This window comes from Senegalia massiliensis, assembly GCF_900626135.1.
Taxonomy (GTDB): domain Bacteria; phylum Bacillota; class Clostridia; order Tissierellales; family SIT17; genus Anaeromonas; species Anaeromonas massiliensis.
The window spans coordinates 1753807-1951568 of record NZ_LR130785.1 but is presented as its reverse complement, the minus strand read 5'-3'; the positions used below and the strand labels follow the sequence as shown (position 1 = coordinate 1951568).

At 26.2% G+C, this 197762-nt stretch carries 216 protein-coding genes, 1 tRNA gene, 3 pseudogenes, 3 riboswitches and 1 other annotated feature (1 of these 224 running past the window's edge); of the genes and pseudogenes, 200 read left to right on the top strand and 20 right to left on the bottom strand.

Translation table 11 applies throughout. The features are described 5' to 3' along the window. Positions 1-49 precede the first annotated feature (49 nt). A tRNA-Phe gene (locus E0D94_RS09870) sits at positions 50-125 on the top strand. Positions 126-173: 48 nt separating this feature from the next. On the opposite strand, the gene E0D94_RS09865 is transcribed toward E0D94_RS09870, so the two are convergent. Further along, positions 174-1190, bottom strand: a complete 1017-nt coding sequence (locus E0D94_RS09865) for a ribonuclease H-like domain-containing protein (RefSeq protein WP_130807298.1) — start codon at positions 1188-1190, stop codon at positions 174-176. A 136-nt stretch (positions 1191-1326) separates the two neighbouring features. On the opposite strand from E0D94_RS09865, the gene E0D94_RS09860 reads away from it, so the two are divergent. The 4 genes from E0D94_RS09860 (at position 1327) to E0D94_RS09845 (ending at position 5776) form a co-directional block, all read left to right on the top strand. Next, positions 1327-2682 carry a hypothetical protein gene (locus tag E0D94_RS09860; RefSeq protein ID WP_130807297.1) on the top strand — a complete coding sequence of 452 codons (1356 nt, stop codon included), beginning with the start codon at positions 1327-1329 and terminating at the stop codon, positions 2680-2682. A gap of 77 nt (positions 2683-2759) precedes the next feature. Further along, complete coding sequence (locus E0D94_RS09855; RefSeq protein ID WP_130807296.1) at positions 2760-3746, top strand: acyl-CoA dehydratase activase-related protein; 987 nt, start codon at positions 2760-2762, stop codon at positions 3744-3746. After that, on the top strand, positions 3718-4824 hold the full coding sequence (locus E0D94_RS09850; protein WP_130807295.1) for a CoA protein activase: 1107 nt from the start codon (positions 3718-3720) through the stop codon (positions 4822-4824). Before E0D94_RS09855 ends, E0D94_RS09850 begins: the two co-directional genes overlap by 29 nt. Then, a complete protein-coding gene (locus tag E0D94_RS09845) occupies positions 4799-5776 on the top strand; it encodes an acyl-CoA dehydratase activase (protein ID WP_130807294.1) in 978 nt (325 codons plus the stop codon). The genes E0D94_RS09850 and E0D94_RS09845 overlap by 26 nt, the downstream gene beginning before the upstream one ends. 56 nt (positions 5777-5832) lie before the next feature. Here E0D94_RS09845 and E0D94_RS09840 read toward each other — a convergent pair whose 3' ends face one another. Next, entirely contained in the window at positions 5833-6762 is a 930-nt protein-coding gene (locus tag E0D94_RS09840; RefSeq protein WP_130807293.1) for a hypothetical protein, read from the bottom strand. A gap of 157 nt (positions 6763-6919) precedes the next feature. Between E0D94_RS09840 and E0D94_RS09835 the strand changes: the two genes are divergently transcribed. Next, a complete protein-coding gene (locus E0D94_RS09835) occupies positions 6920-8230 on the top strand; it encodes a hypothetical protein (RefSeq protein ID WP_130807292.1) in 1311 nt (436 codons plus the stop codon). 22 nt (positions 8231-8252) lie between these two features. Here E0D94_RS09835 and E0D94_RS09830 read toward each other — a convergent pair whose 3' ends face one another. Further along, entirely contained in the window at positions 8253-9242 is a 990-nt protein-coding gene (locus E0D94_RS09830; RefSeq protein WP_130807291.1) for an asparaginase, read from the bottom strand. Between the two features lie 294 nt (positions 9243-9536). On the opposite strand from E0D94_RS09830, the gene E0D94_RS09825 reads away from it, so the two are divergent. From E0D94_RS09825 to thiI, 3 genes are read left to right on the top strand one after another with little or no spacing between them, the layout of a single operon-like run. Then, entirely contained in the window at positions 9537-10148 is a 612-nt protein-coding gene (locus E0D94_RS09825) for a lactate utilization protein (protein WP_165442925.1), read from the top strand. A 13-nt stretch (positions 10149-10161) separates the two neighbouring features. Next, the gene (locus E0D94_RS09820) at positions 10162-11316 is read left to right on the top strand and encodes a cysteine desulfurase family protein (protein ID WP_130807289.1); all 1155 of its coding nucleotides are present in this window, start codon (positions 10162-10164) and stop codon (positions 11314-11316) included. 4 nt (positions 11317-11320) lie between these two features. Continuing rightward, positions 11321-12490, top strand: coding sequence for a tRNA uracil 4-sulfurtransferase ThiI (thiI, locus tag E0D94_RS09815; RefSeq protein ID WP_130807288.1), 1170 nt, complete (start codon positions 11321-11323; stop codon positions 12488-12490). A gap of 17 nt (positions 12491-12507) precedes the next feature. On the opposite strand, the gene E0D94_RS09810 is transcribed toward thiI, so the two are convergent. Then, positions 12508-13356 carry a DMT family transporter gene (locus tag E0D94_RS09810; RefSeq protein ID WP_130807287.1) on the bottom strand — a complete coding sequence of 283 codons (849 nt, stop codon included), beginning with the start codon at positions 13354-13356 and terminating at the stop codon, positions 12508-12510. Positions 13357-13570: 214 nt separating this feature from the next. On the opposite strand from E0D94_RS09810, the gene E0D94_RS09805 reads away from it, so the two are divergent. Genes E0D94_RS09805 through E0D94_RS09785 form a run of 5 tightly spaced genes read left to right on the top strand, consistent with a single transcriptional unit; the run spans position 13571 to position 17812 of the window. Beyond that, entirely contained in the window at positions 13571-14110 is a 540-nt protein-coding gene (locus tag E0D94_RS09805) for a helix-turn-helix domain-containing protein (protein WP_130807286.1), read from the top strand. Between the two features lie 13 nt (positions 14111-14123). Continuing rightward, positions 14124-15164: a spermidine/putrescine ABC transporter ATP-binding protein gene (gene potA, locus E0D94_RS09800; protein ID WP_130807285.1), complete on the top strand. Its 1041-nt coding sequence runs from the start codon at positions 14124-14126 to the stop codon at positions 15162-15164. A 4-nt stretch (positions 15165-15168) separates the two neighbouring features. Beyond that, the gene (locus E0D94_RS09795; protein ID WP_130807284.1) at positions 15169-16002 is read left to right on the top strand and encodes an ABC transporter permease; all 834 of its coding nucleotides are present in this window, start codon (positions 15169-15171) and stop codon (positions 16000-16002) included. Then, positions 15996-16778, top strand: coding sequence for an ABC transporter permease (locus E0D94_RS09790; protein WP_130807283.1), 783 nt, complete (start codon positions 15996-15998; stop codon positions 16776-16778). Before E0D94_RS09795 ends, E0D94_RS09790 begins: the two co-directional genes overlap by 7 nt. A gap of 2 nt (positions 16779-16780) precedes the next feature. Beyond that, a complete protein-coding gene (locus E0D94_RS09785) occupies positions 16781-17812 on the top strand; it encodes an ABC transporter substrate-binding protein (protein ID WP_130807282.1) in 1032 nt (343 codons plus the stop codon). Between the two features lie 29 nt (positions 17813-17841). On the opposite strand, the gene E0D94_RS09780 is transcribed toward E0D94_RS09785, so the two are convergent. The 5 genes from E0D94_RS09780 to E0D94_RS09760 form a co-directional block, all read right to left on the bottom strand. Further along, positions 17842-18708 (bottom strand): thiamine pyrophosphate-dependent enzyme, encoded by an 867-nt coding sequence (locus tag E0D94_RS09780; RefSeq protein WP_130807281.1) that lies wholly within the window; start codon positions 18706-18708, stop codon positions 17842-17844. Then, positions 18708-20384 (bottom strand): 2-oxoacid:acceptor oxidoreductase subunit alpha, encoded by a 1677-nt coding sequence (locus E0D94_RS09775; protein ID WP_130807280.1) that lies wholly within the window; start codon positions 20382-20384, stop codon positions 18708-18710. Before E0D94_RS09775 ends, E0D94_RS09780 begins: the two co-directional genes overlap by 1 nt. A 135-nt stretch (positions 20385-20519) precedes the next feature. Further along, positions 20520-21092, bottom strand: a complete 573-nt coding sequence (locus E0D94_RS09770) for an accessory gene regulator B family protein (RefSeq protein WP_130807279.1) — start codon at positions 21090-21092, stop codon at positions 20520-20522. Then, a complete protein-coding gene (locus E0D94_RS09765) occupies positions 21067-22395 on the bottom strand; it encodes a sensor histidine kinase (RefSeq protein WP_165442924.1) in 1329 nt (442 codons plus the stop codon). Before E0D94_RS09765 ends, E0D94_RS09770 begins: the two co-directional genes overlap by 26 nt. Before the next feature lie 44 nt (positions 22396-22439). After that, the gene (locus E0D94_RS09760; RefSeq protein WP_130807277.1) at positions 22440-22574 is read right to left on the bottom strand and encodes a cyclic lactone autoinducer peptide; all 135 of its coding nucleotides are present in this window, start codon (positions 22572-22574) and stop codon (positions 22440-22442) included. Positions 22575-22779: 205 nt separating this feature from the next. Here E0D94_RS09760 and E0D94_RS09755 point away from each other — a divergent pair, with 205 nt between their 5' ends. The 3 genes from E0D94_RS09755 to E0D94_RS09745 all read left to right on the top strand — a co-directional run bounded on the left by E0D94_RS09755 (position 22780) and on the right by E0D94_RS09745 (position 25700). After that, positions 22780-23679 (top strand): nitroreductase family protein, encoded by a 900-nt coding sequence (locus E0D94_RS09755; protein WP_130807276.1) that lies wholly within the window; start codon positions 22780-22782, stop codon positions 23677-23679. Between the two features lie 129 nt (positions 23680-23808). Beyond that, positions 23809-24405: a 30S ribosomal protein S4 gene (gene rpsD / locus E0D94_RS09750; RefSeq protein ID WP_130807275.1), complete on the top strand. Its 597-nt coding sequence runs from the start codon at positions 23809-23811 to the stop codon at positions 24403-24405. A 140-nt stretch (positions 24406-24545) separates the two neighbouring features. Then, positions 24546-25700 carry a CD0519/CD1768 family membrane protein gene (locus tag E0D94_RS09745; RefSeq protein ID WP_130807274.1) on the top strand — a complete coding sequence of 385 codons (1155 nt, stop codon included), beginning with the start codon at positions 24546-24548 and terminating at the stop codon, positions 25698-25700. Positions 25701-25726: 26 nt separating this feature from the next. On the opposite strand, the gene E0D94_RS09740 is transcribed toward E0D94_RS09745, so the two are convergent. Continuing rightward, positions 25727-27097 carry an MATE family efflux transporter gene (locus E0D94_RS09740; protein WP_130807273.1) on the bottom strand — a complete coding sequence of 457 codons (1371 nt, stop codon included), beginning with the start codon at positions 27095-27097 and terminating at the stop codon, positions 25727-25729. A gap of 121 nt (positions 27098-27218) precedes the next feature. Here E0D94_RS09740 and E0D94_RS09735 point away from each other — a divergent pair, with 121 nt between their 5' ends. Together E0D94_RS09735 and uvsE are read left to right on the top strand one after the other, a co-directional pair. Beyond that, positions 27219-27662: a hypothetical protein gene (locus E0D94_RS09735; protein ID WP_130807272.1), complete on the top strand. Its 444-nt coding sequence runs from the start codon at positions 27219-27221 to the stop codon at positions 27660-27662. Positions 27663-27670: 8 nt separating this feature from the next. Next, the gene (uvsE, locus tag E0D94_RS09730) at positions 27671-28921 is read left to right on the top strand and encodes a UV DNA damage repair endonuclease UvsE (protein ID WP_130807271.1); all 1251 of its coding nucleotides are present in this window, start codon (positions 27671-27673) and stop codon (positions 28919-28921) included. Here the strand turns inward: uvsE and E0D94_RS09725 are convergent. Beyond that, a pseudogene (locus E0D94_RS09725) lies at positions 28918-29121 on the bottom strand (SelT/SelW/SelH family protein); the annotation flags it as partial. The gene uvsE and the pseudogene E0D94_RS09725 overlap by 4 nt on opposite strands. 221 nt (positions 29122-29342) lie before the next feature. Here E0D94_RS09725 and E0D94_RS14855 point away from each other — a divergent pair. The 12 genes from E0D94_RS14855 (at position 29343) to E0D94_RS09670 (ending at position 39576) form a co-directional block, all read left to right on the top strand. Further along, the gene (locus E0D94_RS14855; protein ID WP_165442923.1) at positions 29343-29510 is read left to right on the top strand and encodes a hypothetical protein; all 168 of its coding nucleotides are present in this window, start codon (positions 29343-29345) and stop codon (positions 29508-29510) included. Between the two features lie 104 nt (positions 29511-29614). Next, positions 29615-30235 (top strand): DedA family protein, encoded by a 621-nt coding sequence (locus E0D94_RS09720; protein ID WP_130807269.1) that lies wholly within the window; start codon positions 29615-29617, stop codon positions 30233-30235. A 12-nt stretch (positions 30236-30247) separates the two neighbouring features. Next, positions 30248-30922: a TIGR01906 family membrane protein gene (locus E0D94_RS09715; protein WP_165442922.1), complete on the top strand. Its 675-nt coding sequence runs from the start codon at positions 30248-30250 to the stop codon at positions 30920-30922. A 43-nt stretch (positions 30923-30965) separates the two neighbouring features. Then, positions 30966-31964: a restriction endonuclease gene (locus E0D94_RS09710; RefSeq protein WP_130807267.1), complete on the top strand. Its 999-nt coding sequence runs from the start codon at positions 30966-30968 to the stop codon at positions 31962-31964. Between the two features lie 15 nt (positions 31965-31979). Next, a riboswitch (THF riboswitch) is annotated at positions 31980-32070 on the top strand. Between the two features lie 63 nt (positions 32071-32133). Next, the gene (locus tag E0D94_RS09705) at positions 32134-32859 is read left to right on the top strand and encodes a folate family ECF transporter S component (protein ID WP_130807266.1); all 726 of its coding nucleotides are present in this window, start codon (positions 32134-32136) and stop codon (positions 32857-32859) included. A 42-nt stretch (positions 32860-32901) separates the two neighbouring features. Next, entirely contained in the window at positions 32902-34029 is a 1128-nt protein-coding gene (gene aroC / locus E0D94_RS09700) for a chorismate synthase (RefSeq protein WP_130807265.1), read from the top strand. A 16-nt stretch (positions 34030-34045) separates the two neighbouring features. Beyond that, positions 34046-35116, top strand: coding sequence for a 3-dehydroquinate synthase (aroB, locus tag E0D94_RS09695; RefSeq protein ID WP_165442921.1), 1071 nt, complete (start codon positions 34046-34048; stop codon positions 35114-35116). Next, positions 35117-36412 (top strand): 3-phosphoshikimate 1-carboxyvinyltransferase, encoded by a 1296-nt coding sequence (gene aroA, locus E0D94_RS09690; protein WP_130807263.1) that lies wholly within the window; start codon positions 35117-35119, stop codon positions 36410-36412. Positions 36413-36454: 42 nt separating this feature from the next. After that, positions 36455-37657 (top strand): carboxylate--amine ligase, encoded by a 1203-nt coding sequence (locus E0D94_RS09685; protein ID WP_207289690.1) that lies wholly within the window; start codon positions 36455-36457, stop codon positions 37655-37657. Between the two features lie 121 nt (positions 37658-37778). Then, positions 37779-38351 carry a phosphate propanoyltransferase gene (gene pduL / locus E0D94_RS09680; protein ID WP_130807262.1) on the top strand — a complete coding sequence of 191 codons (573 nt, stop codon included), beginning with the start codon at positions 37779-37781 and terminating at the stop codon, positions 38349-38351. 13 nt (positions 38352-38364) lie between these two features. Next, complete coding sequence (gene deoC / locus E0D94_RS09675; RefSeq protein WP_130807261.1) at positions 38365-39030, top strand: deoxyribose-phosphate aldolase; 666 nt, start codon at positions 38365-38367, stop codon at positions 39028-39030. Positions 39031-39159: 129 nt separating this feature from the next. Continuing rightward, on the top strand, positions 39160-39576 hold the full coding sequence (locus E0D94_RS09670; RefSeq protein WP_130807260.1) for a YaaR family protein: 417 nt from the start codon (positions 39160-39162) through the stop codon (positions 39574-39576). 24 nt (positions 39577-39600) lie between these two features. Here the strand turns inward: E0D94_RS09670 and ychF are convergent, their stop codons facing one another. Continuing rightward, positions 39601-40692 (bottom strand): redox-regulated ATPase YchF, encoded by a 1092-nt coding sequence (ychF, locus tag E0D94_RS09665; protein WP_130807259.1) that lies wholly within the window; start codon positions 40690-40692, stop codon positions 39601-39603. Between the two features lie 192 nt (positions 40693-40884). Between ychF and E0D94_RS09660 the strand changes: the two genes are divergently transcribed. The 50 genes from E0D94_RS09660 (at position 40885) to E0D94_RS09415 (ending at position 91282) form a co-directional block, all read left to right on the top strand. Continuing rightward, positions 40885-41820: a PstS family phosphate ABC transporter substrate-binding protein gene (locus E0D94_RS09660; protein ID WP_130807258.1), complete on the top strand. Its 936-nt coding sequence runs from the start codon at positions 40885-40887 to the stop codon at positions 41818-41820. 158 nt (positions 41821-41978) lie between these two features. Further along, a complete protein-coding gene (pstC, locus tag E0D94_RS09655; protein WP_130807257.1) occupies positions 41979-42902 on the top strand; it encodes a phosphate ABC transporter permease subunit PstC in 924 nt (307 codons plus the stop codon). Next, positions 42902-43762, top strand: coding sequence for a phosphate ABC transporter permease PstA (pstA, locus tag E0D94_RS09650; RefSeq protein ID WP_130807256.1), 861 nt, complete (start codon positions 42902-42904; stop codon positions 43760-43762). The genes pstC and pstA overlap by 1 nt, the downstream gene beginning before the upstream one ends. 16 nt (positions 43763-43778) lie before the next feature. Further along, positions 43779-44534: a phosphate ABC transporter ATP-binding protein PstB gene (gene pstB, locus E0D94_RS09645; protein ID WP_130807255.1), complete on the top strand. Its 756-nt coding sequence runs from the start codon at positions 43779-43781 to the stop codon at positions 44532-44534. A 10-nt stretch (positions 44535-44544) separates the two neighbouring features. After that, complete coding sequence (gene phoU / locus E0D94_RS09640) at positions 44545-45192, top strand: phosphate signaling complex protein PhoU (RefSeq protein ID WP_130807254.1); 648 nt, start codon at positions 44545-44547, stop codon at positions 45190-45192. A gap of 92 nt (positions 45193-45284) precedes the next feature. Continuing rightward, positions 45285-45839, top strand: a complete 555-nt coding sequence (locus tag E0D94_RS09635; protein ID WP_130807253.1) for a YhcN/YlaJ family sporulation lipoprotein — start codon at positions 45285-45287, stop codon at positions 45837-45839. A gap of 100 nt (positions 45840-45939) precedes the next feature. Then, a complete protein-coding gene (locus E0D94_RS09630; RefSeq protein WP_130807252.1) occupies positions 45940-47121 on the top strand; it encodes a ferrochelatase in 1182 nt (393 codons plus the stop codon). A 12-nt stretch (positions 47122-47133) separates the two neighbouring features. Further along, complete coding sequence (yfmF, locus tag E0D94_RS09625) at positions 47134-48396, top strand: EF-P 5-aminopentanol modification-associated protein YfmF (RefSeq protein ID WP_130807251.1); 1263 nt, start codon at positions 47134-47136, stop codon at positions 48394-48396. A gap of 20 nt (positions 48397-48416) precedes the next feature. Further along, complete coding sequence (yfmH, locus tag E0D94_RS09620) at positions 48417-49709, top strand: EF-P 5-aminopentanol modification-associated protein YfmH (RefSeq protein WP_130807250.1); 1293 nt, start codon at positions 48417-48419, stop codon at positions 49707-49709. A gap of 97 nt (positions 49710-49806) precedes the next feature. Then, complete coding sequence (gene lgt, locus E0D94_RS09615) at positions 49807-50538, top strand: prolipoprotein diacylglyceryl transferase (RefSeq protein ID WP_130807249.1); 732 nt, start codon at positions 49807-49809, stop codon at positions 50536-50538. 181 nt (positions 50539-50719) lie between these two features. Beyond that, entirely contained in the window at positions 50720-50875 is a 156-nt protein-coding gene (locus tag E0D94_RS09610; RefSeq protein ID WP_165442920.1) for a Spo0E family sporulation regulatory protein-aspartic acid phosphatase, read from the top strand. Between the two features lie 162 nt (positions 50876-51037). After that, positions 51038-51469 carry a division/cell wall cluster transcriptional repressor MraZ gene (mraZ, locus tag E0D94_RS09605; protein ID WP_130807247.1) on the top strand — a complete coding sequence of 144 codons (432 nt, stop codon included), beginning with the start codon at positions 51038-51040 and terminating at the stop codon, positions 51467-51469. 23 nt (positions 51470-51492) lie between these two features. Further along, positions 51493-52425, top strand: a complete 933-nt coding sequence (rsmH, locus tag E0D94_RS09600) for a 16S rRNA (cytosine(1402)-N(4))-methyltransferase RsmH (RefSeq protein WP_130807246.1) — start codon at positions 51493-51495, stop codon at positions 52423-52425. A gap of 30 nt (positions 52426-52455) precedes the next feature. Continuing rightward, positions 52456-52827: a cell division protein FtsL gene (locus E0D94_RS09595; protein ID WP_130807245.1), complete on the top strand. Its 372-nt coding sequence runs from the start codon at positions 52456-52458 to the stop codon at positions 52825-52827. 76 nt (positions 52828-52903) lie between these two features. Beyond that, positions 52904-54913 (top strand): stage V sporulation protein D, encoded by a 2010-nt coding sequence (locus tag E0D94_RS09590; RefSeq protein ID WP_130807244.1) that lies wholly within the window; start codon positions 52904-52906, stop codon positions 54911-54913. Positions 54914-55050: 137 nt separating this feature from the next. After that, positions 55051-56520, top strand: coding sequence for a UDP-N-acetylmuramoyl-L-alanyl-D-glutamate--2,6-diaminopimelate ligase (locus tag E0D94_RS09585; protein ID WP_130807243.1), 1470 nt, complete (start codon positions 55051-55053; stop codon positions 56518-56520). Between the two features lie 28 nt (positions 56521-56548). Continuing rightward, positions 56549-57523 carry a phospho-N-acetylmuramoyl-pentapeptide-transferase gene (gene mraY, locus E0D94_RS09580; protein WP_207289689.1) on the top strand — a complete coding sequence of 325 codons (975 nt, stop codon included), beginning with the start codon at positions 56549-56551 and terminating at the stop codon, positions 57521-57523. Between the two features lie 13 nt (positions 57524-57536). After that, a complete protein-coding gene (gene murD / locus E0D94_RS09575) occupies positions 57537-58913 on the top strand; it encodes a UDP-N-acetylmuramoyl-L-alanine--D-glutamate ligase (protein WP_130807242.1) in 1377 nt (458 codons plus the stop codon). Beyond that, positions 58897-59997 carry a putative lipid II flippase FtsW gene (gene ftsW / locus E0D94_RS09570; RefSeq protein WP_165442919.1) on the top strand — a complete coding sequence of 367 codons (1101 nt, stop codon included), beginning with the start codon at positions 58897-58899 and terminating at the stop codon, positions 59995-59997. Before murD ends, ftsW begins: the two co-directional genes overlap by 17 nt. A gap of 5 nt (positions 59998-60002) precedes the next feature. Next, entirely contained in the window at positions 60003-61106 is a 1104-nt protein-coding gene (murG, locus tag E0D94_RS09565) for an undecaprenyldiphospho-muramoylpentapeptide beta-N-acetylglucosaminyltransferase (RefSeq protein ID WP_130807240.1), read from the top strand. A gap of 80 nt (positions 61107-61186) precedes the next feature. Further along, positions 61187-62440: a UDP-N-acetylglucosamine 1-carboxyvinyltransferase gene (gene murA / locus E0D94_RS09560; protein WP_130807239.1), complete on the top strand. Its 1254-nt coding sequence runs from the start codon at positions 61187-61189 to the stop codon at positions 62438-62440. A 57-nt stretch (positions 62441-62497) separates the two neighbouring features. Beyond that, a complete protein-coding gene (locus tag E0D94_RS09555; RefSeq protein ID WP_165442918.1) occupies positions 62498-63250 on the top strand; it encodes a cell division protein FtsQ/DivIB in 753 nt (250 codons plus the stop codon). Positions 63251-63266: 16 nt separating this feature from the next. Continuing rightward, the gene (locus E0D94_RS09550) at positions 63267-63992 is read left to right on the top strand and encodes a DUF881 domain-containing protein (protein ID WP_130807237.1); all 726 of its coding nucleotides are present in this window, start codon (positions 63267-63269) and stop codon (positions 63990-63992) included. Between the two features lie 18 nt (positions 63993-64010). Further along, entirely contained in the window at positions 64011-64733 is a 723-nt protein-coding gene (locus E0D94_RS09545; protein ID WP_130807236.1) for a DUF881 domain-containing protein, read from the top strand. Between the two features lie 52 nt (positions 64734-64785). Next, positions 64786-65079 carry a small basic family protein gene (locus E0D94_RS09540; RefSeq protein WP_130807399.1) on the top strand — a complete coding sequence of 98 codons (294 nt, stop codon included), beginning with the start codon at positions 64786-64788 and terminating at the stop codon, positions 65077-65079. A gap of 236 nt (positions 65080-65315) precedes the next feature. After that, positions 65316-66419, top strand: coding sequence for a cell division protein FtsZ (gene ftsZ, locus E0D94_RS09535; RefSeq protein ID WP_130807235.1), 1104 nt, complete (start codon positions 65316-65318; stop codon positions 66417-66419). A gap of 192 nt (positions 66420-66611) precedes the next feature. Further along, positions 66612-67511, top strand: coding sequence for a sigma-E processing peptidase SpoIIGA (gene spoIIGA, locus E0D94_RS09530; protein WP_130807234.1), 900 nt, complete (start codon positions 66612-66614; stop codon positions 67509-67511). A 36-nt stretch (positions 67512-67547) separates the two neighbouring features. Then, positions 67548-68261 (top strand): RNA polymerase sporulation sigma factor SigE, encoded by a 714-nt coding sequence (sigE, locus tag E0D94_RS09525; protein WP_130807398.1) that lies wholly within the window; start codon positions 67548-67550, stop codon positions 68259-68261. A gap of 150 nt (positions 68262-68411) precedes the next feature. Continuing rightward, positions 68412-69185: an RNA polymerase sporulation sigma factor SigG gene (sigG, locus tag E0D94_RS09520; protein ID WP_130807233.1), complete on the top strand. Its 774-nt coding sequence runs from the start codon at positions 68412-68414 to the stop codon at positions 69183-69185. Between the two features lie 81 nt (positions 69186-69266). Then, positions 69267-69533 (top strand): YlmC/YmxH family sporulation protein, encoded by a 267-nt coding sequence (locus tag E0D94_RS09515; RefSeq protein ID WP_130807232.1) that lies wholly within the window; start codon positions 69267-69269, stop codon positions 69531-69533. A gap of 96 nt (positions 69534-69629) precedes the next feature. Continuing rightward, a riboswitch (glycine riboswitch) is annotated at positions 69630-69735 on the top strand. A gap of 3 nt (positions 69736-69738) precedes the next feature. After that, positions 69739-69812: riboswitch (glycine riboswitch) on the top strand. 99 nt (positions 69813-69911) lie between these two features. Beyond that, positions 69912-71018: a glycine cleavage system aminomethyltransferase GcvT gene (gene gcvT, locus E0D94_RS09510; protein WP_130807231.1), complete on the top strand. Its 1107-nt coding sequence runs from the start codon at positions 69912-69914 to the stop codon at positions 71016-71018. 20 nt (positions 71019-71038) lie between these two features. Continuing rightward, the gene (gcvH, locus tag E0D94_RS09505; protein WP_130807230.1) at positions 71039-71422 is read left to right on the top strand and encodes a glycine cleavage system protein GcvH; all 384 of its coding nucleotides are present in this window, start codon (positions 71039-71041) and stop codon (positions 71420-71422) included. Between the two features lies 1 nt (position 71423). Then, complete coding sequence (gene gcvPA / locus E0D94_RS09500; RefSeq protein WP_130807229.1) at positions 71424-72767, top strand: aminomethyl-transferring glycine dehydrogenase subunit GcvPA; 1344 nt, start codon at positions 71424-71426, stop codon at positions 72765-72767. Next, on the top strand, positions 72767-74218 hold the full coding sequence (gcvPB, locus tag E0D94_RS09495; RefSeq protein ID WP_130807228.1) for an aminomethyl-transferring glycine dehydrogenase subunit GcvPB: 1452 nt from the start codon (positions 72767-72769) through the stop codon (positions 74216-74218). Before gcvPA ends, gcvPB begins: the two co-directional genes overlap by 1 nt. A gap of 16 nt (positions 74219-74234) precedes the next feature. Then, positions 74235-75083, top strand: a complete 849-nt coding sequence (gene folD, locus E0D94_RS09490) for a bifunctional methylenetetrahydrofolate dehydrogenase/methenyltetrahydrofolate cyclohydrolase FolD (RefSeq protein ID WP_242620508.1) — start codon at positions 74235-74237, stop codon at positions 75081-75083. Positions 75084-75182: 99 nt separating this feature from the next. Continuing rightward, positions 75183-75386, top strand: coding sequence for a hypothetical protein (locus E0D94_RS09485; RefSeq protein ID WP_130807226.1), 204 nt, complete (start codon positions 75183-75185; stop codon positions 75384-75386). A gap of 103 nt (positions 75387-75489) precedes the next feature. Then, positions 75490-75945 carry a transcriptional regulator NrdR gene (nrdR, locus tag E0D94_RS09480; RefSeq protein ID WP_130807225.1) on the top strand — a complete coding sequence of 152 codons (456 nt, stop codon included), beginning with the start codon at positions 75490-75492 and terminating at the stop codon, positions 75943-75945. A 36-nt stretch (positions 75946-75981) separates the two neighbouring features. Beyond that, positions 75982-76665 carry a response regulator gene (locus E0D94_RS09475; RefSeq protein WP_130807224.1) on the top strand — a complete coding sequence of 228 codons (684 nt, stop codon included), beginning with the start codon at positions 75982-75984 and terminating at the stop codon, positions 76663-76665. A 10-nt stretch (positions 76666-76675) separates the two neighbouring features. Further along, entirely contained in the window at positions 76676-78436 is a 1761-nt protein-coding gene (gene pnpS, locus E0D94_RS09470) for a two-component system histidine kinase PnpS (protein WP_130807223.1), read from the top strand. Between the two features lie 33 nt (positions 78437-78469). Further along, complete coding sequence (locus E0D94_RS09465) at positions 78470-79855, top strand: sigma-54 interaction domain-containing protein (RefSeq protein WP_242620507.1); 1386 nt, start codon at positions 78470-78472, stop codon at positions 79853-79855. Between the two features lie 188 nt (positions 79856-80043). After that, entirely contained in the window at positions 80044-81087 is a 1044-nt protein-coding gene (gene ord, locus E0D94_RS09460; RefSeq protein WP_130807221.1) for a 2,4-diaminopentanoate dehydrogenase, read from the top strand. 9 nt (positions 81088-81096) lie between these two features. Then, positions 81097-81405, top strand: a complete 309-nt coding sequence (gene ortA / locus E0D94_RS09455) for a 2-amino-4-oxopentanoate thiolase subunit OrtA (RefSeq protein WP_130807220.1) — start codon at positions 81097-81099, stop codon at positions 81403-81405. Then, positions 81398-82813, top strand: a complete 1416-nt coding sequence (gene ortB / locus E0D94_RS09450) for a 2-amino-4-oxopentanoate thiolase subunit OrtB (RefSeq protein ID WP_130807219.1) — start codon at positions 81398-81400, stop codon at positions 82811-82813. The genes ortA and ortB overlap by 8 nt, the downstream gene beginning before the upstream one ends. A 17-nt stretch (positions 82814-82830) precedes the next feature. Next, entirely contained in the window at positions 82831-83205 is a 375-nt protein-coding gene (locus E0D94_RS09445) for an ornithine aminomutase subunit alpha (RefSeq protein WP_130807218.1), read from the top strand. Continuing rightward, positions 83195-85408, top strand: a complete 2214-nt coding sequence (gene oraE, locus E0D94_RS09440) for a D-ornithine 4,5-aminomutase subunit OraE (RefSeq protein WP_130807217.1) — start codon at positions 83195-83197, stop codon at positions 85406-85408. Before E0D94_RS09445 ends, oraE begins: the two co-directional genes overlap by 11 nt. After that, positions 85398-86762: a GlmL-related ornithine degradation protein gene (locus tag E0D94_RS09435; protein ID WP_130807216.1), complete on the top strand. Its 1365-nt coding sequence runs from the start codon at positions 85398-85400 to the stop codon at positions 86760-86762. Before oraE ends, E0D94_RS09435 begins: the two co-directional genes overlap by 11 nt. Positions 86763-86774: 12 nt before the next feature. Then, positions 86775-87839: an ornithine racemase Orr gene (orr, locus tag E0D94_RS09430; protein ID WP_130807215.1), complete on the top strand. Its 1065-nt coding sequence runs from the start codon at positions 86775-86777 to the stop codon at positions 87837-87839. Between the two features lie 108 nt (positions 87840-87947). After that, a complete protein-coding gene (locus E0D94_RS09425) occupies positions 87948-89213 on the top strand; it encodes a replication-associated recombination protein A (RefSeq protein WP_130807214.1) in 1266 nt (421 codons plus the stop codon). A 66-nt stretch (positions 89214-89279) separates the two neighbouring features. Further along, a complete protein-coding gene (locus E0D94_RS09420; protein ID WP_130807213.1) occupies positions 89280-90371 on the top strand; it encodes a PfkB family carbohydrate kinase in 1092 nt (363 codons plus the stop codon). Continuing rightward, positions 90365-91282 carry a pseudouridine-5'-phosphate glycosidase gene (locus E0D94_RS09415; RefSeq protein ID WP_130807212.1) on the top strand — a complete coding sequence of 306 codons (918 nt, stop codon included), beginning with the start codon at positions 90365-90367 and terminating at the stop codon, positions 91280-91282. The genes E0D94_RS09420 and E0D94_RS09415 overlap by 7 nt, the downstream gene beginning before the upstream one ends. A gap of 30 nt (positions 91283-91312) precedes the next feature. On the opposite strand, the gene gdhA is transcribed toward E0D94_RS09415, so the two are convergent. After that, complete coding sequence (gdhA, locus tag E0D94_RS09410; protein ID WP_130807211.1) at positions 91313-92650, bottom strand: NADP-specific glutamate dehydrogenase; 1338 nt, start codon at positions 92648-92650, stop codon at positions 91313-91315. Between the two features lie 200 nt (positions 92651-92850). On the opposite strand from gdhA, the gene E0D94_RS09405 reads away from it, so the two are divergent. From E0D94_RS09405 to E0D94_RS09305, 22 genes and pseudogenes are all read left to right on the top strand, one after another. Beyond that, positions 92851-94479 (top strand): sensor histidine kinase, encoded by a 1629-nt coding sequence (locus E0D94_RS09405; RefSeq protein WP_130807210.1) that lies wholly within the window; start codon positions 92851-92853, stop codon positions 94477-94479. Between the two features lie 92 nt (positions 94480-94571). Continuing rightward, on the top strand, positions 94572-95015 hold the full coding sequence (locus tag E0D94_RS09400) for an RrF2 family transcriptional regulator (protein WP_130807209.1): 444 nt from the start codon (positions 94572-94574) through the stop codon (positions 95013-95015). Positions 95016-95087: 72 nt separating this feature from the next. Further along, positions 95088-96248: a cysteine desulfurase NifS gene (gene nifS, locus E0D94_RS09395; RefSeq protein WP_130807397.1), complete on the top strand. Its 1161-nt coding sequence runs from the start codon at positions 95088-95090 to the stop codon at positions 96246-96248. Then, positions 96245-96664, top strand: coding sequence for a Fe-S cluster assembly scaffold protein NifU (nifU, locus tag E0D94_RS09390; RefSeq protein WP_130807208.1), 420 nt, complete (start codon positions 96245-96247; stop codon positions 96662-96664). The genes nifS and nifU overlap by 4 nt, the downstream gene beginning before the upstream one ends. Before the next feature lie 133 nt (positions 96665-96797). Beyond that, a complete protein-coding gene (locus E0D94_RS09385) occupies positions 96798-97316 on the top strand; it encodes a PRC-barrel domain-containing protein (protein ID WP_130807207.1) in 519 nt (172 codons plus the stop codon). 30 nt (positions 97317-97346) lie between these two features. After that, positions 97347-97487 (top strand): hypothetical protein, encoded by a 141-nt coding sequence (locus E0D94_RS14850; RefSeq protein WP_165442917.1) that lies wholly within the window; start codon positions 97347-97349, stop codon positions 97485-97487. A 51-nt stretch (positions 97488-97538) separates the two neighbouring features. Beyond that, entirely contained in the window at positions 97539-98711 is a 1173-nt protein-coding gene (locus E0D94_RS09380) for an AI-2E family transporter (RefSeq protein ID WP_130807206.1), read from the top strand. Positions 98712-98757: 46 nt separating this feature from the next. Beyond that, positions 98758-98953, top strand: a binding site (T-box leader). 47 nt (positions 98954-99000) lie between these two features. Then, on the top strand, positions 99001-101640 hold the full coding sequence (gene alaS / locus E0D94_RS09375; protein ID WP_130807205.1) for an alanine--tRNA ligase: 2640 nt from the start codon (positions 99001-99003) through the stop codon (positions 101638-101640). 94 nt (positions 101641-101734) lie between these two features. Continuing rightward, a complete protein-coding gene (locus tag E0D94_RS09370; RefSeq protein ID WP_130807396.1) occupies positions 101735-101968 on the top strand; it encodes an IreB family regulatory phosphoprotein in 234 nt (77 codons plus the stop codon). Between the two features lie 65 nt (positions 101969-102033). Further along, positions 102034-103020, top strand: coding sequence for an aldo/keto reductase (locus tag E0D94_RS09365; protein WP_341274566.1), 987 nt, complete (start codon positions 102034-102036; stop codon positions 103018-103020). Between the two features lie 11 nt (positions 103021-103031). Then, the gene (gene ruvX / locus E0D94_RS09360) at positions 103032-103457 is read left to right on the top strand and encodes a Holliday junction resolvase RuvX (protein ID WP_130807204.1); all 426 of its coding nucleotides are present in this window, start codon (positions 103032-103034) and stop codon (positions 103455-103457) included. Positions 103458-103460: 3 nt separating this feature from the next. Further along, positions 103461-103700 (top strand): DUF1292 domain-containing protein, encoded by a 240-nt coding sequence (locus E0D94_RS09355; RefSeq protein ID WP_130807203.1) that lies wholly within the window; start codon positions 103461-103463, stop codon positions 103698-103700. A 109-nt stretch (positions 103701-103809) separates the two neighbouring features. Next, positions 103810-104256, top strand: coding sequence for a Fur family transcriptional regulator (locus E0D94_RS09350; RefSeq protein WP_130807202.1), 447 nt, complete (start codon positions 103810-103812; stop codon positions 104254-104256). 95 nt (positions 104257-104351) lie between these two features. Then, positions 104352-106019, top strand: a complete 1668-nt coding sequence (locus E0D94_RS09345) for a ribonuclease J (RefSeq protein ID WP_130807201.1) — start codon at positions 104352-104354, stop codon at positions 106017-106019. A 58-nt stretch (positions 106020-106077) separates the two neighbouring features. Further along, a complete protein-coding gene (locus E0D94_RS09340) occupies positions 106078-106398 on the top strand; it encodes a LysO family transporter (protein ID WP_130807200.1) in 321 nt (106 codons plus the stop codon). Position 106399: 1 nt separating this feature from the next. After that, positions 106400-106993, top strand: a complete 594-nt coding sequence (locus tag E0D94_RS09335; RefSeq protein WP_130807199.1) for a LysO family transporter — start codon at positions 106400-106402, stop codon at positions 106991-106993. Between the two features lie 142 nt (positions 106994-107135). Then, the gene (mltG, locus tag E0D94_RS09330; RefSeq protein WP_130807198.1) at positions 107136-108161 is read left to right on the top strand and encodes an endolytic transglycosylase MltG; all 1026 of its coding nucleotides are present in this window, start codon (positions 107136-107138) and stop codon (positions 108159-108161) included. A gap of 73 nt (positions 108162-108234) precedes the next feature. After that, positions 108235-108885, top strand: a complete 651-nt coding sequence (locus E0D94_RS09325; RefSeq protein WP_130807197.1) for an O-methyltransferase — start codon at positions 108235-108237, stop codon at positions 108883-108885. Beyond that, complete coding sequence (locus E0D94_RS09320) at positions 108882-110111, top strand: peptidase U32 family protein (RefSeq protein WP_130807196.1); 1230 nt, start codon at positions 108882-108884, stop codon at positions 110109-110111. Before E0D94_RS09325 ends, E0D94_RS09320 begins: the two co-directional genes overlap by 4 nt. Before the next feature lie 5 nt (positions 110112-110116). After that, complete coding sequence (gene udk, locus E0D94_RS09315) at positions 110117-110749, top strand: uridine kinase (protein ID WP_130807195.1); 633 nt, start codon at positions 110117-110119, stop codon at positions 110747-110749. A gap of 71 nt (positions 110750-110820) precedes the next feature. Further along, entirely contained in the window at positions 110821-112446 is a 1626-nt protein-coding gene (locus E0D94_RS09310; protein ID WP_165442916.1) for a peptidoglycan D,D-transpeptidase FtsI family protein, read from the top strand. Between the two features lie 75 nt (positions 112447-112521). After that, positions 112522-112962 (top strand): annotated as a pseudogene (locus E0D94_RS09305) (sigma-70 family RNA polymerase sigma factor); the annotation flags it as partial. Between the two features lie 8 nt (positions 112963-112970). On the opposite strand, the gene E0D94_RS09300 reads toward E0D94_RS09305, so the two are convergent. Continuing rightward, positions 112971-114509, bottom strand: a complete 1539-nt coding sequence (locus E0D94_RS09300) for a recombinase family protein (RefSeq protein ID WP_130807192.1) — start codon at positions 114507-114509, stop codon at positions 112971-112973. 289 nt (positions 114510-114798) lie between these two features. Here E0D94_RS09300 and aac(6') point away from each other — a divergent pair, with 289 nt between their 5' ends. The 15 genes from aac(6') to E0D94_RS09235 all read left to right on the top strand — a co-directional run bounded on the left by aac(6') (position 114799) and on the right by E0D94_RS09235 (position 125864). Continuing rightward, on the top strand, positions 114799-115233 hold the full coding sequence (gene aac(6'), locus E0D94_RS09295; RefSeq protein WP_130807191.1) for an aminoglycoside 6'-N-acetyltransferase: 435 nt from the start codon (positions 114799-114801) through the stop codon (positions 115231-115233). 214 nt (positions 115234-115447) lie between these two features. Continuing rightward, entirely contained in the window at positions 115448-115960 is a 513-nt protein-coding gene (locus E0D94_RS09290; protein WP_130807190.1) for a GNAT family N-acetyltransferase, read from the top strand. A gap of 50 nt (positions 115961-116010) precedes the next feature. Beyond that, positions 116011-116454, top strand: a complete 444-nt coding sequence (locus E0D94_RS09285) for an NUDIX hydrolase (protein ID WP_130807189.1) — start codon at positions 116011-116013, stop codon at positions 116452-116454. Between the two features lie 452 nt (positions 116455-116906). After that, complete coding sequence (locus E0D94_RS09280; RefSeq protein WP_130807188.1) at positions 116907-117599, top strand: 5'-methylthioadenosine/adenosylhomocysteine nucleosidase; 693 nt, start codon at positions 116907-116909, stop codon at positions 117597-117599. Between the two features lie 31 nt (positions 117600-117630). Further along, on the top strand, positions 117631-117765 hold the full coding sequence (locus E0D94_RS15115) for a hypothetical protein (protein ID WP_278044690.1): 135 nt from the start codon (positions 117631-117633) through the stop codon (positions 117763-117765). Continuing rightward, positions 117708-117878: a Type 1 glutamine amidotransferase-like domain-containing protein gene (locus E0D94_RS15190; RefSeq protein WP_130807394.1), complete on the top strand. Its 171-nt coding sequence runs from the start codon at positions 117708-117710 to the stop codon at positions 117876-117878. The genes E0D94_RS15115 and E0D94_RS15190 overlap by 58 nt, the downstream gene beginning before the upstream one ends. Before the next feature lie 91 nt (positions 117879-117969). Beyond that, positions 117970-118605, top strand: a complete 636-nt coding sequence (locus tag E0D94_RS09270) for a hypothetical protein (RefSeq protein WP_130807187.1) — start codon at positions 117970-117972, stop codon at positions 118603-118605. Between the two features lie 703 nt (positions 118606-119308). Next, positions 119309-120073, top strand: coding sequence for a Nif3-like dinuclear metal center hexameric protein (locus E0D94_RS09265; protein ID WP_130807186.1), 765 nt, complete (start codon positions 119309-119311; stop codon positions 120071-120073). A gap of 167 nt (positions 120074-120240) precedes the next feature. Then, positions 120241-121419, top strand: a complete 1179-nt coding sequence (locus E0D94_RS09260) for a toll/interleukin-1 receptor domain-containing protein (RefSeq protein ID WP_130807185.1) — start codon at positions 120241-120243, stop codon at positions 121417-121419. Positions 121420-121536: 117 nt separating this feature from the next. Then, positions 121537-122121, top strand: coding sequence for an AAA family ATPase (locus E0D94_RS09255; RefSeq protein ID WP_130807184.1), 585 nt, complete (start codon positions 121537-121539; stop codon positions 122119-122121). Between the two features lie 508 nt (positions 122122-122629). After that, complete coding sequence (locus tag E0D94_RS09250) at positions 122630-122965, top strand: GNAT family N-acetyltransferase (RefSeq protein WP_130807183.1); 336 nt, start codon at positions 122630-122632, stop codon at positions 122963-122965. A 189-nt stretch (positions 122966-123154) separates the two neighbouring features. After that, positions 123155-123319 carry a hypothetical protein gene (locus tag E0D94_RS14845; RefSeq protein ID WP_160197177.1) on the top strand — a complete coding sequence of 55 codons (165 nt, stop codon included), beginning with the start codon at positions 123155-123157 and terminating at the stop codon, positions 123317-123319. A 179-nt stretch (positions 123320-123498) separates the two neighbouring features. Then, entirely contained in the window at positions 123499-124293 is a 795-nt protein-coding gene (locus tag E0D94_RS09245) for a nucleoside phosphorylase (RefSeq protein ID WP_242620505.1), read from the top strand. Positions 124294-124390: 97 nt separating this feature from the next. Then, positions 124391-124957 carry a GNAT family N-acetyltransferase gene (locus tag E0D94_RS09240; RefSeq protein WP_130807181.1) on the top strand — a complete coding sequence of 189 codons (567 nt, stop codon included), beginning with the start codon at positions 124391-124393 and terminating at the stop codon, positions 124955-124957. Then, positions 124950-125864: an alpha/beta fold hydrolase gene (locus tag E0D94_RS09235; protein WP_130807180.1), complete on the top strand. Its 915-nt coding sequence runs from the start codon at positions 124950-124952 to the stop codon at positions 125862-125864. Before E0D94_RS09240 ends, E0D94_RS09235 begins: the two co-directional genes overlap by 8 nt. 287 nt (positions 125865-126151) lie before the next feature. Here E0D94_RS09235 and E0D94_RS09230 read toward each other — a convergent pair whose 3' ends face one another. After that, positions 126152-126385, bottom strand: coding sequence for a hypothetical protein (locus tag E0D94_RS09230; protein ID WP_165442915.1), 234 nt, complete (start codon positions 126383-126385; stop codon positions 126152-126154). Positions 126386-126540: 155 nt separating this feature from the next. Between E0D94_RS09230 and E0D94_RS09225 the strand changes: the two genes are divergently transcribed. From E0D94_RS09225 to E0D94_RS09210, 5 genes are all read left to right on the top strand, one after another. Next, positions 126541-126732, top strand: a complete 192-nt coding sequence (locus E0D94_RS09225; protein ID WP_130807178.1) for a hypothetical protein — start codon at positions 126541-126543, stop codon at positions 126730-126732. A 98-nt stretch (positions 126733-126830) separates the two neighbouring features. Next, complete coding sequence (locus E0D94_RS09220; RefSeq protein ID WP_130807177.1) at positions 126831-127157, top strand: hypothetical protein; 327 nt, start codon at positions 126831-126833, stop codon at positions 127155-127157. 379 nt (positions 127158-127536) lie between these two features. Next, positions 127537-127683 carry a hypothetical protein gene (locus E0D94_RS14840; protein WP_165442914.1) on the top strand — a complete coding sequence of 49 codons (147 nt, stop codon included), beginning with the start codon at positions 127537-127539 and terminating at the stop codon, positions 127681-127683. Between the two features lie 248 nt (positions 127684-127931). Further along, positions 127932-128348 (top strand): N-acetyltransferase, encoded by a 417-nt coding sequence (locus E0D94_RS09215; RefSeq protein WP_130807176.1) that lies wholly within the window; start codon positions 127932-127934, stop codon positions 128346-128348. A 509-nt stretch (positions 128349-128857) separates the two neighbouring features. Continuing rightward, positions 128858-129739 carry a M23 family metallopeptidase gene (locus E0D94_RS09210; protein WP_130807175.1) on the top strand — a complete coding sequence of 294 codons (882 nt, stop codon included), beginning with the start codon at positions 128858-128860 and terminating at the stop codon, positions 129737-129739. 90 nt (positions 129740-129829) lie between these two features. Here E0D94_RS09210 and E0D94_RS09205 read toward each other — a convergent pair whose 3' ends face one another. Further along, a complete protein-coding gene (locus E0D94_RS09205; protein ID WP_130807174.1) occupies positions 129830-130015 on the bottom strand; it encodes an aspartyl-phosphate phosphatase Spo0E family protein in 186 nt (61 codons plus the stop codon). A gap of 173 nt (positions 130016-130188) precedes the next feature. Between E0D94_RS09205 and E0D94_RS14835 the strand changes: the two genes are divergently transcribed. Then, entirely contained in the window at positions 130189-130353 is a 165-nt protein-coding gene (locus E0D94_RS14835) for a hypothetical protein (protein WP_165442913.1), read from the top strand. Positions 130354-130457: 104 nt separating this feature from the next. On the opposite strand, the gene E0D94_RS09200 is transcribed toward E0D94_RS14835, so the two are convergent. Continuing rightward, a complete protein-coding gene (locus E0D94_RS09200) occupies positions 130458-130628 on the bottom strand; it encodes an aspartyl-phosphate phosphatase Spo0E family protein (protein WP_242620504.1) in 171 nt (56 codons plus the stop codon). A gap of 272 nt (positions 130629-130900) precedes the next feature. Here E0D94_RS09200 and E0D94_RS09195 point away from each other — a divergent pair. The 4 genes and pseudogenes from E0D94_RS09195 to E0D94_RS09180 all read left to right on the top strand — a co-directional run. Continuing rightward, positions 130901-131182 (top strand): annotated as a pseudogene (locus E0D94_RS09195) (sigma-70 family RNA polymerase sigma factor); the annotation flags it as partial. A 48-nt stretch (positions 131183-131230) separates the two neighbouring features. Beyond that, complete coding sequence (locus tag E0D94_RS09190) at positions 131231-131425, top strand: H-type small acid-soluble spore protein (protein WP_130807172.1); 195 nt, start codon at positions 131231-131233, stop codon at positions 131423-131425. A 156-nt stretch (positions 131426-131581) separates the two neighbouring features. Next, positions 131582-133408 carry a translational GTPase TypA gene (typA, locus tag E0D94_RS09185; protein WP_130807171.1) on the top strand — a complete coding sequence of 609 codons (1827 nt, stop codon included), beginning with the start codon at positions 131582-131584 and terminating at the stop codon, positions 133406-133408. Between the two features lie 25 nt (positions 133409-133433). Further along, on the top strand, positions 133434-133802 hold the full coding sequence (locus E0D94_RS09180; protein ID WP_130807170.1) for a hypothetical protein: 369 nt from the start codon (positions 133434-133436) through the stop codon (positions 133800-133802). A gap of 24 nt (positions 133803-133826) precedes the next feature. Here E0D94_RS09180 and E0D94_RS09175 read toward each other — a convergent pair whose 3' ends face one another. Continuing rightward, positions 133827-134213 carry a DUF302 domain-containing protein gene (locus tag E0D94_RS09175; RefSeq protein ID WP_130807169.1) on the bottom strand — a complete coding sequence of 129 codons (387 nt, stop codon included), beginning with the start codon at positions 134211-134213 and terminating at the stop codon, positions 133827-133829. 103 nt (positions 134214-134316) lie between these two features. Here E0D94_RS09175 and E0D94_RS09170 point away from each other — a divergent pair, with 103 nt between their 5' ends. The 43 genes from E0D94_RS09170 (at position 134317) to spo0A (ending at position 170341) form a co-directional block, all read left to right on the top strand. Continuing rightward, on the top strand, positions 134317-135480 hold the full coding sequence (locus E0D94_RS09170; RefSeq protein WP_278044689.1) for an MFS transporter: 1164 nt from the start codon (positions 134317-134319) through the stop codon (positions 135478-135480). A gap of 59 nt (positions 135481-135539) precedes the next feature. Further along, positions 135540-135860, top strand: coding sequence for a hypothetical protein (locus E0D94_RS09165; protein WP_130807168.1), 321 nt, complete (start codon positions 135540-135542; stop codon positions 135858-135860). Between the two features lie 52 nt (positions 135861-135912). Next, on the top strand, positions 135913-136413 hold the full coding sequence (locus E0D94_RS09160; RefSeq protein WP_130807167.1) for a YqeG family HAD IIIA-type phosphatase: 501 nt from the start codon (positions 135913-135915) through the stop codon (positions 136411-136413). Then, positions 136414-137232: a shikimate dehydrogenase gene (gene aroE, locus E0D94_RS09155; protein WP_130807166.1), complete on the top strand. Its 819-nt coding sequence runs from the start codon at positions 136414-136416 to the stop codon at positions 137230-137232. It begins immediately after the preceding gene. A 55-nt stretch (positions 137233-137287) separates the two neighbouring features. Beyond that, positions 137288-138967 (top strand): GspE/PulE family protein, encoded by a 1680-nt coding sequence (locus E0D94_RS09150; protein ID WP_130807165.1) that lies wholly within the window; start codon positions 137288-137290, stop codon positions 138965-138967. Between the two features lie 8 nt (positions 138968-138975). Continuing rightward, positions 138976-140025: a type IV pilus twitching motility protein PilT gene (locus E0D94_RS09145; protein WP_130807164.1), complete on the top strand. Its 1050-nt coding sequence runs from the start codon at positions 138976-138978 to the stop codon at positions 140023-140025. Between the two features lie 19 nt (positions 140026-140044). Beyond that, positions 140045-141253: a type II secretion system F family protein gene (locus tag E0D94_RS09140; RefSeq protein WP_130807163.1), complete on the top strand. Its 1209-nt coding sequence runs from the start codon at positions 140045-140047 to the stop codon at positions 141251-141253. A gap of 19 nt (positions 141254-141272) precedes the next feature. Then, positions 141273-141662: a competence type IV pilus major pilin ComGC gene (locus E0D94_RS09135; RefSeq protein WP_130807162.1), complete on the top strand. Its 390-nt coding sequence runs from the start codon at positions 141273-141275 to the stop codon at positions 141660-141662. A 10-nt stretch (positions 141663-141672) separates the two neighbouring features. Further along, positions 141673-142416, top strand: a complete 744-nt coding sequence (locus E0D94_RS09130) for a prepilin peptidase (RefSeq protein WP_130807161.1) — start codon at positions 141673-141675, stop codon at positions 142414-142416. A gap of 45 nt (positions 142417-142461) precedes the next feature. Further along, positions 142462-143397 carry a type IV pilus biogenesis protein PilM gene (pilM, locus tag E0D94_RS09125; RefSeq protein WP_130807160.1) on the top strand — a complete coding sequence of 312 codons (936 nt, stop codon included), beginning with the start codon at positions 142462-142464 and terminating at the stop codon, positions 143395-143397. An 11-nt stretch (positions 143398-143408) separates the two neighbouring features. Then, positions 143409-143975, top strand: coding sequence for a PilN domain-containing protein (locus E0D94_RS09120; RefSeq protein WP_130807159.1), 567 nt, complete (start codon positions 143409-143411; stop codon positions 143973-143975). After that, a complete protein-coding gene (locus tag E0D94_RS09115) occupies positions 143962-144714 on the top strand; it encodes a hypothetical protein (protein WP_130807158.1) in 753 nt (250 codons plus the stop codon). The genes E0D94_RS09120 and E0D94_RS09115 overlap by 14 nt, the downstream gene beginning before the upstream one ends. 38 nt (positions 144715-144752) lie before the next feature. Next, positions 144753-145490: a prepilin-type N-terminal cleavage/methylation domain-containing protein gene (locus E0D94_RS09110; protein WP_130807157.1), complete on the top strand. Its 738-nt coding sequence runs from the start codon at positions 144753-144755 to the stop codon at positions 145488-145490. A gap of 8 nt (positions 145491-145498) precedes the next feature. After that, a complete protein-coding gene (locus E0D94_RS09105; protein ID WP_130807156.1) occupies positions 145499-147433 on the top strand; it encodes a pilus assembly FimT family protein in 1935 nt (644 codons plus the stop codon). Next, on the top strand, positions 147423-147998 hold the full coding sequence (locus E0D94_RS09100) for a PilW family protein (RefSeq protein WP_130807155.1): 576 nt from the start codon (positions 147423-147425) through the stop codon (positions 147996-147998). Before E0D94_RS09105 ends, E0D94_RS09100 begins: the two co-directional genes overlap by 11 nt. A 2-nt stretch (positions 147999-148000) precedes the next feature. Beyond that, positions 148001-149437 carry a hypothetical protein gene (locus tag E0D94_RS09095; RefSeq protein WP_130807154.1) on the top strand — a complete coding sequence of 479 codons (1437 nt, stop codon included), beginning with the start codon at positions 148001-148003 and terminating at the stop codon, positions 149435-149437. A gap of 24 nt (positions 149438-149461) precedes the next feature. Next, complete coding sequence (locus E0D94_RS09090; RefSeq protein WP_130807153.1) at positions 149462-149935, top strand: hypothetical protein; 474 nt, start codon at positions 149462-149464, stop codon at positions 149933-149935. A 26-nt stretch (positions 149936-149961) separates the two neighbouring features. After that, positions 149962-150231: a late competence development ComFB family protein gene (locus tag E0D94_RS09085; protein ID WP_130807152.1), complete on the top strand. Its 270-nt coding sequence runs from the start codon at positions 149962-149964 to the stop codon at positions 150229-150231. A 23-nt stretch (positions 150232-150254) separates the two neighbouring features. Further along, positions 150255-150800, top strand: a complete 546-nt coding sequence (locus E0D94_RS09080; protein ID WP_130807151.1) for a shikimate kinase — start codon at positions 150255-150257, stop codon at positions 150798-150800. A gap of 62 nt (positions 150801-150862) precedes the next feature. Continuing rightward, complete coding sequence (aroQ, locus tag E0D94_RS09075) at positions 150863-151300, top strand: type II 3-dehydroquinate dehydratase (protein WP_130807150.1); 438 nt, start codon at positions 150863-150865, stop codon at positions 151298-151300. Between the two features lie 25 nt (positions 151301-151325). After that, positions 151326-151883, top strand: coding sequence for an elongation factor P (gene efp / locus E0D94_RS09070; RefSeq protein ID WP_130807149.1), 558 nt, complete (start codon positions 151326-151328; stop codon positions 151881-151883). 36 nt (positions 151884-151919) lie between these two features. Further along, positions 151920-152198 (top strand): CD1247 N-terminal domain-containing protein, encoded by a 279-nt coding sequence (locus E0D94_RS09065; protein ID WP_130807148.1) that lies wholly within the window; start codon positions 151920-151922, stop codon positions 152196-152198. A gap of 130 nt (positions 152199-152328) precedes the next feature. Next, positions 152329-153327, top strand: a complete 999-nt coding sequence (gene spoIIIAA, locus E0D94_RS09060; RefSeq protein ID WP_130807147.1) for a stage III sporulation protein AA — start codon at positions 152329-152331, stop codon at positions 153325-153327. Then, positions 153315-153839 carry a stage III sporulation protein AB gene (locus E0D94_RS09055; RefSeq protein ID WP_130807146.1) on the top strand — a complete coding sequence of 175 codons (525 nt, stop codon included), beginning with the start codon at positions 153315-153317 and terminating at the stop codon, positions 153837-153839. The genes spoIIIAA and E0D94_RS09055 overlap by 13 nt, the downstream gene beginning before the upstream one ends. A 14-nt stretch (positions 153840-153853) precedes the next feature. After that, entirely contained in the window at positions 153854-154051 is a 198-nt protein-coding gene (spoIIIAC, locus tag E0D94_RS09050; RefSeq protein WP_130807145.1) for a stage III sporulation protein AC, read from the top strand. A gap of 10 nt (positions 154052-154061) precedes the next feature. Continuing rightward, positions 154062-154448, top strand: a complete 387-nt coding sequence (spoIIIAD, locus tag E0D94_RS09045; protein ID WP_130807144.1) for a stage III sporulation protein AD — start codon at positions 154062-154064, stop codon at positions 154446-154448. Positions 154449-154459: 11 nt separating this feature from the next. Further along, complete coding sequence (spoIIIAE, locus tag E0D94_RS09040; RefSeq protein ID WP_130807143.1) at positions 154460-155641, top strand: stage III sporulation protein AE; 1182 nt, start codon at positions 154460-154462, stop codon at positions 155639-155641. An 8-nt stretch (positions 155642-155649) separates the two neighbouring features. Next, positions 155650-156234 carry a stage III sporulation protein AF gene (gene spoIIIAF, locus E0D94_RS09035; protein ID WP_130807142.1) on the top strand — a complete coding sequence of 195 codons (585 nt, stop codon included), beginning with the start codon at positions 155650-155652 and terminating at the stop codon, positions 156232-156234. A gap of 9 nt (positions 156235-156243) precedes the next feature. Further along, entirely contained in the window at positions 156244-156825 is a 582-nt protein-coding gene (locus E0D94_RS09030; protein ID WP_130807141.1) for a sporulation stage III protein AG, read from the top strand. Next, positions 156812-157489 carry a SpoIIIAH-like family protein gene (locus E0D94_RS09025; RefSeq protein WP_130807140.1) on the top strand — a complete coding sequence of 226 codons (678 nt, stop codon included), beginning with the start codon at positions 156812-156814 and terminating at the stop codon, positions 157487-157489. Before E0D94_RS09030 ends, E0D94_RS09025 begins: the two co-directional genes overlap by 14 nt. Before the next feature lie 66 nt (positions 157490-157555). Then, positions 157556-157945, top strand: coding sequence for an Asp23/Gls24 family envelope stress response protein (locus E0D94_RS09020; RefSeq protein ID WP_130807139.1), 390 nt, complete (start codon positions 157556-157558; stop codon positions 157943-157945). Positions 157946-158079: 134 nt separating this feature from the next. Beyond that, positions 158080-158484 (top strand): transcription antitermination factor NusB, encoded by a 405-nt coding sequence (gene nusB / locus E0D94_RS09015; RefSeq protein ID WP_130807138.1) that lies wholly within the window; start codon positions 158080-158082, stop codon positions 158482-158484. Beyond that, positions 158477-159436, top strand: a complete 960-nt coding sequence (locus E0D94_RS09010; protein ID WP_130807137.1) for an O-sialoglycoprotein endopeptidase — start codon at positions 158477-158479, stop codon at positions 159434-159436. The genes nusB and E0D94_RS09010 overlap by 8 nt, the downstream gene beginning before the upstream one ends. Beyond that, a complete protein-coding gene (xseA, locus tag E0D94_RS09005) occupies positions 159427-160641 on the top strand; it encodes an exodeoxyribonuclease VII large subunit (protein ID WP_130807136.1) in 1215 nt (404 codons plus the stop codon). Before E0D94_RS09010 ends, xseA begins: the two co-directional genes overlap by 10 nt. Continuing rightward, entirely contained in the window at positions 160642-160878 is a 237-nt protein-coding gene (gene xseB / locus E0D94_RS09000; protein ID WP_130807135.1) for an exodeoxyribonuclease VII small subunit, read from the top strand. A gap of 11 nt (positions 160879-160889) precedes the next feature. Continuing rightward, positions 160890-161780 carry a polyprenyl synthetase family protein gene (locus E0D94_RS08995; protein ID WP_130807134.1) on the top strand — a complete coding sequence of 297 codons (891 nt, stop codon included), beginning with the start codon at positions 160890-160892 and terminating at the stop codon, positions 161778-161780. 685 nt (positions 161781-162465) lie between these two features. Then, positions 162466-163038: a hypothetical protein gene (locus E0D94_RS08990; protein WP_242620502.1), complete on the top strand. Its 573-nt coding sequence runs from the start codon at positions 162466-162468 to the stop codon at positions 163036-163038. 23 nt (positions 163039-163061) lie between these two features. Next, entirely contained in the window at positions 163062-164930 is a 1869-nt protein-coding gene (gene dxs, locus E0D94_RS08985) for a 1-deoxy-D-xylulose-5-phosphate synthase (protein WP_130807133.1), read from the top strand. Between the two features lie 12 nt (positions 164931-164942). Beyond that, positions 164943-165743: a TlyA family RNA methyltransferase gene (locus tag E0D94_RS08980; RefSeq protein ID WP_130807132.1), complete on the top strand. Its 801-nt coding sequence runs from the start codon at positions 164943-164945 to the stop codon at positions 165741-165743. Between the two features lie 11 nt (positions 165744-165754). Then, complete coding sequence (locus tag E0D94_RS08975; protein WP_130807131.1) at positions 165755-166207, top strand: arginine repressor; 453 nt, start codon at positions 165755-165757, stop codon at positions 166205-166207. A gap of 13 nt (positions 166208-166220) precedes the next feature. Continuing rightward, the gene (gene recN / locus E0D94_RS08970) at positions 166221-167912 is read left to right on the top strand and encodes a DNA repair protein RecN (protein WP_130807130.1); all 1692 of its coding nucleotides are present in this window, start codon (positions 166221-166223) and stop codon (positions 167910-167912) included. 168 nt (positions 167913-168080) lie between these two features. Then, a complete protein-coding gene (gene spoIVB, locus E0D94_RS08965) occupies positions 168081-169421 on the top strand; it encodes a SpoIVB peptidase (protein WP_130807129.1) in 1341 nt (446 codons plus the stop codon). Between the two features lie 110 nt (positions 169422-169531). Beyond that, complete coding sequence (gene spo0A / locus E0D94_RS08960) at positions 169532-170341, top strand: sporulation transcription factor Spo0A (RefSeq protein ID WP_130807128.1); 810 nt, start codon at positions 169532-169534, stop codon at positions 170339-170341. A 62-nt stretch (positions 170342-170403) separates the two neighbouring features. Here spo0A and E0D94_RS15110 read toward each other — a convergent pair whose 3' ends face one another. Further along, a complete protein-coding gene (locus E0D94_RS15110) occupies positions 170404-170535 on the bottom strand; it encodes a hypothetical protein (RefSeq protein WP_278044688.1) in 132 nt (43 codons plus the stop codon). A 102-nt stretch (positions 170536-170637) separates the two neighbouring features. Between E0D94_RS15110 and E0D94_RS08955 the strand changes: the two genes are divergently transcribed. From E0D94_RS08955 to pdxR, 28 genes are all read left to right on the top strand, one after another. Continuing rightward, the gene (locus E0D94_RS08955) at positions 170638-171183 is read left to right on the top strand and encodes an NUDIX hydrolase (RefSeq protein WP_130807127.1); all 546 of its coding nucleotides are present in this window, start codon (positions 170638-170640) and stop codon (positions 171181-171183) included. A 62-nt stretch (positions 171184-171245) separates the two neighbouring features. Then, positions 171246-171863, top strand: a complete 618-nt coding sequence (gene spoIIM, locus E0D94_RS08950) for a stage II sporulation protein M (protein WP_130807126.1) — start codon at positions 171246-171248, stop codon at positions 171861-171863. A gap of 309 nt (positions 171864-172172) precedes the next feature. Beyond that, a complete protein-coding gene (gene xerD / locus E0D94_RS08945; RefSeq protein ID WP_130807125.1) occupies positions 172173-173063 on the top strand; it encodes a site-specific tyrosine recombinase XerD in 891 nt (296 codons plus the stop codon). Positions 173064-173177: 114 nt separating this feature from the next. Beyond that, positions 173178-174503 carry a pyrimidine-nucleoside phosphorylase gene (locus E0D94_RS08940; RefSeq protein WP_130807124.1) on the top strand — a complete coding sequence of 442 codons (1326 nt, stop codon included), beginning with the start codon at positions 173178-173180 and terminating at the stop codon, positions 174501-174503. Between the two features lie 86 nt (positions 174504-174589). Continuing rightward, a complete protein-coding gene (locus tag E0D94_RS08935; RefSeq protein ID WP_130807123.1) occupies positions 174590-175747 on the top strand; it encodes a D-alanyl-D-alanine carboxypeptidase family protein in 1158 nt (385 codons plus the stop codon). Positions 175748-176020: 273 nt separating this feature from the next. Then, positions 176021-176755, top strand: coding sequence for a segregation and condensation protein A (locus E0D94_RS08930; protein WP_130807122.1), 735 nt, complete (start codon positions 176021-176023; stop codon positions 176753-176755). Between the two features lie 4 nt (positions 176756-176759). Continuing rightward, positions 176760-177296 (top strand): SMC-Scp complex subunit ScpB, encoded by a 537-nt coding sequence (gene scpB, locus E0D94_RS08925; RefSeq protein ID WP_207289685.1) that lies wholly within the window; start codon positions 176760-176762, stop codon positions 177294-177296. Between the two features lie 50 nt (positions 177297-177346). Then, entirely contained in the window at positions 177347-177946 is a 600-nt protein-coding gene (locus E0D94_RS08920) for a hypothetical protein (RefSeq protein ID WP_130807121.1), read from the top strand. A gap of 3 nt (positions 177947-177949) precedes the next feature. After that, positions 177950-178372 (top strand): GerW family sporulation protein, encoded by a 423-nt coding sequence (gene ytfJ, locus E0D94_RS08915; RefSeq protein ID WP_130807120.1) that lies wholly within the window; start codon positions 177950-177952, stop codon positions 178370-178372. Between the two features lie 29 nt (positions 178373-178401). Next, positions 178402-179526, top strand: a complete 1125-nt coding sequence (locus E0D94_RS08910) for a D-alanyl-D-alanine carboxypeptidase family protein (protein WP_130807119.1) — start codon at positions 178402-178404, stop codon at positions 179524-179526. A 94-nt stretch (positions 179527-179620) separates the two neighbouring features. Further along, the gene (locus E0D94_RS08905; protein ID WP_130807118.1) at positions 179621-180340 is read left to right on the top strand and encodes a pseudouridine synthase; all 720 of its coding nucleotides are present in this window, start codon (positions 179621-179623) and stop codon (positions 180338-180340) included. Next, positions 180330-180902 carry a tRNA 5-(aminomethyl)-2-thiouridylate-methyltransferase MnmM gene (gene mnmM / locus E0D94_RS08900; RefSeq protein WP_130807117.1) on the top strand — a complete coding sequence of 191 codons (573 nt, stop codon included), beginning with the start codon at positions 180330-180332 and terminating at the stop codon, positions 180900-180902. Before E0D94_RS08905 ends, mnmM begins: the two co-directional genes overlap by 11 nt. Before the next feature lie 11 nt (positions 180903-180913). Then, on the top strand, positions 180914-182314 hold the full coding sequence (locus E0D94_RS08895) for an oxaloacetate decarboxylase subunit alpha (protein ID WP_165442912.1): 1401 nt from the start codon (positions 180914-180916) through the stop codon (positions 182312-182314). A gap of 300 nt (positions 182315-182614) precedes the next feature. After that, positions 182615-182830: an indolepyruvate ferredoxin oxidoreductase subunit alpha gene (locus E0D94_RS08890; protein ID WP_278044687.1), complete on the top strand. Its 216-nt coding sequence runs from the start codon at positions 182615-182617 to the stop codon at positions 182828-182830. Beyond that, on the top strand, positions 182820-183962 hold the full coding sequence (locus tag E0D94_RS08885; RefSeq protein ID WP_130807115.1) for a 2-oxoacid:acceptor oxidoreductase subunit alpha: 1143 nt from the start codon (positions 182820-182822) through the stop codon (positions 183960-183962). The genes E0D94_RS08890 and E0D94_RS08885 overlap by 11 nt, the downstream gene beginning before the upstream one ends. Further along, on the top strand, positions 183955-184776 hold the full coding sequence (locus E0D94_RS08880; RefSeq protein WP_130807114.1) for a 2-oxoacid:ferredoxin oxidoreductase subunit beta: 822 nt from the start codon (positions 183955-183957) through the stop codon (positions 184774-184776). Before E0D94_RS08885 ends, E0D94_RS08880 begins: the two co-directional genes overlap by 8 nt. Position 184777: 1 nt before the next feature. Next, positions 184778-185305, top strand: a complete 528-nt coding sequence (locus E0D94_RS08875; protein WP_130807113.1) for a 2-oxoacid:acceptor oxidoreductase family protein — start codon at positions 184778-184780, stop codon at positions 185303-185305. 14 nt (positions 185306-185319) lie between these two features. After that, positions 185320-186189: a MurR/RpiR family transcriptional regulator gene (locus E0D94_RS08870; protein WP_130807112.1), complete on the top strand. Its 870-nt coding sequence runs from the start codon at positions 185320-185322 to the stop codon at positions 186187-186189. A gap of 38 nt (positions 186190-186227) precedes the next feature. After that, entirely contained in the window at positions 186228-187466 is a 1239-nt protein-coding gene (locus E0D94_RS08865; protein WP_130807111.1) for a BaiN/RdsA family NAD(P)/FAD-dependent oxidoreductase, read from the top strand. A gap of 60 nt (positions 187467-187526) precedes the next feature. Further along, on the top strand, positions 187527-187883 hold the full coding sequence (aroH, locus tag E0D94_RS08860; protein WP_130807110.1) for a chorismate mutase: 357 nt from the start codon (positions 187527-187529) through the stop codon (positions 187881-187883). A gap of 27 nt (positions 187884-187910) precedes the next feature. After that, on the top strand, positions 187911-188564 hold the full coding sequence (gene cmk, locus E0D94_RS08855; RefSeq protein WP_130807388.1) for a (d)CMP kinase: 654 nt from the start codon (positions 187911-187913) through the stop codon (positions 188562-188564). A 1-nt stretch (position 188565) separates the two neighbouring features. Then, the gene (locus tag E0D94_RS08850) at positions 188566-189171 is read left to right on the top strand and encodes a lysophospholipid acyltransferase family protein (protein ID WP_130807109.1); all 606 of its coding nucleotides are present in this window, start codon (positions 188566-188568) and stop codon (positions 189169-189171) included. Further along, on the top strand, positions 189168-191126 hold the full coding sequence (locus E0D94_RS08845; RefSeq protein ID WP_130807108.1) for a bifunctional 4-hydroxy-3-methylbut-2-enyl diphosphate reductase/30S ribosomal protein S1: 1959 nt from the start codon (positions 189168-189170) through the stop codon (positions 191124-191126). Before E0D94_RS08850 ends, E0D94_RS08845 begins: the two co-directional genes overlap by 4 nt. 65 nt (positions 191127-191191) lie before the next feature. Further along, positions 191192-191965: a CheR family methyltransferase gene (locus tag E0D94_RS08840; RefSeq protein ID WP_130807107.1), complete on the top strand. Its 774-nt coding sequence runs from the start codon at positions 191192-191194 to the stop codon at positions 191963-191965. Positions 191966-192001: 36 nt separating this feature from the next. Beyond that, entirely contained in the window at positions 192002-193057 is a 1056-nt protein-coding gene (locus E0D94_RS08835) for a M42 family metallopeptidase (RefSeq protein WP_130807106.1), read from the top strand. Continuing rightward, the gene (locus E0D94_RS08830) at positions 193048-194073 is read left to right on the top strand and encodes a M42 family metallopeptidase (protein WP_130807105.1); all 1026 of its coding nucleotides are present in this window, start codon (positions 193048-193050) and stop codon (positions 194071-194073) included. The genes E0D94_RS08835 and E0D94_RS08830 overlap by 10 nt, the downstream gene beginning before the upstream one ends. Further along, positions 194073-195071 carry a M42 family metallopeptidase gene (locus tag E0D94_RS08825; RefSeq protein WP_130807104.1) on the top strand — a complete coding sequence of 333 codons (999 nt, stop codon included), beginning with the start codon at positions 194073-194075 and terminating at the stop codon, positions 195069-195071. The genes E0D94_RS08830 and E0D94_RS08825 overlap by 1 nt, the downstream gene beginning before the upstream one ends. A 41-nt stretch (positions 195072-195112) precedes the next feature. After that, positions 195113-196549: a MocR-like pyridoxine biosynthesis transcription factor PdxR gene (gene pdxR, locus E0D94_RS08820; protein WP_130807103.1), complete on the top strand. Its 1437-nt coding sequence runs from the start codon at positions 195113-195115 to the stop codon at positions 196547-196549. Here pdxR and E0D94_RS08815 read toward each other — a convergent pair. Next, positions 196534-197529: a potassium channel family protein gene (locus tag E0D94_RS08815; protein WP_130807102.1), complete on the bottom strand. Its 996-nt coding sequence runs from the start codon at positions 197527-197529 to the stop codon at positions 196534-196536. The two genes, pdxR and E0D94_RS08815, sit on opposite strands and share 16 nt — an antisense overlap. A 171-nt stretch (positions 197530-197700) precedes the next feature. On the opposite strand from E0D94_RS08815, the gene E0D94_RS08810 reads away from it, so the two are divergent. After that, positions 197701-197762, top strand: the beginning of a protein-coding gene (locus tag E0D94_RS08810; protein WP_130807101.1) for a hypothetical protein. 664 nt of this gene lie beyond the right edge of the window; the window shows 62 of its 726 coding nt (coding positions 1-62); the start codon lies at positions 197701-197703; its stop codon lies beyond the right edge, outside the window.

Genomic DNA, 197762 nt, shown 5'->3' with positions numbered 1-197762 from the left:
GCTCATAACCGGTAGGTCCGGGGTTCGAATCCCTGAAGGCCCACCACTTGCCCAGATAGCTCAGTCGGTAGAGCAGAGGACTGAAAATCCTCGTGTCGGTGGTTCGATTCCGCCTCTGGGCACCACTAAAAAAGCTTCTAAACTTAAAGTTTAGAAGCTTTTTTAATATACAATTATCTAGTGAGTTTATTTAGTATTTCATTCATAATTGATTGAAATAGTATCGTTAGATTTTCATAAATAAATTTTTTATCATCTTTTATAATTATTAAATTAGAAGGTAAGTTATATTTTGTCTGATCTTTTAAATTTAGTGATAAATCACATTTATTTTGATCTAAATAATAACAATACTTACCTGTAGATAATTTTCCTTTCTTTAGAGATATGTTTAAAGAAAACAAACCATTCTTAGCTTTCCATCTAAAATTATAGTTGTCTCTATAATATATTTGATCATTTAAATTTAAATAGTTAGAGTTACCATATATGCTTAGTATTTCTTCATTTAAATCAATATTTCTTATATCTGTATTAAATTTAACTTTATTATTTCCAAAAGTAAAAATAAAACTAACATTAGATTTTATTTTTATTAAATCATATATTTCTAGTATTTTTGGTAAATAGTAAATATCATCATGATTATGGCCTAAAATAATATTTTTTATTTTTTCATCTTTATTTTTCATATAATCATAATATAAATCTATACTATCTTTTCCAGAAATCATATCGTTTCTTTCTATCCCTAATTTATTTTCAATAGTTTTTAATTTACAGTTTTCTAATTCTAATATATTTTTATTTTTTCTTGCAATTTTCAACAAATCAATATTATTATTTTTATTTATATTATAATCTATTGAATTAGTTTTGATTCTACTATTTAAAAAAGGAATATCAAATGTATCTCCGTTAAACGAAATTAAATATTTGAATTTTGAAATAAAAGCAATAAATTTTATTAGCATTTCTTTTTCCTCATATGGGTTTTCTGAAAAGAATTGAATTATTTTACTTCCTTTATAAGTTGGATAGAGTATTCCTATTAACATAACTTTATTTTTATATCTATTAAAACCTGTAGTTTCTATATCAAAAAAACAATAACTATTATTTTTAATTTTATTTTTGATTTCTTCAGGTAAAGCTATAATTTCTTTTGATTCATATGTGATTATTTCCATTATAATACCTCCAAATTCTATCAACTTACATTATAAATCATTTAATCTATATAGTAAAATTATTTAATTAATAAATATAATATAAATAATGAAATTTTAAATAATAAATGATAATATAAATATAGAGGTGGATAAAATGGACAAAAATGAACTGATAAATAATATTAAAGTTTCATCAAAAAATCAAAATAATGTTATCATGAAATTATCTATTTTGGAAATATTTTTTAGAGAAAAAAGCATTATAAAAAATGAAGAAAAAATAAGAGATATTATATCTAATTTAGAAAACCAAAATACAAAAATTCTTGATTTAAAAACTGAAATATTTAACAATATAATTAATATAAAAGATGACTTTTCAAATATAAGTGAAAAAAATATAAGTTATTATATTAATATAAGAAATAACATTCATAAAACATTAATGGATTTATCAAGATATCTTACAGAAATATCTTATTATAATAATATATATTATGATTTATTATCAAGAAAGCAGTTTGATAAAAACATACCTATAGCTTTTGAAGATTTTTACAAAAAAATATATGATTATTTAATGATAGATAAGATGACTATAAATCAAAAAATAGCTGAAGTTATTTGGGTTATACCAATGAAAATAACTAAACAAAAATATTATTCAATATTGTCAAATTCATTTAAGAAAAGTTTTAAGAATTTAAATAAAGAAAAGTGTGAAATTTTATTTAAAAGATATAAAAGTATTTTTAATGGAACACTTGAATGGGAATATGTTAATGCATTCGATAAATATTTTAGAATTACTCAAAATTATAAAGAAGTTGATTATAAAAACATTACTGAAGAAGAATTGGACAAAAATTTTATAGATTCTAAAAATATAATAAGAGAAATTGAAGATTTATTAGAGTTTCTTAGAGAATTAGGTTTAATAATAAATAAATTTATTATTGTTAATATAATAATTGATGAAATGGATAAAGAAGATAAAAAGAAAGTAGAAATATTTTTACAAGATCTAACAAAATATGACTATAAAATGTTGTTAAATAAATCAAATGAGATTGAACGTGATTTAATGAAAGCAACTAAAGCATATCAAGAAGATACAAAAAACATAATAAATAATAATATAGAAATAGATAAAAATTTAAAAAATATATATTCTAAAACTGAAAAGATATTATCTTATTTAAATGATTACTATATTGAAAGTGAAGAATTATTGATTAAAAATGATGAATTAATAGAACAAAATTATTTAGATAAATTAATTGATAATTTTATAGAGTTTATTGAAAGAAATATAAAAAATATGGATAATCCAAACAGAAAGATTAGAATGAAAAAAATACTTACATTATTAGAAGTTCCATTTAATACTCCTGATGATTTTTTTGATTATTTAAAAAGTAGTATAGAATTTAATAATGATAGAAAAGAGATTCAATATATTATGAATGAAGTTTATAATATATTAAAGCATAAAAAAAGTTCTCATTAATGAGAACTTTTTTTATGCTTTAATTAGAATAATAATTCGAAATTTGTCCATAATAATGAGTGGATTGGAGGTTAAATATGATAAAAATAGGAATACCACGTGGAATGAATTATTTTGATTTTTTTCCCTTGTGGAATGAATTTTTTACTCAACTTGGAGCAGAAGTTATAGTATCAAAAAAGACAAATAAAGACATTTTAAATATGGGAGCATTAAACTCAATAGATGATGCTTGTTTGCCAGTAAAGATATTTCATGGTCATGTATATAGTATAAAAGATGATGTAGATTATTTATTTATACCTAGGATAATAAGTGTTCAAAAAAGTGAATACGAATGTCCTAAAATATTAGGATTACCTGCCATGGTGAAAAATACAATTCCAGATTTACCAGAAATAATAGATGTAGAAATTAATCTTAGAAAAAGAAAGATGTACCTTTTAAAAGAAGTCTATAGAGCGGGATCTAAAGTAACAAATAATTATATGAAAATACGAAATGCATATATAAGATCTCAAGAAAAACATAATGATTATAAAATATTATTAAATAATGGATTAAATCCAAATAGTATTATTGAAAAAAATAGTAATAAAAAATTAGAATATAAAAATAAAAACTTAAATATTTTATTAATTGGTCATCATTATAATTTATATGATGATTATATTAATATGGATATATTTACTAAATTAAATAATATGGATGTAAATATAATTACTCCTAATATGGTACAAGAAAAAGAAATTGAATTTTATATTTCAAAAATACCAAAGAGAATGTTTTGGACATCAGGAAAGAAAATTGTTGGAGCATCAATGTATATGATTAATGAAAGAAATATTGATGGAATTATCTTTGTTTCTTCTTTTGGATGTGGTCTAGATTCAATATTAATTGATATGGTAGAAAGAGAATCAAAAATAAAAAATATACCATTTAATTTAATTACTTTAGATGAACATTCAGGTGAAGTAGGAGTAAATACTAGAATAGAAGCTTTTATAGATATGATTAAATGGAGGGCAAATGATGAAGATTACTTTTCCACATATGGGTAATGTATATATTGCTGCTAAAGGATTATTGGAGGATTTAGATAGAGACGTAATATTACCACCTCCAATAACAAAAAAAACATTAGAATTAGGGATTAAACATTCTCCAGAATCTATATGTATGCCATTAAAAATAAATATAGGAAATTATATAGAAAGTATAGAAAAAGGAGCAGATACTATAATAATAACTGGAAGTTGTGGACCTTGCAGATTTGGATTTTATGCTGATATGGAGAGAAAGATATTAAGAGACTTAGGATATAACATTAATTTTATTAGTCTGGACCCTCCAGAAGGACAATTTAAAAATTTAGTAGATGAAATAATAAAAGTAGCTGGTACAAATAATATTTTTAAAATTGTAAAAGCAATTATAAATGCTAAGAAAACATTGTATTTATCTGATAATTTGTTAAATTATTCAAATTATAAAAGAGCTGTAGTTCATGAGAAGTATAAAGTTGATAATATAATGGATTATTTTTATTCTACTATTGAGGATGTTAAAGGTACATACGGTATAAGAAAACTTATAGATACAAGTTTTGATAGATTAAATAATTTAAAAGAATATAAAGAAAGTAATCAAATTAGAATAGGTATTATTGGTGAAATATATACTATAATTGAACCTTATGCAAACTTAGAAATTGAAAAAAAATTAGGTCATATGGGGATAATAGTAGACAAATCTTTAACTCCAAGTAAATGGGTATCACATCATCTAGGACTTGGAAACTTAGGTATAAGTAGTGAAAAAATAAAATGGAATAAAGCAAAACCTTATTTACCTACTTTAGTAGGGGGCCATGGAAGGGAAACAGTAGGTAGTGCAATTATATACGCAGAAGAGAATTATGATGGGTTAATTCAAATTCTTCCCTTTAATTGTATGCCAGAAATAGTAGCAGAGAGTATAATGCCAACTATTAAAAAAGATTATGATATCCCAATAATGACTTTAATAGTTGATGAACTTACTGGAGAAGCAGGATATCAAACAAGAATAGAAGCATTTATTGATTTAGTAAAAAAGAGAAAGGAGCAAGAAAATGAACAAATTATTCTTGGGAGTTGATGTAGGCTCTGTAAGTACAAATGTAGTTTTGTTAGATGATAATAATAATATAATAGAAAAAAACTACGTTAGAACTAAAGGAAACCCTATAAAGGTAATTACAGAGTTAATGAAGAAAATAGGAGAAAACTATAGTGATAATGATATTAAAGGTGTAGGTACTACAGGAAGTGGAAGGAATTTAGCAAATATAATTTTAGGTGCTGATATAGTAAAAAATGAAATAACTTCTCATGCTATAGCAGCTATAAACTTTATACCTGATGTTAAAACTATTTTAGAAATTGGAGGACAGGATTCTAAGATTATACTAATTGATAATGGTATTGTTACAGATTTTGCTATGAATACAATATGTGCTGCAGGAACTGGATCATTTTTAGATAGACAGGCTCAACGACTAAATATTGACATAAAAGATTTTGGTGATATAGCTATAAAATCTAATAATCCTGTTAGAATTGCAGGAAGATGTGCAGTATTTGCAGAGTCAGATATGATTCATAAACAGCAATTAGGACATAATTATGAAGATATTTTAAATGGATTATGTGAAGCATTAGTAAGAAACTATATAAACAATTTAGCAAAAGGAAAAAAGATAGAAGGACCGATAGTATTCCAAGGAGGTGTAGCTGCTAATAAAGGTATTATCAAAGCTTTTAAAAAGCATTTAAATAAGGAGATATTTGTTCCAGAACATCATGATTGTATGGGAGCTATTGGTGCAGCTATACTTGCAAAGGATAAAGTTAAAAAAACAAATGGAACAAAGTTTAGAGGGATTGATAAAGTAAAATTAAAATATAGTGTAAGAGGATTTGAATGTAAGGATTGTCCTAATATGTGTGAAGTAGTAGAGATTGTTTCAAATGATAAAATATTAGCTAGATGGCAAGATAAATGTGGTAAATACTCAAATATGAATAGTCAAAATGAAAAATTAGCATAGAGTATAAAATAATTAAAGCTAGAACTGATAATCAGTTCTAGCTTTAATTATTTTAATTAATCTTCTATATCTTCACTTACTGCACAATGATGATGATCTTTTTTATTAGTTTCATCTATTTGATTAGGGAATAATGATGGGAAAGTTTCACATATCGGTGCAATCTCTGCTGCTAATTGAGGGAAACCAGTTGATAATACACATAATTGTACTGGAACGATTATTTTCTTTTCACAAGTGACACATAATGAAATTAGTAAGTTTCCTCTAACTGCACCATTAGGATTCACATTTAAGTCCCTAGTTATGCTCTGAGTAGCAAGTCTTGTTTCACAAGACAAGTTACAGAATTCAGTAAATCTTGGCAAGAAAGCTCCATCAAATACTGAAGGTAAACATAATTCAAAGAAATTTGTTAAAGTAAGTGGGTCTAATGATACATTAGCTGTTAAAGTAGTTTTGTTTCTATCTCCACAATCATCTGCATATATTATATCAATTTCTACGATTACATTACCAGTTATATCAATATTTTGAGTACCAAATATTGGAGTACCTTTGTTTTCTTTATCACAATCTGAAGTATCTGCATATATTAATTTTTGACTTTTCTTACCATCTGGGCCTGTTACTAAAACATCACATTCGCCATCTTTTACAAAACTTGCACCTGATATCTCTGTAGTAGGTGTAAGTTTTAAATTCTCAGGACATTTTATATCTTCTGGATTGAAGAATTTTCTACATCTAATGTCAAGAACTCTCAGAATTCTAGATCCTGCTGGTAAATTTGGTCTAAATCTCTGTCTTGCTACTGTGCGTAACCCTTGTAAATTAAATAGAGCAGCATCATATACCTTTTGAACATATATTGGTTCTGATACTACATTTTTTAAAGAACCGTCAAATTTACAACCTGTTGTAGCTTCACAGCATTGTTCTGGTTGTGTTAAATCTAGAAGATCATTATTATTTTTTCGTTTCATTATTTTTCCTCCCTAAAACATATTGGAATTATACTTCCTACTTTCAATATATTCTAAAACTAATAAACTGTTACAATTATTATAAAAGTAATATTTTTATAATGACTTAAATAGAATTATATAAATAAGTTTTATAGTTAATAGAAAGGAGGTACTTATGTCTTTACTTAAAAATTCATCATATTTATTAACTGATTCTTTTGGTAATATATATAATTTATTGCATAAAGATGAAGATATTAACTTTATAACATATGACAAAATATTATCAAAAAATAAAAAAGAAGTTTTAGTTAAAAATTGTAATGAACATTTTTATTCTTTTATAGATCGTAAGAATAATATAAATGTTTTTTATCAAGAAAACAAAAATAATAATATTTATTTTTCAACTTATTTAAGTGGGAATTGGAATCATAAAATTGTAGTTGAAAATTCAAATAAAATTTATGAGCCACAAATGATAAAATTATATGATAATATTCATATATTCTATTTTCAAAAAAGTGTTCAAAAAAATTATTATGAATTGATGCATTTGGTTGTGTACAATGACAATGTTGTTAAAAATAAATTATTTACTATAGAAACAAATGGCATTTTAAACCCATATAATATAACACTTTACAATCAAGGAGTAATTATATCATATATGAACTTTAAGAATTATTATCATAATATAGAACTAAGATATTTTAATCTAGAGAAAAACCAATTAGGAGATGAAATAGTAATAAATGAAGAAAAATATGAGAAATATTATTTAGATACTTTAGGTATAGATAACTCAAAGTTACTAATGAGTTATTCAGCAAAGCAAGATGAAAATTTTAAAATTATATGTGATTATATAAGTTTAGACCACGAAAAGTCTAAAGTGGAATCAAGGGCTGTTTTATCTAATTTATCAAACTGTATGTACCCAACAATTATTTTAGAAGAGGAAAACATATGGGTTTGTTGGTATGAACTTAAATCAATAATGAGTTCTGTTAAACGAAGAGGTAGCAAAAAATTTGAAGGTCCATATTTATGGAATGATTCTAAAGGAAAAGATTTATTAAGATATGGATATAGCTCTAATTCAAAAAATAATATTTATAAATTAAACTATTCATTTGGCACTATTCCTCCAGAAATTTCTTTTATAGGTTTTGGAGAACTTGAAAATGCTGAAAAAGTACCTTTTAAAAAAAATTCAAAAGGTGGTGATACTATAGAAACTAATAATAAAGATTATATAAAGCCTAAAAAAAAATATAGTTATGATTATGATGATTTAGAGGATCTTAAAATTGAAATAGAAGAAAATAAAAAATTAATAACAAAGATATTACAATCTACAATAAAAGAAAATAATGAATATGAAAAACTAAACAAAAGAATATCTGAGTTAGAAGATAGGATAAAAGATATAGAAGATTTTTTAAGTAGAAGACGAAGAGGTTCAATATTTAGTTCAAGATAGATTTAAATAGGATCATATGATCCTATTTAAATCTATCTTTTTCAAATATATCTTTAATTTTATTAATATCTTTTGTCATACTAAGTGCTAGCATTAATTTTATTCTGGCTTTTTGACCTGGAAGGTTAAATCCAAATATAGCACCAATATCTCTTAACATTTTACCAGCGCCTAAATATCCATAAGTATCTAATACCCTTCCAGTAGGACATCTAGAGACTATAATAACTGGAATATTTTTACTTATAGCTCTTTTTATTCCATCTAACATACTAGGGGGAACATTTCCTCTTCCCATTGCTTCTATAACTAATCCTTTGTAACCAGTATTTATGTAAAATTCAATTATATCAGAATCCATTCCAGCTCCACATTTAATTAATCCTACTTTTGATTCTAATTTATCTATATTTAATATATGATCGTGAGATTTTTTTTCTCTGTAATATAGAACTTCATCATTATCAACTATTCCTAAAGGTCCAAACTCTGGAGATTTAAAAGTATCTAGAGATAAGGTATTTGTTTTTGTAACTTCAGTTGCAGCATTAACTTCATTGTTCATTACGACTAGAACACCTTTACCTTTAGACTCTTCAGAAATTGCTGTACAGATACCAGCTGATAAATTACTTGGCCCATCATAACCAAGTTCAGATCCATTTCTCATAGCTCCTAATACAATAATAGGTTTTTCTGATTTTATATTTAATTCTAAGAAAAATGCAGTTTCTTCTAATGTATCAGTTCCATGTGTAACAATTACACCATCAATATCTTCACGTTTTAATATATTTTTAATAGTATTTGATAGTTCAAGCATTAGATCTGGTGTCATATGTGGCCCTGGCAATTTTGAAAAATTAATTGTTTCAATATCAGCATACTTTTCTATATTTGTAACCATAGACATAATTTCTTGACTGCTTAATGCTGGAATTGCAGCATTAATTCTAGGGTCTACTTTCATAGAAATTGTTCCACCATTAAATATAATAGCAACTTTTTTCATTGTTAAAACCTCCTAACTATAATTATTTTAACAGATAAATTAAATTAAATGTATATAAAATATATTAAAAAAAATTAAGGAAATAAAAAATGACCCAACGGGGGTCATTTTTTATTTCCTTTAACCGTTCAAAAGGGGTATTGGGAATAGAGATTTAATTTGAGGTTACCAGGGGGATAACCAATTAAAATTATAACAAATAACGACAAATTTCGCAAGTACTTTTTATAAAAAAATTATATAATTTTTTATGTTATAATATATTAGCAGAAGATTAATATGGAGGAGATTTTATTGAAAAATTTAGTTTATATAACTATAGAAAATCTAAAAAATAATGGATTTCAAGTAGAATATTTTGATAACATCAATATAGTTAAAAATTATTTGTTAAGTAAAATAGATATAGAAATGGATGTAGGAATCGGGGGTTCAATGACAATATTTGATTCTAAGATACATGAAGAATTAATTAAAAAAGGAAATAAAGTTTATTGGCATTGGTTATGTGATTCTGAAAATAAAAATACTGTCTTACAAAAGGCAAGTAATTCAAATATATATCTTTCTAGCTCTAATGCTATAACAAGTGAAGGAAAATTAATTAATATTGATGGAGTAGGCAACAGAGTAACTTCTATGGTTTATGGACATGATAAGGTATATATATTAGTTGGAGTAAATAAGATTGTAGAAAATAATGAAGAAGCCATAAATAGAATTAAAGAAGTTGCATGTCCAAAGAATGCTGAAAGGTTAAATCTTAATACACCTTGTAGACATACTGGAAAGTGTAATGATTGTAATTCTCTAGATAGGATGTGTAATATTACAGTAACTTTAGAAAAAAAACCAATGAAAACTGATATAGAAATTATAATAATAAATCAAAAATTAGGATATTGATAGAGGTGAAAACATGTTTGTTTATCTAGATAATAGTGCAACAACAAAACCTAGAGATGAAGTAATTGATGAAATGAATATTTTATTAAGAGAAGATTATGGCAATCCATCTTCACTTCATAGAATGGGGCTCAAAGTAGAGAAAAAAATTAAAAGAAGCAGAGATATAATTTCAAAATATTTAAATGTAAAATCAAATGAAATATATTTTACATCAGGAGGTACTGAAAGTAATAATATAGCAATACAAGGTATAATTGAAGCAAATAAAAATAAAGGGAATCATATAATAACTTCTAAAATAGAACACCCTTCAGTATTAAATATTTTAAAAAATTATGAGCAAAAAGGTTTTAATATTACTTACTTAGATGTAGATGAATATGGTATTATAGATTTAAATCAATTTAAAGATGAATTATCTGAGGATACTATACTTGTAAGTCTTATGATGGTTAATAATGAAGTAGGTAGTATACAACCATTGCAAAAGATTAAAGAGATAATTAATAACAATAAATCAAGTGCATATTTTCATGTTGATGGAATTCAAGCTTTAGGTAAAATTGATTTTAATATTAAAAAGATGGGCATAGATAGCTTTTCTTTTAGTGCTCATAAAATACATGGTCCTAAAGGGGTGGGATGTCTCTATATAAGAGATGGATTAAATATTAAATCTATTATTTTTGGAGGAGAACAAGAAAAGGGTATAAGATCTGGTACAGAAAATACCCCAGGAATAATTGGTTTATCAAAAGCTATAGATATATTATATTCTGAAGAGAGTTTTGAAAAAAAATATTTAGATGATTTAAAGAGTTATTTTATTGAGAATGTAAAAGAAAATGTATCAGATATAAAAATAAACACACCATATACAAATAGTGCCCCACATATAGTTAATATTTCATTTATAAATACTAAAGGAGAAGTATTACTTCATTTTTTAGAAAGTGATGATATATATGTATCTACTGGATCAGCCTGTTCATCTAAAGATGATAGAGGAAGCTATGTACTTAAATCTATGGGGTTAAAAAATTTAGAGATTGAATCTGCTATAAGATTTAGTTTTAGTATTTATAACACTAAAGAACAAATAGATTATGCTATTAAAAAAATAAAGTTAAGAGTAGAAGAAATAAGAGATATAATGATGAGGTGAAATTATGAAAAATGTAATAAGTATAAGTGTAGGAGAAGTAGCATTAAAAAAAGGAAAGAGAAATTTTTTCGAAAAGAAATTATTGGGAAAAATTAAAGCAGCAACTAGGGATTTAGGAAGTCCTAATGTATATAGAGAACTTGGAAAGATGTATGTAGAAGTAAATGAAGATAATATTGATAAAGTAATAAATAGAGTTAAAAAGGTATTTGGATTAGTTCATTTAAGTCCAGCATATAAAATAGAAAAAAATTTAGATAGTATAAAAGTTAATTCTCTAAAAGCATTAAAAGAAGCTATGAGAAAACGTAAAATAAGAACATTTAAAGTAGATTGTAAGAGAGCTGATAAAAAATTTCCTGTTAATTCAATGGAAGTCGCTAGAAAAGTAGGAGCATATATATTAGAAAATACTGAGGATTTAAAAGTTGATATTCATAATCCTGATATTTATGTTTATGTAGATATAAGACAAAAAGTTTATATCTATACCGAAAAGATATATGGATATGGTGGATTACCATTAGGGACAAATGGTAAAGGATTATTATTATTATCAGGAGGAATAGATAGTCCAGTAGCAGGATTTATGATTGCAAAAAGAGGAGTATCAATAGAGGCAGTACATTATCATAGCTATCCATTTACAAGTGAAAGAGCTGAAGAAAAGGTAAAAGATTTAGCCAAAATAATTTCTATGTATACAGGAGAAATAAAATTATATAGTGTAAATATATTAAATATACAAAAAGCTATTAATGAGCATTGTCCTTCATCAGAAATAACTATAATATCAAGAAGATTTATGACTAAAATAGCAGAAAGTATAGCAAATAAAAATAATATAGATTGTATTGTTACAGGTGAGAATTTAGGACAGGTAGCAAGTCAAACTATGAAAAGTTTAAATGTAACTAATTCTTCAGTTAACATACCTATATTAAGACCACTTATTGGATTTAATAAGACAGAAATAATTGAAATAGCAAAAGATATAGAGACATTTGAAACATCTATATTACCATTTGAAGACTGTTGTTCTGTATTTTTACCTAAGCATCCAGTAACTAGTCCAGAATTAAAAGATATAGAAGAATCTGAAAAGGCTTTAGATGTAGAAGGATTAATAGAAGATGCAATTAATAAAATGAAAATAACTACAATAAGTATATAAAAAAAGGCTTAATTATTTTAAGCCTTTTTTTTATTAGTATAATAATTGATAAATCCTGCAAGAATAATTAAAGAACCTCCTATTGAACTTAATATTCCAGGAATTTCTGACCAAACAATTATACCAATTATTGTTGAAAATACAATATTAGTATAAGTATATATTGCAAGTTCACCAGCTGGTGCGAATCTATATGCATTTGTCATACAAAATTGAGCTGCAGTTGCAAATGTACCAAGAGCTAAAAAACCTACCATTTGTTTAGCATCAGGTACTACAAATTGTCCATTTAACATAAATGGAATCATGGCTAATGTGGAAATTAGTGTAAAATAAAAGACAATAGTCTCTGAAGAATCAGTGTGTCTTAAATGTCTTATTACAGTATATGCAGAACCTGCAAAAAAAGATGCCGTAATAGCAATTATATATGGGATTAAACTTATGTCAAACTCTGGTTTTATAACAAGTCCAGCACCTAAAATAGCTAGTATTAAAGATAAAATTTGAAGTTTTTTTATTTTTTCACCTAAAAATACTGCTGCAAGTACTAACACAAAGAACGGTGACATTTTATTTAATATAACAGAATCAGCTAAAGGTAGATATGAAAGTGCATAAAAATATCCAGCTACTCCTAAAAGACCAAATATACTTCTTAAAATCAGAAGTTTTTTATTATTACCTACTATAGATTTCTTATTTTTTACAATTAGATATGTAGCTACTATAAGACCTAACAAATTTCTAAAAAATATTTTTTCTGCTACAGGTATGCCATCTAGATATTTAACAGTAGCTGCCATTAAAGCAAAAAATAAAGCAGATAATAAAATTAAAATTATTCCTTTTTTTCTATCGTTCATATTAAAACCTCCTAAAAGCTTACTATAATATTGTACACTAAATATATTATAAGTAAACAGCTTTAATTGAATTTAAATAATGTAATTATAAATTATTATATATTTTAAATAAAAATTATTGACATTAATTGACTTAACAAGTATAATAATTATTGCTTAAGTTTAGTAATTATAAACTTTTAGTTTAATAAAGTTTTCGTTGGAGGTTAATTATATGAATATTGGAAAGAAAATCAAGGAACTTAGAATGAAAAATAACCTAACCCAAGAGGAATTAGCTAATAGATGTGAATTATCAAAAGGTTTTATTTCTCAAATTGAAAGAGATTTAACTTCACCTTCAATTACTACATTTACTGACATATTAGAAAGTTTAGGAACGAATTTAAGGGATTTTTTTACTGAAGTTGAAGATGAAAAAATTGTTTTTTCAAAAGATGATATGTTTATAAGCAAAGATGATGAATATAAATTTGAACTTAAATGGATAATACCAAATGCTCAGAAAAATCAAATGGAGCCAATTTTATTAACCTTAGAAGAAGGTGGAAGATATAAAGATGATCACCCTCATGAAGGTGAAGAATTAGGATATGTATTAAGTGGGAGTATATTTCTTATTCTTGGAGGTAAAAAGTATAGAGCAAAAAAAGGTGAAAGTTTTTATTATAAAGCTAATGTAGATCATTCTATAATAAATGCTGGTAAAAAGAAAGCAAGTATAATTTGGATATCTACTCCACCTAATTTTTAAAAGGAGGTATATTATGGAGAAAAATATTATAAAACTAGAAAATATAATGAAAAGTTATGGAGATACAACAGTGTTGAAAAATGTCGATTTAAAAATTAAAGAAAATGAATTTTTAACACTTTTAGGGCCAAGTGGTTGTGGTAAAACTACTACACTTAGAATAATAGGAGGATTTGAACAACCTAATGAAGGAAATATTTATTTTAATGATAAGAAAATAAATGATGTACCTCCTTATAAAAGACAGATTAATACCGTATTTCAAAAGTATGCACTTTTTCCACATATGAATATTTTTGAAAATATTGCTTTCGGATTAAAAATAAAAAAAATATCTCAAGATCAAATAAAAAAGAAAGTAAGTAAAATGTTATCTTTAGTAGGGCTTGAAGGGTATGAAAATAGAAAAATAAGTTCACTAAGTGGAGGACAACAACAGAGAATAGCTATTGCAAGAGCACTTGTTAATGAACCTAAAGTATTACTATTAGATGAGCCTTTAGGAGCCTTAGATTTAAAACTAAGACAAGAAATGCAATTAGAACTTAAAAACATGCAGAAAGAAGTAGGAATAACTTTTATATATGTTACACATGATCAAGAGGAAGCACTTACTATGTCAGATACTATTATTGTTATGGATAAAGGTAAAATTCAACAAAAAGGAAGTCCAGTTGATATATACAATGAACCTAAAAATAAATTTGTAGCAAAGTTTGTTGGAGAAAGTAATATTATAGAAGGAGAAATGATAAAAGATTATTTAGTGAAATTTGCTGATAATATATTCGATTGTGTAGATAAGGGTTTTAATAATAATGAAAAAGTAGATATAGTTATAAGACCTGAAGACATAAAATTAGTATCTAAAGATAATGCTAAACTTATAGGTACTGTTAAATCAGTAATATTTAAAGGTGTTCACTATGAAATGATAATTAAAGAAAATGAAAGGGAATGGTTAGTACATAGTACATTGAAACAAGATGTGGATACTCAAATTGGAATATATTTTGGACCTGAAGATATACATGTGATGCATAAGGAGGATTAAATTAATGAAAAGAATAGCAGCTTATCCTTATATTTTATGGAGTGTTATTTTTATTGTATTACCATTAATATTAGTATTTTTATATGGCATTACAATTGAAGATTATTCTAGTCCATTAGGATTAAAGTTTTCTTTGGAGAATTTCTATAGATTTTTAGAACCAGTTTATTTAAATGTTTTATGGAGATCAATTTTACTTGCAGTAATTTCTACTATAATTTGTCTTATAATTGGTTATCCTTTTTCTTTTATACTGTCTAAACTTCCTATTAAAAAAAGAAATACCTATATATTATTAGTAATAATACCTATGTGGATGAATTTTTTACTTAGAACTTATGCATGGATGAGTATACTTGGAAAAAAAGGTATTATTAATAATTTATTAAGGAGTATTGGATTACCTGCACTTGATTTATTATATAATGATGGGGCTGTAATACTGGGTATGGTTTATAATTTTTTACCATTTATGATACTTCCAATTTATACAGTTTTGATTAAGATGGACAAAAATGTTTTAGAAGCAGCAGAAGACTTAGGCGCAAATAAAGCTAAAGTGTTTTTAAAAGTGATTTTTCCATTAAGCTTACCTGGAGTTATATCTGGAATAACTATGGTATTTATGCCTGCAGTAAGTACTTTTGTAATATCAAAGCTTTTAGGTGGAGGTCAATATTGGTTAATAGGGAATTTAGTAGAAGAGCAATTTTTAAGAATAAATGACTGGCATTTTGGTTCAACTATAGCATTAGTCCTTATGATAATAATATTATTTGCTATGGCAATTTTAAGCAAGTATGAAGATAAAGAAGAAGGAGGTGCAGGTTTATGGTAGAAAAATATATACAAAAAATTTATATATTTTTAATTTTTCTATTTCTTTATGCACCTATTGTTGTACTAATTATATTTTCATTTAACGATTCTAGATTGCAAGGTACATGGGATGGTTTTACGTTAAATTGGTATAGAGAATTATTCAAAAGTAGAGAAATAATGAAGTCTCTTTATTATACTATTAGTATAGCAATATTTTCATCAATTATATCTACTATAATTGGAACATTATCTGCTATTGGAATTTATAATATGAAAAGTTTTAGGAAAAAAATTATTTTAAATATAAATTATTTACCTGTATTAAATCCAGATATAGTTACAGGTATTGCTCTTATGACTTTATTTATATTTATAAAAATTAGACTTGGGTTTATGACTCTTTTACTTTCACATATAACATTTAGTATACCATATGTAATACTTGCTGTATTACCTAAATTAAAACAATTACCTAAAGATATTTCAGAAGCGGCTATGGATTTAGGAGCTACACATTTTTATGCATTTAGAAAAATAATTCTACCTGAAATATCACCTGGAATAGTAACGGGGGCTCTAATTGCCTTTACACTTTCTATAGATGATTTTGTAATTAGTTTTTTTACAACAGGTTCTGGCATAAGCAATTTGTCAATAACTATATATTCTATGGCTAGGAGAGGAATAGATCCAAAAATAAATGCACTTTCTACATTAATGTTTTTATCTGTATTAATATTAATGTTAATAATAAATAAAAGAACATCAAAAAAAATGAATGAAGAGGTGTAAATATGAAAAAAATATTTATTCTATTATTATTAGTAAGTATCGTTTTTCTAAGTTCATGTGGGGAAGATAAGGAAGAGTTACATGTATATAATTGGGGCGATTATATCGATGAAACAGTTCTTGATGAATTTGAGAAAGAGTATGATGTAAACGTAATATATGAAACTTTCCCTACAAATGAAGAAATGTATGTAAAGATAAAACAGGGTGGAACTAGTTATGATGTAGCTTTTCCATCAGATTATATGATTGAAAAAATGATAAAAGAAGATTTATTATATAAAATTGATATGAATAATATAACTAATTATAAAAATATTGATGATAGGTTTAAAAATTTAGAATTTGATCCTAATAATGAATATTCTGTACCATATATGTGGGGAACAATGGGGATACTATATAATAAAAATATGGTAGAACAAAAAGTAGATAGTTGGGATATTTTATGGAATGGTAAGTATAAAGATGAAATATTGATGATAGATAGCCAAAGAGATTCCTTTGCAGTTGCACTTAAAAAATTAGGTTATTCTTTAAACTCTACTGATGTGCAACAATTAGAAAAAGCAAAGCAAGAATTAATAAAACAAAAGGATTTAGTACTTGCATATGTAGGTGATGAAGGTAAAGATATGATGGTTAGAGAAGAAGCAGCATTATCAGTGCAATGGTCTGGAGATGCTATATATTTGATGGAAGAAAATGAAAACCTTGATTATGTAGTTCCTAAAGAAGGTTCTAACTTATGGTATGACAATATGGTTATACCAAAAACCTCTGAGAATAAGGAATTAGCTGAAAAGTTTATAGACTTTATGACTAGGAAAGACATTGCACTTAAAAATACAGAGTATATAGGATACTCTACTCCTAATAAAGAAGCAAAACAAGAATTACCTCAGGAATTACAAAAGAGTGAAATTGCATATCCAACTGAAGATCAAGTGAAAAATAGTGAAGTGTTTTTAGATCCAGGTGAATTTTTAAAAGTTTATGATAAATTATGGACAGAAGTAAAAGCATCAAAATAAGAGAAGGCAATTGCCTTCTCTTATTTTGATTATCTAAAGTCTGCCATGAATTTTTCTGCATCTTTAGGAGACCATTCTCTATCTACTAAAGGTTTATTATCTCTTATTTGTGGAATTCTATCATTAAATGATGTTGCTTCTTTATTTTGATATATTATTCCGAGAGGAATTCCATCATCTCCCCATTCATTTGCTTTTTTAAATGCTTGATCTTTATCTGTCGGATCATAATTTTCATCAAGTTTATAAACTCTATCTTTATACCATTTAAAAGTATTTACTTTATTAAAAGTAACACAAGGTTGTAATATATCAATAAGAGCATAACCTTTATGTTCCATAGCCTTTTGAATCATTTCTGATAGATGCTTTACATCCCCAGAAAAACTTCTAGCAACAAAAGTTGCTCCCATAGTCATAGCTGTAGCTATAGGATTAAAAGGATCAACCCTAACACCGTCTAATTGCATAGAAGTTACTTGACCTTTAGCAGTAGTAGGAGAACCTTGACCTTTAGTTAAGCCATAAATTTGATTATCATGTACTAAATGAGTTATATCTATATTTCTTCTTATATTATGGATAAAGTGATTTCCACCTTCGCCATAAGTGTCTCCATCTCCTGAAGTAACAACTATTTTAAGATCTTTATTTGCAATGTTAGCACCTAATGCAGGAGGTAATGCTCTACCATGAAGACCATTAAATCCATTTACATTTATATAATGTGGTGTTTTAGCAGCTTGTCCAATACCAGAGCATAAAAGTATTTGATGAGGTTTTAAATTAGCCTCAGAAAAAGCTTTTTTTAACGAGTTTAATATTCCAAAATTACCACAACCAGGACACCATGCATTTTCATCATTTGAGTTAAATAATTTAATATCTGTAGCCATTATAATACCTCCTCTTGTAATCTACTTACAATTTCTTTTCCATATAATTGTCTACCGTCATATTTTAATATACTTTTATTACAATGTATTCCTGTTTCTTGTCTAATAAATTTAGCTAATTGTCCATTAAAGTTTTGCTCTACATTAACTATGTTTTTAGCATTCTTACTATATTTTTCGAGTAATTTTGTAGGTAGAGGATAAATATCTCCAAAAATTAATGCACCTATTTTTTCTCCATCATCTTGTAATGTTTCTACAGCTTCTCTTAAACCACCATATAAAGAACCCCATCCTATAAGAAGAGTTTCTGGCGCATCTACTCCAAAGTAATCTGGTTCTATAATCTCATCTTTTAATAATTCCATTCTCTTCATACGTTTATCCATTTGAGATATACGTACTTCACTTTCTTCTGTAATATGACCATATTCATCATGTTCATCACTGTCAGCAAGAACTGTAACACCTTCTATTCTTCCTGGTATTATTCTTTTAGATAAACCATTTTCAGTTATTTCATAACGTTTATAATCATCTTTATTAATATCGTTTTCTCCAGATATATGTCTTTCAATAGTAACTTTATCAAAGTCAAACTTATTAACTGTTTGATTTGCATCTGCTAAGAATTGATCATTTAATATTATTACTAGCATTTGATATTTATCAGCTATATTAAGTGCTCTAGCAGTTTGATAGAAAGCATCTTCAGGATTTTTAACTGATAGGACCATTCTAGGTATTTCTCCATGAGAAGCAGTTAGAATAAAGCTTAAATCACTTTGTTCAGTTCTAGTAGGGAGTCCTGTAGCTGGTCCTGGTCTTTGTACATTGACTGTAACTAATGGAGTTTCAGTAATACCAGCTAGACCTAATGCTTCAGTCATAAGAGAAAATCCTCCACCAGATGTACCTGTCATAGCACGAACTCCTGTAAATGAAGCACCTATTGCCATATTTATAGCTGCAATTTCATCTTCCGCTTGCTCTACAACAATCCCTGAATCATTTTGTTTTGTAGATAAATATGTCATTATACTAGTTGAAGGGGTCATTGGATATGCGCCATAAAAGCTAAGTCCACCAGCAAGTGCTCCAAGTGCTATTGCTTGATTACCATTAATCAATAATGTATCTTTAGCTTCACCTTTTTTAGTTTTATATTTTGAATCTACATATTCATAACCTTTATTAAAGGCTTCAATATTATAATTAGCTATTTTTTCGTCCCATTTTTCATTAAACACTTCTTCAATTTTTGAATCATCTAGAGATAATAGTTTTATAATAGCACCCATTCCCACAGTTCCAAATACACGTGCTTGACCAATTTCTTTTGCTATTTTAAGCATTGGTATTGTTATTCTTCTTTCATCTTCCCATTTTATTTTATCATCACACAGGAATACACCATCTTTTTTCAAGTTTTTTGAATGAAATTCTACTGAATTTTGATCTAACCCAATAATTATATCTAGTTTATCATCGTATGAATAAATAGGTTCATCGCCAAATCTAATTTGTATAAAGTTGTGTCCGCCACGAACTCTAGACATATAATCTTTATTAGAAAAAACATAGTAGCCTTTTCTTTGTAAAATTTTTTCTAACAAAGAACTTATGGTATCCATACCTTGACCGGCTGAACCACCAATTAAAATATTATATTTCATCATATACACTCCCTTTACATTATTTATATTATATTTAATTTTATAGAACATTGTATACAATCTATTACTTTTAATTTATATCCTATAATATTAACGTTAAACATGTTATAAATTAACATTTTAAAATAAAAAAATTCACCAAGAATTTTCTTGATGAATTTTACCCACTAACAGAGTTATTGATTGAATGAAAAGTGCAGAGATAGCTATATTAGAAAATATAGGTTTCAATGTTACAGATATAAAAGATAATATTATTAGCACAAATATAGAAATATATTTTATTTTCTTTTTCTGTTTTTTTGATTTAATTCTTTTATTAGGATGATCCACAGGACTATATATATAAGTTAAAACATAAGTTACTATTATTAATATTAGTTTAGTTTCCAAAGTAAAAGGTATTAAATAAGGTAATTTTATTATAGTAAATAAAAGAAAAAAAGAAGTTATAAAACAAGATATATAAGTATTTTGATGGAAACCTCCTGAATAAATTCTAAAACTACTAAAAAATAAAATTGCTATAATAAATTCATTAGTTAATGATAATAAACTAAAAATAATAAAATAAAATATAATCTTAGAAAGTTCACTTACTATACATTCAATACCATATTTTATTTTAATTTTTTGAAGTTTATCAAATTCTTTATATTTTATTATTTGATAGTATAAAAAGTTAGAAATTCTCACTATATAGTTCATAGCTATCTCCTATAATATTAAATATAATTTGAAATTCTGTTTCCACTTTATTGCTATACAAAGTTATTTTACCATCATTTTTTTCTATCATTTTTTTTACTATATATAAACCATATCCATGATCATCACTATTTTTCTCTTTAGTTGAAAAACCATTTTGAAATATTTTTTCTGAAATTTTATCATCTATTTTAGGACCATTATTAGAAATAGAAATTATGTATTTTTCTTCTTCAATATATGTCCATAAAGAAATTATTGGTCTTTCAATAGGTTGTTTAGATAAAATAATTGCTTCAAAAGCATTGTCTAATATATTACTAATAATACTTATTAAATCTACATTATCAACTTTTACTTTATCTAACATAGATTCAAAATTAACATCAAATATAATATTATTTTCATATGCATAATTACTTTTAACTACTAGTAATCCATCAATATAATCGTTGCCGCTATTAAAAGTAGTATATGAATTTTTAATTTCATTAGTTATATTTTTCAAATATTCTTTAATACGTTCAACTGTATTAGGTTTATTTATAGTACACATTGCATATATAGTATTTATATGGTTTGAAAAATCATGTTTTTCTCTACGTATTATATTAATTAAAGACTCAAGATTTTTTATATAATCATATTGAAGATTATATTTTTTTTCGATTTTAATAAGATTGATTTTTGCTTTGTAATCTAAATAACCAATAATTGCATAGATTAAAAAAATTAAAATGATTAAAGTTTCATAAATTATTATCTTTTCAGGTTGATATATGACAAATTGTATACTTAGTATCAACATTCCCATTAAAAACATACCAAAAACCCAATATATAATGACTTGATGACTTAATTCTTTAGAAAAATATTTTATGTTTGGACTTTTAATTTTTGAAATTATAAATAATAAAATTAACTCTATGCTTTTAACTAATATTGAAAAATATAGTTTGACTTCTGGAATAGTTTGTAATTCTTCCATATTAGTATTTGTTACCATTGAAAAAACAGGAAATAATATTAATTCTATTATAATCATTAAAAATCCTATAAATACAATTGTAACTATAGATAAAAAAACCTTTACATTTGCTATTAAAGCAAGACTTAAACTTACAAATAATATTATTAATATCGTATGATAACCTGCTGGAAATGATAAAGTAGCCCAAAATGAAAATAATGTGAAAGAAATTAAAAACAAAGTACTAATAAATTTTTTAGTTTGAATTATTTCTCTTTTATTGGAAATAAATAAGTAAGAATATAAAAAAATAAATCCTTCTATAATAGCCATAATAACTTCATTTGCAAAGAGATAGGGACTAGTAATAGACCCTATCATTTGAGCAATTCATCTGGACATTTAGGTTGATTTGTTAAAAATGTTGTAGCAGAATTACCAGCATTATTTGCTACAAAAATTGCAACTAATGCTAAGGGAGACAATAAGAAATTAATAAGTTTTTTGTACATAATAAAAACCTCCTTTATTATATTTTATACGTTAATGAAGCTATTATGATTTATTATAATTATACCAAAAAAATGAAAAAAAGTAATCTATTTTTTGGTTATAAATTTTATGATTTAAAATAAAATATAAATATAATTAAAAAAGATTATATTTATAGTATTAGGGTATAAAAATTTTAACAAAGTATATTTAGGAGGAAATAAAATGTTATTTAGAAAATTTTTAGAAAATCGAACGTCAACAAGAGAGTATAAAGAAACAGTAATAGAAAAAGATAAACTAGACATGTTAATGGATTTTGTATTTAAAATTGAAAAAAGTTACGGTAATGAAGGTATCAGATTTAAATTATATGAAAATGGCGATGAAATATATAATGAGTTAAAAGGAAAAGCAGGTTATTCCGGAGTGATGATTAAAAGTCCTCATTATATAGGATTACAAACTAATGATGAAAATGATTTAACGTTTTTGAAAGCTTCTTACGCTATGGAAACCTTATTAACTAAAGTATATCAAATGGACTTAGGAAGTTGCTGGATAAATGTAATGGATACACCATATGATTCTAAGAAAATTTTATTTGATGAAAATAATAAGCATATTAATTACATAGTAGCTATTGGATATCCGAAAAATAGTCAAAAAATAACTGATTTTACAAGCAGTGATGGTTTGCAAAATGAAGATATTGAATATTTGAATACAATAAGACCTTTTAAAGAAAAGAAATATTTTGTTGATAAATCTACAAGTAGTAGATTATCTGTTAGTGATATAGTATTTTATAATGAATTTGGAAATGAAGTTTCTCAAGAGGAATTAGATAATAGAGGATTAGATGAACTTTTTTATTATATAAGATATGCTCCTTCTGATAAGAATGAACAACCTTGGAGATTTATACTTAAAAATAACAGTGTTGAATTGGGAGTAATTGATCCACAAGACAAAAATAATTTAACTGATGCTGGTATAATGATGTATTATTTTGAAGAGATGGCAAAAAGTATAGGTTATAAAGGCAATTGGAATTTCAAACAAAATAATATTCATGAGTATAAAGGTATAAATTATACAATAGTAGGAGAATATAATCTATAAAAATAAAAACTTTGTAAATGATATACATTATCATTTACAAAGTTTTTATTATATGGTATAATTGTTATTGGCTATTCGTAATGAGTATATACCGCGGCAAGTATATTCTATAATACGGAGGTAATAAATATGGCAAAAATGATGGGACCACGTTTTAAACTTAGTAGAAGGCTAGGTGTAAATGTAGTTGGTCATCCTAAAGCAATGAAACGTGCACAGAGAGGAACAAGTAGAGCTGATAAAAAACTTTCAAACTATGGTTTACAATTATTAGAAAAGCAAAAATTAAGATCATATTATAATGTAATGGAAAAACAATTCAAAAAAAGATATGTAGATAAAGCTATGAAAGCTGAAGGGATATCTGGTGAAGTTTTAATAGAGTTATTAGAAAAAAGATTAGATAATATGGTATATAGAATGGGATTTGGAAGTTCTATAAGACAGGCACGTCAAATGGTAAATCATGGACATATTTTAGTAAATGGAAAAAAAGTTGATATTCCATCTTTTTCAGTAGAAGTTGGAGATATTATATCTCTTAGAGAAAAATCTAAAAATATTGATGTATTTAAAGAGAGTTTTGAAAATCCATCTTTTGCATTAGATTATATAACTAGAAATGAAGAAAGCATTAGTGCTAAACTTGAAAGAGAACCTAAAAGAGAAGAGATACCAGTTGAAGTAGATGAACAATTAATTGTTGAATATTATTCAAGAAAATAGTAAAAAAACACAGTGTATACACTGTGTTTTTTTACTATATAAAAATTAATTTAATGTAATATTAATTTATTATAAAATGATTGATAATTTAGACATTACTCTTGTATAATGGATATAGATTATACATAAGGGGTGATTAAATGACTTTTTCAAGCTTGAAGAAGAAAACCTTTGCCTATACTGATTCCATAGTTTTTATTGCACTTATATCACTTTTTTTTGGATACATAGGATCACAAATGGGTATAGGTTATATGTTTTCTACAATAATGAATACAGCATATAAGCTATTAATGGATACTGTGTTTTATATTATGGCTATAGCTGTTTTGGCAGGGGCTTTTGGAAGACTTGCTACTGAGTTTAAATTAGTACAACTATTAAATATGTTATTTGCACCTTTAATGAAGCCGCTTTACAACTTACCAGGAGTTAGTTTTTTGGGAATAATAACTACCTATCTTTCGGACAATCCAGCTATAATATCTCTTGCTAAGGATAAAAGTTATTTAAGTTATTTTAAAAGAAATGAAGTTCCTTGTCTTTGCAATTTAGGAACAGCCTTTGGAATGGGACTTATAGTAACAACTTTTATGATTGGGCAAGGTTATTTTAAAGAGGCATTGATAGGTAATATTGGGGCTTTAATAGGAAGTATAGTAAGCGTACGATTAATGGCTTATAGGAGTAAAAAAATATTAGGTGAAAACAAAATTGAGGGAGACAGAGATTTTGACTTAGAAGAGATTTTAAATACTGCAGAAGATGAAAAAGCAAGTTTTTTTGAAAGGTTTTTAACTGCATTTTTAGAAGGTGGTAAAATGGGAGTAGATATAGGTTTAAGTATCATACCAGGGGTATTAATTATTTGTACTATAATTATGATATTGACATTTGGACCAATAGATGCTACAGAAGGATATCAAGGATTAGCATATGAAGGTGTAGGTTTATTACCTCTTATTGGAGAGAAGTTATCTCCAATATTAACGCCATTATTTGGATTTAAGAATCCAGAAGCTATTGCATTTCCAATTACAGCATTAGGTGCTGTAGGGGCTGCATTAAGCTTAATACCAAGTTTTATAGAAAATAATGTAATAGGAGGCAATGAAATAGCTGTATTCACTGCCATGGGTATGTGTTGGAGTGGATTTTTAAGTACACATGTGGCAATGTTAGATACATTAGGACATAGAAATTTAATTTCAAAAGCTATAACAAGTCATTTAGTAGGAGGAATTGTTGCGGGTATTTCTGCACATTATCTGGTATTATTAATAAATATATTTTAAGCTAGGCTTATAAATAGCCTAGCTTTTTATGTGGTTTTCATTTTTTCAAATGTGTCATTTAGAGCTCTTCTAAGCCAAATTATAAGAATGATTGAAGAGATCAATTCAGATATAGGGAATGAATACCATATAGTATTTAAGTTACCTATTTTACCTAATATATATGCAATAGGTAATAGAAGAATTATTTGTCTTAAAAATGACAATATCAAACTAGGAAATCCCTTACCAATTGCTTGAAAAGTTGTAGAACCAACAATTGCAGGACCGATTATAGGAAATGCAATACTTATCGTTTTTAATGCCTTAGTTCCTATTTGTATTAATTCTTCATTATTATTTGAACTTGAAACAAATAAGTTTATTAACTGAGTAGGAAAAAATTGAAACAATAAAAACCCTAAAGTAGTAAATACAAAAGAAACTATAAAACCGTATTTGATAGTTTTTTTCATTCTATCAGGTTTATTATGACCAAAATTATATCCCACTATAGGCATGTATCCTTGGTTCAACCCAAATACCGGCATAAAAACAAATGATTGTAATCTAAAATATATACCTAATGCTGCTATTGCAGTTTCATTATAAGCCCCAACTATAATATTTAATCCACTTATCATAAAAGAAGCTAAAAACTGCATTATCATAGCAGGAAATCCTACTTTATATACATCTTTGATTATGTTAAAATTAAATTTAAATTTTTTAAAATTAACTTTAATTTCATTATTTGATTTAAATATCATAAGAACTATAAATATTCCACTTAAGAATCTAGAAAATACTGTAGCTATAGCTGCACCTTCAATTCCCCATTCAGGAAAAGGACCAATTCCAAATATTATAAATGGATCTAATACAATATTCATTAGAGATCCAATTAGCATAGATATCATAGGAATTAAAGTATTACCCTCTCCACGCAATATATTATTAGATATCATAGGTACAAATAAAGCAGCTGAACCTAAAAGTATTATTCTTATGTAACGAGTTCCATAGTCTATAATTTCTACATTATTAGTAAATATAGAAATTATGTTTCTTGCAAATAATGCTCCTAATATAGCAAGGATGATTCCATAAATAACAGATAATAACATTACATGCTCTGCAGCATTTGAAGCTTTTCTTTGATTTCCACGCCCTAACTCACGTGAAATTAATGAACTTGTTCCAATTCCAGTTCCTACGGCAATTGCTATTAAAATCATTTGTATTGGAAAAGCAATAGAAAGTCCCGTAAGCGCTTTTGGGTCATAATTTCCAATATATATGCTATCTATAACATTGTATAAAGCTTGAATTGCCATAGATATTATAGATGGAACAGATAATTTAAAAAGTAAAGACATAATAGGTTCTGTTCCCATTCTATTTTCATTTTTATTCATCTAACTACCTCCAATAATAATACTAATATATAGCATATAACATAAAAAAATATAAATCAAACATTTAAATTAATAGATATTTTTAGTATAATTTATATTATATATGAAAGGGTGTTTAATGTTGAAAAAAATTAGAGTATGGGATCTTAGTTTATTATTTTTAGGAATTGGTATTGGAATTATACTTTCAGTTGCTATTTTTTATTATAATCCTGTTGTAAAATATAGAGAATATAGTGATGATCAAATAGTAGAAAAATATACTGAAATAAAATTAAAGGAACAACGTGAAAATGAAAAAAATAACAATAAAAATAATAAGAAAAAAGATGAAAAGAAAAATGTAGAAGATAGCATTACAAAATTAGAGTTTAACATTGAAAAAGGACAATCTTTAGATACAATAATTGATAATTTATATAATAAAAAAGTTATAGATAATAAAGAAAGTTTTTTAGATAGACTTAAGGTAAGGGAAGTAACAGGGAAAATACAATATGGAACATATAATATAGAACTTCCTATTGATTATGATGATTTAATTGATAAGATTATTATAAAATAAAACTTGAGGTGATTAGTATTAAAATTGGATATGCTTGCATTAATAAATCTATAAATAGGGTAAATTTTAAAACATGTAGATTAAAAAATGCTTCACAACAACGTTTGAAAGAGCTAATAAAATATAACTTAGAAAGTTTAGAAGAAATATTAAATTATAATAAAGAGAAAAATATTAATATGTATAGAATAAGCTCTGATATTATTCCTTTTGCATCTCATGATGTAAATAATATAGATTGGGAATTGGAATTTAAAACAGAATTGAACAGTATAAAAAGCATTATAAATAACAATAATTTTAGAGTTTCTATGCATCCAGGGCAGTATACTGTGTTAAATTCTAAAAATCAAGATGTAGTATTAAAATCAGTAAAAGAATTAAATTATCATGCAAAATTTCTTGATGCTATTACAGATGACTTTACTCATAAAATAGTATTACATATAGGCGGAGTATATGGAGATAAAAGAAAAGCGATTATACGTTTTATAGAGAATTTCAATCTACTATCTACCAGTGTAAAAAAGAGGTTAATTATAGAAAATGATGATAAGAATTATACTATAGAAGAGGTTATATATATTAGTGAAAAATTAAAAATTCCTATAGTTTTTGATAATTTACATAATGAAATTAATGGCAACTATAATATATTTGAATTATTTAAAAAAATATATTATAGTTGGAAAAATGAAGATGGGATACCAAAATTTCATTATTCTCAACAAGCTCCATATAAAAGAATAGGTTCTCATACTCAAACAATAGAGCCCTTTAGTTTTTTAAAATATATAAATAAGTTTAATTATGATATAGATATCATGCTTGAAGTAAAAGATAAGAATCTATCGGTAGAAAAAATAATGAATTTAAAAGCAGATAAATTAAATATAATAAGAGATGAGTGGGGAAAATATAAGTATAATGTTATGAAAAAATCTTATAATGAATATAAAAGGATAAGTAAATATATAAATTCAGAAAATCCTAGTTGGAATAATGTATGTACAATGTTAGAAAGTTCTTTTAATAAACAAGAATCTATAAATGAAGCTTTAAATGCTTATATGCACATATGGGGCTATTTTAAAAATTTAGCAAATGACAAAGAAAAAAGAAGCTTCTTGGAATTAATCAATAAATCCAACAATGCTTCTATTGATTCATATAATATTGAAAAGTACTTATTTGATTTAACTGAAAAATATAATGTTGAATACTTACTTAATTCATATTTTTTTAATGATATAAATTAAGAGTTTTCAAATATGTATTCTTCTTCTATAATATCCTCTATTTCATTTTCATTAGGAAATCTGTTTAATACTTTTTTAGAAAATATTAATTTCTCATTTACTTTTATTTCAAATACTCCTCCTGATGAAGGAATTAGAGACAAAGCCTTAATATCATTAGTATGAATATTAAGTAAATTTTCACAAAGGCTCACAGCCTTAGATAAATATCCTCAAGATGTGCAGTACTCTATACTTATATTGTTAATCATCACAATCACTCCTATCAAATAAAATATTATTTATACTTATTATACCTAGAAAGTTCTTATTTAAACAAATAATTATAATTGAGAATTATAAGTCTACTAGAATATTTTTTATGTATATGTTCAAACTAAAATTATATATAATTAAATAATAAATTAAAGGAGTGTAAAACTTGGCAAAAGATTTCAATAAAATAAAAGAAGAATTTATTAAAGCTGATTTAAATAAAAAAATAGAAATTTATACTACAACTGCAGGACTTACTGTGGAACAATTTAAAGAACTACTAAAAAACTTCCCTATTCAACATTTGAGTAAATTAGAAAAAGCTATGGCATAAAATAAAGTAGCAGATTTAAATCTGCTACTTTATTTTATGTATACAATATTATAATATAAAATAAAGGGTATAATTATTATATGGATTGAATAGGAGGAGGTTATATGGAAGAATTAATTATACAATTTTCTGAAAATATTGTTTCACAAAATGTAATTTTTTCATATGTTTTCTTTTTTCTATCTCAAGCACTTCAAGTTCTATTTCCACCTTATCCTGGAGATATGGTTTTAATATTAGAAGGATATTTAACTGAAATTGCAAATTTAAATATAGTAGTAGTAATAATGATTGCAATTACTTCTACTTGGCTTTCATCTATTGCTTTATATATTTTGGGAAGAAATAAAGGAGAGAAAATATTACACTCTAAAATAATAAGAAAGCTTTTTGAAACAGATAAAGTATTAAAATTAAAAAAGTTATTTAAAAAATTTAGTTTTATTGTTATAATAATAAGTAAATTTATTCCTGGAATATATTCTATAACTATATTGTCAGCAGGCATATTTAAAGTCAAAAAAACAATAGTTTATTCTTCTATAGCACTGATAACAAGTTTACATCATATTGTATTGATATCTTTAGGAAAAATATTAGGAGAGAATTGGACATTTGTATTTAGAAAAATAGAAAAATATAACAAACAAATGTTAACTCTAATAATTCCTATTTTAATTCTTTATTTTATAGTTATTCAAATAAAGAAAAGAATTTTTAAATAAATGGAGAAAAATATGAAAAAAATAATATTAGGTTTGATTTTTATAATTTCTTTAAATATATCATTATTATTTTTAGATGTTCAAATGGCTACATTTGATATAAAATTTTATGAGAATAAATTTGAAGAACATAATGTATATAAAAAAACAAACATACAAAAAGAAGATTTGAAAAAAGTTACACTTGAAATGCTAGATTATATTAAAGATAAAAGAGAAAACCTTATAATAGAAACAAATATAGATCAGAAAAAAGAAGTTGTATTTGGTGAAAGAGAAAGACTACATATGGTAGATGTTAAAAATTTATTTGAAATAGGATTTAAGATAAGAAATATTTCTATTATAATATTTCTGATAACTTTGGTAATATTTATAAAATATTATAAAAATATATTATATAAGCTTTTGATATTTGCAGCTACTATTCCTATGATAATAATGGGTATATTTGGTATATTAATAAGCATTGATTTTAGTAAATATTTTACTGTTTTTCATGAATTATTATTTACTAATGATCTTTGGCTGCTAAATCCTAAAACTGATATACTTATACAAATGTTACCTTTAGATTTTTTCTATAGTATTTCTATAAGAATTTTGACATATTTTATATTACAACTAATTTTAATTTTTCTTTTAGGAGTTGGATTAAAAGAAAAAAATAAGATAATTAATGATTAAAATTTTATGAAATGTCTATAATTCTTTTTAAAAGGAGAATATTATGGATAATAAAATTTTAATAAAAAAACTAGAAAAAAAATTAAAACATAAAGTTAAACAATATAAATTAAATTCATTTTTTATAAGTGAATCTAATAAGAAAAAGACTTTATTTGCAAGAATGATTGATAGATTGTTTATATCTATTATAATTTTTATAATTTCATATCTCATTTTTATTTATAAATGGAATAGTATTTATATCTCAATTTTTCTTTCTTTAACTTTTTCTATTTTAATATATTCAATTTTAAACTTAAAAAATAAAAGGGAAATTAAGAATGCTAAAAAAGTTACTACAAAAAAAATTGTAGAAGAAATGATTTATAATGATATTTTAAACAAAACTCCTGGAGAAATAAGTATATACTTTTCTGATTTATTTAAACAATTAGGATTTTATACTAATGATAAATTAAGTGATGATTTTTATTTAGAAGTATTTAATGATAATTTAAAAATAGGAATAAATATATTACAATATTCTTCAGAATATGGAGTAAATGAAGAAGCTTTAAGAAAGTTTTTTATTAAGCTTAATAAAAGCAATTTAAATAAAGGTATTATTATAACTACTAGTAGTTTTTATGAAGATACAAAAAGATTAGTAATGAAATTAAAAAAATATAAAAATATTGAATTAGTAGATATAAAAAAGTTGATTTCAATAATTAAAGGTACAAAACTATATCCTAATAAAAAGGAGATAGAGAATTATATATTAAATAAGATAGAAAACAATAAAAAGTCAGTCACATATTATATTAAAAATATACTTTCGCCTAATAAGTGGAAAAAATACTTGATAAGTAGTTTTAGTATATGGATATTTGGACAATTTACAGATTTTCATAATTATTATATATTTATAGTTTTAGTTCTTTTTTCATTGGGTATAGTATGTTTGTTGAGAAAAACTATTAATTATATTTATAATGGTAATGAAAAAAAGCCTGAATATTCATATGAATTCATTTACAAAAATGAAAATATGTTATAAAATAAGGGCTGTAATATCAGAGTAGGTAAAGTGCGTTAAGTGTTAAGAGATGGGAAGTAGCTCTTGAACGAAGGTTTAACCGCGATATTTTGCCGCATCCGCTGAATATTAAAGATCTCTTTTCTTTAGTTGTGGGACTCTATATTACTAAAAAAAGGAGGTTTTATTAATGAAAGGGAAAAAAATAAATACAAAAAGTTTAGTATCAGCAAGTTTACTTACTGCAATAAGTATTATTCTTACAAGAGCATTATCTATAATTATACCTATTGCAGGAGGACAAGGTCTTAGGATAGGATTTGGTGGAGTACCTATTATGATATCAGGTATATTGTTTGGACCTTTAGTTGGATTCCTTACAGGAGTTACTGCAGATTTAGTTGGAGTATTAATCAATCCCATGGGGCCTTATTTCCCAGGCTTTACTTTGTCAGCTGGCTTAAGTGGGTTTATACCAGGTTTATTTTATCATTATATTTTTAAAAATAGAAATAAAGAAAATACATCTATAAATTACACAATAGTAAATGGATTAATAGTAATTTTACTTTCTTTACTTTCTGGATATATATATATCCAATCAGGGAAAGATATATCTTATGAATTTTTAATTATATATTTTATTGCAATGGTAGGATTTATATATTTGCCAATCATTATAAATAAGAGATATAAAAATGAAAATTCGTCCTATAGATTTGACAAGTTTATATTTGTAGTATCTATAAGAACTATAATAATATCTTTAATACTTAATACTGTATGGCTTATAATGTTATATGACTTTGGTTTTATTGTTATATTTCCTTTTAGAGTACTTACAGCTTTAGTTACTATACCATTAGATACTATAATAATATATATGCTTTCAAAATATTTTAAATATGCTAAATAAAGCTGCCTTTGGCAGCTTTTAATATATATTAGGGGTGATAAAGTGTTAAGATTTTTAACGGCAGGAGAATCTCATGGAAAAGGTTTAATTGGAATAATAGATGGAATACCCTCAAATCTAAGAATTGATGTTGATTTTATAAATATGGAATTAAAAAGACGGCAAAAAGGCTATGGTAGAGGAAATAGAATGAAAATAGAAAGTGATGAAATAAATATATTATCTGGAGTAAGAGGTGGGGTTACAATTGGTAGTCCATTAACTTTTTTCATAGAAAATAAAGATTATAAAAATTGGATAGATAAAATGCATATTGAAAAAAGAATAAAAGAATCTATAACAAAACCAAGACCTGGACATGCAGACTTTGCAGGCGGTATTAAATATAATCAGAAAGATTTAAGAAATATATTAGAAAGATCTAGTGCTAGAGAAACTGCTATGAGAGTAGCTATTGGAAGTGTTGCAAAACTTTTACTTAAACAATTTGATATAAATATTTATAGTTATATTACTTCAATTGGAAATTTAATAGATGAAAAAGAGTATAATATAGATAAAATTAAAACATCAGATAATTCTATAATGAGAGTATTAAATAAAGAGCTAGAGGAAAAAATAATTAAAATGATTGATAAAACTAAAGAGGCTGGTGACACTTTAGGGGGTTCCTTTAAATTATTAGCAACAAATATACCTATAGGACTTGGAAGTCATACACAATGGGACAAAAAATTAGATGGTAAACTAACAGCTGCAATTATGAGTCTTCAAGGCATAAAAGCAATTGAAATTGGAGATGGTGTAAACTCTTCTAAAAATCTAGGTTCCAAGGTTCATGATGAGATATTTTATGATAGTAGTTATTATAGGAAAACTAATAATGCTGGAGGAATTGAAGGTGGAATTTCTAATGGTGAAAGTATTGAAATTAAAGCATATATGAAACCTATACCATCTCTTAGAATTCCTTTACAAAGTATAGATATGGATACTAAGGAAAAAGTATTAGCACATAAAGAACGAGCTGATGTATGTGCAGTTCCTGCTGCTAGTATAGTAGGTGAAAGCATATTAGCATGGACACTTGCAGAAGAATTGTTGATTAAGTTTGGAGGAGATAGTATAGATGAAATAAAAATCAATTATTATAATTATATAAATAATTGAAAGAGAGGTCATCATATTGAAATTACAAGTAGATTCTCAACTATATAAATATAATATTTATATAGAAAATAATATTTACAAAACTTTAAATGATTATATAAAGGAATATAATGAAGAAAAAATACTCATTATTACAGATGATAATGTAAGAAAAATTTATTTAGATAGTGTATTAAACTCTTTAAAAGATTTTAAAGTATATTATTATATAATTCCAGCTGGTGAAAGTAGTAAATCATTAGAAATGGCTGGAGATATATATAGCAAATTATTGAGAGAAAAGTTTGATAGACAATCATTAATAATAGGTTTTGGAGGTGGAGTTGTAGGAGATCTTGCAGGGTTTGTAGCAGCAACTTACATGCGTGGTATAAATTTAATACAGATACCAACTACATTATTATCACAAGTAGATAGTAGTATTGGAGGAAAGGTAGGCGTTAACTTTAATAACATAAAAAATATAATAGGTAGTTTTTATCAACCTAAAAAAGTTATAATTGATATAGATACTTTAAAAACATTAAGTGAACGTGATACTAAATCTGGATTAGCTGAAATTATAAAATATGGAATTATATCAGATTATAAGTTATTAGATATTATACATAATATAAATAACATTAGAAATATGGATTTTAAACTAATTAAATTATTAATAAAGAGATCATTAGAAATAAAAAAAGATATTGTAAAAGTAGATACCTTTGAAAAAGGAAAAAGAAAAATATTAAATTTTGGACATACAATAGGTCATGGAATAGAATCACTTGATAATTTTAAAAGATTTAAACATGGTGAAGCTGTGGCATTAGGAATGTTATCAGAAGCTTATATATCTAAAGAGTTAGGATTTATATCAACAAAATATTATCAAGAAATAAAACAATTAGTAAAGAAAATAACTCAAGATAATATATTTACTCAACAAGAAAAACAAGTAATAATGGAAAATATAAAATTAGATAAAAAAAACATGAATGAAAATATAGTATTTATTTTACCTATTAGTTATGGTAAAGTGAAAATATATGAGAATAAAATAGATGAAGAGTTGATTAAGAAATCTTTAGGAGAGGATATATAAGTGAATATACAAGGCGGTAATATAACATTAAAAGGTGAAATAATAGCACCAGGAGACAAATCAATATCTCATAGGGCTATAATGTTAGGAGCTATTTCTGAAGGAGAAACTATAATTCATAATTTTTTATTTTCAGAGGATTGTATTAATACTATTAATATTTTTAAAGACATGGGAGTAAATATAAAAGTTGATAATAAAATCATTAAAGTCAGAGGAGTAGGTCTAAATGGATTGAAAAAACCTACTAAAGATTTGTATGTGGGAAATTCTGGGACAACCATAAGGCTAGTTTCAGGAATACTTTCAGGTCAAAAATTTCCCACAAAAATTTCTGGTGATAATTCTATAGAGAGAAGACCTATGAAAAGAATTATAGAGCCATTATCTATGATAGGGGCTAATATAAAGTCAACAGATGGTAATTATCCTCCTTTAAATATACTACCATCTAATGAGTTAAATGGAATTAAATACAAACAAAATATATCAAGTGCTCAAGTAAAATCTTCAATTATGTTTTTATCACTATATGCTAAAGGAATAACAAAAATAATAGAACCTTATAGGTCTAGAGATCATACAGAGAGAATGATGAAGTATTTTGGAGTAGACATAGTCCAAAAGGATAATATTATAAGTATAAACTCAAAAATTAAACCTTTAGCAAAGGAAGTAATTATTCCTGGTGATATATCTTCTGTATCTTTTTTTATTGTAGGTGCTTTAATCTTAAAAGATTCACATATTATAATAAGGAATGTAGGATACAATATTACAAGAAGAGGTATAATTGATGTATTAAATGCTATGGGAGCGAATATAAAAATATTTAATTGTAGAAATGAGAATAATGAAGAAATAGTAGATATGGAAGTGAAATATTCTAAGCTTAATGGTATAGAAATAAAAGGAGATATTATACCTAGATTAATAGATGAAATACCGATTATTGCTGTGGCTGCATCTTGTGCAGAAGGAAAAACAGTAATAAAAAATGCTAGTGAATTAAAAGTAAAAGAAAGTAATAGGATTTTTTCTACAGTACAGAACTTATCTTCTATGGGAATAAATATAGAAGAAACGGATGATGGAATGATTATAAATGGGAGCAATAATTTTTTAGCTGCTAATGTGAAAAGTTATAGTGATCATAGGATAGTTATGAGCATGATAATAGCAGTTTTAAAAGCAAAAGGTACAAGTAATATAGATAATATAAATTCCATAAAAACATCCTATCCAGACTTTTTTAAAACATTAAATAAGTTGATAGACTTTAATGAATTTAAATAATATAATAAAGACTAAACAAATGAATAATTAGAAATTAGGAAGGTGATTAAAATTAATTACAAAAATAGAGCAGTTGTATTAGGAGCAAATTATTACATAGGACTTAGCATAATTAGATCCTTAGGAAGAAAAGGTGTGAAAGTTACAGCCATAGATTATACAAAGGAAGATAGCTATGGCTCAAGATCAAAATATTTAGACGAACATTTAATAGCACCACATTATGGCAAGGAACCTGAAAGATTTTTAGAGTTTTTAATAAATTATTCTAAAAATCAAGACTACAAACCTGTATTATTTCCGTCTTCTGACCCTTATGTAGAATTTATTGATAAATATTTTTATGAACTAAAAGAGTATTATCTATTTCCTATGGATAGAAAAGGATTTTGGAGTGAGGTCATGGATAAATATACCATGAGTTTATTAGCTCAGAAATTCAATGTAAAGGTACCTGAAACTATAAATTCTAAAGAAGAAAATTTAGTTGAAAGAGTTAGAGATGAAATAGGATATCCTTGTATTATTAAACCTATGGATTCTGCTTCCTTTGTACGCAAATATAGAAATAAAGTTTTTATAATTGAAAGAGAAGAAGAATTAATTGAGAAGGTAAAAATGTGTCATGATGATGATTTTGAAATACTTATTCAAAGAATAATTCCAGGTCCAGAAAGCAATTGTTATTGTTATGATGCATATTTGAATCAAGAATCAAAAGTAACACATTGGACCACTGCTTATAAAATAAGACAATGGCCTATAAATTTCGGAGCATCTACTTATGCAAAGCAGAAGTATATACCTGAACTACATGATATATGTAAACCATTCTTAGAAGGAATAAAATTTAAAGGGTTTTCAGAGATTGAATTAAAAAGAGATGAAAAAACTGGAGTTATATATTTAATTGAAGTAAATGTAAGAATAATTAATTTTAATGAAATGTTATATAATTGTGGGCTTAATTTTCCATATATTACTTATATGGAAATGACTGATAAATTACCTGAATCTAAAAGTGTAGAAGAAGATTTAGGATATACATTTCTCTATATGTATGAAGACTTATTTGCAGTAAGGGAATATTTAAAAACAGGTCAAATGAGCTTATCAAAAATAATAAAAGATATTTCATTTAAAAATGTGGCATCAACATGGAGTTTTTCAGATCCAAAACCAGCTCTTTATTTTATGAGCAGAGTATTGTTAAAAGTGTTTAATAAATTGACAAAAAGCAAATAACAAAAAATATTAAAATTTTTTTATATATAATATTTTCTTGCCTTTTTATTGGGTAATTATTTGCTTTTTGTATACAAAAGCAATATAATTACTTTAGAAATATTTAAAGGGAGGAATTATAGTGAAAAAAGAATTACCTATTGCTTTATCAAATAGACATATTCATTTGACTAATGAGCATATAGAAAGACTTTTTGGAAAAGGTTATAAGTTAAATAAATTAAAGGATCTTTCTCAACCAGGACAATTTGCATCAAAAGAAAAAGTTGATATTATAGGACCTAAGGGAGAATTAAAAGGTGTTAGAGTATTAGGTCCAGCAAGAAATAAGACTCAAGCAGAAATATCTTTATCAGATGGATTCAAATTAGGAATAAAACCACCTGTAAGAAATTCAGGAGACATAGAAGAATCTCCTGGTGGGAAAATTGTAGGACCTAAAGGAGAAGTTGAAATTAGTAAAGGAATTATTGCAGCTTCTCGTCATATCCATATGCATATTAAAGATGCTAAAAAGTTTGGATTAAAAGATAATGATATAGTTAGAGTCAAAGTTCCAGGAGAAAGAGGATTAACTTTTGATAATGTATTAGTTAGAGTTAATGAAAATTATGCTCTTGAAATGCATGTAGATGTAGAAGAAGGAAATGCATGTGGAGTTAAGAATGGGCAAATAGTAGAACTAGTTGAATGATGGAGGTTATATTATGAATAAAATAGCATCAATAATTGATCATACAATCTTAAAACCAGATACTACAGAAGAACAAGTAAAAAAAGTATGTGAAGAAGCTAAAGAATATAATTTTGCTTCAGTTTGTGTTAATCCTAATTATGTAAAATATGTATCAGAACAACTAAATGGAAGTAATGTAAAAGTAACTTCTGTAGTGGGATTTCCACTTGGAAATACTCTTCCAGAGGTTAAAGCATATGAGACAGAAAAAGCAACAGAAAATGGCGCTGATGAAATTGATATGGTAATAAACATAGCAGCTCTTAAAAATAAAAATTATGATTTAGTTAAAGAGGATATTCAAGCTGTAGTTAATGCATCAAAGAATAAAACAGTTAAAGTAATAATAGAAGCATGTTTACTTACAGATGAAGAAAAAATTAAAGCATGTGAATTAGCAATGGAAGCAAAAGCTGATTTTGTAAAAACATCAACTGGTTTTTCAACTGGAGGAGCAACTACTCATGATGTAAAACTTATGAGAGAAGTTGTAGGAGATAGCTTGGGTGTTAAGGCATCTGGTGGAGTAAGAGATATTGAGACGGCATCAATGATGGTTGAAGCAGGTGCTAATAGAATTGGGGCTAGTTCATCAGTTTCAATAGTAAAAGGAGAAAAGGGAAGTTCAGATTATTAAAAAATAAGTTAGGTCAAAATGACCTGACTTATTTTAAAGTATAATTAAATAAAAATGTAAATATGTCGATATATTATATGGAGTGCTCATTAAGTTATGTTATATATAATGTATTTTAGGAGGATTATAGTGAAAATAGGTAGAGTTACAAATACAAATGTTAACCCAGTCAATTATAAAAATAATAATACTGAAACTTCTTTTCAAGAGGTTATAGATAAAAAGGCGAATGTTCTCAATTCTAAAAAAATAAATAAGATGATATCAGATATTACAGAGTCAGGAAAAAAGTTGGCAAATAAAAGAACTATAATAAATCTTTTAAATTATAAAAAGAAGGTTAAAGAGTTATTAGATACTGCTTTGCAATCAGGATTAGAATTAAATAAAAGAGGAGGTAGAACTAGAATATTAAAAATAGTTGAAAATGTAGATAAAAAACTTATTGAAATAACAGATAATGTATTAAATGAAGAAGATAATAAGTTGAAAATATTGAAATTAGTTGGTGAAATAGAAGGAATGTTAATAGATATTTATGCATAAAAAATAGCCCTTAAGGACTATCTTTTACACATTAAATCTAAATACTACTACATCTCCATCATTCATTATATAATCTTTTCCTTCAAGTCTAACCAAACCTTGTTCTTTGGCTTTAACCATACTTACTGAATTACTTAAATCTTGAAAACTTATTATTTCAGCTCGTATAAATCCTTTTTCCATATCAGAATGGATTTTTCCAGCAGCCTGCGGTGCTTTAGAACCTTTTTTTATTGTCCAAGCCCTAGACTCTTTAGGACCAGCAGTTAAGAAAGAAATAAGACCTAAAAGTTCATAACTTGCTTTTATTAATCTATCTAAACCAGACTCTTCTAAGCCTAGCTCTTCTAAAAACATTTCTTTTTCTTCTTCTTCTAGCTCAGCAATTTCTGATTCAATTTTACCACATATAGTAATAAGTCCGGAATTTTCTTCTTTTGAGTACTCTTTTAATTTAGTAAGATATTTATTTTCATTGTTATTTACAATATCATCTTCTGAAATATTAGCAGCATACAATACAGGTTTTTTTGATAATAAATTCAAACTTTTCACAAAGATTTCTTCTTCTAAATCAAACTCTAACTTTCTTACTGGTTTACCTTCCTCTAAAGTTGCAACTATTTTCTGTAAGATTTTCAACTCTTTAGATAAAGACTTATCATTTTTAACTAGTTTTTCTGTCTTAGAAAGTCTCTTATTCATTACTTCTAAGTCTGATAATATTAGCTCTAAATCAATTATTTCAATATCTCTTAAAGGATCTATATTACCTTCTACATGAGTGATATTTTCATCTTCAAAACATCTTACTACATGTACAATTGCTTCAACCTCTCTTATATGAGATAAAAATTTATTACCTAAGCCTTCACCTTTACTAGCACCTTTTACTAATCCAGCAATATCAAAAAATTCTATAGCAGTAGGAATTTTCTTCTCTGAAGAAAAAATTTCAGTTAACCTGTCTAGTCTTTCATCTGGTACAGATACTACCCCAACATTAGGCTCTATTGTACAAAATGGATAATTAGCAGATTCAGCACCTGCTTTTGTGATTGCATTAAATAATGTTGACTTTCCTACATTAGGAAGTCCTACTATGCCTAATTTCATATAAATCTCCTTTCAACAAATATATTGTGTTTACATACTTATAAAATTATACATTATATATGTGATAACTTCAATATAAAGACTATTAACACTTATTTAACATCCAATTAACTTATAGACAACATACTAATTTAAATAAGATGCTATAATTCTAATTGTTAGATAAAACTTAACTTTTGAAAGGAGATTTATATGAAGAAATTACTTAATTCAAAATTAACATTAATTTTAGTATCAATTGTATCTTTATTATTATTTGCAGGGTGCAGCACTGATGAAAATAAATCAGATGATACATCAGCAGATTTAAATGGGGAAGTAGAAATTGATGGATCTTCAACTGTATATCCTGTAACAATGGCAATGGCTGAAGAATTTCAAGCAAGTAATCCAGATGTACAAGTTACAGTTGGGGTTTCAGGAACAGGTGGTGGAATGAAAAGATTTACTACTGGAGATACAAGTATAAGTAATGCTTCCAGACCAATTAAAGAAGAAGAATCAAAAAAAGCTGAAGAGAATAATGTAGAGTTTTCTGAGTTGAAAGTAGCACTAGATGGTATATCAGTAGTAGTAAATCCAAATAATGATTGGATTGATGATATTACAGTTGAAGATTTAAATAAAATATGGGAACCTAATAGTAGTGTTAAAATGTGGAGTGATGTTAATCCAGAATGGCCTGAAGAGGAAATTAAATTATATGGTCCAGGAACAGATTCAGGAACATTTGATTATTTTACAGAAGCAATAAACGGAGAAGAAGGAGCAATAAGGACTGATTTTACTGCAAGTGAGGACGATAATGTATTAGTACAAGGTATCTCTGGAGATAAATACTCATTAGGATATTTTGGTTACGCATACTATGAAGAAAATAAAGATAACTTAAAAGCATTATCAATTAATGGAGTAGAACCAACACCTGAAAATATTGAAAGTGGAAAATATACTCCATTATCAAGACCGTTATTTATATATGTAAATAAAGATCATTACAAAAATCAAAATCAAGTAAAAGAGTTTGTAGATTATTATATAAGTAATGCAACTGAAATAGTTCCTTCTACAGGCTATGTACCATTATCAAAAGAAAAATATGAGGAAGAATTAAATAAATTAAAATAATATATTTAAAATAAGAATCAAATTAATTTGATTCTTATTTTATTTTTTTATTAAAGTTAACTTAGAATTAACATAATATTAACTCCAATAAAACAACAGTATTCTCTAAATGAAATATAATGATGTTGAAGTATTAATGGAAAGAGGGAGGATTTATTATGATATATGAAAATACATCAATTAAGTCAAGTAATAAGACATTTAAAAGAGGAAAAATAAAAGAAAAAATAATACCTAAAATATTAATGATATTAGCATCAATATCTATATTAACAACAATTGGAATAATAGTTATATTATCCAAAGAAACTTTTTTGTTTTTTCAAGAAATTAGTATAAAAGATTTTTTAACTGGTACAGAATGGACTGCATTATTTGCTAATCCAAAATTTGGGGTATTACCACTTGTATTAGGCACTTTAATGATAGCAATATATGGGAGTATAGTGGCTATTCCAATAGGTCTTGGAAGTGCAATTTATTTAAGCGAATATGCTTCAGATAAAACAAGAAAAATAGTAAAACCTTTATTGGAAATATTAGCAGGCATCCCATCTATAGTATATGGATATTTTGCATTAACCTTTATAACACCTATATTAAAGAATATTTTTCCTGATATAAATGTGTTTAATGCGTTAAGTGCTAGTATTGCAGTAGGAATTATGATAATACCTATGATTTCATCATTAAGTGAAGATGCAATGAAGGCTGTACCAGATGAAATTAGACAAGGAGCATATGCTCTTGGAGCTACTAAATTTGAAGTTTCTACAAAAGTGGTTATTCCTGCTGCACTATCTAGTATAATTTCATCTTTTGTTTTAGCTATTTCTAGAGCAATTGGAGAAACAATGATTGTTACACTAGCAGCTGGGTCTACTCCTATATTAACTTTAAATCCTTTAGAAAGTGTTCAGACAATGACTTCTTTTATTGTACAAGTTGCATCTGGAGATGTAACTCATGGAGGTCTTATATATAAAACTATATTTGCAGTGGGGATGTTATTATTCTTAATTACATTATTAATGAATATCATAGCTAGAATGATAATTAAGAAATATAGGGAGGAATATTAATGAGTAATCTAAAGAAAAGAAAGTTAATAGATAAATTTTTTCATGGATTAGTCTTTGGTACAACATTATTTGCGTTAATTGTACTATTTATATTGTTATTTGATATTTTTAAAGATGGAACAAAGTGGTTAAATCTAGACTTCTTTACTAATTTTACTTCTAGGTTTGTAGAAAAAGCAGGAATAAAAGCAGCAATTACAGGTAGTATATGGGTTATATTTGTTACTATTATTTTTTCATTTCCAATTGGAGTAGGAACTGCACTATATTTAGAAGAATATTCTGATGATAAAAGCTTATTAACAAGAATTATAAAATTGAATATATCTAATTTGGCAGGAGTACCTTCTATCGTATTTGGAATATTAGGTCTAGGTATATTTGTAAATACACTTGGATTTGGAAGAAGTATATTATCAGGTGGATTAACATTAACTTTATTGATATTACCAATTATTATTGTATCTTCCCAAGAGGCTATTAAAAGTGTTCCAAAGGAACTTAGATATGGAGCTTATGCATTAGGAATTACTAAATGGCAAGTGATCAAAGGAGTAGTATTACCCTATTCTTTACCTGGTATACTGACAGGTTCTATATTGGCAATAGCAAGAGCATTGGGAGAAACTGCTCCATTGATTATGATAGGAGCTGTAACGTTCATAGCGTTTACTCCTGAAAGTATATTCGATAAATTTACAACATTACCAATGCAGATATATAATTGGTCAACAATGCCTCAAGCTGAATTTCATGATTTAGCAGCTGGTGGAATAATTGTATTACTAATATTATTGTTAGGAGCAAATGCTATATCAATAATTTTAAGAAATAAATACCAAAGTAGAATAAAAGGATAGAATTGGAGGATTAGATATGGCAGTTAAAATAGATATTAAAAATTTAGATTTTTATTATGGAGAATTTAAAGCTCTAAGTGATATAAATATGAAAATTGAAGATAAAAAAGTAACAGCTTTAATCGGACCTTCTGGATGTGGGAAGTCTACATTTATTAGAATAATTAATAGAATGAATGATCTTATTGATGGTACTAAACATAAGGGTGAAATATTATACGAAGGAAAAGATATATACTCACATAAGGTTGATGTAGTTGATTTAAGAAAAAGAGTAGGTATGGTTTTTCAAAAACCAAATCCATTTCCAAAGTCAATATATGAAAATGTAGTTTTTGGACCAAAAAGACATGGTATTAAGAAGAAATCAGAATTAGATAAAATAGTTGAAACAAGTTTAAAAGATGCTGCTTTATGGGATGAGGTAAAAGATAGATTAGACTCTTCAGCATGGTCTTTATCTGGAGGACAACAGCAAAGGTTATGTATTGCTAGAGCATTAGCAATGGAGCCAGATGTATTATTAATGGATGAACCAACTTCTGCACTTGACCCTGTAGCAACATCAAAAATAGAACAACTAATAGAAGAGTTGAAAAATAAATATACTATTGTTATAGTAACTCATTCTATGCAACAAGCAGGTAGAATATCTGATAACACCGCATTTTTCTTAATGGGAAGATTAGTAGAGTTTGGGGAAACTGCAGATATTTTTTCAAATCCACAAGATAAGAGAACAGAGGATTATATTACAGGTAGATTTGGTTAGGGGGTATTTTATGAGAAAATATTTTGATAATGATATGGAAAAATTAAAAAAAATGTTATTTGATATGGGTATATTAGCAGAAGAGATAATAGACATATCAATAAATTCACTTTTGAAAAAAGATGAAAAATTAGCTAATAGAGCAATAAAATTAGATGAAAAAGTTGATGAAATGGAATATCTTATTGAAAGAAAGTGTCTAGAGCTAATAGCACTTCAACAACCAATGGCAAAAGATTTAAGAGAAATTAGTGCCATACTTAAAATTATAACTGATATAGAAAGAATAGGAGACCATGGAGTGAATATTGCTAATGTTACCAAGCGTATAAGTAAAGAAGAATATATAAAACCTTTAATAGATATTCCGAAAATGGCTGATATTTCTAAAGAAATGATAAGGAAAAGCTTAGAAAGTTTTGTTGAAAAAGATGTTCAATTAGCAAAACAAGTAGCAAAAATGGATGATATTGTTGATAATATCTATGAACAAATATATCTGGAACTATTAAATAAATTAACTGAGGATAAAGAAATTATGAATCAAGTAATAAATTTATTATTTATAGGTAGATATATAGAAAGAATAGCAGATCATACTACTAATATTTGTGAAAAAATAATATATATGGTAGATGGAAAAAGGATGCATTATTAAACTTCACTTTAAAAGTGAAGTTATTTTTTTACATAAAAAATTTTATAATAAAAATTAGAAATAATGTAATACTAATTATAGGAGGTGAAAAAATGATAAAAAGATTTAAAGGCATAAGCATAATTTTCTTAATTATACTTATGGTTTCAGCAATTAGTATAGGATGTCAAACTGAAGATAATAATGACACAGATGAAAATAATGATATAGAAACAGAAGATAATAATATGAATGACGAAGATATCAATGAAAACATGAATGATGAGGATGCAACAGATCCAAATAATAATGATGAAGGTATGACAGATCAAGATCAGAATATGGATATTGACAATGATGCTTTGGCAAATAGTATAGTTGAAATGGATGGTATTAATGATGCCACAGTAGTTACTATGGATGAAGTTGCGTTGGTAGGTATAGATATAAATGGAGAAGAGAACATAAGCGACGATATGAAACAAGAAATAGAAACAAAAATAAAAGAAGAAGATAGTAATATTAATGAAGTATATGTATCTAATGAGCCTGATTTATTTGAAAGGATTAATACAATTTCAAATGATGTAAGAGGCGGTAATCCTATTGAAGATTTCTCAGATGATATAGCAGAAATTATTGACAGAATAACTCCAGGAAATAAATAATAATTATGAAAAAAACCTCAGTAAATTTTACTGAGGTTTTTTTCATAATATACTACTTTGTTTACATAAACATAAGTAATAAATAATTTGGGGGAATTAAATGAATAAAAATAAAAACTATTATAAATATTTTCTTTTAACTTCTCTTATAGTATCCTTTTTGATATATTTATGTTTTAATAACTGGATTGAAAATTTATCTATAATAATATTTACACTTTCTATAACTTTAATCTATAATTTATACAAGGAAAAACAATATTTATCAATAATAAAAAGTTCAATAATAATTATTATAATTTATATTATGCTATTTATTATTTTATTTATGAATAAAGTACAAATACCAAAAAACATTCCCAAAATTAATAATGCCAATAATAAAACTTCAGTTATTTTAGTATATTCAGGTGAAGATTCAATGTATTCTACAACGAATCAAATTACACGAATTCTACTACAAAAAAACAAAAAAGACATACTTTTTTATCCAATTAAATTATATGAAAACAAATTACTATATAATAAAATAGGAAAAAGTCAATATAAAAATAAAACTAAAGAATTTTATAATAAATTATGTAATGAAATAGAAGATGATTATAAAGTATATATGGGATATTTATATGATGATAGATATTTAGAAAAAGAAATATTAAACATAGTAAAAGAAGGGTATCAAAAAATAATAGTTGTACCTATGTTCTTAGATGATAATTATAATGTATTAAACCTGAAAAAAAGAATAGAGGATTTAAAACTTTATAATTATGGAATAGAGTATAAATATATAGATACTCTTTGGAAAAGTGAGTCTTTAGTAGATTCTTATATTGAAAAAATAAAATTAAATTTTAAAAATATAAACAAATCAGGAATTAATTTGGTAGGAATAGATAAAGATATAATAGATGAAAATAAAAGTGAATCAATAAAACAAAATATATTATTTAGAAATAAAATAAAAGAAAAATTAATTACAGAACTTAATATTGACCCTTCATTAATAAAATTATCATGGTATAATGATTTAAGTCCTGATTTTATATCAAAAAATATGGAATTATTTGAATATGGAATTTCTGAGTTGATTATTGTACCAGTTAATGTTGAATCAAGTGATTTAATTAAATACGATATTTATCACCATTCAATAAAAACAAGTGAATTACCTGAAGGAGTAAAGGTTAAAGTTATAGATGGGTTTGTTAATGACAATAATATGGTTAAAGATATAATAAAAAAAATTGAATATATAGATATGCAAAAGTGGAAAAATTAGGAGGTAACTAAATTGAAAAGAATAAGAGAGAAAGTAAGTGAAGGAGTATATTTAAATGTTATTAATTCTGATAAGTTTAAAACAGAATTAATAAGTATATATTTTATACTTCCATTAAACAAACAAGATGTAACCTTTAATACAATGGTTCCATTAGTATTAAAGAGAGGTACTAAAGATTATAATAATTCTATAGAAATAGAAAAAAAATTAGAAGAATTATATGGTTCTGATATGAGTATTAGTGTTACAAAAAAAGGAGAAAAGCATGTTTTAAGATTTAGTATAGAAGGACCGAGTGAAAACTTTGTTGAGTCAAATAAAATATTTAACAATAAATTAGAAGTGCTTAAAAGTGTAATTTATGAGCCATTATTAATAAATAATGCATTTAAAAAGGACTATGTAGATCAAGAAAAAAGAAATTTAAAAGATAGAATTAGCTCAAAAATTAATGATAAACAACAATATTCAGTTCAAAGAACAGTTGAAGAAATGTTTAAAGATGAAAAATATAGTATATATAAATATGGTTATATAGAAGATTTAGACAAAATTAATGAAATGAATTTATATAAACATTACTTAGATATATTAAAACGAGCACGAATAGAAATTAATATTGTAAGTAATTTAGAGTCAGAACAAATAAGAAAAAGTATTAAAGATAAGTTTTCTTATAATGAAAGGGAAGAAATAAATCTTTCAAGAGAAAAAGTAATATTTAATGAAGTAAAAGAAAAAAACATAATAGATAAGATGGATGTGACACAAGGAAAATTAACTTTAGGATATAGAACAAATATTCCATATGAAGACAAGTTATATAGTGCATTTTTAGTAGGAAATTATATTTTAGGTGGAGGACCAGATTCAAAGTTATTTTTAAATGTACGTGAGAAACATAGTTTAGCATACTATGTTTATTCAAGAGTCTATAAATACAAGTCAATTATGCTTATATCAGCAGGTATTGAATTTGATAAGTTTGAAGATGCATTGAAAATAATAAAAGAACAAATAGAATTAATGAAACAAGGAGAATTTGATCAAAAAAGTATAGAACAATCTAAAAAAGCGATTATTACTTCAATGAAGACAATAAATGATGATATATTTTCAATATCTGAGTTTTATTTAAGTAAGGTTTTATCAAATGACGATAAAAACATTGAAGAGCTTATAGAATCTATAAGTGAAGTTACTAAAGAAGATATAATATCAGCTATTAATAAAATAAAACTAGATACAGTTTATTTTTTAAAAGATAAATAAGTGGTCAAGGAGAGGTTAATATGGAAAATATTAGTATGATTAAAAGTGATATATTAAAAGAAGAATCATTTTTATATGTGTTGAAAAATGGTTTAAAAGTATATTTTGTACCTAAGTTAGGATTTTCTAAAAAATATGCTATATTCTCTACAAATTATGGATCTAATGACAATGAGTTTGTTCCTATTGGAGAAAGTGAAGCTATTAAAGTTCCAGAAGGAATTGCACATTTTTTAGAGCATAAACTATTTGAAGAACAAGAAGGTAATATATTTGATGAATTTTCTAAATTGGGATCTTATGTAAATGCATTTACAAATTTTAATCAAACTTCATATTTATTTTCTTGTACTGATAATTTTTATAAAAATTTAGAGTTATTGGTATCTTTTGTAGAAAACCCATACTTTACTGATGAAAATGTGGATAAAGAAAAAGGAATAATAGCACAAGAAATAAAAATGTATGAAGATAATCCAGGATGGAAGGTATTTTTTAATTCATTGAAAGCTATGTATCATTATCATCCTGTAAAAGAAGATATTGCTGGAACTGTTGAAAGTATTACTAAAATAGATAAAGAAACACTTTATAAATGTTATAATACATTTTATCATCCAACAAATATGATTCTTTTTTTAGTTGGTGATATTGATTTTGAAAAAGCAATAGATACAATAGAACAGAATATCAAAAATAAAGATTTAAATATACAAAGTAAAATTGAAAGAATTTATCCAAATGAGCCTAAAGAAATTAAAAATAGATATATTGAAGAAAGTTTAAGTGTATCAATACCATTATTTAATATAGGATTTAAGGATAAAGATGTGAGTTTTGATGGAAATGAATTATTAAAAAAAGAAATTGTAACAAATGTACTTCTTGATATGATATTTGGAGAATCAACAGAATTTTATAAGAATATGTATGAAGAAGGATTAGTTAATAATAGTTTTGGAGCTCAGTTTGTAGCAAGTAAAACTTATTCTCATTCTATAATAGGAGGAGAGTCATCAAACCCTAAAAAAGTATTAGATAAAGTTATAGAAAATATAAATCATTTAAATGAAGTAGGATTAGATAAAGAAGATTTTAATAGAATTAAAAATAAAATGATAGGACATCATATAATGAATTTTGATTCTTTAGAGTATATAGCAAATAGTTTTACAAAGTATGAATTTCAAAATTCATCATTATTTGACTATATAAATATATTGAAAGAGATAAAGTTTGAGGATATAGAAGAAAGATTTAAGAGTCACTTTACAGTTGATAATTATATATTATCAGTTATAAACCCTAAATAGTTTATTGACTTTTAAAAGGATGTATTATAATTTATTAATAGCTACTTAAATAAGTAGCTATTAATAAATTATATATAAATATAAAAGAGGTGTTAAAATGGATCCAATTGCATTTGAGATATTTGGTATAGCTGTTAGATGGTATGGTATTCTTATAGCATCAGGAATGATAATAGGAGCTATATTAGCTATAAAAAGAGCAAGAGAAGTAGGATTTGATGAAGAAGAACTAATTAATATGCTTATATTTGCTATACCTATGGCTATAATTGGTGCTAGAATATATTATGTAATATTTAAATGGGATTATTATCAAGGGAATTTTATGGAAATGATAAATATTAGATCAGGCGGTCTTGCAATTCATGGAGGTATAATTGCTAGTGTTCTCACAGCAATTATATATTGTAAAGTAAGAAATATTAAATTTTGGCAATTAGCAGATATAACAGCACCAAGTATAATATTAGGCCAAGCTATAGGTAGATGGGGAAACTATGTAAATCAAGAAGCACATGGAGGTCCTACAGATTTACCATGGGCTATTGAAGTAAATGGTGTAAATGTACATCCAACTTTTCTTTATGAATCAATATGGAATATTATTGTATTTATATTTCTAATATGGTATAGAAAAAACAAAAAACAAGTAAATGGCGAAGTGTTTTTATTATACTTATCCTTATATTCTTTAGGAAGGCTTTTTATAGAAGGACTTAGAACAGATAGTTTGATGTGGGGACAGTTTAGAGTTGCACAATTAATAAGTGTATCTTTAATTATATTCTCAGGAATATTATTTTTTATTAAACGAAAACGAGATGTGTAAAAGAGTGTCACTATTTGTAAAAAAATAATATAAATAATTAATATTTTAAAGAATTATGAAGTGATTTGTAAGATAGTACTTGGTTTAAGATTTTATCAATCTGAATTAGTCTTTTTAGAAATTGATTTTTAGGTTTTAAAATAATAAAATGAAATCACTGTTAATAGTGGAAGGTGTTAAAATGAAAATCAATGAAAAGATTAATATTTTTAGGGATGAGCTAAATTATCTTATATCAATTAATGCAAGTTATGATGAAATATATAAGTTAAGCATTTATATAGATAGTCTAATTCTAAAATATTATAGAGAAATAAAAAAGAATAAAAGCAATTAAAAAAGACATTTTAATGAAAATTAAAATGTCTTTTTTTTATTTTAAAAAATATCTAATAAATTTATAAAAAATAAAAGGAATTTTAAAATTAATGTAGAAGTAATATAGAGTGGTGTAAAGTGGTGTAAAGTGGTATAATTATATGAAAAGTGGGGTAAAGGTATGTTTATAGGTGAATATAATCATTCAATTGATAAAAAGTCAAGATTAATAATACCTGTAAAATTTAGAAGTAGTCTAGGTAATAACTTTATCTTAACTAAAGGATTAGATAACTGTTTATTTATTTATCCTGAAGATGAATGGAAGGTATTAGAAAATAAATTGAAAAATTTACCACTTACTCGAAAAGATGCCAGAGCTTTTGTTCGATTTTTCTTTTCTGGAGCTACAGAGTGTGAATTAGATAAACAAGGAAGAATATTAATACCAAGCAACTTAAAAAAACATGCAAAGTTAGATAAGGAAGCTACCATAATTGGTGTTTCAAATAGAGTGGAAATTTGGAGCAATGATGAATGGATCAAATATAATGAAGATGATGATTTAAGCTATGAAAATATAGCAGAAAAAATGTCTGAACTTGGAATATAAATAATTGAATTTGAGGTGTAAAAATGGAGTTTAATCATATATCAGTCTTGTTAGAAGAATCTTTAAATGGATTAAATATTAAACCAGATGGAATATATATTGATGGAACAATGGGTGGAGCTGGACATTCATTAGAAATAGTAAAAAGATTAGATACAGGAAAATTAATAGGAGTAGATCAAGATATAAATGCAATAAATAAGTCAAAAGAAAAATTAAAAGGGTATGAAGATAAAACTATATTAATACATGATAATTTTAAAAATATAAAAGAAATATTGAGACAACTAAACATTGAAAAGGTTGATGGAGTATTATTAGATTTAGGAGTTTCTTCACATCAATTGGATACAGGAGATAGGGGATTTTCATATCATAAAGATGCTCCCTTAGATATGAGGATGAATGAATATGATAATATTTCAGCGAAAGATATTATAAATACTTACAGTATAGAAGAATTAGATAGAATATTAAAAGATTATGGTGAAGAAAGATGGTCTAAAAGAATTGCTGAATTTATAGTAGATAAAAGAAAAGAGAAATATATTGAAACTACTGGTGAATTAGTTGAAATAATTAAAAATGCAATACCTAAAGCAGTGAGAAAGGATGGTCCACATCCAGCTAGAAGAACTTTTCAAGCAATTAGAATTGAAGTTAATAATGAATTAGGAATATTAAAACAGGCTATTATTGATATAGTAGATTGTTTAAAACCTAAAGGAAGACTTAGTATTATTACATTTCATTCACTAGAAGATAGAATAGTAAAAGAAACATATAAATATCTATATAAAAATTGTATTTGTCCAAAGGAATTTCCTATATGTAAATGTAATAAAGAAAGAGAAATAAAAATTATAAATAAAAAGCCCATAGTAGCATCAATGGATGAACTAGAAAACAATAAAAGAGCTAGAAGTGCAAAACTTCGTATAGCTGAAAAGATATAGTGTTCTAAAAACAGAAAGAGGTGAATAAAATTGGTAGTAGCTAAAAAAGAATTTCAAATTTATGATTTAGAAGAAAAAAAACCAAGAAAACCTAAGAGAAATAAAAAGCCTAAAAAAAATAATACAAAAATGAAATTAAAGTTATTTCTATATTCTACAGTAGTATTGACTGTATCTATATTAGTATTATTGAGATTCGCACATATATCTAAACTACAATATGATTTATCATCTAAAGAATCTGAAGTAGAAAGTTTAATGAAAGAAAAGCAAAATATCTCTATTGAACTTGGGAAAGTTAAAGATTCTAGATGGATTGAAATAGTAGCTTTAAATTCATTAGGAATGAGTTACCCAAAAGAATCTCAAAAAGTATATGTGGATTTAAGTAAAAAAAATTAGTTGTTAACGAATGAAGAACTCTGTATTTAACATAAGAATATAATTCTAAAGTAGAGTGTTTGGGAGGTCTTCATAATTGTCATCAACTATTATAACTAAAAAAAGATTATTATTTATATTAATATTTTGTATAGCAATTATATTATTTTTAATTATTAGGTTGTTTCATATACAAGTGATAAAAGGAATAGAATTAAGAGAGAAAGCATTGGAACAATGGTCCCGGAATATTCCTGTGCCTTCTAAAAGAGGCATGATTTATGATAGAAATAAAAATATATTGGCTACAAATGTAAGTAGTTATACAATATGGGCAAGGCCTGCAGATATATTTGACCCTGATAAAGTAGCAATAAAAATTGCTAATATATTAGATATGGATTCAAATGAAATACACAAATTGATAACTAAAAGACAGAGCTTATCAATTATAAAAAAATGGATAAGCAAAAAAGATGCAGATAAGTTGAGGAGTTTGAAGATAAAAGGGATAGAGGTTGTTGATGATAATAAAAGATATTATCCAATGGATAATTTTGCATCTCATATACTAGGGTTTACTGATATAGATAATTATGGACTATATGGAATAGAAAAAATATATGATGAAGAACTTACAGGGACAAATGGAAAATGGATAAAAATGGTTGATGGAAAACAAAAACAGTTACCTTATGAAAGTGAAGGGTTTTTTGAACCAAAACCCGGAAATAACATTTTACTTACAATTGATGAAACTATACAACATTTAGCTGAAAAGGCTGCATTAGAAGCCTTAGTAAAAAATAAAGCGAAAAATGTTTCTGTAATAGTTATGGATCCTAATAACGGTGAGCTTCTGGCTATGGCAACAAAGCCTGATTATAATCCTAATAATAGAAACACATTATTATTTAACCCAGATGAGGAATGGAAGCCTTTAGACGAAAATGAAAGAAAAGAATATAAAGATTTACCATGGGATCAAAAATCTCAGCTACTCTATGAGAGTTGGAGAAATTTTTCTATTAATGATAATTATGAACCTGGTTCTACATTTAAAATAATTACCGCAGCTGCAGGATTAGAAGAAAAAGTAGTAACGCAAGAAAGTAAGTTTCATTGTGATGGATATGTTACACAAATTAAGGGTGCAAAGATAAAGTGCTGGAGATATTACAATCCACATGGGAGTCAAAATTTTACTGAAGGAGTTCAAAACTCATGTAATGAGGTTTTTGTTAGTGTTGGACTTAAATTAGGAGAAGCAAAGATGCATGAATATGTTGAGAAATTTGGATTTGGAGAGAAAACAGGAATTGAATTAACTGGTGAGACATCAGGGATAGTAAGACCGCTTAAATCTATGAAAAAAGTAAATCTAGCAACAATTTCCTTTGGTCAAGGAATATCAGTAACTCCTATACAAATGGTTTCTGCAATTTCTGCTGTAGCAAATGGTGGTAATTTAATGGAACCAAATATAGTAAAAAGTATTACTGATAATGAAGGGAATTTAATTAAAGAAAAAAAAGAAAAGATAGTTAGAAGAGTTATATCAAATGAAACCTCAAAAGAACTTTTAGAGATACTAGAATCAGTAGTATCTAAAGGAAGTGGAAGTAAAGCTTATAAACCTGGATATAAGATAGGGGGGAAAACTGGTACTGCTCAAAAAGTTATTGATGGTAAATATGCAAATGGAAAATACATTGCTTCATTTGCTGGAATAGCTCCTGTTGATAATCCAAAAGCTGTAGCTTTAGTAGTTATTGATGAACCAAGTGCAGGTGTTTATTATGGCGGGCAAATAGCTGCACCTGTGGCTGGAAATATTCTCAAAGAAACTCTTGATTATCTTGATTATGAGCCTAAGTTATCAAAAGAAGAGAAAGAAGAATATGGAGATATATTAGTTACAGTACCTAATCTAAAAGGGCTTACAATAACTGAAGCATCAAAAAAATTAAGAGAATTAGAATTAGAACATGTTACAGATATTGTTACTCCCAAAAAAGAGGATAAAGTGATAGATCAAATACCTAAATCAGGTACTGAAGTTAAGAAAGAAGAGATTATAGAATTATATTTAAAAAACCCTAAATAACACTAGATAGAAAATTTTAGACAACTTCAATTATTCATTGTAGAGGTTGTCTTTTTGAAATTTTAGAAAAATTAATAAGTTAATATTGTAATAGAATAGTATATAAAATTATGTTATTATTATAGGGGTGTATAACTTTGAAGTTACAAAAATTAATTGAGGATTTAGACTATATTAATATATCAGGTGATCTAGAAAAACAAATATCAGGAATTGAGAATAATTCAAAAAATGTAAAAGAAAACTTTTTATTTATAGCAATTAAAGGTTTTAAATTAGATGGCCATGATTTCATATCTGATGCTTTAAGCAGAGGATCCAAAGTTATTGTGGTAGAAAATAATAATTTTTATAATAATAGAGATGATATTACTATAATAACAGTTAAAAATTCTAGAGTAGCTTTACCTATTCTATCTAATACTTTCTATAATTATCCTTCTACAAAATTAAATATTGTAGGTATAACAGGGACAAATGGTAAAACCTCAACTAGTTATTTTTTAGAGTCTATATTTAAAAATAATCAGTGGAAAACTGGAATCATAGGAACATTAGGAGTGAAAATAGATGAAAAGAATTATGATATAGATAAAACTACTCCTGAAGCTAATAATTTACAAATGTTTTTACATAAGATGTTAGAAAAAGATATTAATCATTGTATAATGGAAGTATCTTCTCATTCATTATCACTTAATAGAGTTAATAATATTCAATTTGATATTGGTATATTTACAAATTTAAGTGAGGAACATTTAGATTTTCATAAATCATTAAATGAATATATGAATTCAAAAATAAAATTGTTTTATATGACTGATAAATTAAATATTATAAATTCTGATGACGAATTTGGGAAAAAGATGATTTCTAAGCTAAAAAATTTTAAAACCAAAATTGTAACATATGGAATAAATTCTGGAGATATACAAGCTAAGAATGTAATTCAAATGACTAGAAATATAAGTTTTGATTTAGTTACAAATTTAGGAAACATAAATATTAAATTGAATACTCCTGGGATATTTAATGTATATAATGCATTAGCAGCTATAAGTTGTTCTATTGCATTGGGAATTGACTTAAAGACTATAAAACAGGGACTAGAAAAAATTGATAATGTAAAGGGTAGATTTCAAGTTATTAAATCAGATGAAGATTTTGATATTATAATAGATTTTGCTCATTCACCTGATGGCTTTAAAAATGTATTGAAAACAGTTAATGAATTTGCAAAGGCTAGAATTATAACTGTATTTGGATGTGGAGGAGATAGAGATAAATCAAAAAGACCTAAAATGGGGAAAATAGCAGCTAAATATTCTGATATATGTATAATTACAAGTGATAATTCTAGAAGTGAAGATACAAAAGCAATTATAGAAGAAATAATACAAGGTATAGAAGATAGTTCTTATGAATATTTTAAAATACCTGATAGAAAAAAAGCTATAAAAAAAGCTATAGAAATAGCAAGACCATATGATATTATCATGATTTTAGGTAAAGGTCATGAAACATATCAAATAATGAATCAGAAAAAAATTGAATTTGACGAATATAAGATAGTCAAAGATATTTTAGATAACTATAGGCAAAAATAATATATTATATACATGAGAGGAGAACGTAATGTTAGATTATATAGATATAATTAGAATTATTGGAATTTCATTTATTATAGCATTGTTACTAGGACCACTTAGTATACCATTACTTAGAAAATTAAATGTTGGTCAAAGTATTAGAGAAGAAGGTCCAAAAAGTCATATTAAAAAAAGTGGTACTCCAACAATGGGAGGAATAATATTTTTATTAGCAGCAATAGTAACATCATTAACTTCAGGTATTGTTAATAAAGATATATCCCTATTAATATTTTCTACATTGGGATTTGGAGCGATAGGATTTATAGATGATTTCATTAAAGTTGTATTAAAGAGAAACTTAGGTTTAAGAGCATATCAAAAGTTATTAGCACAAATTTTAATAGCTGTCATTTTAGTAATTTATCAAACTAAAACTGCATCTCAAGGAACAGAGATAATTGTACCATTTTTAAATAATTTTTATTTGGATTTAGGTATTCTTTATCTGCCTTTCATAATATTCGTAGTTGTTGGAACTGTAAATAGTGTAAATTTAACAGATGGATTAGATGGGCTTGCTACAGGAATTACATTAATAGTATTATCATTCTTTAGTTTAGTTGCTTTAAAAATGGGATATGGAGCCGTTACAGTATTTTCAGCAGCACTTGCTGGAGGTTGTCTTGGATTTTTAAAATATAATGCATACCCTGCTAAGGTTTTTATGGGAGATACAGGATCTCTTGCACTTGGAGGTGCAATAGCAGCCATATCAATTATTTTGAAATTACCTTTAATATTACCTATTGTTGGTGGAGTATATTTTACAGAAACATTATCGGTTATTTTACAGGTTTTAAGTTTTAAACTTACAGGAAAAAGATTATTTAAAATGAGTCCTCTTCATCATCATTTTGAATTATCTGGTTGGAAAGAAACTAAGGTGGTTACAGTATTCTGGGCTGTAACAGTTTTATTATCATTATTTAGTCTATTATCGCTTAAATATTATATATAGATGGAGGAATTAAATGAATATTGAAAATAAAAATGTATTAATATTAGGTCTGGGTATAAGTGGTGTGTCTACGGCAAAAGCATTAGATAAATTAAAAGCTAATATAATTATTAATGATTCTAAAAATAAAAATGAACTTGAACAACATATTAATAATTTAAAAAATATTGATATTGATTATAGACTAGGCCATAATAATCCAAACTTAAAAGATATTGATTTAATAATAAAAAGTCCAGGAATAAAAAATTCAGTACCTATAATTCAAGATGCAATTAAAGATAATATTGAGGTAGTTACAGATATTGAATTAGGATATAGATTATTTAAGAATAAATTTATTGCCATAACTGGAACTAATGGTAAAACAACAACAACAACTTTAGTAGGGAAAATTTTTAAAGAAGCAAATATTACTGCCCATATAACAGGTAATATAGGAGTGGGCATATTGTGGGAATTGGTTAATTCAAAAGAAGAAGATTATTTTATTATAGAAGCTAGTAGCTTTCAATTAGAAAATACTTATTTCTTTAAACCAAATATTAGTGCAATAATAAATTTTAAGCCAGACCATTTAGATTGGCATGGAAATTATATGAATTATAAAAATTCCAAAACAAAGGTTATTAAAAATCAAGATGAAAAAGATTTTGCAATATTAAATTATGATGATTTAGAGGTTAGAAAATTAGCAGATAGTACAAAATCTAAAGTTATATATTTTAGTCAAAAAGAAAAACTAAGTAGAGGAATTTTTATAAATTGTGGACATATAGTTTATAGTGATGGTATAAAAAGTATCAATATAATTAAATTAGATGATATAAAAATTCCTGGTAAACACAATGTTGAAAATATAATGACCTCTATTGGTATATGTCTTGCAGCTAATATAGATATAAATAATATAAAAAATTCTATTTCAAATTTTCAAGGAGTATCACATAGATTAGAATTTGTTGATGAAATTGATGGAGTAAAATATTACAATGATTCAAAGGCTACAAATGTTGATGCTTCTATACAGGCAATCAATGCTATAAAAAGAAATATAGTATTGATTGCAGGTGGATATAACAAGGATTCCTCATATGAAGAACTTATAAAAGTTTCAAAAGGAAAAATTGATAATTTAATACTGTTAGGACAAACTGCAAATGAAATAAAAAAAGTTGCTGAAAAATATGATATAGAAAATATTCATATGGTTAATAATATGAAAGAAGCAGTTTATAAAGCATACAATTTATCAAACTCAAATAGCACCGTTTTATTATCTCCAGCTTGTGCTAGTTGGGATATGTACAATAATTATGAAGAAAGAGGAGATGAATTTAAAAATATGGTTAAGAGTATAAGGAGGAACCATAATGGCCAAAAAGGCTAGTGATTTTACATTAATGATTACTACAATTATTTTAGTTTTTATAGGAATAATAATGGTATTTAGTTCTAGTTATCCTGATGCTTATTATAAATTAAATAATCCTTATCATTTTCTTGTGAGACAGTTAATTTTTGCTGTTATTGGATTATTTGTAATGATATTTTTCATGAATTTTAAATATTCAAGATTGGCTAAACTGTCTAAATTAATTTTTTTAGTGGGTATAGTTTTAACTGCATTATTATTTACTCCATTAGGATTTAAAACAGGAGGAGCTACCAGATGGGTTAAGGTATTTGGTTATACTATAATGCCATCAGATGCTATAAAATTTGGTGCTATTATATTAATGGCTACTTTTTTAGCAAAGAAAAAAGATGGGATAAGACAATTTTGGAATGGACTTGTACCTGCATTATTAATTATAGGATTTTCAGCTGCACTTATAATAATACAACCAGATTTGAGTACTAGTGCAACTCTTGCTACTACATTAGCTGCAATGCTATTTATAGCAGGTGCAAAAACAAGCCACTTAATCGGACTTGGATTTATAGGTGTAGGAGGATTATATTTTGCTATTACAGCAGAGGAATATAGACTTAGAAGAATGACTGTATTTTTACATCCTTTTGAAGATCCTACAGGTGATGGATGGCAAGTAATTCAATCCTTATATGCATTAGGTTCAGGGGGATTATTTGGTGCTGGTCTCGGAAAAAGCAAACAAAAATTCTTTTATTTATCTGAGCCATATAATGATTTTATATTTTCTATTATAGGTGAAGAACTTGGTTTTATTGGTAGTGTAATAGTTATTATTTTATTTTTAATAATTATTTGGAGAGGAATTAAAATTGCTTTATCTGCTAAAGATTTATTCGGATGCTACTTAGCATCAGGAATTACTGCACTTATTGCAATTCAAACCTTAATTCATGTAGGTGTAGTTACAAGTTCTTTACCCCCAACAGGGATACCACTACCATTCGTAAGTGCAGGGGGTACTTCACTTATGATGTTTATGGCATGTGTTGGAATACTTTTAAATATATCTAGACATGTCTCATTAGATAGGAGTTGAAATTAATGAAATTTTTAATTACAGGCGGAGGTACAGGAGGTCATATTTCTCCTGCTCTAGCTATTGCAAAAAAAATAAAAAAAGAAAAACCAGATTCTGAGATATTGTATGTAGGTACTCATAATAGTATGGAGTCTGAATTAGTTCCTAGAGAAGGGTTTAAATTTAAAGGAATAAGAGTAAAAGGATTTGAAAGAAGATTATCAGTTGATACAATTAAATCTGTAAAAGAGTTATTATATGGGTTAAATGATGCAAGAAAAGTTATAAAGGATTTTAATCCTGATGTTGTAATTGGAACAGGTGGATATGTGTGTGGTCCAGTAGTATTGATTGCATCATTAAAAAAAATACCTACTCTTATCCATGAACAAAATGCTTTGCCAGGTGCTACTAATAGAATATTATCTGGTTTTGTAGATAAAATAGCTGCAAGTTTTGAAGAAAGTAAAAAATATTTTAAAAATGAAGATAAGGTTACAATTACAGGTAATCCTGTTAAAATAGATTTTTTTGAAGTGGATAAAGAAGAAGCTTATAAAAAGCTAAAAATAGATAGAAATAAGGATTTTGTAATTTCACTAGGTGGTAGTGGAGGCCAAAAAAGTTTAAATGAATCAATAATTGGTTTAATAGAAAAGAATTTAGAAAATGATAATTTGCAATTATTTCATATAACAGGTAAAAATCACTATGATAAGTTTATGCATAAACTAAAGAGTAGGGGAATAAATAAGTTACCATCTCATATAAATGTAGTTCCATTTTTTTATGACATGCCTAGTGGATTTAAGATAGCTGATTTAGTTATTACTAGTGCAGGCGCCATAACACTTGCTGAGATAACAGCACTTGGGCTACCAAGTATAATTATACCTAAAGGTTACACTACAGGTAATCATCAGGAGTATAATGCTAGAGCTATAGAAAAGGCTGGTGCAGGAATTACAATATTAGATAAAGATGTATCAGGAGAAAAATTAAATGATGAGATGATTTCTTTACTTAAAAATAAAGAAAGATTAATTCAAATGAGTATGAACAGTAAAAAATTAGGCAAGAAAGATTCAGTTGATAAAATATATAACCTAATATTACAACTTATATAGTATAGTCACACCTCCTTAGATAAAGCATAAAATGTAATATAGTTTACATATAACTATTTTCATTTCATGGAGGTGCCCAAATGTCTAAGTATGTAATAGAAGGGAGTAACAAATTAGCAGGTGAAATTACTGTAAGAGGAGCAAAAAATTCAGTTTTGCCTATACTTGCTGCTTCAATTTTAAATAATAATATTAATATAATTTTTAACATACCAGAAATAAGCGATTTGAAAGTTATGGTTAAAATTTTAAAAGCCATAGGTTGTAAAGTTAATGTTGTTGATAATATTGTTACTGTAGATTCAAGAAATTTAGATAAAGTAAGAATACCAGAAGAATTAGTTAGAGAAATGCGTTCTTCTATAATACTAATGGGAGCAATGCTTTCTAGATGTGGTGAAGTTGAAGTTTCATATCCTGGTGGATGCGAAATTGGAGTTAGACCAATTGATTTTCATCTTAAAGCATTAAAAGAATTAGGTGCTGAAATAGAGGAATCCCATGGCTTTATATATTGTAAAGGTCAAAATTTAAAAGGAACAGATATTCAATTAGACTATCCTAGTGTAGGAGCAACAGAAAATATAATGTTGGCTAGCATTAAGGCCCAAGGAACTACAATTATAAGAAATGCTGCAAGAGAACCTGAAATAATTGATCTTCAAAATTTTTTAAATTCAATTGGCGGTAGAATATATGGTGCTGGAACATCTATAATAAGGATAGATGGTGTAAATAACCTGAATAGTGTTGAACATACTATTATACCAGATAGAATAGTTGCTGGTACATATATGGTAGCATCAGCAATTACTAAAGGTGAAATAATTTTAAAAAATATCCAGGTTGACCATATACAATCTATAATTGCTAAATTAAGGGAGACAGGATGTTCTATTTATAATAATTGTACTACACTTAAAATTATTGGTCCTAGAACAATAAATCCTATTGAATCTTTGCAGACTTTACCATATCCTGGATTTCCAACAGATATGCAAGCTCAGATAATGGCATTATTAACATTGTCAAGTGGAACAAGTGTAATCTCTGAAACTATATTTGAAAATAGATTTAAACATGTTCCAGAACTTGTAAGAATGGGAGCCAATATTAGAACATTAGGAAATGTAGCTGTTATAAAAGGAGTTAAACAATTAACAGGTGCCAAAGTAACTGCAAAAGACTTAAGAGGTGGAGCATCATTGTTATTAGCAGGACTTGCGGCAGAAGGCACTACTATAATAGATAATATATCACATATAGATAGAGGATATGAGAGACTGGAAGAAAATTTAAAATTAATAGGTGCTAATATAAGAAGAATAAAATAAGCAGCTTAAGGCTGCTTATAAGAATTGTAGCAAAATGTACAAGCTATGGAGGATATTATGGAAAAGAAATACAAAGTTGATAAAAAAATAAAGAAAAAAAGAGTATTAGTTATGACAATGATAATATTATTGTTAATATCATTACTTTTTTTTATACTTTTTACTCAAACTACATTATTTCATATAAAAAATATTGATATAAAAGGGAAAAGTGAACTTGAAGATGAAAAAATAATACTTGCATCAGGAATTGTTAAAGGAGAAAATATATTTAAAATTAATAAAAAAACTATAGTAGAAAACTTAACAAATCATCCTTATATTAAAGCTGCAAAAGTAGATATGAAGCTTCCAGATACAGTTGTTGTAAATATACAAGAGAGAAGAGAAGTTATAGTATATAATAATAATGGTAATTATATATATATTGATAAGGAAGGTTTTGTACTTAATACATTATCTAAGTTAAAAAATAAAAATATACCTTTATTAGAAACTACTCAGTCTATAGAATATGAATTAAATAAGAAAATTAATTTTAAAAATAATAATTATATTTCTGAAGTATTAAAGTTGTTAAATAATTATAACAAGGAAGAATATTCATATGAAATATCAAAAATAATTGAACAAGAGAAAAATACTACTCTGGTCTTAAATTCTGGAATTAATGTTGCGTTAGATGGGTTAAATGATATAAAATATAAATTAGAATTCATTGAAAAAATAGTAAAAGATTTAGATGAAAAAGATATATCTGCAAAGCAAATTAAATTTGATAAAGGTAAAAATCCTATAGTTATTAAATAATGCCAGGAGGTAACAAATGAAAAATTTAATATCAAAGTCTTTAATAGTAACTGTGTGTGTGATATTGGGAATAATAATTGCTATACAATATAAAACAGTAAGTAATTTAGTTGGTCCTGACTTTGTACCAAGTCAGAAAAATAAAGAATTAGTAAATGAACTTTCAAAAGTACAAGAAGAAAAAGAAGCACTAATGAACGAACTTACTAATTTAGAGAATAGAGTCCAAAAATATGAATCTGAAGTGTCTGAAGAAAGTGATTATGTAGAAGAACTTTCAAAAGAGCTTTCTAAATATAAAATGTTTGCTGGTTATACAGAAGTAGAAGGGGAAGGTATTGAGATTATTATAAATAATCCAGATGCTGAAGACTCTTATGGATATCCAATTTCAATAGTTGAAGATTATGAATATTTACTTGATATAGTAAGTTATTTAAATGTAACTGGATCAGAAGCTATAGCAATAAATGATTTAAGATATACATCATTTTCAGAAATGTTAGTAGCAGGAGACCATTTAAACATTAATAACAAACCTATTGGAGTTCCTATAGTTATTAAATCTATTGGTCCAAGTGATGATTTAAAAACTGCCCTAGAAATTAATGGAGGTATAATAGATTTATTAGAAAGTTATGGATATAAGGTTGAAATAAATAAAAAAGATAGTATAAAAATACCTAGATATACGGAAATAAAAGAATTTAAGTATGCAAATCCTATAACTGAAGAAGAATAGACCTAGGAGGGTCTTTATATGAATAAGTATATAATAAAAATAATAATATTTTTTCTATGTTTAGCTTTAGGTATAATAATTCCTCAACAAATAAGAAATAATACAGGAGATAATTCATTTGTGACTTTAAGTACTATAAAGCAAACACAAAATAAATTAGAAAAAACTAAAAGTGAAGTTATTGATATAAAAAAGATTATAAAAGAACAAGAAAAAAAGCTTGAAAAAATTGAAACAGCAAATAATACAACAGAAATTATTTCATTACTTGAAAATGATATTGAGAAATTTAAAAGCTTAGGAGGATTTAAGGATTTATCTGGTCCTGGAATAGTTATAAAAATACAAGATAGTGCAGAAGATTTTGTTATAGGCCAAAGTGATACAAGTGGTATTGTACATGATGCAGACATACAAAATATTTTAAATGATTTAAAAGTTGCTGGAGCTGAAGCTATAGATATTGGAGGACAAAGAGTAATTTTAAATTCTCCAGTTAGATGTGGAGGACCAGTTATAAGAGTCAACAAGAAAAATTTAGTATCTCCTTTTATAATAAAAGCCATAGGTAATCCAGCGAAATTATATTCTGCTATAAATGCTCAAGGAACATATGGAAGATATTTAAATGATGCTAGAGATTTACAAATAGAAAGTGAAGAAAGAGACCTTATTGTTATACCTAAATATAATGATAAGTTGGAAGTAAAATATATGAATCCTATAGAAGAAGGTGAATAATTTGTTAATTGCGTTAATTGGTATTATTTTAGGGGTAGTAATAGGATTATATATGCCTGTTACTTTCTCATTAAGCTATTCAACATATATGTCTGTAGCTATACTTGCATGTATGGATTCAGTTTTTGGAGGAGTAAGGGCATCCCTTGAAAATAAATTTAACTCAGGGATATTTATTTCTGGTTTTATTGGAAATGCTATTTTAGCAGCATTACTTGCATATATTGGTGATAAATTAGGAGTTCCTTTATATTATGCAGCAATATTTGCATTTGGAATTAGGCTTTTTAATAATTTTGCTATTATAAGAAGGTTTTTTTTCAATAAACAGCATTTGAACGATTAATAAAATGCTGATATAATATTGTTTATGTTCTAAATTTAATATTTAAAGATAGTAAAATTATTGATTATAATGTAGAATAATATGATAAAATAATTATAATATTAAAATTATATTTTAAAGTTAAGAAGGATATAAGAATCTTATGTCGAATATAATTCTAATGAGATTTATCTTATAATAAGAGATGATTATAAAAGAAACGATAAAATGATAAAATGTAATAAGGGGGTTAAATTGTGTTTGAATTTGATGTAGATATGGAACAATTCGCTCAAATAAAAGTAGTAGGTGTAGGCGGCGGTGGAAATAATGCTGTAAATAGAATGATAGATGAAGGTGTTAAAGGAGTAAATTTCATTGCTGTTAATACAGATAGACAAGCTCTTCATTCTTCTCAAGCTGATATAAAAATTCAAATAGGCGAAAAATTAACAAGAGGTTTAGGTGCTGGAGCTAATCCTGAAATAGGAAAAAAAGCTGCTGAAGAAAGCAGAAATGAAATACAGGAAGCACTAGAAGGTGCAGATATGGTATTTATAACTGCAGGAATGGGTGGTGGAACAGGTACAGGTGCAGCACCTGTAGTAGCTGAAGTTGCAAAAGAAATGGAAATACTTACTGTTGGTGTTGTAACTAAACCATTTATGTTTGAAGGTGGAAGAAGAAGTGCACATGCAGCTAAAGGTATAGAGGAATTACAAACTAAAGTAGACACTTTAGTTACCATTCCTAATGATAGATTGTTGCAAATAGTAGAGAAAAAGACATCTATAATGGATGCATTTAAAATAGCAGATGATGTTTTAAGACAAGGTATTCAAGGGATATCTGATTTAATAGCTGTACCTGGACTTGTAAATCTTGACTTTGCTGATGTGACAACTATTATGTTAGATCAAGGATTAGCTCATATGGGTATTGGTAGAGCAAATGGTGAAAACAGAGCTACTGAAGCTGCAAAACAAGCAATACATAGTCCGCTATTAGAAACTTCTATTGAAGGTGCTAATGGAGTACTACTTAATATTACTGGAGGATCAAATCTTGGTTTATTTGAGGTGAATGAGGCAGCAGATCTTATTAAACAAAATGTAGATCCAGATGCAAATATAATTTTTGGTGCAGTTGTAGATGAAACTCTTAAAGATGATATTCAAATTACTGTTATTGCAACAGGCTTTAATAATAATCCTAAAGAGAATTCATCACAAAATCCTTTTAAAAATACTTCTGATAAAAATGATAAACATACACAAATTAATAAAGATAATAATGAAAAAAATGATTTGAAAGATGAACTAGATATACCAACTTTTTTAAGAAGAAGAACAAATAGATAATATAAAATAGAATTTTTAAAAGACCCATTTCGAATGACGAAATGGGTCTTTTTTCGACTTCAGACTTTGACATAATTTTAGATTAAACTTCTGTATAATAGGAATATATTGTACTATAAATGCATAAAAGTTTATAAGAAGATTTAATATAGTTTTATGCATAGATAAAATACATTTTAAGGGGGGCTAAATTTGTACATCTATGCTGAATATTTATTAATAGAAAATTTTATAATCAATTATATAATATTATATGTCACAAAAAGATTTACAAGAACAGATACTAATAATATAAGAATTATATTATCTGCATTACTAGGTGCTTTATATACATTAATAGTATTCATTCCCAAATTACATTTTATGGGCAACTTTATTGGGAAAATATGTATTTCTATAATTTTGATAATTTTAGCATTCAATCCTTTTAAACTTAAAAAGTTTTTAAAATTATTTGCTACATTTTATACAGTATCATTTGTATTTGCAGGTGGTTCATTTGCTATTTTTTATTTAACTAATTCTAAAGTATATTTTGGAAAAGGCATATTTTATATAAAAAGTATAAATAATTTTAAACCATCTATATTGATAGTTGGAATAATCATATCTTATATATTTTATAAAATAGCATCACAATATATTTATAGTAAAATAAGTAAAGAAAATATGTATGTAAGCTTTATAGTTAAGTTACAAGATAAGACAGCAAGATTAAAAGGACTTGTAGATACTGGTAATTCGCTAATAGATCCAATAACAAATATACCAGTTATTGTGGTTGAATTTTCAGCAATAAGTGAATTATTACCTAGTTCAATACGGGATATATTTACAATATATAGTGAAGATGATTTAAGTATAATATCAAGAGTAATATCTAATAGCAATGAACTTATTAAATTTAGACTTATACCATTTAAGTCAGTAGGCAAAGAAAATGGAATGTTACTAGGATTTAAACCAGATAGAATAATCATTGAAAATGATGAAGACAAGCAAGTATCAGACATTGTAATAGGAATTTATAATAATCATTTGACAAATAATAATGATTATGTGGCCCTATTACATCCTGAAATAATTAACTAACTGGAGGCGTAAAAATTGAAGAAATTATTAACAATAATGAAGTTAAAGATTAAAATTATATATATTAAATATTTAAAAATGTTAAATTTATATGAAGAAGAAAGTATATTTTATATAGGTGGAAGTGAAATTCTTCCTCCTCCATTAGAACCAGAAGAAGAAAAATATTTAATATCTAAAATTGAAAAAGATGAAAGTATAAAAACAATATTAATAGAGAGAAATTTAAGATTGGTTGTATATATATCAAGAAAATTTGAAAATACTGGTATAGGAATAGAGGATTTAATATCCATAGGATCTATTGGACTTATAAAAGCTGTAAATACATTTAAGCCAGATAAAAATATTAAATTAGCTACATATGCTTCAAAATGTATCGAAAATGAAATATTAATGTATCTAAGAAAAAATAATAAAACTAAAACAGAAATATCTTTTGATGAACCTTTGAATACAGATTGGGATGGAAATGAATTATTATTATCTGATATTTTAGGAACGGATAGTGATATAATTTTCAAATTATTAGAAGAGGAAATAGATAAAGAGTTATTAATGGAAGCTATGGAATCTTTATCTGATCGAGAAAGAAGAATAATGGAATTAAGATTTGGAATTAAAAAGACAGGTGAAGAAAAAACTCAAAAAGAAGTGGCAGATATTTTAGGAATATCACAATCTTATATTTCTAGACTTGAAAAACGTATAGTAAGAAGATTACAAAAGGAAATAAGTAAAATGGTATAGCATACAAATGTATGCTATTTTTTTTTTAGGAAATAATAAATTAAAATATTTTATATGAAAAAATAACCAATTTACTTTTGTATAAAATATAAAGCTAAGGTAATAATTTATATTGAAAGGGGTAGATCATCTAGAAGGGAATGAACATAAATGTACATTAACAAAGTAGAAATTTGTGGAGTAAATACATCAGAGTTGCCCGTATTAACTAATAAAGAAATGAGAAAATTATTTGATAGGATTCATAAAGGAGATATGAAAGCTAGAGAAGAATTTATCCAAGGTAATTTAAGGCTAGTTTTAAGTGTTATAAAAAGGTTTAACAAAAGAGGAGAAAATGTTGATGATTTATTTCAAGTAGGATGTATAGGGCTAATAAAAGCAATAGACAATTTTGACTTAAAACATAATGTGAAATTCTCAACTTATGCTGTACCTATGATAATAGGTGAAATTAGGAGATATTTAAGGGATAATAATTCTATTAGAGTTAGTAGATCACTTAGAGATATAGCATATAAAGCGTTACAAGCAAGAGAACAATTGATAAAAAAGAATTCAAAAGAACCTACTATAACAGAAATATCTAATGAATTGAATTTGCCTAAAGAAGATGTTGTATTTGCATTAGATGCTATTCAAGATCCAATATCTTTATTTGAACCTATTTATCATGATAACGGAGATGCAATATATGTAATGGATCAAGTAAGTGATGAAAAGAGCGAAGATGAACTATGGTTAGAGGAAATAGCACTAAGAGAAGGTATAAGAAAATTAAATGATAGGGAAAAGCTAATATTAAACTTGAGATTCTATGAAGGTAAAACTCAGATGGAAGTTGCAGAAGAAATAGGTATTTCTCAAGCTCAGGTTTCTAGACTAGAGAAAACTGCTTTAAATCATATGAAAAAATTAGTATAGATTCTATACTAATTTTTTTTATTATGCATAATTTAAGACAAGTTAATATAAATATATTATAAAAGGATAAGAGGTGATAATATGATTAAAGCATCGGAATTAACAGAAAAAGAAATAATAAATGTTGTTGATGGTTCAAAATTGGGTATGATAAATGATATAGAAATTGATTTGGAAAATGCAAAAATAAAAGCTATAATAATGCCCAAAGCTGGTGGAATAATGAGTCTTTTTACTAAGTACAATAATGTAGTTATTGATTGGGAGGATATAGTTAGGATAGGAAATGAAGTTATATTAGTAAACATAGATTCACAAAAATATAAAGATTTAAATGATAATATATAATTATTAAGAAAATTATAAATAATAAGTTAAAATAATAACTATTGTTGTAATAATTGCTCAAATATATTATTATGTAATTAATAATATAATACTCAGATGAGAATAACGAGAGATATCTTTAAATAGGTAGCCGATGGAGCAATATATAAAATTTGCCATAATTTTTATAGAAACTCTCAGGTAAAAGGATCGTTATTTGATGAAACTCTGGAGAGATCGCTTTAGCGACGCCGAAGGAGAAATACATTAATATGTAAAGCTCTCAGGCCAGATACAGAGAAATATAAGGCATATATTTTGTATGTTTTTATATTTCTTTTTTTAATGTCCCTTAATGAAAACCTTTTCAAGGGGTAAAAATATTTAAGGAGTGATATGATGGTAGATTCAAAAAAAACAGCTTTATATGATTCTCATCTAAGGTTAAACGGAAAAATGACAGATTATTATGGGTGGAAATTACCTGTAGAATTTGAAGGTCTTACTTTGGAGCATGAAGCAGTTAGAAATGATGCAGGAATTTTCGATGTTTCTCATATGGGAGAAATTGAAATAAAAGGAGATGATGCAAAAGACTTTGTAGATTATTTAGTAACAAATGATATAACATCACTTAAGAACAATCAAATTCTTTACACATTTTTTCTCTATCCAGATGGTGGAGTAGTAGATGATTTACTTGTTTATAAATTTTCTGACACCCATTATTTTTTAGTAGTAAATGCAAGTAATTTAGAAAAGGATTATGAATGGATAAAAGAAAACAGAAAAGATTATGATGTGGAAATTAATGATTTATCAGACAAATATTCTGAAATAGCTATTCAAGGACCTAAGGCTGAACAAATATTACAAAAAATTACTGACAAAAATTTATCTGATATTAAATTTTTCTATCTTGATAGAAATGTATTTGTTGATGGAAAAAAAGCTATAGTATCAAGAACTGGTTACACAGGGGAAGATGGTTTTGAAATATATCTAGCAAATAACGATATTGTAGAAGTTTGGGAAAAATTATTAGAAGTTGGCAAAGAAGAAGGAGTAAAACCAGCAGGACTTGGTGCAAGAGATACCCTTCGTTTTGAAGCTAATTTGCCTTTATATGGAAATGAGTTATCTAAAGATATAACCCCATTAGAAGCAGGATTAGGATTTTTTGTTAAATTAAATAAAGAATCTGATTTTATAGGGAAAGAAGCTTTAAAGAAACAAAAAGAAGAGGGATTAAAAAGAAAAATAATAGGGTTTGAAATGATAGGTAAAGGCATACCAAGAAGTGGTTATGAAGTATATAAGGATGATAAAAAAATTGGTTTTGTTACAACAGGTTATCATTCACCTACATTAAAGAAAAATATTGGTAAAGCAATGGTTGATATTGATTATGCAGATCTTGGAATAGAATTTGATATTAAAATTAGAAAAAGATTTGCAAAAGTTAAAGTTGTTAATACAAAATTTTTAAAACAAAATAAAAAATAAAAATTTAAGGAGGAATTTTAATGAAAACAGTAGAAGGTTTATATTATTCAAGTGATCATGAGTGGGTAAAGGTAGAAGGTAATGAGGCGTTAATAGGTATAACAGATCATGCACAACATAATTTAGGTGAAATAGTTTATGTGGAATTACCAGAAGTAGATGATGAGTTAGAAAAGGAAGAATCTTTTGGAGTAGTAGAATCTGTTAAAACTGCATCAGATACTTATATGCCTGTATCTGGAACTGTAATTGAAGTAAATGAAGAATTAGAAGACTCTCCAGAACTTGTAAATGAAGATGCTTTTGGCAGTTGGTTTATAAAAGTAGAAATGTCAGATAACACTGAATTAGATGATTTAATGGATAAAGAAGCTTATGAAAAATTCTGTGCAGAGGAGGAATAATATGCATAGATATATACCTAACACTAAACAAGATAGAAAGGAAATGTTAGATGTAATAGGTGCTAATTCTATTGATGATTTATTTAAGGATATTCCAGAGTCTCTAAGACTAGATAGGGATTTAAAAATAGATGATTCCTTATCAGAATTAGAAATAAGAAATCATATGAAAAAACTTGGAGATAAAAATCAAACTACTGATGACTTAACTTGCTTTTTAGGTGCCGGCATGTATGATCATTATATACCATCTTTAATAGGTCATATAGCATCTAGAGGAGAATTCTTAACATCTTACACTCCTTATCAAGCTGAAATAAGTCAAGGAACCCTTAGAGTTATTTTTGAATATCAGACTCTTATATCTAATCTTACTGGCATGGATGTTTCAAATGCCTCTATGTATGATGGTCCTACTGCATGTGCTGAAGCAGGTCTTGTAGCAGCAGATGTAACTAGAAAAAATAAAGTAATAATTTCAAAAACAGTTCATCCTGAAGTAAGAAAAGTTGTAAAAACTTATATGAAATTTAGAGACATTGATTTGATAGAAGTTGATATGAAAGATGGAGTAACTGATGTAGATAAATTAAAAGAAGTTGCTGATAATAATACAGCAGGTGTAATAGTACAGAATCCAAACTTTTTTGGAATCATTGAGGATTTGAAAGAAATTGAAGAGATTACTCATGATACTAAAAAAGCTAAGTTTATAACTTATGTTGACCCGATTTCATTAGGTGTTTTAAAATCTCCTGGTGATTTAGGTGCTGATATTGTAGTAGGAGAAGGACAGAGTTTAGGTAATAAGTTGAATTTTGGTGGTCCTACCCTAGGGTTTATGGCAGTTAAGCAGAAATTAGCGAGAAAAATACCAGGAAGAATAGTAGGAGAAACAGTTGATAAGGATAATAAAAGATCATTTGTTCTTACTTTACAAGCTCGTGAACAACATATAAGAAGATATAAGGCTACATCAAATATATGTTCAAATCAAGGGCTAAATGCTTTAATGTCAGCAATATATTTAGTTACAATGGGTAAAGAAGGATTAAAAGAAGTTGCAACTCAGTCTTTACAAAAGGCTCATTATGCATTTGATAAAATAACTGAAAGTGGTAAATTTAAACCAGTATTTGATAAACCATTCTTTAAAGAGTTTGCTGTTAAAAGTGATATAAAAGTTAATGAAGTAAATCAAAAGTTACTAGAAAACAAAATTCTTGGTGGTTATGATTTAGGTAAGGATTATAATGATATTGATAATTCAATATTATTTGCAGTAACTGAAAAGAGAACTAAAGAAGAGATAGATAAATTAGTTTCTGCATTGGAGGTGCTATAATGAAAAATTATGATAAATTAATTTTTGAACTATCAAAAAAAGGTAGAAAGGCATATAGCCTTCCAAAAAATGATATATTGGAAAAAGAAATAGAACAACTCATTCCAAAAGAATATTTAAGTGATAAAGATTTAGAACTTCCAGAAGTATCCGAATTAGATGTTGTAAGACATTATACTAATTTATCCCAATTAAATTATAGTATTGATACAGGATTTTATCCATTAGGCTCCTGTACTATGAAATATAATCCAAAAATAAATGAAGATATGGCAAATATGGATAGTCTAACAAATATTCATCCTTATCAACCAGAACATACTGTTCAAGGATCACTTGAGTTAATGTATAATCTATCTAATCATTTAGCTGAAATATCTGGAATGGATAGAGTTAGTTTACAGCCAGCGGCTGGAGCTCATGGTGAATTAACAGGTATTATGCTTATAAAAGCATATCATAATGCAAATAATGATAATCATAGAACAAAAATAATAGTTCCAGATTCTGCTCATGGAACAAATCCTGCTACTGCTGCAATGGCAGGTTATGATATTGTAGAAGTAAAATCTTCAGATGAAGGTTTAGTAGATGTTGAAAATTTAAAGAAGATTTTAGATGATAAAGTAGCTGGACTTATGCTTACAAACCCAAATACATTAGGACTATTTGAAAAAGATATGAAAGAAATAGCAGAACTTGTTCATGAATCAGGAGGGCTTTTATATTATGATGGTGCAAATATGAATGCTATAATGGGAAGAGTAAGGCCAGGTGATATGGGATTTGACGTTATGCATTTTAATCTTCACAAAACTTTTTCAACTCCTCATGGAGGTGGAGGTCCTGGTAGTGGAGCTGTTGGAATAAAAGAACATTTAGCTAAATTCTTACCTGTGCCTGTAGTGGAAAAGAAGAATGATAAATTTATTTTAGATTATGATAGAAAAGATTCTATAGGAAAAGTAAAAGGATTTTATGGTAATTATGCTGTTAATCTAAGAGCATATACTTATATACTTGCTCTTGGAGGTAATGGGTTAAAGAAAGTTAGTGAAACTGCAGTATTAAATGCAAATTATATGATGAACAAATTAAAAGAACATTATAACTTACCAATAAAAACAGTATGTAAACATGAGTTTGTATTAGCTGGTTTAAAAGAAGATAATCTAGAAGTTAATACAATGGATATAGCTAAAAGATTATTAGATTATGGTTATCATCCTCCTACTGTTTATTTCCCATTAATAGTTAAAGAAGCATTAATGATAGAACCTACAGAAACAGAAAGCAAAGAAACATTAGATAACTTTATAGATGCTATGATTAAAATAGCAAAAGAAGCAGAAAACAATCCTGAACTTTTAAAAGAAGCTCCTCATTATGCTCCAGTTAGAAGGGTAGATGAAGTTAGAGCAGCAAGAAATTTAAAATTAAAATGGAATTAAATTAGGTGGTGTTAATTTGAAAATTATAAATGGAAGAGAAGTTTCAAATAATATAAGAGAAGACTTACAGATTAAAATAAATGAACTCAAAGAAAAAGGTATTGTTCCAGGCCTTTCAGTAATAATAGTTGGAGAGAATCCTGCATCTCAGTCCTATGTAAGAAGTAAAGATAAAGCATGTAAAAAGTTAGGAATGAAATCTGAAGTTCACTCCTTAGATAAAGATGTTTCAGAAAGTGAATTATTAGATTTGATTGAGAAATTAAATAATGACGACACAATACATGGAATATTAGTACAATTACCATTACCTCAACATATAGATGAAAAAAAAGTAATTGAGAAAATATCTATTGAAAAAGATGTAGATGGATTTCATCCTATAAATGCAGGAAAATTACTTGTAGGAGAAGATACATTCATCCCTTGTACTCCTCATGGGATAATTAAACTTATAGAAAGTAATGACATTGATGTTGAAGGAAAAAGAGTAGTTGTACTAGGTAGAAGTAATATTGTAGGAAAACCAATTTCATTATTATTGTTACAAAAAAATGCTACAGTTACAATATGTCATTCTAGAACTAAAAACTTGAAAGAAATTACTAAAGAAGCAGATATACTTGTAGCTGCTATAGGAAAAGCAAATTTTGTAAAGCGTGACATGGTTAAAAAAGGTGCTACAGTTATAGATGTAGGTATCAATAGAGTAGATGGTAAATTAGCTGGAGATGTAGACTTTGAAGATGTAAAAGAAACTGTAGGTCATATTACACCAGTACCAGGTGGAGTTGGACCAATGACTATAACAATGTTAATTTACAATACTGTAAAATCAGCAATGAAAGTAAAAGGAGGAAAATAGATGAATTTTCCATATGGAAAAGAGCCAATAGTAGCATTGAAAGATATAATAAAACAATCAATAGAACAAAGGAAAAAAGACGCTTGTGATACTTGAAACATGGCAAGTGTACTTGCAAGCGCCTGGGGCGTTAAAGAGGAAGTAGAAGCTGAAAATTCTGAAGAAGTTAGAAAAACTTTTAAAGAAATTGAAGGCAAGAATATCAACCTCGATACTGGAGAAGAAGTTGAAATTTTAAAAGGTGATGTTAGAGAGAGAAAAGGAAAACATACATTAATTTTCAGATATAAATTAAATATTTAAATAATAAATCTCAGGGCTACCTGAGATTTATTATTGTCTATTAGACAAAATAACTTATATAAATTATAATATATTTAGAATATAAATGTTTGGAGTGAATTATATGATATGCCCTTATTGCGAATATTATGAGACTAAAGTTGTAGATTCTAGACCTACAGAAGAAGGACATGCTATAAGAAGACGTAGAGAGTGTTCTAAATGTAATAAAAGATTTACAACTTATGAAAAAATTGAAGAAATACCTATTGTAGTGATTAAAAAAGATGGAACTAGACAACCATATAATAGAAATAAAGTTTTAAATGGTATTATTAGAGCCTGTGAAAAAAGACCTGTGTCTGTTGAGCAAATGGAAAAAATAGTAAATGACATTGAGAAATCTATTAGTAATTCTATGGAAAAAGAGATATCCACTACAAAAATAGGTCAAATGATTATGGAAAAGTTAAAGGATAAAGATGAAGTAGCTTATGTACGGTTTGCTTCAGTATATAGACAGTTTAAAGATATTAATACTTTTATGGATGAATTAAAAAAATTACTTGATGAAAAGTAATTTTCATTCTAATAATTTAGAAGGCAGGTAAATAAAATGAGTTATAAAAAAATATTAGTAGTAGATGATGAAGAACATATAGTAGAGCTGCTAAAATATAATTTAGAAAATAATAGTTATAATGTTATTACTGCATTTGATGGGGAACAAGCATACAATAAAGCAATAGAGGAAAGTCCTGATTTGATTCTTCTAGATATTATGTTGCCGGTTTTAGATGGAGTTGAAGTATGTAAAAAATTAAAAAAGAATAAAACATCTGAAAATATTCCTATAATTATGTTAACTGCTAAATCAGAAGAAACTGATAAAGTTTTAGGATTAGAGATAGGTGCAGATGATTATATGACAAAGCCTTTTAATATTAGGGAACTAATTGCTAGAATAAAGGCTGTATTAAGAAGAACTAATAATAGCACTGAATCTAGCAAAAATATATTGAAAATAGATAATATTATTATTGATATAGAAAGTTATGAAGTCAAGGTAGATAATGAGATTATAGATTTAACATTTAAGGAATTTGAGCTTTTAAAGTTACTGTCAGAAAATAGAGGTAAAGTTTTATCGAGAAACTTTTTACTTGATAAAATATGGGGATATGATTTTTATGGAGAAACTAGAACTGTAGATGTTCATATAAGACATTTAAGAAAAAAATTAAAACTTAAAGATGATGTTATTGAAACCATAAGAGGTGTAGGGTATAAAATTAAATAAGGAGATATAAATGAAAAGAAGAGTATTTATAATTTTTTCTATATTAATTTTAATTGGAGTAATAGCCACTGGATCTTTATCAATAAGTTTAGTTAGAGAAAATTATATTGATAATATAGAAAAAAGAATGATATCTAATGCACGGCTTATTAATTCATTTTTAACGAATAATATTAATGATTCTATTGATTTAAATGAAATAGCAGAACAATATGCACAAGAAATAGATAGCAGGATAACAATTATAGATATAAATGGAAATGTTGTAGGAGATTCTCATGCAAACATAGAAAATCTTGAAAGTCATATAAATAGACCAGAAATAAAAAAAGCCTTAGGTGGTAAAATAGGTATTAGTCAAAGATATAGTAATTCTCTCAATACTGAAATGTATTATGTATCTATTCCTTTCGAGCAAAAAAACTCAAATATTGCTGCTATAAGACTATCTCTTCCCTTAAAATACATTAATAAATACACAAAAAAAATATATATGAATATCATAATTTCAGCATTTACTGGTCTTTTTATAGCTATAATATTAGCTATAAGATATATTAATAAATTGACTTATCCTATAGAACAATTTACTAAAATAACAAGGAATATTAGTAAAGGAAAGTATGGTGAAAAAGTTAGGATAAATAATGATGATGAACTAGGGATATTAGCAGAAAGCTTTAATATTATGAGTATGGAATTAAGTGAAAAGATAGAAGAACTTAAAAATAGCAATACAAACTTAAGAGCAATACTCAAGAGTATGCTCAATGGTGTTATAGCATTAGATACAAATAATAATATAATGTATATAAATCCATCAGCTGAAAAAATGTTTTCTATAAAAAATGAATTGGTTAAAAATCAAAGTTTATTTGAAGTCATTCAAAATAGGGAATTAAATAATGCTTTAGAAGATTTATTTTATAAAGATAATAAAGAAAGTATAGAAATTTCTATTAATCATCCTTTAACTAATATTTTAAAAGTATATACAAGTCCAATAACATATCAAGATAATCCAAATAGAAAAATAGGTACACTTATAATATTAGAAGATATAACTGAGATGAGAAAACTTGAAACTATGAGAAAAGATTTTGTAGCTAATGTTAGTCATGAGTTAAAAACTCCTCTTACTTCTATAAAAGGATTTATAGAAACATTGAAATCAGGAGCAGTAGAAGATGAAAAGTTAAGGGATAAGTTTTTAAATATTATTGATGAAGAAACTTATAGATTAAACAATTTAATTGAAGATTTATTAATACTTACAGATATAGAAAATAGTAAGAATAAAATAAAGCATGAAATGATTAATCCTAATACATCTATAAATGAAGTTATAGAGTTTCTAACTGAACTAGCAGTTGAAAAGAATATTACAATTGTAGATAAAGTAAATGGTAACTTGCCAGTTATATATGGAAACAGAGGTTGGTTTAAGCAAATGCTTATAAATTTAATTGATAATGCGATAAAATATACTAAACCAAATGGAAAAATAAAAATAACTGCATATAATGTAAGTGATCAATTAATTATTTCGATAAAAGATAATGGGATAGGAATAGAAAAAGAATATTTAGATAGATTATTTGAAAGGTTTTTTAGGGTTGATAAAGCACGCTCAAAAAAGGTTGCTGGTACAGGCTTAGGCCTTGCTATAGTAAAGCATATTGTAATTCAATTTAATGGAGATATAAAGGTTAAAAGTGAAATAGGTAAAGGTACTGAATTTAAGATAATATTACCTATTAGAAATAAATAAGAAGGTGATAAAATGGATCTAAATTATATAATTTTGAAAAATATTTTAGAGTATTTAGATGAAGGCATTCATGTTATAGACAGTGAAGGTAAAACTATATTATATAATAAATCTATGGAAAAAATAGAAGGAATTGAGCCTGAGAATATTCTTGGAAAACAATTATTAGAGTTATTTCCTTCTTTAGATGAAAAGACTAGTACTTTACTTACAGTAATAAAAAATGGAAGGCCAATTGTAAATAGGAGCCAGACATATTTAAATTATAAAGGCAAAAAAATATCTTCTGTTAATACAACAATCCCTTTATTTAATGATAATGATTTAATAGGAGCAGTGGAAATTGGAAAAGATATAACAAAGATAAAAAAGTTATCAGAAGAATTAATTGAATTAAGAAATGAATTAACTAACAAAGAAAAATTAAAAACTGAAGATAAAATGAGAAAATATACATTTGATCATATTATAGGGAAATCAGAATCTATTAAAAAGGCCATAAGAATAGCAAAAAAAGCATCTAATTCATCTTCTAGTGTTTTAATATATGGTGAAACTGGAACTGGAAAAGAACTATTTTCTCAGAGTATTCATTATTCTGGTACAAGAAGCAATAAACCTTTTATTGCCCAGAATTGTGCAGCACTTCCAGAACAACTTTTAGAGGGGTTATTGTTTGGAACAGTAAAAGGTGGTTTTACAGGTGCAATTGATAGACCAGGACTTTTTGAACAAGCAAATGGAGGTACTCTTCTTCTTGATGAAATAGACTCTATGGGAATGATATTACAATCTAAATTATTAAGAGTATTACAGGAAGGTTATATCAGAAGAGTAGGAGGACTTAATGATATATCTATTGATGTTAAAATTATTGCTACAACTAATCAGCCACCATTAGAATCTATAAAGAGTGGAAACTTAAGAAAAGATTTATATTTTAGATTAAATGTAATATACATTGATATTCCTCCACTAAGAAAAAGAATTGGAGACTTAAAGTTATTAATAAATGAATTCATAAAAAAATTTAATTTTAAATTGGATAAAGATGTATGGATGATATCTAGAGAAGTTATGGACTTATTTAATAATTATAGTTGGCCTGGGAATATAAGAGAATTAGAAAATATGATTGAAGGTGGAATGAATTTTGTTGAAAATGATGAACACGTACTTCATATTGAACATTTTCCTGATTACATAAGTGATTTTAAAAATATAAGAAAAAGGGAATCTAAAGAAGAATTTGATATAGAAATAAGAAATTCTTTGCAAAATACAATTAATGATATTGAGAAAAAAATCATAGAAAGGGAATTAAATGAAAATGATTATAATATATCTCAAACAGCAAGAAATTTAAATATCAAAAGACAAACATTACAACATAAAATAAAAAGATATAATCTCAAATAAAAATGCCCATATTTTTGCATGTAACATGCAAAAATATGGGCATTTTTATGATTTGTATATATATTCACATATTTCATAAAATTTAAATGATTGAAATAAAGCCAATATGTATAATATTTAGAAATTTCTATTTTTGGCAAGGTATTTGCATAAGTATATATGTGTAAAATAATATGGAGGTGTAACAAATGCAAAAAATTAAAGTAATTATATGGGGATTTGGTGCTATGGGAAGTGGAATGGCAAAAATGTTATTAAAGAAAAAAGGTGTAGAAATAGTAGGTGTATGTGATAGAAACGAAAAAAGAGTTGGAAAAAGTATGTTTGAAGTACTAGGTGTTGAAAATAAAGATCATAATGAAGTAATAATTAATTCAGATATTGAATCAGTTATGGGTACAAAACCTGATATAGCTTTAGTTGCTACTGATTCTTTTACAGAAAAAACGTTTCCTAAACTAAAGCAATTATTAGAAAATAAAATTAATGTAATTTCTACTGCTGAAGAAATGGCATATCCTAAAGCTCAAAATCCAGAATTATCTAAGAAACTAGATGAAATAGCTAAAGAAAATAATGTTTCTGTATTAGGTACAGGCATTAATCCAGGGTTAATAATGGATTTACTAGTAGTGTGTCTTACAGGATGTATGACAGATGTTGAACATATTGAAGCAGAAAGAGTTAATAGTCTTTCTCCATTTGGTGCAGCTGTAATGGAGGAACAAGGAGTAGGCATAACAGTTGATGAATTTGAAAAAGGTGTTAAAGATGGAACATTAGCAGGGCATGTGGGATTTAAAGAATCAATTAATATGATAGGTGATGCAATTGGATGGCCTGTTGAAAAATTTGAACAACAAATGAAGCCAATTGTTACTAATGTAGATAGAAAATCTCCTTATGGATTTGCAAAAGCAGGTAATGTTGCAGGTGTTAACATGACAGGTCAAGGTTATGTTGATGGAGAAGTAAAAATTGATATGAAACATCCTCAGCAAATAGAACCTGAAATGGAAGGAACTCATACTGGAGATTATATAAGAATTAAAGGAACGCCAGAAGTTAATATGTCTATAAAACCAGAAGTTGAAGGTGGACTTGGAACTATAGCTATGTGTGTAAATATGATTCCACATGTTATAAACGCTCCATCAGGTCTTAAAACAATGATAGATTTACCAGTTCCAAGAGCAATTATGGGAGATATGAGAGAATTAATAAGAAAGTAGGGATATGTGATGGCAAAAAAAGGTGATTGGGTAAGAATATATAATATAGTCTTAAAATCAAGTGAGAGAGCCCCACAAGTACCTGATGATACAAAAAAAGTACCACTTGAAATGTGGGACAAGGGATTTTTGATAAATGAAAATGCTGAAATAGGAGACCAAGTGGAAGTTGAAACATATATAGGGAGAAGGATAAAAGGAGAATTATTAGAAGTTGATCCATATTATACTCATAGTTATGGAAAATCTGTTCCAGAATTACTCTATATAGGGAGACAACTAAGAGGTATCTTAGAAGGTGGTGAAGATAATGAATAAAGATATGAGCTATAAATCAGTAATGGAAAGAAAAAATGAAATAATGAAAAAAGCTGTAGGAATAGATTATCAAGCTTTTGAAACTGAAGGAATACGTTTCGATTACAATGATATGATGCGTAAAACTGGATATGACCTATCTGAAATTCAGAGAACACAAAAAGAAACAGGAATTGGAAATACGCCACTTTTAGAATTGAAAAATATCACTAAACTTGCAAGAAAATTTGCACCTGAAGGAAAAGGGGCTAGAATATTTATAAAAGATGAAGCTTCAAATCCATCAGGTAGTTATAAAGCAAGACGAGCAGCTACTAGTGTATATCATGCTAAAAAAAATGGTTATAAAGGTGTTATAGCAGCAACAAGTGGTAATTATGGTGCAGCTGTTGCAAGTCAAGCAGCTATGCTTGGACTTAAATGTATAATAGTTCAAGAATGTTACGATTCTAGAGGAGTAGGTCAACCAGAAATAGTAGAAAAAGCAAGAAAGTGTGAAGCATATGGAGCAGAAGTATTACAATTAACTGTAGGACCAGAATTGTTCTATACATTTTTAAAATTGCTTGAAGAAACAGGATATTTTAATGCTTCATTATATACACCATTTGGTATAGCAGGTGTAGAAACATTAGGATATGAAATTGCTATGCAATTTAGAGAATTAGAAGGAAGAGATCCTGATGTTGTAGTTGCAACAAATGCAGGAGGAGGAAATCTTACAGGAACAGCAAGAGGACTTATAAAAGCAGGAGCTGATAATGTTGAAATTATAGGGGCAAGTGTAAATTTAAAAGGTCTTCACATGGCTAGTGATACACAATTTAATAAAAAATCATTCACTACAGGACATACAGGATTTGGTATTCCATTTGCAACATGGCCTGATAGATCTGATGTACCTCGTTCTGCTGCAAGACCTTTAAGATATATGGATAGATATGTAACAGTTAATCAAGGTGAAGTATTTTATATTACAGAAGCATTAGCTCAAGTTGAGGGTCTTGAAAGAGGACCAGCTGGAAATACCTCTTTAGCTGCAGCATTTTCTATAGCACAAGAATTAGATGAAGATAAAATTATAGTAGTACAAGAAACTGAATATACAGGAGCAGGAAAACATATTCAACCTCAACTATCTTTTGCAAAGGATAATGGAGTAGACATAAAAATAGGTGATCCTAAGGATGAAGTCGCAGGTGAAAATATAATCTTACCAAAGGATCCAAGTTTTATAAAAGTTGATGATTTGGACTTAGAAAAAATTAAAAAGTCTTATATCAAAAATTGCTTAAAAAATAATGAAGGTATTGAAATTACAGAAAAAGATATAGAGTTTTTAGCTGAAGATACAAAATCAAGTAAAGAATTTGTAAAAAGAACAATTCAAAACTTGAAAGACAATTAATTACGGAGGTGTATTAAATGAAAAGAGAAGATGATTTTAAACAAAGAAGAAAGCATTTAGAAAATCTATCTGAAAAAGAATTAGAAAATAAATTTTGGGAGTTAGCAGAAAAAATAATGGATCCAATAGTGGAGTTAGCAGAAAAAAACACTACTCCATCAATAGAGAGATCTGTAGTAATGAGAATGGGATTTTCTAGTATAGAATCAAAAGCAATAGTTGAAGGAGTAATGGATAGAGGTCTAATGGGAAAAGGAGCAGGAAATGTAATATATAAGCTATCAAAAGATCAAGATTTAGATATAAGAGAAACAGGTCTTAAGCTATTAGATGGTGAATTATGGGATAGAGCAATAGAAGTATTTAACGGAGGTGAAAGTCATGAATCTTAAACCAAATGAAAGATTAGATATAAAAGAATTACTAAAAGATTTAGATAAATATAGACCACGAAGAAGAGGATGGCAGTGGAGAAAAGGAACTGGAGAAAAAAGAAAAATAGGACAATTTGAATATTATGATACAGCAGAAAATTTAGATAGGAGTCAATCTTTACCATCTGCTCATTATTTTAATGATATAGATCCACAACCTACAAATGTAATTACTACAGAAATAGCATCTGGTAGATTTGAAGATGATATTAGAAGAATGCGTATGGCAGCGTGGCATGGAGCAGATCATTTGATGGTAATTAGAACTGCAGGACAAAGTCATTTTGATGGTTTAATTGAAGGAACACCACAAGGTATAGGTGGAATACCAATTACTAGAAAACAAGTTAGAGCACAAAGAAAAGCTTTAGATATAATAGAAGATGAAGTTGGAAGACCAATAAATTATCATTCTTATGTAAGTGGTGTAGCAGGACCTGAAATAGCAGTTATGTTTGCAGAGGAAGGTGTAAATGGCGCCCATCAGGATCCACAATATAATGTTCTTTATAGAAATATAAATATGATCAGATCATTTGTAGATGCTGCAAATGCAAAAAAAGTAATGGCGTGGGCTGGAATAGTTCAAATAGATGGAGCTCATAATGCAAATGCTACTGCAAGAGAAGCATGGAAAGTTATGCCAGAATTAATGGTTCAACATGCATTAAATTCAATCTTTTCTGTAAAAGCAGGAATGAAAAAAGAAGATATTGCATTATCAACAGTTCCTCCAACTGCACCACCAGCACCAAGTATGAGACTTGATTTACCATATGCTGTTGCATTAAGAGAGTTATTTAGAGAATATAAGATGAGAGCTCAACAAAATACAAAATATATGGGATCTTCTACGAGGGAAGCAACTGTAACTCATACTTTAAATTTATTAATATCAAAATTAACACGTGCTGAAATACAATCTACAATTACTCCTGATGAAGGTAGAAATGTACCATGGCATATATATAATATAGAAGGAACAGATACAGCAAAACAAGCTCTTGTAGGTATGGATGGCTTGATGGAAATGATAGAACTTAAAAGGGACAAAGGTGAACTTGCTGATAAAGTAAGAGAATTAAAAGAAAGAGCTATATTATTTATGGAAGAAATATTAGAAGCAGGTGGATACTTTAAAGCTGTAGAAGAAGGTTTCTTTGTAGATTCTGGAGAATATCCTGAAAGAAATGGAGATGGAATTGCAAGAAAAATGGATGGAGGTATCGGAAGAGGTACTATATTTGAGAGAGATGAAGATTATATGGCACCAGTAACTGCATTCTTTGGGTATAATAATGTAGAGCAGTACAATAAAGATGCAAAAGATGACCCTTCAAAATTAATTGATGGAGATACATTTAAAGATCCTGATAAAATAATTTATATAGACGAGCTAGATGAAAATGATAATGTTAATTTAAGACTTGCTGAAACAGAAGAATTAAGAGAGTCTTCAAAAATCAAACCAGAAATGGAATGGAAAGGTGACGGAATAGTACAAACTACTTTATTCTTACCTGTAGATGAAAGAACTGCTGAATTTGCAGCTATAGAAGTAGGGAAAAAGATGGGATTACTTGATGTTGAAATGATTCATAAAGAAGTTATGCAACAAGCAGAAGGTACAAGAGTAGAAATAAAAGGTAGAGTACCATTTGCTATTGATTTAGATGAATTAGTAATCCCTCCAAAGCCTCAGGTTATGACTGAAGATGAAATAAGGGAAGAGATCAATAATAACCCAATGACAATAGTTGCAGGTACAGTTGGTGAAGATGAACACTCTGTAGGACTTAGAGAAATCATTGACATAAAACATGGTGGAATAGAAAAATATGGAATAGATGTACACTATCTTGGAACTTCAGTTCCTGTAGAAAAACTTGTAGATGCCGCTATAGAATTAAATGCAGATGCAATACTTGCTTCTACAATTATTAGTCATGATGATGTTCATTATAAAAACATGAAAAATATTCATGATTTAGCAATAGAAAAAGGTATACGTGATAAATTAGTAATACTTGCAGGAGGTACACAAGTAACACCAGAAATTGCTGAAAAGAATGGAATGGATGCAGGTTTTGGTAGAGGTACTAAAGGAATCCATGTAGCTACAGCTTTAGTAAAAGAGAGAAGGAAAAAAAATGAAAATTAATGTTTTAGTTGCTGAAATAGGAAGTACTACTACAGTGATAAATGCATTTAATGGAATATTCAGCTCCCAGCCCAAATTTATTGGGCAGGGGCAAGCTGCAACAACAGTGGATGAAGGTGATGTAAATATTGGTCTTAATAACGCAATTGAAAGTTTAAAAGAAAATTTAAATATAGAGACCATAGAATATGATAAATTAGTTGCAACTAGCTCAGCAGCTGGAGGACTTCGTATGACAGTTCATGGACTTGTATATGATATGACTGTAAGAGCAGCAAAGGAAGCGGCACTTGGAGCTGGAGCAAATATTCATCAAGTAACTGCTGGAAAGATTAGAAGAACAGATATAAATAAATTAAAAGAAATAAAACCTAATATAATATTAATTGCAGGCGGAGTAGATTATGGAGAACGTGATACTTCAATATATAATGCTGAAAAGATTGCAGATTTAAAATTTGATGTTCCTGTTATATATGCTGGGAACATAGAAAATCAAGAAGAAATAAAATTAATATTTGAAGATTATCCTGGTAAATTATATATTGTAGAAAATGTTTATCCAAAAATTGACAAATTAAATATTGAACCTACAAGGAAAGTAATTCAAGATGTATTTGAAGAGCATATTATTCATGCACCAGGAATGAAAAAAGTAAAAGAAATGGTAAATGGTCACATAATGCCAACACCTGGAGCAGTAATGACCGCTTCTAAACTTTTAAAAGAAGATATAGGAGATCTTATTACACTAGATGTTGGAGGTGCAACTACTGACTTGCATTCTGTTACAGAAGGTAGTGAAGAGGTAAATAGAATTTTAATTAGTCCTGAGCCTTTAGCTAAAAGAACAGTAGAAGGTGATTTGGGTGTATATGTAAACATGAAAAATATTGTAGATAGAATAGGTAAAGATACTTTATCTAACAAGCTCTCAATATCTACTGAAGAATTAGATCACTTAATTGAAAACCATAAACCCATACCTACTAAGGACTTAGAGAAAAAGTTTGTAGAAGAACTTACAAAAGAAGCAGTTATTACTTCAGTAAAAAGACATGCCGGTAAATTTAGAGCTCTATATGGTGCATCTGGCAAAAAAACTGTTGCTGAAGGTAAAGACTTAACTAATATAAAATATATTATTGGTACTGGTGGTGCTTTAACAAGACTTCCTAATAGAGTTGAGATAATGGAATCTATAGCTAAAAGTAATAAAGGGGATGATTTATTCCCAACTAGTGAGGCTTCAATCTTGGTTGACAATAATTATATTATGGCATCCTTAGGTGTGCTATCTACTGAATATAGTGAAGCTGCACTTAAACTTTTAAAACAGAGCTTAGAAATTTAGTAGGAGGAAAATATGAATTATCCAAGTTTAATAATAGATAGTAAAAAATTAAAAGAGAATGTAGAAGTTCTTATGAAAATCTGTAAAAAGCACGGCATAAATGCTGGAGGAGTTACTAAAGTTTTTTCTGGAGATATAAGGTTATCAGAGATATTTGTACAAGGTGGAGTAAGCTTTCTGGCAGATTCTAGGATAGAAAATTTAATAACTCTTGAAAAGTTTAATTTACCAAAAATAATGTTAAGACTTCCTATGATTTCTGAAGCTGAAAAGGTTGTAAGATATGCTGATATATCTCTTAATTCTGAACTTTCAACTATAAAAGAGTTATCTCGTGAAGGAGAAAAACAAAATAAAGTTCATGATATTATTTTAATGGTAGATTTAGGAGATTTAAGAGAAGGTATATTTGAGGAAACAGAGATATATGAATTAATAACAGAGATAATTACATTAAAAGGAGTAAGGTTAATTGGATTAGGTACGAATTTAACTTGTTATGGTGGGGTTATACCTAGGAGAGATAATCTTCGTAAATTAGCTGAAATAAAAGAAAAGATAGAAGAGGAATTTGAAGTACAGATAGAAATATTATCTGGTGGAAACTCATCTTCATTATATCTTTTAGAAACAGATGATATGCCTGGTGAAATTAATCAATTAAGATTAGGAGAAGCACTAATTTTAGGAAGAGAAACTGCTTTTGGACATCAAATTACTGGAACTCATAATGATGTGTTTGAGCTTGAGGCTGAAATAATTGAATTAAAAAGTAAACCTTCAATACCAATAGGTGAAATAGGTATGGATGCTTTTGGTAGAAAACCATCTTTTATAGATAAAGGTAATAGAAAAAGAGCTATATGTGCAATAGGAAAGCAAGATATAGATGTTGAAGATTTATTTCCTAAAGATGAAAATATAGCTATAATTGGTCAAAGTAGTGATCATTTAATTATAGATGTTACTGATAGTATATCAATGTATAAAACAGGTGATATAATAAAATTTGGACTTAATTATGGTGGCATTTTAAAACTTATGACTTCTAGTTATGTATCTAAAAATATAATTTAAGAGATATATATTGAAAGCTATATAACTGGTGATATAATATAATATAGAATAAATTTAAAGGATATAAGAAATTTCTTATATCCTTAATTTTTTTGGAAAGGTGATAAAGTGAAACCATTAGCAGATATTATAAGACCTAAAAAAATAGAAGAAGTTATAGGTCAAACTCATATATTAGGAAATAATAAGTTACTAAAGAATATAATTCAATCAAAACATATACCAAATATGATTTTTTATGGCCCTCCTGGAACTGGAAAAACCACTGTTGCAAATATCATAGCAGAATCTACAAATAAAAAATTATATAAATTAAATGCTACTAATGCATCTGTAAAAGATATTAAAATGATAACAGAAGAAATAGATACTTTTCTCGCAAATAAAGGGATTTTACTATATTTAGATGAAATTCAGAACTTTAATAAAAAGCAGCAACAATCCTTACTTAAATTTATAGAAAGTGGAGAAATTACTCTTATATCTAGTACTACAGAAAATCCGTATTTTACAATATTTAATGCAATTATAAGTAGATCTACAGTATTTGAATTTAAGAAATTAAATAATGATGAAATAGTAGAAGGATTAAAAAGAGCTATATTTATTTCAGAAGAGAAAATAGTGAAAAGAGATATAAAATACGATGAGAAGGCTCTATATTATATTGCAAATATGTCAAATGGAGATTTAAGAAGATCATTAAATGATTTAGAATCGGCAATATATTATTGCTTAAATAAAAAAGAAATTTATATTGATTTAGATGTTGCTAAAGAATGTACTCAAACTTCTGGTTTTAATTATGATAAGTTTGGAGATAATCATTATGATACCCTAAGCGCATTTCAAAAATCAATTAGAGGTAGTGATGCTGATGCAGCAATTCATTATTTAGCTCGCCTTATAAAGGCTGGTGATTTAATATCTATATGTAGAAGGTTACTAGTTATTGCATCAGAAGATATAGGATTAGCTTATCCAAATGCAATCACTATTACAAATAGTTGTGTAGAATCTGCATATAAATTAGGGTTACCTGAAGCTAGAATACCATTATCTCAAGCAACCATATTATTATCAAATTCTCCTAAATCAAATTCAGCATATATTTCTATAGATAAAGCATTAGAAGACTTAGATAAAGGTAATATTGGTGAAATTCCGAATCATTTAAAAGATAGTCATTATAAAGGTGCGAAAAGCATGGAGAGAGGATTACAGTATAAATATCCTCATAATTATAAAAATCATTATGTTAGTCAAGAATATTTACCTGATGATTTAAAAGGAAGAAAATATTATAAAGCTGCAGATAATAAATTAGAAAATAAATATAGTGAATATCAAAATAAAATTAGAAAAAATACTTGATAAAAGTTTTAAAATAATATACAATGTAAGCATAAGCTTATAATATAAACTTAAGTTGGTGATGAAATGACAGGTAGAGAACGAGAAATTTTAAAACTTATAAGTGAAAATCCTCTTATAAGCCAAAAGGAACTTGCAGATATATTAAATATAAAACGTTCTTCTGTAGCAGTTCATATTGGTAACTTGATAAAGAAAGGTATAATAAAAGGTAAGGGTTATATACTCAATAATCAAGAAATAATAGTAATTGGTGGAAGTAATATAGATATACAAGGATTTAGTAATGAGAAACTAATTAGAAATGATTCAAATCCAGGTAAAATTGAGCTTTCTGTTGGTGGTGTTGCAAGAAATATTGCTGAAAATTTATCTTTATTAAAAGAAAATGTTAATCTAATTTCTGCAATTGGTGATGATATTTATGGAAAAAAAGTATTAAATGAACTTAAATTCTCAAATATAGTTACAGATAATATGTTAATTTCTAAAAAACATTCTACATCTACGTATTTATCAATATTAGACAATGATGGAGATATGGATGTTGCAATATCAGCAATGGATATTTTTAATGAAATAACATCTGAATTTTTAAGAGAAAAAGCTGGAATCATAAACATGTCTAAATGTATAGTGTTGGATACAAATTTAACTAAAGAGACTATAGATTATATTACAAATAATTATAGCCATAAAGATATATTTATAGATACAGTGTCTACTACTAAAGCATTAAAAATAAAAGATATCATAGGTAAGTTTCATACAATTAAACCTAATAAATATGAAGCTGAAATTCTTAGTGGAATAAAAATAAAAAGCAAAAATGACTTGGAAAAGGTAGGAAATTACTTCTTAAATAAAGGTGTAAAAAATATTATTATTACACTTGGTAAAGAAGGAGTATTTTATAAAAATGAAAATGCATCTGGTCATATCAAAAGTCCAGAAATAGATATAATTAATGCTACTGGAGCTGGAGATTCTTTTATGGCAGCACTTATATATGGATATTTAAACGATTTTTCTTTAGAAGAAAGAGTAATATTTTCAATTGGCGCATCAATTATTACAATGAAAAGTTATAATACTGTAAGTAGAGATATGTCTATAAATAATATAAAAAATATAATAGAGGAGATGAATATATGTTAAAAGAATATATTGAAATAAAAGATGAGGTTAAAAAGGCTTTAGATGAAAATAAACCAGTAGTTTCACTTGAATCAACTATAATTTCCCATGGAATGCCATACCCTCAAAATGTTGAAATGGCAAGAGAAGTTGAAAGACTTGTTAGAGAAAATGGAAGTATTCCAGCTACAATCGCAATATTAGATGGGAAAATTAAAGTGGGATTAAATGATGACGAATTGGAATATTTAGGGAAAGCAAAAGGTGTTGTTAAGACTAGTAGAAGAGATTTGCCTTTTATATTATCTAAAAAATTAAACGGAGCAACTACTGTAGCATCTACCATGATAATTAGTGAAATGGTAGGAATTAAAGTATTTGCAACTGGTGGAATAGGAGGAGTTCATAGAAATGCACAGGAAACATTCGATATATCTGCTGATTTAATGGAGCTTGCAAATACAAATGTAGCTGTAGTATGTGCTGGTGCAAAATCTATTCTTGATATAGGATTAACTTTAGAATATTTGGAAACTCATGGTGTACCAGTAGTTGGATTTGGAACTGATGAATTTCCAGCATTTTATACTAGAAAAAGTGGATTTGGAGTAGATTATAAAGTAGAAAACACAAAAGAGTTAGCAGAAGCTATAAATATGAAATGGAAATTGAATTTAAATGGTGGTATTGTAATAGGTAATCCAATTCCAAGAGAATATGAAATGGATAGTGATATGATAAATAATGTTATAGAAAATTCAGTAAAAGAAGCAGAGGAAAATAATATTAAAGGAAAAGAAGCTACTCCATATTTATTATCTAAAATAAAAGATGTAACTAAAGGGAAAAGTTTAGAAGCAAATATTAAATTAGTATATAACAATGCTATTGTAGGATCAAAACTGGCATATGATTTATTAAATTCTAAATAAGCAATAAAAAAAGCCTCTGCAGAGGCTTTTTTATATTACTCCTTGAGAAAGCATTGCTTCAGCTACTTTTATAAAACCAGCGATATTTGCTCCTGCTATATAGTTAGTTTTTGAACTATATTTCATAGCAGATGTACTAGTAAGTTCAAAAATATTTTCCATAATTTCTTTTAATTTTTCATCTACTTCTTCAAATGACCAAGATAATCTAATACTATTTTGACTCATTTCAAGTGCTGAAGTTGAAACTCCTCCAGCATTTGCAGCTTTAGCTGGTGCAACTAATATATTGTTTTTTAAAAATAGTTCGAGAGCTTGATTTGTACAAGGCATATTAGCACCTTCACCTATAAACTTAACTTCATTTTCAATTAATTTTTTAGCTTCTTCTGTACCTATATCATTTTGAGTTGCACAAGGTAAAGCTAAATCACATTTCACATTCCAAATATCTCTCTGATTTCCATAATATTCAGAATTGGGGTGATAATTTGTATATTCACTTATTCTTTGTCTTTTAATTTCTTTTATTGTTTTAATTGTATCTATATTTATACCTTTTTCATCATATATATATCCTTTTGAATCACACATAGCAATTACTTTAGCTCCTAATTGCTGAGCTTTTTCACAAGCATAAATTGCAACATTACCTGCTCCTGAAATTATAACTTTTTTGCCTTCTAATGAATGACCATTCTGTTCTAACATTTTTTTAACAAAATATATAAGTCCGTAACCAGTTGCTTCTTTTCTTACTAAGGAACCACCATATGTAAGTCCTTTTCCAGTAAATACACCTGCTTCGTAACCATTTTTTAATTTTTTATACTGACCAAATAAATATCCTATTTCTCTTTTTCCTACCCCAATGTCTCCTGCTGGTACATCTATATCAGCTCCAATGTGTCTAAACAATTCATTCATAAAAGATTGACAAAATCTCATTATTTCTCCATCAGATTTGCCCTTAGGATCAAAGTCAGCGCCACCTTTTCCTCCTCCTATGGGTAATCCAGAAAGAGAGTTTTTAAATATTTGTTCAAATCCTAAAAACTTAACTATTCCTGAATAAACTGAAGGGTGAAATCTTATTCCGCCTTTATATGGACCTATGGCACTATTAAATTGTATTCTAAAGCCTCTATTTACTCTTACTTTGTCGGTATCATCTACCCATGGTACCCTAAAAATTATTTGTCTTTCAGGTTCTACTAATCTTTCTAATATTCCTGTATTTCTATACCTTTCATTTTTTTCAAGTACAGGAGTAATTGAATTTAATACTTCTTCTACTGCTTGATAGAATTCAGGTTCATTAGGATTTCTTCTTTTTACATCACTTAGAACACTTTTTATAATCTCCATTTTATCAACTCCTTTTATATCTTATACCCTTATATATGTTAAAATATAAAAATATATTAATAAGCTTATAAAATTGTTTTTTATAATGAAATTTGATATAATTTTATTGCTATAATATGACAAAATAACTAAAGATTCGATACAAAAACTTTATAAAGCTGTATTTCCTGGGGAATACAGCTTGGGGAGAAGTGAATTCAATGGGATTTCTTAAGGAATTAATTAATAGTAAAATAATTAGGAAAAGACTGATAATAATAATAGTACTTTTAATTTTTATACCATTAATTTTAAATATGATATTTTTATATCATCAAAATGTAGAATTATTGAAAGAAGAAAGAGTTAGAGCGTTGGAACAGACACTATATAAATCGTCTCAAGCTATAAGTTATGAATTTATATCTTTACAAGAAACAATACGTGAAATAGCAAATAATAACTCTTCTAATGCGTCTTTATATAGATATAATAGTTTAGAAGATAAATATAAAGTTAGATTAGATGATTACCTACATAATATTTTAGTTGAGGCTAAAAAGAAAAATAAATATATTGAATCTTTATTTTTTTTAAGTAATTCAGGAGAGATATTTTCAACTGAAGATGAAGAAATAGAAATCTCTAAATTATTAGATAAGGATATACTGGAGAATTTTTCTCAAAATAAAAATCAACAAAAATGGATGTACAATAAGAATAATGATTTAACTGTTATAAATAAATTGTCATATGTTTTACCAGAAGCAATTATTGAAAAAAATGGATTACAAGGAAGAGATAAAGTTACTCAAACTGGATTATTGTTAGGAGTTATTAAAACTGATGATATACGTTCATTATACAATGATATTCCAATGATAGATTTGAAGGATATAGTTATATATGATAATAATGAGAAAGTTGTGTATAATAGAAAAATTAATTATAAATTTACTAAAGAAATAGATAGTACAGTATCTTCATCTTCAAACATAGAAACAAAGGAATTTCATTATGATAATGAAAAATTATTGTTAGGTACTTCAAAAATTGAAGGTACTAATGGATTATATTTATCAATAATTCAATCATTAGATCCTATATCAAAAAAATCAAAAATATTTCTAATAGATAATTTTATATTATTAATATTTGTAGGTTTGTTATTAGCTTTATGGATAATTAGTGAATTACTGTTTTTTTCTAAATTAATATCTGATAAAGAAATTACTAGTTATAAATTAAATATTGCAGAAGATACTAATATTAAGCTTAGAATGTATAAACACGATTTTTTTAATCAGCTTCAAATAATACAAGGATTAATAGAGATGAAAGAAAACAATAAAGCAAAACAATATATAAAGGATATAGTAAAAGAAGGTACTTTACTAACTAAAGAATATAAAATTGGGATACCTGAAATTGAAGCTACAATTTATTCTGCTGTAAATAAAGCAAGAAAAAATAATATTGATGTAGATCTTAATTTAGAAAAATTGCCTAATAATATAAATATAGATATATATGATTTATCAAAAATATTGACAAATTTATTGAAAAACTCTATAGAAGCATTAAATAATACTGATGAAGCTTACAAACTATTAAAGATTGAAATTAAAGAGCAACTGGGAAATTATATTTTTTGTGTATATAATAACAAGCCTGTGATAGAAAAAAGTATAAAAGATAAAATTTTTGATAAAAATTATTCTACAAACACAAAAAAAGGAAGAGGATTAGGACTGTATATAGTAAAAAAACTTGTTGAAAAAAATAATGGTAATATAGAATTGGTAATTAAAGATGGAAATTATTTTATTGTTAAATTTCCTATTGAATAGATTATTCGATATAATATTGACAATGATATTAGGTTATATTATACTATTACTATAATACCAACCTATATAGTAGGAATTGAAAGGGTGATAATATGAAATTATCCACAAAAGGTAGATATGGCTTAAAAGCAATGTTTGAGTTAGCTTTACATTTTGGAAAAGGACCACTTCCTCTTAAGGGTATTGCAGAAAAACAAAATATATCTGAACATTATTTGGAGCAATTAATTGCAACGCTAAAAAAAGATAGCTTAGTAAATAGTGTGCGTGGAGCCCAAGGTGGGTATCTATTAGCGAAAGAGCCAAAAAATATAACTGTTGGAGATATAATAAGGTCACTAGAAGGAAGTATTGCACCGTCAGACTGTGTAATAGAAGGTGAAGCTGTGGATTGTCCTAAAGGAGAATATTGTGTAACCAGAGGAGTATGGATGAAAATCAGAGATAGTATTAATGATGTAATAGATTCTTTAACACTTCAAGATATGGTAGATGAACAAAAAAATATAGATGGTAATTATATGTATTATATCTAATTATGAATTTTATTATAAAAGGGTAGAATGTGATGAAAATGAGGAGATGATGAATTGAATAGAGAAATATATATGGATAATGCTGCTACTACTCCTGTAAAAAAAGAAGTTTTAGATAGCATGATACCTTATTTTACAGGATTTTATGGAAATCCTTCAAGTATATACAAAAAGGGTAGAGAAGCAAAAAAAGCATTAGATGAATCTAGAGAAAAAGTTGCAAAAATATTAGGTGCTAATTCTAGAGAGATATACTTTACTAGTGGTGGTTCTGAATCAGACAACTGGGCAATAAAAGGAGTAGCATTTGGAAATAAAGATAAAGGAAATCATATTATTACTACTAAAATAGAGCATCATGCTGTTCTTCATACATGTGAATATTTAGAAAGAAATGGATTTGAGATTACTTACTTGGATGTAGATGAGTATGGTATGATTAATCTAGAAGATTTAAAAAATGCAATAACAGATAAAACTATATTGATAAGTGTAATATATGCTAACAATGAAGTTGGAACGATTCAACCAATATCAGAAATTGGTAAAATAGCAAAGCAAAATAATATATATTTTCATACAGATGCAGTTCAGGCAATAGGAAATATAAAAATAGATGTAGATGATTTAAATATAGATTTATTATCTTTATCAGCACATAAATTTTATGGTCCAAAAGGTGTAGGAGCATTATATATAAGAAAAAATGTGAAAATTCATCCATATATACATGGAGGAGCTCAAGAAAGAAATAGAAGAGCAGGTACTGAAAGTATAGCAAATATTGTAGGACTTACAAAAGCATTAGAAATTGCATACGAGAATTTAGAATCTCATAATGAAAAATTAATATTATTAAGAAATAAATTAATAAAAAATATAATGGATAATATAAGTCATGTGAAATTAAATGGTCATCCTGAAAAAAGGTTACCTGGTAATGTGAATGTATCTTTAGAATTTATTGAGGGCGAAGCATTACTTTTGAGTTTGGATATGGTAGGAATTGCGGCATCTAGTGGTTCTGCATGTACTTCTGGTTCACTTGATCCTTCACATGTACTCCTTGCTATGGGTTTACCACATGAAATAGCTCATGGATCATTAAGACTTTCATTAGGAGATTTTAATAATGAAGATGAAATAGATTATGTTGTAGAAAATCTAAAAAAAATAGTAGATAGATTAAGAGCTATGTCACCGTTATATGATAAATTAAAGGAGGACAAATAATGTATTCAGAAAAGGTTATGGATCATTTTACTAATCCTAGAAATGTAGGAGAAATTAAAGATGCAGATGGCATAGGTGAAGTAGGTAATGCTAAATGTGGAGATATTATGAGAATGTATCTTAAAATAGAAAATGATAAAATAGTTGATATAAAATTTAAAACATTTGGATGTGGGTCTGCAATAGCATCATCAAGTATGGCAACAGAACTTATAAAAGGTAAAACGATAGAAGATGCTTTAAAAATAACTAATAGAGCAGTTGCTGAGGCTTTAGATGGATTACCTCCAGTAAAAATGCATTGTTCAGTACTTGCTGAAGAAGCTATAAAAGCTGCTTTAAAAGATTATTCTGAAAAAAGTGGAATAGAAATAGAAGCATTGAAGGACTTTAAACCAAAAGAACACCATCATTAAGCTACTGTTAACAGTAGCTTTTTTTATAAAATAAAATAATAAAAAAAGTTTTAAAAGGAATAATAAGTATATAAATAATAATATAAAATACATACCAAAGCGAGGTGTAATATTGAAAAGCACCAAAGAAATAATGAGATTAAGTGTAATTGATAATACTACAGGAGAAAAAATAGCTAATATAAAAGATATAATTTTTTCTAAAAAAAAACTTAAAATATTAGCACTTTTAGTTTCAGATGAAGGTATATTTAAAGAAGGAAAAATAATAAGATATAAAAATATATTTAATATTGGAAAAGATTTTATAGCCATAGATAAAAAAGACGTAGTAGAAAAATTAAAAGAGTTTCCTGAAATAGAAAAAGCTGCCAAAGAAAATATTCAATTTATTGGATTAAAAGTAATAATAAAAGATGGAGAAATTTTAGGATATATAAATGATATAATATTTAATAAAAAAAATGGTAATTTAGTAGGTTTTGTTCTTACTGATGGAATAATACAAGATATTTTTGAAGGTAGAAATATTATACCATGTATGAATAATATGAAAATAATTGAAAATACTTTAATATTAGATAAACAATTTAAGGATGAATATGAAAAAAACAAAGTTTATTACAAAAAACTTCTTGAGTTAGATTTGTAATTTAGCACAAACTAATATTGAGGTGATAATATGAATAGAAGATTCATGAATGGTATAATTGCAGGTTCGATTCTATCTGCTGCAGGAATGTATGCATCAGCTAGGATGAATCCTAGACAAAGAAGAAAAATGATGAAAAATACCAGAAAAATGTTTATGAATATGTTTTAAATAAATCAAGGCAGCTTTAGCTGCCTTGATAGATATAGGGGGAATGTAAATATGGACTTTAATTTTATTTTAAATGTTTTAAAAGAAATATCAATTATAATATTACTATCTTTTTCAGCTTACTTTTTAATTAGATTTGGTAACAAATATTTAGATGAAAAAGATGGTATACATATAAGTAAAAAACGAATTGCTGGATTAAGTTTATTATTATTATTTATAATTATTTTTTATTTTATGTTAAATATTAGTGGACTTAGAAGTATATTAATTACAGTATTTATATCTATAGCACTTGCATATATTATAAATCCTATAATTAATTTTTTAGAAAAAAAGAAAATTAAAAGAGGATTTGGTATATTATTAGTTTATCTAATAATTCTAGGGATTATTTATATGATTTCAGTACTAATTTTCCCAGCAATATTTAAAGAGGTTAAAAACTTAATTGAATTATTACCAAAATATTCAGATGAAGTTAGTGACTTTGTAAATAATATATATAATAATTATTATAAAAATATTGAGGATTTACCATTTGGATTAGATCAAATAAAAAGTAGTATAGAAGATAACATATCAAAGGTTCAAAGTATTTTAGTAAATACTGCAAAAGGAACTATGGATTTTATAATGTCTTTCTTCTCTAAAGCTTTAAATGTTGTACTAATTCCTATAATTGTATTTTATCTAGTTAAGGATAAAGAATATTTCAAAAAGAATATTGTCTTAACTATACCAAATAAGTATAGAACTAATATTGTAAGCTTATCTCGTGAAATAGATTATTCTTTAGGTAATTTTATTAGAGGTCAATTAATGATAGCAATATTTGTAGGTACTTTAACTGCTGTAGGATTACTTATATTAGATGTGAATTATGCATTTACAATAGGTCTTATTGGAGGAGTTACTAATGTTATACCATATTTTGGACCAATAATAGGTGGAGCTCTTGCCATGTTATTTGCACTATTAGATACTCCAATTAAAGCATTATGGGTTTTAATTTTATTTGTAATTATACAACAAGTTGAAGGTAATATTTTACAACCTAAAATAATGGGAGATAAAGTAGGGCTTCATCCAGTTGTGATAATTATAGCTTTACTTATAGCAGGAAATTTATTTGGTATTATTGGGATGCTACTAGCAATACCGATAACAACTACTTTAAAAATCATTTTAACCCATACTATCCAGAAAATAAGTAGTATGTAATGTTGACAAACATATTAATAATTCTTATAATTAATATAAAAACATATTAATAGCTATGATGGAGAAAAGTATATATATAATTATCTTTAGAGAGAGTATGTTTGGTGAAAATACTTGATAAGAATGTATAGAAGCTACTCTTAAGCTTAATTCTTTAAAAAAGAATTCGGATAAAACCGTTATAAATCCAAGAGTAAACTATTTTTAAATAGGGTGGTACCACGGCAAAGCTCGTCCCTAAATGCGGACAGAGTCTTTGTCTTTTTTATTGAAGAAAAGGAGAGATTAGATGGAAAAATATAATTTACATGAGATTAGAAAAAAATACTTAGATTTCTTTGAAAATAAAGGGCATTTAGTAACCAATGGTTTTTCACTTGTGCCAAAAGATGATAAAAGTGTACTTTTAATAATTGCTGGAATGGCACCTTTAAAACCATATTTTCTTGGGACTAAAGAACCTCCAAAAAACAGAATGGCTACATGTCAAAAATGTGTACGAACAAGTGACATAGAAAATGTTGGTAAGACAGATAGACACGGCACTTTCTTTGAAATGTTAGGTAACTTTTCATTTGGTGATTATTTTAAAAGAGAAGCAATAAACTGGGCTTGGGAGTTTATGACAAAAGAACTGAATATATCAAAGGAGAAACTTTGGGTATCAGTATATTTAGATGATGATGAAGCATACAATATTTGGAATAATGAAATAGGTGTTTCTAAAAACAAAATAGTGAGATTAGGAAAAGAGGATAATTTTTGGGAACTTGAAGTAGGGCCTTGTGGTCCATCTTCAGAAATCTATATAGATAGAGGAGAAAAATATAGTTGTGGAGATGAAAACTGTAAACCAGGTTGTGAATGTGATAGATTTGTAGAAGTTTGGAACTTAGTATTTTCACAATTCGATAAAGATGAATTAGGAAACTATTCAGAACTTCCCAATCCAAATATAGATACAGGCATGGGGCTTGAAAGAATAACAGCTGTTTTAAATGATGCAGATAATATTTTTGAGATAGAACCGATTAGAACTATAATAAAAGAAATAGAAAAAATTACAAACCAAAAATATAAAAACGATAATAAAGATGATGTATCAATTAGAGTAATAACTGATCATATACGTGCAATATGTTTTTTAGTATCTGATGGAGTAATACCAAGTAATGAAGGAAGAGGCTATGTTTTAAGAAGACTTATTAGACGTGCATCTAGACATGGTAAGTTACTAGGTATAAAAAATAGCTTTTTATCTAATTTATCAGATGTTGTAATAGAAAATTGGAAAGAATTTTATAGTAATTTAGAAGATAAAAGATTACAAATCAAAAAAATTATAAAGATTGAAGAAGATAAGTTTGAAGAAACAATAGATCAAGGTATTGAAATATTAAAAAAGTATATTGATGATATGAAAAATAATGATGAAACAATTTTAGATGGATATAAGGCATTCAAACTTTATGATACTTATGGTTTTCCATTAGATTTAACTAAAGAGATTTTAGAAGATGAAAAATTAGATGTAGACGAAGAACAGTTTAATTTAGAGATGGAAAGTCAAAAAAATAGAGCAAGAAGTGCAAGAGATAAGGATAATAAAAACAATTGGGATAGTGATGTTAATTTTGATTTTAAAATTAATACAAAAACCAAATTTGAAGGTTATGAAAAATTATCAACTGAATCAAAAGTAATCGCTATTATAAAGGGAAGTCAATCAATTGAAACTTTAAGTCCAGGTGAAGAAGGATATGTATTATTAGAAAATAGCCCTTTTTATGCAGAAAGCGGAGGTCAAGTAGGAGATAAAGGAATATTTAAAAATGATAAGTTTAATGCGTATGTAATAGATACTCAGAAGAAGAATGAAAAATTATTACATTTAGTAAAAGTAGAACATGGATATTTGAAAGTTGGAGATAACTTAGAAGCACATGTAGATAGAGATAGAAGACTAGATATAGCAAAAAATCATTCTGCAACACATTTGCTTCACAAAGCATTGAAAAATACCTTAGGACAACATGTGAATCAGGCTGGTTCTCTTGTTACAGATGATAGACTTAGATTTGACTTTACTCATTTTGAATCTTTAACTAAGGAAGAATTAAATAAAATAGAAAGAGAAGTCAATGAAAAGATTTGGAATTCATTAGGTGTAGAAGTGGTAGAAACTTCTATTGATAAGGCAAAAGATATGGGAGCAACTGCATTATTTGATGAAAAATATGGTGAAAAAGTAAGAGTAGTAAAAATGAATGATTATACAATTGAATTATGTGGTGGAACTCATGTTAATAATATTAGTCAAATAGGTATGTTTAAAATATTAACAGAATCAGGAATAGCATCAGGTGTTAGAAGAATTGAAGCAATAACTGGAAGGAAAGCATACGAATTTAATTTGTCACTTAACGATAAACTAAATACTCTATCAGAGGTTTTAAAAACTAATAAAGATAATCTAATAGATAGGGCTCATGATATAATGAATGAAGTAAGAAACTTACAGAAAGAAATAGATAGGCTTAATTCTAAACTTGCAAATTCAAAATTAGATAATATTTTAGAGAATGTTTATAATATAAATGATGTAAATGTAGTAACAAAGAAAATAGATGGTATTGATATTGATGGCTTAAGACAATTAGGAGATAAAATAAAAGAAAAGTTAGACAAGGCAGTAATAGTCTTATCTACTGAAAAAAATGGAAAAGTGAATTTTATAGCTACTGCTACTGAAGATGCAGTTAAATCTGGTATTCATTGTGGCAATATAATAAGAGAAGTTGCAAAAGTAACCGGAGGAGGTGGAGGTGGAAGGCCTAATATGGCTCAAGCTGGAGGAAATGAACCTTCTAAAATTGAAGAAGCTTTAGATTTAGTTAAATCATTAGTGGAATCTCAATTAAATAAATAAATCTCATTGAAGTAAGAGTATTATTGATATATAATAATATTATAAGATTGTTATAAAAAGAGGGGTGTTTTTTGTGAGTGATATAAATGAGACAATGAAATTTAATGTGTCAGAAGATGATAAGAATAAAGCAGAGGATATTTTAGTATATGTATATCATGCATTAGAAGAAAAAGGTTATAATCCTATAAATCAAATGATAGGTTATATTTTATCTGGAGATCCTACTTATATAACAAGCCATAATAATGCTAGAAGTAAAATTAGAAAAATGGAAAGAGATGATTTATTAGAAGAGTTATTGAAAAATTATTTAAAGAATAAATAATATTATAAAAATAGCAGTATTTGATAAATCAAATACTGCTTTATTTTTTATAAATATATTATATTTTGGAAATATATGATACAATAAAGATAGGTGAAAATATGGAAACGGTTAAGTTAGGAAATACTAATATAGAAGTATCTAGATTATGTTTTGGATCGCTTACTATTAGTCCTCTTCAAAGAAATTTTTCATATGAAAAAGGTGCAGAACTTATTAAATATGGATTTGATAAAGGGATTAATTTTTTAGATACTGCAGAATTATATAATAATTATGGTCATATAAATAAATTTTTGGAGAAAATAAATAGAAAAGAATTTGTTATAGCCACAAAATCTTATTCATACTCTAAAGATACTGCAAAAGAGAGTTTGGATAAGGCCTTAAGAGAATTAAATACAGATTACATAGATTTATTTTTGTTACATGAACAAGAAAGTGAACATACTATTAAAGGGCATTTTGAAGCAATAGAGTATTTTTTGAAAGCTAAGGAAAAAGGACTTATAAGAGCAATAGGAATTTCAACTCATAGAGTTGAGGGAGTTTTAGCTGCACTTAAATATGATGAAATAGAAGTAGTTCACCCAATAATAAACAAATTAGGTATTGGAATTCAAGATGGAACAACTGTAGATATGATAAAAGCAATTAAAAAATGTCATAATATTGGTAAGGGTATATATGGAATGAAACCTTTAGGTGGTGGACACCTACTAAATAACGTTGAAGAGGCATTTAACTTTGTACAAGATATAAAAGAAATAGATTCTATAGCTATAGGGCTTCAATCTAGAGCGGAAATAGATGCAAATATAAATTTATTAAATAAAAGATATATTGATAGTAATTTAAAAGCGAAAATTAGAGATACTAATAGGAAACTTCATATAGCTGAATGGTGTATTGGATGTGGAAAATGTGTAAGTGTATGTAAACACAATGCATTAAGTATAAAGAATAGTAAATCAATTGTAGATTTAAATAAATGCGTATTATGTGGTTATTGTGGAAAATATTGTGGTGAATTTTGTATAAAAATAATTTAAGGAATGATTAAATGGGAAGATTATTAGGGCTAGATGTAGGTGATAAAACCATTGGAGTTGCTGTAAGTGATCCATTGGGATTTACTGCTCAAGGTATAAAAACTATTAAAAGAACAAGTATAAAAAAAGATTTGGAAGAAATGGTAGAAATAATAAATGAAAAGCATGTATCAAAAATAGTTATAGGTCTTCCAAAAAATATGAATAATACTTTAGGACCTCAAGGAGAAAAAGTAAAAAAATTTGCAGAAAAATTAAAAAAATATATTGATATAGATATAGTATATCAAGATGAAAGATTGTCTACGGTTTCTGCAACAAAAACTCTCATAGAAGCAGATGTTTCCAGAAAAAAAAGAAAAAATGTTGTAGATAAATTAGCTGCAGTATATATATTACAGACTTATTTGGATACAATAAGTAGAAAGGAGAAATGAGAAATGGACAAATTTAAATTTTTAGATGAAAATGGTGTTGAGCATAATTTTGAAATAATTGATTTCTTTGAAGTTGATGATGATGAGTATGCTGTAATACAGCCAGATGATATGGAGGAATCTCTTTTATTAAAAGTAGATTATGATGAAAATGGAGAATCTTTTTTATGTGAGATTGAAAGTCAAAAAGAGTTTGATGAAGTAAGTACATTATATTTAGAACTTTTAGATGAAAAAGAATAGAAAATTATAAATGATATTATTATCAATTGATTATTAATATTAGTTGATATTGACATTCAACTAATAAAAGTATATGATTATAGTATATTTAAGGGAAACGGGTGATTAAATGGAATCATTATTTGAAGTGTTGAGAACAAAATTAAAAGAAAAAGGATATAAACTTACTACTCAAAGAAGGGTAATATATGATGTATTTGTAGAGAATACAGGTAGCCATCTTAGTCCTGAAGAAGTATATGATATGGTTAAGGATAAATATCCAGAAGTAGGTCTTGCTACTGTATATAGAACTTTACAACTATTAGATGAGTTAGAAGTTGTTAGAAAAATAAATTTTAATGATGGTTGTAATAGATATGAACTTAATACTAACACTAATGATCATCAACATCATCATTTAATATGTTTAGAATGTGGAGAAGTTTTTGAAGTTGAAATTGATTTATTGGATAATCTTGAAGAAAAAATTGAAAATGAAAGTAAATTTAAAATAGTAGATCATAATGTAAAATTCTTTGGATACTGTGAATCATGTAATGAAAAGAGAAATTAAATATTTAAGTAGCGTTAATTTTTTATATAGGAGTAATTTTATTAAAGTCAATATGTCGATACAATAATAGTAGATTTATTAAGGAGAGTGATAAGGTGGGAAAACAACAAACACCTAAAGTTAAAATAATCCCATTAGGAGGATTATATGAAGTTGGAAAAAATATAACGGTTATTGAATATAAGAATGACATTATAGTAATAGATTGTGGAGTAATATTTCCTGAAGATGAAATGTTAGGGATAGACGTAGTAATACCTGACGTAACATATTTAGAAAAAAACAAAGAAAAAATAAGAGCTATTGTATTGACTCATGGACATGAAGACCATATAGGAGCATTACCATATGTATTACAAAAAATAAATGCACCTGTTTATGGAACTAAATTAACATTAGGATTAGTAGAAAATAAACTGAATGAAAAAGGTATAAAAAATGCAAACTTAAATATTGTAAAAGCAGGACAAAAGACAAAACTTGGTTCTATGGTTGTAGAATATATAAGAGTTAATCATAGTATTCCAGATGCGGTTGCATTAGCTATTCATACACCTGAAGGTGCTATAGTCCATACAGGTGATTTCAAAATTGATTATACACCTATAAATGGTAAAATGATGGATTTAAATAGATTTGCTGATTTAGGAAGCAGAGGAGTATTAGCGTTACTTGCAGATAGTACAAATGTAGAGAGAACAGGATCTACAATGAGCGAAAAAACAGTTGGCAATACTTTTAATGATATATTTATGGATGCTGAAGGTAGAATAATTGTAGCAACTTTTGCATCAAATGTTCATAGAATTCAGCAGATTGTTAATGCTGCTGTGATGTTTGATAGAAAGATTGTTGTATCAGGTAGAAGCATGATAAATGTAGTTAAGGTTTCTACTGAACTTGGATATTTAGATGTTCCAGAAGGAACTATTATTGATATAAATGATATGAATAAATATCCAGACAATAAAATAACCATTATAACTACTGGTAGTCAAGGAGAGCCTATGGCGGCATTATCAAGGCTTGCTTTTTCTGATCATAGAAAAATGGAATTAATACCTGGTGATTTAGTAATAATATCTGCTACACCAATACCTGGTAATGAAAAAACAGTATCTAGAGTTATAAATCAATTATTTAAAAAAGGTGCAAATGTAATATATGAAGCATTAGCAGATGTGCATGTGTCTGGTCATGCTTGCAAAGAAGAGTTGAAATTGGTTCATTCATTAATAAAACCTAAGTATTTTATACCGGTTCATGGTGAATATAGACATTTAAAACAACATGCCCAGTTAGCTGAAGATTTAGGGCTTGATAGAGATAATATATTTATACTTGAGAACGGTTCAGTATTAGAGATTTGTAGGTCTGATGCTAAACTTAATGGAACTGTACCTTCAGGTCATATATTAGTTGATGGTCTAGGAGTAGGAGATGTTGGTAATATAGTTTTAAGAGATAGAAAGCATCTTTCTGAAGATGGATTAATAGTTGTAGTTGTAACTATCAAGAAAGAAGATGGAAAGGTTGTTTCAGGGCCAGATTTAGTTTCTAGAGGATTTGTATATGTAAGAGAATCTGAAGATCTTATGGTAGAAGCAAAAAATGTAGTTAGAAATGTTTTATTAGATTGTGAAAAAAATCAAATCACAGATTGGTCTACTCTTAAATCTAGAGTAAGGGATTCTTTAAGAAATTATTTATATCAAAAAATAAAGAGAAATCCTATGATATTACCAATAATAATGGAAATATAAATTTTACAGTCACAGCTTATGCTGTGGCTGTAAATTTAGATAAATTGGGGGGAGTGTTATGACTTTAAGACTTATACTATATCTATCAATAATATTGGTAGGTGCATATATAGGATATAAAGATTTTGTACATAAGAATATTTTAGACAAGTTAATATCAATACAATCAATTTCTATTTTAATATTATTGTTTGTAATGGGAATAAAAATCGGTGGAGACAAAGAAGTAATATCTTCATTTTTCACATTAGGATATCAAGCTTTTATTTTTTCTGTTTTTTCAATCGCACTAAGTGTTGGTTTTGTAATGATAATAAGACGCTTTATTTTTAATAAGAATGATATGACTGATGAAGAAGAAAAAGAGGGGGAAGTTTGATATGAGTATTAAGGTTATATTATCTGTAATTGGGGGTATATTAGTTGGTTTTTTTCTTGAACCTGATTTTATAATAAATCATTCTGATATCATTATAGATATAGGCTTATGTATACTTTTATTTTTTGTAGGTATAGATATAGGAATAAATATAGACGTACTTACGAAAATAAAAAAAATTGGATTTAAAATTTTATTAATACCTTTTATGATTATATTAGGAAGTGTCTTTGGAGCTATAATAGCAGGATTCTTATTAGGATTTCCAGTAAATGAATCAGGAGCTGTAGGAGCAGGTCTTGGATGGTATACATTATCATCTATGATGCTTGCAAACTATTCTCCAGAGCTTAGTACATTATCATTTTTATCTAATGTAGTAAGGGAGATATTGGCTTTAATATTGATACCAATAGTAGCTAAATATATAGGTGATTTAGAAGCAATAGCACCATCTGGTGCAACTGCAATGGATACTACTTTGCCTATTATTGCAAAAGCTACCAATCCAAAGACTGCTATAATTTCATTTGTAACAGGAGTTATACTTTCAACATCAGTACCAATTTTAGTACCATTTATGATTAGTCTATAAAGAAATATTAAAATAAATGTATTATGCTCAAAGAAAAGCGAAAATCAGTACTGATTTTCGCTTTTCTTTAAATATCTTGTAAAAAAGATATTTAAATTATATAATTAAATTAATATAATAGAAATTATTGAGGGGTAGATTAATGAATAAAATGGTTAAAGTTTTAATAATTAGTGTGGTAATATTAATAATTGTTTTAGGAGGATTAAAGTATTATTATGAGCTAAATACTCGACCAGTGTCATCTGATGGAGAACAAAAAAGTGTAAAAGTTGAAATACAATCTGGAAGTACTACTAGTGATATAGCTAAAATATTAAAAGAAAATAACTTAATAAGAGATAAGAATGTATTTAGAGTAGTATCTCGTATAAAAGGTACAGAGGGAAAACTTAAAGCTGGATTTTATGAATTTGATTCTAGCATGACTCCTGAAGAAATTTTAAATAAGTTAGTTGTAGGAGGAAAAGATGGAGGGACAATTAAATTCACAATTCCAGAAGGTTTTACTATTGAAGAAATAGCAGAAAAATTAGCAAATGAAAATATTATCAATAAAGATAAATTTATAGATTTAACTTATGATATTGAAAAGTTTTCAAAAGAATATAAATTTTTAAATGACATACCTGAAAAAATGAATATGGAAGGTTATTTATATCCGAATACTTATGAAGTATATAAAGACTCAACAGAATATGAAATTATCAAAAGGATGTTAGATGAATTTAATAATAAATATAATGAAATAATAAAAAATAAAGAAATTCCACTAGATTTAAATACCTATGAATTAATAACATTAGCTTCATTAGTAGAACGAGAAGCAAAAGTAGATAAAGATAGAAATTTAGTTTCATCTGTTATTTATAATAGATTAAAAATAGACATGCCATTGCAAATTGATGCTACTATACAATATGCATTAGAAAATAGAAAAGAAAAGCTAACATATGATGATTTAGAGGTAGATTCTATTTATAATACATATAAGAATAAAGGTTTACCAGTTGGACCTATATGTTCACCAGGAATAGAATCTATAAATGCTAGTTTAAATCCGGAAAATACTGATTATATATTTTATGTATTAAAAAAGGATGGAAGTGGAGAACACTTTTTTACAGATGATTATAATGAATTTTTAAAAGTTAAAAATGGAAAATAATTTAATTTTATTTGCTAATAATACGTGGTATAATAGACCACGTATTATTAGTGTGAATTGAGGAGAGATTTATTTGAGTAATATAAACAAAGATTATATAGAAGATTATATAAGAAGTGTATTACCAAAAAGAGAGAGTTTTTTGGTTCAGTTAGAAGAATTTGCCCAAGAGAATAATATACCTATAATTCATCCAGAAGTTGCTGAATTTATGAGAGTTATTTTAAAAATAAAAGATTCTAAAAATATATTAGAGATAGGTACGGCAATAGGATATTCATCTATAGTAATGAGTACTAGTATAAAAGAAGGAAATATTATAACTATAGAAAGGCAAGAAAATATGGTTAAACTTGCAAATAAAAATATTGAAAAGACAGGAATCAAAAATATAGAAATAAAACATGGTGAAGCAAAAGATATACTACCTAAGTTAAATAAAAAGTTTGATTTTATATTTATAGATGCAGCTAAAGGAAAGTATATGGAGTTTTTACCTTATTGTATAAATATGCTTGAAGATAAAGGTATAATCTTGTCTGATAATGTGCTTTTTAAAGGTATGGTAGCAAATGATGATTTAGTTGTTAGAAGAAAAAAGACAATAGTAACAAGAATGAGAGAATATTTAGATCATATATCTAATCATTCAGAACTTACAACAAGTATTATACCAATTGGAGATGGGGTTGCTTTATCATATAAGGAGAGTGAAAATAAATGAAATATATTGAATTATTAGCACCAGCAGGAGATTTAGAAAAATTAAAAATGGCAATAAATTATGGTGCTGATGCAGTATACTTAGGAGGAGAAGAATTTGGTCTTAGAGCTAAAGCCAAAAACTTCTCTATAGATGAGATAAAATCTGGAGTGCAATATGCACATGAAAGAGGTAAAAAAGTATATATAACACTAAATATTATTCCCCATAATGAGGATTTAGAAGGTTTAGAAAAATATATATTAGATTTAGAAAAAGCAAATGTAGATGCTTTCATAGTAGCTGATCCTGGAGTTTTTTCAATTGTAAAAAAAGTTGTACCTAATATGGAAATACATTTGAGTACCCAAGCTAATACAACTAATTATAGTACAGCTAATTTTTGGCATCAACAAGGAGTAAAAAGAATTGTAGTTGCAAGAGAATTGTCTCTTGAAGAAATAGAAAATATAAAAAATAATACTCCAGATACTCTTGAGATAGAAGCTTTTGTTCATGGAGCAATGTGTATTTCATATTCTGGAAGGTGTTTACTTAGTAACTATATGGTTGGAAGAGATGCCAATAGAGGTGAATGTGCACAAGCATGTCGTTGGAAATATAACTTAGTTGAAGAAAAAAGGCCAGGAGAATATTATCCAGTTTATGAAGATGAGAAAGGCACATATATATTTAATTCAAAAGATTTATGTATGATAGAACATCTTCCAAAGCTTATAGATTCAGGAGTAAAAAGCCTTAAAATAGAAGGGCGTATGAAGAGCTCATACTATGTAGCTACAGTTATAAGGTCATATAGGATGGCAATTGATGCTTATTTAAAAGATCCTAAAAATTATAAATACAATAAAGAATGGTTAAATGAAATTAAAAAAGCAAGTTATAGGGATTTTACTACAGGTTTTTATTTTGATAAACCTGATAGTGAAGATCAATTATACGGATCTAGTTCTTATATAAGAAATTATGATTTTATAGGTTTGATTTTAGATTATGATAAAGAAAATAAACTTGCAACTGTTGAACAAAGAAACAGAGTATTTAAAAATGATAAAATTGAAATTTTTGGTCCTAATAAAGATTTTTATACTCAAGAAATCACTAAAATGTTTGATGAAGATGGAAAAGAAATTGATGTAGCACCACGTGCAAAACAAATATTTAAAATAAAGGTTGATAAGCCCGTAGAAAAATGGGATATGATAAGAAAAGCTAGAGAGGAATGAGACATTTGAATAGACCCATATTAATAGGAATAACTGGTGGAACTGGTTCAGGTAAAAGTACAGTAGCTCAAGCAATATTTAATTCGCTTCCTAAAGAAAATATTTTAATAATAGAGCAAGACTCGTATTATAAAGATCAAAGCCATTTAAACTTTAATGAAAGAACAAAAACTAATTATGACCATCCATTAGCATTTGATAATGATCTTTTTATAGAACATTTACAAAGTTTAATGAATAAAAACACGATTGAGAAACCTATTTATGATTTTGAAAAACATAATAGAAAAAATACTACTATAAGAGTTGAAAGTAGAGATATCATTATTGTAGAAGGAATAATGATATTAGAAGATGAAAGAATTAGAGATTTATTAGATATTAAAATATTTGTTGATACCGATTCAGATGTAAGAATTATAAGACGAATATTAAGAGATATTACTGATAGAGGAAGAACTCTTGAATCTGTAATTGATCAGTATTTAACTACAGTAAGACCAGCTCATTTGCAATTTATTGAACCTAGTAAGAGATATGCAGATATAATAATTCCAGAAGGTGGTTATAATAAGGTAGCAATTGATTTAATGGTTACAAAAGTAAAAGCAATCGTTTCAGAAAAGCAAGAAAAGTAAAAATTTAAAAATAATATCATACCTCCATGATGTTTTGGAAATACTATAATAAAACATCATGGAGGTATTTTATGACTAAAACAAATAAGAGATTGTCATTATTTTTTAAAATATTTATAATTATTTTTGTAGCATATATAATTAGATTATCTTGGATACAACTAGTTACAGGACCAAAATTAAAACAAAAAGCAGAAGATCAAAGAGATTATGAGTTAACTACATCTCAAAAAGGAACAATTTTTGATAGAAATATGGTTCCTCTTACTAATAAGGTCACTCAGAAATATATATATATATCCTTAGAATCAATTAAAGACAATAAAGATTATCAATTATATTTATTAGATAAAATAAAGTTGTCACAAGAAGAATTAGATAAATATATATTAAATGCTAAAAATAATATGGTAAAGGTACCAGCTAAAGATAATATCAATAATGTTAAAAATGGTATTATAGTAGAAGAAACTAAAGAATATAGTGAAAATAATTTACTAGCTCATGTTATAGGATATGTAAATGAAAATGGAGAGGGAATTGGAGTAAAAAAGAAATATGATTTTTTACTTTCTAAATCAAACAATACAAAATTAAAATTAATTTTAGATGGTAAAAGTAGATTATTAAGTAGTAAGGATGATTATTTAGAAGTTAATGAAAATAATGATACTATTCGAAATTCTATTCAGTTAACAATTGATTATAATATACAACAAATAGTTGAAGAAGCTATGGAAGAAAAAAATGATAATGGGGCTGTAATAGTTACAGATGTAAAAAGTGGAGATATTTTAGCTTTAACTAGTCAACCTGATTTTGATTTAAATAATATAGGAGACAGTAACAAAGAAAAAGATAGTGAACAGATGAATAGAGTCACAAAATTTAAATATTATCCTGCATCAACATTTAAAACTGTAATACTCTTAGCAGCACTTGAAGCAGGAATAGACTTAGAACAAAAATTTGAATGTAATGGAAGCATAACTTTAGCTGAAGGTCAAAAAACATTTTCCTGTCATGATAATGTAGTTCATGGTGAAATAAACTTAAAAGAGGCTTTTGCTGTATCTTGTAATAGCATATTTATAGAGCTAGCTAATATTTTAGGGGGTGAAAAAATATTAGAAACAATAGAAAAAATAGGTTTAACAGAAAAGGTAGATATAGATATTGATGGAGAAAACGAAGGATATATTGCAGACTTAGAGAAGGTATTAGGCCCTGGAATAGGGAATTTAGCATTAGGTCAAGAACATATAAAATTAACTCCACTTCAAATTCATAATTTAACAATGATTATTGCTAATAATGGGATTAAAAAAGATATGTCTATAGTAAAAGGTTATGCTACAAATAAAGGTGATATATCAATGCAATTTGACAGAAAAAATGATGAGTGGATTTTTGATAAATCCTATGCTGAAATAATTAAAGATTACATGAAATCTGTAGTAGAAGTCGGTACTGCAAGTAATTTAGATTTATCACAATATGGAGGAGCAGCAGGTAAAACAGGGACTGCTCAAAAAAGTAATAAAGATAATAATGGATTATTTACAGGATTTTCACCAAGTGATAATCCAAAATATGCAGTAACTGTAATCGTAGAAGATATAGGAGATAAATATAGTTCATCTACAGCAGTGAAAGTATTTAATGAGATAATTAAAAAAATAAATTCAGAAAAATAAAATGAGACTTGCACATAGTTTACTTTAAAAGCATACTTTATAATGTGGAATAATATATTGGAGGTGTGTGAATTAATGTGGGCTTCGCTTCTCTTTATGATTTTAAATCTCATTAAGCCTGTTTCAGTTTTTCTAGGTTATATTTCTAATAATAATTCATTTCCTCAGCCACTTAGCAAAGAGGATGAAACAAAATACTTAATCTTATATGAACAAGGTGATGAAGATGCAAAAAATATTTTAATTGAACATAATTTGCGTTTAGTAGCACATATTGTGAAGAAATATCATAATTGTGGAAAAGAAGTAGATGATTTAATCTCTATAGGAACAATTGGTCTAATTAAAGGTATATCTACATTCAATAGAAACAAAGGAACCAGACTAGCAACATATGCAGCAAGATGTATAGAAAATGAAGTATTAATGTGCTTAAGGTCTGATAAAAAGATTAAATCTGAAGTTTATCTTCAAGATCCTATTGGAGTAGATAAAGAAGGTAATGAATTACCCCTAACCAATTATCAACAGTTAGGGGTATATATTTTAGGTTTTAGATTAAGTTCAAATTTGTCATTTCGCCAGGACTTCTTTTTATAATATATGGTATATTCTATAACGGATTTGAGAAGTATATTCTTTTGTTCGGCATCGTCTAATTCGTCGTATAAATCCAATACATGTTTAACCCTAGGTATTATATCTCTTTTAGCTTTGAATTGCTCATGAGCTTGTTCTATACTTGTATTAGTACTTTTTATATTACTTTCGAGTTCATCTATTTTATTAGATATTATATTAGATCTTTTCATATAAGTATCCACATCGTAAATTCCTTTTTCAAGTAAATCATGTAAATTATTTTTTTGTTTTATAGTTTTATCTAACTCTTCTTCTAATTTATTTAAAGCTCTATTATAAATTTCTATTCTTTCATCATTTTTTATTATATTTTTGTTTTCCCATTTCTCTTGGTATTGCTTTAACCAACCTTCAAGACTATCTAATATACTTTTTTCTACGTATTTAAGTTTAGAAGATTTATTCTCACATGATCCATAGCACATTATTTGGCTATCTTTATTTTTATAAGGTCTAAGTACCATATTTTTATTACATACACTACATTTTATAATACCAGCAAGAGGGTTAGAAATATTTCCTTTTATTTTATATGGAACATGTGATTTGTTTTTAAGTATCTTTTGAGCTTGATTAAATATTTTATCAGATACTAGAGCAGAGTGTTTTCCTTCTGCTATAATCCATTCATTTCTTGGTCTTTCTCTAGATTCCTTTATTTGTCCAGGTCTAGTTGATTTTTTAATATCTTTTTTCTTCCATACAACTTTACCAGTATAGATAGGATTTTTAATTAGATGAATAACATGATGCGAACTCCAATTCTTGCCTGTATATGTCTTAAATCCAAGCTTATTTAGTTCATTAGCTATCTTACCCCCACCCATATTTTTATTCGTGTATAAGTCAAATATTAGCTTTACAATAGGTGATTGGTCAGTATGTGGGACAAGACTTCTATAATTTTTACCTTCTTTTATTTCATATCCAAATGGGGGTCTAGGTGATATATAATTTCCGTCTTCTATAGAACGAATCCTACCTCTTTGGAGTCTTCTATTTATAAGCTTTAATTCTTTTCTTGCCATAAAGGCTTCAAACTCACTATACTCTTCATCCCATTCATCTTTAAGGTCATATGTTTTACGAGGTGTTATTATTTTAGTATTACTTTTCTTAAAAGTATCTAATATAAGCCCTTGTTCTTGCATATTACCACGACCAAGTCTATCTACATCCATAACTAATACAGAATCGTACATTTTATTTTCTACTTCTTTAAGCAATTCAAGCATTTCTGGTCTATGAACCATGCTTTCACCAGAAACTATTTCTTGTCTAATTTTAATTATGTTTAAATTTTTTTCTTGAGCTACTTTAAGAAGTATTTTTTTATGCTTAGATAATGTTTCTCCTGCACCTTGTTTTTCTGCTTCTTCATCGGCACGTGATTTACGAAGATATATTGCAACTTTGTTCATAATATCACCTCAATTTAATTTTATGATTTATTTTAAATAAGTATTAATAAGATTAATCTTATTAATACTTATTTAAATATAAATTATTATTAAACCATTATAGTATCTACTGTATACATCAATAGATATATAACACCGTAAGTTTTAAAATGTTATAGAGTATTTATTAATTTTGTATTGTAAAAAATATATAATTAAAGGAGTTAATGCTTTTTTATAGAAGTTTATAGTGGTACAGTATTAATTTAATGAAAAACAAAGATTATTTATATTAAAAGAGGTGTAATGAATGATAAGAACGGCTAAAATAGATGACTTAGATGCTGTAACAAATCTTGCATTTTCACTTTGGCCAAACAATGAATTTGAAAAATTAAAAGATCAAATGAAAAGAGTACTTTTAGATAAAAATGCTGCTATTTTCCTCTGCTTAATTGATAATAAGTATATAGGGTTTGCTCAATGTCAATTGCGTTTTGATTATGTTGAAGGAACAGAAAGTACTCCTGTTGGGTATCTTGAAGGTATATATGTTCATAAGCAATATCGTAAACAAGGTATAGCAAAAAAGTTCATTGAACAATGTGAGTTATGGGCAAAGGAGAATAACTGTATAGAATTTGGGAGTGATTGTGAGATTGCTAATACAGATAGTTTAAAATTTCATCTAAAAGTTGGATTTACTGAAGCAAATCGCATTATATGCTTTAATAAGAAATTATGAACATAACAAAGTTCTCATATGGTATGTTATTTATAAATTATGTAGTATGATAACGTAAATCGAGTTTTATGAAATTACTTTTTTAATAAAAATAATTATTGTTAAAGTGTTATTATATTTTATAGAATAAATTAAAGGAATTTTAATGATGCTTATAGAAACTTATAATGACATAGTAGATAAATATGTTTTAATTTAATTAGACACTGGAGGTATGAAAATGTTAATTAGTACTAGTTTGAAGGATTTTAAAATAAGATTTGCAAAGGAAAAAGATATTCCGTTGATCTTAAAATTTATAAAGGAATTAGCTGATTATGAAGAATTATTACATGAAGTTGTAGCAACAGAAGAAATTTTAATGGATTCTTTGTTTAAAAAGAAAACTGCTGAGGTTATTATTGGTGAATACGAAAATGAACCAGTATCTTTTGCATTATTCTTTCATAATTTTTCTACTTTTTTAGGAAGACCAGGTATTTATTTAGAAGATTTATATGTTAGACCTGAAATGAGAGGAAAGGGTATGGGAAAAATCATGCTTTCTTATCTTGCTAAATTAGCAATTGAAAGAAATTGTGGAAGATTAGAATGGTGGTGTTTAGATTGGAATAAGTCTTCAATTGAATTTTATAAGCAAATGGGAGCTGTTCCAATGGATGAATGGACAGTATATAGAGTAACTGATAGTGCGTTAGATAATTTAGCTGTTAAATTTGATAAATAAACTTAGAACTTTTATAGTTATAGATTAGCACAAAGAAAGTAGGGATAACCATGAGAGCACCATATCAAATTCTAGTATTTCCTTATCATATTAATGACAAACACATAGAATATGCGATATTTCATAGAAGTGACGCTGATTGGTGGCAGGCTGTTGCTGGTGGTGGAGAGTATGGGGAAACATTAATTGAATCAGCAAAAAGAGAAGCATGGGAAGAAGCAGGAGTTTCTAAGAATTCACTTTATATTAAGTTAGATACAGTTAATTCAGTACCTGCTGAAGAATTTAAAGACTATATCTATTGGGATGAAAATATTTATGTGGTACCTGAACATTGTTACGGAGTTGAAATAATAGATAAGAAATTAAAGCTGTCACATGAACATATAGAGTATAAATGGATGAGTTATAATGATGCTATTTCATGTTTGAAATGGGATGGAAATAAAGTAGCACTGTGGGAACTTAATAAAAGGCTTACAAACAAATTTTAATTATTTATATTAAATATTTAAAAATGATTTAAAATATAATAAAATCTTAAGCTTAACTTTTAAAAAAGTAATAATTAAAGAAGGTTCATATAAATGAAAAAAATAATTTTGGATTATTCTTAGTTTTAAGAACTATGGATTCATTCTTATTTTTTCTTTTATAATATTATTATCAATTATAATTTCTACATATGAATCATATTTTATAAGTTAATAAGGTAAAAGCTATTTATAATAAATGTCCTATGATCAATTAATTGATTTTTAAAGTTATAGACTATGATATATAGTACAAGAAAATAATATTATAAGCTTTTATCATAATTATGATTTTAAAAAAGGAATAGATTATATAAAATAGCATATGATAAGTTGAATTATTTATTACATATGGACTGTGTTTGTGAATACTCGAAAATGATAAAAATTAGTTGTAAATAGGAGTGTTAATTATGATAGGTATTATTGCAGCAATAGATGAGGAAATAGATTTTTTTATAAAAAATACTGAAATAATAGAAACTTCAAATGATAATAATGTTATTTTTTATTATTTAAAGAAAGAGAATAGGCATATTATTTTAGCAAAATCGGGGGCTGGAAAAGTTAATGCTAGTATGACTGTAACAAAAATGATAGATAAATATAAACCTGAAATTATAATTAATAGAGGAATAGCAGGAGGTTTAGAGACTGTAGAAGTAGGAAATTTTGTAACAGGAAATAAAATGGTATATTATGATGTAAATATGTCTTCTCATAGAAGTAACCATCAACATGGTAAAGTGCGTGGTCTTCCCTTAGAATTTACATCTGATAGTAAATTAGTGGCTAACTTTTACAACTTTTGTAATGAAAATAAAATAACTAGTCTTGTAGGCATTATTGCAACTGGAGATTATTTCGTTAGTAATAGTACTTATTTAGATAATATAAGTAGAGAAATATCAAATATTTTAGCAGTGGATATGGAGTCAGCTGCAATTGCACAAGTATGTTATTTACACAATGTTCCTTTTTTATCTGTAAGAGCTATATCCGATATAATTACCACAAGTTATAAAAATGAAGAATTTACACTTAATATTAAAAATGCCTGTTGTAAATTAGCAGAGCAAATATTGGGATATATTTGTACAATATAAAACTTTAGTTATTATTGATGGGTTTATTAAAATGAAAAAGGTAATTGCAATTGGTGGAGGAGAGCTTAAAAATCTTGAAACAATTAAAATATATAAAGAGATTGTTAAATCCACAATGAAACAAACACTAAAAGCACTATTATTCCCACAGCAAGTGGTGAGCTAAAACAATATATTGAAGCATTCAGCAAAGTTTACGGAGAAAAATTAGGATGCAAAGTGGGTGTTCTAAAATTGATAGATAAAATATTAAAGAATCTGAAATTGAATATAAAATAATGCACTCAGATATTATATATGTTGGTGAATGTAGCAATAAAATAAGCAATTTACAATAAAAGTATATATAAAAATTTAAGGAGGATTTAAAATGAAAAAAATAATAGCTATATTATTATGTTTAGTAATGATAACAATAACTGCATGTGGAAATTCAAGTAATGATGATACATCTAAAGAGGTTAACAAAGAGAAAGAAATAAATGAAGGTAATGAAGAATCTAATGAAAATGAAGACTTAGAAGTAGATAAAGGAATTTTAAATGTAACAATAACGCTTCCAGCATCAATGTTTGAAGGTGAAGATATAGATAAAGAAGTGGAAGAAATAAAAGAAGAGGGAATTAAAGATGTTAAAGTCAACGATGACGGTTCTATGACAGTAAAAATGACTAAAACGAAACACAAAGAATTAGTAAAAGAAGTTAAAGAGTCTGTATTAGAATATTTTGAAGAACTTAAAACTTCAGAAGATACACCTTCTATAAATGATGTAAAATATGATGATAACTTTAAAGAGGTTACTTTAGAGGTAGATAAAAAGAAATTTGAAGAAAGTTTTGATAGTATAGCAGTATTTGGAGTTGCAATGACTACAGCTATGTATCATATATATGAAGGAGTACCCGCAGAAGAAGTGAATTTCAAAATAAATGCGAAAGACTCAGATACAGGCGAAATATTTAATACTATATTATACCCTGATGATTTAGAAGATATGGAATAATATTAAAATAAAAATCTCTTAAACAAATTTGTTTAAGAGATTTTTATATATTATATAATTCATTAGATATATTCTATACTAGTAAAATAAATATATTATAAAAAGTTGATGATTGAATTATATGAAATACAAAAATTATTAAATGAAAATACAGCTATACCAATACCTCATCCAGAAGAATATTTGAAAATTATAGATAGATAATCTGCTTTTTTATAAGAAAAAAGGATTTTAGAAAGATATGTAGAATAAAGAGAAGAGATTAATTGAAAATTTGGTATTATGTGATATCAGGGATAAGTATATAAGAATTAAGTGAAAATGAAATATGCATTACATTTAGTTGCAATAAGTTAGAATATAAAGAAATATAATTCTAAGTTATTTAATAATATATATAGTAGTTTATATCATATTTACATATATAAATAATACTTTTAATGGTTAAAAACTTAATTTTAATAGCATTTCGCAACAGAGACGTGTCTAAGGAATTCTTATATAAAAATCAAGAAGTTATATCAAGAATAGAAAACTTAAGTAAAAAACAAATAAATAAGTAAATGAATAAGAGAACTAAATAAGATAAAACAAGTAAATCAAAGAAGAAGTAAGATGTGTAAAAAAATATAAGTATACAAATTCTTTTAAGTGAATATTGAGAATTCAAGGTAAAAGAATATAGAATTTTGGAGGTGAGTATATGGATGTTTCATATATTGTTGAAACAATTGATGATCTTTTTAATGTAACAAATAAGGAAATATACTCCAATGAATCTGGGGTTACATATAAAGCAGATAAAAAAATTAAAAAAATAGGTTATTGTGTTAACTTAACACTTGAAACTATAGAGAAAGCAAGAATTCATGGAGTTGATATGATGGTGACACACCATGATGCATGGGATGAAATATATGGACTAAAAGATGCATGCATAGAAAAACTAGGAGAGTATGGTATAAGCCATTACTATAATCACTTGCCACTTGATGATTGCGACTTTGGAACAAATGATAGTTTATTAAAAAAATTGAAATTAGAAAATGTTAAAAGAACTCATGAATGGGAAGGGTTATATTTTGGTAGAATTGCAAAATATGATGAAGAAATTGAATTTAATGAATTAGTAAAAAATATTGAAAATTTACTTGAAGAACCAGTTAAAATTTGGAGGTTTAATGACAAGAAGGTAAAGCGATTGGGGGTAGTCTGTGGTAATGGAGGTCCAACAACTTGTCTTAAGGAAGCAGTTGAAAACAAGTGTGATGTATACATTACAGGTGAATGCAATTTATATACTATTCAATATGCTAAGTTTAAAGGGATAAATCTTATTGTTGGAAGTCATACTTTCACAGAATTTTTTGGGATTGAAAGTCTAGCATTGAAGTTGAATGAGAGTATAAAAGAACTAGTATTAGTGAAACTCAATGAAGATCATTATGAAGCTAATATAAAAACATAGTAGATCAGGTATGAATGAACAGTATTATAAATAGTATGTTGAAATATCCGTTTAAGTTCCTATTATTCATTTAAGAAGTTATCAGTAATAATATATTTGAATTTTGTTCAGTGGGAATTTCCATTGATTCCATTAACAAACTTTGAATTATTAAGGAGAGACGAAATATGAGTAATAAAGTTAAAGAGAAACTTGAAAAATTAATTGAACAGGGAAAGCATGTTAAGAGTGTTAACATTGTTAAAGTTAATGAACCTGGATTAATAATGCCCGATTATATCTTTGGAGAAGAATACGATCTTTGGATGAATAAAGTGAAGATATTTACATCTAAGTATTGTAAAGAACATATTTTATATGATGAACTTATAAATGCTTATAAAACAAGAAAAAACTCACGGGGAACAAGTGCATATGATTCTGTTATGTCATATTTAAATTCTTTACTGAATGACAGTGATTTTATAAAAAATAATACTGTAGATACAGATAACTACTTTAACTTGGAAAAAATAAATCAAGATGAAAAGATGCTTTTTATAAGTCATTCATCCCTAGATATTGATTATGTAAGTGTATTAGTCGAGTTATTAGAAGACATTGGTTTTAAAGGAAAGTCACATGTATTCTGTAGCTCTGTTTCTGGATATGGTATTCCAATGGGGAAACATATTTATGATTATTTAAAGGAACAATTTAATAAAGATTTACATGTTATTTATTTACTATCTGAGAATTATTACAATAGCCCTGCTTGTTTAAATGAAATGGGTGCTGCATGGGTACAATCTAAACGTCATACTGCTATATTAGTGCCAGGATTTAACTATAACCAAATTAGAGGTTCAGTAGATGCATCTAAAATATGGTTTAGAATGGATGCAGTTAATAAAATTAATGAGTTTAAAAATGAGCTAATAGGAGAATTTGATTTAGATGATTTAGATGAGAATTATTGGGATAGAAGAAAAGAAAAATATATTAAAGAAATTAATTCTATATACGAAAATAATAAACATAAGTCATCACCACAGATTATTGAACTTGAAGGAATAGAAGAATATGGTACTGATGATGAATTAAAATGTTTTTTTAGATTTATTAATAAGGGTAATATTGCTATAAAATGTACATATATCGATATAGAAATTGAAGATAAGTATGGTGGTAAAGCAGATATAACTCTTTCAAATCGTGATTTAAACAATCTAATTCTATATAATTATGAAAATAAAAGGGTGGAAATAATTGCAAATAAAAGGAATTATAATATTTCGTCTTCCTTTAATCCATATCTATGGAGCAAATATAAAATAATAGATTCTGGGTGGTCTAAAGTTGTATAAATTCTTCATTATAATTTATCGTCTAATCTAAAGTTCATAAAAACTAAGTGGGACGTCTAAGAATAGAAGGATATTCGTCGAAAAACAATAATATGATTACAAGAAGGGAGGTTCTACATGATTGTATGGATTAATGGTGTATTTGGATCTGGAAAAACCAGTGTATCTAATGAGTTAGATACACGACTGGAAAATTCTTATGTTTACGACCCTGAAGAAGTAGGTTTTTTTATTCGTGAGAATATTCCTTCAAAGTTGAAGAACAATGATTTTCAAGATTTTAATCTTTGGCGGGAATTTAATTATAAAATGCTTTCATACATACATTCAAATTATAGAGGGACAATTGTTGTACGTATGACAATTATAAATAAAAGTTATTTTGATGAAATTATAGGGAAGTTAAAGTCTGAGGGAATAATAGTTAAACATTTCACATTGATTGCCAGTAAAAATATTTTGTTGGATAGGTTAAATCGTCGTGGTGATGGAGAAAACTCATGGATTCATAATCGAATTGATAGTTATATTGAATGTTTTAATAGTGAATATTTTAAAGAACATATAATAACAGATAAAAGAACAATTGAAGAAATAACTGAGATAATTGCAACTTCATGTAATTTAAAGTTGCTAACAAAATATGAAATAGATAATAAAGAAGTCAGAAGAATATTAGAAAAAGACTTGGTAAGTGATTAATATTTAATTTAAGTAGTGTAGTTCATATTGATCATGGATTAACATAACATTTGCAACAGTCTACAAAACCATGTGAATGGTCAAATACACTAGGAGCGTTAGCCAAGAACAATTAAAATTAGTGGAGGTAAAATTGAAGGATATAATTGATAAAGTAAAATAGTTTCAATATACTTCTTTAGAGTATGCAGAGTATGCAGAGTATGATGATATATCTAATTTAATAATATGTATAAATAACAATGAAAGTTTATTTCTTTATTCTATAGAAGATAAAAAAGCAACAATATATTGGGCAACAAATTCAAAGGAAGATTTTTTTGATGGATTAAAAAATACTATCAATCTAATTTCATAGAATCAGATTCTCAAGAAAGCATATATAGAATTTATTCCTGAGTATTATATTTCTGAAATGGAAGATCTAGGATTTATAATTACAAATTAATGGGTAGATTTTTGGAATAATAATTTAGAAATAATATGTTTAGTACAACAGAATTCATTAATGATTAGAAGGATAAAAAAGAATGAATACCAAACAGCTTCAGAAGTTACAAAATCGTGTAAGGATTATTCAAGAGGATATAGAGGAGAAACTGCTGAATGGATAAAAGAATGGAATGAATCTGAGAATTCATATATATTTGTAGCTGAGATGAATAATGAGATTATAGGTATATGTTGTATTAGCTTATATGGTTTTGAAAGCGAAAAAGGAATAAATCTTTGGTTAAGAGAAGTAGAAGTTAAACCTAGCTATCACTCGAAAAAAATTGGACTTAGTTTAATAGCATTTGCAATTAATTGGGGGAATAGAAATGATGCAGTAAGAAGTTTTTAAGCATGTGATATAGAAAATATACCAGCTATTAAACTATATGAAGGACTAGGCTATAAAAGAAAAATAGGACGTGGTCAAATTAACATGGAAAAAATACTGTAACATGTAATTTAATTTATATTTTAAATTTGATGGTAATAGAATTAGGTATAAAGTTGAAATAAATAAGTTATTAGGGGGAAAGAGATAATGAATAAGGAATTCAGAAAAGTTATTTTTAAAGCAATTGGATTAGGGATGGGAGTTGCTACACTTGTTTTAAACATTATGAAATCTATTGGATTTAAAAGCGCTATAAGTTTATTGTCTATTGGCTTAATTTGTCTAGCAATTGATCAGCTTGAAAATAAATAATACATTGATTTATTATATAAAAATCATAACATCTTCTAGCATAGTGGTATAGACATTCTACATAAAAACATAGAGTGTCTACACCACTTAAAATATTATCAGATTAGAAAAGTTGAAGGCTATTGATTAAGATGTGTTTGATGTCATAGTAGTAGAATTAAGTGAAGTGGATAAAATTAATGCAAAAAGGGGATAAAACAATGATGTTAAAAAGAGATTTTCCTATATTGGAGTTTGATTCTGCTCTAAGAGCTAAGATTGAGCCTTCTGATACAATTAAAAATCAGAGAGATATTTCAGAGTATTGCGTAATCACATTCTTTGGTGATGTTATTAAAAGAATGATAAGTGAGGGAAGATTAAAAAAGGTTGGTGAATTTAAAACATGCACGATTGTAATACCTATATATGAGACAGAAGTTGATGGCAAACCTATTGGAATTGTGCAAGGTTATTTAGGGGCAGCCAGTTCTGGTGCACAACTTGAACAATTAATCGCTATGGGATTTAAGAAGTTTATTGTTTGTGGAACTGCTGGTGTGTTAAAAAAGGATATTCAGTTGGGTCACTTGATTGTTCCATATTCAGCAATTAGGGATGAAGGTTTATCATATCATTATTTAAAACCGTCTAGAGAAGTTGAATGTAGTAAGTCGGCATTGAAATGTATCACTAAGTATTTAAAAGTGAATGAGATACCATTTATTGAAGCTAAGACATGGACTACAGATGCATTTTATCGTGAAACTGACGATAAAATAGATCTACGTGTTTCTGAAGGATGTGTAACTGTTGAAATGGAGTCCGCTGCATTTTTTGCAGTTGCTAAATTTAGAGGTGTTGTACTGGGACAAATACTTTATGGCGGAGATGACCTGAGTGGTATCGAATGGGATTCTAGAAATTGGAATAGATTAGAAGATCTTAGAATTAATCTGGTGGATTTATCTATGGAAATATGTTTAGAATTATAGATTTTCAAATAAATTTGATTAGAGATTAAAACTATAATTCTATATACTATATTCTATTTTGATCATTACTTATAGTATAGGCTAAGGAGGAATTTAAATGAAAAAAATTGATACAATAGATATGGAAAGATTGATACTAAGAGAATTGAAAGAAATAGATATTCAAGAGGTCCATGAATATGCATCTGATCCAGATGTATCAAAATATGTGCCATTTGGTCCAAACACATTAAAACAAACAAAAGAATTCTTAAGTATGTGTATAGAATATCAATATGAAAAAGATAGAGTTGACTTTGAGTTAGCAGTAATTGAGAAAAGAGAGGACAAATTAATAGGTGTTTGTGGATTTCATATTTCAGATAGGGAAAATAGGGAAGGTTGGATTGGATATTGTTTAAATAAAATGTATTGGGGAAAAGGATATGGAACAGATATTGCAAAAACTCTTTTAGATATTGGATTTAACCAATTTAAACTACATAGAATTTATGCTACATGTGATCCTGATAATTTAGGATCTGAAAAAATATTACAGAAAATTGGCATGAAAAAAGAAGGTTATTTGAGAAAACATATATGGTCAAAAGGTAGCTGGAGAGATTCATTACTATACGCTATTTTAGAAGATGAATACAACTATGAGGTGACTATGAATGTTTAAGAGATTAGTAAATATAGGATCTAAAACATTAGAAGTTTATAAAAGAGGATTTGGACAACCAGTGATTGTCATTGAAGTTGGCATGGGCACCTCAATGGATGAATGGAGTTATATATTAGAGAAAGTTTCAGAAACTGCTACTGTTCTAATATATCATAGAGCAGGGTATGGTAAAAGTACGATTGACTTAAAAGAAGAGAGAACAATATATAATATTATAAAAGACTTACATATTTTATTAGAAAAAGAAGGTATATCTGAAAATATTATTTTAGTAGGTCATTCTTTTGGAGGACTTTGTATTCAACACTATGCAAATAAATATTCAAATAAAGTCAAAGGTTTAATTATGATTGATACAACTACAAACGAGTATAATAAAATAGAATCTTTAAAGAAACAATTAGTATTTATAAACAAGAAATATAATACAAATAAAATGATAGATCGATGGAATAGTTTAGCTATGAAAAACCAAGATGAATTAGTAAAGGAAATAAGTTCTCAATTTCTTAAAAATGGAGAAGAAGATTTAGGAGAAAAAGAAAGAAGTAGATTAGAGTTTTTATCTAAACCAAATTTATATAGAGCTATGAGTTCAGAATTTAATAATATGATTGATTCTGGAAAAGAAATTCAACACTTTTGCAAATTTTCAAATATCCCATTAAAAATTTTGATTAGGGATAAAGTAGTTGAAATAAATAAATTGGTAAATAACGGTATTCCTAATGAAGAAGCTAAAGAATTAGAAAGCTTGATACAAAGCCTTATTAGGAAGCAAGTATCTCTCTCAAGAAAAGGTGAGATAATTGAAGCAAAGAACTGTGGTCATAATATTTTTGATGATAGTCCAGAATTAGTTATAGCAACTATAAATGATGTAATAAAAAATACTATTAAATAATGTTAGATGAAGTTATATTAACTTCATCTAACATATAATATATTAATTTAAAATTTAATTTTACATAAGTAACATTATATAAAAAAACTAAGAGAAAACTTAAATATTTAAGTATGCTAATAGAAGATATTCTTTGATAAAGAGGTTACCCTTAAAGGTGTGCTTCAAGAGTAACCAAATAGTTAATAATTTATTTTTCTAAGGCATTTCCAAGCATTGTTTGGCAAGGTACCATTAGAAGTATTTTTAACTTCAATAACAAAATTATTATTATAAATAAACGAAAGCTAATCAGATATTTTACTAATACTATCAAAAGATTGATTAATTAAATCAGTACTATATTGATTAATTAGCAATAAAAGATCTTTGAAGTTGTTTAATGCATTTTTTCGTTCATAATCAGATAAATTTAATTCGCTTATCTGTTTACTAAAAATTTCAAAAAAAAGTTCTTGATACTCTAAATTAAGTTTATCTTTAGTTTGATATAAGTGTATTAACATTTCTTTTTTATTCAACTGTACCCCTCCTTCCATATGAAATTGTACCACAATGAAAACTAGTTAAGAAATTTATGGTTAAAAAGAAAAAATATGTAAAATGATTTTTAAGCTAAAGTAATGGTAATAGTACAATCTAGCAGTGTCATAAATTTAAATAGGAGGGATGTGAAATGAAAAAAGAAAAAATACTAGCTACTTACAAGATTGGTGATAGCGTTTGTAATATATTAGAACCAGATTTAGAATTGGACCAAGAGAAAGTTAAAGAAGAAATGAGAAGAATTGGTTGGGAAATATGGAATAGTCTTAGTTATGAAGATAAGATAAGGATTAATTTAAAATATGAAGATAATGCCTTCTAAAAATTAGTTTAATATAGAATATTGTCGAATATTGCGAATAAAAGATAAAGGAATATACTCATCTATGTAGAATATTTTATATAGAAAGGGGAGCTATTATGGATAAAAGATGGCCGGAGATAGTAAAAAATCGTATTAAAAATTATAATTTTAGAAAGAGAGAAATAGAAAACACATTGGAAATTTTACTGAACCAATTAAAAAATGCACCGTATAATATTTACACAAAACAAAATTTAGTAGATGATAAATACTTGATTTGGGAAGCAATGATTGGTAAACAAAAAATTACTGTTTCAGAAGAAGAAATATCTAAAAAACAAATAATAATGAAAACAAATGACAATGAATTGTTAACAGAAATACATCATAGAAGAAGTATAAAAGAAGTATTAGAAGAAATCATTACTGAAAAATTAATATAATTTAAGAGTATAGAAGTATGTTTTACTACTAAATTAAATGAATAAAATTGTTAAATATTCTTTATATATTATAATATATAAAGGCTTTAAATAAGATAACATAATTTAACAAAAAAATGAATAATATAAGTGAAAATCTAAATAAGAGAGAAAATAAAATAAAGAAAATTGAATTATAATTCATAGCATCTGCTTAGGTAGGTGTTTTTTTAATGTGGAAAATAGAAAGGCAACTAAAGGAAATAAAAATTGAGAAATTCTTAGTCTTTATTTTTTGTCATAAAAAGTATATACTTGTAATACTCTTTATAAAGTAATTATTTAATATATATGGAATAATTAATTTAAATATAGCAATAATCTTACTAGGAGGTTTGATATGAAAAATATTACAAGTAACTTAGTAGAATTATCAAAAGAATTTATAGAATTTGCAGATAAACTTTACAAGGATAAAAAGATAGACAGAGAAACTTATATAAAAATTACTAAAACTAAAAAAGAATTTGTGGATAATTTTAATTAACTAGACTAGGAACAATTTCCCTAGTCTTATTTTTTTATATAAAATTATGTGGTAAAATATAATATGATTATATATTAATTGGTATGTAATAGTAAAAAAATGAGAAATTATATTAGTTTTCTATGATTTTAATCCTAATATTTATTTTTATTATATGATAAAATATAGTATGGTTATACATTAGTTAGTAATCAATATTAGATTAAGAAAGCAAATTTACAAGTTTTATAAGGTAAGGACAAAGATTAATGATAAGAGAATTTGATGTATCTAAAATAGATAATATAATGAAAATTTGGATTGAAAAAAACATTAATGCCCATAATTTTATTTCAGAAGAGTATTGGAAAACAAAATATGATTTTATGAATAAAGTTTTACCTGATTCATCGGTTTTTGTATACGAAGATAATAAAGAAATAAAAGGATTTATAGGCATTATTGATAATTTATATATCGCTGGATTATTTGTTTCCAGTAAATATCATTCTAATGGAATAGGAGGGGAATTGCTTAAAAAATGTAAGGAAGAATATCCTATTTTAAAGTTAGATGTTTACGCAAAAAATTTAAAAGCTGTAGATTTTTATAAAAAACATGGATTTAAAATAGATCAAGAAAAAGAAAATGATGAAATTAAGGAACTTGAATATTCAATGATATAGAATTTATAAACTTTAAAGAACTTATTCAAATCACTCTAATATTTTGAAATGAAAAAATAATTGTATAACAAAGGAGAAGCGGAGATAATATGAGTAATTTAAAAATTATTCAAATAAACTATATATTATTTTTTGTTGGGTGGATAGTAATTATGTTTTTAGGTGCAGACCTTCCTTCGCCAATTGGATTTTTATGGGTAATATTATTGATTTCGATATTAGATTTCATCCAATATAAATATTTAAAAAACTTTTTACCACAATTCAGAGAAAGAAATATCTATTCTTAAAGAATCTACTTTTCTTCACAGTTGGTGGAACAGTGGTATCTCTATTGTGTTTGATTATTAGATATAAAATAACTTTAGAAATTGGTATGTTTAATAGTCTAATTTGGATTGCAATAGTTACTTTAGTAAGTGCTATTTATTGAGTTTACTTTTGTTTTTTTAACTTTTTACTAATAAATAATTTTAAAATGGAATTATATATATTATAAGGAGGAGATTATGAGATATAAATTATTTTATTTTTCTAAGTATGCAAAATATATTGGACTATTAGGATTACCTATGTTTTTTAGCGATTTTCCAATATTTAAGTTATTCTGGTTATTTTGGTTATTTGGATTGCTTGAAGTTGCTTTAGACTTTTCATATTTTAAATGCTCAGTTTTTCAGATAGTTGGTATGATTAAATTAAAGATTAAGTATAGAAATAACTACCCTAATATAAAAAATTATAGAAATAAAATAGAATACGATTTGCCTTTTGAAGGAGAATGGACAGTTGTAAATGGTTGTTATACAAAAGAATTTTCACACTCATGGGACATGCCAACTCAAAGATATGCTTATGATTTTGTGATTTTAGATAATGAGGGAAGATCTTATAGAGGTAATCCAAAGTCTGTAGATGCATATTATTGCTATAATAAACCTATTTTATCTCCTGCTGATGGTAGAGTAGTAAGTATTGTAAATAATTCAGAAGATAGTTATATTATGGGGAAAGGTAAATTTTATAGTAGAGCAAAGCATATTGCAGGAAACTTTATAGTTATACAACATGATCTGAATGAATATAGCACTCTTGCACATTTAAAGAAAGATAGTATTACTGTACAAGTAGGAGAAAATGTGAAAAGAGGACAAGTGATTGCTAAATGTGGAAATACTGGAAATTCAACTGAACCACATTTGCATTTCCAACTACAAAATGGAGAAAGTTTTTATAGTAGCGCTGGGTTACCAATAATGTTTAAAAACATAAATTTAAGAGCACCTTTGAAATATAATGAATATGATAATAGACCATATATGAAAAAAAGTAATATTCCAAATGGAAGAATTACACGTGGGTATAATGTATCATCATTACATAACAAGTGATATTAGTATTTAATGAGGTATTAATAATATACTTGATAGAAAAAATATGGACCAGGATTAATAATCTTGGTCTTTTTATGTCAATTAACTTTATTTTTTAAATTTATGGTATTGATTTAAAGTTTTATCTAGTTTCTGACTTATATTTATGACTTCTTTTGCAGTAAGTGATTTATTTTTATGTAATAGTTTATGCATTTGATTTCTTAATAATTTTATTTTTTCTTCAATACATTTCACTTTTTTAATAATCACCACACTTTCATAAAAAATCATTTCCTTACTTTTCCTATTATATTATAAAATGTTTTAAATAACAATAAAATTATAATAACAAAAAAATTATAATTACTATATTAAATAGGTAAATAGAACTAATTTTTTTTAGAGGTTATGTAGAGGATTTAACAATTACATGTAGAATATATATTAAAAAGGGGGAATTAAATGTGAGATACAGTACAAATGACCTTGAAGAAATAACAAAAATATTTATTAAACTAGCAGATAAATTACTGAAAGATAAAAAAATTGATGAATATACTTATATAAAAATTACGAATAAAAAAAAGAAATTCTTAAAATTTATTGAAAAGAGTAAAATACGAAGTTGATTAATTAAAATGAAGGCCTGTATTGGTCTTAAACTTATGTTATAATAAATAATAATAAAATCATACTATGAAAAATTTTACATTCTATAAATTAACCAGGACTATTAATAGTCCTGGTCTTTTTTTATTTTATAATATAGGTTTAGAATTTCGTCTAATTCTTGGCTTATATCTACTATTTCCTTTATATTAAGAGAACTATTTTTATGTAGTAGATTATGCATTTGATTTCTTAATAATTCTATCTTTTCTTCAATACTTTCTAAATTTTCCATATCAACCCCACTTTCATAAAAAAATTATATTTTTCATTATTTCTAATCATTATATTATAAAGTGAATTGATTAACAATGAGAAGAAAGTAACAAAAAAATACAATTTTTTTGTAAAAAAGTGACAATATATTTATTTTCATGTAAAAAAATCAACAGTTATATATTTTATATTTATTTTTAAAATAATTCAAGTATTAAAATTACAAATATAATCAAAAATATAGATATTATATAAATAAAGTTCTTAAATATAGGTTGATAATAGGTAAGGGGTAATGAAATTTCCCTTTTAGATATTTTAGGGACAGATCCAGATGAAGTAATTGATGAAGTACACTTAAAGTTACAAGTGAAAAAATTATATAATAAAATAAATGATGTTTTAAAAGAAAGAGAAAAAGATATTATAGAATTACGATATGGATTATTAGGTTGTGGATGTAAAACTCAAAGGGAAATTGCAAAAATGCTTGGAATTTCAAGATCTTATGTTTCTAGAATAGAAAAAAAAGCAGTAAATAAATTAAATAAAGCAATGGAAATGACAAATTAAGAATAATTTATTCATCAATATATCAAACTAGTTTTAGGAGGTGTTTTGATGGATAAAAAAAGAGCAAAACAAATAATAGAATCTAATAAACAGATAGAAGTATTATATAATAATTTTCCTGTATGGTTAAAAAAAGTTGAAGAAAAAAAGGGATTAGTAGAAGTAGAAGATATGATAAATGATAAAACGATAAAAGTACCAGCAAATCAACTTAAAGAAACAGACTTAGAATTTGAAATGTAGCAATATAAAAAATATGGCAATTGCCATATTTTTTATATTGTCATAATTAATCTTATCATAATTGATAATAAATTTTAATATATTGTTTGTACTAAAGGGAACTGTATGATATAGTATTTAAGTTGAGGATAAACTTTATAGAGAGAAGGAAATATTTTGAGAAATAAAAGAGAAGATATTAGAAATATAGCAATAATAGCACATGTTGATCATGGAAAAACTACACTTGTGGATGAACTTTTAAAACAGAGTGGTATATTTAGAAAAAATGAAAATATAAAAGAAAGAGTAATGGATTCAAATGACTTAGAAAGGGAAAGAGGAATAACTATCCTTTCAAAGAATACTGCAGTGGAGTATAATGGGACTAAAATAAATATTATAGATACTCCAGGACATGCTGATTTTGGTGGAGAAGTTGAACGTGTACTAAAAATGGTAAGTGGAGTAGTATTGGTAGTAGATGCATTTGAAGGGCCTATGCCTCAAACTAAATTTGTGCTTAAAAAAGCATTAGAATTAGATTTACCTGTTATAGTGGCAATAAATAAAATTGATAGGCCGGAAGCAAGACCAGAGAAAGTAATAGATGAAGTATTAGATTTATTCATTGAATTAGATGCCAGTGAAGAACAAATTGAATTCCCTGTAGTATTTACCTCTGCAAAGGAAGGAACTTCTTCATTAGATATAAATAAACAAGAAGATAATATGGAATTTTTATTTAAAAGCATCATAAAAAATATTCCTGCCCCAGAAGTAGATGAAAAAGATGACTTACAAGTTTTGATATCTACTATAGATTATAATGAATATGTAGGACGTATAGGAATTGGGAAAGTTGAAAGAGGAACTATAAAAACAAATCAAGAAGCAGTTATAGTTAATAAACTTGATGAAGGAAAAAAGCAAAAAATAAAAATAACAAAATTATTTGAGTTTGAAGGGTTAAACAGAACTGTTGTAGATAATGCAAGAGCTGGCAGTATAATTGCTATTGCTGGAGTTGAAGGAATAAGTATTGGAGATACTATTTGTGATGTAGAAAACCCTGAAGCTTTACCATTTGTAGAAATATCTGAACCAACTATATCTATGGTTTTTTCTGTAAACAATGGACCTTTTGCAGGTAGAGAAGGAAAGTATGTTACATCTAGACAGCTAAGAGAAAGACTTTTTAAAGAACTTCATACTGATGTAAGTTTAAGAGTTGAAGAAACAGATTCTCCTGATTCTTTTGTTGTCTCAGGTAGAGGAGAACTTCATTTATCTATATTAATAGAGACTATGAGAAGACAAGGTTATGAATTTATGGTATCTAAGCCAAAAGTATTATATAGAACAATAGACAATAAAAAACATGAGCCAATGGAACTTGTAACAATTGATGTACCTGAAGAATTTATGGGAAATGTAATTGAAAAATTAGGTAAAAGAAAAGGTGAAATGGTAAATATGGTTCCATCTGAAGGTGGATATACTAGACTTATATTTTCTATACCAGCACGTGGGCTTATTGGATATAGATCAGAATTTATGACTGACACTAAGGGTAATGGTATAATGAACTCAATATTTGATGGATATGAAAGATTTAAAGGCGATATTCCAACCAGAAGTAGAGGTTCACTTGTAGCATCTGAAACAGGAACTTCTGTCACATATGGAATGTATCACGTTCAAGATAGAGGAAATTTATTTATTCATCCAGGAACAGAAGTATATGAAGGTATGATAGTTGGAATGAATTCCAAAACTCAAGATATAGATATAAATGTAAATAAGAAAAAACATCTTACAAGTATGAGAGCTTCAGGGTCGGAAGAAGCACTTAGACTTGTACCACCAATTGAATTTAGTTTAGAAGAAGCTCTAGAATTTATAGAAGATGATGAACTTGTTGAAATAACACCAGAAAATATTAGATTAAGAAAAAAAATATTGGATAAAGTAAAAAGAAAAAGAGCTAATAGAAAAAGTTAAATTTATTATACAAGGGGGATATATATTGAATAATTTTGGACTTACAGATAAATTACAAATTAAAATAATTGGGCTATTTATGATTATAATCAGTATATTTTTATTTTTCTACTTGTTAACACCTAATTTAAATGATTTTTTAAGTTGGATTATATTAGCATATTCTATACTCCTTTTTATAGGAGGTATAGGTATGTTTTTACTTAGAAAATGGGGAAGAGTTATAGCTCTAATATCAGATGTAATTGCTATAATATTTATTGTTATACTATCTGTATTATCTATTAAAAATTATGGCATTAGAAGTTCACTTACAATTATATTTAGTTTACTAATACCAATAATAATTTATAGTTTTTTAATTGATAAGAAATTAGAAAGTCTATTTAAATAAAGCTCTGCATATGCAGAGCTTTATTTAAATAGAGAGTTCTATTGCATTTTTTAAAGATTTTTCTACTTCTTTTGCAACACTATCTAATGTAGGTATATCAAATAAACCTATTAATTTTTCTGGTCTTGTCATACCAATGTATGTTTTATTATCCTCAGATCTAACTACCATTTTACAAGGTAAAATGTAGCCAATATGGATATTTGTTTGTAATACATCTTTTGCTTGTTTAGGATTACACACTTCAAGCACTACAAAATCATCTTTAAATTCTAGACCTTTTTCTTCTAACTTATCTTTAAAATTAAGTTTCCAAAGAACACCAAAATTATTATCTTTTAAGTTTTTTTCTAATGATTCAAGTGCTTCTTCTAAAGATTTTTCACTGCTTTTTTCATAAACTAAATCCATAATACACCTCCTAATAATTTCTAATATAAAGTTACCCTATATTAGTTTATTTAATCTTAAATAATATGTTATAATAAATAAGATGGATGTGGAGGGGTTTTTTTTGCAAAGTATAAAAAATAAAAAAACTATAGGCTTTCTTTTTTTGTTAATGATATTAGTTTCAATGGGAGACAATGTAAGAGGAGTTTTTATACCAGTTTTTAAAAAAGAATTTGGAGTAGATGATACTTCTATGGGATTAATGTTAATTATATCTTCTTTAGGATATATGACATTTACATTTATAGGTGGTATATTGTGTGATAAAATAGGTCAAAAGAAAGTTTTGAAAATCGGAATGGCATCTTGTATTATTTCTTTAATTTTATTGTTTTACTCACCAAATTTTATTGTTCTTTTAATTGGAATGTTTATTATAAATATGGGAGTTTCACTTATAGTAATAAGTATAAATACACTTATACCTTTACTAGCTATTTCATTTCAAGCAATACTTATGAACATGATTCATTCTTTTTATGGTGTAGGTGCTACAATTACACAAAGAGGTTCAGGATATATGTTATATGAAGGTTTTAGTTTTAGAACAATTTATATGATATTAATATTTTTATTTTTAATTGCTTTTTTAATTTCTTTTATTATAAAAATACCCGAAAAAAACAAAGATGAAGTTGAGAAAAGTATTAATTGGAATATTATACTTAAAAATAAAATGACATATTTTTATATACTAGCACTAGGTCTTTACATATCTGCTGAAATGAGTACGGGAAATTGGTTTATTAATTTTATGCAAACTACATATAATTTTAATGAGAATAAATCTGCTTTATATTCTTCAGTATTTTTAGGCATATTTACAATAGGAAGGTTTTTTGGAGGCTTTGTTGTAGAAAAAGTTGGACATTTTAAATCTGTTATGATATCTTTATTTTTTGCAACTATTTTATATACAAGTGGACTACTTTTAGGTTCTAAAGGTCTCATAATAATATCTTTTTCAGGTATATTTTTTTCAATAGTATTTCCTACAATAGTTGTAACTATATCAAAAGTTTTTCCAAATAATAGTTCGTTTGTAACAGGTATAGTTGTTTCTATTGCATCTGGTATAAGTATGATTGTAAACTTTTTAATAGGATATTTTAATGATATTATTGGAACTTATGGTTCTTTTTATATAATACCAATTGCGTTAGTAATTAGTACTATCTTTAGCATTATTATATTTTTAAATACAAAAGATGTTAGATTAAACTAAATATTAATAATATAATTGGGTAAAAATATAACATATAAATAATTAGGAGATGATTTCATATGTTAGATAAAGAAACTAAGAAAAGGGAATACTTGCATCTTTATAATTTTATTTCTGAGAAAGGAGATTCTATCTCATTTAGAATAAATCCAGATGAAAATATTACAAAAGACAGATTTGAAAAATATGAAAGTGCTGATAGTTTAAATGATCAAGAATTAGATAGGTATCTAATATTAGAATTAGAAAAAACTGTATATATAAATCATGATAATAAAAGTGAAAATTTTGAAGAAAGAGATGCTACTAAACTAGAAAGAAAAGATAAAGTGGAGTTACTTAAAAAAGTAGCAAAAATAAGAGAATGCGATGTAAAATAACAGGCTTTTATGCCTGTTGTATTTTTGTTAATAAATAAACGGAGGTAAAATTATGAAAAATTTACTTATACCAAAACTTTATGTGGATTCTATATTTGAAATAGACCTTAAAAAGTTAGTTGATAGAGGGATCAAAGGTTTAATTGTTGATATTGATAATACACTAGTTGCCTGGGATAAAAAAACAGCACCAGCTAAAGTTATAGAATGGTTTGACGAAATAAGGAGTCATGGACTTGATATATGCTTGGTGTCAAACAATACTGAAGATAGAGTTGTAAAGTTTACTGAAAAAATAAAGATATATACTGTTCATTCAGCTAAAAAGCCTACTAAATCACCATTTAAAAAAGCAATGAGTTATTTAGAAACTGACAAAACAAATACTGCGATTATAGGAGATCAAATCTTTACTGATGTTTTAGGAGGAAATAGAATGGGAATATATACAATTCTTGTTGTTCCAATTAAAAGCAAGGAGTTTTGGTGGACTACGTTTGTACGTAAATTTGAAAGATTTGTACTTAGAAAAATAAAAAAGGGAGAAAATTAATTGAATATAGATTCTTATACAAATCTTTTCTGTCTAATTGGAAATCCTATATCAAAAAGTTTATCTCCATACATACATAATACTAATTTTAAATTTAATGATATAAATGCAGTTTATTTAAGCTTTAAGGTTGAAAATTTAGAACAAGCTATTTTAGGAATTAAGTCATTATCTATAAAAGGGTTCAATGTAACATTACCTTATAAACAAGAAATAATAAAGTATTTAGATGAAATAGATCCATTGGCTGAAAAAATAGGTGCTATTAATACTGTGAAAAATATAGATGGAAAACTTATTGGCTTTAATACTGATGGATTAGGATTTATGAAATCATTAAAAGATAGAAAAATACAGTTGAAAAACAAAAATATTCTCATAATAGGTGCTGGTGGAGCAAGTAGAGCTATTTCTTTTACAATTGCTAATGAAAGTATAAAGTCTTTAACAATTATTAATAGAAACAACAAAAGAGCACTTAGCTTAATAAAAGATATAAAAAGTAAATTTAAAAATTTAGATTTAAGGTTCTTAGAAAAACAAGATATAAAAGACAATTATGATATTATTATAAATACAACTTCAGTGGGAATGTATCCAAATGAAAAAGAAAATCCTTTGGATACTTCTTTATTTTCTGATGAAACCATTGTTTATGATATTATATATAAACCTAAAGAAACTTTATTTTTAAAATACGCAAAAGAGGAAGGTAAAACCACAATTAATGGGTTAGATATGTTAGTAAATCAAGCCATATTAAGTGAAAGAATATGGATATCAGAAAATTTGAAAATTTATCCTTTTATATTTAAATAAAAGAAGGATTTAACTTTAAATTGTAGAATACTATAATATAAATGTAGGTGATGTTATGGCTAAATCTTCAAAGAGATTAGGAGATCTTTTAACTTCAGTAGGGAAAATTTCACATGATCAATTAGAACAAGCATTGAAATCACAAAAGGATACAGGTAAAAAATTAGGAGAAGAATTAGTAGATAAGGGTTATGTAACAGAAACAGATATTATTGAAGTGTTAGAATTTCAAATGGGTATTCCTCATGTAGATTTAAACAAGTATTTTATTGAACCTGATATAGTAAACTTAGTACCTGAGAGTCTTTCTAAAAAATATGCTTTAATTCCTATTAAAAAAGATAGAGGAAAATTAATAGTAGCTATGTCTGACCCTTTAAATTTATTTGCTATAGATGATGTAAAAATAGCTACAGGTTTAGATGTAGAGCCAGTTATATCAATAAAAAAAGATATATTGGATTCTATAGAACAATACTATGGAAAGAAAAGTGCTGAAAAAGCCATAGAAGATTTAAAAGATCAATATAATATAGAGCTTACCTCTGATTTAGATGAGAAATTATTAAATGAGATAAATAATGCACCAGTGGTAAGGCTTGTAAACTCACTTATAAAACAGGCTATATCATCAAAAGCTAGTGATATACATATTGAGCCATATGAAGATAGAATTAGAATTAGATTTAGAATAGATGGTACTTTACAAGAAATAATGAAACCGACAAAAAACACTCATTCTGCAATAATTACAAGGATAAAAATAATATCCAAAATGGATATAGCAGAAAGAAGAGTACCTCAAGATGGTAGAGTGGAAATGCATATAGATAGTAGGAACATTGATTTACGTGTATCAAGTCTTCCAACTGTATATGGAGAAAAAATAGTTATAAGAATATTAGATAGAATGAATACTATAATGACAAAAAAGAGATTAGGGTTTACTAAAGATAACTTAAATAGATTTGATAAGTTATTAAATTATCCTAATGGAATATTACTTGTAACAGGTCCTACTGGTAGTGGAAAGACAACTACTTTATATGCAGCATTACAAGAGCTTAATTCAGTAGGTAAAAATATAATTGCTCTTGAAGATCCAGTTGAATATAGATTAGATGGAATAAATCAAGTTCAAATAAATACAAAATCTGGTCTTACATTTTCATCAGGACTTAGATCAATATTAAGACAAGATCCAGACATTATAATGGTAGGAGAAATAAGAGATGAAGAAACAGCAAGACTTGCAATAAGAGCAGCTATTACAGGACATCTTGTAATAAGTACAATGCATACAAATGATGCGGCATCTACCGTATCAAGACTTGTAGACATGGGTATAGAGCCTTATCTTGTAGCTTCATCAGTGATAGGAGTAATAGCTCAAAGACTAGTTAGGAGAATATGTGATAATTGTAAAATTGAATATATAAGTGGAAAAAAAGAAGAAGACATATTGAGTATATGTGAACCTGTAAAACTTTACAAAGGGACAGGATGTAATAAATGTTATAATACAGGATATAAGGGAAGAATTAGTATTCATGAAATATTAGAAGCAAATAAACAAATAAGAGAAAGTATAAATAATAATAGTTCTATAGATAACTTAAAGGAAATAGCCAGAAATAGTGGTATGACTTCTCTTTACGAAAATAATAAAGATTTAGTGCTAAAAGGTATTACATCAATAGATGAATTACTTAAAGTTTCATATACAAAAGAGTAGGTGATAAATTGGATATAAGAGAGCTTTTAACTCAATCAATGAATATAGGTGCTTCAGATTTACATATAACAGTAGGTTATCCACCAGTAGTTAGGATAAATGGTCATTTAGAAAAGATGAATTTAAAAGATTTAACTCCACAAGATAATATGAATTTGGTAAATCAATTATTAAATAAAAAAGAATTTGATATATTAGAAGATAAAGGACAATTGGACAAGTCGCATTCTCAAAATGGTGTAGGAAGATTTAGAGTTAATATATATAAACAAAGAGGTACTTATGGAATTGCAATAAGAACTGTAGCACTTAATGTACCTACTATGGAAGATTTAAAACTACCGCCTGTAATAAAGGATCTTACTAATAAAAAAAGAGGACTTATATTAGTCACAGGATCTACTGGTAGTGGTAAATCTACTACACTTGCTTCAATGATAAATTATATAAATAAAACTAGAAAAGAGCATATTCTTACATTAGAAGATCCTATAGAATATTTGCATAAACATGATAAGAGTATTATAAATCAAAGAGAGATAGGAACTGACTCTGAATCTTTTTCTGTAGCTTTGAGGTCATCTTTAAGACAAGATCCAGATGTTATATTAATAGGAGAAATGCGGGACTTAGATACCATAAAAACTGCACTTATTGCGGCAGAAACAGGACACTTAGTATTATCGACCCTTCATACTATAGGAGCAGCAAAAACAGTAGATAGAATAATAGATGTATTTCCATCAAGTGAGCAACGTCAAATAAGAATTCAACTTGCAAATGTGTTGGAAGGAATTATATCACAACAATTACTTCCAAATATAAATAATAAAAAAAGAGAATTAGCACTTGAAACAATGGTTTTAACTCCTGCTATAAAAAATCTAATAAGAGAAGGAAAAACTCATCAAATACAGACAGCTATAGTTACAGGTAAAAAATATGGAATGCAAAATATGGATGATAGTTTATTAAACTTGTATAACAAAGGAAAGATATCACGTGAAACATTAGAAATACATGCTATAGATAAGGAAAATATAAAAAAGTTTATATAAAGCTATTGGGAGGTAGATTATGCCTGAGTTTGAATATAGTGCTATAAAAAAAGATGGCACTAAAATAAATGGTTCTTATATAGTTGATACAGAAGCAGAAGTTGTGGATATGATTAGATCTAATGGCTATTATCCTTCAAAAGTTGAAAAAGTTAAAGGCAGTAAAAATATAAATTCAATATTTTTTAGTAAAGTTAAATCAAAAGATGTTTCTATATTTGCAAGACAATTTTATGCAATGCTAAATGCAGGTATAACAATACCTACAATTTTAGATATACTTAGAAAGCAAATTACTAATAAAAAGTTGAAATTAGCTATAGAAGAAATATTTGAAGATTTACAAAAGGGCCTTACTTTTTCAGAAAGTTTATTAAAACATAAAAAAATATTTCCAGATCTTTTTATAAATATGATAATAGCAGGCGAGAGTACAGGTAATCTTGATGTAATAATGTATAAAATGGCTAATCATTATGAAAAGGAAAATAAAATCAATAATAAAGTTAAATCAGCAATGATTTATCCTGTTGTTTTATCAGTAGTATCTATATTTGTAATAATATTTTTGTTAACTATAGTAATGCCCACATTTGTATCTATGTTTGAATCTAGTGGAGCGCCATTACCTAGTGCTACTTTGATATTACTTTATATTAGCGATTTTATAAAGTCAGAATGGCATATATTATTATTATTTATATTAGTATTTTTAATTTCTATTAAAAAATATAATGATACTAATAAAGGAAAGTATAATATTGATAAATTTAAATTAAAAATACCAGTACTTAATAATACATTAAAAATGATAATGACAGCTAGATTTACAAGAACATTTTCACTACTTCAATCAAGTGGAATATCACTTCTTGATTCATTGGATTTAGTATCAAATGTATTAGGGAACAAAGTGGGAAGTGATTTTATAAAAAAATCTAAAGAAGATATAAAAAAAGGTAAAACTTTAAGTGAATCGCTAAAAAGCACTAAGATATTTCCACCAATGTTATCTGTAATGATAAATGTAGGGGAGGAGTCAGGTTCTCTTGATACAGTATTAGAAAATACTGCAGATTTTTATGATGAAGAAGTCAGCACTACCATAGAGAAGTTTACATCATTACTTGAACCTACTATGATAGTATTTATGGCAGTAGTAATAGGTTCAATAGTAATAGCAATGGTACTTCCTATGTTTGATATGATAAACACAATATCCTATTAAAAAACAGGAGGAATGTAAAATGTTAAAATGGATTAGTAAAAAAATTAAAAAAGACAACAAAGGTTTTACATTAGTAGAACTTATAGTAGTTTTAGCAATACTAGGTATAATAGCAGTGATAGCAGTACCAAGGTTTATAGGGGTACAAGATGGAGCGAAGAAGACTGCAGATGAAGCAACAGAGAAAAATATAGGTAAAGCAGTAGAATTAGCTTTAGCTGAAGAAAAAATCTCAGTACCTGAAAGTGGAAGCACTAATATTTCAATGACTGACTTAGTTGATTGGGGATATCTTGATGAAAAACCAACTGTTCAATCAGAAGATAATAAGGCTTTCAAAGCAACAGTTGATTCAAATGGGAAAATTACTATTACTACTGAAGCTGCTTCTACAGGTAACAACGAATAGATAACCCCAAATGCAAATACTTATATTACTCACAGGCATAATAATAGGCTCATTCCTAAATGTATGCATGTATCGCATACCTAAAGGTAAATCAATAAATTATCCCCCGTCGAATTGTACAAGCTGTGGGGAAAAACTAAAACCATGGGATTTAATTCCCATATTAAGCTTTTTATTTTTAAAAGGAAGATGTAGATATTGTAATAAAAAAATATCTATAATCTACCCTATAGTTGAATTATTAAATGGTGTAATTTATTTAACTATCTATAATATATTTGGATTTAGCAGTATCTCTGCCATGTACATGCTAATATCATCTATACTTATAGTTATTAGTTTTATAGATTATAGTTATCAAATAATACCAGATAAACTAATAGTATTAGGATTTTTCATTATAACTCCTATAAATCTATTATACAATTTTCCTTCTTCACTTATAAATGGTCTTTTAGGACTATTTATAAGTGGGGGATTGTTTTTAAGTATTGCATTTATATCTAAAGGAGGTATGGGTGGTGGAGATATAAAACTTATATCTCTTATTGGATATTTACTTGGACTTAAAATATTTATGGTGATAATTATATCATTTATATTAGGAGCTTTAGTGTCTATAATTTTATTAGTGACAAATGCAAAAAATAGAAAAGATGCTATTGCCTTTGGTCCTTTTATAGCTATAGCTAGTATTATAGTAATGTTATTTTCAGATGAAATATTAAATATTTATTTTAAAATTATATTTTAAGGGTTTATATTTCATAAACCCTTAAATAAAAAATAGGAGGAAGCTATGTTTGATAAAAAAATATTATCATTAGACATTGGAAATAAAAACATAAAAATATTACAATCAAAAATTACAAATAAATCATTTATTTTAGAAAATGCAATTACAATAAAGACTCCAAAAAACTCTATAAATGATGGAAATATAATGAATGCTAATTACTTATCCTCCTATATAAAAGAAAATTTAGATAAAGAGAAAATGAAAGGCAAATATGGAATTATAACACTGGATTATTCAAATATAATATCAAGAGAAATAATTTTGCCTTTTGTAAAAAAAGATGATATAGAAGAGATGGTTAAATATGAAATAGAGGAATTTTTACCTATAACACTAAATGATTATGTATTAGATTATAGAAAAAGAGAAGAGTTTATTGATAACTATAATATAAAAAAAATAAAACTTTTAGTTGTGGCAATACCAAAAAAAACTGTTAAAGGATATATGGAACTTTTAGAAGAATTAGATTTAAATCCTATGGCTTTAGATTTAAATTCTAATGCAATATCAAAATTAATTAATAAAGAAATAAAAATCAATGGTACAACTTTAAATAAGAATACCGTATCTTTTTTAGATATAGGTTATAAAAATACTAATATAAACTTAATTTCAAATGGTGTGAATATATTTAATAGAGTAATGACTACAGGAACTAATGACTTACCAGATAATACTATAAGTGAATATTTAGAAGGTATTGAAAGATTATTTACATACTATAAAAATTTAAATAGAAGTAATAAAATAGAGAAAATTTATTTGTATGGTGGGGGATCTAAATTAAAAGATATCGATAAGCATATTGAATCTTATTTTAATATTCCAACTGAGAAATTAAAAGAAATAGACCCTTTAAAGGTATCTAAATCTATGAAAAGTATTAATATAGTAGATTATTTTAACAATATTGGTTCTACAATAAGATTATAGGAAGTGATTAAATGACTGATATAAATTTATTTTCACCATATATTAAAAAAGAAAAAAATAGCAGTATAAATTCTAAATATATAATAATATCTATTGCTTTATTTCTATTGTTAGCTATTATTTATACGGGATGGTACTATTATAATACTTATAAAATTCAAAATAATATAGTCAAAATGAATAATATTTTAAACTCTAAAAAAGTACAATCTCAATTAAATAAATTAGAAGTAAAAAATAAAGAAATCCAGATATTAGATAAATACTTACATTCAACTAATGAAATAAATTCAGAGTTTGAAGAAGTAAATACTATAAATACAAATATAATAAAAAGCATAAATTCTAGTATGCCAAACTCATTATACTTTAGCTCTATGAGCATTACAAATAATATAGTTGAAATTAATGGAACTACAGAGAATAGAGAATCTATTGCTGAATTTCAACAAGTTTTAAGTGAAAAAGACTTTTTTTCTAATGTATATATAACATCTATTTCAAAAGATAATTTAAATGATAAATATATATTTGTACTTACTTCTATACTTAGAGGTGATGAAAATGCAACTAAATAAAAGAGAAAAGAAATTATTGATAATAGCAGCTAGCTTATTATTTGTATTTTTATTATATAATTTTATATTAAATCCTCAAATAAACAAATTAAGCAAATTAAAAGAGCAAGAAGCTGAACTTTTAGATGATTTATCAAATTCTAAAACTAGTATAAATACTATCAAATCTTTAGATAAAGAAATAGAAGATAAAAAGAAAAAAATATCTTTCTTAACAAGTGATTTATTTCCTGAACTTGAACAAAGTAGAATAATATTATTACTTGATAAATTTATAGAAGAGTCAAATTTAAAATTAGATGCTATAAATTTTTCTGAAAAAACTATGAAAGCTATACAATTAGAAGAGATTAAAATAGAAGAAAAAGAAGATAGTAGATTTAAAAATATAGTAAACCAATATAATAATTTAGTTGAAAATAATAAAGAATTAGTTGAAAATGAAACAGAACAATCTGGAGAAAAAGAAGAAGCTAAAGAAAGCACAAAACTTGAAAGTATTTCAGCTACAATAGTTTACTCAGGGGATTATCATGAAATCAATAACTTTTTATCATTAATAGATAATTATAATAAAGATATTATAATAAGAGGTATTACCATGGTAAAAAATGAAAAATGCATTACTGGAAATATATTGTTGGATTTTTATGGAATACCAAAAATAGATGAATTTAAAGATGATTTTGAAATACCAAATACAAATGTAAATGGTAAGGATAATCCATTTATCACATAGCAAATAAAATTAATCCTTATATTTAGAAGGAGCATATTATGAAAAAAATATTTAAAAATAATAAGGGATTTTCTTTACTAGAACTTATAATTACCCTTGCCATACTTTCTATAATTATAATACCTATAAGTTCTTTTTTTATAAATTCATCAAAAGCAACGAATACTGCAAGTGATAAAATGATGGCTTTATCTATAGCACAAGATGAGATGGAAAAAATAAAATTAAAGGAAAGTTTAAAAGAGGAAATAATTGAAAAAAATGATGATGAATATAATAACTTTTCATATAGAGTAGAGATAACAAAAAGTGCAAAAGAAAAACTTGAGAATAAAAAAGATACAAAAAATATTATAGAAATAAACTCATCTTTATTAGAGAAAAATGACTATTATATTTTAACTATTACTAATGATAATTATATACTTGAAACAAATTTAAACAATCCAGAGATAGCTCAAACGGTGAATTTAATAAAACCTATAGAAGAATCTATTGCTATATTTATAAGGGATAATAATTTAAACAAAGAAAAAACAGTAAAAATAGAAGCTTTAAATGAGTCTATTAAATTATTAAAAATATATACAGAAAAAGATCAAAAAATCTCCATTCTAAACAAATTAGGTCCTATAAAAATTTATAAAAATTATAGTAGTCAAAAGTCTAAATCTGTTTTGTATAAAGTAAATATTAAAGTATATAAAGGCGATATAAATGATCCTAAAAGAGAATTAATTGAGGAAATTGAAAGTTATAAAAATATAGTTCAATAGGTGATGATATGAAAAATATTTATAAAAATAAAAAAGGATCAACACTTGTAACATTAATTATAATATTTGCTATACTTTCTATATTGGGTACTACTATTTATTCAATAGCTATTACAAATAGTAAAATAGGCATAATGAATAGTAAACTAAAAAGAAATTTTTATTTTGCAGAGTCAGGGTTAGAATTAGCTCAAGATGAACTAATAAAAACAATTCATATAGGAATAAAGGAAGCTAATAAAGACGCAAATAAAATATTAGAAATAGATTTAGAATCAGAAAGAGAAAAAGAAAAAAGTCCTTACATAACAGATGAGGGTAATATAGATGATGCATATATAAATCAAAAACAAGAAGAAATATTTGAAAATAGTTATTATCAATTTTTAGATAAAAAGATTGGGAATTCTAATAATTTAACTTTTTTTAAGATATTAAGTGAAAAATTACTAAAATTAAGTAAAGATAAATCAAATAAAAATGAAAGTTATGATATAACTGCTGAATATGAAAAAGACAATGATAAAGTTAAAATAACCTCCACATATATAAAAGATCAAATAAAACAATCAGTAAGTGCTATATACAGCTTGAAAAAACCAAACTATAGTGGTTTATATTCATATGAATCAAAAATAACAGAAATACCAAATTATCATATGCTTAAAAATGCCATATCAGTAGATAGAAATTTAAATATTGATTCTTCAAATTTTAATATAAATGGTGATGTTTTTGTAAATCCACAATATAATTATAAAAATTTACAAGAACAAAAATTTGGAAATATAAATATAAATAATTCTAGAAAGTTATCCATAATAGATGGCAGAGTTATTACAAAAAATGTTAATCTAACTGATACATTAGTTAAAATAGAAGAACTCTATACTAGTGATGATTTAAATATTAATGGAAGAATTAATGATATTAATATAAATAGTTATTTTGGATATGGTGATGGTGATATTCCTGGTAGTTCGAGTGCAATAGTGATAGATTCTATGAAGAACAACAAGATAATAGTTAATAAAAATTTAGCTATATTAGGTACTGCATTTATTAATACAAAACCAAATTATCAGACTGGTGAATCAGTTTCTATAAAGAAAAATTATGAAATTTATACTGAAAAATTTTCTAATGAAAATGATACATTTGACTATTATAACCCTTTGGTATTATTAAAAACAAATAATTTAGATGAAAAAATAGAAAGATTTTATTCTGAATCAAATAAAAATCATACTAAATTAAATTTAGGACAAAGTATACAAATACCTAAAAATTCACTAAGTAAAGGTATATTATTAAATCAAGGTTTAGCAATTGAACCTAATATTCCAAATGGTACACAAGTACAGGTTATTAAAGAAAAAGCAGATGAATTAATAGGTACTTTAAATAATGGAGTGATAGATAGATTTAAATATATTCCATATTTAATAAATGAAGAATTTGAAAGTGAAACAGGGAAGGTAAATGTTGTTAATGGGTCTATAGATATACAGAATAAATCTAAGTTTAAAGGAATAATGATAGCTTCTGGTAGTATAGCAATAAATAGTGATTTAGACTTTGATGGAATAATGATAGCAGGAGGTAGTATAGCCATAAATAATAAATTAAATTTTAAAGGGATATTAATTTCAGGTGGAGAAATGGCTATATATAATAATACAAATATTAATGGAACTGTTATATCTGGATACGATCTTAATTTTAATTCTGGAAGTAATTTAAAGGTTACTAGTAATGAAAATTATGTATTTAAATTACTTGCGCAAAATGAAAAGCTTACTAAAAATTTATTTAAACAATATGACAATATTGAAAAAAAGAAAATAATAGCATATGAAAAACTAGTTCCTTCTGAAGAAATAAATTATGATATAAATTCTATAATAAAATTAAGTGAATGGAAGATAAATTATGATAAATAAAAAGGGGTTTACTCTTATAGAATTACTTTTAGTATTAGGGATAATTGGAATAGTTTCAACTATGGTATTTTCAATATTTATAACAAATATAAAAAATTTTGAAAGAAATCAAAAAAAGATAGAAGTTCAGCAGAATATGAGAACAGCAGTGGAATTTATGTCTAGAGAAGTTATTGAAACAAAAGGAATATTAGAAATAAAAGATATAAATCGAAATAAAATTAATATAGAAGAATTAAAAAAATATAAAAATAAAGAAATTGAAATAAAATATATTATTTTTTCAACTTTACTTGAAACAAGAGATAGATATGAATATAATAGAAAAATATTTGCATTAAAAAGCAATAAGTTAGTTTATGGTCATATTCGTAAAAATATGAATAATATTACTGAAACATCTGCTAATATGGAAATATCTTTTTATATAAATAAAATAACCATAGAACCAATTTTAGATGAATTAGATAATCAAAAAGGAATATCTTTTACAATTTATACAAAGGAAAGATATGATATAAAACCTATTAAAACTAGTATATATTTTAGAAATATGGAGGTTTGAAAATGAAGAAGAAGAAATTACTAATAATTTTTATAATAATATCTACATCAATATCTCCATTAATAATATTAGCAGATAAAATTACAAATTCTAATATAAAAGAAATAGTAAAGTTAGATATAAAAAGCACTTTAATAAATTTGATAGGAGATTACTATTTAACTGATGAAGAAATAGAAATAAACTATACTATAACCCCTAATAACATTAAAAAAGATTTAATTGATGATAATAGTGGACTAATTAATAATGTAGAAATTATAAAACTTAATGAAAATCCAAAGTTAAATAAATTTGGAGCTAGTTATACTTTAAACAATAACCATTATAATTATGATGATTTAGAAGATATTTTTTTATTGTATTCATCAAAATCATATGATGAAGTCAAAAATAAACTTAATAACTTAGATATTCAAAAATATTCTAATAAAAATGGGAATGGTGTTCCTCTTCAATCTTATTATAAAAATAAAAATAAACTAGAAGATAAAACTTATTTCCATAACAATCAAATACCTCTTTTTGAATTAAATGATCTGCCTATTGAAAACAGTGAAGATTATCTGAATGGTGAATTTTATGCATACGTTTTAGCTGTAGATAGTAATTATGATGTTATAGAACTTAAAAAATCTAATTATCCTGTTGGAAATAATAAAATAGGTTCAATTGAAAGGATAATAGACATTAATTATAAAATACCTTCAGAAATTAAAGTTATTGAAGATCAAAATTTTAGGGAGTTAGGACTTAGCTATGAAGATGGAAGGATTACAGGCTCATTAAATCAACGACTAGTATATAAATTATTAGGTGATTACTATAAAGCTACACCTATTACTTTTAATATTAAATTTAAATCTAGTAAAAGAGGAACATATAATTTACCAAACAATAATAGTGAAATTTCATTTGAGAGTCTTAAAGATCCTAGTGTTATTTCAAAATTCACTATACCTCCAACACAAGTAAGAATAGAAAATTTTAGAAATAATATTAAAATAGAAGACATGGGATTATTTTATAATAACAATATTTCTTATAATTATGATAATATAGATTTAGCTATAGAAAATAAATATAATCTTGGAGTGGAATTTACTTCTAATAATATTAATGCTAGAAATACTGATATTGATATATATTTTAATAAAGACAATGTTAAAATTAATTCTTATAAATTATATAAATATGACATTAATAAAGAACAATTTTTAATGATTAAGGATGGAGTAAAATATAATGGTCAAGAAAATAAGCTAAAATTAAATATATTAGATAGGGGTATAGAAAATAGATATATTTTAGTTTATACTGTAAAAAGTGATACTATATTTAAAAACATAAAAAATACTGTAATATTTAATAAAAGTACAAGCCTACAAAAAAAAGTAATAAAAAATATAAATTTTGTAGAGTTGCCAAGTGTAGATTAGCTCTAATTAAGAGGAGTATAAATTATGGATAATAAAGGTATTACAATAATAGAATTAATTTTAATATTAGGTATTATGGGTATAATATTTCTTATAGTAACACCAAAGTTCGACTTTAGTGATTCTGAAATGAAACGATTTGGTAGAGAACTTGTTATGGATTTAAATTATATTAAAACAAAAAGTAAAACAAGTGAATATAATTTCGATAATAAAATACATATTATAACTTCTGCAGGCAAAAAAGATAGTTATTATGTTTCATTAAAAGGAGAACCTAATAAAAAGGTATATTTAAATGAAAAATTTACAATAGCAACTAATTTAGTTGACAAAAAGATTTATTTTACTAAAACAGGAGTTCCTTCTCCAAGAGCTGGAACAATAAGAATTATAAATAATACAAATAGTAATTACATAGAAATAACAATTACACCTGCAACAGGTAGAATTCATATGTATGAAGAAGTAAAAAAAGGATACCAAAAAAATTTATAATGTGAAGTGGGGATGGGGACAAACAAATGATATTATATAATTTTATGGAAGCTGAAGCAAAATATCACTTAAAAGAAGTATTAAATAAATATCCAAATGCTTGTAAATGTGAAGAGTGTAAAAATGATATATTAGCAATAGCACTTAATAATTTACCACCTAAATATATATCAAGATCTATAGGTGAAGTTTCTTCTAAATTAAATTCACAATTAGAAGGACAATTCCCAGCAGATATTCTTAGGGAACTTACAAAAGCAGCAGAAATTGTAACAAGAAATCCAAGACATAAATAAGTATTTAAATAGTTGGTGATAAAATGAAGACAAATATTGTATTAATAGGATTTATGGGAACGGGTAAAACTACAAATGGAAGAAGACTGTCTAGAAAATTAAAGAAAGAATTTATTGATACGGATTTTTTAATAGAAAAAAGAGAGAACATGAAGATTGAAGATATATTTAAAAAATATGGTGAAGGATATTTTAGAAAATTAGAAAATCAAATAATAAAGGAAATCAGTAAAAAAGAAAATAAAATAATTTCTACAGGTGGAGGTACAGTTTTAAACCCTCAAAACATTCAACTTTTAAGTAAAAATGGATTTGTTTTTTTACTTCAAAGCTCTACTGATAATATTATTTATAATCTTAAAAATTCTTATAAAAAGAGGCCTTTATTAGAGAAGAAAAATTGGACTAAAGAAGTTTCTATATTATTAAACAAAAGAAGAAAGTTGTATTATAACAATGCTGACTTTGTTGTTAAAGTTGATAATAAAAATCACTATACTATTGTTAATGAAATAAGTAGAATTTATTTTAAAAATAGATATAAAAAAAATTATAGAAAGAAAAAATAACTTATCTACTAAATATGTGAAATTTGTGGTAATATATAATAGTGTATGATAGGAGAGGATTTATGAGAAATATACTTATGATAAATGGTCCTAATTTAAATTTATTGGGAAAAAGAGATAATGATATATATGGTAATAAAACTTTAAATGAAATTGAAAATCTTTGTATAGAAAAGTGTAAAGATTTAAATTATAAATTAGAGACTTTTAGTTCAAATAGTGAAGGAAGTATTATTGATAAATTGCAAATGTCAGATGAAAAATTTGATTATGTAATACTAAATGCTGGTGCATTTAGTCACTATAGCATAGCTATTAGAGATACTGTTGAATCTATTAATACACCTGTTATAGAAGTTCATATTTCTAATATTTATGCTAGGGAGAGTTTTAGACATAGTTCAGTTATATCATCTGTTGCAAAAGGTAGTATAAGTGGGTTTGGATATAAAACTTATCTAATAGCAATTGATGCTATAAATGAAGTTTTAAAAATATAAATTAATATTTAGGAGGAATTTTATTATGATTATGGCAGGAGATTTTAGAAAAGGAATGACTATTGAAATTGATGGAAGTATATATCAAATTATTGATTTTCAACATGTAAAACCAGGAAAAGGAGCTGCTTTTGTAAGAACAAAAATAAAGAACTTAAAGACTGGTGCAATAAAAGAAAATACTTATAGTCCATCTGAAAAATTTCCAAAGGCACATATTGAAACTAAAGAAATGCAATATTTATATAGTGATGGTGAGTTATATCATTTCATGGATACAGAAACATATGAACAAATTGCATTAAATTATGATCAAGTAGAAGATGCAATAAAGTTTTTAAAAGAGAATGATGTGGCTACTATGAAATTTTATGAAGGAAGACCATTTCAAGTAGATGCTCCGAATTTTGTAGAATTAGTAGTAACACATACTGAACCAGGCATTAAAGGTGATACATCTTCAGGAGCTACAAAACCAGCAGAAGTTGAAACAGGAGCTACTGTTATTGTACCACTATTCATTAATATTGATGATAAAATAAAAATTGATACAAGAACTGGTGAGTATTTATCAAGAGTTTAGGTTATAATATAATAAAAAATATAGGAGGTTTGTATAATGGAATATTTATTTGAAAAAGTATCATATTTAAGAGGTTTAGCAGATGGATTAGACATTAATGAAAAGAGTAAAGAAGGTAAACTTTTATTAAATATTGTTGATGTATTAGACGATATTGTAGATTCATTAGAAGGTTTAGCTCTTGAGCAAGATGAAATGGCTGAATATATCGATTATATTGATGAAGATTTATCTGATGTTGAAGAAGATATATATGACGTATATGATGAGTTTGATGAAGATTTTGATGAATATGAAGATGGTGAAGAAGAGTAATACATAAATAATTTTTCATAAAAAAAACGACTATGATATATCATAGTCGTTTTTTTTATGAAAAATTATTTATTTAGTAATATTTAGATTAGTTTCTTAATACAAATATATATATAAGGAGGGACATGTTATGAATGAACCAAGGAATAAAGAAAAAAATTATGATTTTAAACGCTTTGAATCTGTAATATCTAGACTTGATATTAAATTAGAAAATGTATTAAGAAGTATACCCACTAGATATAAAGAAACTATTGAAGAGATAAGATTAAGGGTGGACTGTCCTTTAATGATTGAATCCCTGGGAAATGACTATTATGTAAATTGCAATGGACAAGTAGGAAAAGAGATTAATAATAGTTTTATAATAGGCGAAAAAATTATAAAAAACACTTTTGAAAGGCTATGTGAATATTCAATATATGCAGTACAAGATGAATTAAGAAATGGCTTTATAACAATTAAAGGTGGCCATAGAATTGGAATTGCAGGAAAAGTTGTATACAAAGAAAGAAGTATTACTACTATAAAAGAAATATCATCTATAAATATTAGAATAGCTAGACAAAAGATTGGCATATCAAAAAATATTATGAACTTCTTATGGGACAAGTCTAGTATTTATAATACTTTAATAATTTCTCCTCCTCAGTGTGGAAAAACAACTTTATTAAGAGATATTATAAGGACCGTTAGCAATAAGGGTCTTAAAGTAGCAGTGATTGATGAAAGATCAGAGATTGGCGGAATGTATCAAGGGAAACCACAAAATGATTTAGGAGTAAGAACTGATATATTAGATAGAGCAAATAAATTTGAAGGAACTCTTATGATGTTAAGAGCATTGTCACCTCATGTAATTGCAACAGATGAATTAGGTGATAAATTAGATATTGATGCTATACACAATTCAATTAAAGCAGGAGTTAAAATTATAACTACTATTCATGGAGAAAGTATTAATGATATAAAAACTAAACCTTATATATCTGATATTATGAATCAAAAAATCTTTAAAAGAATAATAATACTTGATAATTCAAAAGGGGTAGGTACTATAAATGATGTTTTAGATGGAATAACAAATACGTCTTTATTAAATAAAGGAGAAATTAAATGTTTTGGATAAAAATATTAGCATCTATAATGATATTTATTCCTAGTACAATTATTGGAATTATGTTAAGCAGAAAATATTCTAGTAGAGTAGAAAATATTACCTCATTAATTAATTGTATTTTAATTTTAGATACTGAGATAATTCATTTATCTAACCCAGTAAATTTAGCTTTTAAAAATGTTTATGAAAGGTCAAAAAGTAAAGTTTCAATGATTTTTTTAAAAACTATTGAAGCTTTAAATAATAATAGAGATTCAAATTTGTATAGTGCATTTAAAAATACATTAGAGTTAGAAGGTTCAAAATATAATTTTACAAAACAAGATGAGGAAATATTGTTATCATTAGCTAAAGTGATTGGTGTAACGGATAGAGAAGAGCAAAAAAAATATTTTGATACTACAATAGAACAATTGAAAATTCAAAGAAAAGAAGCAATTGAAGAAGCAAATAAGAATGAAAAGCTTTATAAAAAGCTAGGTGTAATTTTTGCACTTCTAATAATACTTATATTAATTTAAAGGAGAGTTTAAAGATGAGTGTAGATATAATTTTTAAAATAGCTGGAATAGGTTTATTAGTTTCTATTACTAATCAAGTTTTAATAAGAGCAGAAAGAGAAGAGATGGCAACTATGGTAACTTTAGTAGGTATTGTAATGGTACTTGGCATAGTAATAGATTTAGTTACCAACCTTTTTGATAGTGTAAAATCTATATTTGGATTATATTAAGAGGGAAATTATGAATATATTACAAATTGTAGCTATTTCATTGGTAGCAACTCTCCTTATTGTTACAATAAGAGCAGATAGACCTGAAATTTCAATAATGCTAAGTTTAGCTACTGGGATATTAATATTTATATTTATTATAGATAAGGTTGTATTTGTAATAGATGTTTTAAAAGATCTATCTATTCGAGCAGATTTAGATTTTATATATTTTACAACTATATTAAAAATCATAGGTATTGCTTATATTTGTGAATTTGGATCTCAGATAGCTAAAGATGCAGGAGAAGGTTCAATAGCTACTAAAATTGAACTTGCTGGCAAAGTAATGATTTTAGTGGTTTCTATTCCAATCTTACTTTCCTTATTGGAATTAATTTTAAAAATAATGCCTTAAAGGTGTGAGTTATGAAGAAAATAATGATTATTATGATAATTATATTACTGTTTATAAGTTCGAATGCTAATGCAAAAGAAGATAAAAAAAATACAGAAATTCCTTATCAAATAGTGGAGGAACAGTTAGAAACTTTAAATATAGAAGAAATTACAAATATGATAAAAGAAGTTAATAATACTACTGAAGGTTACTTTGGTGATATAGATTTTAAAGATTTAATTGAAAAAATAGTTAAAGGTGAAAAAATATTTGAAGAAGATAAAATTTTAAATGGTTTTTTAAAACTTATATCAGATGAATTTATAAAAAATATAGATTTATTATTACAAATTTTATTATTATCTATAATTTCAGCCATACTTATAAATCTTCAAAATTCATTTGATAATGAGTCCATATCAAAAGTAGCGAATTTCATAGTTTATATTATATTAATATCTATAATAATAAAGAGTTTCGTAGTAGCACTAAATATTGGAAAAGATACTATAAATAATATGGTTATTTTTATGCAAATATTATTACCAATATTAATAACCCTTTTAATGGCTGTCGGAGGATTAACTTCTTCAGCATTACTGCATCCTTTAATATTAGGATCTCTTGGTATTCTTAGCACTTTAATTAAACAAGTAATAATACCTTTACTCTTCTTCGCAACTATACTTAGTTTAGTTAATAAGATAACAGATAAAGTTCAGGTTAATAGAATAGCAAGTTTACTAAGAGAAATTTCAGTAATTATAATAGGCGGTTCTTTAACTATATTTATGGGGATAATGACTATTCAAGGAGTTAGTGCATCTCAATTAGACGGTATTACTATCAGAACAGCTAAATTTGCTATCGATAATTTAGTTCCTGTAGTAGGAGGATTTTTGTCTGATGCTATGGATACTGTAGTGGGATGTTCGTTATTATTAAAAAATTCAATTGGGATTATAGCTGTGATAGTTTTATTTTTAATAATAGCAATTCCAGCATTTAAATTATTGTCTTTAATATTTATATATAGAGTAACTGCAGCTATCATTGAACCTATATCTGATGAAAAGATTGTTGATAGTTTAATTGAAACAAGTAAATCAATTATTATTATTTTAGGATTATTATTAATTGTGACAGTAATGTTTATAATTTCAATAGCTATAATAATCGGGGCTGGAAATATTACTCTTATGATGAGGTAGGTGAATATATGATTGAATTTTTAAGAGGGTGGATTATTAATATTGTAATAATATCAATTTTGATTACAATATTAGAAGCTATAATTCCTAACAATAGTTTTAAATCATATATAAAGATGGTAGGAGGTTTTTTAATAATTATTGCTTTAATAAATCCGTTCATAAAGTTACTGACCAATAACATAAATATAGATAAAGGTGTTTTTTCTAGTATAGATGTTAGTAGCATGAATTATTCTAAAGAAAAAATAAATAGCTCAAATGAAGATCAAATTGAAGAGTTGTATATTAATAATATGACCTCTGCTATTAAAAGTTCCTTGGAATCTGAATTTAATTATACTGTAGATTACATTAATATTGAGTTACTAGAAAAAGGTGAGTTTAAAGGGGAGATTAAAAAAATAACTATAAATTTAAATGAAAAAACTAAAAAAGAGAATCAAAAAGAAAGTGACATAGTTATTAAGAAAATAGAAATTGGAAATAAGAAAAATGAAAATCAACAAATAATAAACGATAAGGATTTAAAGGAATATTTAAATAAGGAATTTAACATAGACCATAAAAAAATTTATATAACTACTGATTAGGAGGAGACTATGAAATTAGAAAAACATATAAATATTTTATTTAAAAAAATTTCTGGCAATAAAAAGTACACTAATCTAGCTATTGTTATTTCAATTGGTATAATGCTACTTATAGGAATAAGTATATTTTTTGAAGGTGAAGAATCAATAAAAGATATAAACAATATAAATCCAAAGGAGAAAAATAAAGAAATATATGAGGAAGATTATTCAAATGAAATAGAAATAAAATTAAAGAAAATATTAAGTGAGATGAAAGGAGTTGGAGATGTAGAAGTAATGGTTACATTGTTGGAAACTGTGGAAAATATTCCAGCAACTAATACTACAAAAAATAAAGAAGTGACTAAAGAAAATGATTCTGAAGGTGGCACTAGAGATGTTATGAGAGAAGAAAGTACTGAACAAATTGTGATGAATGGGAATGGAGGGGAGATGATAACTATAAAAGAAGTTAAACCTGAAATAAAAGGAGTTATTATAGCAGCTGAGGGTGCAAATGATATTAGAATAAAAGAAACTATATATAATGCAGTAAAAACTGTATTAGGTATTAGTGGTAATAAGGTGGAAGTTTATGTTAAAAAATAAAGGAGGATTAATAATGATAATAAGAAAAAAGACTATTTATTTAACTTCATTGATATTAATACTTGTTATGCTAGGTTTTATAAATCATCAATTATCAAAAGATTCAATAACTAAATCATCTAATGATTATCAAAAATATGAAGAAGAGCTAACAGAGGTATCATCAGAAGAAAGTGAGTTAGTAGAAGTTGTAGGTGATAATACTGAAACAATTGAAGTAGTAGATAGTAAAGATAATGAAATTAATAATCTTTCTAAGGAAACAAACTCTGAAATAGGAGAAGCTTTAACAAATGAACAAAACATAGAAAAAAGCAATTATTTTGCAAAATATAGATTATCTAGAGATAAAATAAGGTCAGAACTAATTGATAGATTAAATGATATAGTAAAAAATGATAAGAGTAGTAAAGAAGTTGTAGATGATGCTCAAAAAGAAATAATAAAAATTGGTAAAAATTCTGAAAAGGAATTGTTAATAGAAGGTTTATTAGGATCTAAAGGATTTGATGAGTCTATAGTATTTATAGGTGAAAATGATGTTAGAATAGTAATATCAAAAAATGAACTTTCTAAAAAAGAAGTTGCTCAAATACTTGAAATAGTAACATCAGAAACAGAATTTAAAGCTAATAATATTAAAATAATAAATAAAAATAGTTAGTGTTTGTAAACAACTATTTAATTTGATATAATTGTGATATAATTAAGTTAATTTGGAGGTATAAAGATGACTAATATAGATGAAGGAAAAGAATATGAAAATGGTCAAGTTAAAATTTCAGATGAAGTAGTAGCTACAATTGCCGGACTTGCAGCTATAGATATTGAAGGTGTTCATGCTATGAGCGGAGGATTTACTGGAGGAATATCAGATATATTAGGTAGGAAGAACTTATCTAAGGGTGTTAAAGTTGAAGTAACTGATAAAGACGCATCTGTTGATTTATACATAGTTGTTAAATATGGTTCTAAAATTCCAGATGTAGCATGGAAAATTCAAGAGGCCGTAAAAGATGCTATTGTAAATATGACAGGCTTGAAAGTTTTAGAAGTAAATATTCATGTGCAAGGTGTTGAACTTAAGCAATCAGAATCATTAGAAGAGGAAGAGTCTTAAAATAAAATATATTAATGCAAATTAACCCTCACTAAAGTAGAGGGTTAATTTGCATTAATATTGGTTATTATTTTAATACATATTATTATAAAACAATAAAATTAAATTTATAAGGTAATTTAGGAGTGAAAACAATGGGAAGAAGAAATGCTAGAGAAGCTACAATGAAATTGTTATATCAACTAGAATTGAATAAAACATTTGATGAAGAAATAGTAAAGATATTTTTTGAAAATAATAATTTCACAGAAGATGAAAAAGTATATATTGAAAGCACTATAGACAATATACAAGATAATTTAAAATTAATCGATGAAAAAATAGAAAAATATATTAAAGGTTGGAAAAAGGAAAGATTATCAAAAGTTGATTTGTCTATACTTAGGATATCAATTTATGAAATAATGTTTAGGGAAGATATACCTACACAAGTTTCCATAAATGAATCTATAGAAATAAGTAAAAAATATAGTTCGGAGGAATCGAGTAAATTTATAAATGGAGTTCTTGGAAGTTTTGTGAGAAAAGAAAATGAATAAATATTATCTTGGAATTGATACAAGTGCATATACTACTTCTATAGGAGTAGTAGATAGAGATTTTAATATTATTTTGAATTTAAAAAAAATATTAAAAGTAAAAAAAGATACTAGAGGGTTAAGACAGCAAGAAGCTGTATTTCAACATATTAATAATATTCCCATGTTAATGGATATTGTTAAAGATAAAATAAATATAAAAGATATTATATCAGTAGGATATACTGATAAGCCTAGAAATGTAGAAGGGTCTTATATGCCAGTATTTAATGTTTCTAAGAGTTACGGTAGTTTTCTTTCAAGTGTTTTAGGTTTAAAATCATTTTGTTTTAGTCATCAAGAAGGTCATATAGAGGCAGGGTTATATAATAAATATATTGAAGAGAAAAAAATTATTGTAGTGCATATTTCAGGTGGAACTACTGAAATATTATTGACTGAAAGGAATAGAGAAAGATATATTACCAGTATAATTGGAGGGACTAAAGATATAAGTGCTGGAAAATTAATTGATAGAGTAGGTGTAGCTATGGGATTAGAGTTCCCTAGTGGAGAAACATTAGATTTAATTTCAGCAAAAGGAAATTTAATTTCTCAAATTCCTATTAGTTTTTCAAACAATTGGATAAACTTTTCTGGCCCAGAGACTTTCTTTTTGAGAGCTATATCAGAAAAAAGATATAAAGATGGAGATATTGCAAAGTCTGTATTAAAATGTATTGAAAAATCCTTAGAAGGGGTATTAATTAATATATTAAAACAGCATAAAGATATAAATAAAATAATTATTGTAGGAGGAGTAGCATCAAATAATTATTTAAGAGAGAACTTAAAACTCAAAAACAATTCTAATACAAATATTTATTTTTCAAATCTAAATTTATCAACTGATAATGGAGTTGGTATAGCACTGCTCACTAAAAAAGCTATGGAGGTGAACGAATGGAATTAAAACCATTAAAAGTTTCAGAACTTACTTCTTATATAAAACAAATAATATCTAGTGATCCTATATTAAATAAGATAAAGATTGAAGGGGAAGTTTCAAACTTCAAACATCATTATAGTGGGCATATGTATTTTACGTTAAAAGATAATAGAAGTAGGCTTAAATGCATAATGTTTAATGGAGACAATAAATCACTTCCCTTTGAATTGGAAGATGGTATGAAAGTAATAGCTGAAGGATATATTTCTATATATGAGAGAGATGGTTGTTATCAATTATATGTAAAAGAAATGAAGCGTGATGGAATAGGAGACTTGTATATAAAATATGAAAAATTAAAGAAGACGTTAGAATATGAAAGATTATTTGAGGCTATTTATAAAAAAGAAATAAATACTATGCCTAAAAATATAGGGGTTATAACTTCTTCTACTGGTGCAGCAGTAAAGGATATAATAACTGTTATTAAAAGGAGAAATCCTAATATAAATATTTTAATATATTCTGTCCATGTTCAAGGTATATATTCTAAAGATGAAATATGTAGAGGTATAAAATATTTTAATTCTAGAAACGATATAGATACTATAATAATAGGTAGAGGTGGAGGATCTATAGAAGAATTATGGTCATTTAATGAAGAAGATGTTGCAAGGGCTATATATAATTCTAAAATTCCAATTATATCAGCAGTAGGTCATGAAACAGATTTTACTATTTCTGATTTTGTTTCAGACTTAAGAGCACCTACTCCTTCTTCTGCAGGTGAATTAGCGGTGGAAGATATAAATTTTATAGAACAAAGACTTGAGAATTTAAATAAAAATTTAAATAGTTCTATAAATAGATTTATAGAAAGTAAAAAAAGTGAATTAAATTATTATAAAAAAACTAGAATTTTCACTGAACCAATTTATTATATTGATCAATATAAGCAAACGTTAGACTTTGAACTAAGGAAATTATTAGTTGCTAAAGATAACATTTTGAAGGATAAAAAGGTAAAATTAGATAATATGAGACAAAAGTTAAACTCACTTAATCCATTAAATGTATTAGATAGAGGTTTTTCTTATGTTGAAGATAATCAAAATAATGTATTGAAATCTGTTAAAAATATGAATGTTGGAGATATAATAAAAATCAACTTTAAAGATGGTCAAATAAAAGCTAAAGTAATAAAATCTCTATTAAAGGAGGAATTTTAAGTGATTAATTATAATGAATTAAAATTTGAAGAAGCTATAGATGAATTGGATAATATAATTGAAAGGTTAGAAAAAGGAGATATAACAATTGATAGTGCTTTAGATGAATTTAAAAAAGGTATTGATTTATATAAACATTGTTATAAAAAAATTGAAGAAACAGAAGGGAAAATAAAACTAATATTAGAAGACAGCGATAAAAACATAAAAGAAACTGACTTTGAAAACATAGAATAGGTGGGAGAAATTTGGATTTTTATAATGAGTTAGAAAAATATAAAAACATTGTTGAAAATGAATTGAAAAAAGTATTAAATGACTTAGATTTACCTCAACAAAAAATTGTTGAGTCAATGAGATATAGTTTATTATCAGGTGGAAAAAGGTTGAGACCGATACTTTTAATTAAGAGTTGTGAGTTATTTGGTGGAAATATAAAATCAGCAATAAAATTTTCAATTGCTATGGAGATGATACATACCTATTCATTGATACATGATGATTTACCAGCTATGGATGATGATGATTATCGACGAGGACAACTTACTAATCATAAAGTATATGATGAATCAATTGCTATATTAGCAGGAGATGCTCTTCTAAATCATGCTTATGAAGTAATGATAGATGAAGTAATAGCAAATGACTATTCAAAAGAATATATTAATGCAATGAATGTAATTTCTAAAGCATCTGGATATAAAGGTATGATAGGCGGACAAGTAGTTGATATAATATCAGAAAAAAAACAAATTGATTATAAAACATTGAATTTTATTCATAAATATAAAACTTCAAAATTAATAGAAGCTTCTATAATTGCAGGTGCTACTATAGGTGGTGCAAATACAGAACAAATAAATATTTTGAAAAAATATAGTGAATATATTGGAATATCATTTCAAATAAAAGATGATATATTAGATATAGTAGGAGATAAGAATATTTTAGGAAAAGATATTGGAAGTGATATAGAGAAGAAAAAAAGCACTTATGTCTCTATTTATGGAATGGAAAAATCTAAATCTGATTTAAATATGTATAAAGAAAAAGCTATTGAAATTATGAAAAAAATAGAATCAGATGAATCTATTTTTTTCATGGACTTAGCAGAATACCTAACTAAAAGAGTAAATTAAACATGAGTTTTTAATATTTGTATATTAAAAACTCATGTGATATAATAAATTTGCTATGAATGGTGCAGTATTCTAGTCAGAGCAGCCAATTTTGAAGGCGGGGCTAAAAATCCGTCAAAGGGCATATCGATGAAGTTCCTGGTTATGGCTTGTGACGCCCAGTCAGGGGTCATTTCTGGGAGTTAAGGAGGATGGGGCGATCCACAATGGCATGTGGGCGTTGACCCTGCCTCCGTGGAGACCTAATATTAGGATAACCTGCAATGTGGTGAAAGCTATGTGCAGTGTAGCCTGCCTTGAGTGAAATAGGGAGATAATAGTTGTAGTTATGAATTTGAGGGGCCCTAAAAAGGAGTAGCATTGCTATTGAAACCTATTTTGCAAAAGAGGCTAGGGATTGGCATGACTGTTGAGGAAAACTCCTAGACTGTTCTTTGTAAGTATGTTGAGGATTGCAGTGCGGACTAAATGGCAATCTGGCTCTATCGAATAAGATAGGATGAGATTAAAGGGAAACCTCTGTTATGGCGACATGCAGCTCTCAATCGGGAAATCCTGCCAGACCTCAAGCCGCAAAATTTACTCAAAATACTACCATTCTAAAGCTGATAGCTTTTGTGCTGTCAGCTTTATTTAAATATATATTTAAATAAAGCTGACAGTATAAAGATTATGGAGGTATATTTTGTCGAAATCAAAAAAATTGAAAGCTAAAACAAATTATAAATGGATTATAATTATCACTATATGGACATTTTTTCTTGCCATAGCAGTAAGTTTATTAGCAGAAAACGTAATGAGAAACTTTAATATATTATTTGCTTTTATAACATTGATATTTATTATTTTATTAGGTGTTTTCTTTGATACTATTGGAATAGCTGTTGCTGCTGCTAGAGAAAAGCCATTTCATTCTATGGCTGCTCAAAACAATAAAGCTGCAAGATATTCTATAAAATTAATTAAGAATGCAGGGGTGGTTTCTAACTTTTGTAATGATGTAATTGGAGATATATGTGGGATAATAAGTGGTGCTGCAGGAGCTATAATAGTATTTAAGATAACTAATTTTTATGATATAAAAGAATTAACAACATTAAGTGTTGTAATGAGTGGATTTATTGCTTCTTTAACTGTAGGCGGTAAAGCTATTGGTAAAGAAATAGCTATAAATTATTCTAAAAATATAATGTATTATACTGGAAAAGTTGTAATGTTTTTTGATAATAAATTAAACTTAAAAATCCTAGACAAATAAAAGAGAAGGTGAGTGACCTTTATATGAATGTTTTAGAAAAGGTAGATTGTATATCAGATTTAAAAAAACTAAATAATTCTGAATTAAATATATTAAGTAGTGAAATTAGAAAGTATTTACTAGATAATATTTCAAAAACCGGTGGGCATGTAGCTTCTAATTTAGGAGTTGTTGAGCTTACTATTGCAATTCATAAAGTATTCAATAGTCCTAAAGATAAGATTATTTGGGATGTAGGACATCAATCTTATATACATAAGATTTTGACTGGAAGAAAAAAGCAATTATCAAGCATAAGGCAACTTGATGGATTAAGTGGTTTTCCAAAAAGATGTGAGTCTTCTCATGATACTTTTGAAACTGGACATAGTTCTACTTCAATATCTGCAGGTCTTGGTATGGCAATAGCAAGAGATATAAAAGGAGAAAAACATGATATTGTTTCAATTATAGGTGATGGCTCTATGACAGCTGGGATGGCATTTGAAGCTTTAAATCATGCTGGTGATATTAAAAGTAAAATGATAGTAATATTAAATGACAATGAAATGTCCATATCTGAAAACGTTGGAGGCTTATCTAAATATCTTGATAGAATTAGAACAGCACCAACTTATGGAAGGATGAAAGATGATTTTGAGAATATATTGAATAGTATCCCTGCTATAGGTAAAACTATGGTAAGAACAGCAGAAAAAGCTAAGGATAGTTTTAAATATTTTGTTGTCCCAGGAGTACTTTTTGAAGAATTAGGCTTCACTTATCTTGGTCCTATTGATGGTCATAACATACAATCTCTTATTAAAACTTTGAATAGAGCGAAGAGAGTAAATGGGCCAGTTATTGTTCATGTACGTACAAAGAAGGGAAAAGGATATAAATATGCTGAACAAAACCCTGATAAATTTCATGGAACTTCAGCATTTAATTTAGATACGGGTAAAGCTTTGAAAAAAACTAAAGGAATTAAGTATTCTCAAGTATTTGGAGATAAATTATATGAGATTGCTCTAAAAAATAAGAATGTTGTTGCTATAACTGCAGCTATGCCTTCAGGAACTGGATTAGATAAATTTAAAGAGAAGCTACCTCAAAAGTTTATTGATGTAGGTATAGCAGAACAGCATGCTGTAACACTTGCTGCAGGACTTGCATCTCAAGGATTGAAACCTTTTTTTGCTGTATATTCTACATTTTTACAAAGAGGTTATGATCAAATAGTACATGATGTAGCTTTACAAAACTTACCTGTGGTATTTGCTATTGATAGAGGTGGACTTGTTGGAAATGATGGTGAGACACATCATGGTGTTTTTGATTTTTCTTATTTAAGTCATATACCTAATCTTATAATAATGGCTCCAAAGGACAAACTTGAACTAGAAAAAATGATAGAATTTAGTAGCGAATATGAGGAAGGTCCTATTGCTTTAAGATATCCTAGGGGAATAAGCGTAGTAAAAAATGAATTAACTACAAATAATGAATTAATTTTAGGTAAAGGTGAGACGATTATAGAAGGGAAAGATATTGCAATTATATCAATTGGAAAAATGGTAGAGATAAGTTATGAAGCATGTATTAAATTAAATAACAAAAATATTAACCCTACACTTATAAATATAAGATTTTTGAAACCAATTGATGAAAACTTAATTCGAAAACTTTCTAACAAATATAAATTAATTATAACTGTAGAAGATAATGTTATAAATGGTGGTCTTGGAACAACTGTAAATCGAACTTTAATTAAAAGTAATTATAGAGGTAAAGTATTAAACATTGGTTTACCTGACAAATTTATTGAACACGGTGATACAGATAAACTGTTTGAAAAATACAAACTAGATTCTAATAGTATATTTGAAACTATTTTAAACTATATTAAATAATAGGTGTTAATAATGGAACTTAAACGTATAGATATTTTGTTAAAAGAGAAAGGGTTAGTTAAAAGCAGAGAATTAGCTCAGAAAGCCATATCAAAAAACATTGTTAAATATAATGGAACTTTTATAAAAAAAGCATCAATGAAAGTTCCTATGAATGCTAATTTAGAACTAACAGATGAACCACTAAAATATGTTAGTCGAGCAGGTTATAAACTGGAAAAGGCAATAAGCGCTTTTAATATTGATTTAAAGAATAAAATTGCAATAGATATGGGGGCATCTACAGGCGGTTTTACTGATTGTATGCTTCAAAATGGAATAAAAAAGGTATATTCTATAGATGTAGGACATTCTCAACTTGATGAAAAATTAATTAATAATTCTAAAGTAATTAATATGGAGAATATAAATATAAGGTACTTAGATTTAAATAAGATACAGGATGACATTGATTTTATCTCTATTGATGTATCATTTATTTCAATAACTAAGATTTTAAATGTAGCTGAAAAATTATTAAAGAATGATGGAAAGATAGTTGCCTTAATTAAACCTCAATTTGAAATTGGAAGGGAGTTTTTAGGTAAGAAAGCTATTGTCAAAGATAAAAAATATCATTTAAAAGCAGTAAATACTATAAAAGACTTTTTAAAAACTACGAAACTTAACTTAGTAGATATTGATTATTCTCCAATAAAAGGATCAAGAGGTAATATAGAATTTTTAGCATTAATTAGTACTTCTAATCCTACATTTGATATAGATAAAAAAATAAAAGAGATCATAAATAATTCTCATAGTAGTAATGATTGAGGGGGCAACACATGAAAAAATATGTTAGACAAAGTAAAATAATTGATTTAATAAATCATAATGAAATAGAAACACAAGAAGAATTAGCTAAATTTTTAAGAGAATCTGGTATTGAAGTGACACAAGCAACAGTATCAAGAGATATAAAAGAATTAAGACTTGTAAAAGTTATGTCTAAAACTGGTAAATATAAATATGCTGCTATTGGACAAAATCAGGATGGAATAACAGAAAGATTAGTTAATATTTTTAAAAATTCTATAGTTTCAATAAAAGTAGCAGGTCATATATTAGTATTAAAAACAATACCTGGAGCAGCACAAATATCAGCTTCTGCTATTGATAATTTAAATGTCAAGGAAATAATAGGGACAATTGCTGGTGATGACACTTTATTTGTTGCTATTACAGATGTAGATAAAATTGATGATATATTAGATATATTCTATAAAATGTTGGAATAGCGGAGGAATAATTATGATTTTAGAGCTAAATATTAAGAATTTTGCTATAATTAATGATTTAAAGATTTCCTTTACAAAAGGGTTCAATGTTTTAACTGGTGAAACAGGAGCAGGTAAATCAATAATAATTGATGCAGTAGGACTTATTTTAGGTGATAGATCAAATAAGGACTTTATAAAAGTTGGACAAGATAAATCTATAATTGAAGCATTATTTTACTTAGAAAATCCAAGTCATGTAAAAAAATTACTAGGCAGTTATGGTATACAATATGAATTAGATGATACTCTTTTAATAACAAGAGAAATTCATAAAAATGGTAGAAGCTTTTCTAGAGTTAATGGACATACTATAACTTTAAATATGTTAAGAAAGATAACAAGCTCTTTAGTTGATATTTATGGACAACATGAACATCAATCACTTTTAAATTCAGAAAATCATATTGAACTTATTGATTTATTAGGAGATAAGGATTTAATTTTGCATAAAAAAGAAATTCGTAGAGAGTATATACAATTAAACGAATTAAAAAACAAACTATCAAAAATTGTTACTGATGAAAAGGAAAGAGAAAGAAAAATTGATTTATTGAAATTTCAGTTAGATGAAATAAATTCTGGAAGTTTAAAATTAGATGAGGAAAATGAACTTATAAATAAATATACAAAATTATCTAACTTAGAAGAAATAGCAAAAAAGTTAAATTCTGTCCATACAATTTTAGATTCTGATGATTATAATAATTCATCAGTTATTGATGAATTAAATAAAGTTTCAAACATGTTAAATAATATTTCTAAATTTGATAATAATATTAAAGAATATGAAAAAAATATAAATGAAATAATATATCAAATTCAAGATTTAACAAGAGATATAAGAAATTATTATGAAAATATAGATTATGATGTTGAAAAACTATCTATTTTAGAAGAAAGAATGGAATTAATAAATAAATTAAAAAGAAAATATGGAAATACCATAGATGAAATTTTAGAGTATAGAGATAATATAGAAGAAGAACTTAATATAATTATTAACAATGAAAAACAAATAAATATATTGAAATCAGATATTGAACAATTAAATATAAAAATTTTAAATGAATCAAAAATTTTATCAAAAAAAAGAATTAAAGTTATAAAAACTTTTGAGAAGAAAATGATAGATGAATTATATAATCTTAATATGAAAAATATAAAATTTAAAGTTAATCATGAAATATTAAATACTCCAAATATAAATGGGATTGATAAAGTTGAATTTTTAATAGCTACAAATTTAGGAGAGCCTCTTAGAAAATTATCAAAAATAGTTTCCGGAGGAGAAATGTCAAGAATAATGTTAGCTTTTAAATCAATAATTGTAGGAGTTGACAATATTTCAACTATGATTTTTGATGAAATTGATACTGGTATTAGTGGAAGAACTGCACAAATAGTTGGAGAAAAAATAGTAAATATATCTAGAAATCATCAAGTTCTTTGTATAACTCATTTACCTCAAATAGCAGCTATGTCAGATTCACATTATTTAATAAATAAAATAGAAGACAATGGGAATGTTAGAACTGTAGTTAATAGATTAGATTATAAATCTAAAATAGAAGAACTTTCTAGATTACTTGGAGGCGTAAATCTTACAGATACAACACGACTTCATGCTGAAGAAATGATTAAAATGTCAAAAAAATACAAGTAAAAGAAGTATTTTAAATACTTCTTTTTTTTATAAAAACAAATCATATCTTAACATTTAAATAAATTATTATATAGAATATTTATAGTGTAATAAGCTCAAATTAATATAGAAGATGAAAAATAAATTATAGAAGAAAATTTGAAATGTGGAATTTGGAGAGTGGTATCTTTGGATTCTAACAAATTAAACAAAAGAAAATTATTATTCTATATAATCTTATTAACTTGTAGTATATATTTATTACAAATAGTGAATTTATATAAAATTCCATCAGAAGTAAATATTTTTGAAGGTGGCAAAAAAGATATTAATTTATTGTTGCCATTTACTATTAATAATAAATTAAATTCTAAAAATAATATATTAAGAATAGAAAACAATAAAAATAATTCAAAATTCAACACTAGTAATAGATATAGTTTAAAAAGCAAAAAAATTGGAAGTACAAATCTTAATATTGAATTATTAGGTTTATTTCCTGTAAAAACAGTACAAGTAAATATTATGGATAGAATTAAACTGCAACCGGGTGGTCAATCTATAGGAGTAAAGTTAAAGACAGAAGGTGTATTAATTGTAGCATTATCAGATATTAAAGGAAAAGATGGAGAAAATCACACTCCAGGTATAGAATCAGGTTTAAAAATAGGAGATTCAATATTGGAAATAAACGATATTAAAGTTAAAGATTCTTATCATGTAATAGATTTATTAAATGATATTCAAGATAGTAAAATTAAATTAAAAATTAAAAGAAATGAAGAAGAACTAATTAAACATATAGTCCCTATAAAAAGTAAAGAAGACGGAATATACAGAATCGGTCTTTGGGTAAGAGATAAAACAGCAGGAATAGGAACTTTAACTTTTTATGATAAAAAAACTAAAAAATTTGCAGCATTAGGTCATGGAATTTCTGATATTGATACTGGTAAATTAATGAATATAAGTGGAGGAGAGATACTTGAAGCAAGCATTTCTTCAATTGAGCAGGGGACTAAAGGTCATCCTGGTGAATTAAAGGGTATGTTTTTTGAATCTCAAAATTTATTAGGTAATATAGAAAAAAATACATCTTTAGGTATATACGGTACTATAAATAAAGAAATGAATAATTCATATTACAAAGATTCAATACCGATAGCATTACAACATGAAGTGAAAAAAGGAAAAGCATATATATTAAGTACTATTGGAAATAAAGATGTTAATAAATATGAAGTAGAAATAGTAAAAAAAGAAACACAAGCTAATATTGCACCAAAAAGTATGACAATAAAAATAACAGATAAAAAACTTTTGTCAAAAACTGGTGGAATTGTTCAGGGAATGAGTGGAAGTCCTATAATACAAGATGGTAAAATAATTGGTGCTATAACCCATGTGTTTGTAAATGATCCAACTAAAGGTTATGGATTATATATTGAATGGATGTTAGAAGAATCAGGAATATTAAAAAACGACATAGGAATGCAAAAAATAAGGGATTTCCCTTATTTTTTTTGTTGAAAAATGTAAGAAAAAAATAAGATAAAAATATTAAAAATAAAAAGGAATTATCATAGTTTTGTCGAAATAATATACAAGGATTAAATTAGAAAATAATGGGGGGAATTTAAATGAACAATTCTAAGATCGATATATTGATTGCAGATGATAATAAAGATTTTTGTAATATACTGAATGAATATTTATCTACACAAGATGATGTAAATGTTAGTGGAATAGCAAATGATGGATTAGAAGCATTAGACTTAATCTCAAATAAGATTCCAGATGTATTAGTACTAGATATTATAATGCCACATTTAGATGGGTTAGGAGTTTTGGAAAAACTAAACTCTATTAATCTAGATAAGTATCCTAAAATTATAGTATTATCTGCAGTAGGTGAAGATAAAATAACTCAAAGAGCAATAAGTTTAGGTGCAGATTATTATGTTGTAAAGCCTTTTGATTTTGAAGTTTTTATGAAAAGGATTAGACAATTAAATGGTGGTATGGGAGAAACAAATAAAAGGAATATAAATAGTAATAAAGCAAATGGAATAATAAATAGAACTACCTATAATAAAACTAAAACCTTAGAAGCTAATATCACTAATATAATACACGAAATTGGGGTTCCTGCTCATATAAAAGGATATTTATATTTGAGGGAAGCTATAGGCATGGTAGTAGAAAGAATAGATTTATTAAGTGCTGTAACAAAAGAATTATATCCTGAAATAGCAAAAAAATTTAATACAACTCCAAGTAGAGTTGAAAGAGCAATAAGACATGCAATTGAAGTAGCATGGAGCAGAGGAAAAATAGATACTATAAACAATTTATTTGGATATACTGTTCAAAATAATAAAGGAAAACCTACTAATAGTGAATTTATAGCAATGGTGGCAGATAAATTAAGATTAGAAAGGACCAACTAACTAAAAAGAACAAGTGTTCTTTTTAGTTAGTTGTATCATAATAAATTTTATCATAAGTGATATTAAGGTTTATTTAAATAAGACATTAATTCACCTAAAGTTTGAAATTTAAAAGAATAATATTTAAGTTTTTTGCTTATTTCATCAATATTACCAATTAATAATAAATGTTTATCAGTAAATGTTTTATACATGTTAACATCCTCCAAGCTTTACAAATTCGAAAAAAAATATATAATATAGTTAAGTATATGTAAGTACCTATAAAATATTCTTATTATTTTAGGAGGTTTTTGATGAGTTATATTGAGAGAACTATGAAATCTGAAAAAGTATATGAAGGGAAAGTATTAAATTTAAGAATAGATACTGTTGAATTACCAGATAAAAAATACTCAAAAAGAGAAATTGTAGAACATCCTGGTGCCGTATGTATTGTTCCTATAACTTCAGATAATAAAATATATTTGGTTAATCAATATAGAAAATCTATTGACAAAGAAATTCTTGAATTACCTGCAGGTAAAATAGAGATTGGAGAAGAGCCTAAAGAATGTGCTATTAGAGAATTAAAAGAAGAAACTGGTCTGACAGCTAATAAATATGAATATATGACTGAGTTTTATACTTCACCAGGATTTTGTAATGAGAAAATTCATTTATTTTTTGCTAGAGAGTTAGAACAAGGGATTGCTACTCCAGATATTGATGAATATATTGATGTAAAGACATATTCATTGGATGAATTACTCCATATGGTTCAAATTGGAGAAATAAGTGATGCTAAAACAATTATTGGTATTCAAATGATTAACGCTACATTTGCTAGTAAAAATGAATAAGTAATAAAATCCTCCTTAAAAGCATAATATTTTGTATAGCTTGTATAAAGGAGGATTTTTAATTGTCTAATTTTAAAAATGAATTCATAAAACACTTTAAGAAAAATATTTTTGTTTATTTATCAATTATAATTACAATAATGATAGGAATATCTGCTGGTGTTATTACTATAAAAATAATGTCTGAATCACAAACAAGTAATTTATATAGTTTTTTAAATAATTTTTTTGATATTATTGAAAATGAAGAAGTACAAAATACTATATTACTTAAAGATTCGATTATGAATAATATTAAGACTACCATCATTATTTGGCTAATGGGTATAGTTGTAATAGGAATCCCTATTACTTTTACAATTATTTTATTAAGAGGATTTACAATTGGATTCACAATTGGGTTTATGATTGATAATTTTGGATTTAAAGGTTTTTTATTATCTTTTTTAACTTTAATTCCTCCTAATATATTTATAATACCCGGGCTTATTATAGTATCTTCTTTATCAACAATTTATAGCATTAATTTCATAAAAAACAGAAAAAAATCACAAAGAGAAAATATGTTAAAAGAAGCTTTTAGATTTTCGTTCTTTGTTTTTTTGTCATTAATTGCTTTTTTGTTTTCTGGATTAATAGAAGCTTATATTACTCCTTATCTTATTAAGATAATCTTATAATCTTTTTAAAAAGGAGTAGATAATTTATGAAATATAATTTTTCAAAAAAAATAAAAATAGTACTAATAATATTAATATTATTAGTTATTATTAAAATATTTATAGAAGAATATAGATATATCAACAGTATAAATGAGCCGCCTCCATCTAACTCTATATTAGTTTTTTCATATAGGTATATAAAGATTAATTCAATATATTATTTTAAGAAAATAATATATTTTTATTTTAATATTTAAAATAAAGGATTTTAAATATTAATGTAGAATATAAAAATAAAGGATTCTAAATCCATTTAAGGAGTATGAAATGAATATATTAACGACAGAATTTATAGACTATATAAAATGGGATAAAGAACTATCTCAAAATACAATAGAATGTTATACAAGAGACTTAAATCAATTTATTAATTATTTAAATGAAAATGATATAACAGAAGACTTAACAGAAATTTCACAAACTAGTATAATTACATATATGCTTTATTTAGAAAGGAAAGGAAGAGCTTCCTCAACAATATCTCGTAGATTAGCATCTATAAGAGCATTTTATCAATACTTATTAAATAAAAACTTAATTAAAAAAGACCCTACGTTGAACTTGAAATCACCTAAGAAAAATAAAAGAGTCCCTGAGACTTTAACCTTAAAAGAAGTTGATATATTTTTAGAACAGCCAAATATATCAACAACTAAAGGAATCAGAGATAAAGCAATGCTAGAATTACTTTATGCAACAGGTTTAAAAGTTAGTGAATTATTAAAATTAAAGATAGAAGATGTAGATTTAGATTTAGGATTAGTTATGACATCTAAAGAGTTTACAAATGAAAGGGTAATACCTATTGGTAATATTGCTGTAAGTTCATTAAAATTATATTTAAATGAGTTTAGAAGAAAGTTAGTAAAAGATAAAGAACAAAGTTTTTTATTTTTAAATTACAATGGTAACCCACTAACAAGACAAGGATTTTGGAAAATAATAAAATATTATAAAAATAAAGCATGTATAGATAAAAAGATAACTCCTCGTATATTAAGACATTCATTTGCTGCCCATTTACTTGAAAATGGAGCTGATTTAAAATCTGTACAAACTTTATTAGGACATGCTGATATATCTTCTACTCAAATATATGCCAATACAGATAATAAAAGGCTAAATGAAGTTTATAAGAAAGCACATCCAAGAGCATAATATAATAATTTCTTTGTTTAACAACAATATTATTTAATATTATGGGTAAATATAAAGTTAAATAAATTTCATTTTACTTTACATATAAGATAATTCATAGGAGGTATCGAAATAATGGATATGTATGAGATTATAAAGAAAAAAAGAGATGGAAATGAATTAACTAGTGAAGATATCAAATATTTTGTAGAAAATTATACTGAAGGAAATATACCTGATTATCAAGCATCTGCTTTGCTTATGGCTATATTTTTTAATAAAATGAATAAGACTGAAACTTTAAACTTAACTAATGCAATGTTAAAATCAGGAGAGGAAATAGATCTTTCTTCTATAAATGGAATAAAAGTTGATAAACATAGCACAGGAGGAGTAGGTGATAAAACTACTCTTGTATTAGCACCTATGGTTGCTGCATGTAATTTGCCTGTTGCTAAAATGTCAGGAAGAGGATTAGGTCACACTGGGGGTACATTAGATAAATTAGAATCAATTGAAAATTTTTCAATTAATCTTAGTAAAGATGAATTTATTAAGAATGTAAATGATATTAAGTTAGCTGTTGCTGGTCAAACTTCTAATATAGCGCCTGCTGATAAAAAATTATATGCATTAAGAGATGTTACTGCAACTGTAGATAATATATCTCTTATTGCTAGTAGTATTATGAGTAAAAAGTTAGCATCAGGTTCTGATGCAATTGTACTTGATGTTAAAGTAGGTAGTGGAGCTTTTATGAAAACCTTAGAAAATGCTTTTGAATTAGCGCAAGAAATGGTAGATATAGGGAATGGCATGAATAGAGATACCATGGCTGTAATATCTGACATGGATGAACCTTTAGGATATGCAATAGGTAATGCACTTGAAGTAAAAGAAGCAGTACAAACATTAAAAGGAGATGGTCCAGAAGATTTGCTTGAGCTTTGTCTTTCATTAGGTTCTAGATTGCTATTATTAGGCAAAAAAGTTGAAAATATTGAAGAAGGAAAAAAACTTTTAATAAGCAAAATAGAAGATGGAAGTGCCTTTAATAAATTTAAACAATTTATTAAAAATCAAGGTGGTAATGTAGAACAAATTGAAAATCTAGATTTACTACCAAAATCAAGCAATATTATGCACTTTAAAGCTGAAAAATCTGGATATATTTCAGAAATGAATGCAGAAGAGATTGGCAGATGTGCACTTTTGTTAGGTGCTGGAAGAAAGACAATAGAAAGTAAAATAGATATGTCTGCAGGTATAGTACTAAATAGAAAGAAATTTGAAAAAATTAAAAAAGGCGAAATAATTGCATATTTACATGGAAACGATAAAGATAAACTTAATGAGGCATTAAATAGACTTGAAAAAATTATAAAAATTTCATCTGAAAAAATAGGTAAAAAGAAAATAATTTATGGTACTGTTGATAAAGATGGAATTAAAAAGATATAAATCGAAAAACTACTAATTAGTATTAGTAGTTTTTTTCGTATAATAATAAACTACATGGAAAATATAATTATACGAGGAGGATTTTTATGATTAAAAAAATCTTAAATATATTATTAATATTATTTATAATAGTATCAGTATTGCCATTTAATATTTATGCTATGGAACCTTTTGAAGTTGATGGGAAAGCTGCTATACTTATGGATTTTAAATCGGGTACAGTAATATATGAAAAAAATCCTAATAAGAAACTAGAGCCTGCTAGTATAACTAAAATTATGGTTTTAATTTTAGCAAGTGAAGCATTAGAAAGTGAAAAAATAAATCTAGATGATGAAGTTTTAATAAGTGAAAATGCTGCTAGTATGGGAGGAAGTCAAGTATATTTAGAAGCAGGAGGAACTAATACAGTAGAAGAACTATTTAAGGCTATTTGTTTAAGATCTGCAAATGATGCTTCTGTTGCTATGGGTGAATATATTGCGGGAAGTGAAGAGTTGTTTTTAGAAATGATGAATAAAAAAGCAAAACAATTAAATATGAAAAATACAAAGTTCAAAAATCTTACTGGTTTACCAGATGAGGAACATTTAACTACTGCATATGATATTGCTCTTATGGGAAGAGAACTTTTAAAACATGAAATAGTTCATAAATGGCTTTCAATGTGGACTACTTCCATAAAAGTTGGAAAAGATAGAGATGTTACTCAGGATCTTGTCAATACAAATAAACTTATTCGGTTCTATCCTGGTGCAAATGGTATTAAAACTGGATTTACCCAAAATGCAGGATATTGTTTAGCTGCTTCAGCAACTAAAGATAACACTACTTTTATAAGTGTAATATTAGGGTCTAAATCTTCAAAGATTAGAAATGAGGATTCAAAAAAATTGCTTGATTATGGATTTTCTAATTATAAATCTAAATCTCTTAATAAAAAAGGAGATATAATAGATAAGATATCAATAGAAAAAGGGAAAAAAGAATACGCAAAAATAAAAGTTAAAGATGATATAGATATACTTATAAAAAAAGATAATAAAAGTGATATAAAGAAAGAAATTAAAATATTAGATACAGTTAAAGCTCCTATAAAAAAAGGTGATAAAGTAGGAGAGATAATTGTAAAATCTGAAGGTGAAATATTGTTAAAGGAAGAATTAATTATTGATAAAGATATAAAAAAAGCTAATATTTTAAATGTGTTCTCTAAGTTATTTAAAAATTTAACAACCAAATAATTTAACTATGCTAAATATATTTGTAATTTTAATATATAAATTATAAAATATATTTAGCTTTTTTATTATTCAAAATTACATTTTATGAATTAATACATAGATTAACTATATAATTAGGATTAAATTTGTTTTTATATGATATAATATTATACTAGATCATTTAAGTTATTGTTTTTACTTTTTTTAAAATTGATTTAAAACATTTACTACCTTTAATAATTTTATTATAACAATTTAATTAAGGTAGTAGCGTAATTGATAGGAGCAATTAATATGAAATATAATATTACACTGGAAAGTTTTGAAGGACCATTTGACTTGTTGTATCATCTTATAGAAAAATCAGAAGTAGATATTTACGATGTTTCTATTGCTAAAATTGCTGAGCAATATATAGAATTTATATCTAAAATGCAAGAGTTAGATTTAGAGGTAACAAGTGAATTTTTAGTTATGGCAGCAACTTTATTAGAAATAAAGTCTAAAATGTTATTGCCCAAAAATAATATTAAAGATGATCAAATGGAAATGGAAGGTATAGATCCCCGAGAGGAACTTATAGAAAGACTAATAATTTATAAAAAATATAAAAATGCTGCAAATGAATTGAAAAATAAGTTTGATATACATGGTAAAGTTTTTTATAAGCCTAAGGAAGAAATTTCATATTCTGAAGATGAAGAGATAACAATTGAAGGAATAGATTTAAATAATTTAGTAAAAGCATTTGATAAGGTGTTAAAAAATACTAATTTTAAAAAAGATGATTTGAAATTTCATGAAATAAAAAAAGAAGAAATGAGTATTGAACAGGCAATGAAATTTGTACAGAATAAATTAGATAATATAGAGCAAATAGAATTCACTAATTTATTTGAAGATAACTTAACTAGAACAAATATTGTTGCAATATTTGTTTCAATATTAGAATTGCTTAAATTAAAAAAAATAGATATAATTCAAGAAAATAATTTTACAGATATAAGTATAAGAAGAAAACACAGGTGATTATATGGATAAAATACAGATTAAAGGAATAATTGAAGGCGTGCTTTATATATGGGGAGAACCTCTATCTATTGATTCTCTACATAAAATACTTGAAATAGATAAAAATAAGATAAAAAACATAATGGAAGAAATGATAAATGAATTTGATTATAATAGACGAGGTTTACAAATAATAAAAATAAAAAACAACTATCAACTTACTACAAGACCTATACATTATGATTATATAAAAAAATTAATGCCAGAGAAAACTAATAAAGGTTTATCAAATGCAGCTCTTGAAACATTATCTATAATCTCTTATAAGCAACCAATAACTAGGGTAGAAATTGAAAATATTAGAGGAGTTAAATGTGATAAATCTATCTCTACACTTATAGACAAAGGCTTAGTAGAAGAAAAAGGAAGACTTGATAGAACAGGAAAACCCATCATTTATGGAACTACAGATAATTTTTTGAGGCATTTTGGATTAAAAGATATAAGTGAGTTACCTAAATTAAAAGATGTTATATTAGAAGAAAATAATACATTTTAATGTATTATTTTCTTTTTATATACGCAAAATAATAAAATGGGGTGATAAACTTGTATTTTTTATTATTTTTTATATTAATAATAATTTTATTAAATATTTCATTATCAATTAACATAATAGTATCTAGAAATAATAGTGTTAATAAAATAAAAGTTATTATTAGTATTTATAAATTTGAAATTTTTATAATAAACATTTCAAATTTATATTTTAAAATAAAAAATAATAGTATTTATATTGAGTTTTATCAAGAACTAATATTATATAAACAAACATTAAATGAAAAGAAAAAACAATTTAAATTAGATGATGAATTATATAATATTAAAAAAATTTTTAAAAGTAAAAACAATTCAATATTATATAACCAAACTAAAAAGTATATAAGAATAGATAATATACTATTAACTACAAATATAGGTAATAAAGATGCATTTACTAGTGCTATTTTAAATGGATTAGTATATTTTTTATATTCTAATTTATTTTATTATTTAGATTCTAAATTTTATATAATAAATTCAAATTATTTAGTAAACACTATTTACAATAGAAATATTCTTGAATTTGACTTTAATTGTCTAATAAAAATTAAAGTCATTTATATGATTAAATTAATATTGTCATTAAAGATAAAAGGTGGTGAATAACTTATGGATAATCATCCTATTGAAGGATTAATGAATTCAACAATGGAATCACTTAAAGAAATGGTAGATGTGAATACTATAGTAGGGGAACCAGTTGAAACTCCCGATGGATTAGTTATTATACCAATATCTAAAGTTTCATTGGGATTTGCATCTGGTGGGAGTGAATTTAGGAGAGAAAAAAACATATCTACAAAAGAAACTGAAAATACAAATTCTAAAATGCCTTTTGGTGGCGGATCAGGTGCTGGTGTATCAGTTCAACCTGTAGCTTTCATAGTTGCAGGAAATGGTAAAATGAAATTACTACCTGTAGACCAAGGTAGTAATATAATAAATAGTATATTGGAGCTTTTGCCAAAAGTAAGCAGTTCATTTAAAGATAAATCTAAAAACAACAAAAATATGGATAGTGAAAAAAATTAATATCATTCAGTTGAATGAGAGGTGATTATTTGTATAAGAGAATAACTTTATTAACTATATTAGTAACTATAATGATATCTATGATTTCAACTACGGTATTTGCAATTAATGAAAATATATCTGCAAAAAGTGCCATACTTATAGAAAGGGATAGTGGAAGAATTCTTTACTCTAAAAATATTTCTCAAAAGCTCCCTATAGCGAGTACTACAAAAATAATGACAGCTTTAATTGCTATTGAAAAAGGAGATTTAAATAAAGTAGTAACTATAAAAAAGGAATGGACTGAAATAGAGGGATCTAGTATTTATTTAAAACCCAACGAAAAAATCAAATTAAAAGATTTAATTTTTGGTCTTATGCTTAGGTCAGGAAATGATGCTGCAGTTGCAATTGCACACGAAATTGCAGGTAGTGTTGAAAATTTTTCTGTGCTAATGAATAAAAGGGCTAAAGAAATTGGCGCTAAAAATACAAATTTTACAAACCCACATGGATTACACTCTGAAGATCATTATAGCACAGCTTATGATTTAGCTATTATTACTAGAGAAGCATTAAAAAATGAAATTTTTAGAGAAATATCAAAAACTAATGATTATGTTCCAGATAGAAAAAGTCCATCACATTTTTATAATAAAAATAAAACATTAACTCAATACAAAGGCGGAGATGGTGTTAAAATAGGATATACTAAATTAGCGGGTCGTTGTTTAGTTGCGAGTGCTACAAGGGATAATATGCAACTTATTGCAGTTGTATTAGATGATAATAATTGGTTTGAAAATAGTTATAAATTGTTTGATTACGGATTTGAAAATTATAAAAGAACAACAATTATAAGAAAAGATAATTTTATTGAATACTTAAATATTAAAAATAGTAATATTCAACAATTACCTATTTTTATTCCTCAAACATTTACTTATCCTTTACAAGAAGATGAACTAGAAGAGATAGATATATTAATAAATACGAAAGACAGCTTAATTGCTCCTGTAGAAAAAGGATATGTAGTTTCTAAAATTGTAATAAAGTTAAAGAATAATACTATTTATAAAAGTAATATTATTCTTAATGAAAGATTAAAAGAAAAATCTATATTTACAAAATTAAATAATAAAATAGAATATTTTTTTTCAAAGGACTTTTAATTTAAAAGTCCTTTTGTTATAAAATTGATTTATAATAAATATAAAACTATGTTATGATATATATATATATTCATATAATAAAAGGTAGGTTGATATGAGATTACAAAAATTTATGGCAAAAGCTGGGATAGCATCTAGAAGAAAATCAGAAAAAATAATATTAGATGGAAGGGTAACTGTAAATAATACAATGATTAAAAAGTTAGGATTTAAAGTTGACCCTAAAAAGGATATTATAAAAGTAGACAATAAAGAAATATCTTTAGAGAAAGAAAAAATATATATAATTTTAAATAAACCTGTTGGCTATATAACAAGTGTTTCAGATCAATTTAATAGAAAGACAGTTATTGACTTAGTCTCTAAAGTAGATCAAAGAATATATCCTGTTGGTAGACTGGATTATGATACATCAGGTTTATTATTATTAACCAATGATGGAGATTTAACTTATAAAATGACTCATCCTAGTCATGAAGTTAATAAAACTTATATAGCAGAGGTTAAAGGTATTCCAAACAATGAAGAATTAAAAGAATTTAAAGAAGGATTAAAAATTGAAGATTATATAACTTCTCCAGCAGATATTAAAATTATCAAAAAGAATAAAGATAAATCAACACTTAAAATAACTATTCATGAAGGTAAAAATAGACAGGTTAGAAAAATGTGTGAAAAAATTAATCATACTGTTATTAAATTGAAAAGAATTAGTTTTGGAGATATAAGATTAAATAATTTAAAAGAAGGAGATTATAGGTTTTTAACAGATAAAGAAATAAGATACATTAAGGATGAAATAAATGAAAAATAACTTTTTATCAAATGCTATTAATATTTCAAATAATATTATAAATCAAAAAGTAAAAGAAGGTATGATAGTAGTTGATGCTACAGTAGGTAATGGGAATGATACATTGAAATTAGCTCAAAAAGTAGGGGAGTTAGGCAAAGTTTATGGTTTTGATATTCAGAAATTAGCTATAGATAATACTACTGATCTTTTAAAGAAGAATGATCTTTATAATAGAGTGGATCTAATATATGATAGTCATTCAAATATTAGCAATTATATTACAAATAAAATAGATTTTGCTGTATTTAATTTAGGTTATTTACCTAAAGGTGATCATTCCATAATTACTAAACCGGAATCTACAATAGAAGCAATTAAATCAATATTGTCTTTTTTACATATAAAGGGTATACTAATTGTAGTATCATATTACGGACATGAAGGCGGAATGAGGGAAAAAAACGAAATTGAAAATTACTTAACTATATTAAATCAAAAAAAATTCACTGTAGTAAAAATGGATTTTTTGAATCAAATTAATAATCCACCTATTATTTTTTGTATTGAAAAAATATCTTAAGGAGGCACATAATGGAAAGTGTAAAGTTTACAGAAACAATTTTAAGAGATGCTCATCAATCTTTAATGGCAACTAGAATGAAAACAGAAGAAATGTTACCAATTGCTGAAAAGCTTGATAAAGTTGGTTATCATTCTTTAGAGATGTGGGGAGGTGCCACGTTTGATGCTTGTTTGAGGTTTTTAAATGAAGATCCATGGGAAAGGTTAAGAAAATTAAGAAAAGCTATTAAAAATACGAAACTACAAATGTTATTGAGAGGTCAGAATATTTTAGGTTATAAAAATTATCCTGATGATGTAGTAGAAGAATTTGTTAAAAAGGCAATTGAAAATGGGATAGATATAGTTAGAATATTTGATGCATTAAATGATACAAGAAATTTAAAAACTGCATTAAATGCTACAAAAAAAGCAGGAGGACATGCACAAACTGCAATATCTTTTACTACAAGTCCAGTTCATGACATTGATTATTATTTAAATCTAGCAAAAGAAATGGAAAGTATGGGTGCAGATTCTATATGTATTAAAGATATGTCAGGAATATTACTTCCTTATGATGCTTATGAATTAATAACAAAAATGAAAGAAGCAATAAATATACCAATTCAGTTACACTCTCATTTTACTAGTGGTATAGCAAATCAAACATACATGAAAGGTGTAGAAGCGGGGGTTGATATTATTGATACTGCATTATCACCTTTGGGAAATGGTACAAGTCAACCAGCGACAGAACCTATGTTATCTTCTTTAAAAGGTTCAGGAAGAGAACCAGATTATGATATGAATAATTTAAATGAAATTGCTGAATATTTTACAAAGCTTCGAAATAAATATGAAAAAGAAGGTTTATTAAAGTCCAAAGTATTAGGAGTTAATACTAAAACTTTGATTTATCAAGTACCAGGAGGTATGTTATCTAATTTAGTTTCTCAATTAGAGGGTCAAGGAGCTATTGACAAATTTGAAGAAGTTTTAGAAGAAGTTCCAAAGGTGAGAGAAGATCTTGGATACCCACCGTTAGTTACTCCAATGAGTCAAATGGTAGGCACACAGGCTGTATTTAATGTAGTTTTAGATGAAAGATATAAAATGATACCTACTGAGATTAAAAATTATGTAAAAGGTTTATATGGAAAACCTACAATTCCAATAAAGGATGAAATAATAAAAAAGATAATAGGTAATGAAGAAATTTATACAGGACGACCTGCAGATTTACTTAAACCTGAACTAGATAATTATAGAGAAGAAATTAAAGAGTATATTGAGCAAGAAGAAGATGTATTATCATATGCATTATTCCCACAAGTAGCTATAAAATACTTTAAATATCGTCAAGCTCAAAAGTATAATATAGACAGTAATTTATTAAATAAAGATGAAAATACTTATCCTGTAGTATAAATAGTTATATATAATCCCCTTATTATATTTTATAAAATATAATAAGGGGATTATATATAAAATGAAATTAAATAAATAATTCTTGCAATATATATTTTTGATAATATTTATAAATTCTTATTAAATTACTTATTTAAAACCTTTAAGTACAATTTTTAAAAAATAAAAGATATTTAAAATATGCATAATATGAAATAAAACTTGCAAAAATATTAAATTTAACAAAAAAATGAAATAAAACTTGCATGCATGATATATTTTTGATAATATTTAATTAACAATATTAAAGGGGGCTTTATAGTGACCACAAAAATTAATAAAAAATTAGTGGTAAGTAAAGATTGGTGTAAAGGTTGCGGGATTTGTGTTGAATTGTGTCCCAAAGGTGTTTTAACTTTAGAAAATGGTGTGATTAACATAGATAATGAAGATATTTGTATAAAATGTGGTTTATGTGAACTTAGATGTCCTGATTACGCTATTTATATTGAAGGAGATGAAGAACATGGAAAATAAAGTTAAATTAATGCAAGGAAATGAAGCTTGTGTAGAAGGTGCCCTTGCAGCAGGAATGAAATTTTATGCAGGGTATCCAATAACTCCATCTACGGAAATTGCAGAGATATCTTCTTTAAGACTTCCAAGAGTAGGGGGAAAATTTATCCAAATGGAAGATGAGATTGCTGGCATGGCTGCAGTGATAGGGGGGGCATTAGCTGGTTTAAAATCTATGACAGCTACTAGTGGACCAGGATTTTCATTAAAACAAGAGAATATAGGGTATGCTGCAATAACTGAAGTTCCTTGTGTTATAGTAAATGTTCAAAGAGGAGGCCCAAGTACAGGACTTCCCACATCGCCTTCACAAGGAGATGTAATGCAAGCTAAATGGGGAACTCATGGTGATCATCCTATGATCGCATTAACTCCATATTCTGTTAGAGAGACATTTGATTTGACTATAAAAGCATTTAATTATGCAGAAAAATATAGAACTCCTGTAATTCTTTTATTAGATGAAGTTATCGGTCATTTAAGAGAAAGAATAGAAATTCCGAATAAAGACGAAATTGAGATATTTGATAGAGTAAAACCTAATTGTGAACCTAAAGATTATAAGCCATATAAAGTTGAGGAAAATGATTTAGTTCCTAAGATGGCTTCTTTTGGTGAAGGATATAGGTATCATGTGACAGGTTTAGTTCATGATGAGACTGGCTTTCCTAGCAACGACTCTAAAATTGCTGAAGAACTTGTAAGTAGGTTAGTGAATAAGGTAGAAGATAATATAGAAGATATAGCTAATTATGAAGAATATATGTTGGATGATGCAGAGATTGCTATAGTTGCATATGGAGCTACTGCAAGATCAGCAAAAAGTGCAGTAAATGAAGCTAGAGAAAATGGACTAAAAGTAGGTTTATTTAGACCGATTACTATATGGCCATTTTTGACTAAACAAATTAAAGAGTTAACAAAAAAGGTGAAGAAAATTTTAGTTGTAGAAATGAATTTAGGACAATATTTAATAGAAGTAGAAAGAGTTGCAGATAAAGAGGCAACAATATATAAATATAATAAAATAAATGGACAATTAATATCTCCGGATGAAATAATTAAAAAAATTAAGGAGGATATATATGCCTAGTAAGTTATTAGAAAAATATTTTAGAATGGATAAATTGCCTCATATATGGTGTCCGGGGTGTGGTCACGGTATAATAATGAAATCTGTAGTTGAAGCTATAGATGAATTAGGTTTAGAAAAAGATAAAGTATGTATAGTCTCTGGAATAGGATGTTCTTCGAGAGCTCCTGGATATATGGATTTTAATACACTTCATACTACTCATGGAAGAGCTTTAGCATTTGCAACGGGTATTAAAATGGCTAATCCTGAGTTACATGTAATTGTAGTTACTGGAGATGGTGACTCTGCTGCAATAGGTGGAAATCATTTAATTCATGCTGCTAGAAGAAATATAGATATTACTACAGTTGTCTTCAACAATAATATTTATGGAATGACTGGAGGTCAGTATTCTCCTACTACTCCTACAAGAGAAAAAGGTACTACAGCTCCTTATGGTAATATTGATAAAAACTTTGATTTATGTGAACTAGCTAAAGCATCAGGTGCAACTTATACTGCAAGAGCCACTGCTTATCATGCAAAAATGATTAAAGATTTAGTTGTAAAAGGGGTAAAAAACAAAGGCTTTTCATTTGTTGAATCTATAAGTATATGCCCTACATACTATGGAAGAAAAAATAAAAAAGGTGAATCACCTGATATGATGAAATATTTAAAAGATAATTCAATAAATGTAAAGGCATTAAATAAACTTCCAAAAGATGATTTAAAAGATAAGATAGTGATTGGTGAGTTATATAAAAATGAAGAAGCAGAATATACTGAAGAATATCAAAAGATTATAGAAATGTTTAGGCAGGAGGTATAGCATGAATAGTCAAACTGAAATTAGGTTAAGTGGTTCTGGAGGTCAAGGGTTAATTTTAGCAGGTATAATTTTAGCAGAAGGTGCATTAAATGATGGTAAGAATGCAATTCAATCTCAATCTTATGGTCCAGAAGCTAGAGGAGGAGCTAGTAAGGCTGAGGTAATAATAAGTAATACTGATATTAATTACCCTAAAGTATCTAAATGTGATATATTATTAAGTTTAACTCAAAAATCTTGTGATAAGTACTTGGATTCCTTAAAAAAAGATGGTATCCTTATTATAGATAGTGGAGTAGAAAGACCTAATAGAAGTGATGTTAAAATTTATCAAGTACCAATTCTTGATAAAGCTAAAAAAGATGTAGGAACATCACTAGTCTCTAATATTGTTGCATTAGGAGCTATTAATGGTATAACAAAATTAGTAGATAAAGAGATTTTAAAACAAGCTATATTAAATAGAGTACCTCCTGGAACAGAAGAAAAAAATGAAAAAGCATATGAATATGGATTAAATATTTTTTAATAAGGAAGATATCTATGGATGAACACAAAAGAGATTTAAATGAATTAATTCAATCTAACTATTCTCGTTTAAGTAAAGGACAAAAGCTTATAGCAGAATACATAACTTCAGATTATGATAAAGCAGCATTTATGACAGCATCTAAATTAGGAGAAATGGTTGGCGTTAGTGAATCTACAGTTGTTAGATTTGCTAACGCTTTAGGATTTTCTGGTTATCCTAGTCTTCAGAAATCTTTACAAGAACTTATAAAAAACAAATTAACAACGGTTCAAAGATTAGGAATGGAAGATTTTTCAGATAAAGAAAATTTGGTAAAACAAGTTGTAACAACAGATATTAATAATATGAAGACTACATTAGAAAATCTAGATAATAAAATATTCTATGAGGCAATAGAGGAAATCTCAAATGCTAAAAGAGTATATATTTTAGGTCTTAGAAGTTCTACAGCATTAGCAGGGTATTTAGGCTTCTATTTAAGTTTTATTCTCGATAATGTAAAGGTAGTTAGTTTTGGAATGAGTGATATATTTGAACAATTGCTACAAGTTTCAGAAGATGATGTAGTAATAGGAATTAGTTATCCAAGATATTCAAAAAAAACACTGGATGCACTTAAGTATGTAAAAGAACAAGGTTCTACAATTATAGGAATATCAGATGGTAAATTATCTCCTATAGCTAAATGGGCTGACTATATTATAGAAGTAAAAAGTAATATGATTTCGTTTATAGATTCTTTAGTTGCTCCTTTGAGTATCATAAACGCTTTAATAATTGGAGTAGGAATAAAAAATAAAAAGGACGTTAGTACATATCTTTCTAAACTAGAGAATTTATGGCAAGAATATGATATATATGAAGAGAAAGAAAAAAAGTAGCTTAGCTACTTTTTTCTTTGGTGTAAAAGGAGAAAATTATGTCGAAAAAAGTTTTAGTTATTGGTGGAGGACCTGCTGGAATAATTGCAGCAGCTACAGCGAGTAAAAAAGGTAATAAAGTAATACTTTTAGATAAAAATAGTATTATAGGTAAGAAAATGCTTATTACAGGTAATGGTAGATGTAATATTACTAATAATTGTGAGATAGAAGATTTAATTGAAAATGTAACTAGAAATAGGAATTTTTTATACTCCTCTTTTTATAGCTTTTCTAATAAAGATATAATTGATATTTTGCAAAAGTATGATGTAGAAATTAAAGTAGAAAATGATGGTAGGTGTTTCCCTAAATCAGATAAATCAATTGATGTTACAAATGCTTTAAAAACATATTTATTAGATAATGGTGTTATATTATCTTTAAACTGTAATGTCATAAATGTTGAAAAGTATAAAAATAAGTTTATTACAGAGTATACAAAAAATAATAGGAAAGAAATAATTGAAAGTGATAGTCTAATAATAGCTACAGGAGGAAAATCTTATCCTTCTACAGGCTCAACAGGAGATGGATATAAATTTGGGAAAAAATTTGGACACAATATTATATCAACTAAACCTTCTATTGTACCTATAAATATTAAAGAAAATTGGATAAAACAAAATAAAGGATTAAGTTTTAAAAATGTTAAAGTAGTTTTAAGTTCAGATGATAAAATAATTGATTATGAAATTGGAGATATTATTTTTACACACTTTGGAATTTCAGGACCTGCTATATTTAATATTACATCTAGAAACAATAGAAAAATAAATGCTAAGGATAGATTTAAATTAGATATAGATTTATTTCCAAGTTTAAATCTAAAAGAATTAGATGAAAAAATAATTGAATTATTGGGTTCTAATCCTAATAAAAATATAATTAATGTTTTATCAATTATATTAAAATATAATTTTGTTTTAGCAATATTAAATTTATTACAAATCAACATATCTTTAAAAGCATCTAATTTTACAAAAGAACATAGAAGAAAACTGATTAGGTTACTTAAATCAATAACCTTAAATATAGCTGATTTAAGGTCTATTGAAGAAGCTTATGTAACTTCTGGTGGGATAGATATTAATCAAATAAACCCATCTACTATGGAATCAAAAATTGTTGAAGATTTATTTTTTTGTGGAGAAGTTTTAGATGTAGATGCCTATACTGGAGGATTTAATTTGCAAATTAGTTACTCAACAGGATATCTTGCTGGGGACAATCAGTAATTTTAAATGTTGAGCATAAAGTTAAATTAATATATAATATATAGATAGAGGTGAACTTTTATGAGGGTTATAAGCATAAGAGGAGCAATTACTGTAGAAAAAAACACTTCTGAAAATATCTTAGATAACACAACAAAGTTGCTTGAGACAATAATAAAAAAAAATAATATTAAGAGTAAAGATATAATATCAGTGTTATTTACTGCTACAAGTGATATAGATTCTGCTTATCCTGCAAAGGCAGCTAGACAGATGGGATTACTTGATTGTAGTTTATTATGTTTTCAAGAAATGTATGTTAAGGATAGCTTGAGTAGATGCATAAGAGTATTATTAATGTTAAATTCTAACAAAAGTCAAACTGAAGTTAATCATATATATTTAAAGGAAGCAAAAGTGTTAAGAAAAAATATTTAAAGTGTTTGTATGAAAGGAAGAAAAAAATTGAATAATTTAGTAATAGCAATAGATGGCCCTTCAGGAGCTGGTAAAAGTACTATTGCAAAATTAATAGCAAAAAAATTAAATATTGTTTACATTGATACAGGTGCTATGTATAGGGCACTAACTTATAAGTTACTAATGAATAAAATAGACTTTTCAGATTTGTCAAAAATAAAAAAGGTATTGAGGCAAACCCATATAGATTTTAAAAATAATCATATATATTTAGATGAGACAATAGTTGATGATGAAATTAGAACAAATATTATTAACAAAAATGTATCTAATGTTGCTAAAATAAAAGATGTACGATTAAAATTAGTAGAAATTCAGAGGGAAATTGCAAAAAATAAAAGTGTTATCATGGATGGTAGAGATATAGCTAGTCATGTGCTACCTAATGCAGATTTTAAATTTTATTTAAGTGCTACTCCTGAAGAAAGAGGAAAAAGAAGATATAAGGAATTAACTAAAAACAATAATAATATATCTTTAGAAGATGTTATAAAAGATATGAAAGAAAGAGATAAAATTGACAGTACTAGGGAAATTTCTCCTCTGATAAAAACAGAGGATGCTGTGGAAATAGATACTACAAATAAATCAATTGATGAAGTAGTAGATTTTATTATTAGTTATGTAAAGAGGAGATAATATGAATTTTTATCATTTTTTTAAAAATATTACAGGTGCTATATTAAAAATTTTTTATAGAATAAATTATCATGGAAAAGAAAATATAATTAAAAATTCAAAAATTATAGTTTGTTCAAATCATACAAATTATTTTGATCCTATAATTTTAGCTAAAGCTTTCGATGAAAGGCAACTTCATTTTATGGCAAAAAAAGGACTTTTTAAATATAAACTTATAGGAGCATTTATAAAAAAACTAGGCACTTTTCCAGTTGATAGAGAGGGTTCAGATCTAAGTGCAATAAAAAAAGCTTTAAAAATACTAAAAGAAGATAAAGCATTAGGTATATTTCCAGAAGGTACTAGAGTTATTAATGATAAAAAATCAGAGGCTAAACCTGGGGTTGCCATGATAGCAGTAAAATCTAAATCACCAGTAATCCCTGTATATATTGATACAAACTATAAAATTTTCACTAAAATAAATGTATATATAGGACAACCTATAGATTTATCTATTTATAAAAAGCAAAAAAATACTATTGAGGATTATAAAATTTTAAGTGATAAAATTTTAAAAAAAATATATAGTTTAAAAGATGAATTTAGGGAGGGTGAAAATTGAAAGTAATTCTTGCTAAGAACTCTGGATTTTGTTTTGGAGTAGAAAGGGCTATGGATAGTACATTAGACGCAATAAATATTAAAAAGAATGTAAGTTCTTTAGGACCTTTAATTCACAACAAACAAGTTACAGATGATCTTAAGAAAAAAGGATTAAATACTATTAGTGATATAGACACTATAAATAATGGTACTATTATAATTAGATCTCATGGTATCTCTAAAGATATTCATGAAAAACTTAGTTCAAGAAATATAGAAATTCTAGATCTTACTTGTCCTTTTGTAAGAAAGATTCAAAAGAAAGTACAGAAATTTTATAATAAAGGATATAATATAATTATAATTGGTGACCCGAATCATCCTGAAGTTATTGGTATAAATGGATGGTGTGAAAATAGTGCTGATATATTTAACTCCAAAGATGATATTGATAATAGTAAGAAATATGATAAAATATGTATTGTGGCACAAACTACTATGAATTATGAAAAGTTTAAATTATTATCAGATATTGTTAGTAAAAATGCAGAAGAAGTTTTAATATATAATACTATTTGCAACGCTACTAAACTAAGACAAACTTCTTGTAGGGAAGTTGCAAGTGATGTAGATGCTATGATAGTTATTGGTGGATATCATAGTTCTAACACTCAGAAATTAGTAGAAATAAGCAAAGAAATATGTAAGGATACTTATCATATAGAAACTGTTGATGATTTAAATTTAGAGAAATTAAAAAAATATAATGTAGTTGGAATTACAGCTGGTGCATCTACACCTGACTGGATAATTAAGGAGGTTGTAAATAGAGTGAGTAATATTGATAATGAAATGAACAAAATGATGGAAGAGATTGAAAAAACTTTAGTAGACTTTAAAAAAGGTGATATTGTAGAAGGGAATATTATCTCAATAAATAAAGATGAGTTAATGGTTAATATAGGTTATAAGTCAGATGGTATAATTAAAAGAAATGAAGTATCTAATGATAATAATATAGATTTAGAAAAAGAGTTTAACTTAGGAGATGAAATTGAAGTTTATATTTTAAAACTTGATGATGGAGAAGGCAATGTTTTACTATCTAAAAAGAGAGTTGAAGATATAAAAGGTTGGGAAGAACTATTAGATATATTTGAAAGTGAAGAATTAGTAAAAGGTAAGATTGTAGAAGTTGTAAAGGGTGGAGTTATAGTATTAGTAAAAGGTATAAGAGGATTTATACCAGCTTCTCATATGTCAACAAATTATGTTGAAGATTTAAATGCATATTTAGGTAAAGAATTATCACTAAAAATCATTGAATTTAATAAGTCTAAAAAGAAATTAGTTTTATCTAGAAAAAATGTAGAACTTAAAGAAATACAAGAAGAAAAAGAAGAACTATGGAATAGCATAGAGAAAGATATGAAAATTGAAGGTGAAGTAAAAAGACTTACTAACTTTGGTGCTTTTGTAGATATTGGAGGAGTTGATGGATTAGTCCATATATCTGAACTTTCTTGGGGGAGAACAAATCATCCTTCTGAAATTGTTAATGTAGGAGATAAAGTAGAAGTAGTTGTATTAGATTTTGATAAACCTAAAGAAAGAATTTCTTTAGGTTATAAACAAACTAAAGATCATCCGTGGAATAATATAAAAGAAAAATATAATATTGGCGATATTGTAGAAGGAAAAGTTGTTAAATTAGTTGACTTTGGTGCATTTGTAGAATTATTACCAGGTTTAGATGGATTAGTTCATATATCTGAAATTTCAGAAGAGCATATTGCAAAACCTTCAGAAAAACTTTCAAAAGGTGAAGTTGTTAAAGTGAAAATTTTAGATATTGATGAAGAAAATAATAGATTGAGTTTAAGCATAAAAGAAACTCAAGAGAAAGAAGAAATTAGTTATCAAACTGAAGATAGTGAATTAAGTATTGGAGATATGGTAAATAAAGATAATTAATATTCATCTTAACAAGGAAGGCAAACCTTCCTTGTTTTACTATATCAAATAATAAGGAGAAATATATGGATAACTACGAAAAGTTTAAAAATGAAATTTATAATTTAATAAATATAGATTTATCAAGTTATAAGGAAAAACAAATGAAAAGAAGAATATTATCTTTAATATCTAGAAATAAATTTTCTGGTTTTGAAGATTATATTAAAGGATTAAAAGAAGATAAAAATTTATTAAATGAATTTTTAAATTATTTGACTATAAATGTATCAGAATTTTATAGAAATAAAGAACAATGGAATATTTTAGAAAATCAAATTATTCCTGATTTGTTAAAACAGAAGAAAAAGATAAAGGTATGGAGTAGTGCATGTTCTACAGGGGAAGAACCTTATTCAATAGTTATGTTATTATCTAAATTTATAAACATTGATGACATTTCAATATTAGCTACGGATATTGATAACTCAGCAATAAATAAAGCCAAAATAGGAATTTATTCAGAAAAGAGTTTAAAAGAATTACCTAATGAGTTTAAAACTAAGTATTTTGAAAAAATTCAAAATACATATAAAATTAAAGATGAAATAAAAAACAAAGTTCAATTTCAAAATATAAATCTTTTAAAAGACGAATACCCTAAAAATTGTGATCTGATATTTTGTAGAAATGTTATGATCTATTTTACTGAAGAAGCAAAATCAATAATGTACAATAAGTTTTATAATGCACTTTCAGATAATGGGATATTATTTGTTGGTAGTACAGAACAAATAATATATTCTCATAAATATAATTTAGAGTCTGTAAAAACTTTTTTCTATAGAAAGAAATCATAATAATGGAATAATATAAAACTAAATAGGAGGAATATAATGGATACAATAGAATTTTTAAAAGAATTATCTAATTATAATAGTGTCTCTGGTTATGAACAAAATTTATCAAAATATATTCATAATGTTTTTCAAAAGTATACAGATGATATAACTTATGATAAGCTGGGCAGTTTAATAGCCATAAAAAAGGGCGAAAAAAATTATCAAAATATTAAAATAATGCTTGCAGCACATATAGATGAGATAGGATTAATGGTAAATGGAATAGAAGAGAATGGATCTATTAAATTTACTTCCGTAGGGGGTGTTGATCCAAGAACTCTAGTTGCTCAAGAAGTTATTATTCATTCTGAAAAAGAGATATATGGTGTTATAGGAATATTACCACCTCATTTACAAGATTCTGATTCTAAAGATAATGCTTTTAAAATGGAGGATTTATATATTGATATAGGTTACGATGAAATAAAATCTAAGGAATTAATATCTATTGGTGATATAATTACTATTAAAAGAGATTTTAAAGTATTAGAATCCAATACTGTTACAAGTAAATCATTAGATGATAAAGCAGGAGTAGCTACATTATTAGAATGTGTTAAAGAATTAAAAAAGCTCAAACATCAAGCAGATGTATATAATGTTTTTACAGTACAAGAAGAAGTTGGGACAAGAGGTGCAATAACAAGTACATATAAAATAGATCCTGATATTGGAATTGCAATTGATGTAGGTTTTGGTAAAACTCCAGAGTTAGAAGATTCTGATTCAATTAAGATGGGGAAGGGCCCTGCTATTACACTTGGGGGAAATATTCATCCACAACTTAGAAGAAAACTGATTGAAATAGCTGAAAAATATAATATTCCCTATCAAACAGAATTAGATCCTGGACCAACAGGTACTGATGGAAGAAGTATGCAAATATCTAGAGCTGGGATACCTACTTTAGTTATATCTATACCTTTAAGATATATGCATACTTCAGTTGAAACAATTAATATAGATGACATAAAAAATACTGCTAAACTTATAGCTAGATTTATATCTGAAATTGATAGTAACAACCTGGAGGGATATTTATGCTATTAAAAAATCTTACAGAAGCTAGTGGAGTTTCTGGTAATGAAAAAGAAGTGAGAGATATTATTATAAATGAGATAAAAAATTATGTTGATAATTATAAAGTAGATAAAATAGGAAATATAATTGCTTATAAAAAGGGGCAAAAAAATAACAATACAAAAATATTGATAACGGCACATATGGATGAAGTAGGTTTAATAGTTTCTGATATTGATGATATGGGATTAATTAAATTTATGACCGTAGGTGGAATTGATAAGAGGGTACTTGTTTCGAAAAGAGTAAAAATAGGAAAAAATAAAATTCTAGGAGTTATAGGTGCAAAACCTATTCATCTTCAAAAACCTAGTGATCGTGAGAAAGCTTTAGATTTAAAACAATTATATATAGACATTGGAACATATACAAAAGGTGAAACAGAAAAAAAGGTTAATATAGGAGATTATATTGTATTTGATAGTAACTATATAGAATTTGGAGATGATTTGATAAAATCCAAAGCTTTAGACAATAGAGTAGGTTGTGCTTTATTAATTGAATTATTGAAATCAGATATCCCATATGACTTACATGTAGCATTTACTGTTATGGAAGAAGTAGGACTTCGTGGTGCAGGACCTGCTGCATATAAAATACAACCTGATATATCAATAATATTAGAAGGTACCACATGTGCTGATTTAGAGGATATTGATGACCATAAAAAAGCTACAATATTAGGTAAAGGAGCGGCAATATCATTAATGGATAGAACAACTTATTATGATAAAAATTTAATAGATATACTTGTGAGTATTGCTGAAGAAAATAATATTCCTTATCAGTTTAGAAAAACAAGTGTAGGAGGAAACGATTCAGGTAGTATTCATTTATCAAGAGAGGGAGTAAAAACAGCAACTTTATCTGTACCATGTAGAAATATTCATTCTCCAATTAGTGTAATGAGTAAAAAAGACTATAAATCTACTAAAATATTATTAAATAAATTTATAGAAAAAATATTAGAAGGAGAGAATAATTAATGGAATTTAATAGTGGTTTATTAAGAAAACTTGTAGATTCATTTTCACCATCAGGCAATGAAAATAATGTAAGAAAACTAATTATAGAAGAAATTGAGGATTATGTAGATGAAATAAAGATTGATAATTTAGGAAATCTTATAGCTAGAAAAAAAGGAAATGGTAAGAAAGTAATGATTGCTGGACATATGGACCAAATTGGACTTATGATTATAGATATAGATGATAAAGGTTTTTTAAGATTTACAAATATTGGAGGAATTTCTCCTCTTTTAAGTATAAATCAAAGAGTTATATTTGAAAATGGTATTGTAGGGGTAATATCAAGCGAAGATATAGATGATAAAAATAAATTGAAATTAGATAATTTATATATAGATATTGGAGCTAAAGATAAAAAAGATGCAGAGGGGAAAATTGCAATTGGAGATACTTGTGTATATTTAAATAGCTTTTATGAAGATAAGGATAGGGTTATTTCTAGATGTCTTGATGACAGAGTTGGTTGTTTTGTAATGATTGAGACTTTGAAAAAAATGGAGAATGTAGATAATGATCTTTATTTTGTCTTTACTGTTCAAGAAGAGTTAGGTATAAGAGGTGCTAAAACATCTGCTTATAAAATAGATCCAGATATAGGTATAGCTATTGATGTTACTCCAGCAGGAGGCACTCCTAAGTCTAAAAGATTGTCAGTAACTTTAGGTAAAGGGACAGCTATAAAAATCATGGATAAGTCTGTAATAGTACATCCTAAATTAAAAGATATATTAATTGATATGGCTGAAAAAAACAATATAGAATATCAAAAAGAAGTTTTAGAGTATGGTGGAACAGATTCAGGGAGTATACATTTAAGTAGATCAGGTGTTCCTTCAGGTGTAATATCTATTCCTACTAGATATATTCATTCTTCAAATGAAACAGTATATAAAAAAGATGTCATAAGTTCTATTGAGTTACTTAAGTCAATATTGAATCATGAATTCAAAATATAAATGAGCTGTATACAGCTCATTTATATTAATGGAGGAGTTTTATGATTATATTAAATGAAATAAAATTAGATAAGGGTAAGAAAGAACCTTTATACAAACAATTGTATAAAGGGATAAAAGATCTAATTATTGATGATAAAATAGAGGTTAATACTAAATTACCTTCTATTAGAGAAACTTGTAAAATATTTAATGTAAACAGTTCTACTGTTGTAAGTGCATATAATTTGTTGGAAAAAGAAGGATATGTATATAAAAAAACTGGTAGTGGAACTTATATAAAAAATATTGATGTAGATAAGACTTCAGATAATAGAAAAAATTTAGATATTATTTATGATTTTCAAAATTTAACAGCTGATTCAAAATTATTTCCTGTATCAGAATTTAAAGAGTTAATGAATATAGTTATAGATAGAGATGGTGGCAGTGCCTTTGACTATCATCAAAGTATAGGATATTTACCTCTTAGAAAAGTGATTAAAAGTCATTTAGAAGAAAAAAATATTTTCACACCTTTAGAATCTATTCAAATAATATCTGGAACTCAGCAAGGTATAGATATATTAAGTAAAACAATATTAGATTATGGTGACATTGTAATTACAGAATCTCCTACTTATTCTGGTGCTTTGTATTCATTTAAATCAAGATCTACTAAGATTGTTGAAATACCCGTTGATAGAGATGGCATAGACATTACTATATTAGAACATAAAATTAAAAATTTCAAACCTCGTGTAATATATACAATGCCAAACTTTCAAAATCCTACTGGATTTTCTTATTCTTTAAATACGATGAAAAAAATATTGGAATTAGCTGAAAAGTATAATACATATATTATAGAAGATGATTATATAAGTGATATTAATTTTAATAATAAAAAAGTAAGATTACTTAAATCTTTAGATGAAAATAATAGAGTCATCTACTTAAAAAGCTTTTCAAAAACTTTTATGCCAGGAATTAGATTAGGTTTTGCTGTTTTACCTATAAAACTTAGTCAAAACTTTTTATTAGGAAAACATTTCTCTGATATATCTACTTCAGGTTTTATTCAAAGAATATTTGAATTATATTTAAAGGAAAAAAAGTGGGATAACCATATAAAAAAATTATCTAGTATATATAAAATGAAATATGATTTAACAAAAAAATATATTAAAAAATATATACCAATAGATTTAAGATACTATAGACCAGATGGAGGTCTTAATTTCTGGTTTGCACTTCCTGATGGATATTCTTCTAAAAAGTTAGAAATTTATTTAAAGGAAAAAGGTATTTTGATATCTTCTGGATCAAGATTTTATTCTAGCAATAATGATACAGAATATTTTAGAATAAATATATCATCAATAGAAATAAAAGAAATTGAAAAATCTATTATATTATTATTTAAATATATTAATAAATTTATTAAAAATCAAAATAATAAGACTCTTATACATCCAATTAATTATTTTGATTTTTGATATTTTTCTTTTGCTATATATATTAATATATCTTTGTTTTGAATTATGGTGTTTTTTTCAGGATTTAAATTTGTATGTCCTTCTCTATAAATTCCTATTAAAGTGATATTATTTTTAAGTAATTCTAAACAAATATTAATATATTCTTTATTAATATAATATTTAGGAGCTGGCATTTCATATAATTCAGATCCATAAGAATTTGTTATAAGCTCCTTAATTGCTTTATTTACTGTTCTATACAATATACTTCTTACTAATACTTTACTTTCTATTTGATTACTTACAATAATATCATTTACATTTACCCTTAAAAAATGATTTGAGTTTTCTGGATTTACTACTTCAGATATTAAGTATATATTATTATTAGTTTTTTCTATTGCTAAACATGTAAATACAGATTTTGCATCCATCATTTCTAAACTATCTAATTTTCTATCAGCTAATACTATTGCTGTTTTAGCATAAGATATATTAGCTCTTTTTAAAACATTGTCATTCCAAGGATTGCCTTTTATATATGATATATTTTTTTTATTATAAGGATTTTGATCTATATTATCGATTAAAACTATATTTATATCTTTATTTTCATTAATTAATTCTTCTATAATAGATTTTGATCTATAATTCCATCCAATTATAATTATATGATTTTTAAAATTTACATCCATTAATCCCATCCCTTTTTTAAAGTTTTTTTCTACAAATATTGATGCAAATGAAGCGGTTATAAATCCAAAGATTCCTATACCAATTAACATTAAAATTATTGCTATTATTCTTCCTAAAAAAGTTATTGGAAATATATCTCCATATCCTACAGTAGTACTAGTTACAAAACCCCACCAAATAGCATCTCCTAAATTATTTATTTTAGAATTATTTTCTGATTCAACAATATAAAAAATTAACGATAAACTCAATATAAATATAATTACTATAATTAATGATTTGTAAAGCTTAGCATTTTTCATTAGAATATGTAATTTTTTAATAAAAAAAATAAGCCATCAACCTTTCTTTACATTATTTTCTATAGGATTTAGAAATATTTACTTTATATAAGAATTTAAAGCAAATATAGAATTATTGTATTACTATATTTACTTTAATCTTACAAAGAATAATATAGAAGGAGGGATAAGATGTATTCTTATAACATTTTAAAAAAAGAACTATGTAATTTTTTAAATGAAAATGAAAAAGA

Coding starts and splice junctions, on each gene's coding strand:
- E0D94_RS08840 (WP_130807107.1), top strand. CDS start 191,192: ATGGATAACTACGAAAAGTTTAAAAATGAAATTTATAATTTAATAAAT.
- E0D94_RS09845 (WP_130807294.1), top strand. CDS start 4,799: ATGAACAAATTATTCTTGGGAGTTGATGTAGGCTCTGTAAGTACAAAT.
- E0D94_RS14845 (WP_160197177.1), top strand. CDS start 123,155: ATGAATAAGGAATTCAGAAAAGTTATTTTTAAAGCAATTGGATTAGGG.
- E0D94_RS09025 (WP_130807140.1), top strand. CDS start 156,812: ATGTTAAAAAATAAAGGAGGATTAATAATGATAATAAGAAAAAAGACT.
- E0D94_RS09865 (WP_130807298.1), bottom strand. CDS start 1,190: ATGGAAATAATCACATATGAATCAAAAGAAATTATAGCTTTACCTGAA.
- E0D94_RS09740 (WP_130807273.1), bottom strand. CDS start 27,097: ATGAATAAAAATGAAAATAGAATGGGAACAGAACCTATTATGTCTTTA.
- E0D94_RS09715 (WP_165442922.1), top strand. CDS start 30,248: ATGAAAAAAATAATATTAGGTTTGATTTTTATAATTTCTTTAAATATA.
- E0D94_RS09380 (WP_130807206.1), top strand. CDS start 97,539: ATGGACTTTAATTTTATTTTAAATGTTTTAAAAGAAATATCAATTATA.
- lgt (WP_130807249.1), top strand. CDS start 49,807: ATGGATCCAATTGCATTTGAGATATTTGGTATAGCTGTTAGATGGTAT.
- E0D94_RS09090 (WP_130807153.1), top strand. CDS start 149,462: ATGGATAATAAAGGTATTACAATAATAGAATTAATTTTAATATTAGGT.
- E0D94_RS09350 (WP_130807202.1), top strand. CDS start 103,810: ATGGAATCATTATTTGAAGTGTTGAGAACAAAATTAAAAGAAAAAGGA.
- murG (WP_130807240.1), top strand. CDS start 60,003: ATGAAATTTTTAATTACAGGCGGAGGTACAGGAGGTCATATTTCTCCT.
- gcvPA (WP_130807229.1), top strand. CDS start 71,424: ATGCATAGATATATACCTAACACTAAACAAGATAGAAAGGAAATGTTA.
- ftsW (WP_165442919.1), top strand. CDS start 58,897: ATGGCCAAAAAGGCTAGTGATTTTACATTAATGATTACTACAATTATT.
- E0D94_RS09320 (WP_130807196.1), top strand. CDS start 108,882: ATGAAATATATTGAATTATTAGCACCAGCAGGAGATTTAGAAAAATTA.
- E0D94_RS09340 (WP_130807200.1), top strand. CDS start 106,078: ATGACTTTAAGACTTATACTATATCTATCAATAATATTGGTAGGTGCA.
- E0D94_RS09765 (WP_165442924.1), bottom strand. CDS start 22,395: ATGGCTATTATAGAAGGATTTATTTTTTTATATTCTTACTTATTTATT.
- E0D94_RS08815 (WP_130807102.1), bottom strand. CDS start 197,529: ATGAAAAATGCTAAGCTTTACAAATCATTAATTATAGTAATTATATTT.
- ord (WP_130807221.1), top strand. CDS start 80,044: ATGCAAAAAATTAAAGTAATTATATGGGGATTTGGTGCTATGGGAAGT.
- recN (WP_130807130.1), top strand. CDS start 166,221: ATGATTTTAGAGCTAAATATTAAGAATTTTGCTATAATTAATGATTTA.
- gdhA (WP_130807211.1), bottom strand. CDS start 92,650: ATGGAGATTATAAAAAGTGTTCTAAGTGATGTAAAAAGAAGAAATCCT.
- E0D94_RS09080 (WP_130807151.1), top strand. CDS start 150,255: ATGAAGACAAATATTGTATTAATAGGATTTATGGGAACGGGTAAAACT.
- E0D94_RS09135 (WP_130807162.1), top strand. CDS start 141,273: ATGTTAAAATGGATTAGTAAAAAAATTAAAAAAGACAACAAAGGTTTT.
- E0D94_RS09280 (WP_130807188.1), top strand. CDS start 116,907: ATGATAGGTATTATTGCAGCAATAGATGAGGAAATAGATTTTTTTATA.
- rsmH (WP_130807246.1), top strand. CDS start 51,493: ATGGAGTTTAATCATATATCAGTCTTGTTAGAAGAATCTTTAAATGGA.
- murA (WP_130807239.1), top strand. CDS start 61,187: ATGTCTAAGTATGTAATAGAAGGGAGTAACAAATTAGCAGGTGAAATT.
- E0D94_RS09710 (WP_130807267.1), top strand. CDS start 30,966: ATGGATAATAAAATTTTAATAAAAAAACTAGAAAAAAAATTAAAACAT.
- E0D94_RS09120 (WP_130807159.1), top strand. CDS start 143,409: ATGACTGATATAAATTTATTTTCACCATATATTAAAAAAGAAAAAAAT.
- E0D94_RS09250 (WP_130807183.1), top strand. CDS start 122,630: ATGATTAGAAGGATAAAAAAGAATGAATACCAAACAGCTTCAGAAGTT.
- E0D94_RS09840 (WP_130807293.1), bottom strand. CDS start 6,762: ATGAAACGAAAAAATAATAATGATCTTCTAGATTTAACACAACCAGAA.
- pstB (WP_130807255.1), top strand. CDS start 43,779: ATGGCAGTTAAAATAGATATTAAAAATTTAGATTTTTATTATGGAGAA.
- yfmH (WP_130807250.1), top strand. CDS start 48,417: ATGGAAAATATTAGTATGATTAAAAGTGATATATTAAAAGAAGAATCA.
- E0D94_RS09220 (WP_130807177.1), top strand. CDS start 126,831: ATGGATAAAAGATGGCCGGAGATAGTAAAAAATCGTATTAAAAATTAT.
- spo0A (WP_130807128.1), top strand. CDS start 169,532: ATGAACAATTCTAAGATCGATATATTGATTGCAGATGATAATAAAGAT.
- E0D94_RS09215 (WP_130807176.1), top strand. CDS start 127,932: ATGATAAGAGAATTTGATGTATCTAAAATAGATAATATAATGAAAATT.
- rpsD (WP_130807275.1), top strand. CDS start 23,809: ATGGCAAAAATGATGGGACCACGTTTTAAACTTAGTAGAAGGCTAGGT.
- E0D94_RS08935 (WP_130807123.1), top strand. CDS start 174,590: ATGATTAAAAAAATCTTAAATATATTATTAATATTATTTATAATAGTA.
- E0D94_RS09420 (WP_130807213.1), top strand. CDS start 89,280: ATGACAGGTAGAGAACGAGAAATTTTAAAACTTATAAGTGAAAATCCT.
- E0D94_RS09130 (WP_130807161.1), top strand. CDS start 141,673: ATGCAAATACTTATATTACTCACAGGCATAATAATAGGCTCATTCCTA.
- E0D94_RS08980 (WP_130807132.1), top strand. CDS start 164,943: ATGGAACTTAAACGTATAGATATTTTGTTAAAAGAGAAAGGGTTAGTT.
- E0D94_RS09445 (WP_130807218.1), top strand. CDS start 82,831: ATGAAAAGAGAAGATGATTTTAAACAAAGAAGAAAGCATTTAGAAAAT.
- nusB (WP_130807138.1), top strand. CDS start 158,080: ATGGGAAGAAGAAATGCTAGAGAAGCTACAATGAAATTGTTATATCAA.
- E0D94_RS09085 (WP_130807152.1), top strand. CDS start 149,962: ATGATATTATATAATTTTATGGAAGCTGAAGCAAAATATCACTTAAAA.
- spoIIIAF (WP_130807142.1), top strand. CDS start 155,650: ATGATTGAATTTTTAAGAGGGTGGATTATTAATATTGTAATAATATCA.
- E0D94_RS09485 (WP_130807226.1), top strand. CDS start 75,183: ATGGCAAGTGTACTTGCAAGCGCCTGGGGCGTTAAAGAGGAAGTAGAA.
- E0D94_RS09370 (WP_130807396.1), top strand. CDS start 101,735: ATGAAATTTAATGTGTCAGAAGATGATAAGAATAAAGCAGAGGATATT.
- phoU (WP_130807254.1), top strand. CDS start 44,545: ATGAGAAAATATTTTGATAATGATATGGAAAAATTAAAAAAAATGTTA.
- mltG (WP_130807198.1), top strand. CDS start 107,136: ATGAATAAAATGGTTAAAGTTTTAATAATTAGTGTGGTAATATTAATA.
- E0D94_RS09635 (WP_130807253.1), top strand. CDS start 45,285: ATGATAAAAAGATTTAAAGGCATAAGCATAATTTTCTTAATTATACTT.
- mraY (WP_207289689.1), top strand. CDS start 56,549: ATGTTAGATTATATAGATATAATTAGAATTATTGGAATTTCATTTATT.
- E0D94_RS08870 (WP_130807112.1), top strand. CDS start 185,320: ATGGATGAACACAAAAGAGATTTAAATGAATTAATTCAATCTAACTAT.
- E0D94_RS09150 (WP_130807165.1), top strand. CDS start 137,288: ATGGCTAAATCTTCAAAGAGATTAGGAGATCTTTTAACTTCAGTAGGG.
- E0D94_RS09610 (WP_165442920.1), top strand. CDS start 50,720: ATGAAAATCAATGAAAAGATTAATATTTTTAGGGATGAGCTAAATTAT.
- E0D94_RS09140 (WP_130807163.1), top strand. CDS start 140,045: ATGCCTGAGTTTGAATATAGTGCTATAAAAAAAGATGGCACTAAAATA.
- E0D94_RS09290 (WP_130807190.1), top strand. CDS start 115,448: ATGAAAATGTTAATTAGTACTAGTTTGAAGGATTTTAAAATAAGATTT.
- pstC (WP_130807257.1), top strand. CDS start 41,979: ATGATATATGAAAATACATCAATTAAGTCAAGTAATAAGACATTTAAA.
- sigE (WP_130807398.1), top strand. CDS start 67,548: ATGAAGTTAAAGATTAAAATTATATATATTAAATATTTAAAAATGTTA.
- E0D94_RS09795 (WP_130807284.1), top strand. CDS start 15,169: ATGAAAAGAATAGCAGCTTATCCTTATATTTTATGGAGTGTTATTTTT.
- E0D94_RS09660 (WP_130807258.1), top strand. CDS start 40,885: ATGAAGAAATTACTTAATTCAAAATTAACATTAATTTTAGTATCAATT.
- E0D94_RS09760 (WP_130807277.1), bottom strand. CDS start 22,574: ATGTACAAAAAACTTATTAATTTCTTATTGTCTCCCTTAGCATTAGTT.
- E0D94_RS09830 (WP_130807291.1), bottom strand. CDS start 9,242: ATGAAAAAAGTTGCTATTATATTTAATGGTGGAACAATTTCTATGAAA.
- spoIIIAD (WP_130807144.1), top strand. CDS start 154,062: ATGAATATATTACAAATTGTAGCTATTTCATTGGTAGCAACTCTCCTT.
- E0D94_RS09355 (WP_130807203.1), top strand. CDS start 103,461: ATGGACAAATTTAAATTTTTAGATGAAAATGGTGTTGAGCATAATTTT.
- aroH (WP_130807110.1), top strand. CDS start 187,527: ATGAGGGTTATAAGCATAAGAGGAGCAATTACTGTAGAAAAAAACACT.
- spoIIIAC (WP_130807145.1), top strand. CDS start 153,854: ATGAGTGTAGATATAATTTTTAAAATAGCTGGAATAGGTTTATTAGTT.
- gcvPB (WP_130807228.1), top strand. CDS start 72,767: ATGAAAAATTATGATAAATTAATTTTTGAACTATCAAAAAAAGGTAGA.
- E0D94_RS09260 (WP_130807185.1), top strand. CDS start 120,241: ATGAGTAATAAAGTTAAAGAGAAACTTGAAAAATTAATTGAACAGGGA.
- E0D94_RS09030 (WP_130807141.1), top strand. CDS start 156,244: ATGAAATTAGAAAAACATATAAATATTTTATTTAAAAAAATTTCTGGC.
- E0D94_RS09405 (WP_130807210.1), top strand. CDS start 92,851: ATGGGATTTCTTAAGGAATTAATTAATAGTAAAATAATTAGGAAAAGA.
- oraE (WP_130807217.1), top strand. CDS start 83,195: ATGAATCTTAAACCAAATGAAAGATTAGATATAAAAGAATTACTAAAA.
- ychF (WP_130807259.1), bottom strand. CDS start 40,692: ATGAAATTAGGCATAGTAGGACTTCCTAATGTAGGAAAGTCAACATTA.
- pnpS (WP_130807223.1), top strand. CDS start 76,676: ATGAAAAGAAGAGTATTTATAATTTTTTCTATATTAATTTTAATTGGA.
- ruvX (WP_130807204.1), top strand. CDS start 103,032: ATGGGAAGATTATTAGGGCTAGATGTAGGTGATAAAACCATTGGAGTT.
- E0D94_RS09835 (WP_130807292.1), top strand. CDS start 6,920: ATGTCTTTACTTAAAAATTCATCATATTTATTAACTGATTCTTTTGGT.
- E0D94_RS08850 (WP_130807109.1), top strand. CDS start 188,566: ATGAATTTTTATCATTTTTTTAAAAATATTACAGGTGCTATATTAAAA.
- efp (WP_130807149.1), top strand. CDS start 151,326: ATGATTATGGCAGGAGATTTTAGAAAAGGAATGACTATTGAAATTGAT.
- E0D94_RS09165 (WP_130807168.1), top strand. CDS start 135,540: ATGTTAGATAAAGAAACTAAGAAAAGGGAATACTTGCATCTTTATAAT.
- E0D94_RS14850 (WP_165442917.1), top strand. CDS start 97,347: ATGAATAGAAGATTCATGAATGGTATAATTGCAGGTTCGATTCTATCT.
- alaS (WP_130807205.1), top strand. CDS start 99,001: ATGGAAAAATATAATTTACATGAGATTAGAAAAAAATACTTAGATTTC.
- E0D94_RS09055 (WP_130807146.1), top strand. CDS start 153,315: ATGTTTTGGATAAAAATATTAGCATCTATAATGATATTTATTCCTAGT.
- spoIIIAA (WP_130807147.1), top strand. CDS start 152,329: ATGAATGAACCAAGGAATAAAGAAAAAAATTATGATTTTAAACGCTTT.
- E0D94_RS09720 (WP_130807269.1), top strand. CDS start 29,615: ATGGAAGAATTAATTATACAATTTTCTGAAAATATTGTTTCACAAAAT.
- pilM (WP_130807160.1), top strand. CDS start 142,462: ATGTTTGATAAAAAAATATTATCATTAGACATTGGAAATAAAAACATA.
- E0D94_RS15115 (WP_278044690.1), top strand. CDS start 117,631: ATGAAAAAGGTAATTGCAATTGGTGGAGGAGAGCTTAAAAATCTTGAA.
- E0D94_RS09100 (WP_130807155.1), top strand. CDS start 147,423: ATGATAAATAAAAAGGGGTTTACTCTTATAGAATTACTTTTAGTATTA.
- E0D94_RS09400 (WP_130807209.1), top strand. CDS start 94,572: ATGAAATTATCCACAAAAGGTAGATATGGCTTAAAAGCAATGTTTGAG.
- E0D94_RS09820 (WP_130807289.1), top strand. CDS start 10,162: ATGTTTGTTTATCTAGATAATAGTGCAACAACAAAACCTAGAGATGAA.
- E0D94_RS09745 (WP_130807274.1), top strand. CDS start 24,546: ATGACTTTTTCAAGCTTGAAGAAGAAAACCTTTGCCTATACTGATTCC.
- E0D94_RS09475 (WP_130807224.1), top strand. CDS start 75,982: ATGAGTTATAAAAAAATATTAGTAGTAGATGATGAAGAACATATAGTA.
- E0D94_RS09265 (WP_130807186.1), top strand. CDS start 119,309: ATGGATGTTTCATATATTGTTGAAACAATTGATGATCTTTTTAATGTA.
- E0D94_RS09160 (WP_130807167.1), top strand. CDS start 135,913: ATGAAAAATTTACTTATACCAAAACTTTATGTGGATTCTATATTTGAA.
- gcvT (WP_130807231.1), top strand. CDS start 69,912: ATGGTAGATTCAAAAAAAACAGCTTTATATGATTCTCATCTAAGGTTA.
- E0D94_RS09810 (WP_130807287.1), bottom strand. CDS start 13,356: ATGAACGATAGAAAAAAAGGAATAATTTTAATTTTATTATCTGCTTTA.
- E0D94_RS09225 (WP_130807178.1), top strand. CDS start 126,541: ATGAAAAAAGAAAAAATACTAGCTACTTACAAGATTGGTGATAGCGTT.
- E0D94_RS08875 (WP_130807113.1), top strand. CDS start 184,778: ATGAATAGTCAAACTGAAATTAGGTTAAGTGGTTCTGGAGGTCAAGGG.
- aroQ (WP_130807150.1), top strand. CDS start 150,863: ATGAGAAATATACTTATGATAAATGGTCCTAATTTAAATTTATTGGGA.
- E0D94_RS09630 (WP_130807252.1), top strand. CDS start 45,940: ATGAATAAAAATAAAAACTATTATAAATATTTTCTTTTAACTTCTCTT.
- E0D94_RS09020 (WP_130807139.1), top strand. CDS start 157,556: ATGACTAATATAGATGAAGGAAAAGAATATGAAAATGGTCAAGTTAAA.
- ortB (WP_130807219.1), top strand. CDS start 81,398: ATGAATAAAGATATGAGCTATAAATCAGTAATGGAAAGAAAAAATGAA.
- E0D94_RS09775 (WP_130807280.1), bottom strand. CDS start 20,384: ATGAAATATAATATTTTAATTGGTGGTTCAGCCGGTCAAGGTATGGAT.
- ytfJ (WP_130807120.1), top strand. CDS start 177,950: ATGGATAATCATCCTATTGAAGGATTAATGAATTCAACAATGGAATCA.
- E0D94_RS09550 (WP_130807237.1), top strand. CDS start 63,267: ATGAAAAATTTAATATCAAAGTCTTTAATAGTAACTGTGTGTGTGATA.
- E0D94_RS08880 (WP_130807114.1), top strand. CDS start 183,955: ATGCCTAGTAAGTTATTAGAAAAATATTTTAGAATGGATAAATTGCCT.
- E0D94_RS09770 (WP_130807279.1), bottom strand. CDS start 21,092: ATGAACTATATAGTGAGAATTTCTAACTTTTTATACTATCAAATAATA.
- E0D94_RS08825 (WP_130807104.1), top strand. CDS start 194,073: ATGGAATTTAATAGTGGTTTATTAAGAAAACTTGTAGATTCATTTTCA.
- E0D94_RS08940 (WP_130807124.1), top strand. CDS start 173,178: ATGGATATGTATGAGATTATAAAGAAAAAAAGAGATGGAAATGAATTA.
- E0D94_RS09200 (WP_242620504.1), bottom strand. CDS start 130,628: ATGGAAAATTTAGAAAGTATTGAAGAAAAGATAGAATTATTAAGAAAT.
- E0D94_RS09190 (WP_130807172.1), top strand. CDS start 131,231: ATGGATAAAAAAAGAGCAAAACAAATAATAGAATCTAATAAACAGATA.
- E0D94_RS09755 (WP_130807276.1), top strand. CDS start 22,780: ATGTTATTTAGAAAATTTTTAGAAAATCGAACGTCAACAAGAGAGTAT.
- E0D94_RS09205 (WP_130807174.1), bottom strand. CDS start 130,015: ATGATTTTTTATGAAAGTGTGGTGATTATTAAAAAAGTGAAATGTATT.
- E0D94_RS09805 (WP_130807286.1), top strand. CDS start 13,571: ATGAATATTGGAAAGAAAATCAAGGAACTTAGAATGAAAAATAACCTA.
- xerD (WP_130807125.1), top strand. CDS start 172,173: ATGAATATATTAACGACAGAATTTATAGACTATATAAAATGGGATAAA.
- E0D94_RS09785 (WP_130807282.1), top strand. CDS start 16,781: ATGAAAAAAATATTTATTCTATTATTATTAGTAAGTATCGTTTTTCTA.
- E0D94_RS09310 (WP_165442916.1), top strand. CDS start 110,821: ATGACTAAAACAAATAAGAGATTGTCATTATTTTTTAAAATATTTATA.
- E0D94_RS14840 (WP_165442914.1), top strand. CDS start 127,537: ATGAAAAATATTACAAGTAACTTAGTAGAATTATCAAAAGAATTTATA.
- E0D94_RS09855 (WP_130807296.1), top strand. CDS start 2,760: ATGATAAAAATAGGAATACCACGTGGAATGAATTATTTTGATTTTTTT.
- E0D94_RS09515 (WP_130807232.1), top strand. CDS start 69,267: ATGATTAAAGCATCGGAATTAACAGAAAAAGAAATAATAAATGTTGTT.
- E0D94_RS09540 (WP_130807399.1), top strand. CDS start 64,786: ATGCCTGTTACTTTCTCATTAAGCTATTCAACATATATGTCTGTAGCT.
- nrdR (WP_130807225.1), top strand. CDS start 75,490: ATGATATGCCCTTATTGCGAATATTATGAGACTAAAGTTGTAGATTCT.
- E0D94_RS09095 (WP_130807154.1), top strand. CDS start 148,001: ATGAAGAAGAAGAAATTACTAATAATTTTTATAATAATATCTACATCA.
- nifS (WP_130807397.1), top strand. CDS start 95,088: ATGGATAATGCTGCTACTACTCCTGTAAAAAAAGAAGTTTTAGATAGC.
- deoC (WP_130807261.1), top strand. CDS start 38,365: ATGAATAAAATAGCATCAATAATTGATCATACAATCTTAAAACCAGAT.
- E0D94_RS08975 (WP_130807131.1), top strand. CDS start 165,755: ATGAAAAAATATGTTAGACAAAGTAAAATAATTGATTTAATAAATCAT.
- E0D94_RS09335 (WP_130807199.1), top strand. CDS start 106,400: ATGAGTATTAAGGTTATATTATCTGTAATTGGGGGTATATTAGTTGGT.
- sigG (WP_130807233.1), top strand. CDS start 68,412: ATGTACATTAACAAAGTAGAAATTTGTGGAGTAAATACATCAGAGTTG.
- E0D94_RS09105 (WP_130807156.1), top strand. CDS start 145,499: ATGAAAAATATTTATAAAAATAAAAAAGGATCAACACTTGTAACATTA.
- E0D94_RS09435 (WP_130807216.1), top strand. CDS start 85,398: ATGAAAATTAATGTTTTAGTTGCTGAAATAGGAAGTACTACTACAGTG.
- E0D94_RS09065 (WP_130807148.1), top strand. CDS start 151,920: ATGGAATATTTATTTGAAAAAGTATCATATTTAAGAGGTTTAGCAGAT.
- orr (WP_130807215.1), top strand. CDS start 86,775: ATGAATTATCCAAGTTTAATAATAGATAGTAAAAAATTAAAAGAGAAT.
- pstA (WP_130807256.1), top strand. CDS start 42,902: ATGAGTAATCTAAAGAAAAGAAAGTTAATAGATAAATTTTTTCATGGA.
- dxs (WP_130807133.1), top strand. CDS start 163,062: ATGAATGTTTTAGAAAAGGTAGATTGTATATCAGATTTAAAAAAACTA.
- E0D94_RS09555 (WP_165442918.1), top strand. CDS start 62,498: ATGGAAAAGAAATACAAAGTTGATAAAAAAATAAAGAAAAAAAGAGTA.
- E0D94_RS09255 (WP_130807184.1), top strand. CDS start 121,537: ATGATTGTATGGATTAATGGTGTATTTGGATCTGGAAAAACCAGTGTA.
- E0D94_RS08865 (WP_130807111.1), top strand. CDS start 186,228: ATGTCGAAAAAAGTTTTAGTTATTGGTGGAGGACCTGCTGGAATAATT.
- spoIIIAE (WP_130807143.1), top strand. CDS start 154,460: ATGAAGAAAATAATGATTATTATGATAATTATATTACTGTTTATAAGT.
- E0D94_RS09175 (WP_130807169.1), bottom strand. CDS start 134,213: ATGGATTTAGTTTATGAAAAAAGCAGTGAAAAATCTTTAGAAGAAGCA.
- E0D94_RS09850 (WP_130807295.1), top strand. CDS start 3,718: ATGAAGATTACTTTTCCACATATGGGTAATGTATATATTGCTGCTAAA.
- E0D94_RS09705 (WP_130807266.1), top strand. CDS start 32,134: ATGAAAGGGAAAAAAATAAATACAAAAAGTTTAGTATCAGCAAGTTTA.
- E0D94_RS09300 (WP_130807192.1), bottom strand. CDS start 114,509: ATGAACAAAGTTGCAATATATCTTCGTAAATCACGTGCCGATGAAGAA.
- thiI (WP_130807288.1), top strand. CDS start 11,321: ATGAAAAATGTAATAAGTATAAGTGTAGGAGAAGTAGCATTAAAAAAA.
- E0D94_RS09110 (WP_130807157.1), top strand. CDS start 144,753: ATGAAAAAAATATTTAAAAATAATAAGGGATTTTCTTTACTAGAACTT.
- murD (WP_130807242.1), top strand. CDS start 57,537: ATGAATATTGAAAATAAAAATGTATTAATATTAGGTCTGGGTATAAGT.
- E0D94_RS08885 (WP_130807115.1), top strand. CDS start 182,820: ATGGAAAATAAAGTTAAATTAATGCAAGGAAATGAAGCTTGTGTAGAA.
- E0D94_RS09790 (WP_130807283.1), top strand. CDS start 15,996: ATGGTAGAAAAATATATACAAAAAATTTATATATTTTTAATTTTTCTA.
- E0D94_RS08930 (WP_130807122.1), top strand. CDS start 176,021: ATGAAATATAATATTACACTGGAAAGTTTTGAAGGACCATTTGACTTG.
- E0D94_RS09235 (WP_130807180.1), top strand. CDS start 124,950: ATGTTTAAGAGATTAGTAAATATAGGATCTAAAACATTAGAAGTTTAT.
- E0D94_RS08955 (WP_130807127.1), top strand. CDS start 170,638: ATGAGTTATATTGAGAGAACTATGAAATCTGAAAAAGTATATGAAGGG.
- E0D94_RS08895 (WP_165442912.1), top strand. CDS start 180,914: ATGGAAAGTGTAAAGTTTACAGAAACAATTTTAAGAGATGCTCATCAA.
- E0D94_RS09010 (WP_130807137.1), top strand. CDS start 158,477: ATGAATAAATATTATCTTGGAATTGATACAAGTGCATATACTACTTCT.
- mraZ (WP_130807247.1), top strand. CDS start 51,038: ATGTTTATAGGTGAATATAATCATTCAATTGATAAAAAGTCAAGATTA.
- E0D94_RS09415 (WP_130807212.1), top strand. CDS start 90,365: ATGTTAAAAGAATATATTGAAATAAAAGATGAGGTTAAAAAGGCTTTA.
- mnmM (WP_130807117.1), top strand. CDS start 180,330: ATGAAAAATAACTTTTTATCAAATGCTATTAATATTTCAAATAATATT.
- E0D94_RS09245 (WP_242620505.1), top strand. CDS start 123,499: ATGCAAAAAGGGGATAAAACAATGATGTTAAAAAGAGATTTTCCTATA.
- E0D94_RS09240 (WP_130807181.1), top strand. CDS start 124,391: ATGAAAAAAATTGATACAATAGATATGGAAAGATTGATACTAAGAGAA.
- E0D94_RS09860 (WP_130807297.1), top strand. CDS start 1,327: ATGGACAAAAATGAACTGATAAATAATATTAAAGTTTCATCAAAAAAT.
- E0D94_RS09270 (WP_130807187.1), top strand. CDS start 117,970: ATGAAAAAAATAATAGCTATATTATTATGTTTAGTAATGATAACAATA.
- E0D94_RS08830 (WP_130807105.1), top strand. CDS start 193,048: ATGCTATTAAAAAATCTTACAGAAGCTAGTGGAGTTTCTGGTAATGAA.
- E0D94_RS09285 (WP_130807189.1), top strand. CDS start 116,011: ATGAGAGCACCATATCAAATTCTAGTATTTCCTTATCATATTAATGAC.
- potA (WP_130807285.1), top strand. CDS start 14,124: ATGGAGAAAAATATTATAAAACTAGAAAATATAATGAAAAGTTATGGA.
- E0D94_RS09780 (WP_130807281.1), bottom strand. CDS start 18,708: ATGGCTACAGATATTAAATTATTTAACTCAAATGATGAAAATGCATGG.
- gcvH (WP_130807230.1), top strand. CDS start 71,039: ATGAAAACAGTAGAAGGTTTATATTATTCAAGTGATCATGAGTGGGTA.
- E0D94_RS08905 (WP_130807118.1), top strand. CDS start 179,621: ATGAGATTACAAAAATTTATGGCAAAAGCTGGGATAGCATCTAGAAGA.
- pdxR (WP_130807103.1), top strand. CDS start 195,113: ATGATTATATTAAATGAAATAAAATTAGATAAGGGTAAGAAAGAACCT.
- E0D94_RS08835 (WP_130807106.1), top strand. CDS start 192,002: ATGGATACAATAGAATTTTTAAAAGAATTATCTAATTATAATAGTGTC.
- E0D94_RS15110 (WP_278044688.1), bottom strand. CDS start 170,535: ATGTATAAAACATTTACTGATAAACATTTATTATTAATTGGTAATATT.
- E0D94_RS09385 (WP_130807207.1), top strand. CDS start 96,798: ATGAGATTAAGTGTAATTGATAATACTACAGGAGAAAAAATAGCTAAT.
- scpB (WP_207289685.1), top strand. CDS start 176,760: ATGGATAAAATACAGATTAAAGGAATAATTGAAGGCGTGCTTTATATA.
- E0D94_RS09210 (WP_130807175.1), top strand. CDS start 128,858: ATGAGATATAAATTATTTTATTTTTCTAAGTATGCAAAATATATTGGA.
- E0D94_RS09545 (WP_130807236.1), top strand. CDS start 64,011: ATGAATAAGTATATAATAAAAATAATAATATTTTTTCTATGTTTAGCT.
- xseA (WP_130807136.1), top strand. CDS start 159,427: ATGGAATTAAAACCATTAAAAGTTTCAGAACTTACTTCTTATATAAAA.
- ortA (WP_130807220.1), top strand. CDS start 81,097: ATGGCAAAAAAAGGTGATTGGGTAAGAATATATAATATAGTCTTAAAA.
- E0D94_RS09115 (WP_130807158.1), top strand. CDS start 143,962: ATGCAACTAAATAAAAGAGAAAAGAAATTATTGATAATAGCAGCTAGC.